We start from the raw sequence: 230,686 nt of genomic DNA, 5'->3' as shown, positions 1-230,686 counted from the left end.
GAGCCCGGTCCGTCTGGCGCGCCAGCCCCAGTTTGCCGGCCTCAAGCACCTGAACCGGCTGGAACAGGTGATGATTCGTGCCCACCTTGAGCAGACCGACGCCGATGAGGCGCTGGTGCTTGACACTGACGGTTGGGTGGTGGAATGCTGTGCGGCTAATTTATTCTGGCGAAGCGGCGGCACGGTTTTTACCCCGGCGCTGGATCAGGCGGGCGTTGACGGCATTATGCGGCGAAGTCTGATAGCGGAAATGCGCGCCGCAGGTCAGATTTGTCATGTGGTTCAGGCGGGACTGGCGCAACTCCAGGCAGCCGATGAGATTGTGGTATGCAACGCGCTGATGCCCGTATTACCCGTTCGACAACTTGATGCGCTGGCGTTCGAACAGCGCACCTTGTTTAACCAGCTACAGGCGAGCTGTAGAAAGATAATGGAAGCATCATGAGCCGAATTAAAAAAATAGTGGTGAGCGTAGTGGTCATCATCCTGCTCATCGCGGCAGCCGTGAGTTACTGGCAGGTTAAACAACTTGCAGCAACCCGGTTGACCCTTTCCCAGGAAACGATCTACACGCTGCCGGCAGGAACCGGTCGCGTTGCACTGGAAGCGCAGTTGGAAAGTCAAAAGATTATTCCTCACAGCATCTGGTTTGGCGCACTGCTCAAACTGGAGCCTGAGCTGGCCAAATTCAAAGCCGGAACCTATCGCCTTGAACCGACAATGACGGTCCGCAGTTTGCTGGAATTGCTCGCCAGCGGCAAAGAGGCACAATTCCCGCTGCGGTTAGTGGAAGGGCAACGCTTGCAAGAGTGGCTTAGCGAATTACGTAAAGCACCCTACGTGAAGCATACGCTGCCGGATGACAGCTATACAACCGTCGCCAGCACGCTGAAGCTGGATGAAAAAGCGCTGGAAGGCAGTTTCTTTCCGGATACGTATCTGTATACCGCAAACACCACCGATGTCGCCTTGCTGGAACGCGCGCATCAGCGGATGAAAAAGACCATCGATGACGTCTGGCAGGGCAGGATGGATAACCTGCCCTATAAAGATGCACAGGAAATGGTCACGATGGCGTCGATCATCGAAAAAGAAACCGCTGTGAGTGAAGAGCGGGCTAAAGTGGCTTCCGTGTTTATCAATCGCCTGCGCGTGGGCATGCGTCTGCAAACCGATCCTACCGTGATCTACGGCATGGGTAACGCCTATAATGGCACGCTGACGCGTAAAGATCTGGAAACGCCGTCGCCGTATAATACCTATATCATCAGCGGCCTGCCGCCGGGGCCAATTGCGATGCCGAGCAAAGCCTCACTGATTGCGGCCGCGCATCCGGAAAAAACCGACTATCTCTACTTCGTGGCGGATGGCAAAGGTGGACATACCTTCACCACCAATCTTGCCAGCCACAATAAGGCCGTGCAGGCTTACCGGCTGGTGTTAAAGGAAAAAAATGGACAGTAAGTTTATTGTGATTGAAGGCCTGGAAGGCGCAGGAAAAACCACGGCGCGCGATGCGGTCGTTGCAACACTGCGGGCCAGTGGAATCGACGATATTGTCTTTACCCGCGAACCCGGCGGCACACCGCTGGCTGAGCAGCTTCGCGTGCTGGTCAAGCAGGGCATTGAAGGCGAGCAGGTAACCGATAAAGCGGAACTGTTAATGCTGTATGCCGCGCGCGTCCAACTGGTGGAAACGGTGATCAAGCCTGCGCTGGCCCGGGGGGCCTGGGTGATAGGCGATCGTCACGATCTCTCCTCCCAGGCATATCAGGGCGGCGGTCGCGGGCTGGACGCCGAACTGATGCGCACCTTACGGGATACGGTACTGGGCGACTTTCGTCCTGATCTGACGCTGTACCTCGATGTTACGCCTGAAACCGGGTTGCAGCGTGCCCGCGCCCGCGGAGAATTAGACCGCATTGAGCAGGAGTCGCTGCGCTTTTTTGAACGCACGCGTGAACGCTATCTGGCGCTGGCTGCCGCCGATGACAGTATCCTGACGATAGATGCCACTCAGCCGCTTGAGCAGGTGACAAGCGCGCTGCACGCTACCCTGACGGCCTGGCTGGCGGAACAGCGCGCATGAACTGGTTTCCCTGGCTCAATCAACCTTACCGCCAGGTGATGGGTCAGCATCAGGATGGCCGTGCTCATCATGCGTTGCTGATCGCTTCTCTTGATGGAATGGGCGATGATGCGCTGGTGTGGGGGATCAGCCGCTGGCTGATGTGCCTGCAACGCGACGGATTAAAAAGCTGTGGTCACTGCCATGGCTGCCAGCTGATGCAGGCAAATACGCACCCTGACTGGTACCGGCTTGAAGCCGAAAAAGGCAAAACGACGCTGGGCATTGATGCCGTGCGTCAGGTCACGGAAAAAATGTATCACTATGCGCAGCAGGGCGGTGCCAAGGTGGTCTGGCTGCCAGATGCGGCTCAGCTCAGCGAGGCGGCGGCTAACGCCTTGCTAAAAACGCTGGAAGAGCCGCCAGCCAACAGTTGGTTCTTTTTAAGCTGTCGCGAGCCCTCCCGTCTGCTGGCAACGCTGCGGAGTCGCTGCATGGTGCTGACGTTACCTCCACCAGATGAAAATCACAGTCTGGCCTGGCTGAGAAAGCAGGGGCAATATGATGAGGCCCCGCTACTGGCCGCGCTGCGGCTCAGCGCAGGTGCGCCCGGTGCGGCGCTGACGCTGTTGGATGATGGCCTGTGGCAGGCCCGGCAAACACTGTGCGATTCCCTGCCGGGTGCGTTGCAGCAGGACATCCTGCAACTCCTGCCTGTGCTGAACGCAGATAACAGCGCGGCACGGATTGGCTGGCTGTTATCATTCATACTGGATGCAATGAAATGGCAGCAGGGCGCAACCCAGTGGCTGACTAACGTCGATCGTCAGGACGTGGTCGCCATGCTGGCGCAGCACTTTTCGCAAACGGCGCTCAATAACAGCGCTCAAGACTGGATGCGCTGCCGTGAATCGTTATTACAGGTTGCGGCAGTGAATCGTGAACTCCTCCTGACTGACAGATTACTGAGTTGGGCAGATAGCCTGAAGCCCAAGTTACCCGGCTAAATGACTGAGAAAAATATGTTTATTGTTGATTCCCATTGCCATCTTGATAGCCTGGATTATGAGAAAAATCATCACGATCTTGATGATGTGATTGCCAAAGCGGCGGCGCGCGACGTCCGGTTCATGCTGGCTATCGCCACGACCTTACCCGGCTTTAGTACGCTGAAAGCGCTGGTGGGCGATCGTGAAAATATTGCGCTCTCCTGTGGCGTGCATCCGCTGAATCAGGAGGCACCGTATGATGTTGCGTTATTCCGCCGCCTGGCCGCCGATCCTCAGGTGATCGCGCTGGGCGAGACCGGGCTGGATTACTACTATCAGCAGGAAACCAAAGCTCAGCAGCAGGACTCTTTTCGGGAACATATCCGTAGCGGAATTGCGCTGAATAAGCCGATTATCGTGCATACGCGTGATGCACGTGAAGACACGCTGGCTATTCTCAAGGAAGAGCAGGTTGAACGCTGTGGCGGCGTACTGCACTGCTTTACAGAAGATCAGGCGACGGCAGCAAAACTGCTGGATATGGGGTTCTATATTTCATTCTCGGGCATCGTCACCTTTCGCAATGCAGAGCAGATTCGTGACGCGGCGCGCTACGTCCCGCTGGATCGTATTCTGGTCGAAACCGACTCCCCTTATCTGGCACCTGTTCCTTACCGGGGCAAAGAAAACCAGCCTGCTTACACGCGTGACGTTGCCGATTATCTTGCGGTGCTGAAAGGCGTAGATATTGAGACGCTGGCCGCCACCACCACAAAAAACTTTTCTACACTCTTTCATGTGCCGATGAGCCGTCTTGGTGCCTGATTTCGTATTATTTCAGGTATTGTAATAAATACGAGATGATGTTCGTTGACCCTGTTGTGATTCGACAGGGTCAACTTTTATTGGCTGAAAAATCAGCAACAAAACCGTCATTGCGGCCGGTTGCGGGCGTGTGATTGACGAAACGTGATAGCCGTCAAAGTAACGAAGAGTAATTTATTTTACCCTTCGTAATAAATCAAAAAGGCGGATAACGCCACCCGGTAAAGAACCTCCCTCTTTACCACGCGCACTGCGCGAAAAACGCACTCATACTCAGGAGTTTCACGCTATGTTCAAAAATGCTTTTGCCAACTTACAAAAGGTTGGTAAATCGCTCATGCTGCCGGTATCGGTTCTTCCGATTGCCGGTATTTTATTAGGTGTTGGTTCAGCGAACTTTAGCTGGTTACCTGCGGTGGTATCGCATGTAATGGCGGAAGCAGGTGGATCGGTTTTTGCCAATATGCCGCTGATTTTTGCCATTGGCGTGGCACTCGGCTTTACCAATAACGACGGTGTTTCCGCACTGGCAGCGGTCGTGGCTTACGGCATCATGGTGAAAACCATGGCGGTGGTCGCCCCCTTAGTCCTGCATCTGCCGGCGGCGGAAATTGAAGCAAAACACCTTGCCGATACCGGGGTGCTGGGCGGTATTATTGCCGGCTCCATCGCGGCGTATATGTTTAACCGCTTCTATCGCATTAAGCTGCCCGAATATCTGGGCTTCTTTGCGGGTAAACGCTTTGTGCCGATTATCTCGGGTCTGGCGGCTATCGCGATGGGGCTGGTGCTGTCGTTTATCTGGCCACCGGTCGGTTCAGCGATTCAGGACTTCTCTCAGTGGGCGGCCTACCAAAACCCGGTGGTGGCGTTTGGTATCTACGGCGTCGTTGAACGTGCGCTGGTGCCATTTGGTCTGCACCATATCTGGAACGTTCCTTTCCAGATGCAGATTGGTGAGTACACCAATGCCGCAGGTCAGGTATTCCACGGCGATATCCCTCGCTATATGGCGGGTGACCCAACCGCAGGTAAACTTTCTGGCGGCTTCCTGTTCAAAATGTATGGCCTGCCTGCCGCGGCGATTGCCATCTGGCATTCGGCAAAACCTGAAAACCGTGCCAAAGTGGGCGGTATCATGATCTCTGCGGCGTTGACCTCGTTCCTGACCGGTATTACCGAGCCGATCGAGTTCTCGTTCATGTTTGTTGCGCCAATCCTGTATGTAATCCATGCCATTCTGGCCGGTCTGGCTTTCCCAATCTGTATCCTGCTGGGCATGCGTGACGGTACCAGTTTCTCCCATGGCCTGATCGACTTTATCGTCCTGAGTGGTAACAGCAGCAAAATCTGGTTGTTCCCGATTATCGGTATGATCTACGCCGCGGTTTACTACACCGTGTTCCGCGTCCTGATTGTGAAGCTGGATCTGAAAACCCCTGGACGTGAAGACAGCGCAAGCGAACAGTCTTCTTCCGCGACCGGCGGCGAAATGGCGGGCAAACTGGTGTCTGCATTTGGTGGCAAAGAAAACATCACTAACCTGGATGCCTGTATCACGCGTCTGCGCGTCAGCGTGGCCGATGTAAGCAAAGTGGATCAAACCGAACTGAAAAACCTGGGCGCACGTGGCGTCGTGGTGGCCGGTTCAGGCGTTCAGGCGATTTTCGGCACCAAATCCGATAACCTGAAAACGGACATGGATGACTACATCCGTAATAAGTCATAAGGTCTGATGCCGTTCTGGCACGGCGAAAACAGCGTTGCGTCTCGGCGCAACGCTGTTTTTTTTGCCTGAAGTTAAGGCTGAGAGGGCATTGCGCTTTAGCCTGTCAGTTTGCTTCGCGAGTCAAAAATTTTGAGGTGGTCTGCAACAGTCGATCGGATAACCGTTGCAACTGTGCCGTTGCGGTCGCCGTTTCTTCTACCCGTGCCGCATTCTGCTGCGTGTCGGTATCCATTTGCGCCACGGCAATACCAATCTGTTTCACACCGGTGCTTTGCTCATGACTTCCCGTGCTGATCTCAGCCACCAGGTCGTTGACGCGATGAATCTCTTTAATGACCGCCTTCATGGTTTCGCCTGCCACGCTGACATTGGTCACGCCGGTTTCGACACGTGAATGACTTTCTGTAATCAGCGTTTTAATTTCCTGGGCCGCCACGGCGCTGCGCCAGGTTTCTGACTTCGCCCGCAACGACAGCAAACCCCCGACCTCCATCCCCGGCACGTGCCGCTTCCACCGCCGCGTTAAGCGCCAGAATATTGGTTTGAAAAGCAATGCTGTCAATGACGCTGATGATTTCGCCGATTTTGCTACTGCTGTCCTGAATGGCGCGCATCGTCTGCTCAACGTCAGACACTGACTGACCGCCGCTGGCCACCTTCTGAAAGGCGTTGCTGACCACGTCGTTGGCGATCCTGGCGTTGTCTGCATTGTTTTGTACGGCTGAGGACAGCTGCTCCATCGAAGCACTGGTTTCTTCCAGCGCTGAAGCTTGTGATTCCGTTCGTTGTGACAAATCGCGGGTACCCAGGGCGATCTCCGTTGAGGCTTTGGCTACCTGTTCCGCCGCTTCCTGCACCTCGCTGATCAGGTCGCGGATGTGCTGGCGCATCACGGATAACTGGTAAATCAGGCTGGAGGTATCGCCGGCTTTAATGGCGTTGTGCTCATAAAGATGACCGTCGGCGATCAGGCCCGCCACTCTCACGGCAACGTCAGGCTCGGCACCCAACTGCTTCATAACGGAAAAAAATATCAGCGTGCCCAGTGCGCCGCCTGCGATAAAGGTCAGGCTGATTAACTGAATCAACATGAAAGAGGTTTGGTCAATATGGGAAACGTTGTCGTCAATGATCTGGCTGACGGACGCATTGTAGATCTTTACGGCTTCTAACAGAGGATCCCGGACCGCGACATGTAAACGATCTGTCGTCGTTGCGATTTCCTTTAGCGCGCCTGCCACATTGTTTTCGTTGGCAAGGGCGTAGACGCGTTGCATGGAGGCCAGGTAGTCAGGCCAGGCCTGCATCACTTTCTGCGTGATAGCAACCAGCGCCGGATCCTGAGATTGCTTGAGAAAATCAACCGCATTTTGCACAGCTTGCTGAGACTTCTGGTTAAATTTAGAGGTGGTTTAGCGTGATTCAACGGGCGTGGCGGAGCTGACCGGAAAGATGTAAGCATAGGAACGGCGAAAATGCGTGGCCATCTCCCGGGCGGCAACGTTCATCATCTGCACAGGCTCCAGCCGGGAAGCGTAGAGCTGCTGTTCTGACGCAGCCAGCGACCGAAGTGAGTGAAGAGAGATTACAGCGATAACAATCATGGCGAGAAGGAAAAAAGCGATGAGAAATATCAGGCGATAGGACAATTTGACACGTTGTAAAATGCGCATATTTAACATCCTGTTTAATCGTTGATGTAATCGTTTTCGTGACTGTCAGGCGTCGCGCATCAGAGAAAGCAGGTTAACCCGACACGCTTTTGATAGTTTCGGCAGGTAGCGGTGGTGCTTTATTGATCAACTGTTGCAACTTTTGTCCAGATGCCTCTTGCAGAAACAAATGAAGCGTTGCTTTGGGCACTTTCCCGTCGGGCAGCCCTGCAAGCGCGTTTGTCGGGTCAGGCCGCAGGCAACATAAAGGGGGCGACGCGTGCAGAGGGGGCAGAGACAGGAGCGGCGGTTTTTCGCATAGGGCGCTGTTAAATGCGTTAAACGCCGCCGGTCAAAATAAGAAAACGTCGCCTGAGGTTGAAAGAAAACGAATTTCTCCCGCATACTGAGGTATTACCTCAGGCTCAAGGAACTGCTTTATGGCTGAAGAAACGATTTTCAGTAAAATTATCCGTCGGGAGATCCCCGCCGACGTGGTGTATCAGGACGAACTGGTAACGGCTTTTCGCGATATTTCACCCCAGGCGCCAATGCATATTTTGATTATCCCCAATATTCTGATCCCAACCGCCAATGACGTCGAGGCGGCGCACGAGCAGGCGCTGGGTCGGATGTTCACCGCCGCCGCAAAAATTGCGCGTGAAGAAGGCATTGACGAAGACGGCTACCGCCTGATTGTGAACTGCAATAAACATGGCGGTCAGGAAGTTTATCATATCCATATGCATCTGGTGGGCGGCAAGCCGCTTGGCCCGATGCTGTCACACTGATCCCTGAAGGGAACCTTGCTATGCGTTCATGGTTGATATGTCTGCCCGTGGCGTTGCTGAGCCTTACTGGTTGCAGCAGCAACAAACCGATGATTAACACATCGCAGTCACTGGTCATGGAGTCTTCTGTCCTCTCGGCGGGTATTATTACCGATGAGCCAACGCTGGATGACCATGACGGCCAGAAACGTGCCAGCAGCATACTTTACAATCAGCGTGAAACGCCGGTGGTTGTGCACTATCGTTACTACTGGTACGACGACAAAGGGCTTGAAATAACGCCACGTGAACCTGCTCAGGTTGTCACGGTTCCCCCTAACGGAAGCGTCGCTGCGGTGTCGCAACTGGGTAATCTGACGGCCAGCAAGGTTCGTCTCTACATCTATCTCTGAGGACTGTTACGTGATTCGCAGTGTTAACCGTACTGGCGCGCTAATGATGGCGCTTATTCTTTCTGGCTGCGTGATGAAACAGCAGCAGCCGGCACCGGTCGAACCGACTCAGCCTGTGGAGCCGGTTCAGCCTGTTCCTCAGCCAGAGCAACCGATCCCCCAGCCTCAACCTGTTCCGCAACCGCCTAAGCTGGTGACGATTAACTGGGATGCCAGCGTGGAACCCTTGGTCGCACAAATGGTGCGCGCCGCCACGGTGACGCCGGGAAGCGTGTTGCTGGTCGATCGCATTAAAAACAGCACTAACGGCGCACTACAGGGTGAAAAGGCAACCAGTGCTATTCAGAACGCGTTGAATAACAACGGTAAGTTCACTCTGGTGTCGTCAGAACAGCTGGCGCAGGCGAAACAAACGCTGGGCCTTTCCCCAGACGACAGCCTCAACTCGCGCAGCAAGGCGATTGGCCTGGCGCGTAATCTTAACGCGCAGTACGTGCTCTACAGCACGGCCAAAGGCGATGTAAAGTCACCGACCTTACAAATGCAGCTGATGCTGGTGCAGACGGGTGAAATTATCTGGTCTGGAAACGGTGTCGCCCAAAATTAATGCGGCGCTTCTGCAACTGATCAAGGCTACAACGGGTGAGCATCGGTTTACGGTATCACCGCTGGCAGGATTAACCGGGCAGAGCTGCCAGATCGTCACACAAAACGAACGGCTTCTCCTCCGCCCGGCGCCACAGTCAGCGATACCTTTCGTTAATCGCCAGCGCGAAGGGCGCGTGCTGCGTAAATTGTGGCTGAGCGGCCTGGTGCAGCGCCCGCTGGCGGGCAACCGCCACGGCCTTATCCTGCCCTGGCAGGACGGTGAGGTGATGAGCGATGCCGGATTCCGTGCTGCACGGCCTCAGGTACTGGCGTTATTGCAACGGCTACACCAGCAGCCGCTCACCGGTTATCGTTTATCCCTTTTGCCCCTGCTCTGGCAGTACTGGCAGCGTTGCCAGCAGCGTCAGCATCGCTGGTTGCAGCAGCTACAACGACTCACCAGACAGGGCGAGCCGCGGCCGCTACGCCTTGCGCCGCTGCATATGGACGTGCATCCCGCTAATCTTATTCAGTCTGAACAGGGGCTGCACCTTATTGACTGGGAATATGCCGCAGACGGCGACGTGGCGCTTGAGCTGGCGGCCGTCTGTTTATCCGACCCCACTCAGCAAGAGCAGTGGCTACGTGACTATGCCGCGCTCATGCAGCTCCCGCTGACATCATTGCAACACCAGGTTTCGCGCTGGCAGCCCTGGCTGCATCTGTTAGTCGCCAGTTGGTATCAACTGCGCGCCGAACAGCGCGGCGATGCGCATTTACAACAGCTGGCTCAACAGAGCTGGCAGCAGATCTAACGGCTTTGTGCCGATAAACAGGATTCAGGCTATGACAACAGGTTTTCCCGGCCCCTTGATGCTGGACGTCGAAGGTTTCGAACTGGATGCGGAAGAGCGTGAGATACTGCGCCATCCGCTGGTGGGGGGATTAATCCTTTTCGCCCGCAACTATCATGACCCAGCTCAACTGGCCGAGCTGGTGCGTCAGATTCGTGCCGCCTCGCATACGCGCCTGGTGGTGGCGGTGGATCAGGAGGGCGGGCGAGTACAGCGTTTTCGTGATGGCTTTACGAATTTGCCCGCTATGCAGTCTTTTGCCGCGCTCAACGACATGACAACGGCAGGCGAGCTGGCGCAGCAGGCTGGCTGGCAGATGGCGGCAGAAATGATCGCGCTGGATATTGATATCAGCTTTGCGCCGGTACTGGATATCGGCCATATCAGTGCAGCCATTGGCGATCGCGCGTTCCATGAGGACCCTGCGATTGCCCTGGCGATGGCGCGGCGTTTTATTGCCGGCATGCATGAGGCCGGAATGAAAACCACCGGTAAGCATTTCCCCGGTCACGGCGCGGTCAGTGCAGATTCCCACAAAGAGACACCGCGTGATGGCCGCAGCGAAGCTGAACTGCGCGAGCATGATATGGCGATATTCCGCACGCTGATCGGCGAGCAGGCGCTCGACGCTATTATGCCCGCACACGTGATCTATACGGAGGCCGATCCGCTCCCCGCCAGCGGTTCGCCTTACTGGCTGAAAACGGTGTTACGCCAGGAGCTGGGTTTCAAGGGCGTGATTTTCTCGGACGATCTTTCAATGGAAGGCGCGGCAGTGATGGGCAGCTATGCCGAGCGTGCGCAACAGTCTCTGTCTGCCGGATGCGACATGATTCTGGTCTGTAACGACCGTCAGGGCGCGGTAAGCGTGATCGATAATTTGACCGTGATCGAGGCAGAGCCGGTAGTGCAGTTGTACCATCGGGGAACCTTTAGCCGGGACAGCCTGAAGGCCAGTCGCCGCTGGAAACAGAATGCGCAGCAGCTAAGCGCGCTGCAGGAACGCTGGCTGGCGCATAAAGCGACGTGGTAATCACGGGTTGCCCGGTGTGATGATCTTCAAGGATAAACATGATTATTTATCTTCACGGTTTCGATTCATCCAGCCCGGGCAACCACGAAAAAGTGCTGCAACTGCAGTTTATCGATCCTGACGTCAGGCTTATCAGCTACAGCACGCGCCATCCCAAACATGACATGCAGTTTCTGCTCAAGGAAACCGATAAAATGCTCAGTCTGAGCGACGATCCGCATCCGCTGATCTGCGGCGTAGGGCTGGGCGGGTACTGGTCAGAACGTATTGGTTTCTTGTGCGCGATCCGCCAGGCGATTTTCAATCCCAACCTGTTTCCGTACGAAAATATGGAAGGCAAGATAGATCGACCTGAAGAGTACCTGGACATTGCCACCAAATGCGTCAGCGATTTTCGCGAACGTAACCGCGGCCGCTGCCTGACGCTTTTATCCCGGCACGATGAGATTCTCGACAGCCAGCGCAGCGCCGCGCTGCTGGAACCCTACTACCCGATCGTCTGGGACGAAAGCGAAAGCCACAAGTTCCGCAATCTTTCCCCCCATCTTCACCGACTGAACGCCTTCAAAACGGCAGATTGACGCAGCCGGGCGCCCATGCGGTGCCCGATTGTATTGTCGGCGTTGCCAGGAACTGTCTGCTAAATTTGATGTACATCAATTTTCTGAGGCCCATCGCTTCCCGCCATGCTATTCTGCCTCCAGATAGCGAAATTATGTCGCCAACCCTATGTTTATTAAGGTTTAATTTAACCATTGATTAACTTTTGGTTCACAATTTGAGGGGGTTTTTGTTGACTACATCTGTTAAGAAAATTGTCATCGTGGGCGGTGGCGCCGGTGGGCTGGAGATGGCAACGCAGTTAGGCCATAAGCTGGGTCGCAAGAAGAAAGCTGAGATTATCCTGGTTGACCGCAACCACAGCCATCTGTGGAAGCCGTTGCTGCATGAAGTGGCCACCGGCTCCATGGATGAAGGCATTGACGCCCTCAGCTATCTGGCGCATGCCCGCAACCACGGTTTTCAGTTCCAACTGGGCTCGTTGACGAACATCAACCGTGAGAAAAAAGTCATCCAACTGGCTGAAGTCGTGAATTCGCAGGGGGAGGTATTGGTTCCCGAGCGCGAGCTGGCTTATGACACGCTGGTCATGGCGCTGGGCAGTACCTCAAACGACTTCGGCACGCCAGGCGTGAAAGATCACTGTATTTTCCTCGACAATCCGCAGCAGGCGCGTCGTTTCCATAATGAAATGCTGAATCTGTTCCTGAAATTCTCTGCCAGCGAAGGGGCGGTGGAGAAGGTGAACATTGCTATCGTTGGCGGCGGTGCAACGGGTGTTGAGCTGTCGGCAGAACTGCACAATGCCGTTAAGCAGCTCCACAGCTACGGGTATAAAGCTCTGGGCAGCGAGGCACTCAACGTCACGCTGGTGGAGGCGGGCGAACGTATTCTGCCTGCGCTACCGCCACGCATCTCCTCTGCGGCCCATCAGGAACTCAGCAAGCTTGGCGTACGCGTTCTGACACAAACGATGGTGACCAGCGCAGACAAGCTGGGCCTGCATACCAAAAGTGGCGAGTTTATTGAAGCCGACTTAATGGTCTGGGCGGCGGGAATTAAAGCGCCTGACTTTATGAAAGCAATCGGCGGGCTGGAAACCAATCGCATCAACCAGCTGGTGGTGAAAGAGACGCTCCAGACCACGCTGGATGACGACATCTATGCCATCGGTGATTGCGCGTCCTGCGCCTTACCCGGCGGCGGATTTGTGCCCCCGCGTGCGCAGTCCGCACACCAGATGGCGTCCTGTGCGCTGGATAACATCCTGTTGCAATACCAGGGCAAGCCGCTTAAAGCCTATGTTTATAAAGACCACGGTTCACTGGTTTCTCTGTCCCGCTTCAGCACCGTAGGAAGCCTGATGGGCAATCTGATGCGCGGATCGATGATGATAGAAGGGCGCATTGCCCGATTTGTCTATATATCGCTGTATCGTATGCATCAGGTCGCGTTGCACGGTTATATCAAGACCGGACTTATGATGATTGTGGGCAGTCTCAACCGTGTGATTCGCCCCCGTCTGAAGCTTCACTAATCGCATTTATCTGATTTTGTTTTAACCCGCTGATTTCACTGCTAACTTATCGGTTATGCCGTGAAGTCAGCGCGGTATCCGGCCTCCTTATCGTCGCTCAGAACTCTCCGAAAACGTGGCACTAACGCTTCAGGCACGCTTTTCTTCCCATTGTCTGATATTGCAAAAGCTTTACATCTGTAAAACTTATCTCAACCAAACGGCGAGTCGCGCACGTCGGTTCTGCCAGAGCTGTAAGGGATTTCCCAGCGGCAGGAATGCGCGGTAACACTTTCAGGAGGAACTTCCTGTGAATAAATCAATGTTAGCGGGTATCGGTATTGGCGTGGCAGCGGCACTGGGTGTAGCCGCCGTAGCAAGCATTAACGTGTTTGATCGCGGTCCACAATACGCACAGGTGCTGTCAGCAACCCCAATTAAAGAATCGATTAAACAACCGCGTCAGGAGTGTCGTAACGTGACGCTGACGCACCGTCGTCCGGTTCAGGATGAAAACCGTATCGCCGGTTCAGTACTGGGTGCGGTAGCCGGTGGTGTTCTCGGCCACCAGTTTGGCGGTGGTCGTGGACGCGACGTCGCAACGGTAGCCGGTGCGCTGGCGGGCGGTTATGCGGGCAACCAGGTTCAGGGCGGTATGCAGGATCGCGATACCTACACCACCTCTGAACAGCGTTGTAAAACCGTGTACGACAAACAGGAAAAAATGCTGGGTTATGACGTCACCTACAAGATCGGCGACCAGCAGGGTAAAATCCGCATGGAAAACGATCCCGGTACGCGCATCCCGGTTGACCGTAATGGACAGTTAATCCTGAACGGCGATAAAGCTTAAGATCCCGGGCAAAGCTTGCCGCATTGCGGTCACACAGCACATTATGAAACACGAAAGCGCATCTCCGGATGCGCTTTTTTTATGGGTCACCATGAAGGCTGTACCAACCTGCGTGACCCGATGAGGCCGCCGGACGCGCCGAACACAGCGATAAGCCTTATTTTGCTGAGCGGTAAAGCGGTGCGCGCCAGACAACATCGCCCTCAGACCGGGTCAGTTGGTAAGGTCGCCACCTTCACCAGCCATCGCCGTACAGCGTCTTCATCCTCAGAAGACAGATCGGCAAGCAGACCCGCTTCGGCCGCCCGAACTGCCGCTTTACTCAGGGTCAGAACCTGCTGTCCTTCATCCGTCAGGCCAATAATCTGAATTCGACCATGCTCCTCGTGAGGGCGACGGATTCATTTGAGATATTAAACCGTGCGGCGGCCTCGCGCATGGAAAGTTCTTCACTCAGAGCCTTCAGGACAACCGTCAGTCGAAATTCAGGAGAGTGGCGGTCATTTTTCCATGTAATACCATCAATACCGTGGAGTTGCCAGGCTCTTACCCAGCGTCGCACTGATGTTTCTTCAACACCAAAACGTTCAGCGGTACGACGTGCGCCATCGTGTCCGGCAAGATAATGATCAACGACAGCTAATCTGGTTTCGAAAGAATATTTTGGCTTTGCCATAAAAAACTGCACCTTAATCAGTTGGGTGTCCAACTTTTGGGGTGCAGTCCAAGCGGGGCGGCTTCGCGTGATGCTGGTGGTGAGCGGGTTAAGAGGCGACCCGGTTTTCCATGAGCTGCGCCATAAACGACTGCACCCATTCCATGCGCAGCTTTCTTTCCGCCAGCTCGCGGGTAAAACGTAACCGTGTGGGGCCTTCCAGTTTCCACTGCTTCGCATCTTTCTGCAGCAGACCGATCAGCCAGGCGGGATCGACACTGTTCTGCGGCGCAAAATCAAAATAACCGCCTTTTTCACTGGCTTCGATTTTACGCACGCCCACCGCGCGCGCTTTCATTCGCAGCACGGCGACGTCCAGCAGATTCCGTGCCGGATCGGGTAGCAGACCGAAGCGGTCGATCATTTCCACCTTCAGCTCCTGCAACTCCTCTTCTGCTTCGGCACTGGCGATACGTTTATACAGCGACAGGCGCGTATTTACGTCCGGAATAAACGTCTCAGGCAGCAGGGCGGGCATACGTAACTCGACTTCAGTTTGATTGCTGGTGAGATCTTCGAGGGAAGGTTCCCGACCGGCTTTCAGGGCATCGACCGCATTTTCCAGCAGTTCCATGTAGAGTGAAAAGCCCAGCGTTTCCATTTGACCACTTTGTTCTTCACCCAGCAGTTCGCCCGCGCCACGAATCTCCAGATCGTGCGTCGCCAGGGCAAAGCCTGCGCCCAGATCTTCCAGCGAGGCGATGGCTTCCAGGCGTTTTTGCGCGTCGGTCGTCATGGCTTTCGGGTGCGGCGTCAGCAGCCAGGCATAAGCCTGGTGGTGCGATCGACCTACGCGTCCGCGCAGCTGATGCAGCTGCGCCAGCCCGAAGTGGTCGGCGCGCTCAATAATAATGGTATTGGCCGTTGGGATATCAATGCCGGTTTCAATAATGGTGGTGCAGACCAGAACGTTGAAACGCTGATGATGGAAGTCATTCATCACCCGCTCCAGGTCGCGCTCGCGCATTTGCCCGTGGCCGATGGCGACGCGCGCCTCTGGCACCAGTTCCGTCAGGCGCTGAGCGGCTTTCTCAATGTTCTCAACATCGTTGTACAGGTAGTAAACCTGCCCCCCACGCAGGATTTCGCGCAAAATCGCTTCGCGGATCACCAGATCGTCAAATTCCCGAACAAAGGTTTTTACCGCGAGTCGACGCGCCGGTGGCGTGGCGATGATGGAGAGATCGCGCATCCCGCTCATGGCCATATTCAGGGTGCGGGGGATCGGCGTAGCGGTCAGCGTCAGGATATCGACATCGGCACGCATCGCTTTGATGCGCTCTTTATGACGCACGCCAAAGCGGTGCTCTTCATCCACAATCAGCAAGCCCAGATCGTGCCATTTGATCTCGCTCATTAAAAGCTTATGCGTACCAATCAGAATGTCGATTTTGCCTTCGCTGGCCTCCTGCAATATCTGGTTTTGCTCCCTGGCACTGCGGAAGCGGGAGAGCATTTCGATGCGCACGGGCCAGTTAGCGAAACGATCGCGGAAGTTATCATAGTGCTGCTGTGCCAGCAGCGTGGTCGGCACCAGCACCGCCACCTGCTTATTGTTTTCCACCGCCAGGAAAGCGGCACGCATCGCCACTTCTGTTTTACCGAAGCCCACATCGCCACAGACCAGACGATCCATCGCCAGCGGCTGACACATATCGCTTAACACGGCATTGATAGCCTGAGCCTGATCGGGCGTGGTTTCAAACGGGAAGCTTTCGCAGAAGAGCTGATACTGCTCGCGGTCGTGTTTAAAGGCATAGCCGCTTTTTGCCGCGCGCTGCGCATAGATATCCAGCAGCTCGGCGGCGACGTCGCGCACTTTCTCGGCCGCTTTCTGACGGGCGCGTGACCAGGCATCGCTGCCCAGCTTGTGCAGCGGCGCGTTTTCATCGGCGCCGCCCGCATAGCGGCTGATGAGATGAAGCGAGGAAACCGGCACGTACAGCTTGGCATCGTTGGCATAAGAGAGCATCAGATACTCGGCCTGGATGCCGCCGGCTTCAAGCGTGGTCAGGCCAATATAGCGCCCCACACCATGTTCAAGGTGGACGACAGGCTGCCCCGGATGCAATTCCGCCAGGTTACGGATCAGAATGTCCGGATTGATGGTGCGGCGCGTATCCTGGCGGCGACGGCTGATGCGCTCGCCCAGCAGATCGCTTTCACAGATCAGCGCACGATGGCCTTGCGTATCCACAAAGCCACGCTCGCTGGCGCCGATCATTAGCGCATGCTCTCCGGCGCTGACTTCGCGCAGATGATGAATAGCCTTAGGGCGAATTTTGATGCGCGCCAGCAGCTCTTGCAGGCTTTCACGGCGGCCTTCGCTCTCCACGGAGAACACGACGCCGCCGCTGAACTGCTCCAGAAACTGACGCAGGTTATCCAGCGGGGCTTTTGCCTGGGCCTGAACCGATAAGTCCGGCAGAGATTCATAACCCAGGTTGGTGTTGGCCGCTTTGGCAGGCAAAACGTCATGGGTCATACGGATGCGCGGCCAGGCTTTCAGCTCGCTCATCAACGCATCCGGCCTCAGCCACAGCGTGGCGGGCTCAAGCAGTGGACGCATCGGGTCAACACGGCGATTTTCGTAGCGCGCGTTGGCATCCTTCCAGAATCGGTCTGCGCCGCCTTCCAGATCGCCGCAGTTAACAATCAGTGTATTATCAGGCAAATAGCTGAACAGCGAAGGTAACGGCTGTTCAAAGAACAAGGGTTGCCAGTATTCAATACCGGCGGGCAGGGTGCCTTTGCTCACCTGCTGATAAACATGCTCGGCTTCACGGCGAACATCAAAAATTTCACGCCAGCGGCTGCGGAAGAGCTCAATGGCGGCTTTATCGCTGGGAAACTCGTGGGCCGGCAGCAGATTGATGGCGGGAACGGCTTCCAGCGTGCGCTGGCTGTCGACGTCAAACAGGCGCAGGCTGTCGATCTCATCATCAAAAAAATCAATACGGTAAGGTTGCTCGCTGCCCATCGGGAACAGGTCGAGCAGGGCGCCGCGGGTCGCGTATTCCCCGTGCTCCATCACCTGGTCCACATGGCGGTAGCCCGCCTGTTCAAGCTGATCGCGCAGGCGATCGCGTGACAGTTTCTGACCCTGCTGCATCACCAGCGCATGGCCGTGCAGGAAACTGTGCGGGCAAACGCGCTGCATTAGCGTATTGACCGGCATAATCAGCATGCCGCGCTGCAAGGTAGGCAGTTGATACAGGGTGGAAAGACGGGCCGAAATAATGTCCTGATGCGGTGAGAAACTGTCATAAGGCAGCGTCTCCCAGTCTGCGAGATGCGTGACAGGCAAATCGGTAAACTGGCGAATCTCGTCCAGCAGCCGCAGGGCGGTTTGCGTATCGGGTGTAATCATTAACACCGGACCAGCATGACGCTCGGTAATGCTGGCACACTCAACCGCGTGCGCAGCGCCAGTCAGCTGGCCGAGCTGGCGTTGATCGCCAGATTTCACGGGCAGGGTATAGCGAGTCGGTTCGGACATGTGATCTCGAGGTTGCTCCATTTTTACCAGGGCGTAATCATTCCATAATACGCCACGGGGATCACCTCTGCGGTAAATTTTTCTACCGCTTCGCCTTTAGGCAGGCGTGACTGAAGGGTTGCTGTGTGTAAATCTTTTTGCGAACAAGGTCCGCAGGAAAGTCAAACGGGTACATGAGCGCGACGATCATTGCCGTCATCACTTTAGGATACGGAGTATATCGGCTTCCGCGCTGAATAATCGTACGATTAACCCCCTCTTTGTAGCCTAATCCTGTGCATCGAACACTTTCCTAACCTATTCTGATACAACTTTGCAGCAGACTCAGAGGGTTAGTGGTTTCATAAAGTGGGCCGCTCCTTTATCATCCTCTCTACTTATTTTCCAGCAACTGCACATTGGATTCCATGTATCAACCTGTCGCGCTATTTATCGGTCTGCGCTACATGCGCGGAAGAGCCGCAGACCGTTTCGGTCGCTTTGTCTCCTGGCTCTCCACCATTGGTATCACGCTTGGCGTGCTGGCAATGATTACTGTGCTGTCTGTGATGAATGGTTTCGAGCGAGAGCTTGAGGGCAACATCCTGGGCCTGATGCCGCAGGCGCTGGTCACCAGCGACAAAGGCAGCATCAATCCTCAACAATTCCCGGCATCCGCTCTTAAGCTGAACGGCGTTAACCGCATTGCGCCGTTAACCACCGCGAACGTTGTGCTGCAAAGCCCACACAGCGTTTCGGTTGGGGTGATGTTGGGCATTCAGCCGGATGAAAAAGACCCGCTTACGCCCTACCTCGTCAACACCCAGCAGACTGTGCTGCAGCCGGGACAGTACAACGTTATCCTGGGTGAACAACTGGCCTCGCAACTCGGTGTCAAGCGCGGAGATACGCTGCGATTAATGGTGCCGTCGGTAAGCCAGTTCACGCCCATGGGCCGCGTACCGAGCCAGCGCCTGTTTACCGTCGCCGGAACCTATGCGGCTAACAGCGAGGTGGACGGCTACCAGATCCTGGTCAATCAACAGGATGCCTCACGGATAATGCGCTATCCGGCAGGGAATATCACCGGCTGGCGTCTGTGGCTGGACAAACCGCTGCAGGTAGATACCGTCACTCAGCAACGCTTACCGGCGGGGATGGTATGGAAGGACTGGCGCGAGCGTAAAGGGGATCTGTTCCAGGCGGTGCGCATGGAGAAGAACATGATGGGGCTGCTGCTGAGCCTGATTATTGCCGTGGCTGCCTTTAATATCATTACCTCGCTGGGCCTGTTGATCATGGAGAAGCAGGGCGAAGTGGCTATTCTGCAAACCCAGGGATTAACCCGCCGTCAGATTGTCGCCGTCTTTATGGTACAGGGCGCCAGTGCCGGCATCATTGGCACGCTGCTCGGTGCGCTGTTGGGCGTGCTGTTAGCCAGCCAGCTCAACAACCTGATGCCGGTTATCGGCCTGTTCCTGGATGGCGCGGCGCTGCCCGTCGATATCAATATGTGGCAGGTGGTGACTATCGCCTTCAGCGCAATGATTATTGCTCTGCTTTCCACGCTTTATCCTTCATGGCGCGCTGCCGCCGTACAACCCGCTGAGGCTTTACGCTATGAGTAACTCTCCTTTGTTGCAGTGCCGTGACCTGTACAAACGCTATCAGGAAGGCAGCGTCCAGACCGACGTACTGCGCAATGTGACCTTTGATGTGCAACCTGGTGAACTGATGGCGATTGTTGGCAGTTCGGGTTCAGGTAAAAGTACCCTGTTGCACCTGCTGGGCGGGCTGGATGCGCCCACCTCGGGAGAAGTGGTGTTTGACGGCCGTTCGCTAAACGGGATGTCATCCTCTGCTAAAGCGGAGTTACGTAATCGTGAGCTCGGCTTTATCTATCAGTTTCACCATCTGCTGCCTGACTTCACCGCGCTGGAAAATGTCGCCATGCCGTTACTGATCGGCAAAGTGGCTAAAGGCGAAGCGCAGACCCGCGCGCGCGAAATGCTGGCGGCGGTCGGGCTGGAACACCGTGCGGCGCATCGTCCCTCGGAACTCTCTGGCGGTGAACGTCAACGTGTGGCTATCGCCCGTGCGCTGGTTAACCGCCCGCGCCTGGTCATGGCCGATGAGCCAACGGGTAACCTGGATGCGCGCAACGCCGACGCGATTTTCGAACTGTTGGGTGAACTGAATGTGCGTCAGGGCACCGCGTTTCTGGTGGTGACACACGACCTGCATCTGGCGAAGCGCATGTCGCGGCAGATGGAGATGCGTGACGGCCAGCTAAGCGATCGCATCATCCTTGCGGGAGCGGTCTGATGGGATCGTCGTTATCGCTGCTGTTGGGGCTGCGTTTTAGCCGCGGTCGCCGTCGGGGGGGAATGGTTTCGCTGATCTCCGTTATTTCCACCATCGGTATCGCCCTGGGCGTGGCGGTATTAATCATTGGCCTCAGCGCAATGAACGGATTTGAACGTGAGCTGAACAAGCGCATCCTGGCCGTGGTGCCGCACGGAGAGATTGAAGCGGTTAATCCGCCTTTTCAGCACTGGCAGTCCATGATTGCGCCGATTGAGCAGGTACCAGGTATCGCCGCAGCGGCTCCCTATATCAATTTTACCGGACTCATTGAAAGCGGCACAAAGATGGAAGCGCTGCAGGTCAAAGGCGTGGATCCGGCGCAGGAACCGCGATTAAGCGCGCTGCCGCAGTTTGTCACAAACAACGCCTGGGCAAGCTTTGCGCCGGGTAAAAGTGAGATCATTCTCGGTGGCGGCATTGCTCAGGCGCTTAACGTGAAGCAGGGCGACTGGATCACCATCATGATCCCTAACAATGATGGCGAAAATAAGCTACTGCAACCTAAACGCATTCGTTTGCAGGTGAGCGGCATTCTTCAGTTGAGCGGCATGCTGGATCACAGCCTGGCGCTGGTGCCGCTTGCGGATGCGCAGCAATATCTGGATATGGGCGACAACGTCACCGGTATCGCGCTGAAAATGAACGATCCGTTCCAGGCGGCTAAACTGGTGCGGGCGGCCGGAGAAGTCACGCACGCTTACGTCTATATCAAAAGCTGGATCGGCACCTACGGCTATATGTATCGCGATATTCAAATGATCCGCGCCATCATGTATCTGGCGATGGTGCTGGTTATTGGCGTGGCCTGTTTCAACATCGTTTCCACGCTGGTGATGGCCGTGAAAGACAAGAGCAGTGATATTGCGGTACTGCGCACGCTGGGGGCGAAAGACGGGCTGATCCGCGCCATCTTTATCTGGTATGGCCTGCTGGCGGGCTTACTGGGCAGCGTTAGCGGCGTTGTGGTTGGGGTGCTGGTGGCGCTCAACCTCACTTCGCTGATGAAAGGGCTGGAATCCCTGACCGGTCACCATTTATTAGCGGGCGATATCTATTTCATCGACTTCCTGCCGTCTGAATTACACTGGCTGGACGTGTTTTCGGTATTGATTACCGCTATTGTGCTAAGCCTGCTGGCAAGTTGGTATCCGGCGCGGCGCGCCAGTCGTATCGATCCGGCTCGCGTGCTGAGCGGCCAGTAATCCGCACAGGCGGCCCGCGTGCCGCCTGACAGCAGGATGATGTAAACCTTAAACCGACCACCGGGCCTTATTGCCCGCTTTATATTGACCCGCGGTAGCGGTCTTTCGCTACCGCACCAGGAGACTTTATGCGTACACCTCGTCGCCGTTTACGACTTGCCCGCCTGAAGAAAACGCGCAGAAAAGTGCATCAGCGCTTTCGCCAGCGTATTTTCGAACGCGATCGTCAGGCCGAACTGGCGGCGCACCCGTTGCCGAGAATCGTTGTCTTAACGGGTGCGGGGATATCCGCAGAATCGGGAATTAACACCTTTCGTGCCGCTGACGGATTATGGGAAGAGCACCGGGTAGAAGATGTCGCGACGCCAGAAGGTTTCAGACGTGACCCGGCGCTGGTTCAGCGTTTTTATAACGCCCGTCGCCAGCAGCTTCAGCAGCCGGAGATCCAGCCCAACGCGGCACATCTTGCCCTGGCGGAGCTGGAACAGGTATTGGGCGAAAACTTGCTGTTGGTCACGCAGAATATCGATAATTTGCATGAACGCGCAGGCAACAGCCGCGTGCTGCACATGCACGGCGAGCTGTTAAAAGTGCGCTGTGCCAACAGCGGCCAGGTTATCGACTGGCATCAAGATGTCACGGCAGAGGATCGCTGTACCTGCTGTCAGTTCCCCTCGGTGCTGCGTCCGCACGTCGTCTGGTTCGGCGAAATGCCGCTCGGTATGGAAGAGATCTACCAGGCGCTGGAGCAGGCGAATCTGTTTATCGCCATTGGCACCTCGGGCCATGTTTATCCGGCCGCCGGATTCGTCCATGAGGCAAAACTGCAGGGGGCGCATACGGTAGAGCTGAACCTTGAACCGAGCCAGGTCGGTAACGAGTTTGCCGAAAGCCACTATGGACTGGCCAGCGAGGTGGTGCCTGCTTTTGTGCATAAGCTGCTGCACGCGCTACACAAATAACGCCTTGTGCCACAGGATGAATCGCGGGCAACTCGCCCGCTGTTCATCCAGACAGGATTTCAGCGTCCTTCTGTCCTCCTTCGTTTCAGCGCGATCGCCGCACCCATTTTTTCCGCCCGCTTACCCTCGCGTATCGCCTGTCCGCAGGCTGTCAGCGGCCCAACGCACATCCGCACAGCGTTCAAAAACAGGCCCAGCTTTAACGCTGTAGGAGACCGCCGTGCAAAGTGTGCGAAAATCGCCGCAAAAAACAGCAGTTGCATGCTTTTTAATGCAATCCGCCATTCTTAATTTGCCGCACAGGGACTAACCTGAAGGATAATGATTTGACGCAACGCGACCGCTTGCTCGTCTGTTAATAATAACGGGCGGCGAATTTTAAGGATGGCATATGAAGCAATTACTCGAACGCTTTTTGCGTTATGTGGCAGTGGAAACTCAGGCAAAACCTCAGGCACGTCAGGTGCCAAGCAGTGAAGGGCAGTGGATTCTGGCCCGCCAGCTGCAGGAAGAGCTGCTGGCGTTGGGCTTTGTTGATGTCAGCCTCAGCGATCACTGCTGTGTGATGGGCACGTTACCGGCAAACGTTGACTGGCCAACGCCCGTTATCGGCTTTATTTCTCATATGGATACCTCGCCGGATTTTACGGCGAAAAATGTCAATCCGCAGATCATCGAAAACTACCGGGGCGGAGATATTGCGCTGGGAAATGGGGATGAAGTGCTGTCGCCGGTGATGTTTCCGGTGCTCCATAAGCTGACGGGGCACACGCTGATTACTACCGACGGAAAAACCCTGCTGGGTGCCGATGACAAAGCCGGTATAGCAGAAATCATGACGGCGATGGCGCGGCTGGCAGAGGGCGATATTCCGCACGGCGCGATTCGCGTTGCCTTCACCCCGGATGAAGAGATTGGCCGCGGCACATCGCATTTCGATGTTGAAGGTTTTGCGGCCGACTGGGCTTATACCGTTGACGGCAGCGATGTGGGCGAATTCGAATACGAAAACTTCAATGCGGCTTCGGCGCTGGTGAAGGTAGTGGGTAACAACGTTCACCCCGGCTCCGCGAAAAACGTGATGGTGAATGCGCTGGAACTGGCCACCCGCTTTAACGCCGCGCTGCCTGCCGCAGAGAAACCGGAGTGCACTGACGGCTATGAAGGCTTCTTTCATCTTCACCAGATGAAGGGCACGGTTGAAAATGCAGAGATGCACTACATCATCCGTGATTTCGATACGGCAGCCTTTGAACAGCGGAAAAATACGCTGCTGCAGGTGGCGGCGGAGATCAACAAGGGATTGCATCCAGACTGCTCTGTTACCGTGGAGATCAGCAACAGCTATCGCAACATGCGTGAGAAAGTCGAACCTTTTCCGCATATTATCGACCTGGCGCTGCAGGCGATGCGCGACTGCGGCATTGAGCCGGTAGTGAAACCGATTCGCGGCGGCACGGACGGTTCGTCGCTGTCATGGAAAGGGCTGCCTTGTCCAAACCTGTTTACCGGTGGCTATAACTATCACGGCAAACATGAATTTGCGTCGCTGAATATTATGGCGCAATCGGTTGAGGTCATTGTCCGTCTGGCGGCGCTGGCGGGGCAGAGAAAAGCCTGAATATAAAAGGCCGCGTTGCCCGACAGGGCAACGCGGCCGTTAAAATCGTGGCAACGCTAAGGCGTTATTCCGCGCTAAAGTACCAGTAACCGGCGTTGACCAGCCCGGCAATCTGCGCCAGCACCGCAGGATCGTCCAGCGCATCAGCCAAATCCTCAAGCGCGATTTCATGATTGTGCGCCAGCACAGCCATGACCGCCGGGTGCGCGCACTCAACGCGTTCGCCGTTGATATAGACGGCATTGCCCAGCGTCAGGACGCGTAAGCCGCCGAGCCGCGACAGCACATCGCCCTGCTGCAGCGCATCGTAGATTTCATCGGGCTGATAGGGCGGCTCCGGCGGCGCAACGTCGAGTTCATGTCGGGACTGCGAAATAAACTCCCCCAGCCACTGTTCAAACTGCGCTGGCTGATTCACCACATCCAGCATCACCTTGCGCAAGCCTTCGACCTCCTGCGGCAGGATCAGCGACGGGCAGTCACGCACGGGCACCTCCGGATCGCTGTAACGCAGGCTACCCAGCTCATTCGCCAGCGCGTAATCGGCAAAGCCGCTAATCAGCTCACGCCCGCTGGGCGCGCGGAAGCCCACAGAGTAGTTCAGGGCATTTTCCAGCGAGTAGCCTTCGTGCGGAAATCCGGGTGGAATATACAGAATATCGCCCGGCTCCATCTCTTCATCAATGATGGCATCGAAAGGTTCGACCTGAAGCAGATCAGGATGAGGACAATGCTGTTTCAGCGCTACTTTTTCCCCGACGCGCCAGCGACGACGGCCGGTGCCCTGAATGATAAACACATCATACTGGTCAAAGTGCGGGCCAACGCCTCCGCCGGGCACGGAAAAGGAGATCATCAGGTCGTCTAAGCGCCAGTCCGGCAGAAACCGGAAAGGGCGCATCAGCGCGGCGGAAGGCTCATGCCAGTGGTTCACCGCCTGCACCAGCAGTGACCAGTTGTTTTCACCCAGGTGGTCATAACTTTCAAACGGACCGTGGCTGACCTGCCACTTTTCGTTTTGCTGGCTGACCAGACGGCTGTCGACCTCATTTTCCATAGCTAATCCCGCCAGTTCATCAGGCGAGATGGGATCGATAAAGTTCTTGAAGCCACGCTTCAGCACCACCGGGCGCTTTTGCCAGTAACGCTGAATAAAATCGGGCCAGTTGAGATCGAGCTGATAATCCATAGAGAGATTCCGCTAAGGGCTGTAAATACCCGCAAGTATAACAGCCCGCGGCGTGAACTACTCGCGGCGATGTTCCATTTCCTGCCGCTCAAACACCACTTCCATGCGCGCACCGCCTAATGGGCTGCTGGAGGCAATCACCTTACCGGCATATTGTTCGAGAATATCGCGAACGACCGCCAGCCCCAGCCCCTGACCGGGACGTAAGGTATCGGCGCGCTGCCCACGCACAAAGATCATATCGCGTTTGCTTTCAGGAATGCCCGGGCCGTCATCATCGATATAAAGATGCAAGGCATGGTCGGTTTGATGGGCGCTGACTTCAATAAATTCCAGACAATACTTGCAGGCGTTATCCAGGACGTTACCCAGCACTTCCATAAAGTCATTCTGATCGCCGAAGAAGGTGGTTTCCGGTGAGATATCCAGCGTGATTTCGACGCCTTTGCGCTGATAAACCTTATTCAGCGCTGAACACAAGCTGTCCAGCAAACCGGACACTGAATGCAGATCGCGCTGCAGCGGATTGTGATCGGCCTGCATGCTGGCGCGGTGCAGGTAATATCCCACCTGCTGCGAAATACGGCTGATCTGCTCCAGCATAATCGGTTCGGCCTGTTCCACCGTCAGCTCTTTACCGCCGCGCAGAGAGCGCAGGGTAGTTTGCAGCACCGCCAGCGGCGTTTTCAGGCTATGGGTCAGGTCAGCAAGCGTGGTGCGGTAGCGGGTATACCGCTGGCGTTCGTTGGTCAGCAGCAGATTAAGGTTACGCACCAGCGAGCGTAACTCCTGCGGCGGATTGTCATCCAGGTTTTCACGCTGCCCGGTTTCAAGCTCGCGCACCTGAAGCGTTAAATGCCCGATTGGGCGCAGGCTCCAGTGGGCTGCCAGCCAGAGCAAGGGAACGATTAAAATCAGGTTGGCCGCCAGCACATAGCTGAACCATGACCAGACCACATCGGAATGCTGAAGCTCCTGCGGAATCGTATCGACCACCACAATGGTCAGCGCGGGCAGATTGGTCGTGGCGTCATAGCGGTTCACCGCTACCGAGTGGGTAAAGGTGTCCTGATCGTCATCGTCATTATCCCAGGCATGGAGCTGCTGCTGAGCGGTAAGGTTATCGCCCATTGCCGCCCGGCTGGTGCTGTTGTTGGTGTCTATCTCATAGAAGTCCGGCTTCAACAGCCATTCAGGTTGGATCTTTTCACGAATTTCCGGCACGTCGCGCTGCTGCCAGAGCAGTTTGCCGTGTTCATCATAAATAAATACCAGCGTTGGGAAATTGAGCATAGTGCGCTCAGGCTGGGCGATGGTGAGCTTATTATCTTTCCACTGTGCCAGGGTGAAAAATAAATTACTTTCTCCCCGCATCACGCGATAGGTATTTTTATCAAAACTTACCACATAGCCAATGACCGCAACCATGCCATAAGAAAGGGAAAGAATTAATACAATGGCGGCGGAAGCCAGTAAGAAGCGCGTCCGCAGCGAAATAGGGCGATAGCGTTTAAACCAGGACATCATCAGAGATCAAAGCGGTAGCCTTGGCCGCGAACGGTAGCGATGACTTCGTCAGAATGCAGAGCAAGAATCTTTTTACGCAGACGTCCCATTAAGACATCGATCGTGTGACTTTCACGTAATTCTGCATCGGGATAAAGCTGCAGCATCAAGGAGTCTTTACTCACCACTTTTCCGGCGTTACGAATAAGGGTTTCCACAATCGTGTATTCAAATGCGGTCAGCTTAACGGGCTGGTCGTGAATCGTGAGTTCGCGACGGGATAAATCCACCTGAAAGGGGGCCATGGCAATAATCTGCGACGCATGACCGCTGTTGCGGCGCATTAATGCCTGCAGGCGTGCGGCGACTTCCTCAATATGAAAAGGCTTTGTCACATAATCATCCGCACCGGCTTCCAGGGCTTCGACTTTCGCCTGCCAGCCCTCGCGTGCGGTCAGGACCAAAATAGGCTGACGCACGGCGTCATTACGCCAGCGACGAATTAACGACATGCCATCTTCGTCCGGTAATCCCAGATCGACCAACGCAATGTCGGGCAGATGTTCCTGGAGAAAATAATCGGCTTCTTTGGCATCTTCGGCAGCATCAACCTGATGACCCATTTCTCGCAGTTGTACTGAAAGATGGTGGCGCAGCAGGGCATTATCTTCCACAACCAGAACACGCATAGGATTTCCTTTAGCATCAGATCGAAACGAATTTTAATAAGTATAAGCGAAATGAACTAAACAGCAGGTTAACGCAGACCGGCGGGAACCGGTCTGCAGAAGGGATATTATTTCAGATCATCAACCATTTGAATGGCACGGCCAAGATAATTTGCCGGGGTCATCTGTTTTAAGCGAACTTTTTCGTCTTCCGGCAGCGCCAGGCTGTCGATAAAGGCCTGCATACCGGCCGCATCAACGCGCTTGCCACGGGTCAGTTCTTTCAACTTCTCATAAGGTTTTTCAATACCGTAGCGACGCATAACGGTCTGGATCGGCTCTGCCAGCACTTCCCAGTTGTGATCCAGTTCGTCAAGCAGACGATCGCGGTTCACTTCCAGCTTGGAAATGCCTTTCAGGGTAGCCTGATAGGCGATCAGCGCATAACCCACGCCCACGCCAAGGTTACGCAGCACGGTAGAATCGGTCAGATCGCGCTGCCAGCGGGAAACCGGCAGTTTGCTGGCCAGGTGCTGCATCACGGCGTTTGCCAGGCCCAGATTGCCTTCTGAGTTTTCGAAGTCAATCGGGTTAACTTTATGCGGCATAGTGGAAGAGCCGATTTCGCCCGCGATGGTTTTTTGTTTGAAATGGTTGAGCGCCACATAGCCCCAGATATCGCGATCGAAATCGATCAGGATGGTGTTAAAGCGGGCGATGCAGTCGAACAGCTCGGCAATATAGTCGTGTGGCTCAATCTGGGTGGTGTAGGGATTCCAGGTAATGCCCAGCGAGGTCACAAATTCTTCGCTCAACTGGTGCCAGTCGGCTTCCGGGTAAGCGGCAATGTGCGCGTTATAGTTGCCCACGGCACCGTTGATTTTGCCCAGCACTTCAATCTGCGACAGCTGGCGCAGCTGACGTTCCATACGGTAGGCCACGTTGGCCATCTCTTTACCCATGGTGGACGGCGTTGCGGGCTGACCGTGAGTGCGTGACAGCAGAGGAATATCACGGTATTCCTGCGCCAGTCCTTTTACTGCGGCAATCAGCTGCTGCCAGTAGGGCAGAATGACATCGCGACGCGCCGTTTCCAGCATTAACGCGTGAGACAGGTTATTGATGTCTTCAGAGGTACAGGCGAAATGTATAAACTCAGACACCGCGTGCAGCGCAGGCACGTCAGCCACTTTTTCTTTCAGAAAATACTCAACCGCTTTCACGTCATGGTTAGTGGTGCGCTCAATCGTTTTGATGCGCGCGGCGTCCGTTTCATTGAAACTGGTGACAATCCCATCAAGGAAAGCGTTTGCGTCAGCATCAAATGCAGGAACTTCCTTGATCTCTGCGGTCGCAGCCAGTTTTTGTAACCAGCGAACTTCAACCTCAACGCGGAACTTCAGCAAACCAAACTCGCTGAAGATTGCGCGCAGTGGGCTGACTTTATCGCCGTAACGACCATCGACAGGTGAGACGGCGGTCAGAGAGGATAATTCCATCAGTGCAACTCCTGATTCATTTACGGTGTTTGCCCCACAGACTCAGTAAGCCAGTGGCAGGCGGGATAAAAGGGTTTTGGCTTCGCGCAGCAGGCGCTGGCGCGAAAACATCAGCTGCAGTCGGCCTCCGCCGACCTGCTGCCAGAGTACGGCGGCACGAATACCGGCCAGCAATGTGGCGCGAACTTTACTTTGTAACAGGGAATTCTGCAGGACAGCCGGGGAACCGGTAACCTGAATGCGCGGCCCGAGCGGGCTGATGACATCCACATAAATACCGGCCATGGCGCTCAAAATCGTGTCCGATTCCAGTTCATAATGCGCCAGTTGGCGATCGAGCTGGCTGATGCGCTGGGCCAGCGTATTCATGGCCTGCTTATTGGCATTCAGTTTGCGCTCCAGCACCATCAGACTCAGCGTATAACGGGTCAGCTCTGCGCTGGCGCCTTTACGGTTGCTGCTGTTCAGCACCGCCATCAGGGTTTCAAGCCCAAGGCGCAGGTTAGCTTCATTGTTGCCGAATACGGCCAGCGTGGAGGTGGGGTTGAGATCAAGCACGCTGCGCAGGGATACCGTCAGTGCTTCAGGCTGACAGTGCCCCTGATTGGCTAACTGCTGCACCAGATGGGCAGCCTGGCAAATGCCCGCCAGCGCGAGGGTAATTTCCTGATAGTTTTTTGCCACGGTCACTCCTGTTTACGCGTTAGTAGCGCCGGTCTTATGCGGCAACCCAAGGCAAGCGTTCTTCAATGATGCCGCCACCCAGGCAAACATCGCCAAGGTAGAACACCGCAGACTGCCCCGGGGTGACCGCGGCAACCGGTTCGTCGAACCGGACTTCAATTTTGTCATCGCCCTGCGGAATGATCTCGCAGGGGATGTCGGTCTGGCGATAGCGGGTTTTCACCGTACAGCGCAGCGGTGCGCTGAGCGGCTGACGATCGACCCAGTGCAGTTGCTGGGCGATGAGGCCGACCGACATCAGACGCGGGTGATCGCCACCCTGTGCCACGATCAAACGGTTACGCGCCACGTCTTTATCAACCACATACCAGGGATCGTCTTTGCTTTCTTTCATACCGCCGATGCCCAGCCCTTTGCGCTGGCCCAGCGTATGGTACATCAGCCCCTGATGCTCACCGACAACCTGACCGTCAACGGTTTCGATTTCACCGGGCTGAGCGGGCAGGTAACGTGCCAGGAATTCACGGAACTTGCGTTCACCGATGAAACAAATGCCGGTGGAATCTTTTTTCTTCGCCGTAATCAGCTCAAGCTGTTCAGCAATGCGGCGGACTTCTGGTTTTTCCAGCTCGCCGACCGGAAACAGGCTCTGGGCAATTTGTTCGTGGCTGAGCGTATAAAGGAAGTAGCTCTGGTCTTTGTTGCCATCCCGTCCGCGCAGCAGGTGGCTGCGGCCGTCACTGTCCTGACGACGGACGTAGTGACCGGTTGCGATAAAGTCTGCGCCCAGATCTTCTGCGGCAAACTCCAGAAACGCTTTGAACTTAATTTCTTTATTACACAGGATATCGGGATTCGGTGTGCGACCGGCTTTGTACTCTTCAAGGAAGTGCTCAAAGACGTTATCCCAGTATTCTGCCGCAAAATTCACTTTGTGCAGTTTAATACCCAGTTTGTCGCACACGGCTTGCGCATCCGCCAGATCGTCAGCGGCGGTACAATACTCCTCGCCATCGTCTTCCTCCCAGTTCTTCATGAACAGGCCTTCAACCTGATAGCCCTGCTGTTGCAGTAACCAGGCGGAAACGGAAGAATCGACGCCGCCGGACATCCCGACGATCACTTTTTTCTGGCAGTTATCAGACATCACAAGCTCGCAAAACAATAAAACAGGCGGCGCATTCTATCACGCTGAAGTCGGGTACGCACCTGCATGAAACGGCCAGTTGAACGGGCTGATCAGGTCTAACGGGTAGCGAACCCCCTGTTGCCATCGACGTACGCTTTCTGCCACCAGCGGCGAACGCAGGTTAGATGCCGTCAGTATCTGCTCTGGCGGCAGCCACCAGCAGCGGTCAATGTCGCTGTCCTGCGGAGCGGTAGGCAGTGGCGCATCCAGATCCAGACCAAACAGAAACCGCACAAAAGGCGTGTTATCGGGGGCTATCCACTGGTTGATTCCAATAAAATACTGTACCGCGGCGTCAATTCCTGTCTCTTCAATCAGTTCACGTTGGGCGGCTTCGAGGAGCGTTTCGTCGGCTTCAAGATGACCGGCGGGCTGGTTCCAGGTTGCCACACCGTTCACCCGTTCTTCCACAACCAGAAGTTTTCCCTGTGCCTGTACCAGGCACGCCACGGTGACATGCGGTTTAAACATCAATCCTCCGGAATTGTTAACTTAAAGTTATGGAAATGATAACAGCATTCAGACTAAGGTGCTGATATCCCGCCATTCGCCGGGGGCCAGATTATCCAGCACAAAGTCACCCATCGCATAGCGCACCAGGCGCAATGTCGGGAAGCCAATATGGGCGGTCATGCGTCTGACCTGGCGGTTGCGTCCTTCATACAGGGTGATTTTCAGCCACTGCGTGGGTATCGCTTTTCGCTCACGAATGGGCGGCTGACGTGCCCACAACCAGTCGGGTTCTGCTACTTTTTCGATACCGGCTGGCAGAGTCAGGCCGTCTTTCAGATTAACCCCATCCCGAAGGGGCTGCAGATCGCGCTCTTCTGGCGCGCCTTCAACCTGAACAAAATAAATCTTGCCGGTACGCTTGCCGGGCTGGGTGAGCGCGGCCTGCAAGGCGCCATCGTTGGTCAGCACCATCAGTCCTTCACTGTCGCGGTCAAGACGACCCGCGGCATAAACCTCGCTCACATCAATAAAATCTTTAAGCGTCCGGCGGCCGGCTTCGTCCGTAAACTGCGGTAACACATCAAAGGGTTTATTGAACAGGAGCACGCGCCTGACGGCAGGCGGCGCTACCGCTTTACGTTGTACGGGGCGAGTTTGTCGGCTGAATCGTTTATTTGGTTGAGAAGTCTGATTAGTTTTTCGCATAAGCTTTGCAGTCTGAAACATTCAGCGCATTATAACGCGAAATTGCGGTGATTGGCGTGGCGTCAATATTCAAGTAGTATTGACGCGCATCTTACAAATCATTAACAAAAAATCGCTCGAAGGAGAGGTTAATGGAAAGCAAAGTAGTTGTTCCGGCGGAAGGTCAGAAAATCACCCTGAATCAAGGCAAACTGGTTGTACCAAACAACCCGGTTATCCCTTATATCGAAGGGGATGGTATCGGTGTTGATGTTTCACCAGTGATGCTGAAAGTGGTTGATGCCGCTGTGAAAAAAGCCTACAACGGCGAGCGTAAAATCTCCTGGATGGAGATTTATACCGGCGAAAAATCGGTTGAACTCTACGGTCAGGATGTCTGGCTGCCGCAAGAAACCCTCGATTTAATCAAAGAATACCGCGTAGCGATCAAAGGTCCACTGACCACGCCAGTCGGCGGCGGCATCCGTTCTCTGAACGTTGCGCTGCGTCAGGAACTTGATCTGTACGTTTGTCTGCGTCCGGTTCGTTACTACACCGGCACACCAAGCCCGGTTAAACGTCCTGAAGATACCGATATGGTGATCTTCCGCGAAAACTCAGAAGATATCTATGCCGGTATCGAGTGGAAAGCGGGCACGGCAGAAGCCGACAAGGTGATCAAATTCCTGCGCGAAGAAATGGGCGTGAAGAAAATTCGCTTCCCCCAAAACTGCGGCATCGGCGTTAAGCCTTGTTCGGAGGAGGGGACCAAGCGCCTGGTGCGTGCGGCCGTGGAATACACCATCACTAACGATCGTGATTCACTGACGCTGGTTCACAAAGGCAACATCATGAAGTTCACCGAAGGCTCATTCAAAGACTGGGGTTACCAGTTAGTGAAAGAAGAGTTCGGCGGCGAACTGATCGATGGCGGCCCATGGATGAAGTTTAAAAATCCAAACACCGGCAAAGAGATCGTTGTGAAAGACGTGATCGCGGATGCCTTCCTGCAGCAAATCCTGCTGCGTCCGGCTGAATACGACGTCATCGCCTGTATGAACCTGAACGGCGACTACATTTCTGACGCCCTGGCGGCGCAGGTTGGCGGTATTGGTATCGCACCAGGCGCAAACATCGGTGACGAATGTGCTCTGTTCGAAGCCACCCACGGTACAGCACCGAAGTATGCGGGTCAGGACAAAGTGAACCCTGGTTCCGTTATCCTGTCAGCTGAAATGATGCTGCGTCATATGGAATGGTTTGAAGCCGCAGACCTGATTGTTAAAGGCATGGAAGGCGCAATCGCTGCCAAGACCGTGACCTATGACTTCGAACGTCTGATGGATGGCGCTAAACTGCTGAAATGTTCAGAGTTTGGTGACGCGATTATCGCGAACATGTAATCCAGATGTCGGGTTAAACAAGAACGGGAGCCGATTGGTTCCCGTTTTTTATTATTAGTAACCTAATGTTTATCAAAACGCTTATCATGTTTATAATTCTGGTTTCTAACTAAAATTTTCTGAAAACAGACTTCATCTCATGAAATCTATTTTAACCCAGCCCTTTCCCCTGACATCATGATATTGCACTGTTTGGTTCACAGATTTATGACTTGACAGTTTCTGTGTATCTATACCTTGTGCTTTATAAAGACGTTCTGCTAAAGAACGCTGTTCATGAAAGGTTGCTGGTGTACCATCACCCAATCTGTTTTAGCTTTATCGCTTGCCTTGCTGAAGTTCATAGTTATTGTATTTGATTTGACCATGAAACCCCGCTCCGCCATTGAGGTGGTCCAAAAAAAGTGTGCTAAATAGTTACTCACTGCAGAGTCACAGCAATGCGCAATTACATCCCTTAAACGCCAGTTAATCGCGTTGAGTCTCAGGGACAGCGGAATCGCTAGCTTGCCCCCCGTCTTGCCCTGAACGATATGGCGTTGGTCATCCCAAATATCGCTGAATTTCATAGGTTATGTAATGCAGGGTTTTAATATGTCCCAGACTTTAACTATCTTAACTTTTCACTTGTTATCATAAGAGTTGGACGTAAATCAGAAATGATTCAGGCGTTTTCATAAGTCAGAATTTTTCATTTAATGGTTAGATTTTTCCAATGTTTTAGATAAAAATCCTATTTTAATTAAAACCCTGGATAAATAATTGCATCTTTTTCAGTTCATTCATATTATGAATCTCTGGCATGACAATGAAAGTAAATAAATGAAAAGGTCACTAATTTGCCTGAGTTTTTTTATGGCATTTTCCGCATTCGTAAAAGCCGACACAGGTAATCAATGGAGTTATGAAGGGTTGGCTGGCCCTGAACATTGGGGAGAACTCGGTCAAGAATACCACATGTGTCATGATGGTAAATTTCAGTCACCAATTGATATTAAAAATGTTATAAATGGTGAGCTCCCACCCTTAAAAATTGAATTTCATAAGTCGGCGGAGTCCATAGTTAATAATGGACATACAATCCAGGTCGATGTAAATGATGAAGATGATTTTATCATTGATGGCGAGGTCTTCAATTTAAAGCAGTATCACTTTCATGCACCTGGCGAAAACCTGATAAATGGAAAATCTTTTCCTTTAGAAGCGCACTTTGTACACGCTAATGACAAAGGGGAGCTCGCAGTTGTAGGTGTAATGTACGAAGTGGGCGAAGAAAATCCGGCAATTGAAACATTGATTAAGAAAATACCAGGTAAAACTAATGATAAAATCAGCCTTGTTGAGCGTGTTGATTTAAGCACATTATTTCCCACTGATCATCACTATTACAGATTCAGTGGTTCGTTAACGACACCACCTTGTTCAGAAGGGCTGCGCTGGTTCATTATGAAACAACCTGTTCAAATTTCACAATCGCAACTTAAAGTTATCCAGGATGCGTTAAAAGGTAGCAATAACAGACCAGTGCAGCCCTTGAATGGTAGAGTAATCGTGCAGTAATGAAGTCTTCTACTTCTGGAAATCAGTCCTGTAGGTTGCTCGTTTTTTTTTCGAAGGCGTTTTTTACGTTTCTAAGTGTATAAAAAAGCGTTCAAAGGGAATAACCCGCATCAAATTTCAGGTGGCGGAGGTTTTTGTTGAAGGATATCTGGCAATGCTTGATGTGCGGCTTGAAATGGATTGTGAGTTTTAACATCCCATCTTATATAACGATTTTACAGCCCTCTGTCAGGGCTGTTCGTGCCTGTCATCGAAGTGACTAAATCATTTTCCAGGAAACTGCGCCATGTTTCCCCCCAGGGTTCAGGGCGAAAATGATCGCCGGCTAACTGCTCTAACGTTGATTTCAGTTCCTCATCATCAGAGATACTCAGTAACGATCTAATTTCACTACGGGCGTCTGTTCTTGAGAGAACATTGGTATCAAAATAACAGGAGGCTATCTCGTCGACAGAGTGGCCAAAGTCGTCGTGATAACAACTGAAATAAACGGTTAAAATCTCGCGCATGACTGGGTAAGTCATCTTATCTTTACCCCATCCACGGATAAGACGTGAGGACATAGTATGGCTTCCCGTTGTAGAATTTTTTAAGCAAAACAACCCTCACGCTTGAGCATGTTTCTTTGATCGAACTGCCTTGCCTGAAACCGTAACCCATTGCAGTCTTACTTCTGTAAACACGCTCAAGTGGCCCGGTCTTTTTCGCCCACTTAGCCCAGTATATGATTTTGAGTCGCTTAGCCTTCAAAGCCAAACTTATTGCTTGTTCAGCCATTTGACAGGCGTAATAAGATGAAACTGACTGCATTTGCGGGTTACGCGCAAGACGGGCCAGTAATTCATTTTCTGGAATGGCAACGTGTTTTGCGATGGTGTGGCCGCCAGCTTTAATTCCTTTGATCGCGTTGTGTTCCATCAATTTAAATTTCCCGGCACGAATATACACAACGCGGGCTGCGACGATAGCGAGATGAAATGCAGCGGGCACACTCACATCGACAGTCAGGCCGATGTTCCAGGCGGTATTATCTTAAGCTCCAGATTGTTTTGCCAGTGCAACGGCCGCCTGATAAGGGGCTGTTCGGGTATCTTTACCCGTAATGATCCTGTTCGCTGCGGCGTTTATCGTATCCATACTGTGCGCACCAACCACAACGCAGGCCGCTTTGGTCAGCCCGGTGGGTTCAGGTGCCATGCATAGTGTTGTAGCACCTGCCAGTTCAACGCTACCCATGAGCAGATCAAGGCCGCCCAACAGACGGTTACTCATAACCTCAGATTCAGTGACGGCCTTATCCGATAACACCGCCGCCAGTTGAACGGGTGACATTACAATCTGTTTGGCGTTATCCATAACGTTTCCCTCAAATGATGTCTTCCATGCTAAATAAACCGTCTGCGTTACGCAAAAATCACACCCAAGTATGATGGGGGGGGGCTGCGCACCGATACATAAGCACTTATGTAAGGACACCCGTTTTAGTTCCACGCACTCTTTGAACGCTCTGGGGTTTTTGGCTCTGAAGCAGACTCTGCATCTGCCATGGGTGTTAATCCCACCCGCCTTAGGCTGGGCACGATGTGCATGCGATAACTTACCTACTGGTGCTAGCGCTGACTTCGCCCTTAACGATTTATGCTATATACTGCGCCCGCAGTTTTTCACTAGTCTGCGTGGATTAAGACAGTGCGTCTGCTTCATCACGTAGCGCAGGTTCCCAAGCATACCGCAAGGATTATAAGGCGTCAGTCAGGACTACGTATGAGTAAAATCGCAAAACAAAAAGCCGCCAGATTATTCCTGTCGTTGTGGACATTGACGGGTTATCGCGTCAAAAAAATTGCCCGTTTTTCTGAGCAACACAAACTCAAAAGCATCGCAATTATTTCGAACACGGCCCTTGGCGATTTTATGTTTAATACGCCCGCGATTGGCGCGATAAAAAACCGCTGGCCTGATGCCAAAATCGTTATGGTAATCCAGCCACGTAATCTTGCGCTGGTAGAAAAAAGCCCGCTGATTGACAAAATTTTATACTGGGACGGTAAAGTCGGCGGCATGATGAAACTGGTTAAAGCGTTACGCAAAGAGCAGGTTGAGGCAACCTTTATCATGCACTCGCGCGCACCCTATGACATTGTCGCCGCCTCATTGGCAGGGTCTGACTATATACTGAAAGACGTTTACTATGCGGATTACCAGGGGCAAGAAAACTTTATTCTGGAAAACTGCCTGTCCGCGTTTTATGACAACCGGAAGCAAGGCAATATTCATCTCATTCATCAGAAAAAAGATATGTTAAGTTCTGTCGGTATTACAATGCCGTCAGAAAATATGTTTATTCCGGCGCCCTACAAACGTCAGAGTCATAGCTCACCAGTTGTGGGTATCCATGCTGGCGCATCGAGTTTAGAACGATGCTGGCCTGACCGCTCTTATTCACAACTCATTGATATGTTACTTTCCCGTCATGCCGACCTGACCATTGAACTCGTGGGGGCGCCGGGTGAAAAGGCCCTGAATCAACGCATCATTGAAGGCATGAAGATGCCCAGTGAACGGGTAAAAAACGTGGCAGGTACCACAAACCTTATTCAACTGGCGGAAAAGATCAGCGGCTTTAAAACCCTGGTGGTGGGCGATACGGGTCCCTTGCATCTTGCCGTAGCAGTGCAGACGCCGACAGTCGCATTGTTCAGCGATCAGAATGCGATTGATGGTGCTGCGCCTGTTCAGGACAGCGCGATTCATCAGGTGTTGTCCCCCGCAGACGAGTCTGATGGGGTAAAAGGGATAAGTAGTGTTAAGGTCTGCAACGCCGTAGAGCGCAATCTGGTCGGTCAGGACACCGCATTGTAACGTTAATATTGTCCGGGCGCTGAACGTACGCCCGGATAATATTGTCTTCGATTTACTGCTTAACCTGACGCAGTCTGAGGTTCAATACTGGACTGATAGCGGGACGCATTCCCCTGATCATCAATGACTTCATAGTGAATATTATCACCGGCGTGAAGCCCGGCCTTAACCGGTATCGTAATTGATGAAAAGGGGGCAATCATGATGTCTTTCAGCACTTCGTTGGCTACTTCAGCATTCATGCTGGTAAACCATGGCGCGGGATTCATGATTCTCAGCGCCCGATCATGTTGAATAAAGCGTAATTTTTTTGCGTCTTTCGTCTGAGGAGCGCTAAGTCCGGCGGGGCGGACAAACACCTTGAGACGCAGACGCAAGGGTAACACGACTTTTCGGGCGGCGTTGCCTGACGTCCTGGTCAACGCCGGAATCTGATAAATATTCAGCCAGTACAGGTTCTCTTTATCGGCATTCAGGCCCGTTCGGGATGTCAGCATTAGCCGCAACGAACGCATCTCGCCCGGCATCATTTTCAATACCGGTGGTACGACCATCACAGGTGTTTTACTTTTATCGGGCGACAGATGGATATCACCTTCATCCGTCCAGATTTGTACAATGGCAGGGCTTTCTGCCTTGTTTATCAGGTTTACGGATTGTGCAGTGTCCCCAGCGTTAAAAACAATCCGTGTTTTATCGATATTCACGGCGGCCAGATTGGCGCCCGGTAGCACAAACATCGACAGCAGCATGAATCTACTGAAAACTAACAACGACCTGTAACTGAGCATTGACGGTTCCTGCAGTAGTGATCTGTCCGGGAATGGCTTCAAGCGAGGCGGTGAAGTCTCCTTGATAGGTTTCACCATGACTTGAGGAAACCAGTGAGGTTAGGTCTTTATAGGCATACCATCCACGACTGTTTCCTGAACCGGTGCTGGTAAAATCCGGTAATAAATTCATGGCTGTTCCATTGCTGTTATAGATTTTTATTCCTACACCTGACGCAACGTCGCTATCGCCATACCGGGTGTCCAGTAGCCAGGTCAAGCCGCCGCCGCTGGTCGCCAGGCCAAGGCTGTTCGCCTTAGCCACGGCGTTGGGTTGATTGACCAGAAAGCCCATGGCGACATTCGCTGCGCTGCTGGTTGACGCGTTGATGCTGGAAATCGCGCCCGATTCACACTGAATCGCGACAGAAAAGGGCGCCTGACTGTTACCGCCTGCGGCCAGCGTGGCGGTGCTGACGGTAGGAAGCAATACGACGGAAGGGTAATCTTTCACTTCACAGATTGCACCGCGGACATAGGTGACGTTTTTATATGTGCTCCAGCCGCCAGGCCAGTTGTTGTGAAATCCGTTCCAGACAGTGTTACTGTCTTTGCCTTCATCAAGGTTATTTGTATCTAACCCTGGTCCTTTAAAAGCGATATATCCCCGTGGTTGTGCATGGCCATCGACGTAACGATTAGCGCTGTTTCCGTAATAGCGGGTAGAGTCAATTTTAAACATCTCATAAAGCACATTACTGAAAGCGCTGGCGGGGATATAAATATACTGTCCATCGGAATACCAGTCATCAGCGGTGAGTTTACGGCTCTTCCAGTAACGGCTGTAATATTCTCCTGTGGCAAGATTAGTCAAGCGAACGGCAACATTTTTCACATAGTCATAATAAGCACCGTCGACTTCGCTGGTGCTGTTTTTCCCGGCAAAGGTTGAATCGCCATTGGTGGCGTACATTTCATACAGTTTATCGGCATCGGCCAGCGCGCACCGATAAAGAATCTGATTCGGCGTGTAGGCTTTGTTAGTGGATGCTGTCAGAAAATTACCCACTGAACTCGCCAGCAGCGTACCAGAGGGTTGAAAAGTATTGCCCGTGTTGATGCTGATGATCGACGGCAGGCCCACATTGCCTGAGCAGTTATCGCAGGCACCTGACCACGAACTTGCCGTGTAACCTGCCTCCTTCGCTTCCGTTGAAAGTGAAGATGCGCTCGTTACCTTGCTGCAGTTTGCCAGCAGCGGCAGCGGCGTTGCGCTCAGCATTGCGATGAAGAAAAAAGATCGATGTAAAGACATTGCATCACTCCTTGCTACACAGGCTGTCGAGGTGGATGATTTGGCTGTCAAACTGGCCGGTAATCTGATAATTAACCCGGCAGCGCTGCGGCCCGTTGTTATTCCAGCCTACGCGGAGCACCCCCGAGTCATGAGGCACGCGCGCATATAGCTGTCCCCCCTGGCCAACCACGCCGATTACCGTATTCTCTGCGTCACGGACCTCAGCGCCCATGGGCGGCATCTCACCGTTGGCTGTTTTCAGATTGATGAGGACCGCTTTGCCTTTGAGCGTGGCGAAATGCACCTGCACCACCGCACCGGCATAAGGCACCACGCGTTGACTTCCACCGCTCAGTTCCGCATCAGCCCGCATGTTGAGTGTGTCCAGACTGACGGTATTTTCACGATAGGAGGTCAGAGAAGGTAAAATGGCATAGCCGAACGCATCCACCACGGCACCCTGACCATTACGCACTGTCGCGCCTTGCGCGCCCTCGGCTTTTATTAACGCAAACGTATCACTGGTATAGGGGCCCACCGTTACCCCACCGCGATGCACAACCAGGGTGCCTGATGAGCCTAATCCGACCTGGCGATAACTCTCGGCCTGCCCATAACTGGCGCGTACCGCGCCCAGTCGGGTATTTTGTTGCAGATTGCCACCGAAACTCAGGGCACGATTGCGCTGCCCATCCCGGTTCTGATCGAGGCCAGAGTAGAGTGAATAAGATAAGTCACGGTTATCGCCTGCCGTTCCCGATAGCGACAGGGATGCGTTGCGATTTTGACTGGACTGGTTAACGTTATAAGCGACTGATGAAAGGCTTTTACCCCAGTCAAGCGGAATGGATACGTTGAGTGAAAAGGTATTTTCGGTGTATTTTTGCTGGCGGCTGTCATCCTGCTCCGGGGAAAAACCTGAATCATAGCGGTTGTTATACCAGGCCGTACGCTGACGACCTATGTTGATACCGTAGCTGATCGTTTTCCAGGTATTGCTGTAGCCAAGTTGTAATTGCGTAATGCGCGACTGGTTATTGTAATAATCAGCAGTACTGGCACTCAAACTGATCAAACCGAATCTGTCCATGGACTGACTCAGTGTGGCAGTCAAACGGTTACGCTGATTTAACGAATCAGAATAATACTGAATACCTGCGTCTTGCTGACGTCTTACGCCCAGAACATCCTGCAAATCACGGAACCCACTCGTTGAATAGCGGTAGGCAGCCAGAACCAGGTTGGTGCCTGTGTCAAACGTTTTGCTGTAGTTGATCTCCGCACGCCAGCCTGACACTGTTTTGTTCTGTTCAACCCGCGCATGTGAAAAGGTGCTGTTCATTCCCAGTGCGCCGATCTCTGTTGCCAGCACGCCACCCAACAGCCACGCCTGATAATCGTTTGCCTGCCTGGTACCCGCCGTCGCCGTCAGGCGATTACTGATGCCCCGTTGCAGAATGCCCTCAAAAAAGGTGTTATCGACACGGTAATATTGGCGAACCCGTCCCAGCGCCAGCGAGTACTGCCAGTTGCCCGGGCGCACAGAGTCTGGAACGGAAGCGTAAGGGACGGTAAAGGTCGAATGCTTACCGTTAGCTTCAATGACCTCAACAGCGAGATCACCCTGATTGCGCGTGTTGTACAAGTCATCAATGACAAAAGGGCCTGGTGGCACTGTGGTTTCATAGATCACTTTGTCCAGTTGTTTAATGACAACCCGCGCGCTGGAGGTTGCCACGCCCCTGACTTCAGGCGCATAACCCCGCCTGCCTTGTGGCCACATCCGTGGGTCGGTAGACAATTTAATCCCGTTAAAAGCCAGGCTGCCAAACAGGGAGTTGTCGGTGGCATTGTCACCCAAAGACAGTATGCTGTTAAGCTGTTCCAGCGGGCGTTGTACCCAGCTTTTCACGGTGTTGTAACGGTATCGACTGCCGCCTGCACTGTCATTGATATAGCGCGCATTACCTTGATGGCGGAACTGCCACTTCATCAGATTGGTGCCCGCGGTGATCCCGCTCCATAAATATTGATAGCGATAATCAGACGTACGGTTTTCGGTCCAGGTGTAATTGGTGTTGTGCCGAAAAAATACTGCACTAATCCCTTCTTCCCATTCAGATGTTGGGATGTAACCTCTTGGCTTCTTATCGAGGCTTGAGTTTGGGATCCTGAGCTGTAATTGCAGTGACGCCGGGTCAAATTGCCAATGGCCGTCTGATGACCAGTGACCCAGTGGATGACACTGCTCTTCAGGTTCAGGCGTGGGTGGTGCTTTTAGCTGTAGCAGGGCGATAATCTTTGACGGAAGGCAAGGTTCCGCATCCTGTTGGTGGTCAGACTGGATAAACGCGATTTTGACACCGGATGTAACCCGTTTATCATTGAGATAAATATCGACCAGATAATTGCCAGCAGGCGTGGCGTTCTGATTAAATTGTTCAATGTTCTGTCCAAATGCCGAGCCTTTAAACAGGCTTGAGTCAAAATAATAATCTTCGCAGTAAGCATGCTGAGAAAAGGAAATCGAAATGGTGAATGCAATTAATTTTAAGTTAATTAATTTCAACCTTATAGTTTTCACTTATTCTGGCTCCCTGATCGTTAACTGCAGCAACGGAGATAATGTTTACGCCCTGTAAACGTTTTTTATCCGCATTGAACCAAAAGGTTTTTTTGCTAAAAGGTGGAATCATATCAGCATCGGAATGCAGGTTTTGATCTGCCACCTTAAACGAAATGTCGAGTAATGAAGCATGCCAGGGTTGAGGGTTGTCGATTTCAATGCCCAGCCCTTTATGATTGTCGTGAACGATTTTAAGCGAGATGTTCTTTAATATATTAGTCGGGTTTCCCACTGAAACAGGACGGTAAAAGATTTTAAGGCGGTTTCGTAACATGACCATCATGGCATTTTGATTATTTTCATTTTTCAGATTCGCAGGGGGGATCTGCAATGTGTTAAACCAAAAGACAGACTCACGATCCTGAGGGAGAGGCCGGCTACCGTTGAATATAATTCGTGCAATTTGGCCAGTTCTGGGCTGTATACGAAAAACGGGTGGTGTCACAATAAAGGGCGTTTGACTGCTTTGCTCAGGTTGAGAATTGGCATCACCGTTATCGAACCAGGCCTGAATAACATAGGGGATATCACCATTGTTTTTTAACTGCACATCAACGGTTTTTGCATTGGCAGGGTAAATGACACGGCTACCCAGAATAGTCACGTTCGCTCTGGCGTTATTTACTGCAACTAAGAACAGAAAAGTAAGAAAAAATAATTTGAGCGCCAACACCAGCCAGCGGTTTTTCATATTTTTTGCCTCAAAAAAACGTGCGCCTCATAATAACCGGGGCGCACCCGAGCTGAATTAACGGTAAGTTATGGCATACTGAATGGAGGCAGCGACCGTGCCGGATGTTGCCACCCCGGTTGAAAAGTATTGCGCGCCATAGGTCGCTGACTTTTCAGTCTCATTCGCGGATAAACTTAAGTCACCGCTACCGGTAAAGCCCCCCGTCAGGTTGATTACCGTACCCGCCGTATCCAGCATCTGAATCTCAACATTTTCAGCCGTCCCGGTGTTCGTCAGGTTACCTGCTGCGCTCACGTTATTGCCCACGAATACCGTTGAGATTTGGGTGGTGGTCGCCGAACCGCTGCAGCCTGTGAGACCGACGGTAAAGTCAGTTTTACCTGCCGTCTTACCACTGGTATCTAAATCCGCTTTACTTACGGTAGGAAGCAGCACAACGGGTGAACTTTCATTGCCGTTAATGGTAACTGAACAGGTTTCATCAGAGACTTCGCCCTGAAAATTAATGGTATTAGCAGAGTCTGCTTGTGCATATCCTGACAGCACAAAGGCACTCACAATCAGAGACAAGCTAAATTTATTGGTGTGATAAGTCATTTTATCTTCCTTTATGATTAATTAACTGGAAAGTAACTGATTAAGATTGATTCCAGTTTTCCTTCTGACAGCGTCTTTAATGATGTAAACCTTCTTAAGGCCAAGTTTCATTTCGCTGGAAATTTCACCCAGCGAATGGCCATAATTGGCAAGGTCCAAAAATTTAACTTCTTCCTGCGTCAAGGCGTTGACGCGTTTTCTTTCACCTCCCTTTAGTCCGTAATAACAGGCATTGACCGCTTTTTTAATATCCTCAATTTTACCGTCTGCATAAATCACAGTATTTATCGTGGGTTCCTGTCTCCACCAAAATGACGCCAGAGATTCCATTCGGCGATCGCTGATGATGATAATGGCAAGGCCGGTCCCTCGAAGATAATCCATCCAGTTTTTGCTGGTAAAATAACGGAGGTTATGAATCGAAAAGTCAACGAATATACATCCTCTGCAGAACAGGCTCTCGTATCTTCCAGCGACCAACGACAGAACACCTTTTATCAAAAAATAATTATTGCCTGGCCATACGGCAATCTTCTGGAGTGGGCATCGCAATATCTCTTCCTGGGTGCTGCTGGTCAGTTGGCAACAATATTTACAACTTGAGCAGCGAACATCCTCTTTGGTTATCCTTCTCATCAGCCGATTTCTACCGCTTGTTAAGAAAGTTGAACCCATCATAACAGTGAGTTTCCTTTTCCTTCAATGGGTTAAAAGAAAGGTCGGCTTTTATCACAAGGAAAATTCCGATGTCGGTTACGCACAATTTGATGCTTCATTACGCGGAAATCTTCCTGAGATTGTTAAAACTACGATGACTAAATGATTATCTTTCACAGTTCCTCTTTAAGAATATTTAAGTTCATCCAGGATTATTCCCGTCCTCAAGGGCAAATGATCAATAAAAAAACAGCACAAAATGATAAATTTTGCATCCTTTATTAAAATTCAAGGTTTATCGTTGTGCAAAACTAAACGCTCTGCTCTGTATGCTCATTAAAAATATAAACATTATTTGTTAAGTTTAATCTGTTGTTTTTACCTTGCGTAGAGTTTCCTGTGCCTTATGGTGCTACATGTAGAGTACCTAAAGTTGTTTTGTTATATTTATCCTAAAGTGTACCTTTACAGTTAAATGTGAGTTGTTTAAGTGTTTTGACAATTTGATTTCATGGTCATCCAGCGACGTTTTTCACAGTAAATAATCACGGAGACGTTAAAGAGTATAAATATAGTGGTCTGGCCTTTTTTTATGTCGGCGATCATGCAGTCAGAGAAACGGGGGCTGAACAGGATTTTACGTCAGCCGGGCGCCTGCCTGTGTGCATACCAAAGAACAAAAGGGAGGCATGTTTAAACAAGACGGATGCGTATTTCCCCTGGAAAGGTTTAGTGACGCTGAGGTTCACCAAGGCCAGCATCGTTTTGATAATTTTTAACTATCACAGTCAACACCCAAAATGTCTGGCTAAGGCTGCTCTGCACAGCAATACTCGTCACCATGACCACATATCGTATTAAAGTGGGTTATCACAACCCCTCCGCACTTACGTTCATGCAGCTGGACGAGCAGCTTGCTGACCACGCTTTCACCAGCGCGCGCGCCTATGCTGACAGCCGCGGCTTTCGCTATTTTCAGGAGTACGAGTATCAGTCAGATTCTGCCGATTACTGCTCAGTATGCTCCATGGCCTATCATCACGCCTGCCAGGTGAGAAAATGTCCGCTGGTGCTGGTAGAGATAAAAGAAGAGAACGCCTGATGATTCCGTTATTGTACGGGTGGACCTGGACTGGCCAGCACAACAACGCTTATCCCTGTCGTTTCCCGGTACTTAAATCATCTACAGTGGCATACACTTACCACGCATATTATGAGGGGTAAGCTATGCCATCCACTGAACACGTTGTTTCTGACTGCTGTATCGTCGGCGGCGGCCCGGCCGGTTTGATGCTGGGCTATCTACTGGCTCGCGCCGGTTTGCAGGTTGTCGTGCTGGAAAAACATGCCGATTTTCTCCGTGATTTTCGTGGTGACACGATCCATCCTTCTACGCTGGAGGTCATGCATCAGCTGGGCCTGCTGGACGATCTGCTGAAACTCCCTCATCAGCGTGCGGAAAAGCTGCAGGCGGAAATGGGGGGCGAGGAGGTCACGATGGCCGATTTCTCGCGCCTGCCGCTGCAGTGTCGTTTTATCGCCTTCATGCCGCAGTGGGATTTCCTGAATTTTCTGGCGGAACAGAGCGCGCAGTTTCCCGGCTTCACCCTGCTAAAATCCACCTCGTTAAGCCAGTTGATCATTGAAGAGGGTGAGGTTAGGGGTGTTCTGGCGTTACAGTCGGGTCAGCCCGTTGAGATACGTTCCCGCCTGGTGGTGGGGGCAGACGGGCGCAACTCTGCCGTTCGCGCACAGGCCGGACTGGTGAGCCAGCATTTTGGTTCACCACGCGACGTTTTGTGGTTTCGCCTGAACAAACAGCCAGAGGATCCGCAGTCAGGGATGGGCCACACTGGCCCGCGAAATAACGTTATCGTGATCGACAGGGGCGATTACTGGCAGTGTGGGCTGACGATTGAAAAAGGGCAGTTTGACGCGATCCAGGCCCGGGGGCTCGAGGCGATGAAACACAACATTGCCACCGTCTCACCTTTTAGCGTCGAACGGCTGGCGGAAATTGACAGCTGGGAGCATTTCAAACTGCTGTCAATCCGTATCGACAGGTTGAATCAGTGGGCAAAACCGGGCGTGCTCTGCATCGGTGATGCGGCTCATGCGATGTCACCCATTGGCGGAGTGGGGGTTAATCTTGCCATCCAGGATGCGGTGGCCACGGCGAATCTGCTTACCCGGCCTTTGTTAAAGAGGAAGGTTACGTTCAGGGATTTGAAAAAAGTACAGCAGCGCCGTCAGTTTCCCACCGTTGCGACGCAGTTCCTGCAAATAAAAATGAGCAGTAAAAAGAAACCCGGCGGGGAAGGCACAAGCAAAATGCCCGGCATCATCCGTAAATATCCCTTTTTACGCTTTATTTTTGGCCGACTCATCGGCATGGGATTTCGTATGGAAAAGCCTCGGGGATTCCCTCGCTGAGTGTCTCTCCCTGTTCAGAGGCGGCGCCGTCGTGCGTAGTGGCGCTTTATCGCAACGGGCTGAGACGGCACGGCGCAATTCTGAGAACGGGCTGAGCATCATGCCTGCAGCCTGTGACCACCACCTTCCCTGAGCCCTCATCCCGCAACATCAGGTGCCTGTACGCCGCGTTGGGCTCAGGGAAGCCCTCTGCCGTCATATCGCGCTATCTTTTTGAAGCCGTTAACAGACCAGGCAACAAAGGCGAAAAAATAGAGTGCGATGTAGCTCAAAATTTCCCCTAAAGGTATTATAAAGGTTATGTCTGTGGTGTTAGATTGGCCTTACCAACACCGGGGAACACACCATAATGAAAACGAAAACGGCCAGCCTGTCATTGATGATGTTTGTGGAATGGTTTATCTGGGGCGCGTGGTTTGTCCCGCTCTGGGCCTTCCTTAGCAAAAATGGTTTCACACCTGTCGAGATTGCGTGGTGCTATGCCTGTACCTCCATTGCCGCCATTCTGTCGCCCATTCTGGTGGGATCGCTGGCAGACCGCTTTTTTCAGGCCCAGAAAGTGCTGGGTGTGCTGATGATTGTGGGCGCCGGGCTGATGTACTTCGCGGCGCAGCAAACGCACTTCAGCGGTTTCTTTCCCCTGTTGCTGCTGTATGCGCTGACCTATATGCCCACGATTGCCCTTACCAACAGCATTGCGTTTTCGCATGTCGCAGACGTGGAGCGTGATTATCCGCGTATCCGCGTGCTGGGTACGCTCGGCTGGATCGCGTCCGGTATCGTCTGCGGTTTTCTGCCGTCGTTACTGGGCTTCGGTGATATCTCCGCCAGCAATGTGCCGCTGCTGATTACCGCCGCCAGCTCGCTGCTGCTGGGTATATTCGCCTTTATGCTGCCCGCCACGGAGCCTAAAAGTACCGGCGCCTTTAGTGTGCGAACCGCGCTGGGCCTGGATGCCCTGCATCTGTTAAAAGATCGCAGCTTCCTGGTCTTTTTTGTCTGTTCCTTCCTGTTCAGTATGCCGCTGGCGTTCTATTACATCTTTGCCGAGGGCTTCCTGACCGAAGTGGGTCTGGCGCACGCCACGGGCTGGATGACGCTAGGGCAGATGTCCGAAATTCTTTTTTTACTGGCGCTGCCGTTCTTTATCAAACGTTTTGGTATCGGCAAGGTCCTGCTGCTCGGTCTGGTAACGGCCGCGCTGCGTTATCTGTTTTTTGTTTTTGGCAGCGATCAGAACCTGCTTACCTATGGCCTGTTATTTATGGGCATTCTGCTGCACGGCGTCAGCTATGACTTTTACTTTATTACTGCCTACATCTACGTCGATAAAAAATCCCCTGTCAGCATGCGCAATGCGGCGCAGGGATTGATTACCCTGGCCTGTCAGGGAATCGGCAGCCTACTGGGTTATCGCCTGGGGGGTTATCTGATGCAGGAGATGTTTGCCTATGGTCAACCGCGCAACGGCCTGACGTTCAACTGGGCGGGAATGTGGCTGTTTGGCAGCGTGATGATCATAGTGATTACCGTGGCGTTTATTCTGCTGTTCCGCGATACAAAAAAACGCAGCGATGAGCTTAACGTGGTTGAGCCTGCCGCCGCGACGGAAAGCCAAAAATAAGGAAGAGAAGATGATTACCGTACAACAAAGGATCACCGGCGCGTTTTATGGTCAGGCGCTTGGCGATGCCATGGGCATGCCGTCAGAACTCTGGCCGCGAAGCCGCGTAAAAGCACATTTTGGCTGGATTGATCGTTTCCTGCCCGGCCCGGCAGAGAATAACGCCGCCTGCTATTTCGGCCGCGCCGAGTTCACTGACGATACCTCGATGGCGCTGGCGCTGGCCGATGCCATCATCCGTCATGACGGAGAGATCGTCGCTGAAACCATTGGTCTTAACATCCTGCGCTGGGCAGAAGGGTTTGACGCGTTTAATAAAAATGTTCTGGGGCCCACATCAAAAATCGCACTGCGCGCGTTACAGGCCGGCCAGCCGATCAGCGCGCTGGAAAACAACGGCCTGACAAATGGGGCGGCGATGCGTATTGCCCCGCTGGGCTGCCTGTTACCCGCGCGAGATTTGCATGGTTTTATTGATGCGGTTGCGCTGGCATCCAGCCCCACTCACAAGGCTGACATCGCGATTGCCGGGGCAACCGTGATTGCCTGGGCCGTGTCCCGGGCGATAGAGGGCGCAGGCTGGAGACAGATTCGTGACGCGCTGCCGGCCGTCGCGCGTGCGGCGCAGGAGCGGCAGATAACCACCTTTAGTGCGGCGATGTCTTCGCGCCTCGAGCTGGCGTTTTCGGTGGTTGATCAGGGACGCGGTGTTGAATCCACTATGGAGAACATTTATGCCCTGGTAGGAACAGGCACCAGCACCATCGAGTCCGTGCCCGCCGCCATCGCGATGGTTGAACTGGCAGGAACCGATCCCAACCGCTGTGCCATTCTTTGCGCCAATCTGGGCGGCGACACGGACACCATTGGTGCGATGGCGGTTGCCATTTGTGGTGCGCTTAACGGTATTGATGCCATTGACCCTGCGCTCAGACAGCAGCTGGATAGCGTAAATAAACTGGATTTTGAGAGCTATGGCCGGGCGTTTACCGCTTTTCGCCACAAGCGGGAGGCGGCGCATGGTTGATCCCCAGAGCGTGGCAACATTAGGCAACCGGGCCCCGATCGTCGTACTGGGCGCCGCCGTCGTGGATGTCATCGCCCGCGCCGAGCAGCTTCCCCAGCGCGGCGGCGACAGCGCGCTGCAGCAGCAAAGTGTGGGCGTGGGAGGCTGTGCGTTGAACGTGGCGCTGGCGCTGCACCGCTTAGGTATGGATGCCGTTTCTGCGTTACCGCTCGGTCAGGGCGTCTGGGCTGAGCTTATTCGGCAAAAGCTTACGGCCTGTGGGCTGACCAGCGTCACGGAAACCTCTAAGGGCGACAACGGCTGGTGCCTGGCGCTGGTTGAACCCGACGGAGAACGCACGTTCCTGTCGGTGGCCGGGGTGGAGAACCAGTGGGATGAGGCGATGCTGGCTTCTGTTCCACTTCACGCAGAAGGCTGGCTGTATCTGTCGGGTTATCAGCTCATCGGCAGGAATGCGGAAACACTGCTGTCCTGGCTGGAAGGGCTGGCAAACAGGCCGCGGCTGGCAATCGATTTTGGGCCGCGTCTGCCTGCGATCGCGCCGGAACACTGGCAGCGCGTGATGGCGCTGCAGCCGTTGATTACGCTTAATCGCCAGGAAGCCGAACACGTCTGGCACCAGCGTTTGCAGCAGGACGGGGCTTTTAACGCGCAGGCACTGATTACCCAGTGGGCAACACATTTTGCCAGCCCGCTGGTGGTCAGGCTGGATAGCGAAGGTGCAGGCTTCAGCCATCACGGACAGTACGGCTGGATCGCAGCCTTCAGCACGGCGGTGGTCGATACGATTGGGGCCGGTGACAGCCACACGGGAGGGTTACTGGCTGCGCTCGCCTCTGGCTGGCCACTTGATAGCGCAGTTGAGCTGGGCAATGCCGTCGCATCATTCGTGGTTGCGCAGCGTGGAGGCGATACCGCCCCCGACCGTGCTGCCCTGATTCGCCACTGGCAGCAGTGTCTTACTCGGCAATAAACACGTACAAATCACTGCGACAGTAGCTGATGCTGTATTCCAGAGGACGTTCGCGCGCATCCAGCGCTAACTGCTTAATCACCAGTACGGGAATCCGCTCGGGCAGGGCAATGAGGCGCTGTAATTCGGCATCCGGCATTTGCGCACTGACGCGACTTTGCGTTTTTACCGGCTGGATCTGGTGGCGGCGAAAATAGTCGTACAGCGAAATACCGATGTCGCTGGCATCGTTGATCAAATCGCACGGCACCCAGGACGTTTCCACGGACACGGCCTGTTGATCGACATAACGCAGGCGCTTCAGCAAATAGACCTCACTGTCCGGGGGCAGCTGCAGCTTCTGCGCAATGTCATCTTCGCAACGGATACGATGCTTTTGCAGCCATTCCGTATCGGGCTTTTTACCCCGTAATACGACCTGCTGTGAAAATCCCTGCGGCTCTTTCAGTGAGTATTCCAGTGCGCGACAAATCTGTGTGCCATAGCCACGCGTGCGATGAACAATCCCTTCCTGAGAGAGCGCATCCATCGCTTTACGCACCGTGATGCGGGAAATGCCCAGATAGTGAGAAAATTCGCGCTCGCTGGGCAACACCTCTTCGTGACGCAGCAGTCCGTCGCGCACGGCGTCTTTGATTACCTGCACGAAACGTTTATAGAGCGGGGTTTTGCTCTCGGCGCTGAGCACGCTGCTCAGATGACTGAAAAGGGCATTATGCTGTGATGTCATTATTCTCGTCTGGGATACCTAACCTTATCTGCTGGAATTCTATACTATCTCACACATCGCCGTACTGGTTTTGCAGGCTGCAAGTTGAGGATAGTCAAATGGAAACTTGTTCACCCCAGGTAAAGCAACATAAACGTGCGCTGGTTGCGGGTTCGGTTGGCAACTTTATTGAGTGGTATGAGTTCGCCATTTACGGCTTTCTCGCCACGCTGATTGCGCAAAACTTTTTCCAGTTACAGGGCGAGTCGGCCTTGAGTGGGCTGATTCTCACCTGGGCCTCCTTTGCCGTCGCGTTTTTCTTTCGGCCACTGGGGGCACTGGTGTTTGGCCGCATCGGCGATCGCATTGGCCGTAAACCGACGCTGATTATGGTGCTGGTATTTATGACGCTGGCGACCACGGCCATTGGCCTGGTGCCGACCTATGCCACATGGGGCATCGCAGCACCGTTAATCCTGACCGGGCTGCGTATCCTGCAGGGGTTGTTTGCCGGAGGAGAATACGGCGGTGCTGTATCCCTGATGACGGAATTTGCGCCGCGAGGCAAGCGCGGCCTGTATGGGGCGTGGCAGTCGCTCACGGTGGCGTTGGGCCTGCTGGCTGGCGTTGGGCTGGTGGCGCTGTTGTCGTTTACGCTCAGCCCACAAGCCATGCTGGCCTGGGGCTGGCGGATTCCGTTTGTCCTGGCGTTTCCGCTGGGCATGGTGGCGCTCTGGCTGCGACTGGCAATGGACGAAACGCCCGGGTTTGTCCGTCAGCAACAGCAGCAGAAGGAGGGCAAAGCCGCACCGCTCCAGACGGTGAAAACCCTTCTGCTGGCCGTGGCGCGCGTGATGCTGTGGTCAGCGGCGGGTTACACTTGTCTGGTCATTATGCCAGCCTACCTTCAGTCCGCCCTGCACACCGGACTGCACCAGGCGCTGGCGATCGCCGTGATTTCCAATCTGGGGTTTGCCTTGACCATTATTCCGGCGGGGATGCTCAGTGACAGAATAGGGCGCCGCCGGGTGATGGTGGTGGCCAGCATACTGTTGCTGCTACTGGCGATGCCGCTGCTGAAGGTGCTGCAGGCGGAAACGGTGGCGTTAACCAGCAAAGCACTGGTGGTGTTTATTGCTGGCGGCGTGGTGGGCTTACTGGCAGGGCCGGGGCCGGCGATGCTGGCGGAAATGTTTCCCACTCGGGTTCGCTACACCGGGCTGGGACTGGCATATTCACTATCGAATGCCGTTTTCTCGGGCTGTGCAGGGTTGATTATTACAGGGCTGGTCAGGCAGACGGGCAATCTGGATATTCCGGCGTGGTACATGATGGCAACGGCGTTGGTATCGATACCAGCACTGATGACGTTAAACAAAGACGATCATCTGCGCGATCTGGTATGAGGGTAAAACGGGAGCCAACGCTCCCGTTTTGAGACTTATTTGCGGCCCAGCAGGAAGCCAAGTACCACGCCAACGCCAGCGGCTACGGCCAGACCCGCGAACGGGTTAGACTGCACCTGATCCTTGATGCAATCAGCGGCATCACGTGCGGCGTAGGAGGCCTGATTAGTGTAGCGGCGTGCTGCACCACGAGCACGGTGACGCGGGGAGTCGGTAACTTCACCCCATTGTTGCTCTGCGGCACCGGCGACTTCTTTCACTGCATCTTCAATTTTTCCTGACATGCTTCATCTCCTTGGTTATCACAGTCATCTAAAGCGTAGCAAAGCTTTGCCGTCGTGCTGCCTCAGGGCGCATTAATCTTCTGTTCAGGAGCCAAAGGTCAGGGGAAAATATTTGCCGCCGCGTCATGTCTCTGGCCTGAATGGCGCACAGGCAGGGGGATGAAGCGGGAAAACGCGACAACACGCCAGTGGCTAACGTGTGCAGGGAAAAATCATTACCAGCTGTTTCACAAAACGGCATTGCCCGGAGCGAGGGTGTACTTAGGGTACCAGCTCACCAGAAAGTGGCGAATATGGTCGAAGCACCATTCCGCATCCTCCGACTGAGGGCAATAGTACTGGATTGTAATTTTTTCATAACGGCGCTGACGTTGCTGCAGCGGCGACCAGCCCCAGTCGAGTACAGCACGGGCATAGTTAACCAGTGCATCCGCTGCCAGCCCATGCTGTTGCGCCTGCTCTTTGAGATAGGTGTAAAACGCGGTTTCCAGCTGCAGCGTCTCAGCATGTGAATGGCCAGGCAACTCGGGACGAAAGGCGATATCAATAAATCCGCACACCGCGTTTTCCTGCTGTTGCCAGTCGCAGGCCAGCGTCATAAACAGCCCGTCCTGTAGATTCACCTCTTCCACCAGACGCTGCAGGTTTGCTGAGTGGCGCAGCACCGCAACCTCTTCAAGGCGATCTGTTTCCAGCGTTAAGTCGATGCCGCAGGGATTGACGGTACCGTCTTCATTGCGGGTCGCCGGGAAGGGAAAATCGATATAGCCGTTGTTATCCAGACGCTTTTCCATGTGAAGGATGACCTGTCTCTTGACGTTTCCTGACACTATACCACTCTGCGCCTGAATTCACCCCTCTACGGGCAGGTCCAGGTGATCAGGGTATCCTGATAGGGATTGATGAGCCGGAACTGCTTGTCCGACAGGCGCTGCGCATAATAACCCTCACGCGTGACGGCGGAGGGAATGTACTGGAAGCGATCCTGCGACTGTAGCGGACCGCTCTGCACGCTTGCGCCGTCCCGACTGACGCTAAATGAGGTGACCAGATCGAAAATCGTCCCCTGGGTCTGGCCCAACGACTGACCGTAAAGGGTGCTGACCTCGCCCGGGCATTCCACGCCTTTCGGCGACGATGAGCAGCCCGCAAGCAGTGCCATAAAAATGAAAACTACCGATCGCAACATATCCTGTCCCTGCCCAAGTCCATAAAAGCGGTGAACGATTCTATCCTGTTGCGCCGCAAATAACATGATCATAGCAGTTCTGCTACACAGGCGGATTTGTGCTTTGCTCAAAGGTTAAGCAACAGAAATGCAAAAGATGACTTTGAGGTGGAATAAACGTTATTCTTGCCATCTTTGCGCATCGCTTAAGCAAATTCAGGGATAAATGATGAAAGAAGAAGAAGCCAGCCTAATGATTATTCGCCACGCCATTGAAGCGCTGGATGCAGAAAAAAGGCAGCAGGTTATAGCCTGTGCCGCTGAAATTCGCGATGTGATGAGCAGCTTCGACAGCGAACACGCCGACCTGGCGTTGATGTTGGTCGCAGCGGAAGTGGCTGCAGACTAATTAAGCCGTGGTTTACCCGATGCCATGCCGCCCGTTCGGTTTTCTGGTGGTGCGCAGGGCATGTAAGCGGCTGTCTCTCCGGCACGCCTGAATCCCTGCGGCTACCTGTCCCGTCGTGCTCTGCCTGGCTTTTATTGTGATAAACTCCCCTGACAATGGGAAATGACGTATTCAGCGGAGGAAATCAGATGAAAGCAGTCCGTCTTGCCCTGTGCCTGTTGGCCTGTTACAGCGCGTCAGCGTGGAGCGAAAGCGAATTCCAGATCCATTGTCCCGGTCGGCCTACCATGACCATTTCACGCGCTGAATATGGCCTGAGTACGCTCTCGTGGCCCAAACAGCACTTCCAGATTGCGGCGGGGCAGCTGAACACGCAGATTGAGGGCGGTGACAAAGTGGCCATTACCCGCTTCCGCAACGGCGATCAGCTCATCGTCAACAAAAGCAATCTCGACACCTTCTTTGTTTACCATGACAGCGACGCGCTGGTGCCCTGCAGCCGCAGCGCTAGGCGTGACGTAGACGTCCTGAGCCTTGAACGTTACGACGACAGGCAACGTAACGACTCCTGATTTGCCGCGATAAGGAATGCCAATGCAGATTACCCTCACTGATAAGGTGACCAGTAAAGATCAGGATGAACTCCGGCTGGGCCTGAATGCGCATAACAGCAAATTTTTTGACGTGGACCTGATTAAACCGCTGGGGCTGTTTATCTGTGATTCTCAGGGGAAGAAGCTGGCAGGGTTAACCGGTACGACGACAGGTAACTGGTTACGCATCGATTTGCTTTGGGTCAGCGAAAGGCTCCGGGGGCAGGGCACGGGAAGTCAGTTGGTGCTGGCGGCAGAAAAAGAGGCGCGCCAGCGGGGATGCCGTTTTGCCCAGGTCGATACGGCCAGCTTTCAGGCACGGCCCTTCTACGAGAAGTTGGGTTATCACGTCCGGTTAACGCTTGGCGACTATATTCACCATCACCAGCGCCATTATCTGACCAAAATCCTGTAACTACAGCACCGCCTGCTGGCGCAGATCCAGCGGGTGCAGCTCTGCCTCGTCGATTGCGGCCAGCCAGCCAGGCAGGGTGACTTTCTGCCAGGCAAGATGGCCGCGCGTGGTGCTCATCAGCACCACGTCAGGGCGTAGAGTCCGGTAGAGCTCCAGCGAAGCGGCCAGTTCGGCAGGATTGCTTTCGGGCACCAGCACGGTTATCCAGCGGTCATGCTGACGCGTGAGCGTATCACCGACAAACAAGTAGGTCAGGCCGTTAGGGGAAGCGTAAAGATAGCTGCAGCTGCCGGGCGTGTGACCGGGCGTCGGCAACAGGTGAAAATCACCAAAATGCGTTTCCTGCTGCGTGAAGGTATCGTCAGGTTCAACAAAGCGGCTGATCTGCCCCAATGAGCGGCTGTGGCAGTAGAGCGCGCTGTTAAAACGCTGCTGGATACGCGCCGCACCGGGCGCGGATTCATGCCAGTGGGTCAGGTAATGCCGGATTACGCCGTTATCGTCTGCCAGCACCTCATGATCCAGCGGGTTTTCTACCCGTCCAATCAGTAAATTGCCACGCGGATGACGCAGCAAAAAACCATGCATCATAATGTCTTTGGTACCTTCGGCCGGAAACTCCGGCGTTGAGATCCACAAATCGTCATACAGCGGCTTCAATGTCGATCTCCTGCAACTTCAGCTATGTGCGCAATACGGGATGTCCGCTCGCCTGTAATACAACCTGACCCTGATTCACCTGCAGCGTGGCCGTTGCACCCAGAGGTAAGGTGACGGTATCCGGACCGTGGCCGAAGTCCAGGTCGCTGATAACCGGCAGGCCGCTGACCTCGCGAATGCGCTGCCAGACCGTAGGGAAATCAAATCCGTTGTCGTACTCAGACAGAGCGGTACTGGTGAAACTGCCGGTGACAATTGCCTGCTGTCTGGCCAGCACGCCGCATTGGTGCAACTGCAGCAGCATACGTTCAATACGGAACGGATGCTCGTTAACATCTTCGATAACCAGAATGCCGTTCTCAATCTGCGGCAGCCATGGCGTCCCGATTAGCGAGCAGAGCATCGCCAGATTGCCGCCCCACAGCGTCCCCTGCCAGTGGCCGTTATCGGGTGTTTCACTTTGCCAGGCCACCTTGACTGTAGGTGATGTCAGCGCATGCCAAAAGTGCTGCAGGGTAAATTCGGATAAAACCTCAGCGCCAAAATTGCCCGCCAGCATCGGTCCACTAAAGCTAATCAAACCGGCATGTTGTAGCAGCGCTAACTGCAGCACGGTAAAGTCGCTGTGCCCACAGATGGCCAGCGGCTGGTGCGCTAAACGACGCTTCAGGCCGGCATAATCCACCGACGGCAGCAGCCGGGTTGCGCCATAACCGCCGCGCACCGCCAGCACAATATCGGGTAGGGTGGCTAAGTCAGCCAGTTCATTAATATCGCCTAAGCGCGCCTCGTCAGTGCCAGCAAAGCGCTGGAAGCGCCGCGCGATGACGGCGTCATTGTCCACGCGATGTCCTTCCGCACGCAGGCGTTCAACCCCGAGCAGGGCCGCAGGTTGATTATGACAATAACCTGAAGGAGCAATAAGACGGATGGAACGTGACGTCATAGTAAATTCCTGAAATTAGTCAGTGACAGACTTCACGATAATGACGAAAAACCGTAAATAAGTCATCAGACTGCTGTAATTAGGATAAACGGTAATTTTGCAATTCAGCCGGCTCGGTATGATAGCTTCCGCCACTTCTGCGACGAGAAAAAAAATTGCTAAAAATTCGCTACTTTGTCATTTCAGCCTTGCTGCTGACGGGCTGTGCCAGTGAACCGCCGCATACTTACGTTAAAGAGAAGAATACGCCGTTAACCCAGGCACCGCCTTCACGCATCAGCGGAGCGTGGTCACTCTTTACCGAAACGGCCGCCAGCCAGTATGGCGTGGATGAAAAACTGATTAACGCCATTATCAATGTGGAGTCCGGTGGGAACCCTGGCGTGGTCAGCCGTTCAAATGCGGTGGGATTAATGCAGATCAAAGCTTCAACCGCCGGCCGGGAAGTCTATCGCACCCAAGGGCGACACGGTCAGCCGACTAACGCAGAGCTGCGCGATCCGGCCAGAAATATTGATATTGGTACCGCGTACATCAAAATTCTGCAGCAGTCTGCGCTTTCGGGCATCCGCGATCCCCTCACCCTGCGTTATGCCACCATTGTTTCCTATGCAAACGGTGCGGGTGCCTTACTGCGCACCTTCTCCAGCAATCGCGATCGGGCCATTGCCATGATAAATGCCATGACGCCGGACGAGTTCTATCAGCACGTACAAAACAAACATCCTGCAGCTCAGGCGCCACGTTACCTGTGGAAAGTCACCACGGCTTACCGCGCTAACAGCTGATCCTCATGTTTTCTCCTCACCTTCCTTTTTGGCAGGTGAGGAGAGAACAGTTAAGCGGTCAGCAGTCTTGCCGTGGGATAATCCACAATCAGCACATTCACATAGCCACCACGCAGCGCCCCGCGAATCGCCTGGGCTTTCTCTTTGCCGCCTGCCAGCGCCACCACCTGCGCGCACTGCCGCACCTGTTCCAGTTCCATGCCAATGACCGGATCTTCATCGGCGTTCAGCACGGGTTGACCCTGCTCATCAAAATAGTGCAGGCAAATATCGCCCACCGCGCCGCGCCCGGCCAGGGTGCGTAACATGGTTGCGTCGTAGTAGTTACCCGAATTGCGCAGCAGCGCAGAAGGTTCAAGATCGCCAATGCCAACAATGGCTAAGTCCACCTCATTAAACTTATTCAGCACTTCGGCGACGTCAGGATTGGCGGCCAGCCGTTGGCGATCCGTGACTGAGTGTTCAATGGACTGAGAGGGCAGCAGCCAGGCGGGGCAATTCAACAGCGCGGCAAGATTCTGCGTCAGTATCGTAGCCTGAACGTTTCCGTTGGCCCCCACGCCGCCCAGCAGCTGAATCACACCTTTGCAGGCGTTATTGAGAGGATGCAGCGCATCCACCATCGCACGAATGGTGCCGCTCCAGGAGGAGATGCCAATGAGTTCGTCCGCGCGCAGTCGGGTTTCCAGATAGTGCGCCGCCGCCGATCCAATCGCCTGCTTGATCTCGCCAGCGGACGCCTGTTCTGGCACATCCACCACAATGGCCTGCGGCAGCTGATAACGTTGCTCAAGCGCTTTTTCCAGTTCCGGAAAGACATTAGCAGGCGGCACCACGCTGATTTTTACCACGCCTTCTTTCACACTGCGGTTCAGAATGCGCGATACGAACGACTGAGACAACTTAAGTAGCTGTGCAATATCGGACTGCTTCCTGCCTTCGACATAGTAAAGTGTGGCAATTTTTACCATGAGTCGCTGTTCATCCTGCTTCGCCATTGGTTTTTTCCTCTCGTGTTCTGCCTGCCATTGTTAACCACCCAAGTAAAAATCACAATCCACGGCAATTTGTGATCATTTTCGCTTTTTATCACTTCCTGTCTGGACGGCGTCGCCCGCAAGGCGCATAGTGGTTTTGAATATAAAATCATTATTGAATATATATTCATAAAGGGAAAGAACTTTGGTCTGACAGCACATGTCAGTGTGAGACTTGCACGCATTGTCTGTCAGTACGGGGCAACAACATCCAGCCTGAATATATATTCAGTGTAGACTTAAAATTCAAAAGGTGAGCTATGAATCCTTTTATGCTTTCGGTAAATGAGCTTGAAAAACGAGCGCGGTCAGTGCGCCGCCGCATTATTCAGCTTAACGCGGGCAGCCCGGCGGGGGGGCACACCGGCGCGGACCTGTCGCAGGTTGAAATCCTGACTGCGCTCTACTTCCGCATCCTCAACTGTGCGCCCGACCGGACGGCAGATGATGAGCGTGATATCTATATCCAGTCAAAAGGGCATGCCGTGGGGGGATATTACTGTGTGCTGGCGGAAGCCGGGTATTTCCCGCTGGAGTGGCTGGCGACCTATCAACATGCTCACTCCGCTTTACCGGGGCATCCGGTGCGGCAAAAAACGCCGGGCGTAGAACTGAACACGGGCGCGCTGGGGCATGGATTGCCCGTGGCGGTGGGCATTGCGCTGGCAGCGAAGAAGAGCAACAGTAGGCGGCGTATTTTTGTCGTAACCGGCGACGGCGAGCTGGCAGAAGGCAGTAACTGGGAAGCGGCGCTGGTGGCAGCCCATTATGGGCTGGATAACCTGATTGTAATTAACGACAAAAACAAACTCCAGCTGGCGGGATCGACGCGTGACATTATGAATACCGATCCGCTGGCGGAGAAATGGCGTGCCTTTGGTCTGGCGGTGAGTGAATGCCAGGGCAATGACATGGCATCGGTAGTCAACGCACTCGAACAGCCGCCGGTAAGCGGCAAACCGCGGGTGATTATCGCCCATACGGAAAAGGGGTTTGGTATCTCCTTTATCCAGGGCAAAGCGGAATGGCACCACCGTGTGCCCAAGGGTGAAGAAATCGACCGGGCACTGGAGGAGTTAAAAGATGAGTAAGGCACAACATCTGGCAGAGGTCATGGTAGAAGCATTGATGGCGGCGGTCGATCGCGGTATTGATGTGGTTCCGGTGGTGGCTGACTCCACCTCAACCGCTAAAATCGCGCCGTTTATTAAGGCGTTTCCCGGGCGGTTAATTAACGTGGGGATCGCCGAGCAGGCGCTGGTGGGCACGGCTGCCGGGCTGGCGCTGGGCGGAAAAGTGGCCGTAACCTGTAACGCCGCACCCTTTCTGATCTCCCGTGCTAACGAGCAGGTGAAAATCGACGTCTGTTATAACAATACTAACGTTAAGCTGTTTGGGCTGAATGCCGGAGCCAGCTACGGCCCGCTCGCCAGCACGCACCATAGCATTGACGACATCGCCATCCTGCGCGGATTTGGCAATATTGAAATCTACGCGCCTTCCTGTCCCGTTGAGTGCCGCCAAATCATTGACTATGCCCTTGATCATGAGGGGCCGGTTTATATTCGGCTGGATGGCAAAGCATTGCCGCAGTTGCATGACGACGAATACCGCTTTACACCCGGGGCGATCGACCTGCTGCGTGAAGGCCACGACATTGCGCTTGTTGCCATGGGCTCAACGGTGCATGAGGCCGTTACCGCCGCAGAGCAGCTGGAAAAGCAGGGGGTTTCCGCCGCGGTAATCGCCGTGCCTTCTCTTCGTCCCTGTAACACTCAACAACTGCATAATCTGCTGAGTCACTACCGTAGCGTCATCACGGTTGAAGAGCACAACATCAATGGTGGCGTAGGCAGCCTGGTGGCGGAGGTTCTGGCCGAGAACGGCTTGCCGGTTAAGCTGTTGCGTCTGGGCATTGCGGATGGCGAGTACGCCATCGCCGGCGATCGCGCCTCCACCCGGGCCTGTCATGGCATTGACGCCAGCAGCGTGGCGGCTCAGGCGCTGCGCCTTTGCACAGGAGGCTGACGATGCGCGAGTCCGTGATTCTGGCTATTGATGAAGGCACCACCAACGCCAAAGCGGTCGCCGTAAATCGTCAGGGAAAAGTGGTGGCGCGGGGCAGTCATGGCCTGACGCTGCAGCATCCGCAACCCGGTCTGGCCGAGCAGGCACCCATGGCCATCTGGCTGGCCGTCAGGCAGGCGATAACCGACTGTCTTGCCCAGTGCGCCGACGCACCGGTCGCGGCGGTTGCGATCAGCAATCAGCGTGAATCGGTTTTGATATGGCAGCGCCGGGACGGCATGCCGCTCACCCCGCTGGTGAGCTGGCAGGACCGCCGTTCGGAATCGTTTTGCCGCGATCTTCATCTGTCTGGACAGGCCGGGAAGATTACGGCGCTGACCGGGCTGGCGGTCGATCCTATGTTTCCTGCTGCCAAGCTGACCGGCATGCTGGCGTCGCTGCCTGACGGCTTTGCCAGAGCGGCGGCGGGTGAGTTATGTATTGGCACGGTGGACAGCTGGCTGACCTGGCAACTGACGGCAGGGGAGTGCTTCGTCACCGACCATGCCAATGCGGCACGCACGCAGCTTTACAGTCTGCACACCAATGACTGGGATGATGAACTGCTGACGCTGTTCAGCCTGCCGCGCGCCGCGCTGTCGCAGATTACCGCCTCAGCGGGTTGTGCGGGCGTGGTTGCCTTAACCGATATTGCCGGTCTGGCACCTGGCACCCCAATTTTGGCGCGCATTGGCGATTCCCATGCGGCGCTGTATGCCCAGCGCCGCGACGAGGCGGAAGTGGTCAAGGCAACCTATGGCACGGGTTCCTCGCTGATGATGTCGATGGCAACGCCGATCCTGACCGACAATGGCCTCAGCACCACCGTGGCGTGGCACGACGGTCAACCGCGCTTTGCGTTTGAAGGCAATATTACCCACACCGGTTCAGGTGCGGCCTGGCTGGGAAAAATGCTCGGCGTCACCGATCCCCAGCAGCTGACGGCAATGGCCGAAAGCTGTGATGACAATCAGGGCTGCTATTTTGTCCCGGCCCTGTCCGGGCTGGGCGCGCCCTGGTGGGATTTAAAAGCCCGCGGCATGCTGTGCGGCCTGACCGATGCAGCCACCCCGGCGGTGCTGGCGCGGGTCGCGCTGGAGTCGATTACCTGGCAAATTGCTGACGTCTTTTTCGCCATGGAACAGGCAAGCGGCGACACATTGCCTGCGCTGTGCGTTGACGGCAGTGCGACACAAAATCGCTGGCTGATGCAGTTTCAGGCGGACGTCCTGCAGCGCCCGCTGCATTGCGCGCCTACCGCTGAAGCTTCCGCGCTGGGGGCGGCACTGCTGGCAGGTAAACAGCTGGGATGGTGGCAGCAGGGGAGTGATATGCAGGCTCTTCAGGGCGGCAACGTCGTGATGCCGCGCAGGCAGCTGGCGCAGAAAATGCAGGACAGCTATCAGGGCTGGCTGAATGCCGTTGCCCGCTGTCGCTATCAGCCCGGGTAAGGGCGGAGGATCGGGCAACGTGCCGCGATCCTCCATTCGTCCTGGCGCTTAACGATTCGCGCGGCGTAGCTGGGCCGCGTCGTCATCGGGAACCGGCTTAAGATCGACCGGCGGCAAACTGCCCCCGCTGAATTCGACCTGACGGATCGGGAAGGCAAAGCGTATATTGCGTTCTTCCAGTGCCGCCATCAGCTGCAGGTTAATCTCCTGTTGAATATCCATGTACTGGTTGTAGTCGGCGCTCAACACAAAATAGACGACCTCAAACGTCAGCTTTGAATCATCGAAGGCAAGAAAATGGGCGCGGTCAAAGCGGGTCATCTCGATGCCCTGAATGATGGTTTTCACCTGTTCACTTATCTCGCGTACCTGCTCAGAAGGGGTGGCATAGCTGATACCAAACCTGAACACGATACGGCGTTGCTGCATACGTTTGTAGTTGTGGATCGTTTGCTGTAGCAGAATGGTGTTGGAACAGACGATCTGTTCGCCACTCAGGCTGCGCAGGCGGGTCGTTTTCAGGCCGATATGTTCGATGGTCCCCGCGATGTCGCCGAAGACAATAAAATCACCGTGTTCGAAAGGCTTATCAAAGCCAATCGCCAGTGAGGCAAACACATCACTCAGCACCGTCTGAATGGCGAGGGCGATGGCAATACCGCCCACGCCCAGGCTGGCAACCAGCGCCGTAATGTCGATGCCCATGTTCGATAAAATGGCCAGCAGCATCATGACCCACACCAGCACGCGCAGCAAAATGCCCATAATCACCGTGGTGACAGGATTGCGCACATGCTGCGGATCGCGCAGCAGGCTCTTTAACCACAGGCGGATGCCGCCGTCGATCCACAGCGTAATCTGCACAATCAGGGCCAGGAACCAGCTGTGCGAGATCGTCGCGCGCCAGGCGTCAGGGAGATCGACAAAGCGCAGGGCGATAAGAAAGGAAAAAATCAGCAGCAGGAGCTGGCTGGTGCTGCGCAAGATCTCGACCAGAATACCGGTAAACCGGACGTAGCGAACTTCGCTGTAGTGGGCAATGCGGTTAGAGGTAAAACGAATCAGGCTGCGCAGCAGCCAGTAAATGATAAGGGTAGCGACGATAACAATAGCGCTGTTGATCCAGAGTGTTTGATTGAAAAAAATTGACTGAAAATGACGCGAACTGAGCCAGTTTTCCATTGGGGAGATTCTCCTTGCTGGTTCCGGTTAAACGTGAAAGCAAGGGAAAGCATAGCCTGGATGCGCCGCCGATGCGCGGCGCAGGATGAAGGGCGGATTACTGAAAGCGTTGTGCTTTGTCGCGCGCCTGGCGCTCTAAGGCAAAAATAATCTGCTGCAGCTGCCGCTCCTGATGGGGCTCAAGTGCGGTAAAACGGAAGCTCAGGCGAGGCGTCACTTTCGTCTCATTTTTATTGGTGATAATGCTGCGTTCGCCAATGTGCATAAGCTTAGCGCTGACGTTGAACTGGCCAAACTCCCCCAGTTCGACCTGCAGGCTGTTGAAATCGTCCCCGCTTTTCAGCCCTTCCGGCATCGCCTCGTCCACCAGAACACCAATCCCGCCCAGGGAGAGATCCTGTAAACGCAGGCGCGCGGCTGTGCCGTCAGGCCACTGGCAATGGCACCAGAACTGCGGCTCCATAGGGGCGCTGATGCGGAAAAATTCCCGACGCTGAATTTGCCACAGTAGGTCTGGCAGGGCGGCCTGGAAAGCAGGTAACCCCTCAAAGTCGGTTTTTTCCAGTGCCCCAAGGGCAAATTCGATTTTGGCACCGTGGGTTTCGGCGAAGACCGTGATTTCATTGCAGTGCAGCGCGTAGTCGTTATCGAGGTTATTACTTCCCAGATCAAAGACAATACGCGTTTCATCGGCAGCCAGCATACGGCTAATAAACTGTCCACGCGAAAAATTCACCAGCAAAGGTGTTTGTAACTGAAGCAGGTCTTTCATCACGCCAAGCACGGCCAGCGTGCCGCGTTTCAGATACTGTTCTTTATCGGTTTCTTTCACTTGCTGGCTCCAGATGAGCAACGTTTTTTCATGTAATTATCCTGTTACTACCCGTTCGTTATCGGCGCACAATAATAAAGCTTTAACACAATAACCACTATCATTACCTGCGTGCGCTACATTTTGAAAAAACGTGACTATACTTTGCGTAGTGAACCGCTTGATTAATCAGGCGATCGCCATTGACTAACCAAAAGGAAGGAGTAACGGATGGGTATTATTTCATGGATCATCTTTGGTTTAATCGCCGGTATCCTGGCGAAATGGATCATGCCAGGTAAAGATGGTGGTGGTTTCATCATTACCGTGATTCTGGGTATTATCGGTGCCGTAGTCGGTGGTTGGATCAGTACCTTCTTCGGCTTTGGCCGTGTGGACGGGTTCAACTTCGGTAGCTTCGTTGTCGCGGTCATCGGTGCGCTTGTCGTGCTGTTTATCTACCGCAAAGTACGCAGTTAACGCAGAACACGATGTAAAAAAAGGGGCCCGCAGGTGACTGCGGGCCCCTTTTGCTATTGGCGATGACCTTGCCGTTATTGTGCGCTGCTCTGCGCCTCGGGAATATCGTGCGCGCTGTTACAGGTTTTCTCTTTCGGGCAATATTTATCCAGCAGCTTTAGCGTCACGCCGTTGGTCCAGCCGAAGCCGTCCTGCAGCGGGTATTCACCGCCGCCACCGCCGCCCAGGTTCGCACCTTCCACCACATATTTTTCGACCAGCTTATGCTCCTTGTCGTAGGTCAACTGTACGTTACGCAGGAAACGTAAGCCCACCTGCTGCGCCAGTTGAGGTTTCTTGTAGTGCTCCAGGCCTTCTACCGCGACCCACTGCAGCGGTGCCCAGCCGTTAGGCGCGTCCCACTGTTGACCATTGTTCACCGTTGTGGTCACCAGGCCGCCCGGTTTGAGCAGCTGTTTTTCCACCGCGCTGGCGGTGCTGTCAGCCTGTTTGTCGCTGGCAATCTGCATATAGAGCGGAAACAGCGTGGCAGCGGTGAGCTGCGGATGGATCTGGCGTTTCTTCCAGTCATAATCCGCGTACCACCCCTGCTTGCTGTCCCACAGGTAACGGTTAACCGCCGCCTGACGTTTTTCTGCCCGGTCTGCAAAGACCTTTGCCCGATCGTCCTGTTTGTTCAGGCGATAGGCGGTAGACAGGGTTTTTTCCAGGTGGAACATCAGGCTGTTCAGATCCACCGGTGCCAGTTGGGTGGTACGGATGGTAGCCAGGTTATGAGCGTCGGTGAACCAGCGCGAACTGAAGTCCCAGCCCGAGGCGGCTCCGGCACGCAGCTCGCGGTACATCTCGGCCTTGTTACGTTGCGGCGCTTTACTGGCCGTCGTAATATCATCCATCCAGGATTCGGTACGCGGCACGTCGCGCGCATCCCAGTAGCGATTCAGCAACGTCCCGTCGGCCAGCTTGATCACCCGTTTGCTGGCACTGCCCGCCGCGACGCTGTCGCTGTCTGCCATCCAGTAGTCGTATTCTTTTTGCAGCTGCGGCAAATAGCGGGTATAGGCTTTGTCGCCGTCATGGGTTGCCAGCAGATCGACCATCAGGCTAAAGAACGGCGGCTGTGACCGGCTCAGGTAGTAGGTGCGGTTACCATTAGGAATGTGGCCGTAGCGATCCAGCAGGGAAGCAAAGTTATCAACCATGTCCTGGACTTTGTCCCAATGGCCGCTCTCTGCCAGCCCCAACATGGTGAAATAGCTGTCCCAGTAATAAACCTCACGGAAACGTCCGCCCGGCACGACATAAGGCTTAGGCAGCGGCAGCAGCGAGTCGTATTTTCCCACACTGTTGGTGGTGCGGGTTAACACCGGCCACAGGCCGTTAATATGGTCGCGCAGGTTCTGGCCTGCCGGCGGCACATATTTATCGCCGTCGCGAGGCAGGGTAAAATTCGCTGCAACAAACCTTTTTAAATCAAAGCCGCGCTGATTTTTTTGCATCTGCCAGTCGGCAAGAATTGACGAAGGATCGTACTTTGGTACTGCGTCGGCAAACGTTTTTTGATCGGGGTAAAATTTCGCCTGTTGCACGGCATTAAATAATGGCCCTAAGAGGACATCCGGCGGCTGCGGTGGATTGTTCAGTAATCGGGATTCCTCTGCCGCCCAGCTGTTGAATACGCTGGCGCTCAGCAACAGGCTGAGCAGGATGGGGGCATGGCGTTGAGGCCGTTTTTTCGTTTTTACCTCAGTGTTCATCATCGGTGTTTCTCCTTGTCCGAAATGCGGCCCTGTGTAACGCATTGACCACCCAACAACTTTAGACCTTAACCACAATTTTCACCCTTAAGTGCGGCGGAAATGTGAAGCGGCATGAATTATTTATTTGCGGTATGTTAGAAAAAAGGCATTTTTCAGGGCTTCGCTTGCCCTTGTGCACGTTTACCCGAGGCGGGAATAAAAGGAGAGCAGTATGGAGATTGTATGGTTTCATCCGTCGCAGAGCGCCACGGACTGGATACATGGCCTGCAGCAGCGTTTGCCCCAGGCCCGCGTGCGCGCGTGGGCACCGGGCGACAACGCGCCCGCAGACTATGCGCTGGTGCGTTCGCCACCGCCTGACATGCTTCGTGGCCGCCACGCGTTAAAAGGCGTATTTGCACTGGGCGCAGGCGTGGATGAAATCCTGCGGCAGCTGGCGCAGCACCCGGATATGCTCACGGACAACGTTCCGCTCTATCGTCTGAAAGACACCGGCATGGCACAGCAGATGCAGGAATATGCGCTGTGCCGCGTCCTGGGCTGGTTCCGACGCTTCGATGACTATCTTCAGCAGCAGCAGTCGGCCCAGTGGCAGCCGCTGCCTTCTTACCCGCGCGAAACCTTTCACATCGGCATTTTAGGTGCAGGCGTACTCGGGCAGCAGGTTGCCGAAACGCTCAGGGCGCGGGGATTTCCGGTGCGCGTCTGGAGCCGTTCTCCGAAGCAGATCCCCGGCATAACCAGCTTCGCTGGCGCGGCGGCGCTGAATGACTTCCTGCGCGAAACCCGGGTGCTGATTAACCTGCTGCCCAGCACGCCCGAAACGCGCAATCTGATTGATCATAAACTGTTGCAGCAGTTGCCGCAGGAGGCTTTTTTCCTTAACCTCGCCCGTGGCGATCAGGTCGTGGAAGCTGATTTACTCGCTGCCCTTGATCGCGGACAGTTAAAGGGGGCCGCGCTGGATGTGTTTCAGACTGAACCGCTGCCTGCCGATCATCCCTTATGGTTCCATCCGCGCGTAACAATTACCCCTCACAATGCGGCGGTTACCCTGAAAGAAGAGGCGATGGACTTTATTGCCCACGCTATCGGGCAGCTCGAAAGGGGTGAACATCCTCAGGGCCTCGTCGATCGTCAGCGCGGCTATTAATCACTGATGCCTTAACCGGCCTTTGCAGGAGCAGACAATGTATCCGGTAGATCTTCACATGCACACGGTTGCCAGTACCCACGCTTACAGCACGCTGCACGATTATGTGGCGCAGGCAAAACTGAACGGCCTCAAGCTGTTTGCTATCACCGACCACGGTCCGGACATGGCCGATGCACCGCATTACTGGCACTTCGTTAATATGCGCATCTGGCCACGGATCATTGATGGCGTGGCGATTCTGCGCGGTATCGAGGCCAATATTAAAAACCAGCAGGGCGAGATTGACTGCTCAGGGCCCATGCTGGAGTCGCTGGATCTCATTGTGGCGGGCTTTCACGAAGCGGTTTATGCGCCGCGCGATCTGACACAGAATACCGAGGCGATGATTGCCGCCATGGCGGGCGGGCTGGTTCACATCATCAGCCATCCCGGCAACCCGAAGTATCCCGTGGATATTCCGGCGATTACCGAAGCCGCCGCGCACTACGATGTGGCGCTGGAGCTGAATAACTCCTCCTTTACCCATTCCCGTCCGGGCAGTGAGCCTAACTGTCGGGCGATCGCGGAAGCGGTCGGCAACGCGGGCGGGCGGCTGGCCTTCGGCTCCGATTCCCACACCGCTTTCACTCTTGGTAACTTTGAGCACTGCCTGCGCATCGCCAGAGAAGTGGATTTTCCCGAGGATCGCGTGTTAAATGTCACGCCGCGCCGCCTGCTCGATTTTCTGGAACTGCGCACGGGCAAACCCATCGCCGAGCTGGCGGTCTTTTAATTTACCTCCCGTAAGGAATGTTGACGCATGAATGAGTTTTCCATTCTGTGCCGTATTATTGGCTCGCTGTTTAACCGCCATCCGCAGGATGCGCTGCTGGCCCCGCTGTTTACGCTGATTCGTGAAGGTAAACTGGCGGCCCAGTGGCCGCTGGAGCAGGATGAGCTGTTAACCCGCCTGCAGCAAAACAGCGATCCGCAGGCGCTGGCGGCAGACTATGATGCGCTGTTTGTCGGCAGTGACTGCAAGGTATCGCCGTTTGCGTCACGCTGGCCGGAAGGAAAGCCGGAAGCTGATATTCGTGCCTTCCTGACCGCGCGCGGTATGCCGCTGGGCGAGGCGCCTGCCGACCATTTCGGTGGGCTGCTGCTGGCGGCATCCTGGCTGGAAGATCAGTCTGCGGCGGATGAAAGCGCCGCGCAGCTGGCGCTGTTTGACCTGTACCTGATGCCGTGGTGCGGCACGTTTCTCGGCAAAGTTGAAGCCCATGCCAACACGGCGTTTTATCGAACGCTGGCAATCCTGAGCCGTGAGGCGATTCAGGCCATGTATGATGAGCTGGTGGAAAGCGCCAGCGAGCAGGGCGACGACGCCTGAATCACCAGTGCGCCGGATGGCTGCCGGGCGGGTTGCCGGGCGTAGCGCACTGCAGCGCAGTGCCAGGCAACCAGGCGGCGGATCGTAACCGGACGCCAATCCCCCACGGCGTAAGCTCAGTGCAGGGCTGGTTGTCGCAGAGCCGTGGCGTAATGCCAGTCTGCTGTTCGTTCAACCCATAACGGTGTTGCTCAAGCAGCCAGGCGGTACGCGCCAGCGACAGCCGCGTCTGATTGCCGCAGCCGTGCTGCAGGCGCTGACGCAATCCTGCCAGAACCGCTGCGGCCATCAGGTAGCCAGTGGCATGATCCAGCGCCTGTACCGGAAGCGGTACCGGCGCATCATGCTGCTTCCATCGCATTCCCTGTTCGGCAATCCCGCAACTCATCTGCACCAGACTGTCGAAACCGCGCCGGTTGCGCCACGGTCCCTGCCAGCCCCAGGCATTTAAACTGACGTCGACCAGACCGGGGCTCAGGGCCTGCAGCGATGCCGCATCAAATCCCAGCTTTTCCAGTGCGTCGGCGCGGTAGCCGTGCACCATCACATCGGCCTGTTTCAGTAACCAGATAAACTGGGCGCGGTCGGCTGGCTGTGTTAAATCCAGCACGGCACGACGTTTGCCGCAGGCAAGTTCTTCGTCCACACCGGGTTCCTGCCAGCCGGGCGGATCGATCCGTAAAACGTTTGCCCCCAGGCTGGCCAGAAAGCGCGTCGCCACCGGGCCTGCAATGATACGGGTCAGATCCAAAACCTTGATGCCAAGTAACGGACGCGCCGCGGGCAACGCCCACGTGACCGCCGGGCCGTCGGTCAGGGTTTGTCGCGCGAAGAGCGGTTCATGTATGACGGCCATCCCCTGTGGATGCTGCTGCCATGCCTCGGCACTGCGCATCTCTGCCGCGCAGCCGCCTGCCTCAATCACCGCCTGTTCCAGCTCCGTGGCTTGCCATTGCGCTACTTCCCGTGCCAGTGCCGCGCGGTCTGGGTGACGGCCAAGCACGCGTTCCATTGCCAGCCGATGGTGCGGAGCATTGGTGTGCAGGCGGATCCAGCCGTTGCGGCAGGCATAATCGCCGGCAAAGGGATCCCACAGCGCGGGCGCAGCGCGATTAAGCGGCATAAAACTGTGTTGAAACCAGCGTGAGGCCAGTCGGACGTTAACCTGCGGACGGGCAGGGCGATTAAGCAGGTCGGCCACGCCCTGCATCGCCAGACCCAGGCTGGTGGCCGCCAGTTCACTGACGGCATAGGCGGAGGAAAAGGCTGCGTGGTCGGTGAAAACGGGCAGCCTGCGTGGCGCATGATTGCCGTGCAATCCCTGCCACATCTGCTGCCAGAGTGCGTTAGCCAGATGATTCATGCAACAGGCTCCTGATGAGGACAATGCCTGAAGCATAGCATCTGACTTTAACGACGACGTAAGCGTGGAAACCGCGCGTGCATGCGAAGATTACGCAGGTTAATTACCGCAATGGTCGTGCCCAGAATGACCAGCGAGGCGCCAATAATTTTGAAGCTGTTCAGGCTGTCGCCCAGCACCACGATGCCCATTAAGACCGCCAGTACCGGCGTCAGCAGCGAGTAGGGCATGATCAGGTTGACGTTGTATTTCTTCAGCAGGGCATACCATAAGGTATAGGCGACAACCGAGGAGGCGATAGCGCTGTAGAGAATGGCAAACCAGCCGCGCCAGCCTGCATGTTGCAGGGCATAAAGCTGATGTGATTCAAACATAAAGCTGGCTGCGCCGACAATCGGCAGCGCCAGAAACGCAATCCAGCCCGTTAGCGTCAGCGGCTTGATCGGCGGTGATTTTTTGACTATCAGGTTGCTCACGGCCCAACCCGTTGCACTGCACAGCAAAATACACAGGACCCACCAGGCAGGAATGGTGGGGCTGCCGGACAGCACCACCACGCCGCTCAGGGAAATCATAATGCCGATTAACTGAACCAGGCGCAGTTTTTCTTTCAAAAAGACCATCGCCAGCAGCATCGCGATTGGCGTGCCTAACTGCACCACGATCGCGCCTGTACCGGCATCGGTATAGCGCATACCAAGAAACAGCAGTGAGAAGTGCATGAAGCCAAACGTAAAGGCCAGCAGCAACAGCCAGGGAAACTGTTGACGGTTGATGCGGCAAAACGGCACCAGCACAATCGCCACCACGAAAAAACGCATCCATGTCAGGAACAAAGGCGGTAAATCCACTAAGCCCCATTTCACCGCCACGTTATTAAAGGCCCAGATGGACACCACCATCAGAACCATAAAGAAATGCCGCACTGCCACAATGTTATCCTTTGAAAAAATACCCGTTACCCGATAATCATGGCACGAAACCCGTGCGCTTAAGACAATGATTAACGTTTTTTTTATTTAGTTAACTCTAAAAATTCATAAGACTTTTACAACAGTTACTGTCAGACTGATTATCCGAAACGTATACGCCTGTGAGGATTCGATTCGGTATGACTTATGCACCTGCCTTACCTCTTGCCCTAATCCAGTTAGATGTTCCTCCTGTCAGTGTGGTTGAGAAAATCGGTGAACAGCCGGTCTGGTTTATTGATGCCCTGAATTTACAGCCTGACGAATACCTTATCGTCCGTCCCCATCTGGGCGAAGCGTTGCCGCAGTTTACTGAAATCTCAGGGGCGATATTAAGCGGTTCGTGGGCAATGGTGACCGACCATGCTGACTGGAGCGAGCGCACTGCCGCCTGGATTCGTGCGGCCGCTGACGCGCAGTTACCGCTCCTTGGCGTGTGCTATGGGCATCAGCTTATGGCGTATGCGCTGGGTGGCAAAGTGGCGGACAATCCCCATGGCTGGGAGCGCGGATTACTGACACTGACAGCAACGGACGCCGCAAAGCACGATCCGCTGCTGGCAACCTTACCCACGCATTACGAGGCCTGGCTTTCACATCGTCAGTCGGTGGTGGTGCCGCCGCCGCAGGCGAAGATTCTGGCACAGTCGGAAAAGGATCACTGCCAGGTGCTGCGTTATTCTCCGCATGCGCTGTCTGTCCAGTTCCATCCGGAGTTTACGCGCCACATTATGGATGCCTGTTTATCAGACGATGTGGAAGGCGACGGTGCGGAACTGCAGGGTGCGGACTGGGCGCGCAGCATTTTAACCCATTTCTGGCTGCAAACGCGCCCGGCGGTTAACAGTGCTCAGGGCGCATAGTGGCGGGTACAACGATAAACCCAGGCGGGTGGCACATTTTTTAATACCCGCTGACGTTCCCAGGTAAAGTAGCGGGACAGATCGGGCTGGGTCAGAGAGGTGTACTGGAACTGCACAAAAACACCGTTTGGGCCCAGCGCGTGATAAACCGCCTGCAGGATGGCATCCCGCAGTTCCGGTGATAATGACAAGAGCGGCAGACCAGAAAAAATAGCGTCATAGCTGCCGTTGAGATACTCCGCCGAACAGGTACGAACGGTCATGCGTTCATCCTCCAGCGCAGTAAGTTTTTGCGCCAGCGCGCTGCTGATTTCAAATACGTCCAGCGTCGCGTCCGGTGCCATCTGCGCCAGCAGACGACGCGTCAGAACACCATCGCCCGCGCCCAGTTCGGCAACCCGCAACTGATCGCTCCACACCACCGAGTCAACCATCGTGCGACACAGCGCCTCCGATGAAGGCGTAATGCTGCCCATCTTGCGCGGATTACGGATGAACTGGTGGACAAAATCTGCCTTTGCGCGCATTAACGTGAAAGCCGAAGCCAACATGCTGACTTACCTCCAGAGTGAACCTATCCCCATATTGACCCCATTCGCACCAAAAGTTTCCAGTTAACAGGCGAAGCGGCAAAAAGTCGGAATTATCTGTAGTGGCCATAACGGAAATTTCCTTCGTCGCGGTCACAGTTTAACGACAATAAACCTGTCAGGCTGGCGCTGATCGAATATGTTAACAATAAGTTTCATAGTTGTTTCACATCATACAGCGTAAGGAGATTCAGCATGCGTTATGCCGCTCCAGGAGAACAGGGTTCTCTCATCACTTTGCAAAAGCACTACGGTAACTTCATCAACGGCGAATTCGTCGCCCCGGTCAACGGTAACTACTTCACCAACACGTCTCCTGTAAATGGCTCCGCCGCAGGCGAGTTTCCCCGCTCCGATAAGGCCGATGTCGATAAGGCAGTGGCTGCTGCTGCCGCGGCGGCGGATGCATGGGGTAAAACCTCGCCTCAGCAGCGCGCGCTGGTGCTGCTAAAAATTGCCGATCGCCTGGAAGAAAACCTTGAGTATATGGCGGTCAATGAAACCTGGGATAACGGCAAGCCAGTGCGGGAAACGCTGGCCGCTGACATGCCGCTGGCCGTGGACCATTTCCGCTATTTTGCCGGATGCGTCAGGGCACAGGAGGGCAGTGCGGCCGAAATCGACGAGTTCACTGCGGCTTATCACTTTCACGAGCCGCTGGGCGTAGTGGCACAAATTATCCCGTGGAACTTTCCGCTGCTAATGGCGGCCTGGAAGCTGGCGCCGGCCCTGGGGGCAGGGAACTGCGTGGTGCTCAAGCCCGCAGAGCAAACGCCACTGTCGATTACCCTGTTTGTTGACCTGATTAAAGATCTGCTGCCGCCCGGCGTGGTGAACGTGGTGCACGGCTACGGTAAAGAAGCAGGTGAGGCGCTGGCATCACATCCTGGCATCGCCAAAGTGGCGTTTACGGGATCGACGGCGACGGGCGGCCATATCCTGGAACTGGCCGCCAAAAGCCTGATTCCGTCCACCGTGGAATTAGGCGGCAAATCCCCTAACATCTTCTTTGAAGATATCATGCAGGCTGAAGAAAGCTTTATTGAAAAAGCGGCGGAAGGGGTTGTGCTTGGCTTCCTGAATCAGGGGGAAGTCTGCACCTGTCCGTCGCGGGCGCTGGTACAGGAGTCCATTTACGAGCCCTTTATGGCGGCAGTGCTTAAACGCATTAAAACCATCAAGCGCGGCGATCCCATGGATACGGAAACGATGGTGGGCGCGCAGGCTTCTCAGCAGCAGTTCGATAAAATTCTTTCCTATCTGGAGATCGCCCGTCAGGAAGGAGCCGAGATTCTAACCGGCGGCGGTGTTGAGACGCTCGATGACACGCTGGCCAGCGGCTACTACATTCAGCCGACGCTGCTGAAAGGCAACAACAGTATGCGCGTTTTCCAGGAGGAGATCTTTGGCCCGGTGGTGGGCATCACCACCTTCAAGGATGAGGCAGAGGCCATCGCTATTGCCAACGACTCCATCTACGGCCTGGGCGCGGGCGTCTGGACCCGGGATATTAACCGCGCGTATCGGGTAGGCCGCGCAATCAAAGCCGGACGCGTATGGACCAACTGCTACCATCTTTATCCCGCCCATGCCGCCTTTGGCGGATACAAAAAATCGGGCATTGGACGTGAAACCCACAAAATGATGCTCGATCACTATCAGCAGACCAAAAACCTGTTAGTGAGCTACAGCATCCAGCCACTGGGTTTCTTCTGAGCCCCGGCGGCGTGCTTCGTGCACGCCGCGTTTTCGCATAATCATTGTCATATAAGCGTAATCTGCTTGTGACAGGGTAATTAGCGGCTATTATCGATCCTTCGCAGTGATCATTTCTTGCCTGTGTTGACTGGATTTCCTGCTCCACAATGGATAACTGAACAGAGACGATTTATGCAAAAAGCCGATGACTATCTGAACCTGTTGGATGATGTGCTTGATGGACCTGAAGAAAGCATCATCATTGTTAATTTGCCTGAACGGCACAGCGCTTACTCGTCTTGCCCGCAGCAGCGTGTTTCAGCGCGCGCCTCACAACCTGCTGCTCAACCGCGCCGGGAAATCGTGCTCTGACGCCCTGATATCCACGTCTGGCATTCACCTCCCCCCGGCCAGACGTTCACCTTTTGCACGCGTCACAGGCGTCATCAACGCCTGATTTCAGTAACATCGCGCGGGCCATTAACGTTTACATCCCCACCCATTGCGTTCCTTCTGGTGACTATAAGGCAATGCGCCAGCCTGAGAGCTTGCTTCTACTGGCCCGCGCATGTAACGAAGTATGATCAGCCTGAGGATTGCTGTTCTGCGGGAAAGTTACCTTTTCGTGCCGCTTAAACGTCAATAACAATAAGTAACATTAACCATTCCTAAACCATCTGCAAAGAGTTCGCACGGGTTGTTAATTTTTGCGCCAGGACAGCCGGACATATGTCATCAAAATTTACATATCCCATAAATAAAATTTAAGTTAGCCCGCTATAAATTTCTTATGACAGTGCACGTCAGCGACTTTATCAGCAAGGAACGAGGTCTTTTATTTATGAGTAAATTAACCCGAAGAAGCTTTATGGCCTTTGCGGCAGGCGGAACGGTCGCGCTGGCGGCCGGACAGGTTCACGCCCATGACAGCATTCAGTCCTTTTCCGGCGGTGGCCGGGATCCCGGCCCGCACGATCCCATCCGCGAAGCGGAAAACCCGGACATCGTGAATCCCCCGGCGACGGACAGCGGCACCTTACCCAATCTGCGCTTCTCCTTCAGCGACGCGCACGTGCGTAAGAGCAGCGGCGGATGGACGCGTCAGGTCACCAAACGTGAGCTCGGCGTCTCCACCACCATTGCGGGCGTGGATATGCGCCTGAACGCCGGTGGCATTCGCGAGCTGCACTGGCATAAAGAGGGCGAATGGGCCTATATGACCTACGGCAATGCCCGCGTCACGGCATTTGATACCGATGGCACCTGGTTCGTGGATGATATTGGCGCGGGGGATCTCTGGTATTTTCCGCCGGGCATTCCGCATTCAATTCAGGGGCTGGGGCCGGACGGCTGTGAGTTCCTGCTGGCCTTTGATGACGGCGGCTTCGATGAAGACAGTACCTTCCTGCTGTCCGACTGGTTTAAACATATCCCGCCCGAGATACTGGCTAAAAACTTCAAGGTGCCGGTCTCAACCTTTGCCAAACTGCCGTCGCCCGAAGATGAATATATCTTTGCCGCACCGGTGCCCGGCAGCCTGTCATCCGTGCAGGTGAAAGGGGCCACCCAAGCCAAACGCACCTTTACGCACCACATGCTGGCGCAGGAACCGATCAAGGCGCCGGGCGGCACGGTCAGAATCACTGACTCTTCGACCTTTAAGGTTTCAAAGACCATCGCGGCTGCGCTGGTGGAGATCGAACCCGGTGGATTGCGCGAGCTGCACTGGCATCCGAACAACGACGAGTGGCAATACTACCTGGAAGGTGAAGGGCGCATGGGCGTGTTTGCGTCGTCTGGGCAGGCCAGAACCTTCGACTATCGGGCAGGGGACGTCGGCTATGTGCCGTTCGCGATGGGCCACTATGTTGAAAACACCGGCAAGGGGCCGCTGCGTTTCCTGGAGTTATTCAAAAGTGATTATTACGCTGATATTTCCCTGAATCAGTGGCTGGCCGGTACGCCACGCGATTTGGTGAAAGAACATCTGCAGCTTGATGATGCCTTTATGGATGCGCTATCCCTGCAGAAAAACCCTGTGGTGAAATAACGCTCATGGCCGCATGTCGGCCATGATTGTCACAGGTTGTGGGTCTGTTTTGCTACTGCGTGGGCAGCCCACGCGTTTTCCCCACACCCAAACTCTGATCAGGCGGCTGCCGTGCTGCCCTGATGAAAAATCATCTGCCAGCCATGCGCTGCGGATAAAACCCAGTGGGACGAACGTAATGCGGCACGGCTGCCGTCTGGCTGCGCGGTGCGGTAAAGCAAAATGGCATGCTGAGTTCCGACCTCCATCAGTTGAAAGTCGCTGCTGATAATGGCCTGCGCGTTCTCTTCGTTCATCAGCGCCACGATGATTTGCTTACGGTTCAGCAGCGTGCCTGAAAGGGTGATCTCTTTAAATTCGGGATGCAGTCTTTGTTCAAGCCACGCTAAATCGTGGCGCTTTTCATGATGCAGGCTGCATTCCAGCTGTTTAAGCACATCTAACATGACATTCTCCGGTGAAAACAGCGTCGTCAGGTCTCATTCTCAAGCGGCGCGGAGTGATGAATCACCTCAACCTGTGAATCGAGCTGAATCGCAGGATAATGCGCCTGCATTCCTGCTAGCAGCACCGCATCGGGCCACTCATCGCTTTTACCCAGATACTGCGCCACGGATGACAGCGGCAGAGTGATCACGCGTTCAACGTTGACGATGACGACGGATTCAGGATCTTCGCTGCTGATGTAGCGCAGCGGTCCTGGGGTAATTTTGGCTTCCTGCCAGCGTATCGTATGGCGTTTTTCCCCCGCTCGCAGCGCTTTCATCAGGCGGGGAACGATGTGCAGCGTTTGCATTGATGACTCCGGGGTGAGTTAACGTTTGTCGTAAATCCTGGCAGGCCAATCGCCCGACCGGGCTGATCCTGGCGTCATGCGCAGGGATTAAAGCGCGACAGCCAGCGCTGACGCAGTTCCCTGGCCTGCAGGGAAACGGCCGCCGTGTCGCTGGCATGGAAGCCATGAAAGGCACCAGGCCAGACGTGCAGCTCGACGGCAACGCCGGCACGGATCAGCCGTTGCGCATAATCGAGGTTCTCATCCAGAAACAGGTCCAGCGTGCCGACGCCGATCCAGGCAGGAGGAAGCCCGGCAAGGTTGCTGGCGCGTGCCGGCGCGGCATAAGGCGAGATCGTTTCGCTACCGGGTTCCTCGCCCAGCAGGGCGGTCCAGCCAATACGATTATATTCGCGTGTCCAGACAAACTCGCCAGTCACGGGATTGGGATGTGTTTCCGTCACCGTGCGGTCATCCAGCATCGGGAACATCAGATTCTGGAAGGCCAGTTTGGGGCCATTACGATCCCTTGCCAGCAGCGCCAGCGAGGCGGCCAGCCCGGCACCGGCGCTGTCGCCCATCAAACCAATATGGGCCGGATCGATGCCCAGCCCGTCGGCCTGACGCACCATCCAGTTCAGCACCCCATAGCAATCCTCCAGCGAACCGGGAAACACCGTTTCCGGTGACAGGCGATAGTCTACAGAGACCACCACGCAGTTGTGGCGCAGCGCCGTTACGCTGGTCAGTGAAAGGGATTGCTCCGGGCTGCCAAACAGATGACCGCCGCCATGAATATGCAAAATGCCCATGCGTTTTTCGGCGGCGGTTATGGGCGTTATCACGCAGACTCTGACAGGCGGATGGTCGGGGGAATCGATGCTGCGTTCTTCAATATGCAGTCCGCCGTCACGGTAGCTCTGAACCTGTTTTACCGCCGCGTCCTGGCGTTCGCGACGCAGCGCCACAATGCTTTCCGGGGTAAGCTCAAGCGGCGCACTGTTTGCCAGGGCGGGCAGCAGTTCGGGATCGACCAGATGCAGGGTGTTCAAATCAACCTTCTCCTTGGGTTCAGATGGCAGCGAGTCTGTCTGCCGTATCAGCATGACAGCGGCTGAAATAACATGACCTGCCGACAGCGCCTGCCTGCAGGTCATGATGATGGCGATAAACCGGATCAGCAGCCGGTGTCTTCACCGTTAGAGGCAATCAACTTTTTATACCAGTGATAGCTCTTTTTCAATGAACGCTTTTGGGTGCCGTTGCCCATATCATCCTGATCCACGTAAATAAAACCGTAACGTTTAGACATTTGACCGGTACCGGCACTCACCACGTCGATCGGCCCCCACCAGGTATAGCCAAAGAGCGCGACGCCGTCGGCAATGGCTTCTTTCATCTGTTCGACATGCTGGCGCAGGTAGTCAATGCGATAATCATCATCGATGCTGCCGTCGGCCTTAACGGTATCCACCGCGCCCAGACCGTTTTCGGCAATAAACAGTGGCTTCTGATAACGGTCATAAAGCTGGTTCAGGGCCAGACGCAGCCCTTTGGGATCGATTTGCCAGCCCCATTCACTGGTTGCCAGGTGCGGGTTACGTATTCCGCCGGTAATCAGGTTGCCCTGCGCGCCGGTCAGCTTTTCGGGATGGGCGCTGACGGTGCTGGACATGTAATAGCTGAAGGAAACGAAGTCTACCGGATGTTGCCGCAGGATCTCATCGTCACCCACGGCTTTGGTCAGCTGAACGCCTTTCTCCGCCAGCATTCTGCGGGCATAAGCCGGATAGTAGCCGCGCGCCTGCACATCGCTAAAAAACAGCGAAACGCGCTGCATCTCTTCACATGCCTGTACGTCATCGGGATGACAGGTATGCGGATAGAGGATCTGATAGCTAATCATACAGCCCACCTGGGAGCCGGGAATGATCGCGTGGCAGGCCTTAGTGGCCAGCGCACTGGCGACAAACTGATGGTGCGCGCCCTGATATTTGTCCTGCTCCAGATGAGGATGACCTTCCTCGATCACGCCGACGCTGACGTAAGGATGGTGCTTCACGCAGTTAATCTCGTTAAAGGTCATCCAGTACTTCACCTTGTTGCGATAGCGGGTAAACACCGTGGTGGCGAATTGCACGTAGAAATCCACCAGCTCGCGATTCGGCCAACCGCCGTAATCTGTCACCAACGCCAGCGGCATCTCATAATGCGAGAGCGAGACAATGGGTTCGATCCCGTGTGCCAGCAGTGCATCCAGCACCTCATCATAAAACTGCAGGCCTGCCTCGTTAGGTTCGACCTCATCGCCGCGCGGAAAGATACGCGTCCAGGCTATCGACATCCGGAAGCATTTAAATCCCATACCGGCGAACAGCGCGATATCCTCCCTGAAGCGGGCATAGAAACCGTTGCCTTTGCGCTTAGGATAATAATTTTTACTGTCCGGGTTTTGCGCCTCCTCGACCTGCGCATGCGTCATGCTAAGCCACTGATCCAGCCACTGCGAGGGCGGTGTGGCCGCGTCAAAGGTATAAACATCGGACACCGATAACCCTTTGCCACCGACATCCCATGCGCCTTCAAGCTGATTCGCGGCGGTCGCACCGCCCCACAAAAATCCCGCTGGAAAGGTCGTTGAACTCGTCATGCTTTGCTCCTTAAACCGCCGCGGCGGTGAGTGTAAGAAAGGCCTCGCGACTGGCGATGTGCCCGGTAGCTTTTACCGGACGAATCTCGTCATAGCGCTCGCTGTTGGTCACAATGACGATCACGCTCGGATCAATGTTCTCCGCCTGAAGCGCGGCCCGATCGAAGGTGACTAACAGATCGCCCGTGCTGATCCGCTGCCCGGGCTGAATATGGCTGGTGAAGTGGCGGCCCCCGAGTTTGACGCTGTCGATACCAATGTGGATAAGGATTTCCACACCGGTATCGCTTCTGAGTCCCAGCGCATGGTGAGTTTCAAACAGCGACTCGACGTGGCCGTTCACGGGAGAACGTAGCTCGCCACCAGAGGGATAAATAGCCAGCCCTTTGCCAAATATCTCATCGGCAAATACCGGGTCCGCCAGCGCATTCAGCGGTGTGATCTCACCGCTGACAGGCGCAAAAAGCGTCTCGGGTTCGTGGTGCCAGGCGCCGGATGCGGACGTCCCATCGGCGGCGGGCGAGTGGGCAGATTCATCGAAGCCCAGCATCACGGTGAGCAGGGCAGCGCTGCCGAAGGCGATTGCCAGACTGAGCAGGGCATAGATAAAGGTCGGGCCGACCAGCGCGGGGATGCCGGGCAGCCCGCTGAGCGCAAACGCATAGGTTTTTACCCCCATCGCCATCGCGAATGCGCCGCCGCAGGCCCCGCCGAGCAGAGCGGCGGCAAACGGGCGTTTATAACGGATGTTGATGCCGTACATCGCGGGTTCGGTAATGCCCATCGCGGCACTGAAGCTGGTGCTGAGCGCCAGTGACTTAAGCTTTTTCTCTCTGGCCCGCAGAAACACGCCGAAAGCCGCACCGGCCTGGCCGAGATTCGCAACATAGAAAAGGATTTTAAACGGATCGAAACCCAACTGGCTGATGTTGTGGATCATCACAGGCACCAGCACATAGTGCATGCCGGTAATAATAATCAGTGACAGGGTCCCGCCCACCACGATGCCCGCAACCATCCCCATGTTTTCAACCAGCCAGATAATGCCGTCAGTCAGCGCGTTACCGGCAAAGATCCCCAGCGGACCGATGGCGATAAGCGTGACAGGCGTGACGATCAGCAGGCTCAGAAGAGGAACAAACATGGTTTTCAGCGAGGCGGGCATCATGCTATCGATCAGGCGTTCCACGTAACTCAGTAGCCATATCGACAGCAGCACCGGAATTACCGTTGAAGCATAGTTCACCGCTGGCACGGGTATTCTCAGGAAGTGGATCGGCTCACTGGCGTTGAACAGGGTTTGCAGGGTAGGGTGAAACAGCGAGGCCGCCAGCGCAACGGCAACGTAAGGGTTGGCACCAAACCGCGTTGCCGCACTGAACGCCAGCGCCAGCGGCAGGAAGTAAAATACGCCATCGCTAATCGCCAGCAGGATCTGATAGCTCTGATTGTGCGGTTCGAGCCACTGAAAAGCCACCAGCAGCGCCAGGATCCCCTTGAGAATCCCTGCGCCTGCAATGGCGGGAATAATGGGCGAGAAGATGCTGGATAACCCTTCCAGCACTGCCGATACCGGATTGCGGCGCGAGGTCGGGCGCGGCGGACTTTCCTTAAGCGACAGCTGGCTCATTAGCGCCTTGTACAAGGGGGCGACCTCATTGCCGATGATCAACTGAAACTGATCGCCAGAGAGGTTGACGCCAATCACGCCCTCCAGCGCGTCCAGCGCATTACGATCAGCCAGGCTGTTATCTTTAAGTAAAAAACGCAGGCGGGTAATGCAATGAAATAAAGACAGGACGTTATCTTTTCCGCCAATCAGGGTAATAATGTGTTGAGCGGTTTTGTGATAATTCATAAATTCCTCCAGACTGAAGTCAATATGACGTCATCCACAATGACCGGCGTTAACCGGCTGGGTCGTTTTCTGGGGTTTGCCTGATTGAACAGTGACAAGCCGAAACCTGTTTTTAATATCCTTTACGGGGGTAAAACGCTGGGCGTGCTGCGCTGCACAATATTCTCGATGTGTACTGTCAGATAGAGTTTTTCAGAATGACTCATGCTGTGGTGATAATGCTTTTTAACAAATTCATTAATGGCCTCAACGCATTTTAGCGTGCGGGCATAACGCTGCTGCGCCAGCGCAAAAAATTCCTCATCGTTATTATTTAACACCTCGCCATCGATCACCCGCTGAGCAAAAAATTTCAGGTGCGTTATGAAGCGCTGATAATTCAGGCTGTGCTCATCCATTGACAGGGTAAAAAAGTATTTTACGATTTGCTGTAGCTGATACAGGAGTTGGGTAATTTTCGCGGTATTTCCCAACGTATCGTGAAGCCCGGCGTTGACGATATGCAGCGCAATGCTACAGGCTTCGCTGTCCGGTAACAGCATACCAGTTCGGGCCACCACCATGCCCAGCGCCTCATGGCCAATCGCGTACTCGTCGGTATAAAAGTGGCGCACTTCCCACTCAAGCGGATTAGTGAACGGCGCGTTATTTTTATGGCGTTGCAGCGCGAAGTGAAGATGGTCGGCCAGCGTCACATACAACCCTTCGCTTAATTTATGGTTCAGCGTTTCGCGCGCCAGGCTGACAATATCGGCGGTAAGCTGAAGAATATCGATGGGAACTTCACTGATCAGATCTTTAAAGCGCGCAGAGATCAACGAATCTTCCAGACGAAATATCTTTTCTGCTTCGCAGGGATGAATGCGGGCGCCGTGGTGTGTATTAAATCCCAGGCCGCGACCGGTTAAAATAACTTCAAGGCCGTTGTCATCAACGGCACTGACCACATTATTATTCAGTATTTGTCTGACCAGCATCGCTCACTCCTGAAACAACATCGGGCAAAACATAAATACAGCGTTGAAGGGAAATTCCCCCAGCCTGCACTCAGGTTTTGCCCGATAATCGGTAACAAGCGTGATGCCGTTTTATTCTGGCACCTGGAAAATTGATATTCAATACAGAATTGTGCAGCGGGTTATTTGGCGCGCCGATTTGTGATCCGCTTTACGAAAAGCAATACAGGAAACGGTTACGCAAGCGTGGAATCCCACTTCAAATACCAGGACACAGACAACTGCCAGCAGAGAAATACGATAAGACTGACCTGCCGATCGTGGCATTTGCCCGCTCTTTGCCCATTAGCAGGCAAAGAGCGATAGCGGTGATGCTTAATCGTGCACCTGGCGTTTTTGGCCCGTCAGAAGTTGTTCAAGCACGTCGATACGGTGACGTTGAGGCGTCGTAATGGCGTAGAAACGCTCCTGGAGTTCCGCAGACTGGCCAACGGTGACGAGCAATCCGCTGCGCAGTTCATCCTGAACGACGACCTCGGGCAATACGGTGAGCCAGCCGCTGTCACGCGCGATCAGACGCAGCATCGCCATGTCATCGACTTCAGCGCGCACTCTGGGCCTTACGCCCGCTGTGGAACACAGCGCATCAAACTGCGCGCGCAAGGTATGGCGTGGGCCGGGCAGGGCAATCTCCACGCCATCCAAATCTTCCGGGATGCGCAGACTGCGCGATGCCCATTTGCTCGCCGGGCCGACCAAAGAGATGGACTGACTGCCCAGAAACACGAAGTGCAAAGGGCGATCGGTATCCACGGGAACGGTTTCATTGGCCAGCACCACATCGAGCTGATGTTGCATCAGCCTGACCAGCAGGCCTTCCAGTAATCCGGACTCCAGCGTCAGCACCACACCAGGATCGGCAAGTGCAGGTCGAATCCAGTTTTCCTGATAGTTGCGCGACAGGGTTGCCACGCTGCCCACGCGCAGCCGTGTAACACCGGCAGAGCGGCCTTTTAAGCGTCCCAACATCTCCTGACTGAGCCCAAAGATGTTATCAGCATAAGCCATGACCAACTGACCTGTGTCCGTCAGGATCAGGCGGCGGCCTTTACGGATTAACAAACTTTCTCCCAGCCGGTCCTCAAGCTGTCGGATTTGCACTGAAACGGCTGATTGTGAGGTCGCCAGCTCTTCGGCCGCACGCGTCAGGTGCCCGAGCCTGGCGACTCGCCAAAAATAGAAAAGGTGATGAAAGTTCAGCTGGTTGAGGTTCATTCGTTCTATTTTTGGTATTGATTTATTAAAATAAATATATTTTACAGAATACTTACCGTCAAGGAACATAGGCTCAGTCACATTTATAAGGGCTGTGCGATGAAAATCCTTGAAGTTTTATACCTGGTTTGTTTTTTGGCTCCTGCGGTTTTAATGGCGGGCTTAGCAGGGCTCACACGTTTAAGTGGGATGTCTACAACGGCGCTGTGGCGTGTGCTGCAGATTGTGTCATATGGCGCTATTGCCTTCGCAGGTGCGTCTCTTGCCGCGGGCACCAGTGGGGCGCAATGGCACGGTTTAGTCAAAGCAACGACCTTTGGCCTGGTGCTGGCTTTGCTGGTGCAACTGCTTGGCAAAGTCATCGCATCATTTTCTGTACGTTACCTTGAAGGGGAAGCGAACCAGCGGCGCTACATTGGCGCACTGTCCGCTGTACTGGGCAGTGTTCATCTGCTCTTGTTGGCCGATAACTGGCTGTTACTCATTGCCGCCTGGGCCGCTGTAGGCCTGGCGCTACAGCAGCTGCTTTGCTTCTATCCCGATCGCCCCTTTGCCCTGTTTGCGGCACACAAAAAGTATATTGCTGACCGGATAGCAGACGTGATGTTGCTCGGCGCTTCCGCGCTGGCCTGGTGGGAAGTGGGTAGTTTCTCGCTGTCAGCCTTGTGGACGCACATTGCCCAGCAGGGGGCGTCCGTGCCCTTGCAGGCGAGCGCCGTTATGCTCGTGATGGCGGTTATTCTTCGCACGGCCTTGTTGCCGGTGCATGGCTGGTTGATACAGGTGATGGAAGCGCCAACGCCGGTATCTGCGCTGTTGCATGCAGGCGTCGTTAATCTTGGCGGATTTGTCCTGATTCGCTTCGCCCCGATGCTAGAACAGGCAGGTGCTGCGCGCGTGTTGTTACTGGTTTTCGCGCTGATGACCGCTGTACTGGCAGGCATTGTCATGCTGACGCGCATCAGCGTAAAAGTACGGCTGGCCTGGTCCACCGTCGCGCAGATGGGCTTCTTGCTGCTTGAGTGCGCGCTCGGCCTTTACACCCTGGCGGCTCTGCATCTCATTGGTCATTCGCTCTACAAAGCCCATGCTTTCCTGTCCGCTTCAGAAAGCGTAAGACAAACTCGCCAGCAGATACTGCACCGGACCTCGTTGCCCGGCACCCTGAGTGTGATGCTCGCTCCAGTGCTGACGATTTCAGCGGTTTTCCTGGTGCTGATGCTGGCAGATCTGGCCGCCTGGCCCTGGTGGTGGAGCGGGGTGTTGGGCATGGCGTGGGCGCCCTTGTTGTGGTTGCCTGATGCGCATGACGACGGCGCTTCACGTGCCTCACAGCTTCTTTTCGGGCTCTTCACTGTTATCGGCCTGTCGATGATTGCCCTTTTTCTGCATGCGCTGCCGCTCGGCCTGCAGGATGCTCCCGATGAACGTCTGGGCCTGATCGCGCTGGCAGGAATGGCGGCCTTGTATCTGTGCCAGGTGTTGCTGCAAAAGCAGCCACAACGCCTGTCGCGCTGGCGTCGCTGGAGCTACGCGGGATTTTACCTGGATGAAGCCTACACGCGCCTGACGCTGCTCCTGTGGCCAACGACCTGGTCATCCGGCAATGCCTCGCCCGTTCAACCTGTAATACCTGATGCACCTGTTGCTGACAGGCCGCGCTGAATAACACTGACAACCCGGAGCGTTTCCTGATGGATACACTGACCAACAAAGAGAAATCCGTGCCGGCGAACCTGACGCAATCCGCACGCAATGCAGATTCACGCCAGGCCGCCATCGAGCAAGCTTGCCACCGCGCCTGCCAGGCGATTGCACCGGCATGGCCACTGGATCGCGCCATCGCTGTCAATCCTCATTGGGCGCGTATTGGCATGCCAGTGCGCAGGGTGGCCGCGCGCATGGCTGCGCTCGGCGGTATTCAGGTTTTCCCACCGCGCGATCGGCAGATGCAGGCCTGGCGTGAGGGGCGTATTAGCGTTGCCGATCTCACCCAGGCGCTGCACCAGCTACCTGAGGCGCAAGCGGCCGGCCTGACGGTTGAACAGTGCACGCAGGCGCTGCAAGCAGGTAGCCTGCAAGTACAGTTACCGCTGCTGATCGATGTGCTCGACAACGATCCCCATCGCCACAAAAGGTTATCCTGGCGGCAAGCCATCACGCATCAGGTTAGCCAAACCTGTGCGGCTTACTTCGACGAACACCAGGCGAGCTGGCAGCCTGAGCGTCATCAGGGCTTATATGCCTTCTGGCTCGACACGCTGAAGCACGACCATGGCATTGGCCTGTTAATGGGCTTGCCGAACATCAGGCAGGCTATCAAAGCGGTACCGGATAACGCCATGGACGCTGAAGGCTGGGTCATTGAGCGGCTTGGCCTGCCTGAAACCGTGTGGGCAGATTATCTGGAGTCGGTGCTGCTTACCGTTAATGGCTGGGCTTCCTGGTGCGCGTATCTCGGCTGGCAGGCGGGACTGGCGGGCGGTGAGGATGCGCACCTGCGTGAGTTACTGGCTATTCGTCTGGCCTGGGGCATCATCCTTTTAGAATGCAAAGAGGATGCCGCCACCCGGCAAGCATTTGCTTCCGTTCAGCAGGCCTGGACTCAGGCTCCTCATGTGCTGGAGGAGACCGAAAACGCGATGCGGATTGACGAAGTGTGGCAGCTGGCGCTGGAGATTGGCTATCAGCGTGAGTTGGCGCATCGGCTGGCCAGGGGGCAGGATGTGGGCGCTGAGGCGATCGACGTCCAGGCCGCTTTCTGCATTGATGTTCGCAGTGAACCGTTGCGCCGCGCCCTGGAGGCCGCGAGTCCTGGCATTCAGACGCTCGGCTTTGCGGGGTTCTTCGGCCTTCCGGTTGCGTACACGCCTCTTGCTACCCAAGCCCGGCGCCCCCAGTTACCCGGCTTACTTGCGCCTTCCATCGAGGTCAACGACCGGATTGTGAGCGCGAATTCGACGCCATCCCGGGCCGATACCGCGCTGCAAAACGCAGCAAGTAGATCGCGTCAGGCCCGATTTGCCATGGCCGATCAGTGGAATGCCGTTAGCCACTGGCCCGGTTCCGCCTTCTCCTTTGTAGAAGCGGTCGGACTGGGCTACTCCGTCAAGCTGGTCAAGGGGTTACTGCCGGGCAAAAAAGCACGTGCCAGGGACGATCTGGCTGGCCTGGCTGCGCGTTACCGCGCGATCTGCCGTCCACAGTTGGTTGGGCTGAATACAGAGGCTAAAGTTAAGCTGGCGGCGGGGGTTCTTCATGCCATGGGCCTGGCGCAACGTCTGGCTCCGACAGTGCTCCTTGTCGGTCATGGCAGCCAGTCAGCTAACAATGCTCACGCAGCGGCACTGGACTGTGGTGCCTGCTGTGGCCAGACCGGCGAAGTGAATGTGCGCAGCCTGGCCCAGTTGCTCAATGAACCGGCGGTTCGCCAGGGGCTGAAACTGCAAGGCGTGGACGTTCCTGATTCAACGGCGTTCGTGGCTGCGCTGCACAACACGACCACCGATGAAATCGAGTGGTTCGATCTCGACCTGTTGCCCCAGGCGGCCCGTGCACGCTGTGAAAGGATACAACCGATTTTTCATCAAGCCTGCGACCAGGTACGCCGTGAGCGGGCGCCCGGCCTGCAGCTGGACCCACAAGCGCTTGAGGATGTGTTACTGGGTCAGTTACGCCGTCGCGCTAACGACGGCGCGCAAACCCGACCTGAATGGGGACTCGCGGGTAACGCAGCCTTTCTGATCGCGCCGCGTCACCGTAGCCGCGGCGTAGTGCTGAGCGGGCGCAGTTTTCTGCATGACTACGACGCCAGTCAGGATGTTGACGGTAGTCTGCTTGAAGGTTTAATGACCGCCCCGATGCTGGTTACACACTGGATCAACTGGCAGTATCACGCATCCACTTGCGATCCGCAGCGACTGGGCAGCGGCAACAAGGTGCTGCATAACGTGGTGGGTGGACATCTCGGCGTCTTTGAGGGCAACGGCGGCGATCTGCGCATCGGCTTGTCACGCCAGTCGCTCCACGACGGCGAGCGGTGGATGCACGAGCCGCTGCGCCTGACAGTGGTTATCGACGCACCGCAAACGGCCATCGAAGCGGTAATCGGAAAGCATGAGGTCATCCGGCAACTGCTGGATAACGGCTGGCTCCATCTTTGGCGCTTTGAGGCGGCAGGTTTGGCGCGCTATGCGCGCGGAGGCTGGCTCGCGTTGGACCTGTAGCGTACCTGATCGCCCCGAGCCGTTTGCGCGAAATTGAGCGGCTGCCTGTTCAGGGCAGCCTCTGCAAACGGCTGTTACCGCCCCCGGAAGACAGTGGACGCCATGCCGGTACACATCTTCAGCCATTGCTGATGCAAGGGGGATGACAAACGGCCCCAATGCTCTGTCGTGTTTGAGATGCTCAATCCAGGCTTGCTGACCTTCTGCGCCAAAGATGCGTTTTACCGAAAAATACCGACTGCTGGATTAGGTCGCCTGGCAGAGATTAACCGCGCCCGTTAACGCTGCGTGCGTGCGGGATAATCAGCATCAGGGAGGAGAGTTAATTTCTGTGGATGTCGATGACATCACCGCATCGGCGATCGCTTCGCACCAGGCGCAACGCCTGCTCCGCACGACATCGGATTGAGAATGCGCGCGGGATCGTGTTCGCTGTGCGCGAGGAGGAGACATCCACCGTTTTCCTGATGCGGAGAGCGGTTTTGTTGGCGTCGTCACTGACTCATTAACAGGGAGCAGGGCAGTATGACCGCACAAATTACACATTTACAAATTTAAATGTGTAAATATAATTTCGCCTTTCTTTCTTCTCACAGGATATTTGTTATGTCGTCTCTCTTCGCGCCCCTGACGCTGGGTGATCTCAGCTTGCGTAACCGTATTGCACTCCCACCGCTAACCCGTTGCCGCAGTGAGCAGCCGGGCAACGTACCCGGCACGATGATGGTGGACTACTATCGCCAGCGTGCCAGTGCGGGATTTATGGTGACCGAAGGGACGCAAATTGAGCCACGCGGACAGGGATATGCCTGGACACCTGGCATCCACAGCGAAGCACAAATCGCGGGTTGGCGAAAAGTGACCGACGCCGTTCATGCAGAAGGTGGGATCCTCTTTTGCCAGCTCTGGCACGTTGGTCGCGTATCGCACAATGAACTGCAGCCCGGAAAGCAGCCACCTGTTGCACCTTCAGCCGTTGCCGCCAGCGGCGTGCGGGTGTTTATCGAAACCGGGCCCGGTGCTGGTGTCCTGACGGAACCCAGCATGCCACGCGAGTTAACCACATCGGAAGTGAAAGCGATTGTGGCGATGTACCGTACGGCGGCGGAGAATGCCAAAAAAGCGGGCTTTGACGGTGTCGAACTGCATGCCGCTAATGGTTATCTGATCAATCAGTTTATTTCTGAACATACTAACTTCCGCACCGATGAATATGGCGGTTCGCTTGATAACCGCCTGCGCTTCCTGCGTGAAGTGACCGAGGCCGTGAGTTCAGTGTTTGGCAGTCATCGTGTTGGCGTGCGTTTCGCGCCTCTGTTCTCAAGCACGGAGGAAGAGCGCGTTTATCTGGGGCTGGTGGAGAGCGATCCGCAGGCTACCTACCTTCGTGCGGCCCAGATGCTGAACGCGCTCGAAACGGGATATCTCTCCATCGCCGAAGCTGACTGGGACAACAGCCCGGATATGCCTGAAGATTTTCGTAAAGCGCTTCGCGAAGCCTTCCGTTCGCCCATTATGTATTCGGGCCGTTACACCAAAGAAAAAGCTGAGCGCATGCTGGAAAAGGGATGGGGAGATCTGTTTGGCTTCGGGCGCACGTTTATCGCTAACCCCGATTTACCGGCGCGTTTTAAAATGGGCTATCCGCTGAACGAGGTCGATAGCGCCTCACTGTATGGTGGAAGCCAGAAAGGCTATACTGACTATCCTTTTTATTCTGCTTGAGGTTTGAAGACGGCATGACACCCGAAAATGCCATTAAATTACTGGCCAACCCGACACGGGTAGCGGTGCTCAAATGGCTTAAAAACCCTGACGAAGCCTTTGCTGATTATTCTCAGCTCTATCCCTTCGATCAGTACGGTGTCTGTGCCAGTCTGATTCAGGACAAAGCGGGCCTTTCACAGCCCGCTACATCGCTGTGTCTTAAAGCGCTGCACGATGCCGGTCTGCTTGAGGCCAGTAAGGTAGGCAAATGGACCTACTATCGCCGACGCGAAGAGGCGGTATGCGAAATGAATGAGACGATCATCAGGTCGCTCCAGCAGCTGTAGTCGGCTTCTCAAAAAGGAATGACCCTCTTAAAACCGTGCGTCAGACTTTAAAATCACCCGCATATGCGCTCAAGGTTATCTTCAAGTTCATAACAGGTAAGGCGACCAGCACCCAGCAAATTAACATAGTACGTTGTAAGCAAGTTACGCTCCAGGCACGGTGGGGACCGCCTGAAGCATCGCGAGGTCCGCGATGAGCGAAAATCGGACATAGTGCTGAACTTAAATAATGATCCCTTACTGATCTTTGCGAAAAAGGCCGTTAACCCTGACCAGTAAAGACAAGGCAAAATCACGCATCCGGTCATTCAGTCGCGTCTGGTCAAGATATGATATCCTCCAGGATACTTACAGCATTGAGAGGCGAGTCCGGATGGAAAAGACCTTCACTCCTGAACAAATTGACATTATCAATCGTGTTGTCTTCAGCCATATAGATAAAATGACTGAGGAAGTGGCTAACATAGTTGAAAAAACAGAGAAAGCCGCGCACCAGCAACTATCAGATCATGGTATAAATATGGCAGATTTTTATCCTGCCAATCAGCAATTTCTAATGATGACGATCGTACAGACATTGATAGACCGGGTGCATGGTGGGGACATGGCTCTTGCTCAAAAAATGATAACCATGGAAGCGAAAAGACTGAATGTCAGCGTCAGTGTCAAGGCTGTTAAATCAGGCGGATCGGGCTTGAACGATTAAATTGCTAATCATGTCCGCTTCTGGCACGATGCGGAATTAGGAACAGGCCGATTTTCGCCATGAGCGAAAAGTGGACGCTCAGACGGCATATTTAGATCGAGATGTTTTCAACAAAAGGCTTAAGTCAGCTTGGGGCCGCTATCTGGAAAAAGCTTCACCTACAAAAAGTTTCGCCAGCTTTTCTTTCCACCTGGTTCAATGTATTGGATTGCTTAGTCAGTCACACTCCTTCCTTAATGTGTATACCCAAATGGGTAATAGCCGATTGCAGGTGTTCTAGAAACACCTTCACTTTGACCTGTAAATATTTTCTGCCGGAATAGAGCGCGTATAGCACCAGATCTTCAGGTTCGCGATTACAGTTAATTTTAACAAGCGAGCCGTTGTTGATTTCTGATTCACAGGCATGAAGAGGCAAAATGGCGAAACCAAGTCCTTTTAGCGCCGCAGCCTTGGCCATCTGTCCACTGTTCACCTTGTAGCTGGACTGTACCTGGACGGTTTGGTTCTGTTTGAATCTCCAAGGCATTCCCTGGAGCACCGACATACTTGTAATACAGGGGATTTTAGTTAGGTCATCAACTAATTGTGGTGGTGGATGACGTTCCAGAAGTTCTGGTGCGGCTACCACACAACTCGGCCAGCGCAGAATTTCTCTGGCAACCCAGCAAGAATCCTCCAGTGGCCCACGTCCAAAGCGCAATACCAGATCGAATCCATCCAGTAGTCCCTCAGTGGGATCTAATTGTGTGTCACAACTGAGCTGTATTTGTGGATGCTGAATGCAGAAGTCAGCGAGAATGTCTGCCATAAATGGAAGGTCTGGTGTAATGATCTTCAGGTGGCCTGATAGTGAATCACCAAATAATGATACTTGCTCCAGAGCATGATCCAAAGCGTGAGTGAGCGGCGTGATGGATTGATACAGCAGTTTCCCAGCTGCGGTTGGTATTATCTTACGCGTCGTGCGCTCCAGCAGCCGCACATGAAGTTGTTGTTCAAGTAAAGCGACATGTCGACTGACATTGGATGATGGCAATTGAAGCTGATCTGCCGCGAGCTTAAAACTCAACTTTTCATAAACGGCCTGGAAGCAGATCAGCCACTGCATTTCTAATTTCTCAATCATTTATTATCCCAAAAAATAAGATTAACAAAACTATAATTCCATATTTATCACTAATCAGGTGGTCATTACAATTTCCGTTAACTTTGGTAATAGGAAGGTAATGATGACCAGAACTAAGAGAATTGCCATCATAGGTGCCGGGATTGCTGGAATGTCTCTGGCAATCCTCGCAACCAGGCAGGGCCATCAAGTCAGCCTGTTTGAGCGTGGCAGCAACGTGTTGTCTATGGGCGCGGGTGTGACGTTATGGCCCAATGCCATGTTCGTTATGCAGAAGTTGGGGCTGGACAAAAAGGTCATGAAAGTGGGGGACACACCACGCATAATGCGGCAGTTTGATCAGCATGGCCTCCTTCAGTCTGAGTTCAATATATTAACGGTAAACTCACTTTGCGGTTTTCCCAGTGTGGCAGTTTTAAGGCGTGAACTCATGAGCTTATTGGCCGGTGAGTTAGAGAGTCTGGATAGGGGGATCAAGTTCAATTGTGTGATCACTGCAACGGACGTGATGAAGTTGAGCCATCAATTTGATCTGGTAGTCGGGGCAGACGGGCGTATGAATTCAGTCGTCCGCCGCGCATTATATACGGAGAAAGTCACTGCTCGTTATCATGGTTTTGTGAACGTAATAGGTATAGGAAAACAACGTAAGGGCATCCTGAAAAACGCTATTGATGAATTTCGCGGTCAAGGTGAGCGTTTTGGAATAGTACCAGTGAATGATGGGTGGTGCTATTGGGCAGGAGCCTGGAACGCGCCTGCTGACAATGAACATACCCCGACGCATTGGGGCGATGAATTGCACCGGCGTTTTCGGAACTGGCCTGATCCTGTGCAGAATATGCTGCTGTCATGTGAGCGTTCATCAGTGAATGGTATTTTTGTTCATGACATTGATCCTCTCCCATTTTGGCATCAGGGTAATATCTTAATAATTGGAGACGCAGCTCATGCATCCTTGCCGACATCTGGACAGGGAGCATGTCAGGCGCTGGAAGATGCCTGGCATCTTGCTCGTTTACTGAATGAAACCGAAGATATGGAGAGTGCTCTGCAAGGATTCTACCAACACAGGCATATAAAGACCTCAGCAGCACAGTTGGTTGGAAGACAATTTGCTAAGAAGATTTTTTGTGAACAACCTGAACCCCTGCTGCCCACGTCCGCTATTTCCGCTGCAGAACTCAGTCGGTTTTGGATGCAAGGTTTAACGTAGTTAGCTTTTTAAACGAACTCATTTGGATTCAATATACCCTCATGTCAAACGAATAATGATAGATGCATGTTTTTGATAAGCATTGCCCTACTGTAGATAATAACACAGTACGGATCTGGCGATGTCCGCTCCTGGCACGGTACGGTCAGTTAACCGAGCCGGACGTCAGTTGCGAGTGCGCAGTGGAAGTTTGGAATCCATACTCACCTTGAAGTGTCCTGAGTACTGAGGATCTGGGACTTAAGTAAGCGGTTAATTCGGCATATACAGGCATTTAGGCCCATTTCGGCGGCCATAACCATAAGGCCCCGAGAATAGAGTAAAATGCTCACTGTCGCAGCAATCAATGTTTATTATTTGCGAAGCCCTGTGTCGTTGATATTGTGTAATAATAAATGCGCTCATGTTACTGACGCTTAAAGATAGATCACTATCGGGGAGCATGGGTCATTGCTAGCCGCGCGTCTGGGCATAACCTTCCCTGGAGATAAGTTATGCCTGATTACGTACATATTCTTACTTTTGGTCTGGTTGCGCTAGGAATGGTATTAACTCCCGGCCCAAACATGATCTATTTAATTTCTCGCTCCATTTGCCAGGGAAAACGCGCTGGGCTTATTTCCCTGGGGGGCATTGCGCTTGGCTTTGTCTTCTACATGCTTTGTGCAGCATTCGGCATAACAGCATTTGTGTTTGCCATTCCTTATGCCTATGATTTACTTCGTTTTGGCGGAGCTGCTTACCTTCTCTATCTCGCCTGGCAAGCTTTAAAACCCGGTGGAAATGCCCCTTTTTCCGTTAAAGAGATGTCGGTTGATGGCCCTAATAAACTCTTTATGATGGGCTTCATTACTAATCTCGCTAACCCTAAAATTGCCATCATGTATTTATCTTTGCTTCCACAATTTATTCAACCAGACCATGGCAGCGTTCTAAGTCAGTCACTTGCCCTGGGATGTGTCCAAATCTTTATGAGCCTGATGGTAAATTCCGTGATTGTCCTTGTTGCAGGTTCAATAACAGGGTTTCTTTCAAGTCGTCCTTCATGGATAAAAGCGCAACGTTGGTTTATGGGTACTGTACTGGCAGGGTTAGCCCTGAAGATTGCTTGCGAGACAAAGCGATAGTGATTGTTTACCACTAATGAGCACATCCTGATTTGCTTCTCATAAGCTAACATAGAACAATGCTATCAATGTCCGCTCCTGGCACGAACAGGACGCTATTTTCAGGCCCGCTATGAGCGAGAAACGGTCATTCAGGCTATCCGATCAACGGCCAGAGTTTAGAGCCCATTGCCAAAAATGAGACTTCTCTCTGCAGGTGATCCATTTACGGGAACGCAGGACTTGCCCCAATAAAATGAGAGTTGGATCTGAGCGGCCTGTATTATTCTTTTGAAGTTTCCTTCTTGAGAAGGCTTCTGTTGGAGTGCACAACCCCGTGCTTGCCCTTCGCAATGAGTGAATTCTTTTTTTGATGCACTCATCTGACCTCCACCTTGCCTCATGAACCTTTTCTAAAAATTGCCGATAAAACATTCACCGCAATCAAATCATGCGGCTCTGTAAACATTACTTATCTTTCCTTAAAGGGAAGTATTTTTCGTCAGCACCATGCATGAATGCTGACGCCTACACCAGGAATAAATATGAACAACATTAGAATCGGAGTGCGTCTCGGTATCACCTTCGGGTTTATGGCGCTCCTTGTTATGTTTATGGTGCTCATCGGCATCGTAAAAATTAACGCTCTCGGAAATGCCAATGATGACATATCAGGGAGTCTTTACACCAAAGCCTCCACTTCTCTGTCGATGCGTTACTACACATCAGACCTGAGCCGGCTTGCGCGTAATGCGATTCTCCTTAAAGACGTTGCAAAAAGGGAAAAAGCCATCAGCGATTATCGCGGCGAAAGACATGAAGTTGACAGTCTTATCAGTCTTATTGGTAAGCAGGTAAATACGCCTCAGGGAGGCGAAATTTTCACCCGCCTCAAGGCCCATGCAGAACTTTTTCTGCCTTTCATTGATGAGGTGGTGGCACTTGCCCAACAGGGAAAAAGCGATGATGCCACCCAACTCCTGTTTGGCCCCCGTTACCAGACTCAGGGAGACTTTATGGCGTCGCTGAAAGAGATGCAGACCTTCCAGGAGGCCCGAATGAGCTCTGCCGCTGCGCAGGCTCGCGCCGACCGTTCGGGTGCGCTGATGATGTTAGTTGTTGCCGGCGTGGTTGCGCTGTTGCTGGCCGCGGTATCTGCCTGGGTTATCACCCGGAGTATCACGCGGCCACTCAATGTGGCCGTTGAGGCCGCCCGCCGGGTGGCGCGCGGCGACCTTACTGGTACCGTCACTGCAGATCGTAAAGACGAAACAGGCATACTGCTGTCTGCCATCAATGACATGCAGGCTTCGCTGATTAACACGGTCAGCCTCGTGAGAAGCAATGCAGAAAGCGTGGCATCCGCCAGTACCCAGATTGCCCAGGGCAACACAGACCTGTCGCAGCGTACCGAGGAGCAGGCCAGTGCCCTTGAACAAACATCAGCGACCATGACGCAGCTCGGCGTGACGGTAAAAAACAACGCAGACAATGCCCGTCAGGCCGGCCAGCTTGCTGTAAGCGTTCGGGACGTGGCAAATAAAGGCAACGAGGCCACCACGGCCATTACCGGCACAATGAAATCTATCAGCGAAAGCTCCGGCCGTATCGCTGAAATCACCGCCGTCATTGACGGCATAGCTTTTCAGACCAACATTCTGGCGCTGAACGCCGCGGTGGAAGCGGCCCGTGCCGGCGAGCACGGCCGGGGATTTGCGGTGGTGGCAAGCGAGGTCAGGTCACTGGCACAGAGAAGCGCTTCGGCTGCGGGTGAGATTCGGCAGCTGATTGCAGCCAATGCTGATACTGTGGGACAGGGTAATGCACTGGTGATTCACGCGTCTGAAACGATGTCAGGAATTCTCTCCGCCGTAGGAAAGCTCACAGACACTGTTGAAGAAATCAACTCCGCCAGTGCCGAGCAGGCTCGTGGGATTGAGCAGGTAGGCATTGCCGTTACGGAGATGGACACGACGACACAGCAGAATGCTGCACTGGTTGAAGAGTCGGCCTCCGCTGCTTCAAGCCTCAGGGAGCAGGCGGAACGGCTTCTACAGGCTGTGTCTGTATTCAGTCTGAGTGGCCCTTCTGCGCTTTCCGTTGCTCATGTGCCCGCCACGGTTGTAAGGCCGGGTTTTAAAACCGCAGCTGTAAAAACCCGCGCGGAAGACGAAGACGGAAGCTGGACGCATTTCTGATCGGTGTACAACGCCTGCTGCTGACGTGATGCAGTTAAGACTGAATGCTTCCGATAAAATGGTTAAATTTCTCCGGCTCGCCGGAGAAATATCAGAGGCATAAAGATGTTAACCGGACAAGATTACACGTCATTAATGCATTCAGATCCCAGCTAAGTCCGCTTCTGGCATGAAGCGGACGCTTACATATATTCCTTTTTCCACGATGAGCGAGAAGCGGGCATTTAGAAGCTGTTACCTTGCGCTTCCCAGGTCCCGGTCACTTTCCAGACCTTTAAGCATAAGTGTGGCTTCTTCGATACGAACAAATAGCCCTGAATCATCTGTTTCAGCAAAAAAATAAACTTCCATCTCCACCTCATCCCCATTGCGCTTAGTACACAATACACGATGCCTGGTAGCATAGAGATTGCCATCACGAAGTTCGTCATGCACCTCAATTTTGCCGAAAGAAATTATTTCGCGAAGTTTACGGGCGTGCTGTGAAAAGCTTTCTAAATCTCCCCACTCATTATCCGTGCGCTGCCGATAACCGGGGCTAAAGTGGCGTTTAAGTATCCTCTCCAGAGGGATTTCCTGTTGGTTAATAATCTCATCCAATACGTTAGCAATAGAAATCATTTTCATGGTCAGTCCTCATCGTAAGTTATCCGTACTCTACAATCGACCCAATGGCTTCGGTACGGTATAAAAGACAATAAATACCTCAAATAAGCCAATATGACCGACCCGTTAATTTCATTATCCCGGGCTCATTCTTCTGATGGTCCCACTTTAATTGTTGCGGCCCGCCAGTCGGATGCAATAAGGGAAACACCGCGTCACCGTCACATTCGCGGACAGTTACTCGGTGCTGAGCATGGGCTACTTACAATCGATGCGGAAGACTGCCGCTGGGTCGTACCGGCAACGCATGCCGTGTGGATACCGCCAAATATTCCGCATGGTCTGCGCTCGCACGGCCCATATTCAGGATGGAGTGTTTATATATCTGCTGCGGCCTGTGGCGCATTACCTGATAAGCCTGCTGTGCTCTCGGTTACAAATCTGCTACGCGAAGCGATAACACGAGCAGCCTCATGGAAGGTTGCAGAGCTTAATGCGCCTCAAAAACGGTTATCTGACGTTATCCTTGATGAAATAGCCTCACTTCCCAGCGTTAATCTTGGGCTGGCAATGCCGCAGGATGTACGGCTATTAAAAGTTGCTTTAATGCTGTCAAAGAGCCCAGACGACGGTCGCACAGTTGAAGAATGGGCATTCTGGGTGGGAGTATCGTCGCGCACACTTACACGGCGTTTCAAATCCGAAACCGGTTTTAGCTTTAATGAATGGCGACAGCGCATACGGTTACTCAAGGCTCTTGAGCTTCTGGCCGCAGGCAAGCAAGTGACGACCGTTGCACTGGAACTTGGATATGACAATGTAAGTGCCTTTATCGCCATGTTTCGCAAAGTATTTGGCACCACTCCTGCACGATTTAGAATGTAAACATGTTGGCCCGCATTAAGCATCCGATTCTGGTACGGAGCGGGCATGGCCTGCACCCCAATAATCAGAGCAATGCTGAATTGTCAATGTCCGCTCCTGGTACAAAGCGACTAAGGATAGGTGATGTCTGCGATGAGCGAGAATCGGATGTTTTACCCATCAATCACCCTGACGTTTGGGCGAGTAATAAATTGCTTAACGCCAGGGTAATAAAGCTGGGTTAATCATGACATCCATTCGGCGTGCGTCTGTTTTTAGGCAACGATTGTCTTTATTGAAGAAAAGCCATTATATCTTTTTAGTTTAAAGGATTTTCTATGCGTGATTCTGCAAGCAAATCAATCGGGCTGCTCCTGTTTCCTGCGCTTACTCAGCTTGATCTTACCGGCCCCTATGAAGTTTTCGTCAGGGCACCCAATACAAAGGTTCATCTCATCTGGAAAAACCTGGACCTTGTTGTTTCCGATCGTGGTATGGCCATACAGCCAACGACCACTTTTAACACATGCCCACAACTGGACGTCATTTGTATCCCCGGAGGGCCTGGTCAGATAAACCTGATGGATGATGAAGACGTTCTTTCATTTATCCGTTTTCAAAGTGAAGAAGCAAAGCTGGTGACTTCTGTCTGCACGGGTTCGCTGATTCTGGGCGCAGCAGGACTTTTGGATGGATATAAAGCAACGACGCACTGGGCTTCTCTGGACCAACTCGCTCTGCTAGGTGCGGAGCCGGTAAATGAGCGCGTAGTCCGTGACCGTAACCGTATAACCGGCGCAGGTGTGACTTCAGGTATAGATTTTGCACTCACCGTTGTGTCAGAAATGCACGGGAGCAGTATTGCTGAAAATATTCAATTGCATATGGAATATGATCCCGCACCGCCGTTTACCTGTGGCTCGCCCCGAACGGCATCTGAAGAGCAGTTAAGAAAGGCGCGGGAACAAACAGCGCCATTTATTGAAAAGAGGCGACAGGCGACGTTAAAAGCCGCAGCCAGACGACAGAAATAAAGCTTAGCGAAAGAGGGGGTTTCGCTTTTCGACTTTCACTCTCCGCGCCTGACACAAACCGGACATGTCCATCAGGCAACGCCCGCTTTAAATCGGGCAGCGGGCATCGCGATCTCAGGCTCTGCATGAGAGCCTGAAACCGGCACGGCCAACGGCGCTCATGATGATAAGGCGCATCATTAAGATTATGCTCCAGCCAGATATGTTGAGGATCGGCGGATAACCGATCCTGTTGTCGCGTTATTTAAGATCCAGATCTGCAATCACACCTGCGACATCGGCAATATCCTCTTTCGACAACGGCAACAGGGGACGAGGCAGACAGTCTGGATCGGTAAGCCCAAGTATGCCCGCTGCAGCGGCGATTACACGGATGCCTCCTCCATGTTTACGAAACAGCGCCCATAAAGGTTCCAGACGGGTAGTGAAGGCAGTCACGCGTTCATGGTCATTAACGGCGGCGGCCTGCGTAATTTGTTTGGCGGTTTCCGGAAACAGACCACCGCAAACGGAATACCAGACTTCACAACCGGCATTTAACCCTAGTCCGGCAAAGGCGTCACCGCTGATGCCAATGGTCATGCCTTGACGAAGATGTTGTCGTAATGCATTGACCCGTTCAGCCGCAGCAACGGGATTATCCGGTACGCCCGGAATTTTAACTGAGCGAATGCCTTTCAGTGACGACAGCTGCCCATGCAGTTCATCTGTGAACGTGAAATGCGTGGTCCGTGGGTTGTCATAAACACAAACCGGGACTGAAACATGTCGGGTAACCGTCTCATAAAACGCATAAACCTCTTCATTACGCAGCGGCTGGTAGCTCATCGCCGGCAGCAGCAACGCATTAGCGCCTGCAGACTGCGCATCTTCAGCCAGATGCAGCACGGCATCGGTGCTCATTGCACCCACGCAAACCATCATGGGGATTTCCCCGGCAATCTGGCGGGCGAGCGTTGCGACGCGTTTACGCTGTTCCCTGCTCAAATAGGCATAGCTACCGGTTGAACCCAGAATACCCAACGAATCGACACCAGCTGCCGCCAGGCGAGCCAGAATCTTAGTCAATCCCTCTTCATCGACACCACGCGCCGTGACAGGTGTTAACGGGAAAGCAGACAAACCGGTAAACATTCAGTTTCTCCAGAGCAGAGTTGAAGGCGTTATTCGCCGATGAGGGTGACGTGATACTGCAGCCGGGGCTCATTTCTTCAGGCCTTTGGTCAGCATCTTTCCCGCGTCATGAAGCTGCTCAGGTGGTATCTGAGGCAGACTTTCCAGAATAAATCACATGTATTCAGCTTAAGCGCGTTCTGATTCCCTGCCGCCCGTTGCAGCGACGGCTGGTTAATCGACATTATCGCACCAGACGACTTTACCAGGCGATGGATATTCCACTGTTTGATCCTCTTATTTAAGCGTATCAAAGGGTTTAACTCCTCTTGCCACAATAAGACGCATTAGTAAAATGACGTCTCTTTTTTGGCGAGCTTCAGTCTGCTTCCTGAATCCTGATAAATTCTATACAGTTCAGCGCTCTGTTCATCAGAGGCGTTGTGCATGCGTGCGTCCTTCGGTTGAATTCACAGCCAGAAACGGACCTTGATAATATCAAAATGTGCTAATCTTCGGGAAGCGGATCAACCGGTGTAATGATACTTTGATGCCTGAACCAGTACATCACTGTTATAGCGATTAAGCCATTTTTGAAAATGAAGATAAGAAGACCGACATTAAAAACGGACATTTTTTAAATGGGGTACAAATCGCACGCTCTGGACTGCCACTCAAAAATTACAGACAGAGTATATCATCTGTATATTACATTAATTGAAAACACTGACTTGATGATTTTTCTTCATAAAGGTAATAAATTCGTCAACAGGTAAGGGTCTGGAGTAATGAAAACCCTGCAGTATGACATTTCCCATGTTAAATAAGATCTTTGCAATTTCTTCAGTTTCAACTCCCTCTATGACTACGCGCATTCCGGTTTTTTTTGCCATTTCAATTACGTTCTCAATAATGATAATGTTCTTTGCGTTACTCACTCCATTTTTCAACAGCACTCTGTCTATTTTGACCTCATCAAATGGCATTTCGTTCAAAACATTGAGCGAGGCATAACCAGAACCGAGATCGTCAAGAGACCATGATGCTCCTTTTTTTGAAAGATCATTCATAGTCATGGCTATTTTTTTCTTATCATAAAAAAATGTACTTTCAGTGATTTCCAAAGTTATATCTCTGAATGCTATTGATTCTTTGCTAAGTATACTTTTGATATTACGAGTAAAACAGGGATCCATTAATTGTAAAGGGCTTAAATTAACTGACACTTTACAATTAATATGATGACTATTCATTGTCCTCATGTCTCTACAGACCTGTTCCAGAACCCAGTACCCTAAAGGGATAATCAGCCCTGAAGCTTCAGCTACAGGGATGAAACTATCAGGAGGTATGAAACCTCTGGTTGGGTGCTTCCATCTAAGTAGCGCTTCTGCTGATCGAACATGTCCGTTATTATCTATCTGTGGCTGATAACAGACAAATAATTCGTCCCTTAAAATTGCCTTGGTAAGCGCGCATTCAATATATTTCTCATTGGTGTAATCGCTGCGATATATAACAAGAATACCAAATGTCAGAAGGAGGCAGACAGCATAGTTAACATACACGCCATTGATCATTATCGGCACGGGAGGGTGAAATTTTTCAGAGGTAAAGCTAATATCAGAGACGGAGAAAATAAAATAGAGTAATAAGCTAAATAGTGGAATGTAATTTTTAAGATAAGTGGATTCATTCCTGAGGAATAACATTGCACCTATTGAGTAAACCAGCAAATAGGTATGAGACGAACGTGGGATGTCAGCAAGTGGATAATCAGTCAGGGAAATTATTACACAGATAAAAAGAATAAGATGGGAGAATATAGAGATATCTCTTTTTCTGAGTCCTTTAACTGCTGTATATAATGAAAAAACGCCTAACATGACAACAGTTGAACATATTACGGCCAGATACACTTTATCATTATAAATATAAGCGCCAGACCAACCAATCCCCCCCACGCAACAAATTATACCGGTAAGAAAAAGCAAGAAACATTGGCGTCTTTTATGATTCTCTTGTGGGAGTTGATGGATATATGATTCCATAAAAGCCATCGCACATTGCATTTTTTCCTGCATACAAAGTTCCTTAACTCGATACTTAGTTTGCAACTATACCTAAATTTTGCTGTCAATTAAATTGGCCTGCACCTCATTGATTAACCTACTGCTATATCTGCATGACAACGCTTGTTTTGAGATAAACACCTAACTTCGGCTTTTCGCTCATAGCGGACTCCGCCCGGTTGCCCTTATGAGCGATTCTGTCAGTAAAGTGCCAACTCAATCTGAGTCAGGTATTCAGCGCAGCACGGGGGCCTCCGTCACAAAAAGCCGTTCCCGTCTTCAGGACGCCATAACACCAGTGAACCAGTTTTCGCATCAGTGCACCAATGGCCACCATTTTGGGTTTCCCACGCAGGCACATTGCCTCGTAAATGTTACGCATACGTTTGTTATGAATCTTTCCGCACAGAGCTGACATGTAAAGCTTTGCTCTCAGCTGAGGCGGGCCGATTTTAGACATGCGGGGCCCTCCCCGAACCGAGGTGCCGGAACGCTTCTTGACAGGCACCACGCCCAGAAAGGCAGCCGCCTGGTCTGCTGATTCAAAGTGATGACTGCGGAGTACAACCAGCATGTGCATCCCCAGCTGGGGCCCGACAGATTTAATCGACGTCAGCAGCGCATAATCCCGTTTCAGGTCCTGGCTGGCCTGAATGTGCGCTTTAACCTGTCGTTCAATACTTCTCACTTCTTCACGGAGCAGCTGCGCCACCCTGCTGCATGAACTGACGACATCTGCAGGCGTTTCGGTAGACTGGTATTTTTCGAGCCGGTTTTCCTCACGCACGGCGTCAGCGAGTATTACATCCCGCCGGCGCAGAAGTGCGCCGAGATGTCTGATATCAGCTGCGGGAGGCTCCCACCGATGCGGTTTTTTCAGCAGTGCGTAACAGGCCAGCATATACGCATCCACCTTGTCCGTTTTGGTCATTATCCCCATGCCTAGGGCAAACTCCCGGCTGCGGTGAGGGTTGGCCAGAGACACATAAAAGCCCGCATCGTGCAGGGCCGTGGCCAGCCGTTCGTGATACACGCCGGTGGCCTCCATCACCACATGAACATCCTCCGGACCGCAGTGCTGAAGCCTGAGCAGCGAAGTAGGTGCGCAACCGCGCTGCTGTCGTTGCGGATATTTCGTGTTTTGACGCGACCTTTCATGCCGTCATAAAGCATACAGAGGTCGACCGTTTCTTTACTGACAATAATACCGACTGGAAACATGGTTTCACTCCTCTCACATTAACCGTCACGCCTGTTCGCCTTGTACATTCGGAGTCGTGCTCCCGGTAACCGTTCAACCTGATGTGCTGGCTTGAAAGGTGAAGCGGAGGGCCATGTGCTGCCAGGCAGGATCGGTATTTAAACCGTCCTCAGGAAAGGGACCGGCTCACTCTGCTTCAGTGGTGGTAGCTAATCACCACGTATGGTTAGATACAAGTAACCATGGCCATCAATCCAGATGCGGTCCAGCGCGCGCATGGCCACGCCGATGATATCGCGTGTATCCTGGGTGGGCAGGGTGAGTTTTTCCCCGGCCGTATTGCCGTAGAATGTCTCGCCGACCGCATGCGGCGACGTCCGGACAAATACGCTGATGTGCCTGCAGTACTGGTGTTCGCCCCGGAGCTTCTCAGCTGCGCGGGTGGCGTACTGGCACAGAGCCTGCTGCATGGCCACTTTGGTGGTAATACGTGAACCGAAACTGCGGCTGCAGACAATCTGCTGCTTTGCCGGCGGCATCTCCTCCAGGGGAATGCACGCCTCGCCGTTCAGCTCCCGCACCGTCCTTTCCAGCACCACCGAAAAATTCTTCCGGATGAAGGCGGGATGCGTGCGCGCCAGCTCAAGCGCGTTAGTGATGCCGAACAGGTTCAGTTTCTTGCCGATACGCCTGCCAACGCCCCAGATTTCCTCGACGGGCTGGCGCATCAGCAGCGCCTCGGTCCGCTTCGGGTTTCCGGGCGTCAGCGCCAGCACGCCCTTAAACTGTGGCCACTCTTTGGAGGCCCACTGGGCTGATTTAGCCAGCGTTTTGGTTGGGCCGATGCCGGTGCCCGAAGTGCTTAAAGTCTTCACAGCCATCGATGCCGGTCAGATCGAGGAACATTTCATCGATAGAATACTGCTCGACTTTTGGCGTCATATATTCCAGAGCAGACATGACGCGCTGGCTGAGGCTGTGATTTATGTGGAATGGAAAATCTACACATTATTTACGTATTTGATGGCATCGAGAATCAGAAATTCGCCACTACAATAACTATATGATTAACTTAAATGTCCGGATTATCGCTGCAAGTAAGCCTGGCAGATTAATATCAATAAATCCTTCATTGCCCCTTGAGTATCCTGTTGCCAGGGGCGATATTCAGGTATCAGTGGATTAACGTTGTAAACAAGTTGCTCAGCCTGCCAGACCCCGACCGCACCATGGTCATGTTTTTCCGGCGGCTTAAAGCCGAAAACCTTTTCTGTCCTGTTTAAAAAAGTTTGCAACGGAATTTTCGTAATCCTTGCGGCCGTTGGTAGTGGCAACACGCAAAAGGATCCTTACCGCATCCTTTTCTATAACCACATTACCACAACCTCTCAACGTGAGATTCCGTTCCCACTGAGCGTCAGACCTCTGAAACGGTCCTTCTGGTGATAAGCGTTTCAGCGGCGGCATACTGCAGTCAATTTGTTCCTGTTGGGCGCCAGAGCCGGGACGAGCGCTGCCCAACAAGGGCTCCTCACCTAAAATCTCCGGCTGCTCTTTGGTACTAAACTCCCCGCGACCGTCAAAGGCAGGGCCCTCGCTCCAGCGGCCTTTCGGCAAGGGTTTATCTAACGAGGTATTCAGACAGTAGTAAGCATGTTCCTGTGCTTCCTCTTCCTGTGGGAAGCTGTTTGGGTAGGAAGTGATGCATCCAGCCCGCCCATTTCCTCAATCACCGCCAGCCACTGCTGCTGATGCATCGTGTCGCGGGCGATAAGGAAAGAGAGGAAGTCTTTCATGCCTTTATCTTCGGTCAGATTATACAGCCGGTTTGCCAGCACGCGCCCTGTGGCTTCGGCCGTTACATTTGCCAGCATATCGGCTGCCACGTTGCCGGAGGCATAAATATGACTCATATCAAACGGCATACCGTTGGCATTTACCGGCAGTGCCGCCAGACCGGATGACAGAATATGACGCGGGTTCATTCCTCCGAGGATCGCATTGACCCCGGGATCTTTCGCCGAGGCTTCCTGATAAGAAAGGGGCGCGCCCTCCAGGTTGAGTGCCACCGCGTGACCCAGCATCTCAATGTGACTGAGCTCTTCAGTTGCCGTCGAGATAAGCAAATCCTTTATTCGTACATCGCCGCGGGCACCCATGGCCTGAAAAAAATACTGCATCGCGACACGTATTTCCCCTTCGACGCCACCAATGGCCTGCTGAAGAAGCATGGCGAATTCAGGATCGGGTTTCTCTACTCGCACAGGTACTGACTCGCACAGGGTACTGAAGTTTTGATGAGTGATGAAACATGGTTTTCTCCTGTTTAGTGTGAATCGGGCAACGGGAAAAGCCTGGTAACAAATACGGGATAAAGAAAGCGTAACGAGGTACGTTTCATTATCATTGCAGCGTTTAACGTATTGATTTAACGAAATTAGGGGTGAGCGAAAACAGACTGTAAAAAAATTAAGAAACTGAATATTGGCAAATTTTTAATGCTATGGAAAAACTCTTTATTGATAACGATTCTTATCCTCGTTTAAAGAATCTCATTCGTAATTTCGGCGCACAGCCTGAACAAGTTCTGTGGTATATAAGAAATGTAATAAACAGAAAGAGCACAAGCAGTGTGCAGAATCAATCCGACAAAGACAGAGCGGTACTTTGTTTCGGGGACGGCCACGCATGTCTAAATTCTGTCCGCCTCAGTGCTTTGATTTGAAGGGAAGAGACCGTTAAGTATATCGGGCAATGTAAGCAGCAACCCGACAGGAGCAGAGCTCCAGGGGCACAAATTGTTGATTGCCCTGCTCTCAGGTCCTGAAAGCAGGCGAAGGGTAGATAGCTGTTCGGATGGCATTACCCACCGAATGGCTGTTACTGGTTTTTGAAACAAAGGTAATAGTGCGGCAGGGATGCACTTAACGGATGGCCCCGGCGTCTGGATTTACATTCGGTTGCACGCGTTCCAGCATGACAGGCGTGCTCTTGTAAGCAGGTATGCCACTTTTGGTATCATGGCTTTCCAGCGGAACCAGCACGTTAGCTTCAGGATAGTAGGCAGCCACAGAGCCAAAAGCCATGTCATACACCACAATCGTCAGCCCGTTCATCCGTCTGGGCGTAGGCTTTCCTTCAGGATCAAGCGCTATAACATTAACCTGTTCACCCACGCGTAGCTGCCGTTTCTCCGCCTCATCCGGATTAATGAACAATACGTCACGACGTCCTGTTACCCCCCGGTAACGATCGTTTAAGCCATAAAGTGTGGTGTTGTATTGATCGTGACTGCGCAGCGTCGTAAGGACCAGATCGTGACATTTCAGTGAGCGTGGGTCCTCATTAATACCGGCTATGACCAGAAACTGCGCTTTCCCTGACGGTGTATGCCAGATACGCTCCGAAGCGCCATTGGGTAAACGAAAACCTCCCGGCTGTTTAATGCGCTGATTGAAGTTTTCAAAACCGGGAATAACCGCTTCAATTGCTTCCCGGATATTATTGTAATCGCGTGTCATTTTGTCCCAGTCAACCACGGTATCGGGCAGGGTGGCTTTAGCCAGGCTCGCGACAAGGAACGGTTCGGACTTCAGATGGGGTGATGCAGGCTCCAGCGTGCCGCGTGAAGCATGTACCATCGACATAGAATCTTCCACCGTTACGCTTTGTACACCGGAGCGCTGCTCATCCGTTTCAGTCCGGCCCAGCACAGGTAAAAGATAACTGTGTTTTGCCAGAAGCAGATGCGACCGGTTCAACTTGGTGGCCATGTGTACGACCAGATCCAGACTGCGCATGGCGGGAAAGGTAACCTGCGGATCAGACATCGCTTCCGCCAGGTTACCACCGAGACACAGCAGGGCACTGGTTTTGCCGTCGCGAACAGAACGGATAGCCTCCACCGCACCATGACCATGTTTTTCAGGCGGTTTAAAACCGAAAACCCTTTCAATACTGTTTAAAAAACTTTTCGCAGGGATTTCTGTAATCCCTACTGTACGATCGCCCTGAACATTTGAGTGCCCGCGTAACGGACAAATACCCGCCCCTTTTTTGCCGACATTGCCACGCATCAGCAGCAGATTAGCGATTTGCTGAACGTTTTGCGTCCCGTACTGATGTTGAGTAATCCCCATTCCATAACAGATGATTGTGCGTTCTGCATCAGCATACAGGCGGGCCAGATGCTGAATTTCTTCCCGCTCCATGCCAGAAACCTTAAGGATGTGCTCCCAGTTGGTGGCATCCAGATCGGCCTTTAACGCGTCGAATCCTTCGGTATGTTCATTGATGAAGTTCTTATCAATCACGCCTGGTTCGCCATTTTCTCTGGCTGCAGCATCCATCGATAAAAGGAATTTCATGATCCCCTTGAGCATGGCGGCATCGCCACCTACCCGAACTTTATAGTAAGTCGAGGCCAGTTCCGTAGAGCCCAGCGAAAGCATTTCTATCGGACTTTGTGGCGAGGTAAAACGCTCAAGCCCCCTTTCCCGCAATGGGTTGATTGCCACAATGGTGGCTCCGCGCTTTGAGACTTCCCTTAATGTGCCGAGCATGCGCGGATGGTTGGTCCCCGGATTATGGCCAATACACAACACGAGATCGCAGTGGTCAAAGTCATCAAGCCCGACGGTACCTTTCCCCACACCGATAGACTCGGGCAGACCGACACTGGTGGGCTCATGACACATATTGGAACAGTCGGGAAAGTTATTGGTACCGTACTCGCGTGCAAAAAGTTGCCATAGAAAGGCTGCTTCATTAGGGGTGCGGCCGGACGTGTAAAACTCCACTGCGTCCGGGTCGCTATAGCTGCGGAGCCGCTTGCCGATCTCTGAAAATGCCGTTTCCCACGCTACAGGATGATAAGTATCACTTGCCGCATCATATTTCATGGGATGAGTCAGCCGGCCTTCACCTTCAAGCTCCAGAGCGCTGCGTTCCCAGAGTTCACTGACTGGATTAACAGCAAAAAAATCAGGCCCGGCACGCTTGCTGGTTGCTTCCCACGAGACCGCTTTAGCGCCGTTTTCGCAGAATTCAAAAGAAGAAGCATGCTGAGGATCCGGCCAGGCACAGCCGGGGCAGTCAAAACCCTGAGGCTGGTTAACCCTGAACAAGGCAATAACATCCTGTTTAACCGCCATTTGCCCACGAATTGCATCGGCTACAGCTTTTAATGCCCCCCAGCCGCCCGCTGAACCACCGTAAGGTTTGACGCCAGTGGTGCGATTTTTCTCTTTCATATTTCCCCTCAATGGGTTTTATTCAGTCTGGCTTGAGCCTTTTGCAGTTATTGTCATGACGCGTCATCACAGCATTGTTAATAATCATGTCAACTTACACCGCTGAGGTTAATAATTTTAATTATGCCATCTGTTACATTTTGGCTGATGACAATTAGTCATTATCAAAGCGGTACGTTTAGCGGTTTATCCGTGCATCCCTGTATCAATATACCGACCTGCTGATATCGTACTTAAGGCTGGTGATGAGGGTTTCATGTCGTTGTAAAATGATTGCCTGATTAACTGCTGCGGCGACTGACCTTCCCCCCTTTGCGTCCAGCCTCAACGGCTCTTTCAGGATTATTTTTAAAGTTACCACCGCTATTCTGACCGCCTTTCTTTCCCGCTTCCGAAGCGCGTTGGGGGTCTGCTGCGAAATTACCTGCTCCACCACGATAAGTAGTCATGATCTTCACCTCTCTCATTCAGTTAAATTTTTCAGAGATTTATTTTGTGCTTTTATTAAATAAAATCCAGTTGAAGAGTTTGGTTTATTACACACTGAAATACCTGCTAGAATTTACCGGCTCGCTTTAAGGCGCTCGTTACTGCATGATTGCATAAGAGTTAAAAATGGGATTTGTACATACTTTTCGAGAGTTGTATAACTTTTAACTAAAATCGTTTTAGGAGTAATCCTATAAGACTCAGTCAAGTGTACTGATCATTTAATAATAAACGAAGCAGTAATACTGGTTGTGTTTTTATAAAGAAAGTTACTACCCACTCTATTTATGTCAAACATAACATTATTAGCAAAATAAATTGTTTACCATGTGATTAAATGTGGGTCTTTGATTTAAAATTTAAATAAATTCAAGTTGTTATATTTTTTTGGTAAGGTTTTAATATTGAGAAATAAAATCTAAAAACTTAAGCGTTATCTACACGGTACGAAGCGTGATTGCCTTTTGTGTTACCAGGTCTGCATACCTTTGACTTAAAAGCCTGCAGGTACAATAGATGTACTTGCGATTACCCCTCATTTATACGTAAACGGGTAAGAGGTCAGGTGCTTTACTGGCGGTTTATTATGCCGGTAGTTCGGGATTAATCGAAGCGACAAGTAAGAAAAAAGTAAGAAATTAGAACCCGGTAAGAAAAGCCTTTGAACGGTATTGAATGGTTGTATAGATGTTTCCCTCAGAGAATATTTTTTACCCGATGCGCTTGCAACATGAACGTTTTTTAATAGTCTTATAAATGCCACGCACAATGTGTGGTACCGAAGCATTTAACTTTAACTTAATGAGGAAGTATTATGACCGAGCATCGTGGTGGTTCAGGTAACTTCGCTGAAGATAAAGAAAAAGCTTCTGAAGCGGGAAAGAAAGGTGGCCAGAATAGCGGTGGTAACTTTAAAAATGACCGTGAAAAGGCTTCTGAAGCAGGTAAGAAAGGTGGGAAAAACAGCCATCGTGATTCCTGATTCAGCACCTTGAGGGATTATGTTAAGGAGCAGGGAGGCTCCATGAGCGCTATTAACAGAGCTCTGCTTATATCAGCAGTCCTCTCCCTTTTATATTCATTACTGGCCGGAATGGTGGTTAATCTATGAAAGTAAAAAGCCTACTCGACCTTTTTATTCATGACCTCTCAGATGTTTACAGTGCTGAAAAGCAAATTACGCGTGCTTTGCCTAAGTTAATACGTGCAGCTTCCGATGAAAAATTAAAAACGGTATTTCAGCAACATTTAAACGAAACGCAGGTTCAGATCGAGCGTATTGATAAGGCCATCGATGCGCACGAGGAGCTCCGGATTGTACGTATGAAATGCCACGCGCTGGAAGGGCTGGTTGAAGAAGCGCAGGAGCTGATCGAATCGACTGAAGCGGGAGAGGTGCGTGATGCAGGACTGATTGGTGCTGCACAGAAAGTGGAGCACTATGAAATAGCTGCATACGGAACGCTCATCGCGCTTGCCTCGAAAATCGGGCTGAAAGAAGCATGTGAACTGCTTGCAGAAACGCTTGATGAGGAGAAATCCACGGATGCAAAACTCACAACTATTGCTGAGCAACAGTAGCGTTATCCTGGCCGGAGGGGCTTATGTCTACAACATCAATCCATTCTCATTATCACGACTGGTTGCGCGACGCTCATGCCATGGAAAAGCAGGCAGAAACCATGCTTGAGCAAATGGCTAATCGCCTTGAAAATTATCCCCAGCTTCGCGCCCGCATTGAACTCCATATCGAAGAAACACGCCAGCAACAGGCGGAGCTAGAAACAATCCTTGATCGCCACGGTATTTCACATTCGAGCGTGAAAGATGTAATGGGGAAAATGGCCGCCATGGGACAGGCGTTTGGCGGTGTTTTTGCTGAAGATGAGGTCATCAAGGGCGCTGTTGCCGGGTATGTTTTTGAAAATGCGGAAATTGGCCACTATACCAGCCTGATTAACGCTGCGGCGCGAGTCGGCGACCTTGAAAGTATCCCCGTACTAAAGCAGATATGTGAGCAGGAGCTGGCAATGTCAGACTGGATGATAAGTCATTTGCCAGAGCTGACCGATCAATTCCTTACCTTCAGTGAAGACCCTGATACACAAGCCAAACGTTAATAAATGTGTAATTAAGGGGAGCGGTTCAGCCCCCTTAAAAAAACGCATGGCTGATGGCTGATGGCTGATGGCTGATTTCAGGTCCTGACTCTCAGCCATTACGTATTCCAGCAACAAAAGAGAAATTTTCGCTCCCACTTACCCCACACCGATATACCGGTGAACACTCTGTGTATATCCATAAAAATGCGCGCGGAGCTGAAGCCGCTTATGTACGAGCTTATCATGCTGGCAACAAAACAGGGTAAGCAAGTTATGGTCACAGGCATTGAACCAGAAAACGTGGCATCACTTGTATTGTATAAAAACTGGGATTTACAGAGGCTGAAATGAAGTCTGAAATGGGCGCCAAATTCGGCCGTTGGCCGGACCTGGAATCTCTGCAGCGTCGTCTTGGTTATCCGGAATAAAACGAAGGTCAGAGCCGTAAAAAGCATCATGAAACAGCCGTATCGTTCAAGGATGAGTGATGCTTGCCTGTTAGTAAATACACATCGAACCTACGAGACGCTATATGAAGGGCTGTGCCCAAAAGCACGGGAATATTTTTAAGAAAGCCATCAGCTCCGATAAGCTAAGGGTTCACTTCTGGCACAGAGCGGCCCGTTTCACCCTTTAGGTTTAATGGATAATCGCTTAAGCGCCTGATCTACTTTTTCTTTGTCCTGCTCCACGATGACTTTCTCATCAGGCGTAAGTGGAACTTCTTCAAGATATCTTTTTATAGAGACTTTACTCTCCAGTATCAGACCGTGTGCACTGCCTTTCAACAGGTTAAAGTCGCAGCCGATACAGGCCATTCTGTGCGGACAGCTACTCCAGAAAGGGTTGGTACAGTAAGAATCGCCTAAATCATAATATGTCGCAGGGCCGGTCAGACTGGCGGCTTCGGGATCATGGTCTATCAGTACGCTGATCATGTGCGTGACTCTGTCTGCTTTTACAAATGAGGCAGCCAGCTGCGTCGGGCGGATACGGAGATAATGCATGGTGGACTGGGGTGTCGAATGGCCTGCCCACTGCATCAGTTCATACAGTGACATGCCCTGCGGTACGCTGGCCAGTGCGGTCAAGGCTGAGGCGCGTCCCCGGTGACTCGTTATTTTTCCGCCGCTGTCTTCAGCGGGAACCCCGGATCTGGCACACAGCATCGGTATCAGCGTGCGGTTGATGACGTCGCCGCCGGCAGGTTTTCCCCGGTACTGAAACAGAAACCGGACTTTCTCACCGGTCCGCTCGTCAGCAAGCATGGCCTGTTCTGACGGCCGTTTTTCCAGCCAGGCATCAACATATTTCTTCACTACTGCCGCCACCGGTTTCGTGAATGCTTTTGAGGTTTTTCCGACGGGAATATGCAGGTAGCACAGGGTACCGGCCGGGATGATGCTGCCGTCCTCTTTCACAATATCTTCAGCCTGCGGTGTGATACATCCTGTGGTCAGCCTGAGCAGTTCACCCTTCCTGAGCCCCGCATGGGTCCAGATTACAGCCATCGCCTGTAGCATGGCCAGCGGGTAATGTATTTCAGTTAACAGGTCTTCCTGACGCAGATTCAGGCTGGCCCATACCAGCTTCAGCCAGACCGGATCGTCGATAACCCTCGGATTGACTCCGCGGCGGAACAGAGAATTATCCGGTGTGGAAAGATGACGGGCAGGACTGAAACGCAGACGCCCCCATCCCCAGTTCTCATAGTCATTCATAAAGCGACGGAGAGAGTAAATAAAATTTGCACGGGAGTGAGGCATCATAGGCTCGCCAGAACGCGCTGATTTCCGGACACCTCTTTCCGTGCCCAGCTGCAGCTCATCCACGTTCATCCGGCCGACCGCCGCGATATAGCTGGCACAGACTTCCATGGTCCAGTCTGCGGGCTCCCGTACCTCCGGATGGGCCTCTGCGAGCCAGAGGCCGCAGCGCAGTATAAAGCTGTACTGCATTTCGCGGGTGCGAGGCCTCAGCACAGACGTTTCCCGCCAGCGCCGGCACCACCTGACCCAGGCCGGATCGATCCCGTCGACGGGCTTTTCATACCATCGGGTATAATTACGCATCCTCATCGGGGCGCTGAAGATGCCCAGTGCAGCAAGGCCGTGTGAAATCCGGCCAATGTACCGGGATGTCCCGTATTCTGTGCTGTTCTGTGCTTCCCACAACAGTTCAGGCGTAAAGGTTTCAAGGCGGGGATCTTTGTTCATGATCGTCAGCGTGGCCAGTATGCCCGACATCCTGGTACATCAGAAAGTCATACCAGAGACGGATCGCCGACAGGCGCAGTTGGAGCGTGGTGCTGGCCACGGGAAAGGGCATACCGGGTAACTGAGGGCTGATGTAGGCGGCCAGATCTTCAAACCGGGCCTTTTCAGGTTCAATGCTGTTCTGGCTGCAGAACGCAAAATAATGGCGAAGGGCATTGCGGTAGGCGGTGAGCGTAGCCTGCGCCCGGCCCAGATCGGATAACAGTTTCAGCCAGCGCTCAGCCAGCAACTGGCTGTGTTCATTCGGTGAAATCATCATTGTGTTTACCCCTGACAGCAGTTTTGCTGCTCAAAGTCTACTCAATCAATGTTGCATTCCACTTAACTTACTTTACAGCTTGTAGTTGGAACTGAATACATGCACGCCGTTTTGCCTGAGATAGCGTTTTTTCTGAAACAGCGGAGCCGCCATTTTGATCACCAACCGCTTTGCCTGGATAATATCGTTTTTTCGATGTACTACTGCCAAGGCATAACATCGGGAAATGGCTGTGCCAGTAGGCCCGGATGTCTTTTGGGCAGAAGATGTGCATTTTCATGTTAATGGTTAATGAACGCAGATGCTGGCGAGTCCGCATAGTGAAAAACATATGTCAAACGACACAGCTACCGGCAGCTTCCCATGCCTCATAAACCCATCCAAACGGTTTCAGCCATCAAACTCAATGTAAGACTGTCACTTTTGAGCATCCTATGCTTTTCCCCGTAGCTCTCATTCATCCGTTTTGTCGATAGCGAGTTGTGCACACTCCACTGATCCTCAAAGCCGGCCAGATATAGAGCGGTCAGGATAAAATTCACAGCGCTGGATAGAAAACGGCCATCACACGGACGGGGGCAACTTCGGCTGCAGCAGAAGCCACACGCGTAGCCGGAGGGTGCTGAAAGCACGTTTCCAAAGGGGAATGGGTGAGCATCCCGACAACATTATCCCTTGTTAGCGGTTCGGGCAAGCACCGAACTGCACGACATCAAGGCTGGTTCAGGTATATCCGGTAATAGCACAATAAACTTTGTTACAGGTAACTATTTTCCGGCAAAAAAATATTTTCTTTTTTAAGAATCCAATGCAGTACTTCCCCCCTCTTAGTTATTGAAAGACAAATCGGTTAACCCTCTATAAAGGAAAGACACTTATGAAAAATATGAAACTGACCACTCTTGCAGCACTGACTGTCGCCACACTTGCTCTGCCGGTGGCCTCTCAGGCAACTCAGATGCCTGTTAAATGCGCGGCATCTGCTTCTCAGTCAGGCTGTGCTCCCGTTTCTAAATGTGGGGCTTCATCATGTGCACCTAAATGCGCACCCCAGTGTGCACCTAAATGTGGCGCCCAGAATTAATGGTGACACCTCAGTCGGCCACACAGTGCCTGCTTGATGTTTACAGCCGCCTTGCTGAAGGCAATCGGCATCTTTTTCAGGGGATTTTACAGGGCAGACAACCTGTTGAGTGGGATCATTACCCTGAAAACGACGCAGTGGATCGCCTGAACGGATATCAGTGGTTTTATCATACCCATTCAGCCACTGATCGGCCGGGAGTTACAGAACACGGACATCTGCATCTTTTTGCTAAAAGGAAGTTGTGGTCGCATCGCCTGCGATCACAGGCTGAAACGGCATTTTGCAATATAGCGGGTGCCGCACCAGTTAAGGCTGCTACGGCACATTTGCTGGCGATTAGCTTCGACGCAAAAGGTCTGCCTGTTGGCTTATTTACGGTTAACAGTCAGGTAACGGGAGACCGGATATTGAATGCCCGTCTTACGGAAGAACTGATCTCAAAAGTTAAGCTGGACACCGGTTTTCCAGAGGTTGATCGGGTCATTGAATGTTTGGCGCGGTTGTGCAATGCCGATATCAGACAGCTACTTGCCGAAAGAGATGCCGCTGTCGGGAACAGCCGAAAAAAACTCTCCGCTGAGGTCGCAGAAATTGAGGTGTTATCTGAAATAAATATTGACCTGGATTCGCGTCTTTAAGAAATGGCCTTGTAATGAAATAACGGCTTTTAACCCAAAAGCGGCCTGAACTTCCGAGCGATGCACCACTTAAACGGTGCACGACACATTATCGGTAACGGCACGTGTCCAGCATCAGCAGTAGCGTTGTGCTGGTCCGAAGCTGCGTTCGTAGACCGTATATGCTCAACATCTGATGAAGGAAAATAAGTAATGAAAAAGCAAACCGCAGCTATCCTCGCCATGGCACTGGGAAGCGTCCTGGCCTCAGCATCGACGACCACTTTCGCGGCAGATCATGCCGGCATGGAAAAATGCTATGGCGTGGCATTGAAAGGTAAGAATGACTGTAAAGCGGGAGCAGGCACAACATGCGCAGGCACAGCTAAAGCCGATTATCAGGGTAACGCCTTCAAAATGGTTCCCACAGGCAGCTGCGTCAGTATGACCTCACCGACTTCACCGACCGGTCATGGTCAGTTGAAAGCCTTCTCAGAAAAAGCCTCCTGATAGAAAGCGGGGAAGACCAGAATGTTAGCATCATCTACAACAGTCCCGGTTTTTTCAGATGGCCATCCCCGCAACTTACTTGCGTCCCATCTTCCGGCAAAAATTGGACTGGGACTCAAGCCTCAGCATTTTACGACGATTGTGACAGAGCGGCCAGACGTGGGATTTTTCGAAATTCATGCGGAAAACTACCTTGTCGGAGGTGGTCCCTTCCACCACTTCCTGGAGAAAATTGCACAGTATTACCCGCTTTCAATCCACGGTGTCGGCCTTTCTATTGGCGGGCAAAAAGGGATAAGTGATTCGCATCTTAAGAAGGTTACGGAACTGGTTAAAAGGTATCAGCCAGCTTCTTTTTCTGAGCATCTGGCATGGTCTACGCACAACGATTTCTTTCTGAATGATTTGCTGCCGCTGCCCTACACGAATCATACACTGGATCGGGTATGTACCCATGTCAGTCAGATTCAGGATGCCATGCAGCGGGAACTGCTGCTTGAAAATCCCTCCACTTACATTGAATTCAGTGAGTCGACCTGGTCAGAAGCGGATTTTATGACAGAAGTGATCGCGCGAACGGGATGTGGGCTACTTCTGGATGTTAACAATGTTTATATCAGTAGCATTAATCATCATCGCGACCCGTCAGCAATGCTTGAAGCGCTACCTCTCAGCAGAGTCGGGGAAATTCATCTCGCGGGTTACGCAGAACAACAGGACAGTCTGGGGGCTCCGCTACTGATAGACAGCCATGACCGTAGTGTATCAAAAGAGGTCTGGAACCTATATGAAACGGCCCTACAGAACACAGGCGCTGTTGCCACCCTTATTGAGTGGGATAGCAATATCCCTGACTTCAGCGTCCTGATGAGCGAGGTGAGCCGTGCACAGCGCTTTCTATAATGCTGCTGACGATTTTGAACAGCATTTTTCTGATGCGCTTTTGAATCAGTCGCCGGTCCTGCCTCCCGGATTAACAACATGGAACGGGAGCGATCCCACACAGCGTTTTGCTGTGTACCGAAACAATGTGATGTCATCGCTTATTGAGGCACTGGCAGATAATTTTCCAGTGGTACGTAACCAGGTAGGCAGTGATTTTTTCAGTGCGATGGCAGCTGATTATATTCGCCATACACCACCCGTCTCACCGGTGCTGGCATTTTATGGAGAGAATATGCCTGCTTTCCTGGAAAATTTTCCACCGCTTCGCCACTATCCCTGGCTGGGTGATTTAGCTCGCCTTGAACGGCAATTTATTCTCTCATGGCATGCCCCCGAACCAGATGTGGCGTTTTCACCGGACCAGATTCAAAGCGACGATACGACTGATCTGTATGCCCATCTGAATCCCTCCTTACAGCTTATTCATTCTCCTTGGGCTATTAACTCCCTCTGGCAATGCGAAAGGGAGGATGAACGCTTTCAGGAAAATATCTCCAGCCCGGAATACATAATGCTATACCGGCCTTTCCTGGAAGTACAAATAATGGCGTTGAGCGCTGGAGAATTTGCCTTTATTCATGCTTTGTACCAGGGCTTACCACTCGGCAAAGCCATAGCGATCGCAGAGGTCAACCAGCCACAACTGGATCTTGTCAGTGTCCTTCATCTACTGGCCGAACAGAGAATTTTAATTGCTTTGAAAAAGCATCCTATGGAACATCATTCATGAGCATTATCAGGAAATATATTAATTACTATCGTAAAGCGACGATATGGGGTGAACGCTATACCCGAGAAGTTATTGCTTTGCTGGCACGCCTGGGACTGGGCGCGACGTTCTGGCTTTCAGGGCAGAGTAAAGTTGAAGGATTGGAGATAGATATACTTGGAGGAATCCCATTAAAGCTGGGGTGGCCGCATATCACATCTGGTGCAATTGCCCTGTTCAGAGAAGAGTACCGGCTGCCCTTCCTGTCTCCTGAAACAGCTGCACTGATGGCTGCTACAGGAGAACACCTTTTTTCATTTTTTCTTTTTCTGGGTCTCGCCACACGTTTGTCTGCCGCCGGGTTATTAGTCATGACACTGGTTATAGAAATTTTTGTTTACCCGGATGCATGGCCCACACATGCAGTCTGGGCCACCGCAGCACTTTTCCTGATGGCTTACGGCGCCGGTCGGCTCTCTCTCGATAGCTTTATCAGGAAGCATGTCTGGTGATCGTGCGAACCAGCGGTAAAGAAGAGCAGCAGGAGGTCTGATACAGGCCTAACCACCGCGCACATCTGAGCTGCCAGACTGACGGGGGTAAAAAAATTTTGGTCAGAAGCAGGATAATCACTCAGCACTGATTATCTCGTCCACTTTTTTCAGATTTTCAATAAAACGCGCGCAGTCAATGGTCAGTTCATCAAGCAACGCGGGCTGTTCAAGCTGAAGGGACATGATGCGAATCCCGATTATTTTAGTTTGCACGACCCGGGCCAGACGGGAGGGAGAGTGTTCAGCGTTTTCAGGATGAGCTAAAAAACCTTTTGAAATTGCCTGACTGAAGGCATCTCTGAAAATATTTTCCATGGTCTGGAGGTGCTGTCTTATCAACTGCTTAAGCTCATCCTCACTACTTTCCATTTCCAGCAGACTTTTTACCAGGAAGCATGCGTAAGAAGGCTGCTCTGCGGGTTTTCCATGAGAAAAACTATAAAGCAAAGTCAGTATCCCATCCAGAGGATTCGGCTGAGCCTCAATAACAGTGCTCATGCGTTCGGCCTGCTTCGCCGCATAAACTGAAAGCGCCTGTGTAAAGAGACCTGTTTTACTGCCGAAAGCAGCATAAATACTGCCAGGTCGCATATCGAGTCCTAACTCCAGATCTTTTAATGAGGTGTTGCTGAATCCTTTACGCCAGAAAATATGGATCGCTTTTTCAAGCGTATGCGACTTTTCGTGTAGGTTTGGCCTTGCCATCGTTTCCTCAATATCAAGTAAGAAAATTCTTGAGTGAACACTCAATAAATAGTTGAGCGTTCACTCAAATTCATCTATTTTCAAACTACGCTATTTGCGGGAGAGGGTAAACACTCGTTTTTTGCTGAAAAAATGCCATCCGAATTTCCGGTGGCAGAGACTGAGGATTTGCAATGAAAGGTACACTTTTCTTTGATGTCAATGAAACCCTTCTGGATGCGACGGCGCTTAAGGAATATGCAGGTGAGAGATTGTCCCGGCGGCAGGATCTTACCGACATCTGGTTTACCTCGTTACTGCATCATTCACTTGTCACATCAGTTACGAATAGCTGGCATAGCTTCGGCGAAATTGCAGAGGCTGTACTGGAAATGACCGCGGAACGTTATGGCATTTCACTGACAGAATCTGGCAGCTCACTGTCAGAGGTAATATCGTCTATGCCCGCCCATCCTGATGTAGCCAAGGGGTTGTCATCACTTCAGCAACAGGGATTTGAACTTGTTGCACTGACCAACTCCCCGGCTGAAATGGCAAAAGAACAGCTAAGCACTGCGGATTTAGATGGCTTCTTTACTCACACGCTCAGCGTTGAACAACTTGGCATATATAAACCCGACCTGCGTGTCTATCAATGGGCAGCAAAGCGGGCTGGCATACCTCTTTCACAGTGCACAATGATTGCCGCGCACGGCTGGGATGTGGCAGGTGCAAAACTGGCCGGAATGAAAACTGCATTTATCAGCCGAAAAGGGCAAGCCCTTTATCCTCTGGCGCCTCAGCCAGATCTCATCGCCAGCGACATTGCTGCACTTTCACAAAGTATCAGCCTTTTAACAGGAGAGAACAAATGACAGATTTTACTTTTTACACACCTGATAATGCCCCTGAAAAAAGTAAAGCGTTGCTGGAAAACATGAAAAAACGTTCAGGATTTGTGCCTTCACTGTATGCGGTAATGGCTGAATCCCCGGAACTTCTGGAAGCCTATTTAAAACTTCATGAATTATTTCTGCATACCGGATTCAACAATGATGAGAAAACAGTGGTATGGCAGACCATTAACGTAGAGCACCGCTGCCACTACTGCGTACCGGCACACACAGCAATTGCGCACTCAATGAAAGTCAGCGATGAAATTATCAATGCGCTTCGTAACGAGTCTCCCCTGCCAGATGACCGACTGGAATCTCTCAGAACATTTACTCTCACGGTGATCCGCAAGCGGGGTGCGGTCAGCGAAGAGGAGATAGCTGCATTTATGGAAGCGGGCTTCACACGTAAAAATATTCTGGAAGTCATCCTTTGTGCGGCACAGAAAACAATCAGCAACTATACCAATCACATTGCTGATACCCCGCTTGATGCGCCATTCACCAGGTATGAATGGCATAAGGAATAATTAACCTAATTGCGGACCTGCAACATTTGCTCTGCAGGTACCTGCTTTCGCTATCAATCAGGATGATATTAATGGTATCTGGAATCAAAAAACCGAATCGCTCACTTCTTCTTACCTTATTTTCCTGCTGTCTATTTGCGGGCCCTTTAAAATCGGCCGATGCAGTTGAACAGCCTCCCCCTCCTAAAGTCATTTTTTTTGACGTTAATGAAACGCTTCTGAAGCTGGACCCACTTGAAGTCAGCGTCAGTGCAGCTCTTAACGGCCGACATGATCTGCTCAAGCTATGGTTCACAACTATGCTTCAGCACTCACTGGTTGAAACAGCTACCGGGCAGTATCACGATTTTGGTCAGGTCGGTGCGGCTTCATTGATGATGATGGCGGAAGCCAATAACATTGTTTTGAGCACTGACAAAGCAGCCAGCGCACTTGCCCCGATTAAATCGCTTCCTCCGTATGGGGACGTTAAAAACGGTCTGGAACAGCTCAGACGTAAAGGCTATACCCTGATCGCGCTGACCAATTCAAGTCGTGATGTTGTTAAGCAACAGTTAAAAAATGCCCATCTTATTCAGCTTTTTGACGGCTACCTGAGTGGAGAATCCGTCAAAAGCTATAAACCCGACCTGAGAGTTTACCAGTTTTCCGCAAAATCAATGCAGGTGCCTCTGCCAGACACCATGCTTGTTGCCGCACATGGCTGGGATATTGATGGAGCTAAAGCGGCAGGCATGCAGGCAGCCTTCATCGCACGCCCGGGCCAGACGCTTTATCCGCTTTCTGCCCCACCGGAATATAACGTAAAAAATTTGATTGAACTGGCTCGCGTGTTGCCCGACAAAAAACAGTAATTTTTATTAGCAGAGCGGCTCTTAGTAAAGGGGCCGTCCCTTTTCTGAAAATAAAAAAACTCTGCGCGAATCATTTCAATCGTCTTCCCCCTCTTAACATAAACACGATGCTGCAAAGAGAAACTGCTTAAAATGAAACTCAACCATTTACTATTCATTGCAACGCTGGCGCTGGTTTCCGGTTCAACAATGGCAGCTACAGTGATGCCTTTCAGCCAGACGACTTTTGATAAGCTCAATAACCAAGGAAAAGGAATTATTATCGATATTTCAGCAACATGGTGCCCAACCTGCAAAGCACAAAAGCCGATCATCGACCGTCTTTCTCGTGATGATGCGTTTAATGATGTGACTGTGCTTCATGCTGATTTTGATAAGGACAAACCCGTGCTTAAGGAATTTCATGTAGCAATGCAAAGTACACTGATTGCTTACAGAAAAGGAAAGGAAATTGACCGCTCCGTTGGTGATACCACTAATTCCGGATTGACAGCCCTCTTTCAGAAGGCGGCAAGATAATGGAGCTAGGTGCAGGTGCGTATGGCTTCGGCCTGATAGCAGGTGTACTTACCACACTCTCACCCTGCGTACTTCCGATATTACCTGTTCTGCTTGGTTCTGCATCTTCTGAACATCCCCGTGCACCACTGGCACTGGCAGCCGGACTGGCTATCTCTTATGCCATTATCGGAACATCGCTGGCCTGGATGAGTGCCAATATTGGTATTGATCCTTATTTATTCCGAAACATTGGTGCAGTCGCGCTTGGGATAATGGGGGGCGTGCTTTTCTCAGCTTCGTTACAGCAGTATTTCGCAACTGCCACCGCTGGAGTAGGAAATGCCGGCAATAACTTCTTAAATAGATTAAATCCAACGGGAATAAGAGGCCAGTTTATAACGGGACTCGTGCTTGGTGTCATATGGAGTCCTTGCGTGGGACCAACGCTTGGAGGAGCCATCGTCATGGCCAGCCAGGGAACGCAACTTTTACAGGTCATGCTTTTGATGGGCCTTTTCGGAGCAGGCGCAGCGCTTCCTGTTGGATTGCTGTCTTTTCTCTCCATGGCAGCCATACTGAGATTCAGGGGAAAAATGCTACGGGCAGGCAGAGCCGGAAAGATAATACTCGGCGCTTTAATGATCCTTATAGCAATATTGATACTGACCGGCGCTGATAAATTTATAGAGTCCGGGCTACTGCAAATCACACCGGCTTGGCTGACTCATTTAACTACACGTTTCTGAATCTTCCCGGACCGTCATCGAGTCCGGTTTCAACGACAAATCGGAGGGTATATGGGTACAAAAGCCACTCAAAGCCTAATTGAAGCAGCTCAGACAGGTGATAGCAATGCAATATCAACTTTACTTGCTGTCACTCAGGCAGATGTTCGCCGTTATGCCCGCCGGCACTGCCATGCCAGTGATGTTGATGATGCAGTTCAGGAGTCTTTATTGGTTATTTCACGTAAGGTGGCTGGTTTAAAAGCAGCTGCCGCGTTTTCATCATGGTTATTTACCGTAATCCGAAGAGAGTGCCAGAAATTACAACGCATGATGTTCCGGCACGAACCGCTTGAAGAGGATATTGCGGAAAAAATCATTCAGGAGAGAAGTTCAGATTCACTCCGTATCGATCTTGCAAGAGCCCTGGAGTCCTTGCCAGCCCATTACCTTGAAGTGATTCTGCTCCGCGACTTCGAAGATCTCACCATTTCTGAAATCGCCTTAAAGCTTGATGAAAGTACGGCTGCAATTAAAAGCCGGCTTCATCGTGCACGTGAACTTATCCGGGAATACTTGATTAGCGGTGAATTATATTAAAACATCTCATTGAATCGCCACGGATAATCTAGACGACTTCTGAGTCGTTGATAATACTGGCTTTCATATTCTGTCGGTGACATCTGATCGCTCGAACCATGCCGACGCTTACTGTTATAAAACATTTCGATGTAATCAAAAATATCACTGCGGGCTTCTTCCCGCGTTCGGTAGATCTTTTTCTTTATCCGTTCGCGTTTCAACAACTGGAAAAAGCTTTCTGCAACCGCATTATCGTGGCAGTTACCGCGACGGCTCATGCTGCCCTCCAGGCTGTATGATTTCAGGAACGACTGCCACTCATGGCTTGTGTACTGACTACCCTGTTCCGAATGAACCAGCACCTTTTTCGCCATACAGCCATCAGCAGTACGTTCAGAACAATGTCCTATATCATCCGGGATTGCATGGACCAGCCGATAATTTTGCGTGAAAACAGATCAACAACCACGGCAAGATACAGCCATCCTTCATGGGTCCTGATGTAGGTTATGTCCGTTACCCAACGCTCATCCGGAGTATCCGGATTGAACTGCCGCCGGAGCCTGTTGGGCGACACGATACTGACCTCGCCTTTACGTGCACGCGGACTCCGGTAGCCTACCTGGGCCTTTATCCCGACACGTTTCATCAGTCGCCAGACTCTGTTGACTCCGCACTGTTGCCCGCTGTCCCTCAGATCCAGATGAATCTTGCGATAACCACAGACGCATCCCGATTCCAGCCAGAACTGTTTAATCTGTCCCGTCAGTCTCAGGTCTGCATGATGGCGTTGTGAATGCGGCTGCTGAAGCCAGGCGTAAAAACCACTGGAATGAACATCCAGCACCCGACAGAGCAGGTGAACAGGCCAGCAACGGGTGTTGTCACGGATAAAGGCGTACCTCACTCGGACAGCTTTACTAAGTACGCCGCGGCTTTTTTTAATATGTCCCGTTCGTCGGTAACCTGCTTCAGCTCTTTATGGAGACGGCGGACCTCGGCCTGGGCATCTGATTGTTCTTTATTAATGGAAGAATCCGGACCGTACTTTTTTATCCAGGCGTAAAGGTTGTGGGTGGAGATATCAAGACGTGTTGCAACGCTGGAAACAGAATAACCACGATCAACAACCTGTTTGACTGCTTCAATTTTAAACTCTTTGGGATAATGCTTACCGCTCATGTGCACCTCTCTTTTAAGTCATCTTAAATGACTCTGAGGTGTCTGTTAAACTCGTGGCGATTCAAGCGAAGCCTGCGCGCGACCCAGATCCGATAACAGCCTCAGCCAGCGCTCTGCCAGTAACAGGGCATGTTCATTGGGTGGAATCAGCATGGCGTTTACCTCTAAAAGCAATATCCCTGCTTAAAGCTTAATCACTCAATGTTGCATTCCACTTAACTTACTATAAGGCGTAGTTTGAGCTGAAAATGTGAACCTTTTCAGGGAAATCCAGCGCTTTTAACTGAAACCACGGCACCCCCATTTTTATGCCCAGGGCTTTGGCCGCTTTGCTTCTTGCTATGACGCAGCCATCGTTGTTCGAAAGGACGACGACAGGTTTTCCCCGTAAATCAGGCCGGAAAAGGGCCTCACAGGACGCGTAGAAGCTGTTGACGTCAGCCAGACCAAACATCGGCATGGTTACCTCCGGCGTGCCTCGGTATTGTGGAAAAACCAGGTGACCACGCCCAGGAGGTGCAGCTCCTCGGGGTATATCACCGGATAGGCCGGGTTCATCGGGCGCAGCGCAATCTGTGGCTGCAGCTGCAGGCGCTTGACGGTGAACTCCCCGCCGACCTCGGCGATGACGATGTCACCGTGCGTGGCTTCCTTCGCGCGATCGACGACCATCACGTCACCGTCATACAGTCCCAGGTCTTCCATGCTGCTGCCGCTGGCGCGCACAAAAAACGTGGCGGCCCGGTGGGTGATGCAGAGCTCGTTCAGGTCCAGCTCTGCCTCGACGTAGTCGGTGGCAGGGGAGGGGAAGCCTGCCGCGCAGCGCTCCACAAACAGCGGGATGCGCATCACGGGACGGATGTCGGCAGGCCTGAATACCGTCAGCCCGCTCCGGGAGGATGTTGCTTTCATGGTGCCGCTCTCCGGACTGAATGACCTGAAGCCGGTGCGGCAGTGAATGATTCTGACATGATAAATTCCCCCCTCAAATAACACTGTATATAAAAACAGTATTATTGAGCCGGAGTCGCATGGCAAGGGGAACCGGACGCCAGGCAATTCAGGGGACGCTTATCTTACTGAGCAGGCTAATAATTTTTTTGTCAGGCAGTTTCAGTCAGGGGAGCACGTAAGCAGTCGTTGCGGGCATCAGTGAAATGACGCTTCCCCGACACGGCTGTTCGTTCCTCGCTCCGCTGCGGTACGCCTCAGCCGTGTTCTGCGGCGAGCGTTGCCGGCTCACGTTTTAAGGGCGGTATTATCTGGCTGTGTGAACGTTGAACAGGACAGGTGCATGTTTTATGCTCGGGTGAAATCACGGACGAAGGACGCTTTTATGGATGAGCATGAATCAGTGGGCCGTTTTCTGGCGTCCCTGCTGGGTGAATACGACATGAGCGTGGACAAAATTTGCCGGCGTTCCGGGCTGCGGGAGCATGAGGTCCGGCTCATTCTGCGGGACAGACTGACAGTCACGCCGGCCGTAGCGGAAAAGCTGGGCCGCGTGTTTTATTCGCCCGGCTTCTGGATGGTCCGTCAGGCGATGTCGGAACTCAGGAAACTCAGTCAGGGGCGTTAAAAAAGCCCGGGCAACCGGGCAAGAAGGACAAGTGACTACTCTTATGAGGCTTCTGGAAACTCACAGCACATTCATGATAAACAACGTACCGTGCAGTGGTACTCAAAAAATTTGTCAGTCTGTTAGAGGGCGTTACCGGCTTCACCTGCAGCCCTCTCCTGAGAGATCGGGGTAAGACGCCGGTCCTGAATGTCATCTGGCACAGATACACTGAGCAGGTTTTTTAGCTGAAGCATTCCATCTCATTTTAAAGCCTGCCGGTAATCAGAAAAAAATCACTGACGAAAAGCGCACGGCAAATATTGCGCTCAAGATGAAGTGCGCCAGAAAAATGGCAAAAGCGATGCCGCCGAGTAAGGCACCCAGAAAGGAGTGCTTCTCCTTAAGGATGAACGTCAGGCCGGACAGCACCGCCAGTGAAAGCAGGGACTGCAAAACATGACTCACCGGGATCACCCAGTAATACCCTGCATATGCACCTGCCTTGCTGATGGCCACAATCAGCGCGGTTCCGCCGAATCCCCATCCCCAGAATGTTTTTGCCAGACTTAATTTTCCTGTCACAAGCGCCTTTAGCACTGTCAGTTCCCTGTCTTAATCCGGTTTGATTCGGGAAATTTAACATTCAACGACAGGCTCAACCAGAAACTTTGTGTGTTTCTGGAGCGCTGATATGGGTGAAAATCACAGATAAAGACGGGCCTTACGGACGGGTATGTACCCGCGCCAGATGAACCGGTGGATATCTTTTAGCCGGGGTAAAAAAGGGAGGCTGTGCGGAAAAAAAACCGGTCCTGTTGCGATTTTCAGGGGGCTGATGAGCAGTTTACTGGCTACTCATCCCGGACACGGGCAGTATTCTGGCAAAAAAAGCCCGCCGGTATGGTCACGGCGGGTGCGCCATCAGGCGCTGAACAAATTTATGGCAACGAATGCAACACAGCCGCTTTACGGTAAACCCGGGCTTTGTGACATTCAATTGTCAGGTGAGGTCAGATTTTATTGCGGTTTATGGCTTCTCTCTGTGGTCTGATGCTCCAGGCACCGCATAAAGTTCTCAATGATGCCTACGGCATGCGTCATGGCCAGTAGCTCTGCAGTAAGCAGTACGTCAATACGCAGCAGCGTCTCCGTGACGCCGGGCTCACGGAGCACCGGCGTCATTTGTTTGACCCGGTCTATCAGATGCGCCCAGTTATTCACAAAGGTGTCCGGGTCAGCATAAACTCCGTCCCTCAGCTGCGTGTAAATCGCGTCCATATCCGCTTTCATCATCCTGACGGACGTTATCAGTCTTTCCTCGTGAGAGGGCTTGTTATCATCAGACACGAAACGCCTCCACCATACCGCGCAGCGCGTGTGCCTGCTCAGACAACGACCGTGAGGCCGACGACGATTCCTCGACCAGCGCCGCGTTGTTCTGCGTTACGCCGTCCATCTGGCTCACGGCCACGCTGACCTGTGAAATGCCCTGCATCTGCTCGGACGACGCCAGGGATATGGTGTCCATCGCCTCTGCCAGTTCGCCGACCATACCGACCACCTTCAGGATGCTCTGTCCGGTTGACGAGGCAACGGTAACCCCGCTCTCGATCTGCTCAAAGGCTTGCTCAATGAGCGTCTTGATATCCTTTGCGGCCGTGGCGCTGCGCTGCGCCAGTGTGCGCACTTCACCGGCCACCACGGCAAAGCCGCGGCCTTCTTCTCCTGCACGCGCCGCCTCAACGGCGGCGTTCAGCGCCAGGATGTTGGTCTGGAACGCGATGCTTTCAATAACCGACGTGATGTCGCGGACTTTCGTGGCACTCACCGAGATGTCCTGCATGGTCACCGACATGCGCTGAACTTCGGAACCACCTTCGCGAGCGAGCTGTGCGGTGTCGCGGGCGGATTCTGCCGTCTGCTGCGCACCGGCGGTATTGCTTTTCACCGTGGCGGTGAGCTGCTCCATGCTGGCGGCCGTTTCCTGCAGCGCGGCGGCCTGTTCTTCGGTGCGGGACGACAGTTCGGTATTGCCCTGTGCGATTTCGTCAGCTGCCAGCGCCACAGAGCCGGCTGTGTCCTTAATCTGCGAGACCAGTCCGCGCAGGTTAGCCTGCATACCGTCAAGCGAGGCCAGCAGGCTGGTTGCGTCGTTGCGGCGAAGGGTGACTGGGGTGGTCAGGTCACCGGCGGCGATGGTGGCGGCCAGCGCCTGCGCCTGCGCGGGCTCACCGCCCAGCTGGCGCATCAGCGTCCGGGTGATAAAGACGCAGGCCCCCACGGCGATGAGCACGGATGCGCCGGCCAGCAGCAGCACAATCAGTGAGGCGCGCGCGGTGGAGGCACTGAGCTGTGTCACCGCATCCTGACTGTTTTTCTGCTGCACCCGCGCAAGGTCGCCGAGTGCGCTGAGCATGCGGTTCTGAACAGGGCGCACCTCTTTTGTCATGTAGGCCATAAAATCCTTGTCGCGGTTGGCCAGCCCGAGCTGGCAGGCCTGTTCAAACGCCGTAAAGAAGGGGTCTTCCGCGTCGTTAAGCCTTCTGAACGCTTCCAGACCCGCCGGCGTTGAGTCGGTTTTCATGATGCCGGTAAGCAGTTGCCGGTTGGTAATAAAATTCGCCTTGCTCTCCTGCAGGCGTTGGTAGGCGGGCTGCATTTCCTCCGGGGTACTGTAAAGGCCGATCGTTCTTACCGCGACGGCCATGTCGCGCAGTTCACCCAGCATATCCTGGGTAAGACTGTATTTTTTCATCTTGACGTTGACGGTTTCATCCATGCTTTCGCGGGAGGCATGAAAGGCCTGCTCGGCTATGCCGGTGCAGAGTATGAAAAGGGTAATGATCAGGCCGAAGCCTGTGGCAAGGCGGGTAGATATTTTCATTTTATTCTCTTTATGCAGGTGAGTTTTGCTGTGTGTTTGGCCCCGGCCGTAAACAGGTGGCCTGACGGGTGATCAAATTGTATACGGCGACTTAACATTTAGTGCTCCTACCTGATGGCCTCTCCCGGACATACAGTGACGTCGCTGCGCTCCGCTTCTGACCGGCGTGACGGCTTCGCCTGACGCCGGATCTGTTCCCTCCCTCTGACGCCTTTTCCCCTCATTTTTCAGGACTGCACCGTGCCTTCACGTTAGCCGGGCCGCATCGCCGTCAAGGGCGTCCTGCTTGTATGTTCACAAAGCCCGTTTAGACTGGTTAAACGATGCTGCAGCACGACCGTCCTGCTGGGTTTTGAAGCCCGAGGGTGAGCGGAGACCGCGCAGCATTCTTTTCATAAGCAGCCCGAACAACTGCCTGGGCGGTTAATACCAGCCCGAATTTTGCAAGACCGGGAGAACTGAAATGAACGTGAAAAAAGTCATAGGCATTGATATAGCCAAGAAGAGCTTTGATGTGTGTATCAGTGAGAACTCTGACACATTTCATTTTGAAAACTCGGCTGAAGGTTTTGATGAACTGTTGAATCTGGATTCAGTGAGAAAACAACAGGTCATTCTTTTTGTTATTGAAGCAACGGGTAACTACCACAGAGCACTTGTAGATGTACTGGAGCTCAATGGTTTTTCCGTTGCTGTGGTTAACCCACGCCTGATAAAGAACTTCAGCCGTGCTATGGGAATTAGATCAAAAACTGATGTTCAGGATGCCTGGCTGATTCGCGAGTACGGCATTCGTATGGAGCCGCCGGTCAGACAGAAGTGTGACAGTGAGCTTTTGAAGCTTAAAGCAATGGTCAGCCGCCGGCGTCAGCTTGTTGTCAGCCGCACGATGGAAACGAATCGTCTCGAAGCGCAGACAGATCAGGAAATCAAGTCCGATATACGCCGTCATATTCAATGGTTGACGTTAGAAATCAAGCGCATCGACGCAGTCCTCGCTGAAAGAATCGGTAAAATGCCCATGCTGAAAGAAAAAGTGAAATTGCTAAGGGAAGTTAAAGGGGTAGGGCCGGTTGTGATGGCAGGGTTACTTACTCAGGTGCCTGAACTGGGAACGCTTGATCGCCGCAAAATCAGTGCCCTCATAGGGCTTTGCCCTTATTCGCGGGATAGTGGTAATTTCAGGGGGAAGAGGACTATATGGGGGGCCGATCTGATATCCGTTCAATGCTGTATATGGCTGTACTTTCGGCTATACGTTATAACCCGGAAATTAAGGCTTTTTATGAAAACCTGATCGCCAGAGGAAAGGTTTTCAGGGTTGCCATAACGGCATGTATGCGAAAGCTGATAACAATCATAAATGCAATAGTCCGTGATGGATAAAAAAAGACCGTAGGGCAGACGATCTCAATTCAGAAGTCTTGCGTACATTAAAGTGACGCTATCAACCGATAGTTGCATCTAATGTTAGGTCGGGTACTCATGTCCGCTTTGTGCTGTGAGTTCAACGGGTCGATGCAACCCTGTCCTTAATCAAGGGGAACGTTGCCATGAAACGAAGAACTCACAAGCAGAAGCGGACATTGCTAATAACAGTGATTTGACATTTTAGCGACTACCAGCGAAATACACTGCCCATTTTCTGAACATTCATACACGCCTGCCGATAATAAATTAGCGGTATGTCACCAGGCTAATTCCGCAGAATGCTCCCTGCAAAATATAAAAATAGTTTCCTGATAAATAAGGATAAAATATGTTCCCTGCACGTATTGCTACAAAAATGACATTGGGTGGTGTCTTGCTGTTAGGCGTGACTACCGCAATTGTCTGTCTTGTGCTGTTCTTACGTGGGCAGCCACGCATTATTGAAGCCAGCAATAAATTAATTGGGCAGGCCGGTGGAAACCTGGTCAGCAAGATAGATCAACAACTGGCGGGAATTCAGGGCGAGGCAGTCAGTATGGCGCGTCTGGCAGAAGTTCTGCCACGCGATGTTTCGCTGTGGCAGAACAGTTTTCCACAAATGATTGACAGTAACGGTAATCATACTATCGCCGGTGGTGGCATCTGGCCTGAGCCGGATGCTTTTGTTGCAGGCACTGCACGGCGAAGCTTTTTCTGGGCGCGTGAAGACAGCGGCAAACTGGCCTTCTCAGACGGATATAACCAGCCCGCTACCGGCGACTATCACCAGGAAAGCTGGTATACCCAGGCACGCAATGCGCCACGCGATCGCTGTACCTGGTCTGATGTTTATCAGGATCCGGTTTCAGGCGTCAAAATGGTGACCTGTAGCGTACCCTACTACGTCGGGGACCGTTTCGCGGGCGTCGCTACACTGGATGTGATGCTGAATAACCTGGCACAGTTTGTGAAAACCCAGGGCAATGTGACGGGGGGGTATGCCTTTGCGGCAGACAAAACCGGTACGTTGCTTTACTTCCCTGGCGTGGATAACAAGGTACTGAATACCTTGTCCGCGGTTGCCCAGAAAGACACCTGGCTGCAGCCCGTTGTGTCAAAATTAAAAAGCCTCGGGCCTGATGCAAGACTGGCCCAAATCGACCGTATTAATGATGCACACCTGAATCAATCCGCACAGGTCACCCTGTTCCGCATGCCAGGAACCGGCTGGATAATAGGTCTGGTTACGCCGGAAAAAGTGGTCAGTGGCATGGCCCGCACAATCATGGGGGATATTTTCATATTCCTGGTGCCTGCCATGATTATTCTGCTTATTCTCACCTGGTGGTTTACCCGACGTATTGGCCAACGCCTACGGCATACCTATGATGCCCTGAATGAAATTGCGACAGGAGATGGTGATTTGACGCGTCGCCTTGAGCGTAATGGCCGCGACGAACTTGCCGATATTGCCGGAGCCTTCAACATATTCGTTGACAAGATTGCGGGTGTCATCACCCGCGTACAAGGCAGTAGCGAAACGGTAGCGATCAATGCATCAGGTCTGGCCCGCAGCAATCAGTCGTTTTCAGACAAGATTGCAGAGCAGGCGGCCGCGCTTGAACAGAGTGCTGCCGCAATGGAAGAGCTGAACGCAACAGTACAGCATAATGCCGAAAACACCCGGCTTGCTGATACGGTCGCGGAAAACACATCAAAAATAGCGCAGACCAGTTCAAGAACAATGGATGAAATGATGCACACTATGGAAGCCATTCAGAGCTCCTCACAACGCGTTGCTGAAATCCTGGGGCTAATCGACAGTATTGCTTTCCAGACCAATATTCTGGCGCTGAATGCCGCCGTTGAGGCCGCCCGGGCTGGTGAACAGGGAAGAGGATTTGCCGTCGTCGCAGCCGAAGTTCGTGCCCTGGCGCAGCGCAGCGCAAGTGCCGCGCAGGAAATTAAAGTGCTCATTTCCGATTCCGACAGTACTGTGATTGCTGGCAGCAAGCTGGTCAAAGGCGCTGGCGAGCAATTGAGCCAACTGGTTAACGACGTGCATCGCGTCAGGCAGGTCGTGGGGGAAATGCGGGTCGCCGGTGACGAGCAGAGTAAAGGTATTTCTGAAATGACGCTGGCTGTCACACAGATGGAGCGCGGTATTCAGCAAAACCTGTTGCTGATTAATCAGACGGCAGAAAACACTCAGGTTCTGCGTGACGAGGCGGCGCAGCTCGCACAGGAAATATCCGTATTTAAAGTGGTAAACGGATAGCGCTAAGAGCAGTTGTATCACAGAGCGTATCGGTGATCAGTGTTTGACCGCGATGCGCCCGTAAACAGATCTCACGTTGCTGCCCGGCCCTGTAATCTGGTGCCGGGCGATTCAGGAACCTGTAATCCTTGCTGCACGTGAAGCAACGCGTTCCGGTAATCTGAAGCATTTATCTTTAAAACATTTCCGAAACGCTGATGATATCTGTACCAGGTTAATGTCTTTTTCTCGCACATGGCGAACACTCCCGAGCATGTCAGTTGGCTTTTGTGTCAGGAGCGGACACTGCTAACTTCATGTCATGTTTAGTTCAGTAACGGATATCGCATCCGGCGTGCCGGGTGGCAGTACCTGGAACGTCACCCCGATGCCCAATATGGATGTCTGCGAGCAGTTCAGGGAAAGCATTTCTAAACCACGGGGGGTAACCAGTGTCCCCCCGCCCGACATGGTGCGCTGTGTTGAGGCAAAGACCGGTAAACCTGTGAACCCGTAAATGAGACAGAGAGGGTTGTTATGGATTTAGTCCAGGCAGTAAACATGCATGAGGTGATGACGGGGGTGAACAATCCGCTGGCGCTGTCACTGATGGCGGTCATGGCCGTGTGCAGCCTGTATGTCATTTGGCAGGCAGGAATGAGGGCTGTACGTTTTATCAGGCTGCTCAGTATGATGCGCTGAAGCTGAATGATGGCACCGCTCAGCCGGGCGGGGTTGTTCAGTGGTTGTCCTGAGGCGGACTTTTCCGGCCTTTTCCTGTCTGTGTTCACCTTCCTGGTATTCATTTTCTCAGTGATCGCCTCGGTTTTTCTCTCAGGTTCCTCTTAAAGCAAACCCCTGTGAAACATGGCCCCCTTCGGCTCCTGCCCTGGCGGGCAGTCGTCAGCCCCACTCCGACAGGCGGCGGAAAAGCTGCCGCCCGTCTCCGCCGAACCGGAAAGGGCCGCGTTTCGGGCCTCCCGGCTAAGGTCTGATGGCTGAGGTCAACGGCTGCAACCGGCTGGCGCCGGTGCGTTCACCGGGCGCGGTTGCGCCCTGTAAGGCCGTCACGCCGTTCCGTCGTGCCGCAGGTGTTCATGCTCATGTTATCCCGTGCGGCTGTTCTGTTCCGGTGGTCCACCGCGGAGGGCTGACAGTCGCACAGTCCTTCTCCCTCCCACACAGGTACGCTTACGCCGTTCCTCACCCGTTCGCACTCGCCGTAAACCCGGCTCGCTTGCGCTGCGGCTTCCGGGACGCCTGTGTTCCGGTCGGCGGCCGGTGCCACTTTGCCCTTCGCCGCGATGAACTCACCGAAACATGGTTAACAGCAACCGAGAGAGGAGAATCAGCATGAACACCCACAACATCAACGTCAAAACCGCCGCTTCTGAATCTACCGAAACACGGGTTTTACGGACAAACGTCAACGGCCTTCCGTCCGGTGTCGCGCAGACGCTGGCGTTTCTGGGCCATCTGGCAGAGGACGGCATGGAAGAGAGCGAACGTGCGGAACTGCTGCTCGGTTCACTGTTAAGCCTCGCGGAAACCCTGCGCGATGCCGTGCCGGACTGGTCAGCCCGTCGCCCACGCCTGCCGTTCCCGCTGGTTCGGGCGTGGCTGGCAGCGCGTGACATTGCCCTGTCGCAGTTCGGTGAAATCGGGCAGGGCGCATGGGAATACGCCCTGAACGACCTGCGCACGGAACTGGACGCGGGCTTTTACTTCTGGCGCGAAAACATCTGGTGATTTTTATGCGCCGCACAGGCGGCGTAACCCTCAACCACAGACAAGGAGAACTCCATGAACCTGATTATCCGTGACGTCCTGACGGGCCTTGATGCCGACCTGCTGAAATGCCGGAATCACCAGGAGGCGGCGTTTATCGCCGCACTGTACGACGGCGAACGTGAAACCGCCGAGGATGAGCGGCTTTACTGGCAGGGCCGCGAGAAAGCCGCGCTGAAAGCGCCAGCGGAAATTGACGTTCACCGCTTTCACGACGCGCTGGGCGTGGCGTATCCGCTGAACTGGTCATGCAGTGAAGACGGGGAGTGTGAAACGTTCATGCTGGCCGAGTTTTACTGCGGACAAGTGACCGACATTTACGCCCGTACCGGCGCACGTTACTTCCGGCTGCGGGATTATTGCAGCCTTGACCACGCGCAGATCATGACGCGCGTTAAGGAGGCCTTTGACCTGAGTCAGAAATGAAAAAAGCAGGCCTGAGCCTGCTCTGTCCACGCCGGATGTGTACCCCGCAAAAAGTCGCATCCGGCATCGTAAAACCAACATGGAGAGATAAACCATGCAATTTGACCCGCAAATCGTGTCACACGCGCAGGCGTTTGTAAATGCCCGCCGTAACGGGAAACGCGCCCGCGTTCCGGCTATGCAGGTGAGGCAGTGGCCGTTCTTTATTGCCCTGGTCAACGCAGGCCTCGGCCTCGCGTGATGTAAATCTGGCCGCCTCCCTGCAGGGCGGCTGTTTAAGGAGTGGTTTATGTCACAGTTAGATTTTGCCGATTTTTTTAACCAGGCTGAAGACCCTGCGCCCGCGCCGGTTGCCGTTCCCCTGGCGAGTGCGGCCCGTGAGCCGTCACCCGCACACCGCATGATGAGCATCGAGACGGCGCGTAAACAGTTCGTGAGCGTGTTCAGGCACACGGCCCGTCACCTGCGCCGCTGGGACGTGTTCAGCGACTTTATCACGCTGGCGGCGAGTGAACTCGACCTTGCCACGATCCGCGCACCGGAAAGCATGGCGCGCTGCCGCAAAATCTGCGGGCGCTACAGGCCGGAGGACATCAGCGACCTTCACCGGCTTTTCGGCATGATGGTGAGCGCCCTGGAAGCGAATTTTCATGACTTTCTGGGGGCCATTTTCATGGAGCTGGAGCTGGGCGACGGCAGGCAGGGGCAGTATTTTACGCCGTACTCCGTACAGTCGCTGATGGCGCGCATGCTCATGCCTGGCGTACAGGAAGCCGTGAAGCGTGAAGGGCTGTTTACGCTGTCAGAGCCGACCTGCGGCGCGGGCGGCATGGTGGTTGCGGTGGCCGAATGCATGCTTGAGGCAGGACTGAACCCCTCGGAGCAGATGTTTGCCAGTTGTATTGATATTGATCCGGTGGCGGCGGATATGGCGTTTATTCAGCTTTCGCTGCTGGGTATTCCCGCCGAAGTCATCACCGGCAACACGCTGACGTTGAAGTTCAGCCGCGTGCGTTACACACCGGTCTATTACGCCAATGACTTCGGGGAACGTCTGAAAACGCAACGCAGAATTAACGCGATTATGGATTTCATGCGTTCGCTGTCTGACGGGCAGGTAAACGCAGGCCCGTAACCGCCTCAGTCGGACCACCCCCTGCGGGCGGTTGTTCATAGTCGCCCGCAGGGGGCGAAAGAAACAGCGGGTAAAGTGTTTCCTTATGCGAAACGCTTTGGTATAATGTTTCGTGACGGGAAACAAGGGGATGGAGCATGATCAAAAGCTGGAAGCACAAAGGGTTACAGAAGCTCTATGAGAAAGGCGACACGAGCGGCGTTCAGGCAAAGGATGCTGAACGTATCCGGCTGCGCCTGCTGGCCATCGATGAGGCCGGTTCGACGGATGAGTTCAGCCGCTATCCCGGTTTTCGTTTCCATCCGCTCAAAGGTGATCGCAAAAACCTGTATGCCATTACGGTGCGGGCCAACTGGCGCATCACCTTCGAGTTTACCGACGGCAACGCTTACATTCTCAACCTGGAGGACTATCACTGATGGCGATGCACAATCCCCCGCATCCTGGTGGCTTCATTACGGAGTACCTGGAAGACAATAACGTGAGCCTGCGTAAAATGGCGAAAGACCTTGGCGTCTCTCCGGCGGCGCTGAGCAAGGTGGCGTCCGGCAAGGCGGCCGTCAGCCCCGAAATGGCGGTACGGCTGGAGGCGGGGTTAGGCATTGCCGCGCGTCTCTGGCTGGCGATGCAGGCCGCTTTCGACCTGCACAAGGCGCGGGAAAATACTGATGTGTCGGGCGTCATGCTGCGCCCTGGCCTGGCCCCCTTCTCAGAGGACGCGCAGGCCGGAAAGGACGCATAAGACGCCTGACCGGAACGCCGCCGTAACCCTGTCGCCCACGGCAGGGATGTTCCCCGCCTGCACCGCCGTATCACCCCCGCGCCCCTGCGGGGCAGGGAAGAGGCGGTGCTGACGCACCGCGCCTCCCCCGTCGCGTTCTGTACCGCCTCCCACTGATGGCCGTTATCACCCTGTTGTTTATATGCCGGTGCCGCTTGTGGTGGCCAGTGTGTGGTTGCTGCCTTTACTGAATTAACGTCAACAGCCACAGCCGGGACATGGCCCCCTTCGGCTCCTGCCCTGGCGGGCAGTCGTCAGCCCCACTCCGACAGGCGGCGATAAAGCTGCCGCCCGTCTCCGCCGAACCGCAAAGGGCCGCGTTTCGGGCCTCCCGGCTAAGGTCTGATGGCTGAGGTCAACGGCTGCAACCGGCTGGCGCCGGTGCGTTCACCGGGCGCGGCCGCGCCCTTTAAGACCGTCACGCCGTTCCGTCGTGCCGCAGGTGTTCATGCTCATTTCATCCCCGTGCGGCTGTCCTGTTCCGGTTGTTCTGCGCGGAGGGCTGTCCTCCATAGAACGTCCGCTTTGTGCTGTGAGTTCAACGGGTCGATGCAACGCTATCCTTAATCAAGGGGGGACGTTGCCATGAAACGAAGAACGCGCATTTACTACACGCCAGAACAGAAAGCGATTATCTGGGACAGATATAAGCAAGGTGATTCCCTGCATGATATCGCCAGAATGTTCGACAGATATCATTCTTCTGTTATGCCCACTATCCACCAGACTGGTGGATACCGTCCCCCTGTCCGAAAGCGACATCGGTTAGCGCTTTCGCTAGATGAAAGAGAGGAGATATCCAGAGGGCTGGTAGCAAAACGTAGCATCAGGGACATCGCTGCCAAATTATCAAGAGCTCCTTCAACGATTAGCCGCGAGATCAAGAGGCACGGAGGTGCAAAACAATATCGTGCAGCAAAAGCGGATGCTACTGCATGGGAAAGTGCCCTGAGACCAAAAACCTTGTAAGCTAATTGAAAGCCCCACGTTGTGTAAAATCATTGCAGAAAAGATGCATCAGGACTGGTCGCCGGAGCAAATCGCCGGTTGGCTGAAACGCTGTTATCCGGATAATCAGGAAATGCATGTGTCACACGAAACGATTTATAAAACGCTTTTTATACAAACCCGGGGGGCATTAAAAAAAGAGCTGCAGCAATGCCTCAGAAGCGGAAGAGCGGTTCGTAGATCCAGAACGTCATCGCTTAAAGGGAAAGGATTAGGATCAATCCCGGATGCGATACCAATAAGCGAAAGGCCACCTGAAGTTGCAGACAGAGCCATACCGGGTCACTGGGAAGGTGACCTGATCCAGGGCTCGAAAAACTCCTATATAGTCACTCTCGTAGAACGCCATTCCCGCTTTGTTATGCTGGCCAAAATCAGAGACAACAGGACCATAACGGTTATATCTGCACTCATCAGACAAGCCCGGGAATTGCCTGTGGAGCTTTATAAAACATTAACATGGGATCGGGGCGCGGAAATGACCAGCCACACTCGATTTACTGTAGCGACAAACATTCAGATTTATTTCTGTGATCCTCAATCTCCCTGGCAACGTGGCTCAAATGAAAATACGAACAGATTGCTCAGACAATATTTTCCAAAAGGAACTGACTTATCGGTTCACAGCCAGCAAAGACTAAACAGTGTTGCCAGACAGCTCAACGAAAGGCCGAGAAAAACGCCAGACTATGAATCACCCGCAGAGCGGTTCAATAAGTGTGTTGCATCCATCGGTTGAACTCACAGCCAGAAGCGGACATTGCATGTCACCTGGCTCGCGATTAAAAAATCGCAGTACAGCTTCTCCCTGTTATCTCAAAATTGCACTAAGTGAAAGATGCCAGTCAAATCCTCATGTATATCTACACCCACACACAATCATTAATAAAGGATGGATGAAGATGCTGAAAGGTAAAAGATCTGTTATTACCGCTGGCGGCACAGGATTTGGCCAAGCTCTGAGCGTGTGGCTGGCACGAGAAGGCGTCGAGGTAGATTTTTGCGCGAGGCGTGTTGATGATATAAAAAAACTTGCAGTATCATCAAGGCTGAAGGTGGAGTGGCGGAAGGATATGTCTGTGATTTGACTCAGCCTGAATCCCTTTCTCAGGTTTCTTCACAATTGTTAAGTTCAGACAGGCCCATAGGCATTTTAATCCTCAATGCTGCTTAATGGCTGTCAGGAACGTTAGACGATCAACCAAACACAGAGATTATCAATACCGTCAGTTCTAGACTTACAGGTTCGATTATACTGACTAAGGCCTTACTACGCGGATTAAGACGTTCAGAAAGCGCGGATGCGCCTGAGTAAGCAAATTCGTATTTTTTCGCTCGTCCCTTCGAGGCGGTGGTAATCCGGTTTATTAAAGAGCACATCACTTGCCGATATGTAAAAATCAGTCAGTGGCCCGACTGCATCGTGACGGTCAGCACAACTCTGCAAGGTCACAATAAGACAATATAAGTTATCATTCCCCCCCCCCCCGCCCCCCTGTAATCATAATTTATACTAACGTTAACATATTAATAATATGAATATTGATAGCGAAAACCGATTTAAAATTTGACGAATAGTGACGCAAAATTCTAGGAATAATCTGTATTAGAAGTTGCATAAAAAATAAAAATACAAACTTTACAATAACTTACAATCAGTATGTGAGTTTTTTTCTAACAAGTCCATAACAAAAGCAAATTTTATATTTACATCCTTTTTTAAGTGATGATATGTTTAATTCGCCTGCAGGAAATTAAATCTTATAAACCACTTTTAATAAAGGAGGATTTATGGATTATCAACCGTTAGCAGTCTAAGAATGGAATAACAGGCATAAGGACTTACCTTATGCCTGTTTACCAACCATGCTGAAGGGCTCTTTTATGAAAAAATATATTGGTATCGCAGCCAACGAGCTTGATACTTACCTCGATTATGCGTTACTAAGCATTGTTGCGATATATATCTATAATGCAAAACCAAATGAAATGGGTTTTCTCGGCGCCTGTTTCGCTGTCCCTTTTTTATTTTCCAGTCATTTTTTTGGGAGACTGATAGATAAAGGACATATTCACCAGTGGCGTGCGTTGTTTTTTTTCACAAACAGCCTGGTGACGCCTGTATTCATTTTAACCGGAAATATTTATGGTCTTCTTGCCATTGCTTTCATAAAAACCACCGCCCGCTGCGGCCTGAATATATCTAACGTAAAGCTGAACAAAGACGATGATGAATCGCGAAAATTTTATGAGATTTACGGATACCTGATTAACTTCAGTCGAGTGCTGGTGCCAATTGCCGTTGTAGCTCTTTATAAGTTTTCAGGGGTCTGGTCGGTTATCATTTTTTCTTCAACACTGAATGTTATCAGCCTGATTTTCGAAGCAATTGCTGTAAAAAATCAGGAAGGAATTAACGATAAAGAAACAAGTAAAAATCCTAATGTAGATGGACAGTATTCTTTTATCAGCGAGGTCCGAAAAAACAGCGCACTATTTTATCTTGTGGCCGGCTATACCATAGCAAACTTCGCATTTTTCCTGAGTAACGATATGCTTGGCCTCTTTTTTAAGGAGTTGGGGCAAGCTGAAAGCAGTATCGGAATGATAATTTCACTGCTGGGTGTGGGGGGAATAGCGGGGACAAAAATAGCTTCAGCTCTGAACAAGTCGCTGACTCCGGTCATTATTTTGATAATGTCAGTAATAATAAACACAACGGCCTTCGCTTTGTTTGGCTTTCTCAGCAAAGGACTAACACCTGATTATGTTTACTACGGATGTATCGTTTTAGTGGGAATGTCATCAGGTATCACTTTTTTCTCAATTCGCTTTGGCGTACGGGAAATTATTGGATACGGAAATGCCGGAAAAGCAACGGGAACCATACAATTGCTTTCCTCGGTTGTTGCAATAACGATGCCTCTGGTAGGTGGGTATATTGCTAATGTTTTTTCTCTTGAAATTACATTCAGGATCACGAGCCTCATTCTGTTGTTACTGTTGGTTTCGATGTCAAGTAGTATTTATTTTTCTCACAAAAGGATAAAAATACATGAATAAGCAACCAAAAATGAGTGAAATTAATTTCCTCGATGACAAACACTATGCTCTATACGTTAAAGGCAAGACGAAGCAGACCTGGGACATCAACCTTGACTGGCAGAGAGCTGTCAACGACGACTATCCGGAACATCTTAAAGAAGATGCTGTTACTGTGGCCAGTTTATCCGCTCATGTTGAGCTTATAGGTATGGAAAACGCCGCTGAACTTATGCTTCAGGCCACGGACTTCGCCCTGAAAATCGGGCTTGCGCAGGCAGTAAATGATGAAGCGAGGCATGCCGAACTATTTTCACGTTATGCGATAATTGCTAACGGTCACATACTGGATCTGTCAAGCACACGCGAGCTCTATCTTGAGCACTTTCAAAAACTGAACACCTTTGATGAAATATTTCTGAGTCATGTTTTTCTTGAAAACGGTGCGCTTGAGCAGTTTAACCTTTTTATTCATGCATTTGGTGAAGGTAGTCTGATAGGCCAGATTTATAAAGGTGCAATGAACGATGAGGCAAGGCATGTACAGCTCGGAATAAATTATTTCAGGCAACTGATAAGCGTTAACCCCAATAAAAAAGAAATGGTTTATGACCATCTGACAACATTCAAAAAAATCCTGCATGTTAATCCGGAAGGCATTGCATGGCTTTCTAAAATAAGCCGAATGCCGGGAGAAATAATTGAAAGCCGTGTACAGGCTAGACATGACAATTTCATCACGAAAATCATGGAGGATAAATAAATGTTTGAAGGTGTTAAAGTTATTCCCTCCTTACTAACTGATCGTGAGATAGATATATTCTATCATTACCTTGCCGTATCTGAGAATCTGAAGCACCTCAAGGGGAATAAAGACAGTAAAGATGCTCATATGTACTATGCGGTTCCCTATGGAGAGGCTCTATTGAGCTATTACTGTGAAATGATGTCGTTGGAAACCGGCGAGAAAGTCTATCCCAGTTATTCATTCCTTTGGAATTATAAAAAGGGATACGCCCTACCAAAACATAAAGACAGAAACTCCGTCGACTACATTATTTCGGTCGGGATTCACCCTGAAGAAATGGATCAGTGGAGTATTTACGTTGACGGTAAGGCGTACGATCTGAAACGCGGTGATGGCCTGTTGCTTGACGGAAAAAAACTAGAACACTGGCGCGAAGCCTGCCCTTATGATAACCGGTTACAGCTCATACTGTGTTATACACGCAGTCCTGAACTCAGGTTCGATAAACGAAGCCACCTTGGTTTTGATCCTGTGCCGGAAGTAATTACAAGCCCACTCAAAACAGAGCTGGACATTGACGACCCTTACGTTAAAACACTGGTTCATGATTATGTCTGACACACTGACCTTCGACAGAACTTATATCTTTTTTGATGGAAGGGTTGTCCTGAGAGATTTTTATCAGGACGATATAAAATTGACTATGGGGTATATGGCGAAGGGGGAGTTCAAGTGGCTTGCTGATAAAACTGAGCGGTTTACGATTGTTTCCGGACTTGCAGATTTTATTTTTGACGGAAAGATTATACCGGCAGAACCGGGCAGTATCATAACCGTCCCGGAAGGTAAAACATTCACCGTAAACGTATCTGAACCAATTGATTACAGGTGCTATTATGGTTAGATTGGGTATAATTGGAACCGGCATGATGGCCGATATTATTGCTCAGAGCTGTGAAAAAGCAGGCATTAAACTTCATTCCGTCCTTTCACGAAGGAATTCTTCAGCAACTGAATTCTCCCGTAAGCATCATATTCCTGAGCATAAAGCATACAGTACCGAAGACGATTTTTTCTCTGATAGTTCTCTGGATGCCGTATATATTGCCACTCCAACATCGGAGAAAGAAAGGCTTTTCCGCCTCTGCATTCAGTATAAAAAGCATGCCCTCATTGAAAAACCCTTACCCTATACAATTTCCATGCATTTGCTTCTGCATGAAGCCCGCAAAAGCAACATTGTGTGGCTTGATGCAGCACATTATATTCATACCGTCTGGTACCGCAAATTAGATGAACTGCTCACTGAGCATGTGGGCAAAGTTAACCGTGTCCAGGCCTCTTTTTTCTGGCCGGACATAAATACCGGCCAGATTAAATTCGATCCCACTCTCGAGCCACAGGGTGTAATGGGAGATCTGGGCTGGTATCCCCTTAGGCTCATCAGCAGATTCGTTACCTCAGAACATCTGCAGTCATTACACACATTGCTCTCGCGTGACGATAATCGAGCCATAGTGGGTATGGACGTCACTGGTCATACAGACAGCGGAATCATCTTTGCAGGGCATGCTTCTTATCGCGATGCTGTCGTTCAGCAGAAGTGTGAAATTTCCGGCCATAAAGGGCGCATGACAATCCATGATTTTGTAATGCCCTACAGCGGTTCCTTTGTTTACGGCACACTGCTTCCCTGCCTTGAAGTAGAAATTGAAAGCGGCATGAAACCACTTTTAAATAAAAAAACACAGGAATTCAAAATCGATGAAAAACAGCATATCAGCATGCTGAAGAGTCTGAGCCACTTTATTCACGATCCTGAGAGCGCAGAACTAAATTCTCTTCAGAACGAATGCATTGAGACGATGAAGCTCATGCAGTCCATAGAAGAAAATCCCTGTTCATCAACATAAACTGGCCAAGAGGAGGGCAGTATGGCTTCACTGCAAGAACACTTTTTATGGTTCTGTGACTACTTCCTTACCCCGCTCTATCACAGGGCTATCGTTTTCTTCACCCCTTCAGACGGGCTTTTCATAGGGTATCTTTTTTCGGCCCTGCTTATCGCATTGCTTTACCATACCTACTCATCCAGGAAAACAAATCTCCGGGCAGCACTGAAAGACCTCTTGGCTGCACATAACTTGCGATCTAGGTCGGTTAAAGACGACGTGTTACTGTTTTTTTTCGATAAAGTGTTCCTGGGCTTTATCTACTCATTTGTCGTGGGCGCTGCCTTTTTTTTCCGGGCGGAAGTCATGCAGCTTTTATCCTATGCAGGGATACCCACAAGCCATGTAACACCTGGAATTACATTGAGCATTGTTCTGACTCTGCTGTCTCTGCTCGTTTTTGATTTTGCTGTTTTTTTTGAACACTACCTTTCTCATAAAATCCTTTTTCTATGGGAGTTTCACAAAATCCATCACATCGCAGAAGATCTCAATCCGCTTACCGCTTACCGCTCTCATCCAGTAAATCAGTGCTGCTTCATTCTTATGGTCAGCCTGTTTTCAGGTACCTATTCCGGCATTGTGGGCTACTTTTTCAATTCATCACATGCCTATGTACTCTTTGCCGGTCAGAATTTTTTCATGTTTATCCTGCTGATACTGGGACTCAATCTGCAACATTCACGGGTTTTCATCCGGTACCCCAGAATCATCCGGCGCATCCTCATCAGTCCGGCCTACCATCAGTTACATCACAGCAGTGACAGGCATCATCATGACATTAATTTTGGGTTTATTTTCTCGTTCTGGGACTCGCTCTTCAAAACTCAGTACCTTCCCTCAAACGAAAAAAACCTCAGATTCGGCGTCAGTGGTGAAAAATACGAAACTTACGCTGGTATAAAGAACACTTACATTGTTCCATTCAGGAAAGCTTTTCGGAGACTGAAGCGGAAGGTTACAAAGACAAAACCAGCTTATTCAGGCAAGTAGAAAAAACCGCACCGAAACCTTGAATGCGAGGCACAATATCTCATCATGCTGATCAGCCATAGTATTTCGCAGAGTGGGGCCATTCATCCGGCAGCGTCACTGCGAACTGCTCTGTCCATTTAAATAGCTATCCAGTGTGCCAAGCCCCTTTATAATTCCTTCATTAAGCAGTTCAACATTGTCGGCATAACTGTCTGCGTAGTAGTAAATATCCGGAATTCCGTTGTAGAGGCGGTTTCCTAATCGCTCTTTAACAACACATTCCATTTCCAGCGTAGTGGAACTAATTCTGTTATTTCGTTCATTGCAGATTTCCTGACGCGTTTAACTCAGTCGTAACGCCAGTGTCCTGCGCATGCTGACTCAATGAGCATCCCGATAGTGAGAGGAAAAGCCTCGCGTGGTTTTTTTGGATAATAGCGGCTAAAAGCTACTCCAACAGAATCCATTCCAAACGCATCAAAGACGTTCTGCAGGCATTCCGCTGCATCTTCCGGGTCGAGTTTCATGTCCAGATTAAGCGACATCTCGGGCGGGAGTGTTTTTTTCCGGAACGTCAGCAGGGAACGACTGTTTCACGGCTCAATTAGCGCCATCACGCGCGCCTGCGTCTCATCTACCATAACTTATCCTCCCCGTGGGCAACCGTGTTATACCGTTTGACCGTGTGAAAGCTGATATCGGCAACATCTCTGGCCAGAATCACCCAGCCCACGACAGGGACCGCACGCCCGATGAAATTGCTGAGCTTGTGTGTCGATCGTATGCGCGTTTTCAAGGGTGGGTATCCTCCATAAAACGTCCGCTTTGTGCTGTGAGTTCAACGGGTCGATGCAACGCTATCCTTAATCAAGGGGGGACGTTGCCATGAAACGAAGAACGCGCATTTACTACACGCCAGAACAGAAAGCGATTATCTGGGACAGATATAAGCAAGGTGATTCCCTGCATGATATCGCCAGAATGTTCGACAGATATCATTCTTCTATCATGCCCACTATCCACCAGACTGGTGGATACCGTCCCCCTGTCCGAAAGCGACATCGGTTAGCGCTTTCGCTAGATGAAAGAGAGGAGATATCCAGAGGGCTGGTAGCAAAACGTAGCATCAGGGACATCGCTGCCAAATTATCAAGAGCTCCTTCAACGATTAGCCGCGAGATAAAGAGGCACGGAGGTGCAAAACAATATCGTGCAGCAAAAGCGGATGCTACTGCATGGGAAAGTGCCCTGAGACCAAAAACCTGTAAGCTAATTGAAAGCCCCACATTGTGTAAAATTATTGCAGAGAAGATGCATCAGGACTGGTCGCCGGAACAAATCGCCGGTTGGCTAAAACGCTGTTATCCGGATAATCAGGAAATGCATGTGTCACACGAAACGATTTATAAAACGCTTTTTATACAAACCCGGGGGCATTAAAAAAAGAGCTGCAGCAATGCCTCAGAAGCGGAAGAGCGGTTCGTAGATCCAGAACGTCATCGCTTAAAGGGAAAGGATTAGGATCAATCCCGGATGCGATACCAATAAGCGAAAGGCCACCTGAAGTTGCAGACAGAGCCATACCGGGTCACTGGGAAGGTGACCTGATCCAGGGCTCGAAAAACTCCTATATAGTCACTCTCGTAGAACGCCATTCCCGCTTTGTTATGCTGGCCAAAATCAGAGACAACAGGACCATAACGGTTATATCTGCACTCATCAGACAAGCCCGGGAATTGCCTGTGGAGCTTTATAAAACATTAACATGGGACCGGGGCGCGGAAATGACCAGCCACACTCGATTTACTGTAGCGACAAACATTCAGATTTATTTCTGTGATCCTCAATCTCCCTGGCAACGTGGCTCAAATGAAAATACGAACAGATTGCTCAGACAATATTTTCCAAAAGGAACTGACTTATCGGTTCACAGCCAGCAAAGACTAAACAGTGTTGCCAGACAGCTCAACGAAAGGCCGAGAAAAACGCCAGACTATGAATCACCCGCAGAGCGGTTCAATAAGTGTGTTGCATCCATCGGTTGAACTCACAGATCTTAACGGCCAGATAGCACTGGCTGGAAGAATGAATGATCGTGAAAAGATGATGCTTCTTGACAGAGAATTTCATCAGATACTGGCTGAAATCGCGGGAAACCGGCGGCTGACGGATATTCCGGGCGTCATACATGCTCATGCGCAGCGTTTCTGGGCCATGACACTTTCGAACGTATCACATATCGAAGAAGTAATAGTCGAACACGAACAAATTATCAATGCGCTTGAGCAGGGAAGCGTGACCCATGCGATTTCAGCCGCTCAGGCTCATATAATATCCTTTAAACAGGCACTTTTGTCAGCATGACTTGCGTCTCAGCCACGCGGTCATTCCCTGGGGACACTGCAGGCCATTAAATGGCAATTCCATATGACGGCCTGGTAAGCGTACTCGCTTCACCGGGCAAGCACATGGCCAGGGCACTAATGATGCGGCGACGCTGACTCCCGCCGATCTGAAGTGTGTCAGAAGCTGATGTTTATGATTGCCTGACGCAAATGACCCCAGACGAAACTTACATATTTCTACACTAAGCGGCTTTTTACTGAGTGGAAAAACGTGAATGATTCAGGAAATGGCCCGGACAGGGCCATAGTGAAATTATTTCTCAGACATAAATGTCTATCACGTTGGCGCTGACGTTATTAACTTTATTCTCAGGGACAGCCTGGATGTCTTTATCTTTTTTCTCAGCTTTCTCTGCCTGCTTTCTCTGCAACTGAGCCATTTCAGCCGCCAGGCTTTGTATCTGCTTCTGTATCATTCTCGCCATTTCTTTTTTCTGTTCAGGCGTGATACCGTCTTCTGAAGGAATTTTGGCCAGTTTCTCTGTCAGTTTCTGAATCTGCTTAGCTATTTGCGCTATTTACGATGAGAGATCCTGACCAGAGCTGTCAGAAGCCCCTATGCCTGTATTAGTGGTGGTTTGAATTGAAATAGACACGTAGTCCTCCTTGTTGTCCTTGCTAAACCTCATTGATTATCGGTGTTGCGCAGAGAAACTTTAACCTTAAGTTACTACTCAGTACGCAACCAAATCCAATTGCTTTCAATTTCGCTCTGGTTTCGCAGAATGAAACGAAAAAGCCATCTTTTTTGCTCAGGAAGAGCCATTAAGTGTCTCTCTGCTGACTTACGCATCAGCCTGAAAGTGAAATTGTCGTGACAACATTTCAACCTTCTGACGTTATGTAAGCATCCCAGGAAAACTGACCATTCACTTCTGGCGCTCTTCTTATCTCTCCACAGAGCAAAAGTCCTCTTTTCGCTCATATGGGACAACCATAATCACATCTCCTAACCCAAAGGAGATTGAGCATGACAACATCCCCCTGGAACAAGGGCCGTATTATTGGCCAGAAACGGCCTCTTCAGATCTCTCATATCTGGGGTATCCGTATCAGACTTGAGCTGGAAGGAAAAGTACGCGATTTAGCTCTGTTTAACATGGCTCTGGACAGTAAACTTCGGGGCTGTGATCTGGTAAAGCTAAAAGTTTCTGATGTAGCCTATGGCCACTCTGTTTCGGGCAGAGCGACAGTGCTGCAGCAAAAAACTGGAAGTCCTGTACAGTTTGAACTTACTAAAGGAACAAGAGAGGCTGTAGCAGCCTGGATCAAAATGGCTCATCTACATAGTAGCGACTATCTATTCCAGTCCCGCGTCGGTTCTTCACGACATATCTCAACCAGGCAATATAACCGTATTTTTCATGGATGGATTGATAAGCTGGGTCTCGACGAGACTCTGTACAGTACGCATTCTATGCGAAGAACCAAGCCATGTCTGATCTATAAAAAAACGAAGAATCTTCGAGTGATCCAGCTACTTTTAGGTCACAAAAATCTCGAAAGTACCGTCCGTTATCTCGGTATTGAAGTGGATGATGCCCTGGAGATATCTGAGTCTATTGAAGTTTGATTTAGGAGGGCTGCAACAGCAGCCCGGTGCCAAAAGGAGACATCATTTGAGGAATATACAAATTAAAAAATGAAAGCACGGTTAGATATGCTTTCATGCCATCCAACTGGCAACGATTTTAATCAACCTTACCAGCAATCCGATCAAATAAAACCTCAGGATCTATAGTTTGAGTTCTGGTGCGCATCAGCGACAGTTGTCTGAAATGCGGGCTGCCATGAGCTATTACGGGCAAAAGCGCAGCGCCAATTGCAGGGGCCATAGCTCCAAGACGCGCACTTTCTAACCGCGACGTGTCTCTTGTTTTTCGGGCAGAGACAGAAGGAAGTAATGGATAGGTGCGATCAACCAGCGAGGAAAACAGCGCTGAAGGAAGATAGCCCCCAATCAAAATTTTCTGCGGATCGAACATGTTTTCAATGACTGAAATAAGGATACGTAACCGCTTACTGTTGCATTCCAGCCATGACATCAGCTGACTGTCTCGTTGAACGTACAATTTTTCAAGATAGCCGGGCTTTTCAACCGCATCCAGGTCAACGTTCAACGTGGTTGCCAGCTCCTCTAATGAGAAAGGGGGAATATCGCGGGGGCACTTCGTTAACTCAGGTGGCCAGCAGATCATCCCAATCTCACCCGCATTGTTAAACGCCCCCTGAAACGGCAGACCGTCGACAATGATTCCGGCACCCAGTCCGTGACCGACGAAGATATAGACGTAATGCGTCATTCCACTGGCTGCCCCCGCATGGCGTTCTGCTATCGCAGCGGCAGTCGCATCATTCTCAACAATAACCGGTACCCCACAGCGCGCTTCAAGCCTGTCGGCGACGGGAATCTGGCTCCACGACTGCCAACCCGGTGCACCGACGTACTCCTCGTATCCGGCCTCCTGCAGGGTCGGCATCGCGATGCCGGTTCCCCACACAGGTATCCCCTCACACTTCAGCGTCAGATCGGCAATGACGTGGGCGATGGTGTCGAGGCTCGCTTCAGGATTATTCCACTCCATTGGCGCGTGCAGGCTGGCTAACGCATTTGCGGCAAGGTCACAGGCGACAGCAGTAATCCCTTTCCGATCAAGATGTATTCCTAAAGCACAACCTGCGCGATGGTTAAGCCGCAACAACTTTTGCGGGGCACCGCGTCGGTGTTGCAGGCGCCCTTCCTCACTGACCAGCCCACGCTCAAGCAAATCCTTTGTGATGTTAGTAATCGTTTGAGGCTGGAGTCCTGTTGCGTTGACCAGGTCCGATCGCGATAGCACACCAGCCGTACGGATCAGATCAAAAACCAGCCTGCGATTATAGCGGCCTGAAAAGGCATGGTTATTACCCGGGTATGCCACAGTGCTTTCGCCTTTTTTAAATCCATTAAATGGATAATAGAATGGAGAGCCTAATCACGTCTAGCGCTCAATTTTTAAAAAAATCGATTTTTGTCATAAAAAAATCATAAAAGCCCCGTTTAATTGCCCACATTCACAATTTAATTAAACCATTAACTGGATTTAAATGCAGGAGTGTGCCGACAATGAGTAAGGTGTTTTATTCCCTGGTCGCGTTGACCGTCAGCGCGTTATTAATGACGGGCACCGCCAGTTCTTCTGAGTTGGTGATTTACACGGCTCACGGTGAAACGACGACATCACCTGTCCTTGAGATGTTTAAAAAAGTGCATCCGGAAATTAACGTCACACTGGTAAGAGGCGGTACTGGCGAAGTGGTCGAAAGGCTGCGCGCCGAAGCAGGCAACCCTTCAGCCGATCTCCTGTGGGGCGGCCCCACACAGATTTATGATGAAAATGCGGCTCTGTTCCAGCCTTATGAGAGCAAAACAGACAGTGCAATGGTCACCGCAGATCCACGTCATATCTGGCATCCTTTTACCCTTCTTCTGCAACCCATCATCGTGAGTACGAAGCGTGTCCCTTTAACAGAAATGCCGTCCACGCAGGCTGATATGGTGACAGGAAAATGGCGAAAACAGGGGACATTGATCATCCCCGATCCGGCCCGTTCGGGAACCGGTTATACCCTGATATCGGCGCTTGCCGGACAGTTTGGTTGGCCGTTTATCAGCAATCTGGTCAAAGGTGCACGGATCGCAGCAGGCTCCGATGATGCCTTCAACGCCGTCCGTGATGGCGAAGCCGCGGCAGGCTGGATAAACGAAGATTTGGGCGCTAAATGGAAAGCCAACGGACTGCCGGTCAGCATTGTTTATCCCACTGATGCGGTGACCGGTCAGATTGATGCACAGGCTGTCGTTCAGGGCGCTCCTCATCCCAATCAGGCTAAACTGTTTATCGACTTTCTCGGACAGAAAGACACGCATGAAAAAGTCAGGGATCTCACGATACGTCGTTCAGCCCGCTCAGATGTCGCGCCTCCCGCTGCGCTTCCCGATCTGAGCACGCTCAATATTATCTCGCCACAGGACCCTAAACAGGTTGTCGTCGCACGTTTTCAGGCGGCGTTACCAAAATGAAAGGGCTTCGTGATTCATGGCGCTGGTTCACCGTCCTTATGCTGCTGTTCTGTGGAATAACCATCCTCTGGCCTCAGGCTCGCCTGCTCAGCGCATCATTGCTGAGCGACAGTGGCAAATTTACCCTTGTAAGTCGGGCTGGAGGGCTTGAAGCCGTTCCGGAAATGACTCGCGACTATACGCTGAAAACAGATAAGGATGGCGTGACGGTGACAAAACGTGGCGATGAACCACTGCGTTTTGTCGCCTCGGGCACAAATAAAATAGTGATTCACAGTACATCGCCGCTCAGCGTTACCTCTGCAAGCCGCGGAGAAATGCATTTAGGCGTGGGCAGCGACACTTTACTCCTGACTCAGCAAGCGCCGCGAAGCCTTTTCAGTCGAACAGCGGCAAAATCGCTAACGGCTACCTTGCAGCCAGACGGAACAGTCATTCTCGGGCACGCGACGAATGCATTTATCACAGCAGAAAATCCGACGCTGGCCTATACGCTCAGCCATTATTTTGCCTTTATTGCCACCAGTGAAACGCTGCACGCTACCCTGAACAGCCTGATGATTTCCTTTTTTGCCACGACGCTCGCCGCGTTAATTGGCGTTTCGCTGGCCTATATGATCGCGCGCTTCAGAATTGCAGGCGCCAACGCGCTTGTTTTCATGGTGACAATGGCATCGGTTTCTCCCCCTTTCCTTGGTGCCTATGCCTGGCGGCTTCTGCTGGGACGCAACGGGATTGTGACGACGTTGCTGGACTTGCAGACGTCAATTGTGGGCATTTATGGGGTCACTTGGGTCATCACTTGGCTGGTTTTTCCGGTTATATTTTTGCTCAGTTACAGCGCCTTTCGGCAACTGGATGCGTCCCATATTGAGGCAGCAGAGTCTCTGGGCGCATCCCCCTTACGTGCCCGTCTGACAGTGGAGATTCCGTTAGCCATGCCGGGAATCGTGACAGGGCTCTATCTGGCGATGATGGCGGCCCTGTCAGACTTCGGCACACCGCGCATCATTGGTCTTGATTTGAATGTCTTACCTGTACTGATCTATAACGCGTTTCTGAGTGAAGCGGGAAGAAACCCTGCACTGGCGGCCACGGGTTCAGTGGTTCTGGTTACGATTTCCAGCCTTTTTCTCATGATGCAGCAGCTCTATCTTTCACGTCGTGGGTATGCTGCCGTTTCATCACGGCGTCCCAAACAACGCGAACTCTCACGTGCAGGTCACTGCCTGACCCTTATTCTGAGCGGCTGTGTTCTGCTGCTGGCCTTTGTCCCGCACATCACGGTCCTGGTTACCAGCTTTGTTAAATGGCGTGTGGGCCTGCCAACGCTGACGCCCACGCTGGCTAACTATATAACCATGTGGCAAAACGGGTTGATGCCCGCATGGGTCACGCTGTCACTGGGTCTTTCGGGCACGCTGTTTGCCTTTGCCGGTGGACTGGGCGTGGCTTACGTTCTGGTGCGTAAACGCTACACATTCCTTGCGCCTTCGCTTAGCGGTCTTGTCATGTTGCCTTATGTTATTCCTGGAACCGTGCTGGGCATCGGGCTGATCCTGATTTTCAATCAGGCACCTCTGCAGCTCACCGGGACGTGGTTTATTCTGGCACTGGCTTACGTCGTCCGAAACCTGCCCTTTACCGTTAAAGCGTCTGAAGCCGCACTTCGCCAGGTTCATCCTGCTCTCGACGAAGCCGCCATCAGCTTAGGTGCCAGACCCGCTCGCGTTTTTCTGACCATCACGGCCCCGCTAATGCTGGCCGGGGCACTCACCGGTGCGACGCTGACTTTTTTACATATCGTCACTGAACTGTCTTCGACAATCGTCCTCTATCGTCCGCCCTGGAAGCCCATGACGGCCGTAATATTTGAAAACACGCTGGTCGATGCCGATTTTGGCATTTCTGCAGCCCAGACGATTTTGCTGATGCTGATTATCTATGTGCCACTTTATGCCGTTGTCCGCTACGGGCAGTCGGAGAGGAACAATTATGTCTGACATTCATCACGACGCAGCATCGCGGCGAGGCTGTGAGGTGACTATTCAGTCTGTATCAAAACGCTACAGCACGCATCTTGTTCTGGATGATGTCTCAATGACGATCCGACCGGGTGAGTTCTTTACGTTGCTGGGCCCGTCAGGCTGCGGTAAAACGACATTACTTCGTTCAGTGGCAGGCTTTCATGCGATTAACAGCGGCCACATCTTATTTGACGGCGTCGACGTGTCAACACGCGCCCCCTGGGACAGAAATATCGGTTTTGTCTTCCAGAACTACGCGCTGTGGCCCAATAAAACCATCTTCGATAACGTGGCTTACGGACTTAAGTTACGGAAAATCAGTAGAGAATACATTCAAAAGCGGGTTCGCCTTGCACTGGCTCAGGTGCAGCTTCGCCATGTGGAAGACCGCTATCCGGCTGAAATGAGCGGCGGCATGCAGCAGCGCATCGCAATGGCCCGCGCACTTGTTATCGATCCGCCACTGTTGTTACTGGATGAGCCGATGTCCAACCTTGACGCAAAACTCCGCGTCTCGTTAAGGCAGGAACTGCGTGAATTACAGCAGCGCATCGGTGTGACCGCTATTTATGTCACACACGATCAGGAAGAGGCGTTGGCGCTGTCTGACCGCATTGCCGTGATGAAGGGAGGAAAAGTCGATCAGCTCGCCTGCCCGGAAGCGGTCTATTCCCGTCCCGAAACGCGCTTTGTGGCAGACTTTGTCGGTCAGGCCAACTTTATCGACGGCGTACTGGAAGACCAGGGCTTCAGACCGGATGACGGTCCTTTTTTAAACATCATCGATCCGTCACGCAGAGGACGAGCAACCTTTTTCGTGCGTCCCGAAAGCGTTCACTTTTGTGAGCCGGGCACTGGCGCCTGCGACGTGACCGTCACGGATGTACGTTATATTGGCCGCGCATGGGTTCACACCTTGTCATTCAGCCCCCTGCACAGCCTCTCAGCTGAAGCCAGCGCCCCTCTGCCGCGCGGCAAGCGAGTTGGCATTACGTTTGGCAACCCACGTTTTATGAAGGAGGAGGCATGACAAAAAATGACCTCGACAGACCTCGCCTTCTTCTGGCGGCGAAACGCGCAGCCCGGGCAGGCGGTGCTGAGCTGGTTAAGCGCTTTGGCAGTCTGGAAGACACCGACATCAGTAAGAAAGGCACCGCAGATTATGCTTCTGCCGCCGATCTGGCTGCAGAAAGCATCATCTTTTCGCGTCTTAACGAAGACGCGCCGGGTTTTGGTTTCCTGGGAGAAGAAACGGGGTTTACCCGCGGCCACCATGCGCAATACTGGGTCGTCGACCCGCTGGATGGCACCAGCAATTTTATCTGGGGTATCCCTTACTTTGCGGTCAGCATTGCGCTCTGCGATGACGAGGGGGAAATACTGGGCGTTGTATACGATCCGCTTCGGGAAGAGTGCTTTACCGCCATCAGAGGTCACGGTGCCCGCCTGGATGGTATGCCGCTTCCCGGTTTGACGGCGAAAACACCGGCTGAAGCACTATGCTCAGTCTCGCTGCCCGTTCCAGGCCAGTTAAAGGTGATTGACCGGGCGGTGCTGTTTAACGGCCTGGCGCGGCTTATGGCTGAAAGCGCAGGCGTCCGGCGACTGGGTTCGGCGGCGCTCGATCTTGCCTATGTCGCGTCAGGCAGACTGGACGCGTTTTTTGAGGACGGGTTGAGTTATTACGATATCGCCGCAGGAAAATTGATTGCCCAGGAGAACGGCATTCAGGTCAGGCAATTTTCTGGCGAAGAAGCCCGTGAAGGTTCGGTGGTAGCAGCGCGTCCTGAACTTTATGACTGGTTCCATCAACGCTTTTCATAACCCCTCAGTGAGCTATATCTACATGCATATATGAAGTGCGCACAGGCAAGATGTGTCAGCCCATAGCTTTTAAAACTATTGAGCACCACAGACCTCAAGTATGCATGTCAGTAGGGTTCGTTTTAACTTCTGACCCGACTTTGACCGGTGTCGCACATAACGGACTCAGGTATTCTTTAATGTCCGCTTGGTGCCAGAAGCGGAACTTGCTTACATCGCGCTATGTTAGTTTGCTGGGAGCAGGTCACCGTATTGCCACAGAATGGGTGGGGCTTTTACAGGATTTAAAAGGTCTGGAGAGGGAATTATTCGGAGACTCTGGTGGTTAGGTTGCTGTAAGATAGATGCTGGGTGTCACCGCACAATGCGGCAGGGCAGGAAAAACTCAACGCAGGTCGGGCCGCCGCGTGGAGTTCCCATGCCCAATGAACCTAGATCCCTCGCGCCTTAAAAACGCTCACGAATACCCAGCGACATCTTCCGCTCTTGCATTTCTGTCCCGATTCTTTGCCGCTGAGTCAGCGGGCGGCCTGATCCTCATGGCATCAGCTTTCACTGCGCTTGTTGTCGCCAATTCCCCTTTGTCTGCTGGCTATTTCTCAGCATTGCATATCAAGGTCATTGGCCTGTCGGTTGAGCATTGGATCAACGATGGCCTGATGGCTGCCTTCTTCTTGCTAGTAGGCCTTGAGATCAAGCGTGAAATGCTGGTCGGCCAGTTATCCAGCTGGAGTCAAAGGGCTCTGCCAGGATTTGCCGCTTTGGGGGGCATGCTTGTACCGGCCCTAATCTACCTCGCTATTAACTGGGGAAACGCTGTGACCATGGGAGGCTGGGCCATTCCAGCAGCAACTGATATCGCCTTTGCTCTCGGGGTGCTTTCGCTGCTTGGAAAGCGTGTGCCTATGTCGCTCAAGATGTTCCTTTCCGCCTTGGCGATTCTGGATGACCTGGGGGCAGTGGTAATTATTGCACTGTTCTACACGAGTGGTTTGTCCGTCAGCATGCTCCTAGCATCGCTGGCCGTTATCGTTCTTTTGGTGGTCTTCAATCGTTGTGGAGTAACTAGGCTTCTTCCTTATCTATTAGCTGGCGGGCTGCTTTGGTTCTTTATGCTTCAATCCGGTGTTCACGCGACCTTGGCGGGTGTCATTCTTGCGTTGTGTATACCTTTAGGTGATCCGGAGAACGAGAGTAGGTCACCGATCTTACGCCTGGAGGGCAAGCTTCATCCTTGGGTAGCGCTTGCCATTTTGCCTATCTTCGGCTTTGCCAATGCGGGCGTATCGCTTGCAGGTATTTCTCCTGACAACCTAGTCGACCCGGTGCCGCTGGGAGTGACTCTCGGATTATTACTTGGGAAGCAAGTCGGGGTATTTGGCTTGGCTGCACTAGCGATCAGCTCAGGGTTGTCAAAACCACCCAGTGGGTGTGGATGGCTACAACTCTACGGAACTGCGCTTTTATGCGGCATTGGTTTCACGATGAGTCTTTTTATCGGCACTCTGGCTTTTCCGGACAGCCAGCATTTGGTCGACGAAGTGAAGGTCGGTGTGCTGATGGGCTCTGTCATTTCCGCCATCCTGGGTGTCGTTGTATTGCTGTGTGCCAAGCGTCGAATATCTGGGCAATCCATCTAGTTGAATGAACCGTGCCTAGCTCTTGAGAGGACAATCAATCCCGCTCCCTTGCATTGGCTGCAGGCGAGCGGGATTCTGATAAGGGGAGGGTAGTCAGCCAGTTCAGGTTTTAAAAAAGGCGCGGTAAGCGCTCATCAAGGCTGTTTGCATCGCATTGATCCCTTATTCATTCAGTTGGAAAAGCTAAAAATCTTCTGCTCTAAGTAGAACTCCCCCAGACCAGAATCTATCTGGTGATAAATGTCCGCTTCTCGCTCATAGCGCGACCTCCATCTCAGCCAGCCTGTCGGCTTTGTGCCAGAAGCTGACACTGGAAAGCCCGCACACAATAAGCTCTCGATAGCGGGTCAGGTAACGCTGAGGTGACGTAACTCACTTCACAATGTTGCCCGTTAAAAGGCCAGCCTTTGCTGGCTTTTTAATGGTTTTATTTTGGCGTCAAAAGCTTATGCAGGCTGGCGTATCCACGCGCATGACTGACTCCTGACCGAACTGCTTTTTATAAAGCGTGCGTAGTTCTTCGACACGGCCATTGCTCTCCATATCGGAATGATAAACCAGAACTAAAGCCTTGCTTTTTTCTCTTGCTAACAGCCCGTTCTTGCCCGGCCACTGGTCCTGTGCATCATAAACTGACAGGCCAGATTTAAAGCGCGGTGTCACCTCGTTATCTATGAAATGCATCCATTCCACTGAGCTCACGTTGCCACCCTGCGGCTTGCTGAGGCCAAACCATAATGTGGTTTTCATCATCACTTTTCCGCCTGCGCAAACGGGAACAGGCCGGGCAGAGTGCGGAATCGATGAAGAGGGTGACTGACAGCCCACGAGCAACAAACTGTGTACGAATGAAAGGCACATTATGCGAGACATAAACAGATATACTTGAGGTGTAAGTGTGCAATCCACTTAAGCCAGCCCTGCTGAGCAGGGCTTTTCCGATACAGTGTTATTTCTGACAGGAGTTAAGCAGAGTCATACCGTTATCAGTGCGTAGATGTCCCAGTGATACCTTTTAAAGCGAGTAGTGCCACCTTTTTAAATACGTGTACAGCGTCGATATTTTCGTTAAAACCTCATTTAAAATTCAGAAAATACTTAAAAAAAATTATTGAATTGACCTCGCCTTATATATCAAGAGATAGTTGTGCCTGCCTTAAATCTCTTTTTTAACGAAACTGAACTGCCATTCAGACAGTTAATGTCTTTTCAAACCACAAATGCAGGCAGTTTTCAGTATCGAAGGGCTTAACAGGCCGGAGGATTATTATGCAGACGAACATTATTCATTCGGACTATGAAGAGGATGTACACAAGGTTATTGGCCAGGCTGTTTCTCGTGTGGTTGCCTCAGGAAAACCTCTGAATAAAGAGAGTATACTTTCTCTGTTACGTGAGTCAGAGCAGCAGTCTGTGGACGGGACAAGAGAAGTTTATGCAGTGGCCATACGCAAAGTAAGTAAAGAGATGGACTGACGATAACTGTGGTTTCAGATGTGCATATCAACAGATTCCGTGCGAAGAATCGTGTTGATACCCTGTCGGGAGTTAATATTCAACGGATGCAACGCTGCCGGACGGGCTGAAACACACGGGTAAACGTCAGTGCAGAAAGGCCTGCGAAGTCAGCTGTATTGCTTTTTTTATTACCCCCGGCGCGCATCGTCAGTTTCCTGGGTATGCATCTGCCTGAGATATTCCGACACCGTTTCAGCACTGATATCAGCATCATTATCGATCAACGCCAAAACAGCTTCGCCAATAACGATATTGACCTTTTCCTCTTCACTTTTGTACATACCACTATTCCTGTTGACTGACAGCATAAGTCCGCTGCAGCGGATATGCATAAAAACACTGGAGCAGCTGTTTAATATTGTACTTTTAAGTACTGCCCCGACCCTTAAACTGAAACTTAAATTACACTAAGCGCAGCATGCCCACCGGTAAAGAAAAATTTCATCTACGGCTTAAAACAGCACAGATTGTCTCTTCTCTGATGAAAACTCCGGCAGGCCATAAAACTCGCTTTTGGTCCTGGCGGGCTTCCTCCGCGGGAAAATTATTCAACGCGAGCAGTGCTGCGGTAATAAAAAAAACCGCCCGCAGGCGGTAAAGTCATCATCCATGCAATACGAAACATTCCTCAGAGGGATATCCTCTGACATTTTGGTAATTTGGGTAGTGTCATGCAAGCGTAAGCGGCAAATATTCCCCTGATTATATCCAGTCCCCGCTCCCGGACTTTTTGTCAAATTCCCCCTCAGAGTGTTGAATTATCCGGTTTAACGCCACAGCCAGAGTAGCAGTTCTGATTAAGTCTATTCCTGGGGTGGAACCTGACGACAGTGCCTTCCGGGCAGGCCGCTAAACGTGCCGGCATCATTGCCTGTACGGTGATGCTGGCAGGTTGTGTGAATACAGCCGCGACAGACATCGCCTCGGTGTATTCCCGCAGCTGCACACCGGCCCGGTTTGATGATATCTACCGCAACCGCTCGCCTGAGGTTGTGCGTTACAAACGCAATACCCTGGTCAGCCCCTGTCCTGCCGATGCGCAGCTGGGCACTCTGAAGCAGACGTAGATATCACCATGCCAACGCAGCTGTTAAGCACAGTCGGTGAGGGATTTCGCTATCTGCGGCTGGAGTCAGGCTGTTCACTGTGTTCCGCAACCACCGCTGCGTTTTCCGAACTGCTCAGCTCTCTGCTGCCTGCCGTTCAGCGTACTATCGTCCCCCTGAGCGTGAGCAGCAGGCTGCCCGTTGATTAAGTACGTCAGAGATTTAAGTGCCTCACTTAAAAAACCTATAGAAAACAAGCTAGCCTGCAAAATAGTCTCTGAGTGACTTAGGATTTGTCTTAAAAAAAAGATTGTAAACCTGTACAACATACATTTATTCTGTAGACATTTTATTTCATTAATATTGTTTTAATTAGATTTAATATCTGATAAAAGCGAAGCGATTTATTAAAAACAGCTTTTTACTCCGTCATAGCGTACTGTTTATGATTGGTTTTATCGAAAATTAGAGCCATGATCTTATCTCATCTGATGTTTCACACAGTTAACGAGGTGACAGTTATGAGTAAGAGACGTGGTGGAGCAGGAAATTTTGCGGAAAACCCTCAGCGTGCTTCGGAGGCTGGCAGGAAGGGCGGATCAGTCAGCAGCGGCAATTTCAAAAATAATCCAGAAAGAGCGGTTGAGGCCGGCAGAAAAGGTGGAAAGGCAAGCCGGCGCGGTAATATGCAGGACGTGATAGTACGGCCCATATGAGTGGATGAGGTGGGGTTGATTCAGAGGCACTCAGAATGCAGGCTACGAGCGGATTATGCTCATCATTTTACTGAGCGCGGGCTGCCCGGCATTACTCGATTGCTCAACATGACTCTACAGGTAAAGTAAGATGTCCCCTTCTTCCGACCCACAGATGTTACTGTTGCTGTATTTCGTCTTGCCTGTCTGGCTTATTGCAGGCTTTGCTGACTGGCTTTGCCACAGAGCAGCCAATATTGAAACAACCTCTGGCCTGAAAGAAACCTATATTCATATTCTGATGTTTCTGGAGATGGGGCTGCCTTTGCTCGCAGCCCTTTTTTTAGAGGTAAACGCGTTAGTTATTGCATTTATGATTGTTCTGTTTTTTTGCCATGAGGTTACAGCTTTATGGGATGTAAAATACGCAGTGGCTACCAGGCGGGTATCGCCAGTTGAGCAACATGTACACAGTTTTTTAGAAATTGTACCGCTGATGGCACTTCTGCTTGTCATTTCACGTCACTGGCCGCAATTTTTGTCACTTTTTGGTTTCGGACAAGAATCTGCACGCTTTGAACTCAAACCAAGAGCTGAACCATTGCCCGGTAAATATATCGTGACTGTTCTTGCAGGTATCTTTGTGCTTGAGTTACTGCCTTACTTTGAAGAATACTGGCGCGGGAAAAAAGCCAGGCGTGAGCAAAATACTTGACCTTCCACCTGCCTATAATGGACATGGGTCTGTTCATCAATTTGCGCGGAGCCATTAGCGGAATTAAAAAAAATAATTACTTCCAATGGATATCACCAAGTAAGTTATTAGATTAATTGAAATATTATTTTATGATCTAAAAGTTGAATAATCAGCATTCTCTTCCATGCTTAACAGTAATACTTAATTTAGGAGCAATCATGCTGGATGAATACAAGAAATGCATTGAAGCCTGTTATTTATGCGCTGCGGCATGTGATAATTGCGCGGCTTCCTGCCTTGAGGAAAAAAACCTTGAGATGATGCGTGTGTGTATCAAGCTGGACATACAGTGTGCAAATATCTGTCGTCTTGCCGCTCAATTTATGGCCCTTAATAGCGAGGTTGCTAAAGAGCTTTGTCGGGTTTGTGCTGATGTTTGCCAGAGGTGCGGCGATGAGTCCGGCAGGCATGAACATGACCATTGCCAGGATTGCTCAAGAGCCTGCAAGCGTTGTGCTGAACAATGCATCAAAATAGCCGCATAAGAATGTATTTTCAGGGAGGTTCTGGCGGGTTTTGACACTGTTTAAAAAAAGATTTGCAAAATACAATAAGCTGGCAGAGCCTGAATGCAAAACAATTGATTCATATTATGCTTCTGGCTTTTCATAAGTAAGTGAGGTGTGGTGAGCATTATTGAGTTGATGCATTCTGCATGGCTTGATTCCATAACTGGCATCATGCCCTCATCACGTCACATGAATCGCATGATAATCGTCACCTCACCAACAGGTACTGACAGTATCTATCATGATAAAAATGCACTGTTATAAGTTTAAAGTGAACAGGAAAGAGATTGCGGAGTCACAGGAAGAGAATAAATTAATCATTGGCTTATGAGCTGGCAATGCGAGGAAGATATGATTTCACATGTTAATTACAAATACATTATTGCGATTTCCTTAAATCTAAAACCCGTAAGCCTGGCGGTAAAATCAATATTGAGATTAATTTTAAGCGTAAGCGGGGGAGTTGGTGGCAGATAGCGGTCTAAGTGCGCAATATCTGAAAGACCTCCAGATCTTAACTTTCTGAAAAAAAACAATAAGTCGCTGATATTTACATTGATTTCGTTTACATTTTAATTATTTTACCGGTTCGCCTGATTTATTTTCTCCAGTCTACTAATTTTAATTACTAAAGTTATTAGAATGTTCTGGCTATTTTTGTGGCTTATGCAATCGCAATTTTAGAATGCTAAATGACAGAGTGGAAAGGTAAAACATGGAAACATGCACCATTATCTACAATGGCGAACGGCTGTCAGGTCAGGCAGGTTTGCCCCTGATTGATTTCCTGGAACTGCACGGGAAAAAACTGCCGCATGTCTGTTATCACCCCGCGCTGCAGCCCCTTCAAACCTGTGATGTCTGCTGGGTAGAACATGCGGGTAAGCTGGTGCGGGGGTGTACATTAGAAACCGCGCACGAGATGGTGGTCAGCAGCATTAGCGCGCAGGCCCGGGCGGCGCAGGAGGAGGGCATGGACCGCGTTTTGGCGCGCCATGAGCTTTACTGTACGGTATGCGAACACAATACCGGCGACTGCACATTACACAACGCGGTCAGCGATATGGCGATACCGATTCAGTATTACTCCTATGAGCGTAAGCCTGCTGAAAAAGACCATACTAACCCCTTTTATACTTACGATCCCGACCAGTGTATCCTCTGTGGTCGTTGCGTAGAGGCGTGTCAGAACGTCGAGGTAAACGAAACGCTGTCTATCGATTATACCGCCGACCATCCCCGGGTATTGTGGGATGGCGGTGAGCGCATAGCCGGATCAAGCTGTGTGAGCTGCGGCCATTGCGTTACCGTTTGCCCCTGCAATGCGCTGCTGGAAAAAACGATGCAGCCAAATGCCGGTCCCTTCACCAATATGCCGGAAGCCGTGAAACGTCCGCTGATTGACGTGGTTAAAAAACTGGAAAACAGCATCGGTGCGGGACCCGTTACCGGTGTTTCACTGATCGATATGGCGATGCGCCAGTCGGAGATAAAAAAAACGAAAACGGTCTGCACCTATTGTGGCGTAGGCTGCAGTTTTGAAATGTGGACGCGTGATCGCCACATCTTAAAAGTGCAGCCGGTTGCAGATGCACCCGCAAATGGCATCTCGACCTGTGTAAAAGGAAAGTTTGGCTGGGATTTTGTGAATGATCCGCACCGCCTGACCACCCCGCTTATTCGTGAGCAGGGCCGCTTTCGTCCCGCCACCTGGGATGAAGCGCTGGCGGTTATCGTACAGCACCTGACGCAGATTCATCGTCAGGCGGGCGGCAACAGCATCGGCTTTATCGGTTCCAGTAAAGCCAGCAATGAAGAAGCCTATCTGACACAAAAAATCGCCCGCTTAATCTTTGGCACCAACAATGTCGATAACTCCTCACGTTATTGTCAAAACCCTGCTACCCAGGGATTGTTCCGGACCGTCGGACTTGGGGGCGACGCGGGAACCATCAAGGATATGCAGCAGGCGTCTCTGATCATTATCGTCGGCAGCAACATTGCAGAAAATCACCCGGTCATTGCCTCCCATATCAAACAGTCACATAAACATCACGGGCAGCAGCTACTCGTTGTGGATCCCCGTCGCCATGAAATGGCTGAGCGCGCGGATCTGTACCTGCGTATTAAGCCGGGTTATGACATGGTGTGGGCATCGGCGATGGCGCGTTACATGTTCGATCACGGTTATGCCGATGATGCCTTTCTCGCGGAAAAGGTAAATAACGTCGCCGCGTTCCGGGCGTCGCTGGCGCCTTTCACGCTCGACTATGCCAGTCAGTTAACCGGTCTGAGCGTGCAGGCGCTGACGGACGCGGCAGAAATGATAGGCCAGGCCAAAAGCGCCTGTCTGTTGTGGGCGATGGGCATTACGCAGCACAGTCACGGTTCGGATACCAGCACCGCGCTCTCTAATCTGCTGCTGGTGACCGGCAATTATGGTAAGCCGGGCACCGGCGGTTACCCCATGCGCGGACACAATAATGTGCAGGGGGCCAGTGATTTTGGCTGCCTGAGCAATGTCTATCCCGGCTATGAAAGCGTCACGGATCCTGCCGTGCGGCAAAAATGGGCGACGGCCTGGGGCGTCGATCCGGACGCGCTTTCGGCGGAAGAGGGCGCAGACAATTACCGGATGATCGAGCAGGCGCACCAGGGCACGCTGAAAGCAATGTACATCATTGGTGAAGAAACGGCATTTGCTGATGCGCATTCCACAAAAGTCCATGAGGCGTTCAGTCGTCTCGATTTCATGGTGGTGCAGGATATCTTTATGAGCCGGACGGCTGAATTTGCGGATGTCGTGTTGCCAGCCTGCCCAAGCGTCGAAAAAGAGGGAACATTTGCGAACACCGAACGACGTATCCAGCGCTTTTACGAGGTGTTGCCGCCATTGGGCGACAGTCGTCCCGACTGGCGGATACTGACCGAGCTCGCCAGCCGCCTGGGTCATCCCTGGTATTATCAGCATCCCGCCGACATCATGGCCGAAGTTGCGGGCATTGCGGATATCTTTGCGGGCGTCAGCTATGACCGGCTGGCGGGCTGGCAGTCGCAGCTCTGGCCCGTTAACGCCGACGGCAGTAGCACGCCGTTGCTCTATACCGACGGTTTTCACTTCCCCGATGGCAAAGCGCGGCTTTATCCGCTGCAGTGGCAGCCACCTGCTGAGGAGTGCGATGCGGATTATGATCTGCTGCTTAACAACGGTCGCATGCTGGAGCATTTCCAGGCCACCAACCAGACGGGGGCGGGGGGGCGAATCACCTCGCTGTCGCCTCACTGGTACGTTGAAATCAGCCCTGCACTGGCGCAGGAGCGTCACTTGCAGGAAGGCGACTGGGTCAGGCTGGCGTCACGGCGCGGTGCGCTTGAGGTGCCGGTGATCATTACTGAACGCGTGGCAGGTAATATCCTTTTTATACCGATACATCATGGTAAGCCGGGCATAAACGGACTCACGGGGGATCATCACGATCCAGACGTGCAGACGCCAGCCTATAAAGAAATTGCTATCCGCCTGGAGAAGCTGGCGCGTCCTCCTCACGCTTCACCGCTGCCGTCGCACAATTTTCGCCATGGGCACCGCACGCCGCGTGATCATCTGCCCGTTGAGGAGAAATGGCGTCAGCCGGGTTATACCTTGCCGCCTGAACACACCGCCCATCCGGAGAAGTTTTAATGGCTGAACCGCTAAAATATGACGTGCCGCCCGCCCGCACCGAGCCCACAGCAAACGAAGCCCTTGCCACGCTGCTGGAAAGCCTGCATCAACACGGTTTCCTGCGCCTCGCCACAGATCTGGTGAATGCGAACACCCAGATTGCAGGTGTGCTGGTCAATGGCCTGAATCAGCCCGGTGCGCTTAATGCCGTGCAGAATCTGTCACTGATCTTCAAAGCGCTGGCCACAATCCCGCCTGAAGAATTTAATCCTGTGTTGCTGGGGATGGTGAATGCCGCAAAAGCGATGCGGGCCGCAGGGACAGGAGCGGAAGAGAAAACCAGGCCCGGCATCCGCGGCATCATCAGGTTATTAAATGATGAGGAATTATGGCGAGGAATAACACCGGCTCTGGCAGGCGTCCGCGCGTTTGGCCATGAGATGAAACAACCATCTGAAAAACCAATCAGCCGTTACAGTAGCAAGAAAAGTCATGCCTGAATCCGAAATCGTACTCTTGCTATCGCGCGCGCAGTTTGCGTTGACGATAGGCATGCACATAGTGCTGGCGGCGTTTACCCTGGGGCTTGGCCTGATAATTGTTTTGCTGGAAGGAGCCTGGTTACGCTACCGCCGTTCGCACCACTGGCAGGCACTTCAGTTCTGGATGCGTGTCTTTTCGCTCACGGTTGCAGTGGGTGCCGTCTCGGGTGTGGTCATGGAATTCCAGTTTGGTACCAACTGGAGCCCCTTTGCCCATAAAGTTGGGGGCGTCATGGGTCCCCTGATGTTTTATGAAATCCTGGTGGCGTTTTTCCTGGAGTCAGGCCTGACCGGCGTAATGTTATTTGGTATGGGTAAAATCAACCCAAAACTGCACTTCGTTGTGACCTGCCTGGTTGCGTTAGGGGCTTTCCTCAGCGCATTCTGGATCCTTGCCGCCAACTCCTGGATGCAAACCCCTGTTGGCTATCTCCGCGATGAGCACGGCTTTTTCCGCGCCAGGAGCTGGATAAGCATCGTCTTCTCTCCCTCGTTTCCACTGCGGTTTACGCATATGGTGCTGGCTTCTCTTATTGCGAGTTTTTGCGTGACTGCCGGGGCCAGTGCATGGCGGTTACTTAAGCAGCCCGCCGACCGTGCCGCGAAGTGTGTGATGTCATGGTCCCTCTGGCTGCTGCTGACTGCTATGCCGCTGCAAATTGTGACGGGCGATCTGCAGGGCGAAAAAACCCGTGACTACCAGCCTGCCAAACTGGCTGCCATTGAAGGCAGCTGGCGCAGGCCGCCTCATGGTGAGGGGGAGCCTTTACGCCTTTTCGCCCTTCCCGATCAAAAAGTGCAGGTTAACCACGGTGAAGTGGCGATACCGACAGTGGCCTCACTTTATTTGCGCCATAACCTCACCGGGCACATTAAAAGCCTGAGCGAATTCCAGCCTGATCAACAGCCGCCGGTCTGGCCGGTATTTTTTGCCTTCCGCGTGATGGTAGGTATGGGGCTCATTATTTTTGTGACCAGCCTGACCGCGCTCTGGCTGCGTTACCGGCGCGAGCTCTGGCCGCGCCGGTTGATGAAGTGGGTTGTAGGCCTGACGCCCGCTGGCTTTATTGCCCTACTCGCAGGCTGGATCGTGACAGAGGTAGGGCGTCAGCCCTGGACGATATACGGATTATTACGCACCGACCAAAGTATTGCTCCCCTTTCCTTATCGGCCGTCATCTTCTCTTTCACCGGCATCATCGGGGTGTATTCTCTGGTCTTTGGCCTGGGTATGTATTATTTCTTACGCCTCGTCAATTCGTTTGACAGTCATGCGCTCAGCAACGAAATCAGCACGGAGGCATCTTCATGAGTCTCGATGATCTGTCCGCCGCAACGGTAGCCTTTTCGTTACTCATCTACCTCTTACTGGACGGAACCGATCTGGGCGTAGGTTCAGTTATTCTTTTTTTTGATAATGAGCAGGATCGCCGCCGACTGGTCCAGTCCATCCTGCCTGTCTGGGATGCTAATGAAACCTGGATCGTCCTGACCGCGGGTGCGCTTTTAGCGTTATTTCCCGCCGCCTACAGTAGTATCTTTAATGCTGTCTATGTTCCGCTGTTTCTGATGTTTTTCTCCCTCTTTGGCCGTGCCCTGGCGCTTGAATACCGCGGGCAGGCTTCATCTCGCGTTAAGCGCTGGCTTGACTACATTCTTTTTATTGCATCGTTTGCGGCCGCTTTTTTGCAAGGCTACATGGCTGGCTTAGTTGTGAGCGGTTTACCGGGTGAAACCGAATTGAGCTGGCTGTCGGGATATGGCTTGCTCAGTGGACTGGGCATGGTGTGGGTTAACAGCCTGCTGGCCTGTTGCTGGATACGCTGGCGCGTAGGCGGTCAGGCAAATATACGTGCGACGCACCTTAGTGGGTGGTTACTGGGACTGACTTTCCTGTTTTTCATTTTTAATATAGCGTATTTACCTGCCCCCTGGCAGAAAGCTATCTCTACGCTTCCCGGAAAAATAAGTCTCGCTCTTGTCGTACTATGTTGGGCTGGGCTGGTCGTGAAGTTGAAAAGCAACGCATCCTTATCCCCGCTACTCTTTGCGCTGCTGATAGTAACCTTCACTTTCATCACCCTGATGACCGGCATGTATCCATGGCTGATTCCTGGAACATTAACGCTGTCTGACGCATCGTCAGGTGCTTCTAGCCAGTATTTCTTATTGGCAGGCCTCGCCATCATTATGCCCCTGACACTGGCCTACAATAGCTGGGCTTTCTGGGTTTTTCGTGGAAGAATCAAATGATTATCGAGCGCAAATTCAGTGACGGGTAAATATGATTGTGAATCAGAAACATGGAACAGGGCCTACTAAAGACAGGTTATAAGGTTTAACCCTGCCCACTGGCTGGCAAAAGCACAGTTGCCTCACATATGACTTCCACGGCTTGCACTTTAATTACTTACTCTGCCTTAGTTAAATTCCAGTTAATTAGTATGTGAAACGACCGATCCATCTCTATTTCATAAATGAGTCGTTGTTTAAGCAACGGGGAACAGGTCAATATCATGCAAGGAATCACATTGCTTATACCTGTCCCAGATAATCGCCTTCTGCTCTGGCGTGTAGTTGATCCGCGTTCTTCGTTTCATGGCAACGTCCCCCCTTGTTTAAGGATAGCGTTGTATCGACCCATTGAACTCACAGCCAAAAGCGGACATTGCTAACATCAGAATGTACTGATATGCGGGGTACTGGTCACCCGGTCTGCTGTCCCGCGCCCCCTCCGTCGAACCGGAGAGGGTTCCGTACTTACTCTGAATCTGCTTAATGATTCGCAGTGCCTTAATCAGAAATGTGTCCAGCCGTCGTCTTCAGTTTCCGCGCGGGCTTTAACTGCCGGACTCGCCGCTGGAGCGGGAACATGAACAGCATCAGGTATGGACTGGCTGCCCAGACTGAACACAGACACCGCCTGCAGAAGTAACGCTGCCTGCTCCCTGAGGCTCGCGGCTGCGGAAGCCGACTCCTCTACCAGCGAGGCGTTCTGCTGGGTAGTCGCGTCCATTTCCGTGACGGCAATCCCCACCTGCTCAATTCCGCGTGCCTGTTCGGCACTGGCAGCGTTGATTTCTTCCACCGTATCCGACAGTTTGCCGACCGCTGCAACAATACCCGACATGGTTTCAGATGCGTGAATCACCCGCTCGTTACCCTGTCCCACCGTACCGGCATTAGCTGCAATCAGCTGACGTATTTCACCCGCAGCAGAGGCGCTGCGCTGCGCCAGTGATCTGACTTCGCTTGCCACCACAGCAAAGCCCCGGCCGTGTTCACCGGCACGGGCCGCTTCCACGGCGGCATTCAGCGCAAGGATGTTGGTCTGGAAGGCGATGCCGTCAATAACGGCGGTAATTTCTGCGATGCGCCCGGAGCTTTCGCTGATGGATTTCATGGTGCCACTGATGGCTGCAGTAGCCTCACTGCCTTTGCCTGCCACATCCCGTACGCTGACCGCCAGCTGGCCTGCCTGTCGGGCGTTCTCCGCGTTATTTTTTACCGTCATGCCGAGCTGTGTCATGGTTGCGGCCGTCTGCTCAAGCGCGCTGGCCTGCTCCTCGGTGCGCTGCGAGAGGTCAGTATTGCCCTGGGCAATCTGGGTGCTGGCTGATGCCACGCTTTCTGCATTGCTTCTTACAAGGCTGACGGTGTTAATCAGTGAATCCTGCATGTCGCTGATGGCCGACAGCAGCGTGCCGGTCTCATCTTTCCGGTCTGTCCGGACGGTACCGCTCAGGTCTCCGCGGGCCACCCGCCGGGCGGCCTCAACGGCCACATTGAGTGGACGCGTGATACTCCGGGTGATAGCCCAGGCGGATACTGCGGCCAGTAGCAGAGCAACCACGCCAGCAGTGACTAACATCATCAGCGCAGCGGAGCGTTCCTCACGCGCATTGACGGCGGCTGAACTCATGCGAGCTTCCTGAAAGGTCTGCATTTCCTTGAGGGAAGCCATGAAGTCGCCCTGGGTCTGATAACGAGGCCCAAAAAGCAGCCGGGTCGCTTCATCGCTTTTGCTCTGCTGCGCAAGTGCCACCACTTCATCGATGAAGGGCAGGAACAGTTCCGAATGGGCTTTGAGACGGGTAAAAATTTCGGTTCCCTGAGGTGTGTTTACCTGCTTACCGATAAGGCTGATGAGACTGTCCACCTCGTGCCTTTCAACGCGGTAATCGCTGATGGCTTTTTCTCTTTTGGTGAGGTCGCTGAGAAGAATCGCATTCCTCGCAAGGCGACTCATGTCTGAGGTGTAGTACCGCAGTGAAAGGGAAGTTGAGGCTTTTGTATACAAACTGCCGGATATCTCGTCGTTGGTGTTTCCGAGTGCGTTTATTTTAACGATGCCGATGAGCACCATAAACATCACAAGGAGTGCCATAAAGCCGAAGGCGGCACCGAGCCGGATTCCTATTCTGATATTGTTCATACGGGTTCCATGGTGTAAGGCGTCAGCGTTAATGCATGGTGCTGACGAAAAAAATCACTCCCGTTTAACGGGAGGATACTGGTATGAAATGCCGCAGCATCTTGCTGCAGCACTGTTATTATCGGCAGTGGTCAGCAAAGGTTCACCCGGCTAATTTTTTTGCCGGAGACTCCGGCCACCATGACGCAGATGAGGCGAAGGGTCAGACTATTAGTCCGGGGCCTGGTATTAATGACAGGGACTGGCTGAATCTGCTTCAGCGGGAGTAACTAATCAGCCCGCATGATTAGTCACGCGGGCTTCCGGCAGCATAAATGCGGCATACGAGGCGTTTATTTATCTGTTTCATCGCCGTACTTTTTTTCAGCCTGAACGTCCGATTTGTGCCAGAAGCAGACATGGCTTAAATCGGGATGACCTCAGCGGCAGACAGGATACAGGCCATCACGTGAGGTAATAAACTCGCATGAGTTCGGTAAAGTCATCGGTGTGTTTTGACAGATTTGAATATTATAAGCTGCTGTCAGTTTTACCCTCGTTCAGGCTATTGATAATATGAAGGTATGGCACAGACTGCCTCTCAAATCCCGGGCTGGTAAGCTTTTCAACCACGATATGGCCTCAAAAATTTTACACAGGCGGTTGTCGCTACAGCTGCCTGTCGCCATACTTTTCAGCTGTTCCATAAGGGAATTGATGTCAATTTCCTTGTCAGTCAGCGCAAGATACAGGGCGGCTTCGCCAATTATGATGAGTCCTCTTTCTTCGTCTCGAAGTGACATATCTCCCTCCGTAAGTTGATTTAGGCACTGGCATAACTGACTGTCCTGTCGCAAAAGATTTCTTCATTCCTGAATAACTCAGCTGTTTATTCCTGTGAAAAATATCCCGCTAAATACCTGTATACTGTTCAATGCTTGCCTGTCGCTTTAGACAGTGAATGCAGTTATCGGAACGTGAAATTTAACGTAACAATTAATTGTGTGTATAAAACAAGCGAGCGCTTCCCTTATCAACACTTTATCCGGACTTTCTTTTGGTTATCAGGTTTTCCGGTGGTTGTGCTTCTTTAGCAGACTATCGTTACAGTCATCTCTTTTCTTTAGCGTCAAATCAATGCTTTTAACTATCACTGCGACAGGCATGCTTCCTTATTCAAGGAAATCCATCCGCGAATGCAGCAGATGAATGCATCTTTACCGGTGCGGCAGGGGTAAACAGAAATGAATTAAGAAGATGTTAGCGTTCAGTTCGGGCTAAAAAGCCGCGCAAGAGCGTTTTTAAATTTTTTATAATGCTAAAGCGCCCTGGCGAAAAGAAGCTCCCTCAGGTAGGGGAGCAAATGTTTCACATTTCATTTTAAAAGGACCGGGGAGGGCACGTAATTATTAACACCCCGTCGCTGAAATACTTTAATTTCAGAAGCACTTTATCAGTAAGGTTCTGGTTACAGATCGGGTTCTGCAGTGCATCCCGGTTTATCCTGAACAGTACCGTTCGCAGTCTGAGGCAAGGTGTCTGGTTTCGCTGTTTCCTATATGCACTTTAGCATACAAAAAAAACCACTCAAGAGGTGAGGCGAAACAGTTGTGTGGCTCCAGGCTTCTCTGGCGGCGGGCGCCAGCACCCAGTTGCACGTTTATATCATGCCTGAAAGCATTATGCATGCAAGCGAGACGGTAAATAAGATGTTTAATCTGGCTGGCATGCCTTTAACTTCGTGAAAAAAACTTCAGTAAATACATTGCATTCCGGCACGGTAATGCGGATTTAATTTTTATTGTTTTTAAATGCCGTCTTTTACTGATTATACGTTTTAAGTTGATGTGTTCAGATTCGTTTGGCTTATGGTGGAAACATTATTTAATTTTACTTATCTGACCTTGCCTCGTTAAAAATAAAAGTTAGAGCTCAAACGATAACCTGAAAGATAATTAACCCCTCTTGTCAGCAAAGGGGTGATTAAGTGATTCTGATCAATGAAAACGATTATTTTATAAAGTCACGGAAAACAGGTGTAAATAATGCACCTTTCTAGCCGATACCGGATTGAACCCTGAGAGGATATAAATCTCCGGGTACTATTCAACTCCGGGGTAATTTAAATGAATATTATAAGAAAAGTTACAGATTTAAAGATAGGCGCCAAACTGGGACTGGGATTCACGCTGGTCATACTGGCCTCCGTCATCATATCGGCGCTGGCGTTTCGCTGTTTTTTAAGCATTCAGGAAAATTCGGCCAAGCGCGATGTCACCGTTCAGATGCTCGACACGCTGGCGAAAGCCAGACTTAACCGCACGCTTTTTCAGTACACCCGCGACAAAAAGTTTATTGAGATTAACGGCGAGGCGATGAATCAGCTTTTTGTCTTACGAACCAGTCTTAATAAATACTCCTGGTCGGCGGAAGGAGGGGAAAGGCTTTCTGTTCTGAGCGGTATCCTGACGCAGTATCAGGAAAAGCGTCAGGCTTTTCTCGAGAGCAGTGACAGTGCCGCGCGCGCGCTGAGCGAAATACACACGCTGGGCCTGGCATCACTGGGAGAAAAACTGGCCACCGGCCAGGCTTCGGCTCCTGCCGACGTTGTTGCGCCCCTACTTTCCCTCAGCTTCAGGACAGAGCAGGCGGCATTTTTTGTCCAGGAGTTCATCAGAAAGCCGGACGCTTCCACGCTGGATAAATTCAGTGAAGTCAGGGACGCCATTGCTCCGCAGGTAAACCAGCTCAGAGGCGTTTCCGGCAGCGCACTCGCCGCAGTAGTGGCGGACGTGGAGCAAAAAATGGCATCGGGCTCCGCACTGCTGAATAATTATCTCCTTTCTGTGCGGACTGAAAAGCAGGCCTCAGATGAAATGACCGCAGCGGCAGGTAAGCTGAACCAGTCCATCACGGACCTCGCGTTCTTTCAGTCAGAGATGGCTGAGAAGTATATCCAGACCGCGCTCTGGCAGATCGGTTTTGCAACACTCGCCTGTATTGTTCTCAGCCTCCTGATTGCCTGGCGAATGACGCGAAGTATCACCGTTCCGCTGAGAGAGACGCTGTCGTCTGCACAGCGCATTGCTGAAGGTGATCTGACCTCAGACATCACTACCTCGCGCACCGATGAGCTTGGCGAGCTGATGACCGCCGTGGGCGCGATGAACCAGAGCCTGCGTGACATTATCTCCCGTGTCAGGGACGGAGTGAATAACGTCGCCCGCGCCTCCTCCGAGATTGCTGCGGGTAACACCGACCTGTCTTCACGCACGGAACAGCAGTCGGCAGCGGTGGTTGAAACTGCTGCCAGCATGGAGGAGCTGACCTCCACCGTTAAGCAGAATGCGGAGAATGCCCATCACGCCAGCCAGCTGGCCACCGAGGCGTCACACAATGCCAGCCGCGGCGGGGAAATCATCAGTGACGTGATCAACACTATGGGAGGGATCAGCCAGAGCTCAGGTAAAATCGGCGAAATCATCTCCGTCATTAACGGTATCGCTTTCCAGACGAATATCCTGGCGCTCAACGCCGCCGTCGAGGCTGCAAGAGCGGGAGAACAGGGAAGGGGATTCGCAGTAGTTGCCGGTGAAGTCCGAAATCTGGCACAGCGTAGTTCACTTGCGGCAAAAGAAATCGAGGCGCTGATAAGTGAGTCACTGAGCCGGGTGAGTAACGGTACCGAACTGGTTAACCGTGCCGGTGTCACGATGGAGGATATCGTCAAGTCTGTGACCCAGGTCAGGGACATCATGGGTGAAATTGCCGCTGCGTCGGACGAACAGAACCGCGGAATAACCCAGATTGCGCAGGCCATGACAGAGATGGACACCACAACTCAGCAGAACGCAGCGCTGGTTGAAGAGTCATCCGCAGCCGCCAGCAGCCTCGAGGATCAGGCTCATGAGCTTGAAAAAACCGTAGCCGTGTTCCGTGTTCCTGCTTCCGGCCCGCTGATGCCGGAGGTTAAGGTGCCCACGCCGGCGTTAAAACACCCGTCACCCCTCAGTGCGTCGGAAGCAAACTGGGAAACATTCTGACAGCCATACTGCAGCCAGAGCCGTCTGTAACGACATCTGGCTGCATCTTTCAGTCATTTATCGGTGAGGTGGTCAGTGTGTGATCTCAGCGTGCAGCATTGTCACATCGGTAAGGCGGTGGAAGCTCTTTTTTATGATGCGGAGTCAGTCACCCGATTAAAGGTAATAGGCAAACTGAGCCTGATGCTCAGGGAAGAGTCTGATCCTGTCCGGAAAAACGAGATAGTAATCGCCATCACTATTCTCAGTTAAATCATGAGAATCAAAACCAGCCTGGAGGTTTAAAAGACACAAATCATGCAAATTTATCTTAGATAACCTCCGCTTTGTGCCAGGAACGGACATTGCTGACATTCGGGTTAAGTGTGCGCCCTGATAATCAGACTGACGCGTAACCGCAACGTGCAGAGAGCACTGTAGCAGCATGGCAAATCTTCTGGCCCAGACTTTCCAGCAAGCCATCTTCCGCCTCGTTGCTCAGGAAGCTTGTGGCGATACCCGCAATAGCACGTCCTGAATGATCGTATATGGCTGCGCCAACGCAGGTCATGGCGGCATGAACCTGGCCGTTATCGATTGAAAAACCACGTTTGCGGATAACAGCCAGTTCCTCCTTCAGCGCTTCGAGACTGTCCACGCTGTTCACTGTCATGGGTACAGGGAAGTGCGCGGTAAAAAGTGCATCGAGCTCATCATCAGAAAGCCGTGAAAGCATCATTTTACCTGTCGCGGTGAAAGGCGCGGGCAGACGCATGCCGATGCGAAAGGTATGACCGAGTGCTTTCTCTGCATCGCGGCAGCCGACATAAACCACTTCGTAGAGGTCCAGCACCGTAAGGGTGATGGTGTAACCCGCCAGCAGAGTGTCCGCAGCAAAATAATCGCGAAACAACGAAATGATATCCATCTGTGAAAGAAACCCTTCCGCCCAGCGCATCAGATGAGGGCCGAGGCGGTAAGTGCCTTCTGCTGTCTTTACCAGCAAACCCAAACCTGTCAGGGCATGCAGTTGCCCGTGGACGGTGCTTTTGGGCAGAGACAATGTGCGCGTGATGTCGGTGGCCGACATCACGCCACCTGACGCAGCGACCAAATCAAGGATATTAACCGCACGACGCAAAGCAGGAACTGTGTCAATTTTTTTGTGTGGTTGATCGCTTTTTGTTAAAGAATCCCCTGACATAATTCCTCGTAGTAAGTTCAGTATCAAGATATCAGTTCAATATATTGAACCAGATAAAGGGGAGTGTAAATGATTCAACTGAAAAATCCAGACCTGCTTCAGACACGTTGTCTGATCAATGGCGAATGGGTTCAGGCTCAGGATCGTGGCGTAATTGAAGTCAACAATCCGGCTACGGGTGACATTATTGCTTCCGTGCCCGCAATGTCGGCGCTGGATACCACCAACGCTATTAAGTCTGCACAGACGGCATTCATCGGCTGGCGTCAACTTGCGGCCAAAGAACGCACTGCACTTTTGCGCCGCTGGTTTGATCTCATCGTTTCCCATATAGACGATCTTGCGTTGCTGATGACGGCTGAACAGGGCAAACCGCTGGCGGAAGCCCGTGGCGAAGCGCTGTATGCCGCCTCCTTTGTTGAGTGGTTTGCCGAAGAAGCCAAACGTGTTTACGGCGAAACCATTCCTGCTCCAGCAACCAACAAACGCATTGTGGTGATCAAGCAGCCTGTCGGCGTATGTGCAGCGATTACACCCTGGAATTTCCCTGCCGCGATGATCACCCGTAAAGCCGCACCGGCGCTGGCTGCTGGCTGCACCATGATTGTCAAACCGGCAGAACAGACGCCGCTCACCGCGCTGGCACTTGGCTGGCTGGCGATGCAGGCGGGCATTCCGCCAGGGGTCTTTCAGGTGATTACCGGCGATGCGCACGAGATTGGCGGTGTACTTACCGGCAGTCATGTTGTTAGTAAGCTCTCCTTTACCGGTTCAACAGAAGTCGGACGTATTTTGATGGCGCAGTCGGCTCCGACCATTAAAAAACTTTCGCTCGAACTGGGCGGTAATGCCCCGTTTATCGTTTTTGATGACGCCGATATCAATGCCGCCGTTGAGGGGGCTCTGGCCTCAAAATACCGCAACGCCGGACAGACCTGTGTCTGTTCCAATCGTATCTACGTTCAGTCTGGAATCTATGAGGCGTTTACCAGCCGATTTGCAGAACGGGTGGCGGCCCTGAAAGTGGGCGACGGACAACAGCCTGATGTGACGATCGGCCCGCTTATCGATGACACTGCGGTGAGTAAGGTGGAGGAGCATATCGCCGATGCGCTGAAAAAAGGGGCAACGCTGCTTACGGGCGGAAAACGACACGCGCTGGGCGGTACGTTTTTTGAACCCACGATACTGACTGGTGCCACTCAGCAGATGAAAGTCGCCCGTGAAGAGACTTTTGGCCCGGTGGCACCGCTTTTTCGCTTCACCACGGAAGATGAGGTGATTGCGATGGCGAACGATACAGAATTTGGCCTGGCAGCCTATTTTTACACCGAAAATGTGCGCCGTACCTGGCGAGTTACCGAAGCGCTGGAATACGGCATGGTAGGTCATAACACGGGACTGATTTCTAACGAAGTCGCGCCTTTTGGCGGCGTTAAACAATCCGGTCTTGGCCGGGAAGGATCGCATCACGGCATTGATGAGTATCTGGAAATTAAATATCTGTGCTCAGAGATTGCCTGATAACCACACGTGACTGACAGGAGGCGATATGACGATCAATACATTTGAGTTTCGTACGGTGTCTTCCATTGAAATGAAATGGGGAGGAGCACAGCAACTGGGCACCAATCTGACGGCACGGTTCACTCAGCGTAACGCATTGCTGATTACCGATGCTGGATTAATCAAAGCGGGACTGATTGCACCCATCACAAAAAATCTTGAAGAGGCGGGCTTTAGCGTCACCGTTTTTGATGAGGTTGTGGCCGATCCGCCTGAAGCCGTCGTGTACCGTTGTGTCGAGGTCGTTAAACAGGTCGGGGCCGATATTATTATCGGGCTGGGAGGGGGATCTTCGCTTGATATTGCTAAAGTCACCGCGGTGCTGGCGCACAGCGATCAGCAGCTGGCGGAGATGTACGGCATCGGCAAGGTCACCGGGTCGCGTCTGCCAATGGTGCTGATACCAACCACAGCCGGGACCGGCTCTGAAGTCACCAATATTGCCATTATCACTACTGGCGAAACCACCAAGATGGGCGTTGTTTCACCTCAGCTTTACGCAGATTTTGTGCTGCTTGATGCGGGACTGACGCTAGGACTGCCGCAAATTCACACCGCCGCAACCGGTATTGATGCAATGGTTCACGCCATTGAAGCCTACACCAGTAAGCACAAGAAAAACCCGCTTTCTGATGCGCTGGCCCGTGAGGCATTACGCCTGCTGGGCGCGAATCTGATTCACGCCTGTCAGGATGGGAGCCATCGCGCCGCACGAGAAGGGATGTTACTGGGTGCTACACTGGCCGGGCAGGCGTTTTCCAACTCGCCGGTCGCTGCCGTCCATGCTCTGGCCTATCCGTTGGGTGGGCATTATCACATCGCGCATGGTCTTTCTAACGCGCTGATGCTCGGCCCGGTGCTTCGTTTTAATGCCACTGCGGCCGCGCCGCTGTATGCCGAACTGGCCGACGTGCTCAACGTACCCGGTAGCGGTGATGCAGCAACTCGCTCAACCGCATTTGTCGACTTTATGCTGCATCTGATGGAGCAAAGTGGCGCGCCTCGCCGGTTACGGGATGTCGGGGTAACGGAAGCGAGTCTACCACGTCTGGCTGCGGATGCCATGCTGCAGACGCGTTTACTGACCAACAATCCTGTCGAGGTTCATGAGCACGACGCGCTAAATCTGTATCGCGAAGCATTCTGATTTCAATAATTAAAAATAACGCATCACTTTAACCACGCTAACGACCAGAGGAATATTCAGTATGAAAGATATCCGTCTCTACATGCTCCAGTCCGGTACGCTGAAGTGTAAGGTGCATAACATTAAGATGAATCAGGGCGCGGGAGCAGACTATGAAATCCCGGTTCCCTTTTTCCTGATCACCCATCCTGACGGACATACCATTATTGATGGTGGCAATGCCGTTGAAGTGGCAACCGATCCCAGAGCCTACTGGGGAGGCATCTGTGATGTTTACTGGCCGGTACTCGGTAAAGATCAGGGCTGTGTCGATCAGGTCAAAGCACTGGGCATTGACCCGGCCGATGTTAAATACGTGGTGCAGTCTCACCTGCATCTTGACCACACTGGTGCGATTGGTCGCTTCCCAAATGCACGCCATATTGTCCAGCGCATCGAATATGAATATGCCTTTACCCCGGACTGGTTCGCGGCCGGCGGCTACATCCGCAAAGATTACGATCGCCCCGGATTGGAGTGGCAGTTTTTGAACGGCACCGACGATGACTTTTATGACATCTATGGTGACGGCACGCTGACAACGGTATTTTCACCAGGTCACTCGCCCGGCCATCAGTCTTTTCTGGTGCGGTTACCCAACAGCCAGCCGCTGTTACTGACTATCGATGCGGCCTATACCCGCGATCACTGGGAACAAAAAGCGCTGCCGGGTTTTCTGGCCTCAGCGGTGGATTCCGTGCGTTCCGTGCAGAAACTGCGTGCCGTGGCCGAACGTGCCGGTGCGCTGGTGGTGACCGGTCACGATCCTGACGCCTGGTCTGAATTCAAAAAAGCCCCTGAATACTATTCCTGAATAATGCCGTCCGGTTGGGGCAGTAACCACGTGGGTTAAGCCACTCTCAAAAATCGAGGCGGGTTTATACTGCTTCGATTTTTATTCTATGGCCCTGATGACAAGGTTGCCGGGGGGGTGAGTCACCTCACAGCGCTGATAACTGAGAGTAATGCGTCGTTCCTTTGGAAAAAGCCTGCAGATTAAAGATCATATAGAAATTCAGGATGGGTACGGCAAGAGCAACGAGTAGTTGCTGGTGAATTGGTAACAGTTATGGTCCGGAGACTGACGTGCCAATGACTCATTTCATCGTATGACCCGTGAAGTTAAGTCCCCCCTTCTTGAGGTTGCTGCTTTATGCGAAGGGCATGAAATGAGCAACTTCAGCTCAATCAATTTTCAACTACCTCAGCAAAATCGCTATCTGCTGCAGAAATTGTAAAGGTCCGCTCCTCGCTCACAGCGGACATTGATGGGCGTGCAGGTCTGATCGTCCCCACAAACAGACTTTTAACGCTGTAAACCACCATCCGGTAAAAGTTGCATTGCGAGATACGAGCGGCAAAGCTTTTAGCTGTCCTGTGTTAATTTGCCTTGTCATTCCCCCGCTGCTCTCATGGAACGATGCACGTCACTTTCACAATCCGCGGCTTCGAAAGTAATCTTTTAGTCGCTGGTAACGAACATCTTGCCCAAGCTGCATATCAGCTTGAACGATTTGATCCAAACATTGCCCCAACTCTCGGGGCCTCCATTGTTGCTCGGCGATTACAGCATTCAGCAGGGCCAATGCATCCGCTGGATACCTGCTGCATATACTTGATTCGTGCAAAAGGTGAACGACATAGTCCGGGTGTTCGATTGGTTGTAGCCAGTCCTGCGTCGCAGTCAAAGCCGCCGGGAATTCACCGCGGGCGGCAATCACCATACGAGTCAAAGACTCGGAGATGCGCGGGGTGGCCAGGTTTCGGGATTTTGGCCATATCTGTTGCCAGAATGGCTGGGCACGGTTTTTCCAATAGTCCTCAGTCTGATCGGCCGCACCTTCAAGCGCCTGATAGAGCGCCTGCGCGGACTCCTCCAGACCTTCTTGTGGAAGCGTGCCAATCGCAGATCGGAACTCCTCCACGGTGTATCCCACGGTCGGGCCTAATGCTGCGTAAGTCAGGAAGGTCGCGAATTGCTGGCGGTGATCGCCAAGATCAGAATAGTGGTTTGCGCTCTCCAGGAACTGCGACTTGAAGGCTTCCAGTAATGGCGGGTACAGACGCGGCGACCAAAGGAAGCCTTCCCACACGGCTTTTGCTTCGACGGTATCGTTCCAGTTAAACAAGGGCAACAGGTGCTGTTCAGTCCAAGGGCGATCCACGCGGAAAAATGCGATCAGCCGGGAACCCAGTAGCACCCGGCCATAGCGGAATTGATCTATCTGCGTGTCGCACAGTGTGGTGAAGATGGGCTTCAAATCAGCAGGAAGCAGATCATTATCATTCGGGTTCTGCTTAAACCACAGGTTGACTAGTGTTTGCGTGACATGCCCAATGGGATGGTTGATCGCCAAACCGACAGGGTCATTGGTATCGATTCCGTGAGACTCTGATACTTTTTCGAGCGCCAGGACGCGGTGGCAAAGATTTAGCAGGATTTTCTCGTGGATGCTGATGGACTTAGAGGCCACCTCCATCCACCAAGTGACAGCCCGGTTTATCTCCTTAAGTACCGCATCTGGCATAGTCTGCACCAGCGGAGCGGCGTACCGCCAAGTGCGCAATACCATCCCTTCTTCGGCCCAGGTCTGCAGAGCTTCACGCCAGCGGCCCGCAGGCCATATCCCATCCTGTGATAGCTTAGATAACGCGGACAGACTGTGAAAAAAGCGCGTGCGGCAAACGTCATGCCAAGTATCTTCGTAGAAAGGCCGCCTTTCTGGCATTGGCTTTGCGAGCCATTGCACCAATTCCTGCCGCTTACGGGGCGCAATGTCGACATCCCGGCTGTCCTCGAAGTCTGGATCGCCGGTGCCGCTCATCCAGTGAGAGAACTCATCACGTTCGTTGGCTGAAAGCTTCCATTGCGGGTGGGCAGCGGATATTTCCGTCAGACGTGCCGCAGCAGATGCACCTAAAACAAGGCCTGAAGTACTGAGCTTGGCCAGACGCAGCCAGACGTAATGTCCCACCAGATCTTGCCAACTTTCTGCTTCCAAGTCATCCCGGTACATCTCGCGTGGAGGGCCCGTCAGGATGGCTGCTTCCAGACGGTCTTTTGCAGTTCCTGACAAATGCTGCGCCTGAAAAACAAACAGCCTTAATACCTCACGCTTGGTCTCTGTGGACCACAGCCACCACGTATTTTCTGTCAGTAACCAATTTACCCACCGTTCGGGAGGTATGCATTTGTCTTGGCTCGCAGCGAACAAGGCCAGACGTTTAAAGGTGGGGTATGGCAACTCAAACCAGTCAAGTGCGATGCGCGTAGCACGATCGCTGTCGTTGGAGCGAGCAACCAGCCATGCATCACGCAGCAATTCAATCAGGCTGACCCAGTCGCGGAACCCCCGGTTCTGCCAGTGCGGCGTAATGGACGGCAGATCCCAATGCGAGCGGTCGCTACGTTCGTCGGCCTCTCCCAACTCTCGCAGCAGATCCAGCGCATCACGCAACAACTGCTGGAATTCATCCAGCAGGAGCGGCAAAGCTGATCTCCATGACTTGTCGGCATGGTCGAGCAGGGTGGAATGCACGTGATCGGCGGCCAGCTCAAGCTCATAGTCCACAAGTTGCTTGATTCGCGGGGACTCAGCCATGCTGCCCGAATCGTCGTCACTCCAGCGAAACGGCTTCTTCAACACCACAATGGGAGCAAGTAACTCGCGTAACTCCAGGCGCAAAGTACTGGTCAAGCCCTCACGCTTCAGACGGCGTTGCCAACGATACAGGTCGAGGTGACGCCATGAAGATTTCACGCGACCACTGAGCAGAAGCCGCCACAATATGGACATTTGGGGCCCGGGAATGGCCTTGGGGGAATGCAAAAGAATTTCATCCCGCTCGGAGGTCTCACTATCACGCTCCAGCGCAGCAAAGCGATCCAGTTCGTGTTCGATCATCCAAGACCAACGGTCGTGCAATTGTCCCCCGCATTTTGCAATCCAGATGATCAGTCTTGGATCGTCCAGATAGCGGACCAGCCAGCGGGCTAATTGGAACATCATATCATCCCACTGGCTAACGCTGACGCCTCCAGAAGCCAGCAGGATCTGCGGAGCGCGGTCATAGGGCGCAGGCCGCCGAATCAGGCTAAATCGAAGTTTTGTGTCGATCTCTGCGTGTGGAGGCACATTGAAACGCGGCAAATCGCTGTACTGAAAGCGTTCGTCCGAGAAAGCTTTCAGTAGCCACTCCAGCGGTGGGGCAGGATTGAGTTCCGCAAAGCGTTTTGCCGGTAAACCTGATTTATCTGATAAGGCCCACAGCATCCGGCCCACAAAATCATCCTGCCGTGTGCTGTCCTGCGGACGTGCCAGAGCATGCTTGACGACGATGGCTTCTTTACCCTGTACACCGTCGCGATAAGTATCTGCCCAAGCGTTTAACGTCTGGTGCAGCGCTGAATGATCGTGGGTGCCCGCGGGTACGGTGTAAAGGATGGGGGTGACCCCCTTAGCCTCCCACTCAACGGTATTCCGGTGCTCCAGCCCCGGCTCACATTCACCCAGTGCCCATGCTTGCGGCGTGTCTTCACCGAGCATCCGATCGGCCGCCAACGCATCCATCATGTAGCGCAATACCGGATCGTTAATACTGTAGCCTACGAAGCAGACTACGTAGTTACGGAACAACTCGCTCACGAAGCGGGCTGCCCAGCGCTCCGTTAGGTAGGCCAGACCAAAGTCGCCGCTGGTGACCACCAGACGATTCAGGGCGGTATTGTCCGTATTCACCGGCAGCAGACCATGCAAATAGACCAGACCATCCCAGCGGCTGTTTTTCGGAACTGGCAGCATCGGCGCTGCGTATTCTTGAAAAGCCTGGCCCGTGCGTTTAGCTGCCACATGAAAGATGCGATCAAAGTTGGTAGTGACCAATCGAACTGTACCCTCGCGGCTGCGTGACAGGCGCAATAGAGCCGCCTGGGTATCAGTAGCCCCTCTGCGACGAAGCTTTGGCTTGAGGGCTTCGGCCAGCGCGCGGCGAACGGCCATACGCTGCCCCGGCAAGCGTCGCTCCAGTAGGTCCAGTGTGGCGTCGAATTGCTCGCGCTCGAAGGCATCACGCTCAATTTCCGAAAGTGTTGTGCCGTTCAGACGATAAATCTGCTCCACCAACCCCTTGAACCCCGGCAAACCGGCAGGGTAGGAAATTCCTGCTCCGCAGAAAAACACCACACGGCCTTCCTCGTGCGCCTGCAAAAGTGCATCCGGAATGTCAGGGCCATGGGTAATGAATTGCATTCCTTTTCTTCCTATCCAATAAGTATGTTCATTTAGCAAATGAGGGTTCAAGGGGCTAACACAGTATTAGACCGACCAGTGCAAGATCAGCTTCCTTGCAAGCTACTCTATCTTGAAAGGTTACTAAGTCCAACGTCCGCTCCTCGCTCATAGCGGACCTTCAGCTCAGTCAGCCTGTCATCACATTAATGACAGGCTGTGTAATACGAGAGGTAATATTATTACTTCACAAGGATGACCGGGCCGTGATTGTCACAATGATCCCCGTGAGGGTGGTGAAGATGACCATCAACCAGATAATCGATATGGTCGCCATGAGGCACAGCTTCATGTCCGCAGTTCGGTCCATGTACATGGCCCGGCTCATGGCCGCTGCAATGGTGGTCTGGCGTACACAAATCCGGGTTAGTGGCATTCACGGGTAACACGTGCTCATCGACATGGTCACCATGTGGATGGTGGAGATGCCCGTCATGCAGATAATCGACGTGATCGCCATGATGAATTGCTGTGTGACCGCATCCTGCACCGTGTTGATGCTCATGATGTGCATGATGTTTTTCATTGCAGGTAGACATAAATTACTCCCGGACGGTTAATGATCTTCGTTGATGTGTTCACATGCATTGCGAATAATATCAGCGACATGATTGTCTGCGAGACTGTAAATCATCATTCTGCCCTGACGCCGGCGCATCACCAGACGGTGATAGAGCAATTCTTTTAGCCGCGCAGAAACATTTACCATCTTCTCGCCAGACAGCTCGGTGAGTTCAGTAACACTTTTTTCCCCGTTTTCCAACAACATCAGCAACTGAAGACGACCTTCATCAGCTAATGCACGAAAAAACTGTGATACATCCTCTAAGTCACTATGCACATCAAACACCCTGTTATTCTATGGATTGTAAGAATAACAGAATAACAGAATAACAGAAAGGTTCAAGTAGTAGGTCTCACGGGACAAGATGTCAGAAACGCAAATCTCACTGAACTGCAGGTAGGTGATATTCAGAGCGGCTGCAATCATTGTCAGGCCGGTGGAAAATGTATCGGAGGAAAGCACTACATTACTGCCGGGTATTTTCAGCGAGGCGTTGATGCGGCAGGCTGTACAAAAGGCTGCAGGGAAGTAAAAAAAGAACCGGCAGCCCGGCAGAGCTGCCGGTGAAATTTGACTATTACTGGTTTTTCTTTTGGTTGAGTTCGCGTTACTTAGTCAGTTATCGTCTCGACTTTCCCTGACTTTGGCCTTTTTTAGCTTTTATCCCCACCCGGACCTGTTCCGGGCTTCCTGCACCGCCATGCAAAGATATACCAGAAATAACATTCACCTGCGGCAGAGGCCTTTTTGTGATGCGAAAGGGTGACGAAATTTAACTTCAGGCTGGATCTGAGATTTTTCTGAGGGTATGATTTTCGGACGATCGTGTGGCGCGATCGTAACGATCCTTTTCGGCGGGCTGTGGCGGTCTGCAGGAGAGGAGAGCATAAACCTCCGTGACCGAACATGCGCGGCCGCGGGGGCCACCGACTATCCGGATGGGACGTATCCGTAAAACGTCCAGGGTCAGAATCCGGCGCGCCCGGATTCTGAATGCAAAAACCCCCCGGTACTGCTCAACTTTGGCGGGCTGACAGTATCGGGGGGTTAAAAGCAGGCGCTGGCCTGTGCAGGATTATAACGCATGCATTTCATAAGACAACCCCTGTCCGCCATAAGTCCGGGACAGGGTGAATGACCAGATTTTAATCGGGTTAAACTGCCCGACCCCGTATGAAGCCAGACGTTGCAGCAGTGACCATTCTGCTGCCGGCATTTGCCTCCCGACCGGATGTGGCCTGGCTCCTGCTACGTTGCTGAAGTCTGTTTTCGGGCCGGACCGGCCGGCAATTCCTCTTCACATCAGAACGGTATTGTTAGCCCGTGACACCGGCAGTCATGACGGAGGGTTTACCCGCGTCTTTTTTCCGGCGGCTCTGTTTTCACGTCAGACGGTCTGTGAAGACCAGCGGCATACCTGTGGCCAGAGAACAGAGCGGTCTCAGTCTGCCGGGGAGGCGCTGCTATGAAGCAGGGCAAACCGTCACGGCACTGGAGTCAGCTCAGCACCGAAGAACAGGTGCGTTTCTGGCAGGGCGTCGACGCCGGTGAAACAGCTTCGTTTCTCGTCCCTGCCGGACCCCGTAAAACCCGCCGCGTAAGGGGCGAACACTCCACGCGGGCGAAATGTGAAAATCCGCGGTGGTTCCGGCCGGCGCGTTACAAACCGGTGGGTGGCCAGATCGGCTACCTCTACAACCGGCTGGTGAAAACCGATCCGGAAACCGGCCTCAGCGAGCTGCGCATGCGTATGTCGCTGCACCCTTACTACATGATGAACCGCCAGAAGGCGGGGCGTAAAAACCATTTCAAACCGGAAAAAGCCCGGCTGCTGGATACCACCTGGCCGGTTCTGATCAGTTTCTGCGACAAGGGCAAACATTCTGTCGGCATGTGTACGTCCCGGCTGGCTCAGGAGGTCAGTCCGAAAGACGAACACGGCAACGTCATTCCGGTGACGGCCGTCACGGTGAGCCGTATGTCCCGCCTGATTAACGAACAGGTCCGGTATGGCGTGCTCGCGGTGTCGGAAGAAAAAATGTGGGACCGCGCGTCCGGGCAGTGGCTGCCGAAGTACGTCTGGATAACCGATGCCGGCTTCCGGATGCTGGGTGCGGATATGGCCAGACTCGTAAAGGAGCAGGAAAAGGCGCTGCGCAGGAGCGAGGAGCGCCGGCAGATGATAGCAGAAGGGCTGATGCGGGAGGATGAAGACATCTCGCCACAGGCCGCCCGCCGTCGCTGGTACGACCGTAAAAGGATCGAGTCGCTGAAATACCGTCGTCAGCAGGGGGCGATGCGTAAGCGGGCCAACCGGCTGAGCAGCCATCCACGCGACGTTCAGGTGTTTGAGATGATGAAATACCTGCGTAAAACGCTGCCCGCAGGCGAGCTGCTGTACTGCACGGATGAGCGTCTTGAGAAGCTGGCTATCCGGCAACTCTTCCAGATGCAGCTGTTTGAGACACACGACACCCGCGTCTGACGCGTAACACCTGACATCCAGGCCATGCCCCTTAACCGGGGCTTTTGCCGTGGTTTTTTTTCAGGCTCCGGCCACGTCTTCGCCATTATTCCCGTTTCATGCCGGCCGCGACGTCGTTCATGCGCCGACAGCGTGCGCAAAACCCCGTAACTGTCCTTTTATCCACATAAATCCGCAATGGGATAACCTCAAAAAGCAGCAAACGGATACCAGATAATCTGCAAAACATTCGTAAACACTGTTTTAAGGTCTTCCGGATAAACCCGGAACGATCTCTGTCATCCGCAAGATTGTGGATAAGTGAAAAAGGCCTTCGCTCGCAGCGGCCGCAGGCGTCCGCGCCGCTCAGAACGGGAAGTAGCTCCCGCTGACGCGGGCCCCAAAATCAACCGATTTAGTTACAGCATACATTCATTCACTGTAAACAGCACCGGCGCAGTCCTGCACCCTGAGTGCCCCACCAGGCAGGGACCGGAGCCGGACCTGATAACCCATCGCCCCCACTGACCAGCCGCCGCCGCCCGGCCCGCAGGGCCGGAACTGCAGTGGCTGATTAATGGGTGTTGTAACTAATAGTTTTTGTGTTGCTGTGAGTAAAGTTGCTTCAGGGTACAGTGAACACGCCCGTAAGCGGCCCTGACGGCCCGCTGACGCGGAGATACGCCCCGACTGCGGCTGCGCCTTGTCGTGACCACTCCGACGGCGTACAGTGGCTTTCGTGCGGCGGTAAGCGGGTTTGGCTTTTCAGCTACCGTGTTAAGTTCCACATCCATCGCTGAAAGTTTTGATGAACACCCCCCTAAGCGTCAGCAGCAAGCTGCCGACGCCAAGGCCCCGGAAATCACGCCCTTCACGTCGCAAGCGCCGTGAAGGCCGCTCACCGGGGTTAAAAGGGGTTACCTGAGTTTCTTCATTGCTGAAAGCCCGCAAGGCTGTTCAGGGAAAGGTGGGGAATTGCACGATTTATACGTTCATAACCGGCTACGCCGGGCGTATGGCGCCGTTAAGCTTCTCAGCCATCTTTTACGTCATCTGGCGCCTTCATGCCGCTGAAGCGGCATTCTGAATACGGCTCTCACTGCAGGGATTAATTCAGATTAAAACGTCCGCTTTGTGCTGTGAGTTCAACGGGTCGATGCAACGCTATCCTTAATCAAGGGGGGACGTTGCCATGAAACGAAGAACGCGCATTTACTACACGCCAGAACAGAAAGCGATTATCTGGGACAGATATAAGCAAGGTGATTCCCTGCATGATATCGCCAGAATGTTCGACAGATATCATTCTTCTGTTATGCCCACTATCCACCAGACTGGTGGATACCGTCCCCCTGTCCGAAAGCGACATCGGTTAGCGCTTTCGCTAGATGAAAGAGAGGAGATATCCAGAGGGCTGGTAGCAAAACGTAGCATCAGGGACATCGCTGCCAAATTATCAAGAGCTCCTTCAACGATTAGCCGCGAGATCAAGAGGCACGGAGGTGCAAAACAATATCGTGCAGCAAAAGCGGATGCTACTGCATGGGAAAGTGCCCTGAGACCAAAAACCTTGTAAGCTAATTGAAAGCCCCACGTTGTGTAAAATCATTGCAGAAAAGATGCATCAGGACTGGTCGCCGGAGCAAATCGCCGGTTGGCTGAAACGCTGTTATCCGGATAATCAGGAAATGCATGTGTCACACGAAACGATTTATAAAACGCTTTTTATACAAACCCGGGGGGCATTAAAAAAAGAGCTGCAGCAATGCCTCAGAAGCGGAAGAGCGGTTCGTAGATCCAGAACGTCATCGCTTAAAGGGAAAGGATTAGGATCAATCCCGGATGCGATACCAATAAGCGAAAGGCCACCTGAAGTTGCAGACAGAGCCATACCGGGTCACTGGGAAGGTGACCTGATCCAGGGCTCGAAAAACTCCTATATAGTCACTCTCGTAGAACGCCATTCCCGCTTTGTTATGCTGGCCAAAATCAGAGACAACAAGACCATAACGGTTATATCTGCACTCATCAGACAAGCCCGGGAATTGCCTGGGGAGCTTTATAAAACATTAACATGGGATCGGGGCGCGGAAATGACCAGCCACACTCGATTTACTGTAGCGACAAACATTCAGATTTATTTCTGTGATCCTCAATCTCCCTGGCAACGTGGCTCAAATGAAAATACGAACAGATTGCTCAGACAATATTTTCCAAAAGGAACTGACTTATCGGTTCACAGCCAGCAAAGACTAAACAGTGTTGCCAGACAGCTCAACGAAAGGCCGAGAAAAACGCCAGACTATGAATCACCCGCAGAGCGGTTCAATAAGTGTGTTGCATCCATCGGTTGAACTCACAGCCAGAAGCAGACATGCAAAACGCACTCTTGCCCCTGACGTGAGCATGAATCCGATAGTCTTCATCACGTGAGCGGCTACACAGATAAACCTGACTCAGTAATAAAGTCTATAAAACAGCGTACTCTGGGTGAGAGGTAGCGGCCTGATGGCCACACGGCGGAGAAATGACCCTGCTTTGTACAGTACCCGTGCATCACTTCTTTAAGTTGTCCCTCTGCCAGCGCCTCGCAGACTATAAAGTCGGGCAGATAGCTGATCCCTGTTCCCGCCAGGCTCAGGCCAATGGCCGCTTCAATATTATTTACCGTCAGAACCGATTCAGCGCTGAGTGGAGCCCCGGGGCGGAGGCCGTTCAGTTCCCAGGGCTGCAGCAGACCTGTTGAGGGTAAGCGAAAAAGAATGCACCGGTGCGCCGTCAGCTCCGCAGGTGACACCGGAACGCCTTTTTCCTCCAGATAGCCGGGGCTGGCACAGAGAGTGAAGCTGAATTCACCCAGCCTTCTGGCGGTCAGCCTGGAGTCAGCCAGCTCTCCGCTGCGTATTGCCACGTCGAACCCTTCGTCAATGATATTCACCAGACGATCGCTGAAGTCGAGGTCCATTTCGACCTGCGGGTAACGTCGGTTAAATGCGGAAAGTGCGGGAAGCAGGAGCCTGTAACCTGCTACGGGAAGGGAAACCCGAAGTTTACCCACGGGCTCAGCGGCACTGTTCGTCAGCTCTGATTCGGCCTCATTGAGCTGCTCAAGAATATGCTTACACCTGACCAGTAGTGCCGCCCCTTCCGGGGTCAGACTTACATTCCTTGTGCTGCGATTAAAAAGCCGCACACCCAGTTTATGTTCAAGTCTGGCAACGTTCTTACCGACTGCTGACGCTGAAATACCCAGCAGCCTTCCGGCCTGCACAAAGCTCAGTGTCTCGGCTGTCCGTACAAAAGAGGTAAGAGAAGTCAGGCTGTCCATTGATTATTAACTTTATGTCTGTTCAGAAGGTAGCTGCAGTCTATTTATCCGAGCTTTTGTCCGCAATAACATCGCAGCAGTTTTCATTCATTAGCTGTCCGGACAATTAAGGTAACACCATGACATTTGCAGCCAGCACATTCTGCCGCCTCTCGGGAACTGCAGCAGCCCTGACCATTTTTATGGCGGCTACGCTTCTGCCGTTAAGTTTTACCGGGGGCGTAGTCACAACGCCCGCCATACAGCGCATGCTGGGTGGCTCACCAGAAGAACTATCGTGGCTTACGAATGGATTTATGCTGACGTTCGGCAGTTTTCTGCTGACAGCAGGGATTGCAGCAGATGACATCGGGAGAAAACCGGTTTTTCTCACGGGTGCAGCGCTGTTCTGTCTCAGCAGTATTTTCACAGTCCTCACGAACAACCTGATGATGTCAGGCATGCTCAGGTGTGTGCAGGGACTGGCAGCGGCCATGATACTGGCCAGCGGAAGCGCTCTGCTGGCCAGGCTCTATACCGGCGCTGCCCGGAGCCGCATGTTCAGCCTGCTGGGCACCGTCTTTGGTGCTGGCTTAGCATTCGGCCCGCTGGCTGTCGGACTTATTACGGATATGCTCACCTGGCGCTGGGTCTATATTCTGTTTGCTGTGCTTTCAGGATGTGTACTGCTCGCCGGTATGATGTTTCTGCCTCAGTCACAGCAGAGCAGTCTATCCCCTTCAGATAAAACAGGTCTGGCATTGTTTACGGCGGCGCTGATGGGGTTTACCACTGCAATGATGCTCCTGCCCACACGCGGGTTTTCATCACTTCTCACACTCGCTTTATTCCTCAGCTCTGTACTGCTCTTCAGCGGATTTATCGTGCGTTGTCTGAGTGTGAGCAATCCTGTTCTGGATATTTCACTGCTGCGAAGTCGCAGCTTTGTCGGAGCTATGCTGCTGCCGGTGGCGACCTGCTATTGCTACATTGTTCTGTTGATCATTATTCCGCTGCATTTAATGGGCGGAAATGGTTTCAGCGAGTCTCAGAGCGTAGTTTATCTTCTGGCACTCACTTCTCCGATGATGATCTTTCCTTACTTTGCAGCCCTGCTGACGCGCTGGTTTTCACCGGCCGTGGTGTCAGCTTCAGGGCTGGTGCTCGCCTCTGCCGGGTTACTTTTTCTCGGTCCGGCATTACACAATGACAGCATAACTCTTCTTCTCTTTTCGATGCTGATAACAGGAGCAGGAGCGGCATTACCGTGGGGACTGATGGATGGACTGGCCATTTCTTCCGTTCCGGTTGAAAAGGCAGGTATGGCGGCGGGCCTGTTCAATACCGTTCGTGTTGCAGGAGAGGGTATTGCTCTTGCGGTGGTCTCCGCGTTTCTCACTAACGTGAACGATCTGAACCTTAACAAAACTGTGCACGGTTTTGCGCCACATGTAATTCATCTTGCCGCATCCTGGCTGGGAGGCGGTAATATTCAGCAGGCCATCGCACTCTTGCCCGGCATCCCGCGCGAGGTAGTTCAGGTCAGTTATGACAATGCTTATTCATTGCTGTTTCAGGTCCTGTCTGCAATAACGTTTGTTTGTGCGATCATTGTCTGGGGCATGCTGGGCTACAAGGCTCATGATTTAGCTACGGCCAAAACTGATTCAAGAGACGAGCACATAAGATACTGACCTGAGTGCAATGTCCGCTCTGTGCCCAGGCTGTGTGAAAACTCTGACCTAAAACTGAAGGGCGCGCATCTACGCAAAATCTGGAATTGCTCGACTGGTTAGCTGAACCAAAATTTACGTATGAGCGCAGTTTTCAGCTCTGTTTTTCGCATTTGAAGCGACCAAAACAGTTTTCACACAGCCTGTGCCACAAGCGGACATTCATAACCCCACGTTAAGCTGATGCGCGGCGATCAGGTCTCGCTCCTGTATTAACTCAGATGCACTAGAGAGAACCAGTCAGGGGCATCTGTAAAATAAGCCCGAACACACTGTCCTGCCCGCCCTCAGTCTGCTTTACAGTCACAATGCCGTGCCGAATTCCATACTCACAGGCTCTATCAACCCGAGAAAGGTTTCGCATGCCTCATTACCTGCCCAACTGCCACATATCTTTTGCGACTGTGACAGACTGCCAGAGCGCGCGAGGTCTATGAATGTTCCATCCTCGAGCCGGAACAGCCTCTGTCCACGCCACCCCGGCAGTCCTGAAAGGTGACTCTCACACATTCTTCTCCATGCTGAGAGCGCCAGCTCTTCTGTTACGCCTTCACGGAGCCTGAAGCGCCCGATTTCAACGCCGTCTCCCTGCTGCATCAGGGGAAGGCCCCCTACTGGCGAGGCAAAATATCCGGAACCGATAAAATCGCTGACTGACTCTCTGAAACCTGAGAATCTCTCGCTGGCTGAGACAATCTTTCCTGCTGAAGCGGCCGATTCCGGGCTGTCCCACACCACGAGATCAGCTCTGACAAACGGGCTGTGACAGCCAGCCAGAGGAAGCCAGCCACTGAAACCGGGAAGTTCTGAAGCCTGCTGTACGGCACCTGTACGCTGCCGGTCTGAATCTGTCAGGTTTTCTGTCCTGTAAATAACGATTTCGATGCACTGGCTTTGATTTTCCATGAAATAACGCCCTTTTAAGTTTAAGAAAACAGAGTGTTTCATAACCCACTGACAGAACATGTCAGTGGGTGATAATCTGAATGAATGAAAATGCACCGGCTGTTCTCAATACTTGATTTACTTCGCGCCGCACGTTATCCGCTTTCTGCCGAAACACTGGCGCAGCGGATGAATGTCTCTGTTCGCACCATTTATCGTGATATGGCGAGTCTCAGTGTCCTGGGTGCACCCGTGCATGGTGAGCCCGGACTGGGTTATCAGCTTGAAAAAGGTTTCTTTCTGCCGCCTCTGAAATTTGACCCTGATGAAGCGGAAGCCATCATGCTTGGACTTAAGTTAGTCATGGCCAGAAATTCAGATTGCCTGCGCGATGCAGCGGAGCGTGTCTCAGGAAAAATAGCTGAGGCCATGGGGGATAAAAGGGGAGCCTTCCTGGACCTTCCTTTTCAGGCAGTTACACGTACCCGCCCTGAAGATACGATGGCGGAAAGATGGGAAGAACAACTGCGCGAAATGATACGCAAAAGAATGATTGCACAACTTACGTACACTGATTTGTCTGGAAAAGAAAGTCGCCGCCTCGTCTGGCCTCTGGGATTGACTGTCTTTGATGAGGCCTGGCTGCTGACAGCCTGGTGTGAAACACGCTGTGACTTCCGAAATTTCAGGCTGGACAGAATCAGTGCTCTGTTTTCAACTGGTGCGCGATTCCTTAACCAGAAAGGACGTCGGATGCAGGATTACCTTTCCGGCCTGCAGGCTCCAGTGTGCCCGTTAGTCAGTCAAAAAGGGACATGCAGTTAGGCATGTTTCTTTGCTGAGCAAAGGCAGATGTGTTCGCCGGATGTGCCATCATGTCGGGTGAAGCCGAGGGAAACGCGCTGCTGACAAGTTTTAAACATTAGACCAGTGTGACCTCAAGGGCGAAGACCTGCATGGGTCGTTATTGTGCAGGCTGTATTAACATGTCACCGGCACTCACTCATTCTTCAGGCTCGGGAAGAAGCGTTTGAGAAGGCTGTTATCCCGGCAGTTTCCTCGCCGGCTCATACTCTGCTTTAGAGGTGGTAGCTAATCACCACATATCCTCAGATAAAAGGGGAGTGTTCGCCAGGCAGAACTTGTCATAACGCAATCGGCTTCGCCGGGCTACCGGCACTTGGCCAATTTATCCTGGCGGGCATCAACTGGCGCCTTCATGCTCCTGAAACAGCTTCCTCTGGCCACTTCTAACTGCGGATATCAATTCCAAATTAAAAGTTCCGCTTTGTGCCACAAGCGGGCATTGTCAGTACTGAAAGGGGCAAATGTTACAAGACTATGCTTTGGTTTTTCCTTCCTGAATGAAATTTCATGATCTATCAGTGGCTCTGCTGCCTGAGCAGAGCCATATCTGGGCTAGACCGGTTTAACTGAGCATGTTGCTATGAAGGTTGGCATGTACTTATCAATAAGAAAACGTGGCGCTGGCTGAAAAGCCTCATCGAAACCTGTCAGCATCAAACCAGCTTCCAGTTGCCCGTTTATTTGTGTAGTGGTCAACTAAAACTGGCCACCGCTTTAGAGTTTTTCCAGTATCGGTTTTCCGATTCGTTTGGGGGTAACCCACCGTTATAGTCATGCGGCCTTAGCGAGCTGTAATACCCGACGATATAGTCTGTGATCGCATGTGCAGCTTCGCTAAAGTTTATATAACCTGTCACTGGCACCCACTCGTTTTTCAGACTTCTGAAGAAGCGTTCCATCGGGCTGTTGTCCCAACAGTTTCCACGTCGGCTCATACTCTGCCTGATCCGGCAACGCCACAGTAACTGCCGGAACTGCCTGCTTGTATAGTGGCTACCCTGGTCACTGTGGAACATCACTCCGGCTGGTTTACCGCGAGTTTCCCACGCCATTTCCAGTGCTTTGATGGTCAGCCTGCTGTCCGGTGAGAATGACATTGCCCAGCCCACCGGTTTTCTTGCGAACAGATCGAGAACAACAGCGAGGTAAGCCCAACGCTTGCCTGTCCAGATATACTGACCTGCCCCCAGGATTAGATACAACCGTCAGTTAGTAATGTCGGTTTGTTTACCTCCACATTTTCCATTTCGCCACCGTGCTGCAAACTCTGATGGCGTCAGATAATTCAGTGCCGAATGTGGACGACACTCGTTATAATCCTGCCTCCAGTCGTTAATGGTTTTCCTGGCGTGAACGATATCGCTGAACCAGTGTTCGTTCAGACACTCATCGCGAAAGCGTCCGTTAAAACTCTCAATAAATCCGTTCTGCGTTGGCTTACCTGGCTGGATAAGCCGTAGTTCCACACCATGCTCAAAGGCCCATTGATCGAGCGCGCGGCAGGTAAATTCCGGGCCCCGATCGGTTCTTATTGTCGCCGGATAGCCCCGAAACAACGCGATGCTGTCCAGAATACGCGTGACCTGAACGCCGGAAATACCGAAAGCAGCGGTGATCGTCAGACACTCCTTCGTGAAATCATCCACACAGGTCAGGCACTTGATCCTGCGACCGTTGGCCAGTGCGTCCATAACGAAATCCATCGACCATGTAAGGTTCGGCGCATCCGGGCGAAGAAGCGGAAACCGTTCGGTCGCCAGCCCTTTACGGCATCGTCTGCGTTTTACGCTCAGTCCATTAAGGTGGTAAATACGGTATACCCGCTTGTCGTCTAATCAGTCAATATCAGGATCAGATGGAGTCTTTGTCGTCTTCGTAGTCATTTTTTCAATGCTACAACATGTTGCAAGACGTCGTCTTCATTCCTATGTGATTCCCGCAAGGCTTTCACCCTGCAAAGCGAGTCCCGGAATTGAAGTTTAAGACGGTCTCAGTCTGATTTGATTGTGACTTCCCACTTCTTAATTTATAGCGTTAAGCCGTTCATTATAAGTAGTCTCTGATTTCCACATACTTAGCATCAGTGTTGTCAGTTTTCTCGCAAGGGCAACAATAACTTTCTTGTAGCCCATTCTGTGCCGGAGTCCATTTGCCCATATGGCCAGGCTTGTATCAGTGCCATAACGCGTCAACAGACAGGATGCTGCTTCGTAGAGAAGTGTGCGCGTCATTCTGTTGCCCTGTTTTGAAATTCCCCCATTCCTGTCTACCTCACCGGATTGGTACTTTTTGGGCGTTAATCCGAGGAAAGCGCCGACATCACTTACTCGTCTGAAACGCGAAGGATCATCAATTGATGTTTTAAAGCTTAATGCTGTCAGAACACCCACACCCGGAATAGATCGTAATATCTGACAAACTGGATCTTTTCGGGCAAGCTTTTCCAGCATGGAGTTAAATTTTTTTATCTGGTCAGAAAGATGTTCCCACGTATTTAGCAACATAATCACTGCGGGTTTAACGGTTTCCAGCGAAGGTGATGACTCAAGTACAGAACGCTCAAACACACTGTTTTTCCCGGGGGGAAGAACAACACCGAATGTTTTCAGGAGCCCTCGGATCTGATTAGTTACGGCAACCCTGAGCTGAACCAGTTTTTCCCGGCTGGTCAGAATGAGTCTTTGCTGATGGCATTCAAGGCTTTTGACATGTACTGGTTTGTACCATCCGGAAAGGACCAGCCGGGCAATACCAAAAGCGTCATTTTGATCAGTTTTATTCAACTGCATCGACAATGCTGCATGAACATGGCGGGCATGGATACAATCAATGTCCAGGCCAAAGCTCTTGAGTGAATGGTAAAGCCAGACGCAAAGTGGCCCTGTTTCCAGACCCACTTTCGAGTTATCAAATCCTTCAGAAAAGAGATAATTGGCGATAACACCGGGATGCGTATCGACGTTAGCCATACGAATTTTATTGCCGTTATGGTCTATAACGCAGATGCTTGTTTTCTTTTGAGAAACATCAAGCCCAACGAAGGTTTTCATGGCTGTCACCTCAAATATCACGGATCGGGATCGTTTTAAGATTACAGCATGTGATTGACGTGAAGGCCCTCCCTACGCAGCAACTGCCAGATACGCCGGTAACCAAAACGTCTGCGTTCAAGCGCCAGCTCAGTAATACGCCCTGATAAATGAGCATCAGCAGCCGGACGCTGAGCATCATAACGGCAGGTCGACAGGGACAAACCTGTAAGCCTGCAGGCACGACGTTGCGACAGACCGGTCACATCACACATCAACATCACGGCTTGCCGCTTCTGGTCTGTCGTCAGTACTTTCGCCCCAGAGCCACCTGAAGCGCCTCCTTATCCAGCATGGCTTCGGCAAGCAGCTTCTTGAGCCTGGCGTTCTCTTCCTCAAGCGACTTCAGCCGCTTAACCTCGGGCACCTCCATACCGCCATACTTCTTACGCCAGGTGTAAAAGGTGGCGTCGGAAATGGCGTGCTTACGGCAGAGCTCACGGGCAGAAACCCCGGCTTCAGCCTCGCGGAGGATACTGATGATCTGTTCGTCGGAAAAACGCTTCTTCATGGGGATGTCCTCATGTGGCTTATGAAGACATTACTAACATCGTGGTGTATTAATCAACGGGGAGCAGGTCACCAGAACCTGACTGCGTAACACCGCTCGCCTGCCGTCTGGCTTTTCGGGGCTTTTTTCCCAGTATTTGTAGCTGCTGCGATGAACCCCGAACACGTGGCAAAGTGTGACCACAGGATACTGCGCTCTGAGTTTCCCGATTAACGAGAACTGTTCAGGGAGTCTGACATCAAGAGCGCAGTAGCCTTTTTTAATATGTCGTTTTCCATTTCAATGCGTTGTAGCTTTTTCTTCAGCTCGCGTATTTCAATCTGTTCCGGGGTTATAGGGGAGGCTTTAGGTATTTTGCCCTGTCGTTCATCCCGCAACTGCTTTACCCATCGCGTCATGGTAGAAAGACCCACATCCATAGCACTGGCCGCAGCTGCAACGGTGTAGTTCTGATCAAGGACCAGTTGAGCTGATTCGTGTTTAAACTCTGCGCTGAAATTTCTTTTTTTCATTGGGACACCTGTGTTGTTCTGAGATGAGCATATCACCTCTATTCAGGTGGCCAAATTCAGTAAACCACTACACCTGCAACAACAGAATGATATTCAGTGTCACTGATAATAATAGTGCCTGTAACAGCCAGAATTCCGGTAAGCTTATTATTAGCAAATTATCCCATAATCACGCGGCGACAGGTAAACATTACCAGCGCTACCATGGGTGCTGGCAGAGCCAGACTCAGGACAACCTGAAGAGCTGGCGTGAAAGTTGAAGCGGAGGGCCATGAGCTGCCAGACAGGATCGGTACTTGATCAGTCCTTAGGGAAGAGATCGAATCGCTCAGCTTCAGTGGTGGTAGCTAATCATCACCTATGGTTAGATACAGGGAAAGAGTTGGGGATAGGCAGAATCTATCAAAGCGTAACCGGCATCGCCGGTCTACCGGCGCCATGGGGCCAGATAAGCCTGGCAAGCAACAGCTGGCGCCTTCATGAGCTGTCGCGCATAAAACCTGATTAAGTGCAGGAGATATCCTCATGCAGCACCTTGATGACGACGAAATCAGAACAACTTACTGGGAAACGTGCAAACTTGCCAGCATGGTTTGTCTGAGGAAAGTGAGTAATGGTGAATTAATTAGCAGCGAAGTGATCAAACATGATCTTATACTTAACTCAGTGCGCAACTAGAGCTGAATGTTGAGATTGAACATCTGATGGAGCCACCTTCGTAAGTGCGCCGAAGGTTTTAATTTACAGTAATGTTGTTATTGACTCATGTTGTCAAGAATTTTAACTCTACAGCGAATCTCTCATGAAGAAAAATAACACAGTTGAAAAAATAAGTTCATTAGATTTAATGCTTTGGAACTTTTTATGTTTTTACGTGATAATGTTGTGCATGGTGCCCATTCAATCCCAGACTTTTCCAATCATTGTTTGGTCAGGGATGGTTATCACCAACATGCTAACTGTAGTTCGTTTTTATATTATAAAACAATCAAATGGAAAGCCTGCTACAACATTTGAAGGGATTTTTGGCAAAACATCTAAGTCGGCCCTCACTTCGCTCTTTCTTTACATGTTCATTAACATTTCATTTAAATCATTAAGCTTCATCACAGTTATCATACCGCTTGCATTAATTGGAATAAATGCATGCTCAGTAATTTACACCATAGCATGCCATATTAAGTCAATAGATAATAGAAATAATGAAATTCAGAAAAGAGTTATTGTGATAATAAAATATTCTTGGTTAATTGTCTCGTTAATTTCATACTATCTTGCACGCTCTTTCATATCTAATTTCCTTGATATGCCGTTCGATACAACGGTATATAAGTTAATGACGATTTTTTTCGCAATGTTTTTCATATTCCTTTCATATTGCATGCTTTATATTTTATTTGTTTACATATTGATTATTGCTTGGAAAAAACCAAAAAAATTCAAGGGTGATTCATCTGCATATGTAAAATATACGCTTTCGTTTTTTTGCCCATTAATTGCAATAGGTTTTTTTTCATATAGTCAAGTTTCACAACAAACAGTTTCAATTTTAAAATTAGGTTTCAATTTTTCTTTAAAGTATGATACTCGAGATACTTTTTTTTGTAATAATAAATATATGTTTCTTACTAAACATCCCGATGCTCATTTTTTGTATGTATCTCAAGGTAACTATCGGGTCTTTATACCACACCGTGATGATTTTACGATCTCACGTTTATCATGTACGAATAAAGTACCTTTCTACTCTCTCGTTAATGTATACAGTAAAGAAGGCTTAATAATAGCGGATTTGGAAAAACGGGCGGAAATGCTTACTAATGACTTGAAAGCAACAATGGTTCGTCATATACAATAATATTAGGTGGTTATTTAACCTAGTGGATAGCTTCAACGATGCAGGGCTTACCTGCATTGTTATCTCCGACGAGAATATTGAGATCTGAATTGAGTTCCAATCGAGCATAACTGCAGCTGAACCGTTTCCAAACACGCGATAATTTCGCGCGTAAATACATTTTAAACTTTTTTATAGTTTGATACTAAAGTACTAGTTCTAAGCAAAGTTCTTGAACGAAAAAATCAACGTGCAATCTGACAATCCCGCGCAAGGATAATCGCCCATTTTGAATCGCTACTTTTGTCTTAAACGGGTAAGGGATGACAAAAGAGGAGATGGGAAAAGCTGTGAAGCACCATAAAACTGACTGAATTGAAAATCGTTAAGCCAAAAGGAGTTGAAAGGCCCCATGCTTAGTGAATATGATTTTGGTTTTACGTGGGCGACAGCAGCCGCTGTTTGGTTTACTTTGTTCCATATGTTCACCTCAATTTCAGACATAAAAAACCCGCCGTAGCGGGTTGTCGTTTCTGGTTCAAATCAATTCGGCTCGAATCTGGACGCTACCTCGCCGCCGAGAACTTTTGGCATTTTGGGGAATATGCCAGCCTTGATCGTTTCTTTGATAACACCGATAACCGCTGAACAGAGTCCAGGATCGCCACCCTCAGATTTTATTGAAACAGGCATCTGCCCTTCGGGTTGCTTAATTCGTACATTGCAATACTTACCGGCGTAGGAATTGACGTCATAAAACTGAGACAAAACGGCGTTGGTATACTCACACAGCCACTTATTAACTTCTTGCTTATTGCCCTCAAAATGGTTCTCGGATTCACACTTCTGTTTAATCTGCGCGATTCTCTCCGATGCGGGCGCTGAGGCTGGTAACGGTTTGTAGTTTGTTTGGCTGTGGTCTGATTGTTTCGTTCCACAACCGGCCAACGCTATGACGAAAAAAACGCCAGCTAATTTTTTCATGTTTAATCCCAGAGTAATATTTTGCCAGTTATATCACAGCAGGCCAAAACTTGCAGCCAAGAATAACGGCGGCAGTCCCATAGGCTATTTTCAGGAAAACAGGCCGATTTAAAATAATCTATATTATACGCACTTTACTGTAGTGGCTAAGTTCAAATGTCTGCCTCTGGCATATTGAAATGTCCTAAAGTCGTTTCCGAGGGTTCCCCGCTGAGAACGCAACTGAGGACGGTTTATAGTTTGGAGTGCTTACGTTGAACAAAGTTAACCAAGCACAGGATTCGCGAAGCTGATAATGAATCCAGTGTTCATCAGTTGTAAACAGGCTTAAGTTGCACCAATGACTGACCATATAAAATAGCCCGGATATCCGGGCATTGAGTGTTACTTCAGAATGTTATAGCGGTAAAGTAGCTTGCTAAAATCCTGCCTCATGCTGATGACTAGTAGTATGTGAACTGCGCTGCCGTCAAAATCATAAAGTACGCGGTACTCGCCATCCACATCCAGTCTTTCCCGCAACAACAGCCCCCTGGCAGACAGGTAAGCGTTATAGCGGTATCTTTCCGGGTCCTGAACGATTTTTGTTATGGATTCCATCAGCAAATTATCCACCATGGTGGCCGCCTGTTGCGCCCCTGCTGTCCCACTTTTATAGGACTCAATGTCTTTAAGGCACTGCTCTGCCAGAGGCGAGATTAAGACCTGATACTTTTGAGACACTCAACACCTCATATTCAGTTTCTGGCCGCACGTAATCTCCCCAGCACATCTTCAGGAGTCATGCCCTTGCCGTCAGTAATTTCTTTTTTCGCCTGCATGGCAAGCTTAAAAAGCGCGTTAATGTTTCTTTCCTGCTCCAGCTCTTTTAATTCTGCCTGTCTTTCAGCTGCGGTCTGGATGAACAGTTCAGCAACACCATTTTTGGTAACGTACACGCCGCCTTCGAACGTTCCTGCATTGCCAAGACTGTCTCGGGCAAGTTTCTGGGACATGGTTTGTGGCATAGAGGGACCTCATACACGATTAGCAGGACAAAATGTGCCCTTAAAATTTTAAAAAGCCTCACAGAATTGCTCGGCTGAACGACACGGTGTACCACTGTTTGAAGTGGGCAACTGAGAGTATAACCTGAGTAGAACAATTGTGTACATATTTATCCACTTCTTTTGATTAAGCCCTGGGAGATGTTATGTGAAACGCCTGCAAAACCATAAGGATGTATACGGATTGCACGAATGGAGTAATAAAAACGCAGGTCAGAAGATTAGGCAGGTTGTGAAAATTCACATCAGGTTTTATCAGCTCAAGATTTGTGGCAGGTAACGGCACTGAGTTTACGGGAAATCTAATCTGCAATAAGCATTACTGGGGGAGATAATCAGAGCGCTCATTACCAGAACAGGACCCACCTCCTCACCGATTTTGCCTAAAAACAGGAGCACCGGGTGCAAGGCGAGCCTTACTGACTGCGTCGCGCTCACAGGGATTTTTTGATATCAATTCAGGTGGATGCTATGTGGAGCGTTTCAGCCTTTCACCTGCCCGTATGCGCATCCATAAAGTCAACCATAGCACCGGCATGGGCATCAACGTGCCGGATATAACGCATCACCGTTTCGGCCTTTTTCCAGGTTCCTTCCTGCATAATCTGTGCGGTACTGTATTTTTTTGTAGCCATATCGATAGCCGCTCCTACACGCGTACTGTGTCCCGACCACCCCCGGTAACGGTTTTTGTTAGGCTTAACATCTCTGCCGGGTCCCCCCTCATGCCAGGCGCGGGCAAAAATATCTTCCAGGGCTCGGGTTGAAAGCGGCCTGTCGGTGTTAATCTGCGCACGGTTGGAACGGTGAACAGGAGAAAAGATAAAAGCATCAGGCTCATGGATAAGACCAGATGCATAAAGCCATTCACTCAGCCGTTGTGAAGAAAGAGTACCCAGTCCTTTGATAAGCCCCCCGGTCATCACAATTGTTTTTGTCCAGCCGACATCCAGCACGACTCTGCCGTCTGCTGCGCGCGAAATGTCACGGACACGGAGTCGCCCAAGCTCGCTGACGCGTAACAGCGTTGCGTAAGCCACATGTAGAAAAGCGAGGTCGCGGAGTTGCTGAAGACGGGCTGAACCGGACCACACTGAATCCAGAGTAAGAAGATCAGACAGGCGAAACGGGACGGCCTGACCTGTGCGCTCGCCAGACAATACAGCGGACCGGTTAATTTTTTTCATCGCACGAAAAGCTACGGGTGAAGCACTGGGCGGAGTCAGGCCTGCGTTACGGTGTAACATACTGATAAGGGCCAGGTGCGTACCGATCGTTGAAGATGCACGTCCTTTTGCCTGCAGCCAGAAAAGGTAGTCGCGCAGGCAGCCGGGTGACATAGGCAGAAAAGTACGGCCATGCTCATTCGCCCAGGCGGCGCAGATCCGCATTACGCTGAGCAGCTGCCGCCATGTATTGTCAGAAAATGCCTCACGGTCCTGAACAAACGCCTGGAGCTGGGCTACTATGTCAGCCTGGGCTGGCAGTTGCACGTCGGATACAGGCCAATGTGGTCTGGAATTGTCCATTCTTGTTCCCGCCAGAGACAGCGCTACGTGAATTCTGAGAAAAAATGAGGGGGTAAGCCCTGCAGATTTCGCGTAGCGATGCCTGTTAATTTGCCCACCTGAGCCTGAGGGGCATGCCCTTCACGTTCCCAGTTCAGGATCCAATGATACATCGATCCTCAAACGGATCCCAGCTTCATATAAGTCCCATTATATGAAGTTAGATTCGCGAAAGGATCAAGTAGGATGTCGCTGCAGATAAGGGGGGAATTAAACCCGTGGAGATACATATAAGAGCAGGGAAAGAATACGTATCAAATTAATTGGTGAGTAGACGCTCTTACCAATTAATAAACTATTATTAAATAATTTTATTATACGCAAATACTAAAAATAAAAGTATGAGCACTAAATTGAAGAGAAAAAATGCACTTTTTTTGTAAAAAAATAATTAAAGAATTTAAAGGTTTTTATTTAAGATTAAGTAATAAAATGCATCGAAAGATAGAAAATCAAGCACTGACTGGATAATTTAATTTTAAGATCTAATTTGCAATGGATTTTATACCTATTTTAGATCTTTAACGCATTCATATTAAAATAAAAAATCAACGGCGACTATTCATGATAATCGCCACTGATTCATTATCAACCCGCGGCTAGTTGCCCTGAATAACTATCATCCTGATAATTATCTGAATCTTCTAAAGCCAAAGTAAATATTTTTTTAGAATCAACATCGGATATTCCATCAACCACACATTTCAACATTTGGTAATATTGATCGCTATTGTAAGTATCAAGTAAATAACCTACGCCATGTAATTCAGGATAAAGACCAACAATTTCATGCATATTTGCAAATAAATCTTTTGCATAGGCCGGGTTTCTAACAACCATGTCAGCTATATTCATGAGCAACTGTTTGTCATTTAAGCTCTTAGTATTAGACATGCTACCTCCGATTACTCAATGACTTTTTAATATTTTCTTTCAAAATGGCCAATTGCTCCAATGGAGAATCTAAATCTATCGTTGTGTGAGTTTCCCTCCTAAGTACCGGTTTTTCCTCACATCGACCATCAATCGACCACATTTTAACCCTCTCTACTCGTAATTCTAGCACAACTGCTCCTGTATAAGAAGTAACCTTTAGGCTTTCAGATGGCTTACCTGGTTCACTCCATAACGCAACCTCGAAACTAGGCGGATATCCTAAACCAGTGGATCTTTGAGTCATCCCCAAAGCCGTCACAGATAGAACCGATGAGCCCGGATCATCAGCCAAAACAGCAGCATATTTTCCAGGCCATCGCGGGCTAATTTGAGGGCCATCGAGTAACAAGCTTACAACGAGATTAGGACCTATAGATCTAACTGCCTGAGCCACTGGTTCTTGCCGTGCTAAATCTTCACAGATAAGTGGGCAAAGAGTTAAACCTTTGCCTGCTTTTAAAACGGTAAGTTGGCGCCTATCAACAGAAATATTTTCCCACCATTTTTTATTAGGATCTAAAGAAATGGATAGGTTGTAATTCCTCAGTTGCTCTCTATTTAAAAACCAACGATGATGTTTACTTTGTTTAATTTCGTTGAAGTTATCTCCAGTATCTGAAATGAACTTCAATAGGGCATAGTTTTCACCAATGCTATCACACTTTCCATACACACCAGATAAAATCGATGGAGACCTATCACCAAAAAGCTCGAAAAGAGTTGATGCTAATAATTCTGTCTTCTCACGCGATAATGAGCACTCTGGAAACACAATAAGATCAATATCTCCGCATCTTTTAAGTGCAGAAAAAACATATGACAAAAAGTGCTCTAATGTAAAATCATCATCGGGTTCATAATCAAAAAAATCAAAATACTCGTCCATATTATAGGCGGGAACATCAAATTTGGACGGTGTAAAAAAGCCATCTTTAATGATGAAGGGCCAGGGTATAATTAAAATGTTATATGAATCATGAGAGGCGTTAAAGGCCACTCTTTTATTCGAAACAAGTTCATATTTCACTGACGGCTTAACAAATGCTAAATTTTGACTTAGATTATTCATTGTTAAACCAGATTGTGGGGTGTTGAATTTCTGAGTGACAATTCCATTCATTAATAAGTTGTCAGCAAAATTCTCTTTATCCACTTGTATATTGCTAGGGCCACTTTTCTTATTAAACTCAATTTTTAAGGTTCTTTTAATTAGTGCCAATTCTAGAATGTCGTCGAACTTCCCATTTATACCTCTAACAAACAACCTATCAATAGCTATAATCATGATGAAGGCTGATTCGCAAAATTCTACATCATTCATTAAGTCATAGATATTGCAATCAAAGGAGGTCGGATTAAATATAATATCAATATGTTTTTTCAGCTCACCCGGGATGAATTGTGAACTCGCACCTTTTTTTTGTTGGTGCTTTAAGTAATCCACCCAAAAATCCTTTATTTCGGATGTCTTTTCTTTTTTTAATTTATCCCATTTGAAGTGCGACTGTGGTGAAACAAGGAGTCTGTACTTATCAGTATAGTCAATGACTGCGTTTAAAATTAAAAATATATTTGGAGGCCATGAAATTAATTGATTGAAATTGAGATAATTTGGTGTTGCAAGCTCACTTTCTAAAAAAAAAGAGTGATGATCTTCAATTTTGCAATCGTTGAAAAAGCCTTTTATAACATTTGAGAATTTCATATTGAGCGCCTATGAAAAAAATAGTTAATACGAGTCAAAAACTTCCCATTAAAATAATTCAAAAACAACGACACATAGCTTATCACATGCTCGATAATACCTTTAATGATTTTTATCGCACTGCTTAATTTTCTTAAACATTATTAGCTCCTAAAAACATTGATGTAATGCAGAACTGAGGGACGCATGCCATAGTCTTCATTACAAAAAAATTCATGTACCGTTGATATAATATTCTCTGACGATCCCCAATTTAGGTGGCCAAATTCATTAAATTACTATACCAGGTATTTGGTTACGCAATTTGCGATGTATATCCGTCAGGTATGCAGGATGTTGCTGCTGCGCAGGCAGGGCAATACCCGGAAGCATAAACGCGTTCACCGGATTTACTGCCTGCTTAAAATGAATTTCGTCGTAAGGGAAAGCAGCGACTGCCAGTGCGTAACCCAGCTCTACTGGCCTGAAGCGTTAAACCAGAGCTGGCCTGTCGATTTTATGCACGATGTGCTGGTATGTGGCAGACGTTTCCGGACCTCCAATGTGGCTGATAATTTTAACCCTATAGAAATCGGCCTGAATACCCTAGCTGAGCATGTCGTCCGGGTACTGGACAGGCTCGTGTTAAACCGCGGCTATCCGGATGGACAATTGACCCGAACTTGTCTTACTGACGCTGGTACAATGAACCGAAGAACATGATGCACAGCTCGCAATATTAAGCCAAGTACCCCACGCAAAATGCGTTTTTCGAACGGTCCAACCGGACATATGGTACAGAAATCCTGGATTTTTACCTGTTCAGAACACTGAACGAAGTACGGGAAATTATAGAGTGCTGGCTGATGTAATACAACAGCGAACGGCCACATGAATCTCTGAATAATCTGACACAGGAAGAATACCTGCTTATGGCTGATAAACCTAAATCTCAAAAAGTGCCTGAAACTAAAGCAGGGATACTTACACTCTGGGCATGTAGATTTTAGCCTGGCCGCTTGCCATAAGTGTGGCGGCCTGCAATTTGAAGTTAATAAATTGAATATTTTCATCATTGAAATTCTCTTCGATGATTCTGGTCTATTCAATGCTAGTCTAATTGGTCAGCCAAAAGAAAAAATATCGAATGGTTTTAATTGCGCTTTACTTGTGAAAATTTGACTATATGTATCTCAATTGGCTATCGTTCGTTTTTTTCTGTGTAATTTCGGCAGCCTGAACTGAATAATCTTAGCTAGGATTAGCTGTCCCAAATCACTTTTCCATTTCTCAGCCAGAAATGAGATTTACAGTCTTTTTGTAACCACACTGAAGGATGCAGCGTTGGAAAGTCCTTCTGATCAATCATGATTGACCAACTGGGCTTGGCTTCTTTGAGCAGTAGTAATTCAAGTCGCTTGCCACATCCGCAAGGACAGTGAAATGCCACAGCCCAATCCTCGCAGCCTTCTCGCGCCAGGACTAAATTGCGGCGTGGAAGCTTCAATGGGGGAGTGTCCCCCTCTACGATAATGACGCGCCGGGGAGGTAACAGAGCTTCTTTCAGCTTTAAAATCCAGTGGGGCCAACGCATTAATGCTCCTCCTTGTTAAAAATCGGCATGCCCATTAGCGGCTCAATTAATCCACGGCCAAGATGAGGGTTTGGCGCACACTCAAAGTCTGAAGCGCTGATGAAATCCTCTTCACTGGCTGCAAGTGAGAAAATAGTGCGAGCTCGTTTGCTATTCGGTTCATGGCGAAACGGGTATGCTCGAGCAATGAACTCCATCACGCAATCACTGGCAGCTCGCATATTGAGAGTTATCACTGAAGGAGCTTCATCGGCTATACCTTTGATATATCCTTCTGCAACTTGAGCATAAAGTTCGTAGGGGGCAACTTTTTGAAGGTACTCCCTGCGAAGTGCTTCTGGAGTATAAACACCACGATCCGCCAGTGTACTTCCGCCGGGCTTAACATAATCCAGACGGCCACATACATCTCCAATTGTTGCACCGTTTTCAGTTTGTCTGGTAGGAATGGTAACAGCCACATCAAACAATGGTTGCAGGAAAGCTGCGGCGATGCGATCGCACATCTGTCGGCCTTCGAAGCTGTCCACGCAACAGAACATTACATCAGCCATACCTGCCGAATTTATGGCTTCTCGAGTGGATATACTAGCTTTAACTGTTACCATCTCAATGTCATTACGATATGCAGAGAGCGCAGCCGCCATGCTGGTAACTTTGGCTACGGCATTGCTCGCATCTTTGGTCGTGGAATTAAGAATACGGTTGAGGTTTTTAAATTCAATTTCGTCAAAGTCGATAAGAATAAGCCGCCCGATCCCGAGACGAGCCAATTGCTCAGCGACGACTGACCCTGTACCTGATACCCCTACGACACAAGCGGTAAGATAGCGTAGATCTTTACCCATTTGTGATGAAAAGGCCATGGGGCGCGGCTGGAGTCCGTCATATTCAGTAAGCCGCCATAATTTCAGATCGTCACCAGCACAATGTACTGAGTCAACGGTGATAATTTCCAGCTGGCTGTTATAAAACCGCGCGTGAATTGCTCCGTCGGAAGTCATAATGGCCGAGCCATGAAGAACGTCTGACCGTTCGCTGGCTTCGAATAAAGCCGGTAAGGTTTCACGATCGCTGCCATTATCCATATCAGAAAATACCAATGTCCCTCTAGGATGAGAGTGCATGAGTAGTATGGATAAATTGTGCTGCTCAGCCATATCAATGGCATCTTCAATAGAGGCGCCAGGCCAACTGATGAAATCGTGGGTGCGTATACGGCATGTCGAATGATCAACCAGCAGTATGTCTTTGACGACATAGCGAGATACAGAACTTTGTGCGCACAGGATAATGGCTGCGGCCTCCAGGCCGTCCCCAGGGAAAAGATGCTGATGTAGCGTTTTGTGATGGTTCTCACTCAGAGCAAGTCTGACGCGAGAGTCATGATTTACGACTTTCATTATTCCACCTCCCGCAGAAGAGATTCTTCAACTACAGCCAGATGGGTCGTAACACTATCCGTTTGTGGATTCCAGCGTGTAGCCCCATTAAGATGGCGACTCCACCGCTGATAGGCATTACCGAGAATCGTTTCCTGACATTCAGTCTGACGAATAATTTGCCCATTGGTAAGAGTAAGCGCAGGGTAAACATAGAACATATCTAACTGAGCATCTGGATACAGGGTAGGGATTTCAACGGCTAAATTGATTTGCTCGTGGTTGTAACCCCCGGGTAGGGGGTAGCCATGAATAATCAGCCAGCGACGAGTTCCTGCGAGACGAGTTTCCCAATCATAGTTCTGCTGATTAAGGTATGTGCTGTCCTTCTCAAGTAACGAGAAATCTTGGGAAAAAGTGACAACCGCTTCGCCATTATTGATTTCTGCAGGGGTAAGGCGCAGTTTTTCAATGCCGGGTTTTCTCAGATCTATAACGTCATCCATAGCAATAGTCTGCTTTGGCTCACCCTTAACCTTAAGCACTAAAATCCAGCTCTTATCAGGATTAAAACCTGCAGCTTTGAGGGCATCCCTGGCAATGATTGTTGGCTGCTCAGAGTTGACTATGACCCCTTGGACATTGAGCTGCCAGCATTTTTGGCGGGTGTACAGTTTCTCCAGGCCAGGTTCATCAAGATTAACGCTTTGCCCTTCCTCAAGAAGCTCATCTGGCCGGTTCTGATGTTCAAGCCAGATAGAGTAGTTATCGGGGATTTTTCCAATTTTACGCAGCACATTTTCCCGAATGTGAGATTGTCCCCATGGAAAACGCTGACCATTTAGTGATGCATAAAAAAGACGATCACTCTCGAAGAAAATGAATTGCTCAATGCCCTGATTGTATACATCGACTTGATCTTCAAGGTTAACCTCAGTGAGTACGCCTTTTTCATCAACCATCAGAAGCATGTATTGTTCAGCAGGATTTTTTCCTGCAGCCGTTAAAATCTGGCGCCCGGTTGGCACAGGATCGGTAATTTCGATAGCAGTACCATGCCAGTCAGGGTCAAGTACTTCGATAAGGTAATGATGAGCGGGGCGCAACGGGCGTCCTTCTCGTCGGGAAAGAGCAATATCTTCGTGCTCAACGAACGCTTGTGATGGTGAGTTTGAATTGTTCATATTGAGTAATCCTCTTGATGGCTAACCGCACCATGCGGTTTCAGAGCCGTTCAGAGGGTTAATCGATACGAATTCACCAACCGGAAAGCTAAATCACTTATTTTTTTTCAGAATCATCAATAGGAATTTTGCCACACACAAAAAAGTTCGGGCATCGCGGACAAACCCGGCTGTCCGGACTTGCGGGGAAAAAGCCACGACTTATCGATGTTATAGCTGTTTGAGCTTTATCGAGGCGTGCTTTTTGCTTACGGGTACTCACTGTTACGATCTCTTGTGTTTCTCCGGCCAGGTGTACGGCCTGCACCCGGAAATCCTTACCATAATGACGCCCTGCTGCCTCTAACAGGAGCGTATATTCAATACGGTCAAATTCATCACTACCCTTTTTACCGGTTTTAATACGGCGGACACAATGGGTTCCATCCTCATTTAGTGTTACCTCGTCGGGTAAAACAATGATCGTTCCTTCAGGGTATGACAGTTGCAGTACTTCTGGTTTTACCAGCTTAAGCCCCTGACGGGTCTCTATAAGATATTGGACCAGACGCTGACCTATGCGCAGATAATCATCTGCGTAACTATGGTCCACAGGTCCACTCTTGAGCCACGACTCTCTAAACCGGGCCTCCAGTTCCTTCATATCAGGCGAAGAGTCGCTATGATGGTGTTTGAGCCAGTCTAAAATCTCGTAGATGGCAGTATGCATTTTCAAAAAACCGCTCTCACTTCGTTTTCCTGCTAACGAAAGCATGTGGGTGTAGAGAAAACGTCTTGGACACCTGTCGTACAAACTAATCTGTCTGTCCGTCAGCGACAATGCTCCTTTGGCCGGCGTCAGAACCTCAGATTCAGATAGTTGGAGCTGTTTCCGGGGCGGGTTTTTTCGGGTAATAAGGGAAGAAGCTATACGATCGATAAAAATTGAACGATTTCGCTTATTACCGTTAGCCTGAACTGATGACGCGTAGAGAACCAAGTTGTCTTTGGCTCGCGATGTGGCTACGAAGAATTTGCACTCTTCTTCTTCATCATGGCCTGCCTTCGTTGCTTCAAGCCCGGTCATACCCTGGGAACCGTTAATCAATCCATCCGGTGGGGGACAGCGAGGTGACCGATTAGATCCAGGTAAACCGCCAGCGATCAGACCTGGAAGGTGGACGACCTTAAACTCCAGGCCTTTACTGGCGTGTATTGTCATCAGTCGTACCCCGTCAATCTCCTGGGCTGACTGCGGCAACTGCCTGATTTCACGATCCTCGGATAACAATACAATACGTCGAATTCTTGATAACAGCCGATCAATTGGAAAACCTGTCCCTTTGATGGGGGTTCGGGAAAAATTAAGAAGTTGCCAGATAGCAATTCCTTTCATTTGGCTTTGTAGATCACCTGCCTGGTATATTTTTTTTGCCCAACCCATGTGATCGATGACTAGGCTCATTAAAACTGACCAAGGAGCATCGTATGGTTGGAATTCTCCAATAATTCGTGAAAGGCGCATAAGTGAGTCAGCTGAACGCTCGCCAGCCACGCAGTCTTCGTCTGTTAATGACATCCAGTCTTGAGGAGGACAGTCGACTTCACGAAGGCGGTTCTGAATTGTGAGGACATCACCTAGATCTATCTTATAGCCAGGTATTGTCGCTGCGCGAATTAGGCCTGAAGCCCGTCTGTCGGTGACTAAAGATAATAATGAAAGTAAGTCTTTTATTTCATCGCGTTCAAATACGCTTCCCAAATACAAAATGGGGATGCCCAGCTTTTCAAGATGGGCGGCAATTTCACTCAGACGATTATTAGACGTGCAGAGTATAGCTTGATCTTTATATTCCATACCTGCTATACGGCTGTCTTCAATTGCTCCCGCAATCAATGATATTTCGTCATCTACAGTCGTCGCTAATCTTAGTTCAGGATGATTCCCCAGATTGCCACGATTAGCTCTGAGCTTAAGTGGCAATGCACCTTCCGAAGCTTTCATGTCTTCTGAGAAGAGACGATATAGCTCGACAATTTCGCCGCCGGAACGATAATTAGTATCCAGTTTTTTGATTGTTGCACCATCGAAGTCAGAGGCGAATCGCCCCATGTTGGTCGATGATGCTCCTCTGAAGCGGTAGATAGATTGTCTGGCGTCTCCGACAACCCAAAGTCGCTTGCTATCACCAGATATCGCTTTAAGTAAACGGACAGAAGCCCGGTTTACATCCTGATATTCGTCAACAAGAATATGTTGGTGGCGTAGTGAAAGCGAACGTCTGACCTCAGCATCTTCTTCTACCAGTTTCACTGGAAGAGAGACTAAATCGCCAAAATCAATACTGTCCCTTTGCTTCAGTAATGCTTCGTATGCCTGATACAGGAGCGCAACATCCAGACATTTCTCTGCTTGTATTTTTTGAGTTTCATCTGTAGCTGCAGACAGCATTGCTTCAGCCAGCGCTGTGTACTCAGTGGCATCGATCACCTCATCCTTGGCCCGTGAGATGGCTGATAGCATATCGCTCAGATCTAATGCAGGGTCGTACAAATTCCGGAAATGCTTAATGTCCAGCGATGCAAGCTCGTCTTCAAGGAGGTCTATTGCTTCATCGCGTGATATCAGTGCTGGTTTTTCAGACAAGCCAAGGCGATCGTGAAAGCGATGAACGATATCTAACCCAAAAGAATGGAACGTGCCAATCCATAATGTAGTGATTGCTTTAGGATGTTTAGATGAAATGCGTTCTCGTAATTCACCGGCAGCTTTATTGGAAAATGTCAGTATCAGGATTGCTCCTGGGTCAACCCCTTCTTCAAGCAACGATTCAACACGATGCACTAATGTTCGGGTTTTCCCAGTGCCAGGGCCGGCTTGAAGCAGAAACGGGCTACCGCGATGTATTGCAGCAAGTTGTTGCGACTTATCAAAATCAACCGGGCTGACGGGGTTCGAATGGGCATTAGATTCTGATTTACAGAGCGGGAGTAAAAGCGCATCAACTAATTGTTGCTGGACAACATTCAAAGGGGCTTGGTATTTATCTGCAATATCGTGCGAAGACATGTGCTCATCGACGTGCATGCTCCTCATTAGATAGCGGGGAAGTAATAGCTCGCGAGCAAATAAGTCCATTATTATTTCCCGCCGCTCATGACTCCCATAATCGACGACACTTTCAATGCTTGTGGCAGGGCCCTCAGAAGCCCGGTCATGTTCGGTGTTGTTGGTCAGGCTATCTTCTTCTGAGCCTTCGAGTTCTAAGTGACCAATTTCATGTGCGATTAGGAATGCTTTTTCAAAGCTGCTGCCCACATCCTCGTAAAGGATGACTCTGGCTTGACTGTCAAAGAGAGCCCTGGCACCGTTAAGCTGAGGGTCTCCACCGGGAATAGCATAAACCTCAACATCTCGTAGCTCGGCTTCATTAAGGACATAACCAAGCAGGTCGCATAGATTGCAGCCCCGTTTTGCCGCTGCTTGGTGAAGACTTTCAGCCGTTTGTCGGGCTGCTTCAATAGCATCCATTCTGCAATTAGTCCTTCATGGCCTTCAACATCACCTGCTGTGACTCGCTTAATCCTGATGTAGCTAATAGTTCATCAAAAGTAACTTTTTGTCCCGCACTGGGTTTCCCTGAGGCCTTAAAACGCTGCCCTGCAGCAATCTCAGGCGGAGCAGTTAATATCTCCTGTAATGTCTCAATGGGTAGTTTGAGATGTTGTGCAAGCAATTTAATAAACTGTGCAGGTATCGTGCTGACCTGAACTGCGTTGTCGCGGATGCGGGACAAGAAAAGGCGAGTGACATTTAAGTCATTTGCTAATTCTTTAAACTGCAGAGTGTTCATTTCAGACAGCGGATTAGCGATGTTTTGAGACATCGCGGATGCCGGATCATCCGGGTTCAGCATGGATTGGAATGTTAACCAGGCTTTTTTGCTCTTCTCATCTGACTGCGATTCAGTCGATAATTTATCGAAAGAAGGCGCTGTCAGTAACTCAATAGATAAATCTATAATCGATTCATTGTATTCCGGGTATCGTTTTAGATAACTCGCCAGTGTTTCTGCATTGCGATTGTTTTCCTTTGAAAACGCGTGTAATACGGCTTCTTTGGACGCTTCGCTTTTAAATTTCATCATAGCCCTCATTCTGCAGTTGGGTTCGCAGGAGTTCGTGAGCACGACTTAGTCTGTTGCGTACAGTTCTGTCTGTGCATGCTAACGCTTTTGCAATGGTCATCACTTCAGGGTTCAGAGACTCGATCTGCATACCCTGTAAGAATAACCCAACTACACGTTTTTCATCTTCTGGTAGGGTGTTAATCGCCTCCATCAGGCATAACCGGAAAGCTTCATCATCTAATAATGAGGGGGTGGGGTTGAAAAAGCGTTCAGCGGCATCCTCAACTTTGGGATGAAAATCTGTACCTTCTTCATCTTCTTTCATTAAGGGCTGATAATTGATGAGAGGGTCGGTTTTACGGGCTGGACCAATTCTTTTAAGCACATCCTTTCGAAGGCTGGATAGCGCGTGGTTAAAATTGACTTCCCAGTAATACATATTGTCTTCATGAGAATTTCTTTCCTGCGCAATCATTTCCAACAATTGCCCAGTAATTTCATCGCAAATAGAATCTGTCTGAGCAAAATGTATAGGGGACAAAGCACTGCGTAGCGCTGAATCTACCCGGTCATAGAACGTTGTGAAGACCGGTTGAAGATGCTGTTGCGCAAGTCTTATCTCACTGTGGCGTAAGTAATAAAAGAGTATTTCTAAGGGAACAGGGGTATTTCCGCATGTAAGCCGGGCAACTAATTGATCAACAGCAAGTGTGTCAAGCTCGCACAGAATATCTTCGATGTCAGTACGGCGCTGGTAGGGCTCACCCTGTCTTGTGCATTTTTTCAGCGGTATAATCATCAATGATCCACTTCTCGTTAAATTACAAACCAATCATCCGGGAATAATCAGGCAGCAAATTGTGACCGAAGCTGCAAAGAGATGTGGCAATCATGATTGATAACAACAGACCCGTCTATTTCTTTTGTCATACAAGTTAGGCTAAAGGTGGCAAAGTTAAGCCTCTGACCTAGCGAATAAATCATTTAACATAAATAGCATTATGCGCACTTTTGTTATAATGGCAAATTTTACCTCGTCGCTTCAGTCTACCTGCTGAGGAACCTGTTATGACAGCTTCTTGTGAAGAATTTTAAAAATGAAATTAACTGCCTCAAGATCCTGCAAGTATTCGCTGATAGCGGGCTCACTATGTCGCTTGCGTTGCAACAACTCGGCCTTGCGGATTTCCAGTGCCAGCTCGGTATCGGGAGTCTGGGCTGCTGGAACTGGTTAACCGCCGCCGCGAGTTAAGTGGATAGCAACACTTGATGTGCAACATAACTGACTCCGAATATAGTCAGTATTTAGCTACTATCGCTAAAGCGTCAGCATCAGGATGAGCGTTAAAGTCCATGACGTAGGCCTCCATCTCATTCGTGAGCTTGATCGAGACGGGTGAAGTGAAATAGTTCAGAGGAACCACCCAGAGATCCAAGTTCAAAAGAAGGATGCCCATGAAATTCTTTCTGCCAAAATGCCAAGTGAGTAACCCGACAATAATCGCCAATAATATCAGGCTAACAGGAAGGATTATGCGTATAGAGATTTTGAGGTTGCGATCATAACGAGCACGATTAAAAAGTATTTTTCCTCCTTTTTCAGAAAGATACCTTCGCCAGCTTGTAAGATATTTACCACGCACTCCGCAGTGAGAAGCGAATTTAAGGGCTGCTTTTTGAAGCCCTGGTGTGCTGAGACCGGTCAGTGCGAGGTTATTTATCATCCTCAGTTCCTGATCGATGCATATTCGCTCATCTTGGGTCAGATAATCAAGAGATTTCATCCTTTCAAGCCTGTACTTCCGAAAGCTGAAAAGACTTTTGAAGAGTGCTGCCGGATTAGTCCTTACAAGCCACTTATAGATAATCGCCAGTAAAATCAAAATTGAAAATGTCTGTAAATGCCAGCCATGTCTGATTGCTTCGCTTAATACGTCATTCCACACTGTCCCTACTCCTGTTGGTACCTACTTCCTGATGTCAGCACTTGGTTTGTTTAGCTGTGTTTAAATTGGCCGTGACAGTGGTCAGATTCAGCGAAAAAGATACATCCACTGTTGCGGGTGACCAACGTTTATAATCCGGATGGATTAATTTTGTACATATTGCCCCCCGCAGATTATGACAGTTTCACATCAGGCTTCTTCATCTTCAAATTTGTGGTAGTTTAAGGGCACTGAGAAAGGCAAATGCCTGTAAGCCCACAGGATGCTCATAATGAAACCTGCAAAAGCCTCTGACATCAATGAAGCCAATGAAATGCTTGCCAGCGGGCAGGAGAAAGTCGAGCTTTGCTTCAGTCTTTCTTCTGACGAATTTTTCAGTTTTACTGATTACTGGTGTGAAAGAGGGGCTAAAATCATCAAAAAGGAGAATTTCATAGTAAAAATGAACAGCTCTCCCCATATTAAAAATCCGGGTTAACTGTCCTTATTACGCCTGTCAGTAAGGGATTATCGTTAAAATAATCCGGTCAAAACTGGTTAATTGGTTGATTTTAAAGTGCTGTTTTTAATTTTACCTTGAGTGTGCTCAGCTCTTTGATGATTGATAACATTCCGTCTTAACCATCATTAGCAGATGACGGAAATGATCCTGTGACTGATGCTGGCCCATTGCAGGATCCTTTGCGCTCTCGCACGCAGCGGCCAGCATGCCAGTACCTCAGTAAATTAATACTTCATGATCACATACTCAGAACGCAGGCGTTCTGAGTATGTGCTGTTCCCGGACGCAATCACGAGGAACGGTCAGGCATCATTCGGCACCTGACGTTTCTTCCGCATAATTTTTCTGCCACTGCCAGGAATGCCGCACCATGTCTTCAAGCGACATCTGTGCCTCCCAGCCCAGTTGAGTCCTTGCTTTTTCAACGTCAGCCCAGAAGGCCGGTAAATCCCCTTCCCGACGTGGCCGGATAGCATAGGGTATTTCAAGCCCGTTTTCAGTCTGGAAGCATTCCAGGAGCTCCAGAACTGATGTCCCCTTCCCCGTCCCGAGGTTGAAAATATGCACACCCGGTTTGTCCATCACTGACAGCACGCTGAGATGCCCGCGGGCAATATCCATGACATGCAGATAATCACGCTTGCAGGTACCATCTTCTGTCTGGTAATCATCTCCGTAAACGGACAGTTCTTTGAGGTGCCCCGCCGCGACCTGCGTGATAAAAGGCATCAGGTTGTTGGGAATACCCGATGGCAGTTCACCCAGCATACCGGAAGAATGGGCGCCGATAGGATTGAAGAAGCGCAGGAAGGCAACTGACCAGCGGGGATCCGAATGGCAGAGGTCTTCAAGCACACCCTCTATCATGGCTTTGGAGGTACCGTAGGGATTCACGGTCGTGCCTCGGGGCATGGTCTCTTTGTAGGGAATGGGTGCTTCGGCGCCATATACCGTCGCCGATGAACTGAACGCGAGCCTGAAGATCCCTGCCTCGCGCATTGCCTGGCACAGTGTTACTGTGCCCGCGACGTTAGCATGATAATATTCCAGGGGAAGCCGGGTGCTTTCCCCTACGGCTTTAAGGCCTGCGGTATGAATAACTAAGTCAATACCGTTTTCGGCAAACAGCGCTTTAAGGCATGAGGCATCCCTGATATCGCCCTTGGTAAATACGGGTCTGCGCCCGGTCAGCGTCTCAATGCGGTCGATAACGCCGGCATCGGAGTTAACGAGATTGTCCAGGATCACCACGTCATGGCCATTCTGAATCAGTTCAACCACTATGTGTGAACCGATATAGCCGGTACCACCTGTAACCAGAACCTTCATGTTGCCTGCCTCACTGTTTAGACATTTTACGGGAAATTAAATCTACGATAAGCATGACCGGGGGGATGACAATCAGAGTGCCCATTGCCGGAACCAGACCCACTTCCTCTCCGAGTTTGCCTAAAAACAGGGGCGCGAGGAGCAAGGCAAGCCCTACTGACTGTGTCGCGCCCGCAGAGATTTTTGACAGCAGCTCAGGTGGCTGCCAGGTGGCGACAGAAAGAATAAGCGGAAAAAAGTTCCCCAGGCACGCCCCGGTTATTAACAGAGCGATCACCGCCGCTGTCGTCGTGGGTACCAGCCAGAGTAGCAGCATCCCGAGCCCACTCAGGATGATGGTCCATAACAGTATCCCCTGTATGCGGAAATGCATCAGAAGGCGACTCACGATAATGCGTCCGGCAATGGTCCCGCCAAAGAAAACGGACATCATGGCAACACCACTGGCGGGCGTAAGTGAAAGTTGCTCCTCCAGGAATTGCGCTCCCCAGAAGCCAATCCCCCACTCCGCTGCGATCCCTAAAAAGATCATCCCGAACATCAGATAAGCGACCAGGGGCAGTCTGGTCGGTTTAGACTGAGAAACGGCGGCCTGTGTGCTGCCTGCGCCCGGCGGAGACTGAGGAATGTTTTTGGGGAGCACACACAAAAGAGGTAAAAGGGCCACGAGCGGGAGGAACATGGCAATACGCCATCCCGCGCCCAGCTCCACAGAGTACCCGATGACCAGAGGCCCTATAAAAACGCCAATCGCAGAAAATATGCACCCTTCGGTGATGGCGATACCGCTGTTTTCGCCATGATGCCGGGCCAGCGCCTCCTGAATGGCGATCTGCATGGCGCCCCCCGCAAGGCCCAGCCCCAGCGAGAGCAAAAGGTTACCCGTGACCCCTAATGGAAGGGCGAAAACAGCGACCGCGATGGCGACCAGCCATGCACTGCTCAGCAGGATCTTTTTAGGGGATACCGTCAGGGCCATACGGGTAAAGATGAATCCTGAACAAAACATACCTATCGCATAAAGGCTGAAATGCCAGCCAATCACGACTTTTGACATGCCGAGTTCATCCCGTAAAAAAGGCGTTACGGAACCCAGAATCGCCTGGTGAATACCGCACACAACCGACATGATATACAGATACAGCGTGTAGTAGTCGCGCCTGAAGCGCGACTTTTCCATGCTCTGTGCTGACATAACGTTCATCCTTTCAGAGCGTATTTACGGTGTGCAGATGCCTTTGATGACCAGATGCTGGATCAGAATGATCGTTTTTCCGTCAATTATCTGGCCGTTGTCAATCATGTCGAGTGCTGTGCGCATCGGGATCTCGAGCACTTTGATATCCTCACCTTCTTCTGCAACACCACCGCCCTCATTCACGCGCATCTCTCTTGTGAACGGCGCGATAAAAAAGTGGAGACGCTCAGTGACAGAACCAGGGCTCATGAAGATTTCACCGATTTTGGTGACTTCACCAAGCTTGTAACCCGTTTCTTCTTCTGCCTCGGTCCTGATGGCCTGAACTGCGTCGCGTTCATCAAGTAAGCCAGCGCAGGCCTCAATCAGCTCATAGTGATGCCCGGTGAGAAAAGCCGGCATACGGAACTGGCTGGTCAGAATTATCGATTTATCATCACGGTTATAGAGCAGGATCGTCGCACCATGGCCGCGGTCGTAGGCTTCACGGGTAAACCGCTGTTCTGAACCGTCACTCCTGACGTGAGTCATGTCATATTTCGTTAATTTTCCCCAGTCGTGCGCCAGCACCGTCTCCTGATTAATGGAGGCCGTCGTGGGTGCGGGAGAGAAGTCAGTTCGCGTCATAATGTTTTTCCGTTCATGAGTGATTCAAAATGAGACAACCACCTGGCGCGCTGTGACACAGCATGGCCGACGTCGATGGTAAAGGGCCCCTTATCCTTATCTGAGAGGATAATTTTGTTAAAGCCGGTAAAGATGCTGTTTGCCTCATCGCTGCACAACCACTGAAGAATGTCTGTAACGACATCAGGATGAGACGTTGATGAAAATCCCGCGTAGACCTCTGGTTCTGCCCCCGACATGCCTGCCGGTTCCGTCACACAGAGTTGCGGCGACTGGCTCTTTCGCTTATATGCGGCAATTTTTACCGTCACTCCAGCCGCAATGGTACCTTCCCCTGTCAGTTTCGCCGGCTCCCAGGCGGAATCAGGGCACACTGCGGCATTGCGCAGAATGGCCTCCAGAAGAGCCCATCCTTCCTTTTCGCCATAAGCCTGGAGCAGTGTCGCCAGGGCTAAAAAACCTGCACCTGACTGTACCGGATTAGGAAATGCGATCATGCCCTCCAGGCCAGGATGGGCTAAGTCCCCCCAGTTACTGATCAGGACATTCTGCTGCGCCAGCAGACGCGGATCGGAAACAATTGCGGTTGAAAAGCCTGTCACACGCAGGTATCCGTCCGCGTCTCCCCCAGGAGAAAACAGTCTGGTGCCCAGATGCACCGTTTTTGCCGCCGTGTCAGCCCACCCAAGGATCATGTCAGCCTGCGGTGCGTCCTTTTCTGCTTCGAGGCGGTTTCGGAGCGCAGACGTGGACATACGCTCTATCTCAATCGCCACGTCCGGCAAATGCAGGGCGAGTCTGCGCAGATATTCCTGCAGTTCATAAGGTTCAAATGAGCTGTAGGCTTTTATACGGGCCCGTGTACCGCTTCCGGTAGGTGCGTCAATCACAATGGAAGTCATGGAGGCGCTTTCCCTATGCCACTAACGTTTCAAAACGACGCGCAAGTGAAGGATCCGTAAAATCGGCAATGGCGGCGGAGGCGCCATGCCGGAGAAGTGCCTCCTCTCCCAGCGCCCCTTTGAGACCAAAGGTAAACACACCTGCAGAGGAGGCAGACTGGACGCCGGGGCCGGAGTCTTCGAATGCCAGCGCCTGAGCAGGTGAAATGCCGAGCAGACGCATGGCTTGCTGGTAGGGATAGGGATCAGGTTTGCTGTGGGGCAGTTCTGCACCAATCAGCAGGTGATCGACGAAGTCATGAAGGTCCAGTCCACGCAGCATCATCTCTGCGCTTTCTCTGGGCGCATTGGTTACCACACAGATGCCGACACCCTGTTCCTTCGCTTTATGGAAAAATTCATTGACCCCGGGTCGCCCTTCCAGTGGCCCATTAAGCTGTTCACGGAAAAGGGCTTCTTTGCGCTCCCCCAGAGCGTGACGCTCTTCGGCGGACTTCGACGGGAATAAATCACGGGTAATCGTGTCCATGGGTGCACCCATGATTTTTTCGTTGTAATACTCCAGTGTGACTGACTGACCAAAATCAGCGAGAAGCTGGTTAAACGCATTGATATGAAGTGGATCTGTATCCAGCAATGTTCCATCCAGATCGAACAAAAGACCGGCCTGATATTTCATATTTAACTCTCCTTAAAAAAACGATATTCAACGGTTACTGTCCCTGCGGGAACACGCGGTCAAGCAACGGGGAGTAACGCTCGACAGTAGTGGAATTAATCAGGTCCGGACTGGTCATGATGGCACCATCAAGTGCATGATCACACCCTGCCGGACACGCTGAGTCAGGCCGTACCAGCGTGGGGACGAGATGAGACAGCAGTGCCTCCGCCTGCCTGATATTTTCTTTCATCTGCTCACTCACCATGGCTGCGTTAACATCATCATGGCCGGTATGCCAGCAGTCGTAGTCCGTTACCATGGCAATCATGTTGTAGCAAATCTCCGCTTCACGGCAGAGTTTAGGCTCCGGCATAGCGGTCATTCCGATGACCGTACCCCCAATCTGTTGATGGAAGACCGATTCTGCACGCGTGGAAAACTGTGGGCCTTCCATCACAACGTAGAGACCTGTAGTTAAATGGGGTATTTCCATTTCCCTGAGCGAACCTACAACGTGAGAATGATTATTTCCGCAGACCGGTTCGCCAAACGGAACATGCGCAACAACGCCGGCACTGAAAAATGTATTTACCCGACGGTAGGTGCGATCAATGAACTGGTCTACGGCCACGAAGGTTCCAGGAGGAGCAGAAGCCGTCAGGCTTCCCACTGCACTGAAAGAGAGAATCTGGTCAACACCCAGCATTTTCAGTGCGGCAATATTGGCTCTTACATTAATTTCTGACGGTAAGCGCGTATGCCCGATACCATGACGATTGATAATGGCTACAGGAACCCCGCCAATGTCACCCAGAGTGATTTGACCCGAAGGATCACCAAACGCTGTCTTTACCTCCACACGCTCAGGCGACTCAATGATGGATAACTTATCCATCCCACTACCACAGATGATGCCAATGCGGGCTTTCTTATTCATGTGATGTTCCTGTTTCGTTTTCAGTGACGGGTAAGCGGACCGGGCTGACAAGTCGGTGATACAGTTCAGACAGAGCAGCAGGCTGGCCGTCTGAACCAAAAATCATCCCCCGCGAAATGTACTGGGTATAACGGGGCTCATTAATTTTCAGCGCCCGGTCTACTGCCGGGAGATACTGGTAGCGAACGTTGGGATAAACGTGGTGTGCCAGATGATAAGCATCGGACATAGGAAAGATCAGGTAACGCTGGATAATGCCAGCCAGCCCCGCAAAGTCGGTTGCGCGCCCGTGTTCATAATCGTGTGCCAGGCGGTTCCGCTGAGGCACATAGGTCGTATGCCAGCGGTGTTTTGAAAGCAGTGACCACCAGGCGAATAATGGATACAGCGTCAGTACCGGAAGCAGCCAGCCCACCAGCAGCCCCATCATTCCCCCAAGCCAACCGTAAACGGCCATAATGGTTAACGTTGCCGCTGCTCTCAGCAGAGCCGTGCCAACCGAAGCATTTTCATAGAGCGTGTCATGAAGGTTGCCGCGAATATTGGCCAGAACGCCTCGGGGGCTCACAGGATAAAATAATGCAAGGAGAAACTGAAAACGTGTAATCCCCGGCTTCATCCCTGCCGCAGTAACCCGTCGCAGGTTGGGGTCTTTACCCGGTATGTCTGCATTGGGATGATGGTCCCGCACATGCGTGTTAAAACGGGAGTCCATGTCGCGTTTCAGTGTCGGAAACTGAAAGAAAACGTTTGAAAGGAACCACTGGAGCTTCTTTGAACGGCATAAAGCAACGTGAAGGGCATTGTGCCCGATTTCCTGAAGGGCCCGAAAACGTCCCGCAGCAATGATGGCAAGTAACAGCCCTGCAAGAGGATGGTATCCGGTCCAGCGATAGAAAAGTACTGCAGCAAATGTCTCCAGCCAGCAGTAGATAAACGGTAATGGTGCCAGTAGCGTGTCAAAACGTTTGTAATAGCTGATATGCCCTTTCTCAGCAGGTGCCAGTTTGAGTTTTGGCAGGATGCGCTCGCCATCCCGGTAGTAAAATTTCAGCAGCAGACGGATGACGATGCTGGAGAAGATCATGCTGAGCATGACGGGCTGCACTGTCGCGGAATTCAGCATGGCAGTTCTTCCTTAAATGGCGCGAACCAGGCACGGTGAACAGACGGAAGGTCCGTATAAACGTGGTCATGAATAGAGCGCAGGCGTTCACTGGTCTGATGGCCATGTGACACAGATGCCACCTGCCAGCCACACTGCAGGGCAACTTCGATGTCGTGATCGGTATCGCCTATCATCAGTGCAGAAGAGCCCGGTTTACCCAGTAGGTTGTCCAGTTGCAGAGCGATGTCACCTTTTCCCATGGCCCGGGTGTCAGTCAGGCCGTAGACATGATCCACAAGGTGATTTATTCCCGCACTGTTCAGATTACTTTCCAGGGTGTGCTGCTGGCTTGCGGACAAAACAGAAACGGTGATGTTCTGTGCCCTGAGATCATTAATCATGCCTAACGCACCGGTGTGCAGGGCACAGGTGCCAATGTCGCGATTAAAGATGCCAAGATAGGTACGGATGAGCTCATCAAATAAAGCGGATTCGCAGTCAATACCCAGCGCCTGATAAAACGAGCGGATGGGGAAGCCGAAGTGCTGACGATAGAGTTCAGCATTCATCGGGGGCAGCATTTGTAACTCTCTGACGGCATTCATGCCTCTGACTGCCAGTGCGAGATCGTCTACCAGCGTGCCGTTCCAGTCGAAAATAACATGTCTGATTTGGCCTGAGTGTTTCATTGACAGAGTCCTACCTTAGCAGGCGCGCGACCGCGCTGAACAGTGACGCCCGGATCACCGGGAGGCGAAACATGGATTCTTTGGGTTCAAGCAGATTCATCACCTTAAGTGTGGTGATTGCCACATCGCGTTGATGAAAAGACGCAGCATGAACAAGTTTCATATAGCCGGAAGTGAGACGCTGCAGCACACCTGGCTTAGCGGTAACCGGCTGCAGACTCTCATCGCTCGCCTTAGCCTGATCCCATGAGACGGACGTTGCCTTCATGAGTTCACCGAACATCTGTTGACCTGAAACTTCCCCGTTCAGGTAAACGCTGATATGGCTGGCCAGTGCTTCAACCTGGAGTGCCGACACGCTCATTCCCTGGCTGTAAATGGGATTAATGCTGCAGAGCGCATCGCCCACAGCCAGAAAGCGCGCCGGTAAAACCGGAAGCAGGTCAAACCGCCGGCGAAGGCTGGAGGGCATCTTGAACTGATGAAAATCGCCCTGAGGCTCTAACTTTTTAACTTCATCGTGAATGTCCGGAACAGGCAGGTCAGCAAGAAACCGCATAAAGTCGGTTTCATTGGGTTTAGGGCAGGCCCCAAACCAGCCGCCGGCAGTGACGATATAACGCTCCCCTTCAACAGGGCTTATAACCCCCATGGTCCGTGTTTCAGGAAGATCAGGAGTGACAAGCAGAACTTTCCAGTTTGTATTGCCCTTTGGGTCACGCTTGTAGACGCGCGAAACATAACCCAGCTGATTCGCAACCTCCTCACGTTCCACCTCACCGTACCCCATCTGCCTGAGCCAGGCGGATGCCTTAGAGTTTCGTCCGGATGCATCTATGACAAGATCTGCATCGAAAGTATGTTCCGCACCGGAGGCACTTACGACTACACCGCGGACCTCTTCATCCTGACAGATAAGCTGTCTGACCCTGATGCCTTCCTGGATCGTGACGTTGTGAAGATCGGATGCCTCCTGTCGAATCACATACTCCAGAAGCGTTCGAGAACAGTAATGCGCAGTAATCCCCGTTGGCCAGCGCTGTCGCCAACCCGTGCCTGCGTAGCACTTGACGCCATGGGACAAATCTATCTCCTCCGCGCCTGCTTCACGCAGTCGCGCTTTGAAGCCAGGAAAAAAGGTTTCGATAGTCTGCAGACCCCGACGCAAAAGCAGGTGTACATGGTGTTCCTGTGGAACGGTCTGCCGCGTATCCGGCTTAGCGGGGAAACGGTCTAAATCCAGCAGGACAACCTGCCTGAAATGTTTCGACAGCACTGAGGCCGTCAGACAGCCCGCGATGCTTGCACCAATGACGATCGCGGTATCAGTGCAACTGTTATGGTTTGTCACAGCCGACCCTCTTCTTGCTCTGATAAACGAAAACGGTTCAGAACGGATACGATAGTGTCGATTTCGTCAGCCCCTATTTCGGGATGAACCGGTATTGTGCTGAGAGACGCAAGCATACGCTCAGCATTCGGGCATGCAGCCTGCCTGTCCCGTAGAACAGGGTACTGGTACAGCGCCTTACAGTCGTATAACGCAATGTCCGAAGGGATCCCGGCCTGAAGCTGGTGATCCAGCAGGCTTTTGTTACTGCCTGATGTCGTTCGGATCAGCAGACGGGTTCCGGCAGGTTCCCCGCCAGGAAGAACAGGCAGGGCTTCTAAAAACGGGTTCGTCAGGCGGCTGGTGATTGCGCGCATAGTCTGTCGACGGTGCTGCACATCAGTCTCGAGGCGGGAAAGCCTTGCTTTGCCCAGCGCGGCCTGTAGTCCACTGAGTGAAAAATTCAGACCGGGTTTCTCGCCGGTAAAACCGCCCCGAATGAAAGCCCGAGCACGACCGGCCAGTTCAGCATTGTCTGTTAGGATCCCCCCGCCTTCCCCTGTAACCAGGGTTTTGCTGTGGTGCGTGGAAAAGGTAGCAATATCCGCCCATTGCCACTGCAGCCTTTCTTTGAATATCGCCTTGTGCGCAAGCGCAATATCCAGCAGATACCAGAGATTACGGGAACGGGCAAATGTGCTTACAGACTCCGCATCTACGGGATAGCCCCACATAGGAATATCAATAATGGCCCGGGTTCGTCCATTGACCAGCTTTTCGGCCATACTCAGATCCAGGGTGAAATCATCAGGCCGGATGTCACAAAATACGGGTTCAATCCTGAGAAATGTCAGGGCATAAACCGTACAGAGCGGGCATGTGGGGGTGAGTAATACATTGTCACCGGGCTTGAGGCCCATCGCGCTCAGCGCCACCACAAGCGATCCATATCCCGAAGACGTTGCAATCACATTCTCCGCTCCAAAGTGGGCTCCAAGCGCGTCTTCATATACGCCAACAGCTTCGGAGTCTCCGCGAATGCCTCTTTCTAACGCATTCAGTACCAGAGATTCTTCTCCCTGTCCCGAAGGGTAAAAACTTTCCCTGATGGCCGGAGGATTCTTCATGCTGCGCCCCCCACGCTCAGAGGAAGCAGCGCCCATTTCTGGCACATTTTCTGTGCTTCAGGCAAAGCTGACGAATATGAAGCAGGAAAACCTGTGAGCACAGGTAAAGGCTCGCACGGAACCTCATGCGCCGCTGCGGCATGTTTCTCAATGATCCAGCCAGAAGGCAGGTATCGCTCATGCTGGGCAAAATCTGTGATTTTAAACTGCTCGCACCATTCGCAGTGTTGCTTCCATTGATCAGGCACGGCGATGACGGTTTCCGCCAGCACCGTCAGCCTTATCTGACCCAGAACACACTGGATGCCGCTCAGCTTGTGATTGACTCCCTGATGCACACCATCCAGATCGGAGAACTGAGAGAAGCTTTTGGCTTTTCTTGCCCAGTCATCGCGCCGGTAAAAAAGCGCTCCCCCCTCGCCGGTCGACAGTGTGCCACGGCCTTCGCGAAGAGAAACTAAGGCAATATCGAATCCTGCTACGCGCGTCATCCGTTCAGGATCAGCCAGGCATGAAGCTGTCACCTCAACCACCGGGATCAAACTGTGCAGACGGCATAAATCCTGAAGGACCGCCTCATGTTCCGGAAAACTGAAGTGAGAGGAAATAATGACTAAACGAGACCTGTCAGTCAGGTTTTCCTTCAGCTTTACGGCATCGATATGCAGGGTGCCGGGAGCGTAATCAATAAGCGTCAGTTTCATGCCGTCATGCACCAGTGCGGCTGCGACCCACGCTGAGACGTCCGGAGAGATCAATACCTCATCACCAGGCATTAAACCCATCGCGCCGGCCATGACACTCAGAGCAGCCGTGTCGGACGAGGTCGTCACGCAAGCTGTAAAGCCGAGAAATCCTGCCAGCGCAGCTTCAAAAGAGGCTACCGCCGCGAGTGAGTCGGCCATGTCGCTTTGAGCAAGCAGCATGACAGCCTCAAGCTCACGTCTTCTGACCCCTTCACTTTCAGAACACTGAGGAATGATAGTAAGCATAAAAATCCTCAGCGACTGAAGTTGCTGCTGACTACACTGGCAATGTAATCAATATCAGCGTCAGTTAATCCTTCATGGCAAGGAACCGTGAAAATGGTGTCGATGATATGTTCCGCGTTCGGGCAGTTTTCCTCGTAATCCGTAAAGGCCGGCTCACGGTAAAGCGCCTTGTATTTATATCGCGTCGTGTCTGACATCACACCCTGATTCAGCATCTCGAGCCCCTGCTGTACGCTTGACCCGTTAAGGTGGTAATAGACCAGGGAATAGCCATTGATTTCTTCATTCTGGTAACGCGGAAATTCTTTTATCTCCGCCACAGCTGAAAGCGCATGACGGACTTTTTCAGCACAGGTGCGGCGATCAGCGATTTTTTTATCGAGCTTCAGGAACTGACTGATGCCAAGGGCTGCACACATGGGAGAAAGTTTGGCATTGGTTCCAATATCCTCACCCAGCAGATAACCACTGATCCGGCTTGAGGCCTTGAGTCCGTGATGCTGCCAGCTCAACATGCGATCATAAACGTTCTCATCGTTAGTCAGACAAAAGCCACCCTCGCCGGTACTGACCAGTTTGCGCTCGTGCGTTGAAAAGCAGGAAACGTCCCCTAAAGTGCCAAGAAAGGCATTGTCTGAGCGGGTGCCAAAAGCATGTGCGCAGTCTTCGATAACCTTTATGCCTTGTGAATGACAAAATTCAACCACGGCTTTCATTTCCAGCGGATAACCCCACATGGGAACGACGATGATGGCTTTAATGGATTTACGCGCGATAAGCGACTTCAGATGCGCTAAATCCGGGCTGAAAGACAGAGGGCTGACGTCACAAAAAACCGGTACGCATCCGGTGGTGATAACAGGTAAGATGGTCATGATAGGCGCGGTAGGTGGGAGCGCGACAGCATCTCCAGGCTGCAGACCCAGTCCCCGAATGGCCAGTTCGATTGCCACGGTACCATTGCTGCATGCCAGCGCTTTTTGGGTTCCAAAATAATCGCTGATCACACGTTCGTAGTCTGCAATGATGGGCGATTTGCCTGAAAAACTCACTGAATTAAAAGAGCTGAGCACCGCATCATAATCGCTCTGATCAAAGCTAATATGCAGGTTCTGATAGGATTTATTTGTCATCGTTTTCTTCCTCAGGAAAATGCGGTCAGATTTTTACAGGCACGTTTTGCTTACAGCTCTGTTCGATAAGATCCATACACCGGTAGGTTTCAAGCAGCGTGGAAAATGCAGTCTGTGAATCACGCTCCCCAGACTGCACCGCGGTAATAAAATCGATAATTTCACCGGTATATCCCGCACGGGTATAGCCAGAAGAAAGGGGACTGGCGGCCCAGGTATCACACCAACGCTTGGTTTCACCCTGAAGATAGGTTTTCCCCAAATCCGCCACGCTGATGCTGTTCAGAGATGTACTTTTAATGTGGAGACTGTTGTCCGCCAGAACATCAAGATCAAACGTAAAGTGAGGAGAGGTATTGCTGGTTATCAGCGTACCGTGGCACTGATTCGCAAACTCCAGTAATACGCTGAACACGATACTGTTCCCGGAGCTGTTATTGGCCACCGATAACTTTTTAACGGGACCACACAGGTGGATCAACAGATCCAGTCCATGTATTGTCTGGGCATGTAAAAAAGACCGAAGAAGGTCATCGTAGTCCCACAGGGGGGCAACCGGTTTGTTGGCCATCTGACGCAGACTTATCATCTGGATGCCGTCTTTATAAATCTTAGTAATACGCTCTGTGATCTCTGCAAAACGGAAATTCATTCCTGAAGCCGTAACGACACCTCTGCGCTTTGCCATTTCGGCGAGATGAGAGACTTCTTCATAACTGGAGGCGATGGGCTTCTCAAGCATCACGGGGATGCCGCGCTCAATGGCATCACAGGCGATCCGGAAGTGAGCGGTAGGATAACAAGAGACGATAAGCGCATCCGGGCGGCATTTATCCATCAAATCACAATGGTTATGGAATATTTTTGACTCATCGAAATTAAATAATGCAGCCGCTTCAATACATTTAGCAGGATCACTGTCACAGATGCCAGCAATCTCTATGCCGTAAATAGTATTACAAGCAGGAATGAGGTTTTCACGCGCCTGCGCACCAAACCCTATAAAGCCGAGCTTCATATGACCTCCAGTTTGTTTTTTAATATCAGAACGGAAGGAAGCTGATTATATTTTTCCAGTTCATCAATAAGTATCCATTCCACGCCGGATGTTTCATCCTCATTTAATTTAAGAGGCGCGTTAGTGTCCGCTGTAAAGAGTAACCTGACATCATAATGCAGGTGCTCAGGCTCTTTTTTATTTTCAGGAATGGTGTGTATATCGATATCATAAATTTCATGACTGTAAGCATTAAGGGTCTGGATCCCCGTTTCCTCTGTCGCTTCGCGAAAAGCTGTAGAAAAAACATTTGAGTTTTCATCGCAATGCCCTCCCGGTGGAAGCCACATATTCAGCTTTCTGTGGAATATCATAAGCGCAAAAGATCGGGATTCATCAATAATGAAAGCAGTGGCAGTCACATGACCTTCAGATGTATTTCTGTCAAAAGGCCGGGGAGTATTTTTGATAAAACTCTGCAGCTTTTCAGAATTTTCGCTATCCCGCTCAGATGTTATTTTATAACTAAAATGTAACTTTTCATCGAAGGTGATAACTCTGCGCAGATACTTTTCCACTCATGACTCCAGTAAACGTTCGGCACACTATGAAATAAAATTTTAAGTTTATGGATCCTGAAAAATAACAGTCATTACGACGGTCACCGTTAACTAAAACATCCGGTGCTCACGTCATGGATTTTTCTGCTGCAATCTGTTGATACCTACTACAGGCAGCAGCGCTGACCCGAAAAACATTTTTCAGGACGTGTTCAGGAACAGGAATGCAAAGCTGTACTTAAATGCAGGTTGTTGCACTTAAGTACAGCTACGTTAGATGTTTGTTAAAAATTATTCAATCAAATTTTCGTTAAAGTTAAATTAAACTTTACAGACGCCGCATTTTTCTGGGGTTCTTACTCCTCACCTATCCTTTTTTTAAGATAAATCTCAGCGTGCAGGCGCCCTGATGAGTATTTTATCATGAGCCAGGATTTAGCCTGAAGTGGCCGATTTTTGGTTATTTTACGGCAATAATCCATATTATTTTTCAATATACAGGACAGATTCGTTTTCATGGAGGCTTACAGGGCAAGCTCTCGCCTCTCTTTCCCGTGAGAAACAGCATCCAGCCTTGTTGAATCGGTGGAAAAAAAATATAAATTTTATTACTTTATTTATTCATACAAATGTCACATTTATTTATAGTTACTCTTGCATTTTAAATCTGCTCACGTCAGACCTCCCTCCAACATTCATAACTGATTTCCATGGTGATGAAGACATCTGAGACCTCACACAGGCAATCGTCCACCCTTAATGCGCTTTTATGCCGGACGCCTGATTTACCCGTGCACCTGTGCATGTTTTTCTTTAACGCAGATCCGTCTGAAAATGCAGCAGCGATCCGGTCTGTTCGTTCTCTCTCAGTGCGCATACGTTTTGCAAAACGCCCTACTTCTCATTTTCAGAACACCTGCCATCCCATTATTCATCTTCACACCAAGTACTGAGCATAGAGGGCCTGGACATCCCCACCCTGCCCGTTTTTTTTCAGTTTCTCCTTTACCGTCATAGGGTTAGAACAGAAGACTTTGCGCGAAACCGCGCTGAGGGGGTGCTTTATATTTTCGGCCGACCAGGTTATCGTCCATATACAGGAGAAAAGCCGAAAAACTGAGCCCTGAAGGATCCGACGTGGATAGATTTATTTTCATTGGAAACCCTTTACAGATGCGAGGAAATACGTTCCACAACCGTAGACAACGGAGAGTAAAAGTTTGGGTACTTTGCCCCGCGAAATAACGCAGATTTCACACAGCGACGCCAGTGGTCAAAACGTGAACAATCCTGGCGCTGCACGCTATTTTGACTAAGGAAGTGTGGTGGCGCTGCCAAACCCAGCTGCCGCCTACGGCACAGACTTGCTGCGCTACCTGGTCGTCCCCGAGGCAGCCGTGCTGCTGTCAAAAGTGACCGCTCTCTGCAAACGCCTCTTTGTAGATAC

General features: G+C 51.7%; 203 protein-coding genes, 18 pseudogenes and 1 riboswitch (1 of these 222 running past the window's edge). Of the genes and pseudogenes, 115 read left to right on the top strand and 106 right to left on the bottom strand.

All coding sequences use genetic code 11. The features are described 5' to 3' along the window. The 6 genes from pabC to ptsG all read left to right on the top strand — a co-directional run. Positions 1-445, top strand: the 3' portion of a protein-coding gene (gene pabC, locus GKC68_RS14250; protein WP_176438557.1) for an aminodeoxychorismate lyase. It extends 371 nt beyond the left edge of the window; 445 of the gene's 816 nt are visible here — the last part of the coding sequence; its start codon lies beyond the left edge, outside the window; the stop codon is at positions 443-445. Next, positions 442-1,464: a cell division protein YceG gene (gene yceG / locus GKC68_RS14245; protein WP_110983020.1), complete on the top strand. Its 1,023-nt coding sequence runs from the start codon at positions 442-444 to the stop codon at positions 1,462-1,464. Before pabC ends, yceG begins: the two co-directional genes overlap by 4 nt. Next, entirely contained in the window at positions 1,454-2,089 is a 636-nt protein-coding gene (gene tmk, locus GKC68_RS14240) for a dTMP kinase (protein ID WP_014593431.1), read from the top strand. The genes yceG and tmk overlap by 11 nt, the downstream gene beginning before the upstream one ends. Further along, complete coding sequence (holB, locus tag GKC68_RS14235; protein WP_110983021.1) at positions 2,086-3,075, top strand: DNA polymerase III subunit delta'; 990 nt, start codon at positions 2,086-2,088, stop codon at positions 3,073-3,075. The genes tmk and holB overlap by 4 nt, the downstream gene beginning before the upstream one ends. 15 nt (positions 3,076-3,090) lie before the next feature. Further along, complete coding sequence (locus tag GKC68_RS14230; protein WP_110983039.1) at positions 3,091-3,882, top strand: metal-dependent hydrolase; 792 nt, start codon at positions 3,091-3,093, stop codon at positions 3,880-3,882. 289 nt (positions 3,883-4,171) lie between these two features. Further along, positions 4,172-5,611: a PTS glucose transporter subunit IIBC gene (gene ptsG / locus GKC68_RS14225; protein WP_013025374.1), complete on the top strand. Its 1,440-nt coding sequence runs from the start codon at positions 4,172-4,174 to the stop codon at positions 5,609-5,611. Positions 5,612-5,714: 103 nt separating this feature from the next. On the opposite strand, the pseudogene GKC68_RS14220 reads toward ptsG, so the two are convergent. After that, positions 5,715-7,284: pseudogene (locus GKC68_RS14220) on the bottom strand (methyl-accepting chemotaxis protein). 419 nt (positions 7,285-7,703) lie between these two features. Here GKC68_RS14220 and hinT point away from each other — a divergent pair. From hinT to GKC68_RS14180, 8 genes are all read left to right on the top strand, one after another. Continuing rightward, entirely contained in the window at positions 7,704-8,054 is a 351-nt protein-coding gene (hinT, locus tag GKC68_RS14215) for a purine nucleoside phosphoramidase (RefSeq protein ID WP_342656274.1), read from the top strand. A gap of 20 nt (positions 8,055-8,074) precedes the next feature. Further along, the gene (locus GKC68_RS14210) at positions 8,075-8,446 is read left to right on the top strand and encodes a DUF1425 domain-containing protein (protein ID WP_288430085.1); all 372 of its coding nucleotides are present in this window, start codon (positions 8,075-8,077) and stop codon (positions 8,444-8,446) included. A gap of 10 nt (positions 8,447-8,456) precedes the next feature. Further along, a complete protein-coding gene (lpoB, locus tag GKC68_RS14205) occupies positions 8,457-9,053 on the top strand; it encodes a penicillin-binding protein activator LpoB (protein ID WP_013025378.1) in 597 nt (198 codons plus the stop codon). Next, on the top strand, positions 9,013-9,849 hold the full coding sequence (gene thiK / locus GKC68_RS14200; RefSeq protein WP_047713764.1) for a thiamine kinase: 837 nt from the start codon (positions 9,013-9,015) through the stop codon (positions 9,847-9,849). Before lpoB ends, thiK begins: the two co-directional genes overlap by 41 nt. A gap of 31 nt (positions 9,850-9,880) precedes the next feature. Next, a complete protein-coding gene (gene nagZ / locus GKC68_RS14195; RefSeq protein WP_028722435.1) occupies positions 9,881-10,921 on the top strand; it encodes a beta-N-acetylhexosaminidase in 1,041 nt (346 codons plus the stop codon). Between the two features lie 38 nt (positions 10,922-10,959). Next, positions 10,960-11,502: an alpha/beta hydrolase YcfP gene (gene ycfP / locus GKC68_RS14190; RefSeq protein WP_028722436.1), complete on the top strand. Its 543-nt coding sequence runs from the start codon at positions 10,960-10,962 to the stop codon at positions 11,500-11,502. Between the two features lie 212 nt (positions 11,503-11,714). Then, entirely contained in the window at positions 11,715-13,019 is a 1,305-nt protein-coding gene (locus GKC68_RS14185) for an NAD(P)/FAD-dependent oxidoreductase (RefSeq protein WP_015700551.1), read from the top strand. Between the two features lie 289 nt (positions 13,020-13,308). After that, positions 13,309-13,851 carry a glycine zipper 2TM domain-containing protein gene (locus tag GKC68_RS14180; protein ID WP_013025383.1) on the top strand — a complete coding sequence of 181 codons (543 nt, stop codon included), beginning with the start codon at positions 13,309-13,311 and terminating at the stop codon, positions 13,849-13,851. Between the two features lie 400 nt (positions 13,852-14,251). Here the strand turns inward: GKC68_RS14180 and GKC68_RS14175 are convergent. Then, positions 14,252-14,527 (bottom strand): annotated as a pseudogene (locus GKC68_RS14175) (transposase); the annotation flags it as partial. Positions 14,528-14,615: 88 nt separating this feature from the next. Beyond that, positions 14,616-18,065, bottom strand: coding sequence for a transcription-repair coupling factor (gene mfd, locus GKC68_RS14170; RefSeq protein WP_064367275.1), 3,450 nt, complete (start codon positions 18,063-18,065; stop codon positions 14,616-14,618). A 407-nt stretch (positions 18,066-18,472) separates the two neighbouring features. On the opposite strand from mfd, the gene lolC reads away from it, so the two are divergent. The 5 genes from lolC (at position 18,473) to pepT (ending at position 24,196) form a co-directional block, all read left to right on the top strand. Then, the gene (lolC, locus tag GKC68_RS14165) at positions 18,473-19,672 is read left to right on the top strand and encodes a lipoprotein-releasing ABC transporter permease subunit LolC (protein WP_014593442.1); all 1,200 of its coding nucleotides are present in this window, start codon (positions 18,473-18,475) and stop codon (positions 19,670-19,672) included. Beyond that, positions 19,665-20,369: a lipoprotein-releasing ABC transporter ATP-binding protein LolD gene (lolD, locus tag GKC68_RS14160; protein ID WP_110983023.1), complete on the top strand. Its 705-nt coding sequence runs from the start codon at positions 19,665-19,667 to the stop codon at positions 20,367-20,369. Before lolC ends, lolD begins: the two co-directional genes overlap by 8 nt. After that, positions 20,369-21,613: a lipoprotein-releasing ABC transporter permease subunit LolE gene (gene lolE, locus GKC68_RS14155; protein WP_047713759.1), complete on the top strand. Its 1,245-nt coding sequence runs from the start codon at positions 20,369-20,371 to the stop codon at positions 21,611-21,613. The genes lolD and lolE overlap by 1 nt, the downstream gene beginning before the upstream one ends. Before the next feature lie 128 nt (positions 21,614-21,741). Continuing rightward, complete coding sequence (gene cobB, locus GKC68_RS14150) at positions 21,742-22,575, top strand: Sir2 family NAD+-dependent deacetylase (protein ID WP_110983024.1); 834 nt, start codon at positions 21,742-21,744, stop codon at positions 22,573-22,575. Positions 22,576-22,966: 391 nt separating this feature from the next. Continuing rightward, the gene (gene pepT, locus GKC68_RS14145) at positions 22,967-24,196 is read left to right on the top strand and encodes a peptidase T (protein ID WP_028722443.1); all 1,230 of its coding nucleotides are present in this window, start codon (positions 22,967-22,969) and stop codon (positions 24,194-24,196) included. A 64-nt stretch (positions 24,197-24,260) separates the two neighbouring features. Here pepT and GKC68_RS14140 read toward each other — a convergent pair whose 3' ends face one another. The 8 genes from GKC68_RS14140 to rluE form a co-directional block, all read right to left on the bottom strand. Next, the gene (locus tag GKC68_RS14140) at positions 24,261-25,385 is read right to left on the bottom strand and encodes a cupin domain-containing protein (RefSeq protein ID WP_110983025.1); all 1,125 of its coding nucleotides are present in this window, start codon (positions 25,383-25,385) and stop codon (positions 24,261-24,263) included. Between the two features lie 57 nt (positions 25,386-25,442). After that, entirely contained in the window at positions 25,443-26,909 is a 1,467-nt protein-coding gene (gene phoQ / locus GKC68_RS14135) for a two-component system sensor histidine kinase PhoQ (RefSeq protein WP_033765901.1), read from the bottom strand. 2 nt (positions 26,910-26,911) lie between these two features. Continuing rightward, complete coding sequence (gene phoP, locus GKC68_RS14130) at positions 26,912-27,580, bottom strand: two-component system response regulator PhoP (RefSeq protein WP_013025395.1); 669 nt, start codon at positions 27,578-27,580, stop codon at positions 26,912-26,914. Between the two features lie 107 nt (positions 27,581-27,687). Continuing rightward, on the bottom strand, positions 27,688-29,058 hold the full coding sequence (gene purB, locus GKC68_RS14125; RefSeq protein ID WP_263794253.1) for an adenylosuccinate lyase: 1,371 nt from the start codon (positions 29,056-29,058) through the stop codon (positions 27,688-27,690). 42 nt (positions 29,059-29,100) lie between these two features. Then, on the bottom strand, positions 29,101-29,742 hold the full coding sequence (gene hflD, locus GKC68_RS14120; protein WP_028722446.1) for a high frequency lysogenization protein HflD: 642 nt from the start codon (positions 29,740-29,742) through the stop codon (positions 29,101-29,103). A gap of 34 nt (positions 29,743-29,776) precedes the next feature. Beyond that, complete coding sequence (gene mnmA / locus GKC68_RS14115) at positions 29,777-30,889, bottom strand: tRNA 2-thiouridine(34) synthase MnmA (protein WP_058706662.1); 1,113 nt, start codon at positions 30,887-30,889, stop codon at positions 29,777-29,779. Between the two features lie 39 nt (positions 30,890-30,928). After that, entirely contained in the window at positions 30,929-31,402 is a 474-nt protein-coding gene (locus tag GKC68_RS14110) for an NUDIX hydrolase (protein ID WP_263794252.1), read from the bottom strand. A gap of 48 nt (positions 31,403-31,450) precedes the next feature. Next, a complete protein-coding gene (rluE, locus tag GKC68_RS14105) occupies positions 31,451-32,110 on the bottom strand; it encodes a 23S rRNA pseudouridine(2457) synthase RluE (protein ID WP_028722449.1) in 660 nt (219 codons plus the stop codon). 110 nt (positions 32,111-32,220) lie between these two features. On the opposite strand from rluE, the gene icd reads away from it, so the two are divergent. Then, positions 32,221-33,471 (top strand): NADP-dependent isocitrate dehydrogenase, encoded by a 1,251-nt coding sequence (gene icd / locus GKC68_RS14100; RefSeq protein ID WP_013025401.1) that lies wholly within the window; start codon positions 32,221-32,223, stop codon positions 33,469-33,471. Between the two features lie 132 nt (positions 33,472-33,603). Here icd and GKC68_RS14095 read toward each other — a convergent pair. Beyond that, positions 33,604-34,040: pseudogene (locus GKC68_RS14095) on the bottom strand (tyrosine-type recombinase/integrase); the annotation flags it as partial. 286 nt (positions 34,041-34,326) lie between these two features. Here GKC68_RS14095 and GKC68_RS14090 point away from each other — a divergent pair. Next, positions 34,327-35,031 (top strand): carbonic anhydrase family protein, encoded by a 705-nt coding sequence (locus GKC68_RS14090; protein ID WP_263794250.1) that lies wholly within the window; start codon positions 34,327-34,329, stop codon positions 35,029-35,031. 531 nt (positions 35,032-35,562) lie between these two features. Here the strand turns inward: GKC68_RS14090 and GKC68_RS14085 are convergent. Further along, positions 35,563-35,949: an RNase A-like domain-containing protein gene (locus GKC68_RS14085; RefSeq protein WP_342656273.1), complete on the bottom strand. Its 387-nt coding sequence runs from the start codon at positions 35,947-35,949 to the stop codon at positions 35,563-35,565. Between the two features lie 114 nt (positions 35,950-36,063). After that, on the bottom strand, positions 36,064-36,387 hold the full coding sequence (locus tag GKC68_RS14080; RefSeq protein ID WP_263794248.1) for a hypothetical protein: 324 nt from the start codon (positions 36,385-36,387) through the stop codon (positions 36,064-36,066). Between the two features lie 408 nt (positions 36,388-36,795). Here GKC68_RS14080 and GKC68_RS14075 point away from each other — a divergent pair, with 408 nt between their 5' ends. Further along, on the top strand, positions 36,796-37,893 hold the full coding sequence (locus GKC68_RS14075; RefSeq protein ID WP_342656272.1) for a glycosyltransferase family 9 protein: 1,098 nt from the start codon (positions 36,796-36,798) through the stop codon (positions 37,891-37,893). A 59-nt stretch (positions 37,894-37,952) separates the two neighbouring features. On the opposite strand, the gene GKC68_RS14070 is transcribed toward GKC68_RS14075, so the two are convergent. From GKC68_RS14070 to GKC68_RS14045, 6 genes are read right to left on the bottom strand one after another with little or no spacing between them, the layout of a single operon-like run. Then, positions 37,953-38,684 carry a fimbrial assembly chaperone gene (locus GKC68_RS14070; protein ID WP_047713714.1) on the bottom strand — a complete coding sequence of 244 codons (732 nt, stop codon included), beginning with the start codon at positions 38,682-38,684 and terminating at the stop codon, positions 37,953-37,955. Then, positions 38,650-39,945, bottom strand: coding sequence for a fimbrial usher protein StbD (gene stbD / locus GKC68_RS14065; RefSeq protein WP_230624202.1), 1,296 nt, complete (start codon positions 39,943-39,945; stop codon positions 38,650-38,652). The genes GKC68_RS14070 and stbD overlap by 35 nt, the downstream gene beginning before the upstream one ends. 37 nt (positions 39,946-39,982) lie before the next feature. Further along, positions 39,983-42,520: a fimbrial outer membrane usher protein gene (locus GKC68_RS14060; RefSeq protein ID WP_342656898.1), complete on the bottom strand. Its 2,538-nt coding sequence runs from the start codon at positions 42,518-42,520 to the stop codon at positions 39,983-39,985. Beyond that, positions 42,516-43,277, bottom strand: coding sequence for a fimbria/pilus periplasmic chaperone (locus GKC68_RS14055; RefSeq protein WP_110145812.1), 762 nt, complete (start codon positions 43,275-43,277; stop codon positions 42,516-42,518). The genes GKC68_RS14060 and GKC68_RS14055 overlap by 5 nt, the downstream gene beginning before the upstream one ends. A gap of 57 nt (positions 43,278-43,334) precedes the next feature. Beyond that, on the bottom strand, positions 43,335-43,877 hold the full coding sequence (locus GKC68_RS14050) for a fimbrial protein (protein ID WP_058706654.1): 543 nt from the start codon (positions 43,875-43,877) through the stop codon (positions 43,335-43,337). A gap of 21 nt (positions 43,878-43,898) precedes the next feature. After that, positions 43,899-44,555, bottom strand: coding sequence for a hypothetical protein (locus GKC68_RS14045; RefSeq protein WP_239642661.1), 657 nt, complete (start codon positions 44,553-44,555; stop codon positions 43,899-43,901). A gap of 820 nt (positions 44,556-45,375) precedes the next feature. On the opposite strand from GKC68_RS14045, the gene GKC68_RS14040 reads away from it, so the two are divergent. The 5 genes from GKC68_RS14040 (at position 45,376) to GKC68_RS14020 (ending at position 50,591) form a co-directional block, all read left to right on the top strand. Further along, positions 45,376-45,636, top strand: coding sequence for a hypothetical protein (locus GKC68_RS14040; RefSeq protein WP_110956887.1), 261 nt, complete (start codon positions 45,376-45,378; stop codon positions 45,634-45,636). Positions 45,637-45,761: 125 nt separating this feature from the next. Then, complete coding sequence (locus GKC68_RS14035; RefSeq protein WP_110956888.1) at positions 45,762-46,967, top strand: FAD-dependent oxidoreductase; 1,206 nt, start codon at positions 45,762-45,764, stop codon at positions 46,965-46,967. Positions 46,968-47,316: 349 nt separating this feature from the next. Continuing rightward, positions 47,317-48,591: a nucleoside permease gene (locus GKC68_RS14030; protein WP_089527584.1), complete on the top strand. Its 1,275-nt coding sequence runs from the start codon at positions 47,317-47,319 to the stop codon at positions 48,589-48,591. 10 nt (positions 48,592-48,601) lie between these two features. After that, positions 48,602-49,618 (top strand): ADP-ribosylglycohydrolase family protein, encoded by a 1,017-nt coding sequence (locus tag GKC68_RS14025; protein WP_047714384.1) that lies wholly within the window; start codon positions 48,602-48,604, stop codon positions 49,616-49,618. Then, on the top strand, positions 49,611-50,591 hold the full coding sequence (locus tag GKC68_RS14020; RefSeq protein ID WP_110983035.1) for a PfkB family carbohydrate kinase: 981 nt from the start codon (positions 49,611-49,613) through the stop codon (positions 50,589-50,591). The genes GKC68_RS14025 and GKC68_RS14020 overlap by 8 nt, the downstream gene beginning before the upstream one ends. Here the strand turns inward: GKC68_RS14020 and GKC68_RS14015 are convergent. Beyond that, on the bottom strand, positions 50,578-51,321 hold the full coding sequence (locus GKC68_RS14015; protein WP_110983036.1) for a GntR family transcriptional regulator: 744 nt from the start codon (positions 51,319-51,321) through the stop codon (positions 50,578-50,580). The genes GKC68_RS14020 and GKC68_RS14015 overlap by 14 nt on opposite strands. A 98-nt stretch (positions 51,322-51,419) precedes the next feature. Between GKC68_RS14015 and GKC68_RS14010 the strand changes: the two genes are divergently transcribed. Beyond that, positions 51,420-52,706 (top strand): MFS transporter, encoded by a 1,287-nt coding sequence (locus GKC68_RS14010; protein WP_047714387.1) that lies wholly within the window; start codon positions 51,420-51,422, stop codon positions 52,704-52,706. A 35-nt stretch (positions 52,707-52,741) separates the two neighbouring features. Here GKC68_RS14010 and GKC68_RS14005 read toward each other — a convergent pair whose 3' ends face one another. The 3 genes from GKC68_RS14005 to GKC68_RS13995 form a co-directional block, all read right to left on the bottom strand. Then, positions 52,742-52,990, bottom strand: a complete 249-nt coding sequence (locus tag GKC68_RS14005; protein ID WP_013025421.1) for a DUF883 family protein — start codon at positions 52,988-52,990, stop codon at positions 52,742-52,744. 227 nt (positions 52,991-53,217) lie between these two features. Next, positions 53,218-53,784 (bottom strand): hypothetical protein, encoded by a 567-nt coding sequence (locus GKC68_RS14000; RefSeq protein ID WP_047714388.1) that lies wholly within the window; start codon positions 53,782-53,784, stop codon positions 53,218-53,220. Positions 53,785-53,849: 65 nt separating this feature from the next. Then, complete coding sequence (locus GKC68_RS13995) at positions 53,850-54,179, bottom strand: hypothetical protein (RefSeq protein ID WP_015700529.1); 330 nt, start codon at positions 54,177-54,179, stop codon at positions 53,850-53,852. A 208-nt stretch (positions 54,180-54,387) separates the two neighbouring features. On the opposite strand from GKC68_RS13995, the gene GKC68_RS13990 reads away from it, so the two are divergent. The 3 genes from GKC68_RS13990 (at position 54,388) to GKC68_RS13980 (ending at position 55,575) form a co-directional block, all read left to right on the top strand. Beyond that, positions 54,388-54,567, top strand: coding sequence for a hypothetical protein (locus tag GKC68_RS13990; protein ID WP_033776303.1), 180 nt, complete (start codon positions 54,388-54,390; stop codon positions 54,565-54,567). A gap of 188 nt (positions 54,568-54,755) precedes the next feature. Then, positions 54,756-55,139 carry a hypothetical protein gene (locus tag GKC68_RS13985; protein WP_047714389.1) on the top strand — a complete coding sequence of 128 codons (384 nt, stop codon included), beginning with the start codon at positions 54,756-54,758 and terminating at the stop codon, positions 55,137-55,139. A gap of 22 nt (positions 55,140-55,161) precedes the next feature. Beyond that, positions 55,162-55,575: a GNAT family N-acetyltransferase gene (locus GKC68_RS13980; protein WP_028722468.1), complete on the top strand. Its 414-nt coding sequence runs from the start codon at positions 55,162-55,164 to the stop codon at positions 55,573-55,575. Here GKC68_RS13980 and GKC68_RS13975 read toward each other — a convergent pair whose 3' ends face one another. Together GKC68_RS13975 and ldcA are read right to left on the bottom strand one after the other, a co-directional pair. Continuing rightward, positions 55,576-56,235: an MBL fold metallo-hydrolase gene (locus GKC68_RS13975; RefSeq protein ID WP_047714391.1), complete on the bottom strand. Its 660-nt coding sequence runs from the start codon at positions 56,233-56,235 to the stop codon at positions 55,576-55,578. 22 nt (positions 56,236-56,257) lie between these two features. Then, the gene (ldcA, locus tag GKC68_RS13970) at positions 56,258-57,181 is read right to left on the bottom strand and encodes a muramoyltetrapeptide carboxypeptidase (protein WP_047714392.1); all 924 of its coding nucleotides are present in this window, start codon (positions 57,179-57,181) and stop codon (positions 56,258-56,260) included. A gap of 155 nt (positions 57,182-57,336) precedes the next feature. Here ldcA and emtA point away from each other — a divergent pair, with 155 nt between their 5' ends. Continuing rightward, complete coding sequence (gene emtA / locus GKC68_RS13965; RefSeq protein ID WP_028722471.1) at positions 57,337-57,969, top strand: membrane-bound lytic murein transglycosylase EmtA; 633 nt, start codon at positions 57,337-57,339, stop codon at positions 57,967-57,969. A gap of 50 nt (positions 57,970-58,019) precedes the next feature. On the opposite strand, the gene GKC68_RS13960 is transcribed toward emtA, so the two are convergent. After that, the gene (locus tag GKC68_RS13960) at positions 58,020-58,967 is read right to left on the bottom strand and encodes a sugar-binding transcriptional regulator (protein WP_028722472.1); all 948 of its coding nucleotides are present in this window, start codon (positions 58,965-58,967) and stop codon (positions 58,020-58,022) included. 299 nt (positions 58,968-59,266) lie between these two features. Here GKC68_RS13960 and GKC68_RS13955 point away from each other — a divergent pair, with 299 nt between their 5' ends. The 3 genes from GKC68_RS13955 to GKC68_RS13945 are packed head-to-tail and all read left to right on the top strand — an operon-like array spanning position 59,267 to position 62,524. Next, complete coding sequence (locus GKC68_RS13955) at positions 59,267-60,097, top strand: transketolase (RefSeq protein ID WP_028722473.1); 831 nt, start codon at positions 59,267-59,269, stop codon at positions 60,095-60,097. Next, complete coding sequence (locus GKC68_RS13950) at positions 60,090-61,034, top strand: transketolase C-terminal domain-containing protein (RefSeq protein WP_110145803.1); 945 nt, start codon at positions 60,090-60,092, stop codon at positions 61,032-61,034. The genes GKC68_RS13955 and GKC68_RS13950 overlap by 8 nt, the downstream gene beginning before the upstream one ends. A 2-nt stretch (positions 61,035-61,036) precedes the next feature. Beyond that, positions 61,037-62,524 carry an FGGY family carbohydrate kinase gene (locus GKC68_RS13945; RefSeq protein ID WP_342656271.1) on the top strand — a complete coding sequence of 496 codons (1,488 nt, stop codon included), beginning with the start codon at positions 61,037-61,039 and terminating at the stop codon, positions 62,522-62,524. Between the two features lie 48 nt (positions 62,525-62,572). On the opposite strand, the gene GKC68_RS13940 is transcribed toward GKC68_RS13945, so the two are convergent. Continuing rightward, positions 62,573-63,706 carry a mechanosensitive ion channel family protein gene (locus GKC68_RS13940; RefSeq protein ID WP_047714395.1) on the bottom strand — a complete coding sequence of 378 codons (1,134 nt, stop codon included), beginning with the start codon at positions 63,704-63,706 and terminating at the stop codon, positions 62,573-62,575. Between the two features lie 97 nt (positions 63,707-63,803). Beyond that, positions 63,804-64,538, bottom strand: coding sequence for a flagellar brake protein (locus tag GKC68_RS13935; protein ID WP_028722477.1), 735 nt, complete (start codon positions 64,536-64,538; stop codon positions 63,804-63,806). Between the two features lie 210 nt (positions 64,539-64,748). Here GKC68_RS13935 and GKC68_RS13930 point away from each other — a divergent pair, with 210 nt between their 5' ends. After that, positions 64,749-64,997 (top strand): GlsB/YeaQ/YmgE family stress response membrane protein, encoded by a 249-nt coding sequence (locus GKC68_RS13930; RefSeq protein WP_013025436.1) that lies wholly within the window; start codon positions 64,749-64,751, stop codon positions 64,995-64,997. Positions 64,998-65,071: 74 nt separating this feature from the next. Here GKC68_RS13930 and treA read toward each other — a convergent pair whose 3' ends face one another. After that, the gene (gene treA / locus GKC68_RS13925) at positions 65,072-66,757 is read right to left on the bottom strand and encodes an alpha,alpha-trehalase TreA (RefSeq protein ID WP_089527576.1); all 1,686 of its coding nucleotides are present in this window, start codon (positions 66,755-66,757) and stop codon (positions 65,072-65,074) included. Positions 66,758-66,968: 211 nt separating this feature from the next. Between treA and ghrA the strand changes: the two genes are divergently transcribed. Genes ghrA through GKC68_RS13910 form a run of 3 tightly spaced genes read left to right on the top strand, consistent with a single transcriptional unit; the run spans position 66,969 to position 69,282 of the window. Then, positions 66,969-67,910, top strand: coding sequence for a glyoxylate/hydroxypyruvate reductase GhrA (gene ghrA, locus GKC68_RS13920; protein WP_342656270.1), 942 nt, complete (start codon positions 66,969-66,971; stop codon positions 67,908-67,910). Positions 67,911-67,947: 37 nt separating this feature from the next. Next, on the top strand, positions 67,948-68,685 hold the full coding sequence (locus GKC68_RS13915) for a phosphatase (RefSeq protein ID WP_047714398.1): 738 nt from the start codon (positions 67,948-67,950) through the stop codon (positions 68,683-68,685). A 27-nt stretch (positions 68,686-68,712) separates the two neighbouring features. Then, on the top strand, positions 68,713-69,282 hold the full coding sequence (locus GKC68_RS13910; protein WP_047714399.1) for a molecular chaperone: 570 nt from the start codon (positions 68,713-68,715) through the stop codon (positions 69,280-69,282). 1 nt (position 69,283) lies between these two features. On the opposite strand, the gene GKC68_RS13905 is transcribed toward GKC68_RS13910, so the two are convergent. Beyond that, positions 69,284-70,645, bottom strand: a complete 1,362-nt coding sequence (locus GKC68_RS13905; protein WP_342656269.1) for a CoA transferase — start codon at positions 70,643-70,645, stop codon at positions 69,284-69,286. 47 nt (positions 70,646-70,692) lie between these two features. Then, the gene (locus GKC68_RS13900) at positions 70,693-71,577 is read right to left on the bottom strand and encodes an EamA family transporter (RefSeq protein WP_028722874.1); all 885 of its coding nucleotides are present in this window, start codon (positions 71,575-71,577) and stop codon (positions 70,693-70,695) included. A gap of 179 nt (positions 71,578-71,756) precedes the next feature. On the opposite strand from GKC68_RS13900, the gene GKC68_RS13895 reads away from it, so the two are divergent. Continuing rightward, positions 71,757-72,479, top strand: coding sequence for a glutamine amidotransferase (locus GKC68_RS13895; protein WP_028722873.1), 723 nt, complete (start codon positions 71,757-71,759; stop codon positions 72,477-72,479). Here the strand turns inward: GKC68_RS13895 and GKC68_RS13890 are convergent. Further along, positions 72,467-73,030: a methyltransferase gene (locus GKC68_RS13890; protein WP_028722872.1), complete on the bottom strand. Its 564-nt coding sequence runs from the start codon at positions 73,028-73,030 to the stop codon at positions 72,467-72,469. The genes GKC68_RS13895 and GKC68_RS13890 overlap by 13 nt on opposite strands. A gap of 234 nt (positions 73,031-73,264) precedes the next feature. On the opposite strand from GKC68_RS13890, the gene GKC68_RS13885 reads away from it, so the two are divergent. The 3 genes from GKC68_RS13885 (at position 73,265) to GKC68_RS13875 (ending at position 76,817) form a co-directional block, all read left to right on the top strand. Continuing rightward, complete coding sequence (locus GKC68_RS13885) at positions 73,265-74,785, top strand: aldehyde dehydrogenase family protein (protein ID WP_028722871.1); 1,521 nt, start codon at positions 73,265-73,267, stop codon at positions 74,783-74,785. Positions 74,786-74,959: 174 nt separating this feature from the next. Beyond that, positions 74,960-75,139, top strand: coding sequence for a hypothetical protein (locus GKC68_RS13880; RefSeq protein WP_342656268.1), 180 nt, complete (start codon positions 74,960-74,962; stop codon positions 75,137-75,139). A 469-nt stretch (positions 75,140-75,608) separates the two neighbouring features. Beyond that, positions 75,609-76,817, top strand: a complete 1,209-nt coding sequence (locus tag GKC68_RS13875) for a cupin domain-containing protein (RefSeq protein WP_028722869.1) — start codon at positions 75,609-75,611, stop codon at positions 76,815-76,817. A 98-nt stretch (positions 76,818-76,915) separates the two neighbouring features. On the opposite strand, the gene GKC68_RS13870 is transcribed toward GKC68_RS13875, so the two are convergent. From GKC68_RS13870 to GKC68_RS13840, 7 genes are all read right to left on the bottom strand, one after another. Next, complete coding sequence (locus GKC68_RS13870) at positions 76,916-77,263, bottom strand: DUF4440 domain-containing protein (RefSeq protein WP_033777985.1); 348 nt, start codon at positions 77,261-77,263, stop codon at positions 76,916-76,918. Positions 77,264-77,289: 26 nt separating this feature from the next. After that, positions 77,290-77,613 carry an ASCH domain-containing protein gene (locus tag GKC68_RS13865; protein WP_342656267.1) on the bottom strand — a complete coding sequence of 108 codons (324 nt, stop codon included), beginning with the start codon at positions 77,611-77,613 and terminating at the stop codon, positions 77,290-77,292. Between the two features lie 74 nt (positions 77,614-77,687). Then, the gene (locus GKC68_RS13860; RefSeq protein ID WP_058706693.1) at positions 77,688-78,644 is read right to left on the bottom strand and encodes an alpha/beta hydrolase; all 957 of its coding nucleotides are present in this window, start codon (positions 78,642-78,644) and stop codon (positions 77,688-77,690) included. Positions 78,645-78,769: 125 nt separating this feature from the next. Continuing rightward, positions 78,770-80,242 carry a glycoside hydrolase family 1 protein gene (locus GKC68_RS13855; RefSeq protein WP_264252759.1) on the bottom strand — a complete coding sequence of 491 codons (1,473 nt, stop codon included), beginning with the start codon at positions 80,240-80,242 and terminating at the stop codon, positions 78,770-78,772. 10 nt (positions 80,243-80,252) lie between these two features. Then, the gene (locus tag GKC68_RS13850) at positions 80,253-82,100 is read right to left on the bottom strand and encodes a beta-glucoside-specific PTS transporter subunit IIABC (RefSeq protein ID WP_263794231.1); all 1,848 of its coding nucleotides are present in this window, start codon (positions 82,098-82,100) and stop codon (positions 80,253-80,255) included. A 122-nt stretch (positions 82,101-82,222) separates the two neighbouring features. After that, entirely contained in the window at positions 82,223-83,077 is an 855-nt protein-coding gene (locus GKC68_RS13845) for a PRD domain-containing protein (protein ID WP_342656266.1), read from the bottom strand. A gap of 354 nt (positions 83,078-83,431) precedes the next feature. Further along, positions 83,432-84,418: a LysR family transcriptional regulator gene (locus GKC68_RS13840; protein WP_342656897.1), complete on the bottom strand. Its 987-nt coding sequence runs from the start codon at positions 84,416-84,418 to the stop codon at positions 83,432-83,434. A gap of 12 nt (positions 84,419-84,430) precedes the next feature. Between GKC68_RS13840 and GKC68_RS13835 the strand changes: the two genes are divergently transcribed. From GKC68_RS13835 to GKC68_RS13815, 5 genes are all read left to right on the top strand, one after another. Further along, positions 84,431-85,996, top strand: coding sequence for an NADH-quinone oxidoreductase subunit L (locus GKC68_RS13835; protein ID WP_263794228.1), 1,566 nt, complete (start codon positions 84,431-84,433; stop codon positions 85,994-85,996). Between the two features lie 29 nt (positions 85,997-86,025). Continuing rightward, positions 86,026-88,557 carry a DUF2309 domain-containing protein gene (locus tag GKC68_RS13830; protein ID WP_028722860.1) on the top strand — a complete coding sequence of 844 codons (2,532 nt, stop codon included), beginning with the start codon at positions 86,026-86,028 and terminating at the stop codon, positions 88,555-88,557. A 606-nt stretch (positions 88,558-89,163) separates the two neighbouring features. Next, complete coding sequence (locus tag GKC68_RS13825; protein ID WP_028722859.1) at positions 89,164-90,282, top strand: alkene reductase; 1,119 nt, start codon at positions 89,164-89,166, stop codon at positions 90,280-90,282. Between the two features lie 14 nt (positions 90,283-90,296). Next, positions 90,297-90,611 (top strand): helix-turn-helix transcriptional regulator, encoded by a 315-nt coding sequence (locus GKC68_RS13820; protein ID WP_342656265.1) that lies wholly within the window; start codon positions 90,297-90,299, stop codon positions 90,609-90,611. Positions 90,612-90,984: 373 nt separating this feature from the next. Beyond that, positions 90,985-91,317, top strand: coding sequence for a hypothetical protein (locus GKC68_RS13815; RefSeq protein WP_047714410.1), 333 nt, complete (start codon positions 90,985-90,987; stop codon positions 91,315-91,317). 220 nt (positions 91,318-91,537) lie between these two features. On the opposite strand, the gene GKC68_RS13810 is transcribed toward GKC68_RS13815, so the two are convergent. Continuing rightward, positions 91,538-92,446, bottom strand: coding sequence for a LysR family transcriptional regulator (locus GKC68_RS13810; protein ID WP_026020967.1), 909 nt, complete (start codon positions 92,444-92,446; stop codon positions 91,538-91,540). Positions 92,447-92,546: 100 nt separating this feature from the next. Here GKC68_RS13810 and GKC68_RS13805 point away from each other — a divergent pair, with 100 nt between their 5' ends. The 3 genes from GKC68_RS13805 (at position 92,547) to GKC68_RS13795 (ending at position 96,966) form a co-directional block, all read left to right on the top strand. Next, positions 92,547-93,662: an FAD-dependent monooxygenase gene (locus tag GKC68_RS13805; RefSeq protein WP_230624268.1), complete on the top strand. Its 1,116-nt coding sequence runs from the start codon at positions 92,547-92,549 to the stop codon at positions 93,660-93,662. 395 nt (positions 93,663-94,057) lie between these two features. After that, a riboswitch (ZMP/ZTP riboswitch) is annotated at positions 94,058-94,140 on the top strand. A gap of 16 nt (positions 94,141-94,156) precedes the next feature. Further along, positions 94,157-94,789 carry a LysE family translocator gene (locus GKC68_RS13800; RefSeq protein ID WP_342656264.1) on the top strand — a complete coding sequence of 211 codons (633 nt, stop codon included), beginning with the start codon at positions 94,157-94,159 and terminating at the stop codon, positions 94,787-94,789. A 524-nt stretch (positions 94,790-95,313) separates the two neighbouring features. Beyond that, entirely contained in the window at positions 95,314-96,966 is a 1,653-nt protein-coding gene (locus GKC68_RS13795) for a methyl-accepting chemotaxis protein (protein ID WP_264228245.1), read from the top strand. Positions 96,967-97,200: 234 nt separating this feature from the next. On the opposite strand, the gene GKC68_RS13790 is transcribed toward GKC68_RS13795, so the two are convergent. Beyond that, entirely contained in the window at positions 97,201-97,587 is a 387-nt protein-coding gene (locus GKC68_RS13790) for a nuclear transport factor 2 family protein (protein WP_342656896.1), read from the bottom strand. 99 nt (positions 97,588-97,686) lie between these two features. Here GKC68_RS13790 and GKC68_RS13785 point away from each other — a divergent pair. From GKC68_RS13785 to GKC68_RS13775, 3 genes and pseudogenes are all read left to right on the top strand, one after another. Beyond that, a pseudogene (locus GKC68_RS13785) lies at positions 97,687-97,926 on the top strand (AraC family ligand binding domain-containing protein); the annotation flags it as partial. Between the two features lie 69 nt (positions 97,927-97,995). After that, positions 97,996-98,457, top strand: a complete 462-nt coding sequence (locus tag GKC68_RS13780) for an AraC family transcriptional regulator (protein WP_317983314.1) — start codon at positions 97,996-97,998, stop codon at positions 98,455-98,457. Between the two features lie 317 nt (positions 98,458-98,774). Then, positions 98,775-99,470 (top strand): DJ-1/PfpI family protein, encoded by a 696-nt coding sequence (locus GKC68_RS13775; protein WP_047714413.1) that lies wholly within the window; start codon positions 98,775-98,777, stop codon positions 99,468-99,470. A 240-nt stretch (positions 99,471-99,710) separates the two neighbouring features. Here the strand turns inward: GKC68_RS13775 and GKC68_RS13770 are convergent, their stop codons facing one another. The 9 genes and pseudogenes from GKC68_RS13770 to GKC68_RS13730 form a co-directional block, all read right to left on the bottom strand. After that, positions 99,711-100,604: a dihydrodipicolinate synthase family protein gene (locus GKC68_RS13770; protein ID WP_047714414.1), complete on the bottom strand. Its 894-nt coding sequence runs from the start codon at positions 100,602-100,604 to the stop codon at positions 99,711-99,713. Between the two features lie 29 nt (positions 100,605-100,633). Beyond that, positions 100,634-100,928: pseudogene (locus GKC68_RS13765) on the bottom strand (hypothetical protein); the annotation flags it as partial. A gap of 368 nt (positions 100,929-101,296) precedes the next feature. Then, positions 101,297-102,667, bottom strand: a complete 1,371-nt coding sequence (locus GKC68_RS13760) for an EAL domain-containing protein (protein ID WP_342656263.1) — start codon at positions 102,665-102,667, stop codon at positions 101,297-101,299. A gap of 214 nt (positions 102,668-102,881) precedes the next feature. Next, positions 102,882-103,876: pseudogene (locus tag GKC68_RS13755) on the bottom strand (IS110 family transposase). Positions 103,877-104,092: 216 nt separating this feature from the next. After that, positions 104,093-104,834 (bottom strand): annotated as a pseudogene (locus GKC68_RS13750) (DNA polymerase V subunit UmuC); the annotation flags it as partial. A gap of 107 nt (positions 104,835-104,941) precedes the next feature. Continuing rightward, complete coding sequence (locus GKC68_RS13745) at positions 104,942-105,193, bottom strand: hypothetical protein (protein WP_342656262.1); 252 nt, start codon at positions 105,191-105,193, stop codon at positions 104,942-104,944. A gap of 300 nt (positions 105,194-105,493) precedes the next feature. Further along, complete coding sequence (locus GKC68_RS13740; protein ID WP_342656261.1) at positions 105,494-106,120, bottom strand: manganese catalase family protein; 627 nt, start codon at positions 106,118-106,120, stop codon at positions 105,494-105,496. Between the two features lie 660 nt (positions 106,121-106,780). After that, positions 106,781-109,108, bottom strand: a complete 2,328-nt coding sequence (locus GKC68_RS13735; RefSeq protein ID WP_342656260.1) for an FdhF/YdeP family oxidoreductase — start codon at positions 109,106-109,108, stop codon at positions 106,781-106,783. 281 nt (positions 109,109-109,389) lie between these two features. Then, positions 109,390-109,557 carry a general stress protein gene (locus GKC68_RS13730; RefSeq protein WP_072015821.1) on the bottom strand — a complete coding sequence of 56 codons (168 nt, stop codon included), beginning with the start codon at positions 109,555-109,557 and terminating at the stop codon, positions 109,390-109,392. 854 nt (positions 109,558-110,411) lie between these two features. Between GKC68_RS13730 and GKC68_RS13725 the strand changes: the two genes are divergently transcribed. The 3 genes from GKC68_RS13725 to GKC68_RS13715 all read left to right on the top strand — a co-directional run bounded on the left by GKC68_RS13725 (position 110,412) and on the right by GKC68_RS13715 (position 111,717). Beyond that, a complete protein-coding gene (locus tag GKC68_RS13725; RefSeq protein WP_028722065.1) occupies positions 110,412-110,579 on the top strand; it encodes a general stress protein in 168 nt (55 codons plus the stop codon). Between the two features lie 125 nt (positions 110,580-110,704). Further along, positions 110,705-111,178, top strand: coding sequence for a ferritin-like domain-containing protein (locus GKC68_RS13720; RefSeq protein WP_028722066.1), 474 nt, complete (start codon positions 110,705-110,707; stop codon positions 111,176-111,178). A 23-nt stretch (positions 111,179-111,201) separates the two neighbouring features. Next, positions 111,202-111,717, top strand: coding sequence for a DUF892 family protein (locus GKC68_RS13715; RefSeq protein WP_028722067.1), 516 nt, complete (start codon positions 111,202-111,204; stop codon positions 111,715-111,717). Positions 111,718-112,325: 608 nt separating this feature from the next. On the opposite strand, the gene GKC68_RS13710 is transcribed toward GKC68_RS13715, so the two are convergent. Together GKC68_RS13710 and GKC68_RS13705 are read right to left on the bottom strand one after the other, a co-directional pair. Beyond that, positions 112,326-113,945 (bottom strand): tyrosine-type recombinase/integrase, encoded by a 1,620-nt coding sequence (locus GKC68_RS13710; protein ID WP_342656259.1) that lies wholly within the window; start codon positions 113,943-113,945, stop codon positions 112,326-112,328. Beyond that, positions 113,893-114,234, bottom strand: a complete 342-nt coding sequence (locus GKC68_RS13705; protein ID WP_342656258.1) for a site-specific integrase — start codon at positions 114,232-114,234, stop codon at positions 113,893-113,895. Before GKC68_RS13705 ends, GKC68_RS13710 begins: the two co-directional genes overlap by 53 nt. A gap of 1,083 nt (positions 114,235-115,317) precedes the next feature. On the opposite strand from GKC68_RS13705, the gene GKC68_RS13700 reads away from it, so the two are divergent. The 5 genes from GKC68_RS13700 to GKC68_RS13680 all read left to right on the top strand — a co-directional run bounded on the left by GKC68_RS13700 (position 115,318) and on the right by GKC68_RS13680 (position 118,614). Beyond that, positions 115,318-115,959, top strand: coding sequence for a hypothetical protein (locus tag GKC68_RS13700; protein WP_024472292.1), 642 nt, complete (start codon positions 115,318-115,320; stop codon positions 115,957-115,959). Between the two features lie 192 nt (positions 115,960-116,151). Next, the gene (locus tag GKC68_RS13695) at positions 116,152-116,448 is read left to right on the top strand and encodes a DUF2282 domain-containing protein (RefSeq protein WP_024472291.1); all 297 of its coding nucleotides are present in this window, start codon (positions 116,152-116,154) and stop codon (positions 116,446-116,448) included. Between the two features lie 21 nt (positions 116,449-116,469). Beyond that, complete coding sequence (locus GKC68_RS13690) at positions 116,470-117,351, top strand: DUF692 domain-containing protein (protein ID WP_342656257.1); 882 nt, start codon at positions 116,470-116,472, stop codon at positions 117,349-117,351. After that, positions 117,332-118,123 (top strand): DNA-binding domain-containing protein, encoded by a 792-nt coding sequence (locus GKC68_RS13685; RefSeq protein WP_024472289.1) that lies wholly within the window; start codon positions 117,332-117,334, stop codon positions 118,121-118,123. The genes GKC68_RS13690 and GKC68_RS13685 overlap by 20 nt, the downstream gene beginning before the upstream one ends. Continuing rightward, entirely contained in the window at positions 118,120-118,614 is a 495-nt protein-coding gene (locus GKC68_RS13680) for a DoxX family protein (protein ID WP_024472288.1), read from the top strand. Before GKC68_RS13685 ends, GKC68_RS13680 begins: the two co-directional genes overlap by 4 nt. Positions 118,615-118,731: 117 nt before the next feature. On the opposite strand, the gene GKC68_RS13675 is transcribed toward GKC68_RS13680, so the two are convergent. Continuing rightward, positions 118,732-119,361, bottom strand: a complete 630-nt coding sequence (locus GKC68_RS13675) for a TetR/AcrR family transcriptional regulator (RefSeq protein WP_024472287.1) — start codon at positions 119,359-119,361, stop codon at positions 118,732-118,734. A gap of 173 nt (positions 119,362-119,534) precedes the next feature. Between GKC68_RS13675 and GKC68_RS13670 the strand changes: the two genes are divergently transcribed. From GKC68_RS13670 to GKC68_RS13645, 6 genes are all read left to right on the top strand, one after another. Further along, on the top strand, positions 119,535-120,215 hold the full coding sequence (locus GKC68_RS13670) for a haloacid dehalogenase type II (RefSeq protein WP_024472286.1): 681 nt from the start codon (positions 119,535-119,537) through the stop codon (positions 120,213-120,215). Continuing rightward, positions 120,212-120,763 carry a carboxymuconolactone decarboxylase family protein gene (locus GKC68_RS13665; RefSeq protein ID WP_024472285.1) on the top strand — a complete coding sequence of 184 codons (552 nt, stop codon included), beginning with the start codon at positions 120,212-120,214 and terminating at the stop codon, positions 120,761-120,763. Before GKC68_RS13670 ends, GKC68_RS13665 begins: the two co-directional genes overlap by 4 nt. Positions 120,764-120,834: 71 nt before the next feature. After that, positions 120,835-121,617, top strand: a complete 783-nt coding sequence (locus GKC68_RS13660) for a haloacid dehalogenase type II (RefSeq protein WP_342656256.1) — start codon at positions 120,835-120,837, stop codon at positions 121,615-121,617. Between the two features lie 132 nt (positions 121,618-121,749). Further along, positions 121,750-122,136 (top strand): thioredoxin family protein, encoded by a 387-nt coding sequence (locus GKC68_RS13655; protein ID WP_024472283.1) that lies wholly within the window; start codon positions 121,750-121,752, stop codon positions 122,134-122,136. Continuing rightward, positions 122,136-122,864, top strand: a complete 729-nt coding sequence (locus tag GKC68_RS13650) for a cytochrome c biogenesis CcdA family protein (RefSeq protein ID WP_024472282.1) — start codon at positions 122,136-122,138, stop codon at positions 122,862-122,864. The genes GKC68_RS13655 and GKC68_RS13650 overlap by 1 nt, the downstream gene beginning before the upstream one ends. 51 nt (positions 122,865-122,915) lie before the next feature. After that, positions 122,916-123,443, top strand: coding sequence for an RNA polymerase sigma factor (locus GKC68_RS13645; protein WP_024472281.1), 528 nt, complete (start codon positions 122,916-122,918; stop codon positions 123,441-123,443). Here the strand turns inward: GKC68_RS13645 and GKC68_RS13640 are convergent. From GKC68_RS13640 to umuD, 3 genes and pseudogenes are all read right to left on the bottom strand, one after another. Continuing rightward, positions 123,440-124,607, bottom strand: a pseudogene (locus tag GKC68_RS13640) (IS3 family transposase). The gene GKC68_RS13645 and the pseudogene GKC68_RS13640 sit on opposite strands and share 4 nt — an antisense overlap. A 193-nt stretch (positions 124,608-124,800) precedes the next feature. Further along, positions 124,801-125,061, bottom strand: a pseudogene (locus tag GKC68_RS13635) (DNA polymerase V subunit UmuC); the annotation flags it as partial. An 8-nt stretch (positions 125,062-125,069) separates the two neighbouring features. Next, positions 125,070-125,519, bottom strand: coding sequence for a translesion error-prone DNA polymerase V autoproteolytic subunit (umuD, locus tag GKC68_RS13630; protein ID WP_080740482.1), 450 nt, complete (start codon positions 125,517-125,519; stop codon positions 125,070-125,072). A gap of 424 nt (positions 125,520-125,943) precedes the next feature. On the opposite strand from umuD, the gene GKC68_RS13625 reads away from it, so the two are divergent. Continuing rightward, a complete protein-coding gene (locus GKC68_RS13625; protein ID WP_047714792.1) occupies positions 125,944-126,186 on the top strand; it encodes an XRE family transcriptional regulator in 243 nt (80 codons plus the stop codon). Between the two features lie 264 nt (positions 126,187-126,450). Here the strand turns inward: GKC68_RS13625 and GKC68_RS13620 are convergent, their stop codons facing one another. From GKC68_RS13620 to GKC68_RS13610, 3 genes are all read right to left on the bottom strand, one after another. After that, on the bottom strand, positions 126,451-126,765 hold the full coding sequence (locus tag GKC68_RS13620) for a hypothetical protein (protein ID WP_028722235.1): 315 nt from the start codon (positions 126,763-126,765) through the stop codon (positions 126,451-126,453). 420 nt (positions 126,766-127,185) lie between these two features. Continuing rightward, the gene (locus tag GKC68_RS13615; protein ID WP_028722234.1) at positions 127,186-127,515 is read right to left on the bottom strand and encodes a hypothetical protein; all 330 of its coding nucleotides are present in this window, start codon (positions 127,513-127,515) and stop codon (positions 127,186-127,188) included. Then, the gene (locus tag GKC68_RS13610; protein ID WP_047714791.1) at positions 127,508-129,052 is read right to left on the bottom strand and encodes a methyl-accepting chemotaxis protein; all 1,545 of its coding nucleotides are present in this window, start codon (positions 129,050-129,052) and stop codon (positions 127,508-127,510) included. The genes GKC68_RS13615 and GKC68_RS13610 overlap by 8 nt, the downstream gene beginning before the upstream one ends. Positions 129,053-129,515: 463 nt before the next feature. Here GKC68_RS13610 and GKC68_RS13605 point away from each other — a divergent pair, with 463 nt between their 5' ends. The 17 genes and pseudogenes from GKC68_RS13605 to GKC68_RS13525 all read left to right on the top strand — a co-directional run bounded on the left by GKC68_RS13605 (position 129,516) and on the right by GKC68_RS13525 (position 144,592). Then, on the top strand, positions 129,516-130,349 hold the full coding sequence (locus GKC68_RS13605; protein WP_268988475.1) for an IS110 family transposase: 834 nt from the start codon (positions 129,516-129,518) through the stop codon (positions 130,347-130,349). A gap of 462 nt (positions 130,350-130,811) precedes the next feature. Continuing rightward, positions 130,812-132,740, top strand: coding sequence for a methyl-accepting chemotaxis protein (locus GKC68_RS13600; RefSeq protein WP_342656255.1), 1,929 nt, complete (start codon positions 130,812-130,814; stop codon positions 132,738-132,740). Between the two features lie 516 nt (positions 132,741-133,256). After that, positions 133,257-133,421: a hypothetical protein gene (locus GKC68_RS13595; RefSeq protein WP_311093068.1), complete on the top strand. Its 165-nt coding sequence runs from the start codon at positions 133,257-133,259 to the stop codon at positions 133,419-133,421. Between the two features lie 651 nt (positions 133,422-134,072). Next, positions 134,073-134,468: a hypothetical protein gene (locus GKC68_RS13590; RefSeq protein WP_342656254.1), complete on the top strand. Its 396-nt coding sequence runs from the start codon at positions 134,073-134,075 to the stop codon at positions 134,466-134,468. A gap of 135 nt (positions 134,469-134,603) precedes the next feature. Beyond that, positions 134,604-134,933, top strand: coding sequence for a hypothetical protein (locus tag GKC68_RS13585; RefSeq protein WP_264239176.1), 330 nt, complete (start codon positions 134,604-134,606; stop codon positions 134,931-134,933). A 94-nt stretch (positions 134,934-135,027) separates the two neighbouring features. Continuing rightward, the gene (locus GKC68_RS13580; protein ID WP_019106772.1) at positions 135,028-135,174 is read left to right on the top strand and encodes a hypothetical protein; all 147 of its coding nucleotides are present in this window, start codon (positions 135,028-135,030) and stop codon (positions 135,172-135,174) included. Positions 135,175-135,222: 48 nt separating this feature from the next. Next, the gene (locus GKC68_RS13575; protein WP_342656253.1) at positions 135,223-136,068 is read left to right on the top strand and encodes an N-6 DNA methylase; all 846 of its coding nucleotides are present in this window, start codon (positions 135,223-135,225) and stop codon (positions 136,066-136,068) included. A gap of 137 nt (positions 136,069-136,205) precedes the next feature. Beyond that, a complete protein-coding gene (locus GKC68_RS13570; RefSeq protein ID WP_019104686.1) occupies positions 136,206-136,487 on the top strand; it encodes a type II toxin-antitoxin system RelE/ParE family toxin in 282 nt (93 codons plus the stop codon). Then, positions 136,421-136,810: a HigA family addiction module antitoxin gene (locus tag GKC68_RS13565; protein ID WP_332306698.1), complete on the top strand. Its 390-nt coding sequence runs from the start codon at positions 136,421-136,423 to the stop codon at positions 136,808-136,810. The genes GKC68_RS13570 and GKC68_RS13565 overlap by 67 nt, the downstream gene beginning before the upstream one ends. 624 nt (positions 136,811-137,434) lie before the next feature. Beyond that, a pseudogene (locus GKC68_RS13560) lies at positions 137,435-138,596 on the top strand (IS30 family transposase). Positions 138,597-138,759: 163 nt separating this feature from the next. Then, positions 138,760-139,160 (top strand): annotated as a pseudogene (locus GKC68_RS13555) (SDR family oxidoreductase); the annotation flags it as partial. Positions 139,161-139,741: 581 nt separating this feature from the next. Beyond that, positions 139,742-140,920: an MFS transporter gene (locus tag GKC68_RS13550; protein ID WP_264253676.1), complete on the top strand. Its 1,179-nt coding sequence runs from the start codon at positions 139,742-139,744 to the stop codon at positions 140,918-140,920. Further along, the gene (locus GKC68_RS13545; protein ID WP_264253677.1) at positions 140,913-141,662 is read left to right on the top strand and encodes a ferritin-like domain-containing protein; all 750 of its coding nucleotides are present in this window, start codon (positions 140,913-140,915) and stop codon (positions 141,660-141,662) included. The genes GKC68_RS13550 and GKC68_RS13545 overlap by 8 nt, the downstream gene beginning before the upstream one ends. After that, on the top strand, positions 141,663-142,265 hold the full coding sequence (locus GKC68_RS13540) for a hypothetical protein (protein WP_221611983.1): 603 nt from the start codon (positions 141,663-141,665) through the stop codon (positions 142,263-142,265). Continuing rightward, positions 142,258-142,551: a pyrimidine/purine nucleoside phosphorylase gene (locus tag GKC68_RS13535; protein ID WP_264253678.1), complete on the top strand. Its 294-nt coding sequence runs from the start codon at positions 142,258-142,260 to the stop codon at positions 142,549-142,551. Before GKC68_RS13540 ends, GKC68_RS13535 begins: the two co-directional genes overlap by 8 nt. A gap of 22 nt (positions 142,552-142,573) precedes the next feature. Next, complete coding sequence (locus tag GKC68_RS13530; protein WP_342656252.1) at positions 142,574-143,560, top strand: Gfo/Idh/MocA family oxidoreductase; 987 nt, start codon at positions 142,574-142,576, stop codon at positions 143,558-143,560. Between the two features lie 21 nt (positions 143,561-143,581). Beyond that, positions 143,582-144,592 (top strand): sterol desaturase family protein, encoded by a 1,011-nt coding sequence (locus GKC68_RS13525; protein WP_264253680.1) that lies wholly within the window; start codon positions 143,582-143,584, stop codon positions 144,590-144,592. A 329-nt stretch (positions 144,593-144,921) separates the two neighbouring features. On the opposite strand, the gene GKC68_RS13520 is transcribed toward GKC68_RS13525, so the two are convergent. Beyond that, positions 144,922-145,152, bottom strand: coding sequence for a DUF1493 family protein (locus GKC68_RS13520; protein WP_264253681.1), 231 nt, complete (start codon positions 145,150-145,152; stop codon positions 144,922-144,924). Between the two features lie 307 nt (positions 145,153-145,459). Between GKC68_RS13520 and GKC68_RS13515 the strand changes: the two are divergent. Then, a pseudogene (locus GKC68_RS13515) lies at positions 145,460-146,619 on the top strand (IS30 family transposase). Further along, positions 146,570-146,938: an FCD domain-containing protein gene (locus tag GKC68_RS13510; RefSeq protein ID WP_081047073.1), complete on the top strand. Its 369-nt coding sequence runs from the start codon at positions 146,570-146,572 to the stop codon at positions 146,936-146,938. Before GKC68_RS13515 ends, GKC68_RS13510 begins: the two are co-directional and overlap by 50 nt. Positions 146,939-147,239: 301 nt before the next feature. On the opposite strand, the gene GKC68_RS13505 is transcribed toward GKC68_RS13510, so the two are convergent. Beyond that, on the bottom strand, positions 147,240-147,446 hold the full coding sequence (locus GKC68_RS13505) for a FlxA-like family protein (protein ID WP_342656895.1): 207 nt from the start codon (positions 147,444-147,446) through the stop codon (positions 147,240-147,242). A gap of 503 nt (positions 147,447-147,949) precedes the next feature. Between GKC68_RS13505 and GKC68_RS13500 the strand changes: the two genes are divergently transcribed. After that, on the top strand, positions 147,950-148,552 hold the full coding sequence (locus GKC68_RS13500; protein WP_054634134.1) for a site-specific integrase: 603 nt from the start codon (positions 147,950-147,952) through the stop codon (positions 148,550-148,552). 118 nt (positions 148,553-148,670) lie between these two features. Here GKC68_RS13500 and GKC68_RS13495 read toward each other — a convergent pair whose 3' ends face one another. Continuing rightward, positions 148,671-149,900: an ROK family transcriptional regulator gene (locus GKC68_RS13495; RefSeq protein WP_022623068.1), complete on the bottom strand. Its 1,230-nt coding sequence runs from the start codon at positions 149,898-149,900 to the stop codon at positions 148,671-148,673. Positions 149,901-150,085: 185 nt separating this feature from the next. On the opposite strand from GKC68_RS13495, the gene GKC68_RS13490 reads away from it, so the two are divergent. The 5 genes from GKC68_RS13490 to nhaA all read left to right on the top strand — a co-directional run bounded on the left by GKC68_RS13490 (position 150,086) and on the right by nhaA (position 156,533). Continuing rightward, entirely contained in the window at positions 150,086-151,042 is a 957-nt protein-coding gene (locus tag GKC68_RS13490) for an extracellular solute-binding protein (protein ID WP_264253651.1), read from the top strand. Beyond that, the gene (locus GKC68_RS13485; RefSeq protein WP_264253652.1) at positions 151,039-153,045 is read left to right on the top strand and encodes an iron ABC transporter permease; all 2,007 of its coding nucleotides are present in this window, start codon (positions 151,039-151,041) and stop codon (positions 153,043-153,045) included. The genes GKC68_RS13490 and GKC68_RS13485 overlap by 4 nt, the downstream gene beginning before the upstream one ends. Then, positions 153,038-154,099 (top strand): ABC transporter ATP-binding protein, encoded by a 1,062-nt coding sequence (locus GKC68_RS13480; protein WP_264253653.1) that lies wholly within the window; start codon positions 153,038-153,040, stop codon positions 154,097-154,099. Before GKC68_RS13485 ends, GKC68_RS13480 begins: the two co-directional genes overlap by 8 nt. Next, the gene (locus GKC68_RS13475) at positions 154,096-154,893 is read left to right on the top strand and encodes an inositol monophosphatase family protein (RefSeq protein ID WP_022623065.1); all 798 of its coding nucleotides are present in this window, start codon (positions 154,096-154,098) and stop codon (positions 154,891-154,893) included. Before GKC68_RS13480 ends, GKC68_RS13475 begins: the two co-directional genes overlap by 4 nt. A gap of 539 nt (positions 154,894-155,432) precedes the next feature. Continuing rightward, entirely contained in the window at positions 155,433-156,533 is a 1,101-nt protein-coding gene (nhaA, locus tag GKC68_RS13470; protein WP_239642652.1) for a Na+/H+ antiporter NhaA, read from the top strand. Positions 156,534-156,971: 438 nt separating this feature from the next. Here nhaA and GKC68_RS13465 read toward each other — a convergent pair whose 3' ends face one another. Next, positions 156,972-157,406: a DUF3574 domain-containing protein gene (locus GKC68_RS13465; protein ID WP_028722284.1), complete on the bottom strand. Its 435-nt coding sequence runs from the start codon at positions 157,404-157,406 to the stop codon at positions 156,972-156,974. Between the two features lie 396 nt (positions 157,407-157,802). Between GKC68_RS13465 and GKC68_RS13460 the strand changes: the two genes are divergently transcribed. Continuing rightward, on the top strand, positions 157,803-158,009 hold the full coding sequence (locus tag GKC68_RS13460; RefSeq protein WP_028722283.1) for a hypothetical protein: 207 nt from the start codon (positions 157,803-157,805) through the stop codon (positions 158,007-158,009). A gap of 170 nt (positions 158,010-158,179) precedes the next feature. Here the strand turns inward: GKC68_RS13460 and GKC68_RS13455 are convergent, their stop codons facing one another. After that, positions 158,180-158,332, bottom strand: coding sequence for a hypothetical protein (locus GKC68_RS13455; RefSeq protein ID WP_155301427.1), 153 nt, complete (start codon positions 158,330-158,332; stop codon positions 158,180-158,182). Between the two features lie 549 nt (positions 158,333-158,881). Here GKC68_RS13455 and GKC68_RS13450 point away from each other — a divergent pair. The 9 genes from GKC68_RS13450 (at position 158,882) to GKC68_RS13410 (ending at position 167,517) form a co-directional block, all read left to right on the top strand. Next, positions 158,882-159,118: a hypothetical protein gene (locus GKC68_RS13450; RefSeq protein WP_028722282.1), complete on the top strand. Its 237-nt coding sequence runs from the start codon at positions 158,882-158,884 to the stop codon at positions 159,116-159,118. A gap of 8 nt (positions 159,119-159,126) precedes the next feature. Then, positions 159,127-159,306 (top strand): hypothetical protein, encoded by a 180-nt coding sequence (locus GKC68_RS13445; RefSeq protein WP_028722281.1) that lies wholly within the window; start codon positions 159,127-159,129, stop codon positions 159,304-159,306. Between the two features lie 312 nt (positions 159,307-159,618). After that, positions 159,619-159,813, top strand: coding sequence for a general stress protein (locus GKC68_RS13440; protein WP_071994847.1), 195 nt, complete (start codon positions 159,619-159,621; stop codon positions 159,811-159,813). A gap of 130 nt (positions 159,814-159,943) precedes the next feature. Further along, entirely contained in the window at positions 159,944-160,507 is a 564-nt protein-coding gene (locus GKC68_RS13435; RefSeq protein ID WP_028722280.1) for a hypothetical protein, read from the top strand. A 200-nt stretch (positions 160,508-160,707) separates the two neighbouring features. Continuing rightward, positions 160,708-161,034 carry a four-helix bundle copper-binding protein gene (locus GKC68_RS13430; RefSeq protein ID WP_071994846.1) on the top strand — a complete coding sequence of 109 codons (327 nt, stop codon included), beginning with the start codon at positions 160,708-160,710 and terminating at the stop codon, positions 161,032-161,034. 739 nt (positions 161,035-161,773) lie between these two features. Further along, positions 161,774-164,740 (top strand): formate dehydrogenase subunit alpha, encoded by a 2,967-nt coding sequence (gene fdhF, locus GKC68_RS13425; protein ID WP_028722278.1) that lies wholly within the window; start codon positions 161,774-161,776, stop codon positions 164,738-164,740. After that, positions 164,740-165,222, top strand: a complete 483-nt coding sequence (locus GKC68_RS13420; protein ID WP_028722277.1) for a DUF1641 domain-containing protein — start codon at positions 164,740-164,742, stop codon at positions 165,220-165,222. Before fdhF ends, GKC68_RS13420 begins: the two co-directional genes overlap by 1 nt. Then, the gene (locus tag GKC68_RS13415; RefSeq protein ID WP_050598372.1) at positions 165,215-166,576 is read left to right on the top strand and encodes a cytochrome ubiquinol oxidase subunit I; all 1,362 of its coding nucleotides are present in this window, start codon (positions 165,215-165,217) and stop codon (positions 166,574-166,576) included. Before GKC68_RS13420 ends, GKC68_RS13415 begins: the two co-directional genes overlap by 8 nt. Beyond that, a complete protein-coding gene (locus GKC68_RS13410) occupies positions 166,573-167,517 on the top strand; it encodes a cytochrome d ubiquinol oxidase subunit II (RefSeq protein ID WP_050598371.1) in 945 nt (314 codons plus the stop codon). Before GKC68_RS13415 ends, GKC68_RS13410 begins: the two co-directional genes overlap by 4 nt. A gap of 544 nt (positions 167,518-168,061) precedes the next feature. On the opposite strand, the gene GKC68_RS13405 is transcribed toward GKC68_RS13410, so the two are convergent. Both GKC68_RS13405 and GKC68_RS13400 read right to left on the bottom strand, forming a co-directional pair. Further along, positions 168,062-169,699, bottom strand: coding sequence for a methyl-accepting chemotaxis protein (locus GKC68_RS13405; RefSeq protein ID WP_028722275.1), 1,638 nt, complete (start codon positions 169,697-169,699; stop codon positions 168,062-168,064). 539 nt (positions 169,700-170,238) lie between these two features. Further along, positions 170,239-170,481 (bottom strand): hypothetical protein, encoded by a 243-nt coding sequence (locus tag GKC68_RS13400; RefSeq protein WP_050598373.1) that lies wholly within the window; start codon positions 170,479-170,481, stop codon positions 170,239-170,241. A 1,323-nt stretch (positions 170,482-171,804) separates the two neighbouring features. Here GKC68_RS13400 and GKC68_RS13395 point away from each other — a divergent pair. Next, a complete protein-coding gene (locus GKC68_RS13395; protein ID WP_028722286.1) occupies positions 171,805-173,721 on the top strand; it encodes a methyl-accepting chemotaxis protein in 1,917 nt (638 codons plus the stop codon). Positions 173,722-174,100: 379 nt separating this feature from the next. On the opposite strand, the gene GKC68_RS13390 is transcribed toward GKC68_RS13395, so the two are convergent. Next, the gene (locus GKC68_RS13390; protein ID WP_230957775.1) at positions 174,101-174,790 is read right to left on the bottom strand and encodes an IclR family transcriptional regulator; all 690 of its coding nucleotides are present in this window, start codon (positions 174,788-174,790) and stop codon (positions 174,101-174,103) included. A gap of 183 nt (positions 174,791-174,973) precedes the next feature. Here GKC68_RS13390 and GKC68_RS13385 point away from each other — a divergent pair, with 183 nt between their 5' ends. The 3 genes from GKC68_RS13385 (at position 174,974) to attM (ending at position 178,470) form a co-directional block, all read left to right on the top strand. Then, the gene (locus tag GKC68_RS13385) at positions 174,974-176,428 is read left to right on the top strand and encodes an NAD-dependent succinate-semialdehyde dehydrogenase (RefSeq protein ID WP_210456325.1); all 1,455 of its coding nucleotides are present in this window, start codon (positions 174,974-174,976) and stop codon (positions 176,426-176,428) included. A 28-nt stretch (positions 176,429-176,456) separates the two neighbouring features. Then, complete coding sequence (locus tag GKC68_RS13380; RefSeq protein WP_264253654.1) at positions 176,457-177,617, top strand: iron-containing alcohol dehydrogenase; 1,161 nt, start codon at positions 176,457-176,459, stop codon at positions 177,615-177,617. 61 nt (positions 177,618-177,678) lie between these two features. Then, positions 177,679-178,470, top strand: a complete 792-nt coding sequence (attM, locus tag GKC68_RS13375; RefSeq protein ID WP_028722793.1) for an N-acyl homoserine lactonase AttM — start codon at positions 177,679-177,681, stop codon at positions 178,468-178,470. Between the two features lie 619 nt (positions 178,471-179,089). Here attM and dsr1 read toward each other — a convergent pair. From dsr1 to GKC68_RS13355, 4 genes are all read right to left on the bottom strand, one after another. Then, a complete protein-coding gene (gene dsr1 / locus GKC68_RS13370; protein ID WP_200286720.1) occupies positions 179,090-182,905 on the bottom strand; it encodes an anti-phage defense-associated sirtuin Dsr1 in 3,816 nt (1,271 codons plus the stop codon). A 221-nt stretch (positions 182,906-183,126) separates the two neighbouring features. Then, positions 183,127-183,483, bottom strand: coding sequence for a hypothetical protein (locus tag GKC68_RS13365; RefSeq protein WP_260412015.1), 357 nt, complete (start codon positions 183,481-183,483; stop codon positions 183,127-183,129). Positions 183,484-183,500: 17 nt separating this feature from the next. Further along, positions 183,501-183,785, bottom strand: coding sequence for a metalloregulator ArsR/SmtB family transcription factor (locus tag GKC68_RS13360; RefSeq protein ID WP_260412016.1), 285 nt, complete (start codon positions 183,783-183,785; stop codon positions 183,501-183,503). A 799-nt stretch (positions 183,786-184,584) separates the two neighbouring features. Continuing rightward, on the bottom strand, positions 184,585-184,725 hold the full coding sequence (locus GKC68_RS13355) for a hypothetical protein (protein ID WP_210531086.1): 141 nt from the start codon (positions 184,723-184,725) through the stop codon (positions 184,585-184,587). Between the two features lie 249 nt (positions 184,726-184,974). Here GKC68_RS13355 and repA point away from each other — a divergent pair, with 249 nt between their 5' ends. Continuing rightward, positions 184,975-185,994, top strand: a complete 1,020-nt coding sequence (gene repA, locus GKC68_RS13350; RefSeq protein WP_342656251.1) for a plasmid replication initiator RepA — start codon at positions 184,975-184,977, stop codon at positions 185,992-185,994. A gap of 1,171 nt (positions 185,995-187,165) precedes the next feature. Further along, a pseudogene (locus GKC68_RS13345) lies at positions 187,166-188,327 on the top strand (IS30 family transposase). An 83-nt stretch (positions 188,328-188,410) separates the two neighbouring features. Here GKC68_RS13345 and GKC68_RS13340 read toward each other — a convergent pair. After that, positions 188,411-189,301: a LysR family transcriptional regulator gene (locus GKC68_RS13340; protein ID WP_028723017.1), complete on the bottom strand. Its 891-nt coding sequence runs from the start codon at positions 189,299-189,301 to the stop codon at positions 188,411-188,413. 119 nt (positions 189,302-189,420) lie between these two features. On the opposite strand from GKC68_RS13340, the gene GKC68_RS13335 reads away from it, so the two are divergent. Further along, a complete protein-coding gene (locus GKC68_RS13335; RefSeq protein ID WP_342656250.1) occupies positions 189,421-190,974 on the top strand; it encodes an MFS transporter in 1,554 nt (517 codons plus the stop codon). Positions 190,975-191,316: 342 nt separating this feature from the next. Here the strand turns inward: GKC68_RS13335 and GKC68_RS13330 are convergent, their stop codons facing one another. Further along, positions 191,317-191,961: a hypothetical protein gene (locus GKC68_RS13330; RefSeq protein ID WP_342656249.1), complete on the bottom strand. Its 645-nt coding sequence runs from the start codon at positions 191,959-191,961 to the stop codon at positions 191,317-191,319. Positions 191,962-192,009: 48 nt separating this feature from the next. Here GKC68_RS13330 and GKC68_RS13325 point away from each other — a divergent pair, with 48 nt between their 5' ends. After that, entirely contained in the window at positions 192,010-192,723 is a 714-nt protein-coding gene (locus GKC68_RS13325; RefSeq protein ID WP_272844066.1) for a YafY family protein, read from the top strand. A gap of 734 nt (positions 192,724-193,457) precedes the next feature. On the opposite strand, the pseudogene GKC68_RS13320 reads toward GKC68_RS13325, so the two are convergent. From GKC68_RS13320 to GKC68_RS13300, 5 genes and pseudogenes are all read right to left on the bottom strand, one after another. Further along, a pseudogene (locus GKC68_RS13320) lies at positions 193,458-193,940 on the bottom strand (IS3 family transposase); the annotation flags it as partial. A 30-nt stretch (positions 193,941-193,970) separates the two neighbouring features. Beyond that, positions 193,971-194,600, bottom strand: a pseudogene (locus tag GKC68_RS13315) (IS3 family transposase); the annotation flags it as partial. 186 nt (positions 194,601-194,786) lie between these two features. After that, complete coding sequence (locus GKC68_RS13310; protein ID WP_110145283.1) at positions 194,787-195,815, bottom strand: IS110 family transposase; 1,029 nt, start codon at positions 195,813-195,815, stop codon at positions 194,787-194,789. A gap of 50 nt (positions 195,816-195,865) precedes the next feature. After that, a pseudogene (locus GKC68_RS13305) lies at positions 195,866-196,365 on the bottom strand (IS3-like element ISRaq1 family transposase); the annotation flags it as partial. Between the two features lie 75 nt (positions 196,366-196,440). Continuing rightward, positions 196,441-196,877: pseudogene (locus tag GKC68_RS13300) on the bottom strand (transposase); the annotation flags it as partial. Positions 196,878-197,679: 802 nt separating this feature from the next. Here GKC68_RS13300 and GKC68_RS13295 point away from each other — a divergent pair. Next, a complete protein-coding gene (locus tag GKC68_RS13295; protein WP_342656248.1) occupies positions 197,680-198,735 on the top strand; it encodes a hypothetical protein in 1,056 nt (351 codons plus the stop codon). A gap of 522 nt (positions 198,736-199,257) precedes the next feature. Here the strand turns inward: GKC68_RS13295 and GKC68_RS13290 are convergent. The 6 genes from GKC68_RS13290 to GKC68_RS13265 form a co-directional block, all read right to left on the bottom strand. Then, positions 199,258-199,698, bottom strand: a complete 441-nt coding sequence (locus GKC68_RS13290) for a cell envelope integrity TolA C-terminal domain-containing protein (protein WP_342656247.1) — start codon at positions 199,696-199,698, stop codon at positions 199,258-199,260. Positions 199,699-200,082: 384 nt separating this feature from the next. Further along, entirely contained in the window at positions 200,083-200,421 is a 339-nt protein-coding gene (locus GKC68_RS13285; protein ID WP_342656246.1) for a type II toxin-antitoxin system RelE/ParE family toxin, read from the bottom strand. A 14-nt stretch (positions 200,422-200,435) separates the two neighbouring features. Continuing rightward, positions 200,436-200,705 carry a hypothetical protein gene (locus GKC68_RS13280; protein ID WP_342656245.1) on the bottom strand — a complete coding sequence of 90 codons (270 nt, stop codon included), beginning with the start codon at positions 200,703-200,705 and terminating at the stop codon, positions 200,436-200,438. A 530-nt stretch (positions 200,706-201,235) separates the two neighbouring features. Next, positions 201,236-202,273 carry a tyrosine-type recombinase/integrase gene (locus GKC68_RS13275; RefSeq protein ID WP_342656244.1) on the bottom strand — a complete coding sequence of 346 codons (1,038 nt, stop codon included), beginning with the start codon at positions 202,271-202,273 and terminating at the stop codon, positions 201,236-201,238. Between the two features lie 627 nt (positions 202,274-202,900). Beyond that, positions 202,901-203,206 carry a hypothetical protein gene (locus GKC68_RS13270; protein ID WP_145033316.1) on the bottom strand — a complete coding sequence of 102 codons (306 nt, stop codon included), beginning with the start codon at positions 203,204-203,206 and terminating at the stop codon, positions 202,901-202,903. Between the two features lies 1 nt (position 203,207). Continuing rightward, on the bottom strand, positions 203,208-204,953 hold the full coding sequence (locus GKC68_RS13265) for a hypothetical protein (RefSeq protein WP_145033319.1): 1,746 nt from the start codon (positions 204,951-204,953) through the stop codon (positions 203,208-203,210). 288 nt (positions 204,954-205,241) lie between these two features. On the opposite strand from GKC68_RS13265, the pseudogene GKC68_RS13260 reads away from it, so the two are divergent. Continuing rightward, positions 205,242-205,942, top strand: a pseudogene (locus GKC68_RS13260) (integrase core domain-containing protein); the annotation flags it as partial. Positions 205,943-206,193: 251 nt separating this feature from the next. Here GKC68_RS13260 and GKC68_RS13255 read toward each other — a convergent pair. From GKC68_RS13255 to GKC68_RS13225, 7 genes are all read right to left on the bottom strand, one after another. Then, entirely contained in the window at positions 206,194-206,526 is a 333-nt protein-coding gene (locus tag GKC68_RS13255; protein ID WP_145033322.1) for a DUF6527 family protein, read from the bottom strand. After that, positions 206,526-207,929: a ThiF family adenylyltransferase gene (locus GKC68_RS13250; protein ID WP_145033324.1), complete on the bottom strand. Its 1,404-nt coding sequence runs from the start codon at positions 207,927-207,929 to the stop codon at positions 206,526-206,528. The genes GKC68_RS13255 and GKC68_RS13250 overlap by 1 nt, the downstream gene beginning before the upstream one ends. Further along, positions 207,929-209,092 carry a multiubiquitin domain-containing protein gene (locus tag GKC68_RS13245; RefSeq protein ID WP_342656243.1) on the bottom strand — a complete coding sequence of 388 codons (1,164 nt, stop codon included), beginning with the start codon at positions 209,090-209,092 and terminating at the stop codon, positions 207,929-207,931. The genes GKC68_RS13250 and GKC68_RS13245 overlap by 1 nt, the downstream gene beginning before the upstream one ends. A 97-nt stretch (positions 209,093-209,189) precedes the next feature. Next, entirely contained in the window at positions 209,190-212,603 is a 3,414-nt protein-coding gene (locus GKC68_RS13240) for a UvrD-helicase domain-containing protein (protein WP_145033330.1), read from the bottom strand. 7 nt (positions 212,604-212,610) lie between these two features. Then, the gene (locus tag GKC68_RS13235) at positions 212,611-213,219 is read right to left on the bottom strand and encodes a hypothetical protein (RefSeq protein WP_145033333.1); all 609 of its coding nucleotides are present in this window, start codon (positions 213,217-213,219) and stop codon (positions 212,611-212,613) included. Further along, positions 213,206-214,000 (bottom strand): sigma factor-like helix-turn-helix DNA-binding protein, encoded by a 795-nt coding sequence (locus tag GKC68_RS13230; RefSeq protein ID WP_145033336.1) that lies wholly within the window; start codon positions 213,998-214,000, stop codon positions 213,206-213,208. The genes GKC68_RS13235 and GKC68_RS13230 overlap by 14 nt, the downstream gene beginning before the upstream one ends. A 499-nt stretch (positions 214,001-214,499) precedes the next feature. Beyond that, complete coding sequence (locus GKC68_RS13225) at positions 214,500-215,147, bottom strand: hypothetical protein (RefSeq protein ID WP_342656242.1); 648 nt, start codon at positions 215,145-215,147, stop codon at positions 214,500-214,502. A gap of 271 nt (positions 215,148-215,418) precedes the next feature. Between GKC68_RS13225 and GKC68_RS13220 the strand changes: the two genes are divergently transcribed. After that, positions 215,419-215,625, top strand: coding sequence for a hypothetical protein (locus GKC68_RS13220; protein WP_104933867.1), 207 nt, complete (start codon positions 215,419-215,421; stop codon positions 215,623-215,625). Positions 215,626-215,958: 333 nt separating this feature from the next. Here GKC68_RS13220 and galE read toward each other — a convergent pair whose 3' ends face one another. The 14 genes from galE to GKC68_RS13150 are packed head-to-tail and all read right to left on the bottom strand — an operon-like array spanning position 215,959 to position 229,257. Continuing rightward, entirely contained in the window at positions 215,959-216,978 is a 1,020-nt protein-coding gene (galE, locus tag GKC68_RS13215; protein ID WP_104933868.1) for a UDP-glucose 4-epimerase GalE, read from the bottom strand. A gap of 10 nt (positions 216,979-216,988) precedes the next feature. Further along, positions 216,989-218,173 (bottom strand): MFS transporter, encoded by a 1,185-nt coding sequence (locus tag GKC68_RS13210; RefSeq protein ID WP_116197945.1) that lies wholly within the window; start codon positions 218,171-218,173, stop codon positions 216,989-216,991. A gap of 24 nt (positions 218,174-218,197) precedes the next feature. Next, entirely contained in the window at positions 218,198-218,803 is a 606-nt protein-coding gene (locus tag GKC68_RS13205; RefSeq protein WP_104933870.1) for an NUDIX domain-containing protein, read from the bottom strand. After that, on the bottom strand, positions 218,800-219,705 hold the full coding sequence (locus tag GKC68_RS13200; protein ID WP_342656241.1) for a substrate-binding domain-containing protein: 906 nt from the start codon (positions 219,703-219,705) through the stop codon (positions 218,800-218,802). The genes GKC68_RS13205 and GKC68_RS13200 overlap by 4 nt, the downstream gene beginning before the upstream one ends. A 13-nt stretch (positions 219,706-219,718) precedes the next feature. Then, positions 219,719-220,384 (bottom strand): HAD family phosphatase, encoded by a 666-nt coding sequence (locus tag GKC68_RS13195; protein ID WP_104933872.1) that lies wholly within the window; start codon positions 220,382-220,384, stop codon positions 219,719-219,721. 34 nt (positions 220,385-220,418) lie between these two features. After that, positions 220,419-221,303 carry an S-methyl-5'-thioadenosine phosphorylase gene (mtnP, locus tag GKC68_RS13190; protein WP_104933873.1) on the bottom strand — a complete coding sequence of 295 codons (885 nt, stop codon included), beginning with the start codon at positions 221,301-221,303 and terminating at the stop codon, positions 220,419-220,421. Further along, positions 221,296-222,429: a fatty acid desaturase gene (locus GKC68_RS13185; RefSeq protein WP_104933874.1), complete on the bottom strand. Its 1,134-nt coding sequence runs from the start codon at positions 222,427-222,429 to the stop codon at positions 221,296-221,298. The genes mtnP and GKC68_RS13185 overlap by 8 nt, the downstream gene beginning before the upstream one ends. Further along, positions 222,423-223,100, bottom strand: coding sequence for an HAD hydrolase-like protein (locus GKC68_RS13180; RefSeq protein WP_105082659.1), 678 nt, complete (start codon positions 223,098-223,100; stop codon positions 222,423-222,425). The genes GKC68_RS13185 and GKC68_RS13180 overlap by 7 nt, the downstream gene beginning before the upstream one ends. A gap of 10 nt (positions 223,101-223,110) precedes the next feature. Beyond that, complete coding sequence (locus tag GKC68_RS13175; protein ID WP_104933876.1) at positions 223,111-224,451, bottom strand: FAD-dependent monooxygenase; 1,341 nt, start codon at positions 224,449-224,451, stop codon at positions 223,111-223,113. Beyond that, on the bottom strand, positions 224,448-225,557 hold the full coding sequence (locus tag GKC68_RS13170) for a DegT/DnrJ/EryC1/StrS family aminotransferase (RefSeq protein WP_181134985.1): 1,110 nt from the start codon (positions 225,555-225,557) through the stop codon (positions 224,448-224,450). The genes GKC68_RS13175 and GKC68_RS13170 overlap by 4 nt, the downstream gene beginning before the upstream one ends. Next, positions 225,554-226,549 carry an aminotransferase class I/II-fold pyridoxal phosphate-dependent enzyme gene (locus GKC68_RS13165; protein ID WP_342656240.1) on the bottom strand — a complete coding sequence of 332 codons (996 nt, stop codon included), beginning with the start codon at positions 226,547-226,549 and terminating at the stop codon, positions 225,554-225,556. The genes GKC68_RS13170 and GKC68_RS13165 overlap by 4 nt, the downstream gene beginning before the upstream one ends. An 8-nt stretch (positions 226,550-226,557) precedes the next feature. After that, positions 226,558-227,682, bottom strand: coding sequence for a DegT/DnrJ/EryC1/StrS family aminotransferase (locus GKC68_RS13160; RefSeq protein WP_104933879.1), 1,125 nt, complete (start codon positions 227,680-227,682; stop codon positions 226,558-226,560). A 25-nt stretch (positions 227,683-227,707) separates the two neighbouring features. Continuing rightward, entirely contained in the window at positions 227,708-228,700 is a 993-nt protein-coding gene (locus tag GKC68_RS13155; protein WP_104933880.1) for a Gfo/Idh/MocA family oxidoreductase, read from the bottom strand. Then, positions 228,697-229,257: an NUDIX hydrolase gene (locus GKC68_RS13150; RefSeq protein WP_104933881.1), complete on the bottom strand. Its 561-nt coding sequence runs from the start codon at positions 229,255-229,257 to the stop codon at positions 228,697-228,699. Before GKC68_RS13150 ends, GKC68_RS13155 begins: the two co-directional genes overlap by 4 nt. Between the last annotated feature and the right edge of the window lie 1,429 nt (positions 229,258-230,686).

This window comes from Pantoea sp. RSPAM1 (assembly GCF_038816185.1).
GTDB classification, from domain to species: Bacteria; Pseudomonadota; Gammaproteobacteria; order Enterobacterales; family Enterobacteriaceae; genus Pantoea; species Pantoea ananatis.
This window is presented reverse-complemented; position numbering and strand designations above follow the sequence as displayed.

Bases quoted from the DNA above. Each gene is read 5' to 3' on its own strand.
- GKC68_RS13760 (WP_342656263.1), bottom strand. From the start codon at position 102,667: ATGCAGGAAAAAATGCAATGTGCGATGGCTTTTATGGAATCATATATC.
- GKC68_RS13455 (WP_155301427.1), bottom strand. From the start codon at position 158,332: ATGTACAAAAGTGAAGAGGAAAAGGTCAATATCGTTATTGGCGAAGCT.
- GKC68_RS14055 (WP_110145812.1), bottom strand. From the start codon at position 43,277: ATGAAAAACCGCTGGCTGGTGTTGGCGCTCAAATTATTTTTTCTTACT.
- GKC68_RS13915 (WP_047714398.1), top strand. From the start codon at position 67,948: ATGTATCCGGTAGATCTTCACATGCACACGGTTGCCAGTACCCACGCT.
- GKC68_RS13610 (WP_047714791.1), bottom strand. From the start codon at position 129,052: ATGAAAATATCTACCCGCCTTGCCACAGGCTTCGGCCTGATCATTACC.
- GKC68_RS13845 (WP_342656266.1), bottom strand. From the start codon at position 83,077: ATGCTGGTCAGACAAATACTGAATAATAATGTGGTCAGTGCCGTTGAT.
- GKC68_RS13380 (WP_264253654.1), top strand. From the start codon at position 176,457: ATGACGATCAATACATTTGAGTTTCGTACGGTGTCTTCCATTGAAATG.
- GKC68_RS14030 (WP_089527584.1), top strand. From the start codon at position 47,317: ATGAAAACGAAAACGGCCAGCCTGTCATTGATGATGTTTGTGGAATGG.
- GKC68_RS13265 (WP_145033319.1), bottom strand. From the start codon at position 204,953: ATGAAATTCTCAAATGTTATAAAAGGCTTTTTCAACGATTGCAAAATT.
- GKC68_RS13725 (WP_028722065.1), top strand. From the start codon at position 110,412: ATGACCGAGCATCGTGGTGGTTCAGGTAACTTCGCTGAAGATAAAGAA.
- GKC68_RS13390 (WP_230957775.1), bottom strand. From the start codon at position 174,790: ATGTCGGCCACCGACATCACGCGCACATTGTCTCTGCCCAAAAGCACC.
- GKC68_RS13415 (WP_050598372.1), top strand. From the start codon at position 165,215: ATGCCTGAATCCGAAATCGTACTCTTGCTATCGCGCGCGCAGTTTGCG.
- GKC68_RS14075 (WP_342656272.1), top strand. From the start codon at position 36,796: ATGAGTAAAATCGCAAAACAAAAAGCCGCCAGATTATTCCTGTCGTTG.
- dsr1 (WP_200286720.1), bottom strand. From the start codon at position 182,905: ATGCAATTCATTACCCATGGCCCTGACATTCCGGATGCACTTTTGCAG.
- GKC68_RS13490 (WP_264253651.1), top strand. From the start codon at position 150,086: ATGAGTAAGGTGTTTTATTCCCTGGTCGCGTTGACCGTCAGCGCGTTA.
- ghrA (WP_342656270.1), top strand. From the start codon at position 66,969: ATGGAGATTGTATGGTTTCATCCGTCGCAGAGCGCCACGGACTGGATA.
- GKC68_RS13160 (WP_104933879.1), bottom strand. From the start codon at position 227,682: ATGACAAATAAATCCTATCAGAACCTGCATATTAGCTTTGATCAGAGC.
- GKC68_RS13775 (WP_047714413.1), top strand. From the start codon at position 98,775: ATGCGTGATTCTGCAAGCAAATCAATCGGGCTGCTCCTGTTTCCTGCG.
- GKC68_RS13950 (WP_110145803.1), top strand. From the start codon at position 60,090: ATGAGTAAGGCACAACATCTGGCAGAGGTCATGGTAGAAGCATTGATG.
- GKC68_RS13665 (WP_024472285.1), top strand. From the start codon at position 120,212: ATGACAGATTTTACTTTTTACACACCTGATAATGCCCCTGAAAAAAGT.
- GKC68_RS13675 (WP_024472287.1), bottom strand. From the start codon at position 119,361: ATGGCAAGGCCAAACCTACACGAAAAGTCGCATACGCTTGAAAAAGCG.
- nagZ (WP_028722435.1), top strand. From the start codon at position 9,881: ATGACAACAGGTTTTCCCGGCCCCTTGATGCTGGACGTCGAAGGTTTC.
- GKC68_RS13730 (WP_072015821.1), bottom strand. From the start codon at position 109,557: ATGACTACTTATCGTGGTGGAGCAGGTAATTTCGCAGCAGACCCCCAA.
- GKC68_RS13405 (WP_028722275.1), bottom strand. From the start codon at position 169,699: ATGAACAATATCAGAATAGGAATCCGGCTCGGTGCCGCCTTCGGCTTT.
- GKC68_RS13255 (WP_145033322.1), bottom strand. From the start codon at position 206,526: ATGCGTTGGCCCCACTGGATTTTAAAGCTGAAAGAAGCTCTGTTACCT.
- GKC68_RS13905 (WP_342656269.1), bottom strand. From the start codon at position 70,645: ATGAATCATCTGGCTAACGCACTCTGGCAGCAGATGTGGCAGGGATTG.
- GKC68_RS14000 (WP_047714388.1), bottom strand. From the start codon at position 53,784: ATGGAAAAGCGTCTGGATAACAACGGCTATATCGATTTTCCCTTCCCG.
- GKC68_RS13695 (WP_024472291.1), top strand. From the start codon at position 116,152: ATGAAAAAGCAAACCGCAGCTATCCTCGCCATGGCACTGGGAAGCGTC.
- GKC68_RS13980 (WP_028722468.1), top strand. From the start codon at position 55,162: ATGCAGATTACCCTCACTGATAAGGTGACCAGTAAAGATCAGGATGAA.
- GKC68_RS13165 (WP_342656240.1), bottom strand. From the start codon at position 226,549: ATGCTTACTATCATTCCTCAGTGTTCTGAAAGTGAAGGGGTCAGAAGA.
- GKC68_RS13570 (WP_019104686.1), top strand. From the start codon at position 136,206: ATGATCAAAAGCTGGAAGCACAAAGGGTTACAGAAGCTCTATGAGAAA.
- GKC68_RS13875 (WP_028722869.1), top strand. From the start codon at position 75,609: ATGAGTAAATTAACCCGAAGAAGCTTTATGGCCTTTGCGGCAGGCGGA.
- GKC68_RS13835 (WP_263794228.1), top strand. From the start codon at position 84,431: ATGAAAATCCTTGAAGTTTTATACCTGGTTTGTTTTTTGGCTCCTGCG.
- GKC68_RS13790 (WP_342656896.1), bottom strand. From the start codon at position 97,587: ATGATTTCTATTGCTAACGTATTGGATGAGATTATTAACCAACAGGAA.
- GKC68_RS13545 (WP_264253677.1), top strand. From the start codon at position 140,913: ATGAATAAGCAACCAAAAATGAGTGAAATTAATTTCCTCGATGACAAA.
- GKC68_RS13410 (WP_050598371.1), top strand. From the start codon at position 166,573: ATGAGTCTCGATGATCTGTCCGCCGCAACGGTAGCCTTTTCGTTACTC.
- repA (WP_342656251.1), top strand. From the start codon at position 184,975: ATGAAGCAGGGCAAACCGTCACGGCACTGGAGTCAGCTCAGCACCGAA.
- GKC68_RS13185 (WP_104933874.1), bottom strand. From the start codon at position 222,429: ATGCTGAATTCCGCGACAGTGCAGCCCGTCATGCTCAGCATGATCTTC.
- attM (WP_028722793.1), top strand. From the start codon at position 177,679: ATGAAAGATATCCGTCTCTACATGCTCCAGTCCGGTACGCTGAAGTGT.
- GKC68_RS13985 (WP_047714389.1), top strand. From the start codon at position 54,756: ATGAAAGCAGTCCGTCTTGCCCTGTGCCTGTTGGCCTGTTACAGCGCG.
- GKC68_RS13830 (WP_028722860.1), top strand. From the start codon at position 86,026: ATGGATACACTGACCAACAAAGAGAAATCCGTGCCGGCGAACCTGACG.
- GKC68_RS13940 (WP_047714395.1), bottom strand. From the start codon at position 63,706: ATGGAAAACTGGCTCAGTTCGCGTCATTTTCAGTCAATTTTTTTCAAT.
- GKC68_RS13815 (WP_047714410.1), top strand. From the start codon at position 90,985: ATGGAAAAGACCTTCACTCCTGAACAAATTGACATTATCAATCGTGTT.
- GKC68_RS13355 (WP_210531086.1), bottom strand. From the start codon at position 184,725: ATGCCGGCAGCAGAATGGTCACTGCTGCAACGTCTGGCTTCATACGGG.
- GKC68_RS13155 (WP_104933880.1), bottom strand. From the start codon at position 228,700: ATGAAGCTCGGCTTTATAGGGTTTGGTGCGCAGGCGCGTGAAAACCTC.
- GKC68_RS13600 (WP_342656255.1), top strand. From the start codon at position 130,812: ATGTTCCCTGCACGTATTGCTACAAAAATGACATTGGGTGGTGTCTTG.
- GKC68_RS14110 (WP_263794252.1), bottom strand. From the start codon at position 31,402: ATGTTTAAACCGCATGTCACCGTGGCGTGCCTGGTACAGGCACAGGGA.
- yceG (WP_110983020.1), top strand. From the start codon at position 442: ATGAGCCGAATTAAAAAAATAGTGGTGAGCGTAGTGGTCATCATCCTG.
- GKC68_RS13465 (WP_028722284.1), bottom strand. From the start codon at position 157,406: ATGTCTCGCATAATGTGCCTTTCATTCGTACACAGTTTGTTGCTCGTG.
- GKC68_RS14050 (WP_058706654.1), bottom strand. From the start codon at position 43,877: ATGACTTATCACACCAATAAATTTAGCTTGTCTCTGATTGTGAGTGCC.
- GKC68_RS13395 (WP_028722286.1), top strand. From the start codon at position 171,805: ATGAATATTATAAGAAAAGTTACAGATTTAAAGATAGGCGCCAAACTG.
- GKC68_RS13510 (WP_081047073.1), top strand. From the start codon at position 146,570: ATGAATCACCCGCAGAGCGGTTCAATAAGTGTGTTGCATCCATCGGTT.
- GKC68_RS13290 (WP_342656247.1), bottom strand. From the start codon at position 199,698: ATGAAAAAATTAGCTGGCGTTTTTTTCGTCATAGCGTTGGCCGGTTGT.
- GKC68_RS13580 (WP_019106772.1), top strand. From the start codon at position 135,028: ATGCAATTTGACCCGCAAATCGTGTCACACGCGCAGGCGTTTGTAAAT.
- GKC68_RS13220 (WP_104933867.1), top strand. From the start codon at position 215,419: ATGAAACCTGCAAAAGCCTCTGACATCAATGAAGCCAATGAAATGCTT.
- GKC68_RS13710 (WP_342656259.1), bottom strand. From the start codon at position 113,945: ATGTCGGGCATACTGGCCACGCTGACGATCATGAACAAAGATCCCCGC.
- GKC68_RS13995 (WP_015700529.1), bottom strand. From the start codon at position 54,179: ATGTTGCGATCGGTAGTTTTCATTTTTATGGCACTGCTTGCGGGCTGC.
- GKC68_RS13245 (WP_342656243.1), bottom strand. From the start codon at position 209,092: ATGAACAATTCAAACTCACCATCACAAGCGTTCGTTGAGCACGAAGAT.
- GKC68_RS14040 (WP_110956887.1), top strand. From the start codon at position 45,376: ATGACCACATATCGTATTAAAGTGGGTTATCACAACCCCTCCGCACTT.
- GKC68_RS13650 (WP_024472282.1), top strand. From the start codon at position 122,136: ATGGAGCTAGGTGCAGGTGCGTATGGCTTCGGCCTGATAGCAGGTGTA.
- GKC68_RS13720 (WP_028722066.1), top strand. From the start codon at position 110,705: ATGAAAGTAAAAAGCCTACTCGACCTTTTTATTCATGACCTCTCAGAT.
- GKC68_RS13575 (WP_342656253.1), top strand. From the start codon at position 135,223: ATGTCACAGTTAGATTTTGCCGATTTTTTTAACCAGGCTGAAGACCCT.
- GKC68_RS14025 (WP_047714384.1), top strand. From the start codon at position 48,602: ATGATTACCGTACAACAAAGGATCACCGGCGCGTTTTATGGTCAGGCG.
- GKC68_RS14035 (WP_110956888.1), top strand. From the start codon at position 45,762: ATGCCATCCACTGAACACGTTGTTTCTGACTGCTGTATCGTCGGCGGC.
- GKC68_RS13990 (WP_033776303.1), top strand. From the start codon at position 54,388: ATGAAAGAAGAAGAAGCCAGCCTAATGATTATTCGCCACGCCATTGAA.
- GKC68_RS13890 (WP_028722872.1), bottom strand. From the start codon at position 73,030: ATGTTGGCTTCGGCTTTCACGTTAATGCGCGCAAAGGCAGATTTTGTC.
- holB (WP_110983021.1), top strand. From the start codon at position 2,086: ATGAACTGGTTTCCCTGGCTCAATCAACCTTACCGCCAGGTGATGGGT.
- GKC68_RS13230 (WP_145033336.1), bottom strand. From the start codon at position 214,000: ATGATTATACCGCTGAAAAAATGCACAAGACAGGGTGAGCCCTACCAG.
- umuD (WP_080740482.1), bottom strand. From the start codon at position 125,519: ATGAAAGCAACATCCTCCCGGAGCGGGCTGACGGTATTCAGGCCTGCC.
- GKC68_RS13820 (WP_342656265.1), top strand. From the start codon at position 90,297: ATGACACCCGAAAATGCCATTAAATTACTGGCCAACCCGACACGGGTA.
- GKC68_RS13275 (WP_342656244.1), bottom strand. From the start codon at position 202,273: ATGGACAATTCCAGACCACATTGGCCTGTATCCGACGTGCAACTGCCA.
- GKC68_RS13625 (WP_047714792.1), top strand. From the start codon at position 125,944: ATGGATGAGCATGAATCAGTGGGCCGTTTTCTGGCGTCCCTGCTGGGT.
- GKC68_RS14005 (WP_013025421.1), bottom strand. From the start codon at position 52,990: ATGTCAGGAAAAATTGAAGATGCAGTGAAAGAAGTCGCCGGTGCCGCA.
- pepT (WP_028722443.1), top strand. From the start codon at position 22,967: ATGAAGCAATTACTCGAACGCTTTTTGCGTTATGTGGCAGTGGAAACT.
- GKC68_RS13400 (WP_050598373.1), bottom strand. From the start codon at position 170,481: ATGTCACTTCGAGACGAAGAAAGAGGACTCATCATAATTGGCGAAGCC.
- GKC68_RS13540 (WP_221611983.1), top strand. From the start codon at position 141,663: ATGTTTGAAGGTGTTAAAGTTATTCCCTCCTTACTAACTGATCGTGAG.
- GKC68_RS13310 (WP_110145283.1), bottom strand. From the start codon at position 195,815: ATGAAAACCTTCGTTGGGCTTGATGTTTCTCAAAAGAAAACAAGCATC.
- GKC68_RS13340 (WP_028723017.1), bottom strand. From the start codon at position 189,301: ATGGACAGCCTGACTTCTCTTACCTCTTTTGTACGGACAGCCGAGACA.
- mfd (WP_064367275.1), bottom strand. From the start codon at position 18,065: ATGTCCGAACCGACTCGCTATACCCTGCCCGTGAAATCTGGCGATCAA.
- GKC68_RS13805 (WP_230624268.1), top strand. From the start codon at position 92,547: ATGATGACCAGAACTAAGAGAATTGCCATCATAGGTGCCGGGATTGCT.
- GKC68_RS13825 (WP_028722859.1), top strand. From the start codon at position 89,164: ATGTCGTCTCTCTTCGCGCCCCTGACGCTGGGTGATCTCAGCTTGCGT.
- GKC68_RS13235 (WP_145033333.1), bottom strand. From the start codon at position 213,219: ATGATGAAATTTAAAAGCGAAGCGTCCAAAGAAGCCGTATTACACGCG.
- purB (WP_263794253.1), bottom strand. From the start codon at position 29,058: ATGGAATTATCCTCTCTGACCGCCGTCTCACCTGTCGATGGTCGTTAC.
- GKC68_RS14085 (WP_342656273.1), bottom strand. From the start codon at position 35,949: ATGGAACACAACGCGATCAAAGGAATTAAAGCTGGCGGCCACACCATC.
- GKC68_RS13705 (WP_342656258.1), bottom strand. From the start codon at position 114,234: ATGATGATTTCACCGAATGAACACAGCCAGTTGCTGGCTGAGCGCTGG.
- GKC68_RS13605 (WP_268988475.1), top strand. From the start codon at position 129,516: ATGAACGTGAAAAAAGTCATAGGCATTGATATAGCCAAGAAGAGCTTT.
- GKC68_RS14070 (WP_047713714.1), bottom strand. From the start codon at position 38,684: ATGCTCAGTTACAGGTCGTTGTTAGTTTTCAGTAGATTCATGCTGCTG.
- GKC68_RS13280 (WP_342656245.1), bottom strand. From the start codon at position 200,705: ATGCCACAAACCATGTCCCAGAAACTTGCCCGAGACAGTCTTGGCAAT.
- GKC68_RS13480 (WP_264253653.1), top strand. From the start codon at position 153,038: ATGTCTGACATTCATCACGACGCAGCATCGCGGCGAGGCTGTGAGGTG.
- rluE (WP_028722449.1), bottom strand. From the start codon at position 32,110: ATGTTTCAGACTGCAAAGCTTATGCGAAAAACTAATCAGACTTCTCAA.
- GKC68_RS13910 (WP_047714399.1), top strand. From the start codon at position 68,713: ATGAATGAGTTTTCCATTCTGTGCCGTATTATTGGCTCGCTGTTTAAC.
- GKC68_RS13420 (WP_028722277.1), top strand. From the start codon at position 164,740: ATGGCTGAACCGCTAAAATATGACGTGCCGCCCGCCCGCACCGAGCCC.
- GKC68_RS13500 (WP_054634134.1), top strand. From the start codon at position 147,950: ATGACAACATCCCCCTGGAACAAGGGCCGTATTATTGGCCAGAAACGG.
- GKC68_RS13445 (WP_028722281.1), top strand. From the start codon at position 159,127: ATGCCAACGCAGCTGTTAAGCACAGTCGGTGAGGGATTTCGCTATCTG.
- GKC68_RS13960 (WP_028722472.1), bottom strand. From the start codon at position 58,967: ATGGCGAAGCAGGATGAACAGCGACTCATGGTAAAAATTGCCACACTT.
- GKC68_RS14015 (WP_110983036.1), bottom strand. From the start codon at position 51,321: ATGACATCACAGCATAATGCCCTTTTCAGTCATCTGAGCAGCGTGCTC.
- GKC68_RS13335 (WP_342656250.1), top strand. From the start codon at position 189,421: ATGACATTTGCAGCCAGCACATTCTGCCGCCTCTCGGGAACTGCAGCA.
- hinT (WP_342656274.1), top strand. From the start codon at position 7,704: ATGGCTGAAGAAACGATTTTCAGTAAAATTATCCGTCGGGAGATCCCC.
- GKC68_RS13655 (WP_024472283.1), top strand. From the start codon at position 121,750: ATGAAACTCAACCATTTACTATTCATTGCAACGCTGGCGCTGGTTTCC.
- lolD (WP_110983023.1), top strand. From the start codon at position 19,665: ATGAGTAACTCTCCTTTGTTGCAGTGCCGTGACCTGTACAAACGCTAT.
- stbD (WP_230624202.1), bottom strand. From the start codon at position 39,945: ATGCTGAGCGCAACGCCGCTGCCGCTGCTGGCAAACTGCAGCAAGGTA.
- ldcA (WP_047714392.1), bottom strand. From the start codon at position 57,181: ATGACGTCACGTTCCATCCGTCTTATTGCTCCTTCAGGTTATTGTCAT.
- GKC68_RS13430 (WP_071994846.1), top strand. From the start codon at position 160,708: ATGCTGGATGAATACAAGAAATGCATTGAAGCCTGTTATTTATGCGCT.
- GKC68_RS14090 (WP_263794250.1), top strand. From the start codon at position 34,327: ATGGCATTTTCCGCATTCGTAAAAGCCGACACAGGTAATCAATGGAGT.
- GKC68_RS13250 (WP_145033324.1), bottom strand. From the start codon at position 207,929: ATGAAAGTCGTAAATCATGACTCTCGCGTCAGACTTGCTCTGAGTGAG.
- ptsG (WP_013025374.1), top strand. From the start codon at position 4,172: ATGTTCAAAAATGCTTTTGCCAACTTACAAAAGGTTGGTAAATCGCTC.
- GKC68_RS13170 (WP_181134985.1), bottom strand. From the start codon at position 225,557: ATGAAGAATCCTCCGGCCATCAGGGAAAGTTTTTACCCTTCGGGACAG.
- GKC68_RS14080 (WP_263794248.1), bottom strand. From the start codon at position 36,387: ATGGATAACGCCAAACAGATTGTAATGTCACCCGTTCAACTGGCGGCG.
- GKC68_RS13485 (WP_264253652.1), top strand. From the start codon at position 151,039: ATGAAAGGGCTTCGTGATTCATGGCGCTGGTTCACCGTCCTTATGCTG.
- GKC68_RS13330 (WP_342656249.1), bottom strand. From the start codon at position 191,961: ATGAAACACTCTGTTTTCTTAAACTTAAAAGGGCGTTATTTCATGGAA.
- treA (WP_089527576.1), bottom strand. From the start codon at position 66,757: ATGATGAACACTGAGGTAAAAACGAAAAAACGGCCTCAACGCCATGCC.
- GKC68_RS13930 (WP_013025436.1), top strand. From the start codon at position 64,749: ATGGGTATTATTTCATGGATCATCTTTGGTTTAATCGCCGGTATCCTG.
- phoP (WP_013025395.1), bottom strand. From the start codon at position 27,580: ATGCGTGTTCTGGTTGTGGAAGATAATGCCCTGCTGCGCCACCATCTT.
- GKC68_RS13885 (WP_028722871.1), top strand. From the start codon at position 73,265: ATGCGTTATGCCGCTCCAGGAGAACAGGGTTCTCTCATCACTTTGCAA.
- GKC68_RS13645 (WP_024472281.1), top strand. From the start codon at position 122,916: ATGGGTACAAAAGCCACTCAAAGCCTAATTGAAGCAGCTCAGACAGGT.
- GKC68_RS13800 (WP_342656264.1), top strand. From the start codon at position 94,157: ATGCCTGATTACGTACATATTCTTACTTTTGGTCTGGTTGCGCTAGGA.
- phoQ (WP_033765901.1), bottom strand. From the start codon at position 26,909: ATGTCCTGGTTTAAACGCTATCGCCCTATTTCGCTGCGGACGCGCTTC.
- GKC68_RS13530 (WP_342656252.1), top strand. From the start codon at position 142,574: ATGATGGCCGATATTATTGCTCAGAGCTGTGAAAAAGCAGGCATTAAA.
- GKC68_RS13590 (WP_342656254.1), top strand. From the start codon at position 134,073: ATGAACACCCACAACATCAACGTCAAAACCGCCGCTTCTGAATCTACC.
- GKC68_RS13660 (WP_342656256.1), top strand. From the start codon at position 120,835: ATGGTATCTGGAATCAAAAAACCGAATCGCTCACTTCTTCTTACCTTA.
- GKC68_RS13770 (WP_047714414.1), bottom strand. From the start codon at position 100,604: ATGTTTACCGGTTTGTCTGCTTTCCCGTTAACACCTGTCACGGCGCGT.
- GKC68_RS14210 (WP_288430085.1), top strand. From the start codon at position 8,075: ATGCGTTCATGGTTGATATGTCTGCCCGTGGCGTTGCTGAGCCTTACT.
- cobB (WP_110983024.1), top strand. From the start codon at position 21,742: ATGCGTACACCTCGTCGCCGTTTACGACTTGCCCGCCTGAAGAAAACG.
- GKC68_RS13460 (WP_028722283.1), top strand. From the start codon at position 157,803: ATGCAGACGAACATTATTCATTCGGACTATGAAGAGGATGTACACAAG.
- GKC68_RS14010 (WP_047714387.1), top strand. From the start codon at position 51,420: ATGGAAACTTGTTCACCCCAGGTAAAGCAACATAAACGTGCGCTGGTT.
- fdhF (WP_028722278.1), top strand. From the start codon at position 161,774: ATGGAAACATGCACCATTATCTACAATGGCGAACGGCTGTCAGGTCAG.
- GKC68_RS13945 (WP_342656271.1), top strand. From the start codon at position 61,037: ATGCGCGAGTCCGTGATTCTGGCTATTGATGAAGGCACCACCAACGCC.
- GKC68_RS13180 (WP_105082659.1), bottom strand. From the start codon at position 223,100: ATGAAACACTCAGGCCAAATCAGACATGTTATTTTCGACTGGAACGGC.
- GKC68_RS14140 (WP_110983025.1), bottom strand. From the start codon at position 25,385: ATGGATTATCAGCTCGATCTCAACTGGCCCGATTTTATTCAGCGTTAC.
- GKC68_RS13435 (WP_028722280.1), top strand. From the start codon at position 159,944: ATGTCCCCTTCTTCCGACCCACAGATGTTACTGTTGCTGTATTTCGTC.
- GKC68_RS13690 (WP_342656257.1), top strand. From the start codon at position 116,470: ATGTTAGCATCATCTACAACAGTCCCGGTTTTTTCAGATGGCCATCCC.
- GKC68_RS13475 (WP_022623065.1), top strand. From the start codon at position 154,096: ATGACAAAAAATGACCTCGACAGACCTCGCCTTCTTCTGGCGGCGAAA.
- GKC68_RS13670 (WP_024472286.1), top strand. From the start codon at position 119,535: ATGAAAGGTACACTTTTCTTTGATGTCAATGAAACCCTTCTGGATGCG.
- GKC68_RS14230 (WP_110983039.1), top strand. From the start codon at position 3,091: ATGTTTATTGTTGATTCCCATTGCCATCTTGATAGCCTGGATTATGAG.
- GKC68_RS14045 (WP_239642661.1), bottom strand. From the start codon at position 44,555: ATGATGGGTTCAACTTTCTTAACAAGCGGTAGAAATCGGCTGATGAGA.
- lolC (WP_014593442.1), top strand. From the start codon at position 18,473: ATGTATCAACCTGTCGCGCTATTTATCGGTCTGCGCTACATGCGCGGA.
- GKC68_RS13865 (WP_342656267.1), bottom strand. From the start codon at position 77,613: ATGCAAACGCTGCACATCGTTCCCCGCCTGATGAAAGCGCTGCGAGCG.
- GKC68_RS13210 (WP_116197945.1), bottom strand. From the start codon at position 218,173: ATGTCAGCACAGAGCATGGAAAAGTCGCGCTTCAGGCGCGACTACTAC.
- tmk (WP_014593431.1), top strand. From the start codon at position 1,454: ATGGACAGTAAGTTTATTGTGATTGAAGGCCTGGAAGGCGCAGGAAAA.
- galE (WP_104933868.1), bottom strand. From the start codon at position 216,978: ATGAAGGTTCTGGTTACAGGTGGTACCGGCTATATCGGTTCACACATA.
- lolE (WP_047713759.1), top strand. From the start codon at position 20,369: ATGGGATCGTCGTTATCGCTGCTGTTGGGGCTGCGTTTTAGCCGCGGT.
- GKC68_RS13365 (WP_260412015.1), bottom strand. From the start codon at position 183,483: ATGTCTACCTGCAATGAAAAACATCATGCACATCATGAGCATCAACAC.
- GKC68_RS13240 (WP_145033330.1), bottom strand. From the start codon at position 212,603: ATGGATGCTATTGAAGCAGCCCGACAAACGGCTGAAAGTCTTCACCAA.
- GKC68_RS13680 (WP_024472288.1), top strand. From the start codon at position 118,120: ATGAGCATTATCAGGAAATATATTAATTACTATCGTAAAGCGACGATA.
- GKC68_RS13850 (WP_263794231.1), bottom strand. From the start codon at position 82,100: ATGAATTATCACAAAACCGCTCAACACATTATTACCCTGATTGGCGGA.
- GKC68_RS13870 (WP_033777985.1), bottom strand. From the start codon at position 77,263: ATGTTAGATGTGCTTAAACAGCTGGAATGCAGCCTGCATCATGAAAAG.
- GKC68_RS13595 (WP_311093068.1), top strand. From the start codon at position 133,257: ATGGATTTAGTCCAGGCAGTAAACATGCATGAGGTGATGACGGGGGTG.
- GKC68_RS13200 (WP_342656241.1), bottom strand. From the start codon at position 219,705: ATGACTTCCATTGTGATTGACGCACCTACCGGAAGCGGTACACGGGCC.
- icd (WP_013025401.1), top strand. From the start codon at position 32,221: ATGGAAAGCAAAGTAGTTGTTCCGGCGGAAGGTCAGAAAATCACCCTG.
- GKC68_RS13735 (WP_342656260.1), bottom strand. From the start codon at position 109,108: ATGAAAGAGAAAAATCGCACCACTGGCGTCAAACCTTACGGTGGTTCA.
- GKC68_RS13270 (WP_145033316.1), bottom strand. From the start codon at position 203,206: ATGTCTAATACTAAGAGCTTAAATGACAAACAGTTGCTCATGAATATA.
- ycfP (WP_028722436.1), top strand. From the start codon at position 10,960: ATGATTATTTATCTTCACGGTTTCGATTCATCCAGCCCGGGCAACCAC.
- GKC68_RS13895 (WP_028722873.1), top strand. From the start codon at position 71,757: ATGACTTATGCACCTGCCTTACCTCTTGCCCTAATCCAGTTAGATGTT.
- GKC68_RS13440 (WP_071994847.1), top strand. From the start codon at position 159,619: ATGAGTAAGAGACGTGGTGGAGCAGGAAATTTTGCGGAAAACCCTCAG.
- GKC68_RS13195 (WP_104933872.1), bottom strand. From the start codon at position 220,384: ATGAAATATCAGGCCGGTCTTTTGTTCGATCTGGATGGAACATTGCTG.
- GKC68_RS13795 (WP_264228245.1), top strand. From the start codon at position 95,314: ATGAACAACATTAGAATCGGAGTGCGTCTCGGTATCACCTTCGGGTTT.
- GKC68_RS14020 (WP_110983035.1), top strand. From the start codon at position 49,611: ATGGTTGATCCCCAGAGCGTGGCAACATTAGGCAACCGGGCCCCGATC.
- GKC68_RS13550 (WP_264253676.1), top strand. From the start codon at position 139,742: ATGAAAAAATATATTGGTATCGCAGCCAACGAGCTTGATACTTACCTC.
- GKC68_RS13700 (WP_024472292.1), top strand. From the start codon at position 115,318: ATGGTGACACCTCAGTCGGCCACACAGTGCCTGCTTGATGTTTACAGC.
- GKC68_RS13535 (WP_264253678.1), top strand. From the start codon at position 142,258: ATGTCTGACACACTGACCTTCGACAGAACTTATATCTTTTTTGATGGA.
- GKC68_RS13855 (WP_264252759.1), bottom strand. From the start codon at position 80,242: ATGACGAGTTCAACGACCTTTCCAGCGGGATTTTTGTGGGGCGGTGCG.
- GKC68_RS13955 (WP_028722473.1), top strand. From the start codon at position 59,267: ATGAATCCTTTTATGCTTTCGGTAAATGAGCTTGAAAAACGAGCGCGG.
- GKC68_RS13880 (WP_342656268.1), top strand. From the start codon at position 74,960: ATGCAAAAAGCCGATGACTATCTGAACCTGTTGGATGATGTGCTTGAT.
- GKC68_RS13295 (WP_342656248.1), top strand. From the start codon at position 197,680: ATGAAGAAAAATAACACAGTTGAAAAAATAAGTTCATTAGATTTAATG.
- GKC68_RS13715 (WP_028722067.1), top strand. From the start codon at position 111,202: ATGTCTACAACATCAATCCATTCTCATTATCACGACTGGTTGCGCGAC.
- nhaA (WP_239642652.1), top strand. From the start codon at position 155,433: ATGGCATCAGCTTTCACTGCGCTTGTTGTCGCCAATTCCCCTTTGTCT.
- GKC68_RS13525 (WP_264253680.1), top strand. From the start codon at position 143,582: ATGGCTTCACTGCAAGAACACTTTTTATGGTTCTGTGACTACTTCCTT.
- GKC68_RS13385 (WP_210456325.1), top strand. From the start codon at position 174,974: ATGATTCAACTGAAAAATCCAGACCTGCTTCAGACACGTTGTCTGATC.
- mtnP (WP_104933873.1), bottom strand. From the start codon at position 221,303: ATGAATAAGAAAGCCCGCATTGGCATCATCTGTGGTAGTGGGATGGAT.
- GKC68_RS13810 (WP_026020967.1), bottom strand. From the start codon at position 92,446: ATGATTGAGAAATTAGAAATGCAGTGGCTGATCTGCTTCCAGGCCGTT.
- GKC68_RS13325 (WP_272844066.1), top strand. From the start codon at position 192,010: ATGCACCGGCTGTTCTCAATACTTGATTTACTTCGCGCCGCACGTTAT.
- GKC68_RS13205 (WP_104933870.1), bottom strand. From the start codon at position 218,803: ATGACGCGAACTGACTTCTCTCCCGCACCCACGACGGCCTCCATTAAT.
- mnmA (WP_058706662.1), bottom strand. From the start codon at position 30,889: ATGTCTGATAACTGCCAGAAAAAAGTGATCGTCGGGATGTCCGGCGGC.